Origin of the sequence: Nocardia otitidiscaviarum (assembly GCF_007362295.1) — a bacterium.
GTDB classification, from domain to species: domain Bacteria; phylum Actinomycetota; class Actinomycetes; order Mycobacteriales; family Mycobacteriaceae; genus Nocardia; species Nocardia otitidiscaviarum.
Genome location: NZ_CP041695.1, coordinates 1,492,538 through 1,723,223, shown reverse-complemented (window position 1 = coordinate 1,723,223; position 230,686 = coordinate 1,492,538). Strand labels below are relative to the sequence as shown.

General features: G+C 69.3%; 201 protein-coding genes, 5 tRNA genes, 1 other RNA gene and 2 pseudogenes (2 of these 209 cut by a window edge). 106 read left to right on the top strand and 103 right to left on the bottom strand.

Annotated features, from left to right (window positions below):
- Positions 1-433, bottom strand: partial view of a zinc ABC transporter substrate-binding protein AztC gene (aztC, locus tag FOH10_RS07290; RefSeq protein WP_143980141.1) — the start only. 470 nt of this gene lie to the left of the window's left edge; only the first 433 of its 903 coding nucleotides appear in the window; the start codon lies at positions 431-433; its stop codon lies off the left edge, out of view.
- The gene (aztB, locus tag FOH10_RS07285) at positions 430-2,433 is read right to left on the bottom strand and encodes a zinc ABC transporter permease AztB (protein WP_143980140.1); all 2,004 of its coding nucleotides are present in this window, start codon (positions 2,431-2,433) and stop codon (positions 430-432) included. Before aztB ends, aztC begins: the two co-directional genes overlap by 4 nt.
- Before the next feature lie 51 nt (positions 2,434-2,484).
- Here aztB and aztA point away from each other — a divergent pair, with 51 nt between their 5' ends.
- On the top strand, positions 2,485-3,201 hold the full coding sequence (aztA, locus tag FOH10_RS07280; RefSeq protein ID WP_244961741.1) for a zinc ABC transporter ATP-binding protein AztA: 717 nt from the start codon (positions 2,485-2,487) through the stop codon (positions 3,199-3,201).
- Here aztA and FOH10_RS07275 read toward each other — a convergent pair.
- On the bottom strand, positions 3,179-4,210 hold the full coding sequence (locus tag FOH10_RS07275; RefSeq protein WP_143980139.1) for a ParA family protein: 1,032 nt from the start codon (positions 4,208-4,210) through the stop codon (positions 3,179-3,181). The genes aztA and FOH10_RS07275 overlap by 23 nt on opposite strands.
- 145 nt (positions 4,211-4,355) lie before the next feature.
- On the opposite strand from FOH10_RS07275, the gene FOH10_RS07270 reads away from it, so the two are divergent.
- Positions 4,356-5,027, top strand: a complete 672-nt coding sequence (locus FOH10_RS07270; RefSeq protein WP_143980138.1) for an alpha/beta hydrolase — start codon at positions 4,356-4,358, stop codon at positions 5,025-5,027.
- Between the two features lie 77 nt (positions 5,028-5,104).
- Here the strand turns inward: FOH10_RS07270 and FOH10_RS07265 are convergent, their stop codons facing one another.
- Positions 5,105-5,734, bottom strand: coding sequence for a GNAT family N-acetyltransferase (locus FOH10_RS07265; RefSeq protein ID WP_228812376.1), 630 nt, complete (start codon positions 5,732-5,734; stop codon positions 5,105-5,107).
- Positions 5,735-5,827: 93 nt separating this feature from the next.
- Here FOH10_RS07265 and FOH10_RS07260 point away from each other — a divergent pair, with 93 nt between their 5' ends.
- A complete protein-coding gene (locus tag FOH10_RS07260; RefSeq protein ID WP_143983910.1) occupies positions 5,828-6,649 on the top strand; it encodes a TetR/AcrR family transcriptional regulator in 822 nt (273 codons plus the stop codon).
- On the opposite strand, the gene FOH10_RS07255 is transcribed toward FOH10_RS07260, so the two are convergent.
- A complete protein-coding gene (locus FOH10_RS07255) occupies positions 6,646-7,209 on the bottom strand; it encodes an RNA 2'-phosphotransferase (protein ID WP_143980137.1) in 564 nt (187 codons plus the stop codon). The two genes, FOH10_RS07260 and FOH10_RS07255, sit on opposite strands and share 4 nt — an antisense overlap.
- Before the next feature lie 301 nt (positions 7,210-7,510).
- On the opposite strand from FOH10_RS07255, the gene FOH10_RS07250 reads away from it, so the two are divergent.
- Together FOH10_RS07250 and FOH10_RS07245 are read left to right on the top strand one after the other, a co-directional pair.
- Positions 7,511-9,013, top strand: a complete 1,503-nt coding sequence (locus tag FOH10_RS07250; RefSeq protein WP_143980136.1) for a leucyl aminopeptidase — start codon at positions 7,511-7,513, stop codon at positions 9,011-9,013.
- Between the two features lie 143 nt (positions 9,014-9,156).
- A complete protein-coding gene (locus FOH10_RS07245) occupies positions 9,157-9,639 on the top strand; it encodes a thioredoxin family protein (RefSeq protein ID WP_143980135.1) in 483 nt (160 codons plus the stop codon).
- Between the two features lie 6 nt (positions 9,640-9,645).
- On the opposite strand, the gene FOH10_RS07240 is transcribed toward FOH10_RS07245, so the two are convergent.
- Positions 9,646-9,972 carry a hypothetical protein gene (locus FOH10_RS07240; RefSeq protein ID WP_039814114.1) on the bottom strand — a complete coding sequence of 109 codons (327 nt, stop codon included), beginning with the start codon at positions 9,970-9,972 and terminating at the stop codon, positions 9,646-9,648.
- A gap of 538 nt (positions 9,973-10,510) precedes the next feature.
- Between FOH10_RS07240 and sucB the strand changes: the two genes are divergently transcribed.
- The 7 genes from sucB to FOH10_RS07210 all read left to right on the top strand — a co-directional run bounded on the left by sucB (position 10,511) and on the right by FOH10_RS07210 (position 18,392).
- Positions 10,511-12,283, top strand: coding sequence for a 2-oxoglutarate dehydrogenase, E2 component, dihydrolipoamide succinyltransferase (gene sucB / locus FOH10_RS07235; RefSeq protein WP_143980134.1), 1,773 nt, complete (start codon positions 10,511-10,513; stop codon positions 12,281-12,283).
- A gap of 2 nt (positions 12,284-12,285) precedes the next feature.
- Positions 12,286-13,179: a TIGR01777 family oxidoreductase gene (locus FOH10_RS07230; protein ID WP_143980133.1), complete on the top strand. Its 894-nt coding sequence runs from the start codon at positions 12,286-12,288 to the stop codon at positions 13,177-13,179.
- A gap of 142 nt (positions 13,180-13,321) precedes the next feature.
- On the top strand, positions 13,322-13,480 hold the full coding sequence (locus FOH10_RS34725) for a hypothetical protein (protein ID WP_186000749.1): 159 nt from the start codon (positions 13,322-13,324) through the stop codon (positions 13,478-13,480).
- Positions 13,481-13,568: 88 nt separating this feature from the next.
- The gene (locus FOH10_RS07225) at positions 13,569-14,081 is read left to right on the top strand and encodes a GNAT family N-acetyltransferase (protein ID WP_039811978.1); all 513 of its coding nucleotides are present in this window, start codon (positions 13,569-13,571) and stop codon (positions 14,079-14,081) included.
- Complete coding sequence (lipB, locus tag FOH10_RS07220; RefSeq protein WP_143980132.1) at positions 14,078-14,899, top strand: lipoyl(octanoyl) transferase LipB; 822 nt, start codon at positions 14,078-14,080, stop codon at positions 14,897-14,899. Before FOH10_RS07225 ends, lipB begins: the two co-directional genes overlap by 4 nt.
- Positions 14,900-14,942: 43 nt before the next feature.
- Positions 14,943-16,037 carry a lipoyl synthase gene (gene lipA / locus FOH10_RS07215; protein WP_425326132.1) on the top strand — a complete coding sequence of 365 codons (1,095 nt, stop codon included), beginning with the start codon at positions 14,943-14,945 and terminating at the stop codon, positions 16,035-16,037.
- Between the two features lie 153 nt (positions 16,038-16,190).
- Positions 16,191-18,392 carry an elongation factor G-like protein EF-G2 gene (locus FOH10_RS07210; RefSeq protein WP_143980131.1) on the top strand — a complete coding sequence of 734 codons (2,202 nt, stop codon included), beginning with the start codon at positions 16,191-16,193 and terminating at the stop codon, positions 18,390-18,392.
- Between the two features lie 6 nt (positions 18,393-18,398).
- On the opposite strand, the pseudogene FOH10_RS07205 reads toward FOH10_RS07210, so the two are convergent.
- A pseudogene (locus FOH10_RS07205) lies at positions 18,399-19,127 on the bottom strand (HNH endonuclease family protein); the annotation flags it as partial.
- A 427-nt stretch (positions 19,128-19,554) separates the two neighbouring features.
- Between FOH10_RS07205 and FOH10_RS07200 the strand changes: the two are divergent.
- Entirely contained in the window at positions 19,555-21,045 is a 1,491-nt protein-coding gene (locus FOH10_RS07200) for an alpha/beta fold hydrolase (RefSeq protein WP_143980129.1), read from the top strand.
- Between the two features lie 34 nt (positions 21,046-21,079).
- Here the strand turns inward: FOH10_RS07200 and FOH10_RS07195 are convergent, their stop codons facing one another.
- Entirely contained in the window at positions 21,080-21,724 is a 645-nt protein-coding gene (locus FOH10_RS07195) for a response regulator (protein WP_143980128.1), read from the bottom strand.
- A 65-nt stretch (positions 21,725-21,789) separates the two neighbouring features.
- Positions 21,790-23,031, bottom strand: coding sequence for a sensor histidine kinase (locus tag FOH10_RS07190; RefSeq protein ID WP_221937937.1), 1,242 nt, complete (start codon positions 23,029-23,031; stop codon positions 21,790-21,792).
- 290 nt (positions 23,032-23,321) lie between these two features.
- Here FOH10_RS07190 and FOH10_RS07185 point away from each other — a divergent pair, with 290 nt between their 5' ends.
- The 5 genes from FOH10_RS07185 (at position 23,322) to FOH10_RS07165 (ending at position 27,240) form a co-directional block, all read left to right on the top strand.
- A complete protein-coding gene (locus FOH10_RS07185) occupies positions 23,322-24,065 on the top strand; it encodes a DUF4191 domain-containing protein (protein ID WP_029932553.1) in 744 nt (247 codons plus the stop codon).
- A gap of 160 nt (positions 24,066-24,225) precedes the next feature.
- Positions 24,226-24,756, top strand: a complete 531-nt coding sequence (locus FOH10_RS07180; protein WP_143980127.1) for an anthrone oxygenase family protein — start codon at positions 24,226-24,228, stop codon at positions 24,754-24,756.
- A 40-nt stretch (positions 24,757-24,796) separates the two neighbouring features.
- On the top strand, positions 24,797-25,249 hold the full coding sequence (locus FOH10_RS07175; RefSeq protein ID WP_143980126.1) for a hypothetical protein: 453 nt from the start codon (positions 24,797-24,799) through the stop codon (positions 25,247-25,249).
- Between the two features lie 132 nt (positions 25,250-25,381).
- Positions 25,382-26,557, top strand: coding sequence for a sensor histidine kinase (locus FOH10_RS07170; protein ID WP_186000748.1), 1,176 nt, complete (start codon positions 25,382-25,384; stop codon positions 26,555-26,557).
- The gene (locus FOH10_RS07165; protein WP_143980124.1) at positions 26,554-27,240 is read left to right on the top strand and encodes a response regulator; all 687 of its coding nucleotides are present in this window, start codon (positions 26,554-26,556) and stop codon (positions 27,238-27,240) included. The genes FOH10_RS07170 and FOH10_RS07165 overlap by 4 nt, the downstream gene beginning before the upstream one ends.
- Before the next feature lie 157 nt (positions 27,241-27,397).
- Here the strand turns inward: FOH10_RS07165 and FOH10_RS07160 are convergent, their stop codons facing one another.
- The 3 genes from FOH10_RS07160 to FOH10_RS07150 form a co-directional block, all read right to left on the bottom strand.
- The gene (locus FOH10_RS07160; RefSeq protein ID WP_143980123.1) at positions 27,398-28,291 is read right to left on the bottom strand and encodes an alpha/beta hydrolase; all 894 of its coding nucleotides are present in this window, start codon (positions 28,289-28,291) and stop codon (positions 27,398-27,400) included.
- A 108-nt stretch (positions 28,292-28,399) separates the two neighbouring features.
- The gene (locus FOH10_RS07155; RefSeq protein ID WP_143980122.1) at positions 28,400-30,607 is read right to left on the bottom strand and encodes an MMPL family transporter; all 2,208 of its coding nucleotides are present in this window, start codon (positions 30,605-30,607) and stop codon (positions 28,400-28,402) included.
- A 158-nt stretch (positions 30,608-30,765) separates the two neighbouring features.
- Complete coding sequence (locus FOH10_RS07150) at positions 30,766-31,296, bottom strand: RDD family protein (protein ID WP_143980121.1); 531 nt, start codon at positions 31,294-31,296, stop codon at positions 30,766-30,768.
- Between the two features lie 395 nt (positions 31,297-31,691).
- On the opposite strand from FOH10_RS07150, the gene glnA reads away from it, so the two are divergent.
- Positions 31,692-33,128, top strand: a complete 1,437-nt coding sequence (glnA, locus tag FOH10_RS07145) for a type I glutamate--ammonia ligase (protein ID WP_039811864.1) — start codon at positions 31,692-31,694, stop codon at positions 33,126-33,128.
- 63 nt (positions 33,129-33,191) lie between these two features.
- Here the strand turns inward: glnA and FOH10_RS07140 are convergent, their stop codons facing one another.
- Both FOH10_RS07140 and FOH10_RS07135 read right to left on the bottom strand, forming a co-directional pair.
- Complete coding sequence (locus tag FOH10_RS07140) at positions 33,192-33,869, bottom strand: response regulator (protein WP_143980120.1); 678 nt, start codon at positions 33,867-33,869, stop codon at positions 33,192-33,194.
- The gene (locus FOH10_RS07135; RefSeq protein ID WP_143980119.1) at positions 33,866-35,074 is read right to left on the bottom strand and encodes a sensor histidine kinase; all 1,209 of its coding nucleotides are present in this window, start codon (positions 35,072-35,074) and stop codon (positions 33,866-33,868) included. Before FOH10_RS07135 ends, FOH10_RS07140 begins: the two co-directional genes overlap by 4 nt.
- 292 nt (positions 35,075-35,366) lie before the next feature.
- Here FOH10_RS07135 and FOH10_RS07130 point away from each other — a divergent pair, with 292 nt between their 5' ends.
- Complete coding sequence (locus tag FOH10_RS07130) at positions 35,367-37,502, top strand: MMPL family transporter (RefSeq protein WP_143980118.1); 2,136 nt, start codon at positions 35,367-35,369, stop codon at positions 37,500-37,502.
- A gap of 349 nt (positions 37,503-37,851) precedes the next feature.
- The gene (locus FOH10_RS07125) at positions 37,852-38,718 is read left to right on the top strand and encodes a tyrosine-protein phosphatase (RefSeq protein ID WP_039811859.1); all 867 of its coding nucleotides are present in this window, start codon (positions 37,852-37,854) and stop codon (positions 38,716-38,718) included.
- A 43-nt stretch (positions 38,719-38,761) separates the two neighbouring features.
- Here FOH10_RS07125 and FOH10_RS07120 read toward each other — a convergent pair whose 3' ends face one another.
- Positions 38,762-39,154, bottom strand: a complete 393-nt coding sequence (locus FOH10_RS07120; protein WP_051037048.1) for a TY-Chap domain-containing protein — start codon at positions 39,152-39,154, stop codon at positions 38,762-38,764.
- A gap of 337 nt (positions 39,155-39,491) precedes the next feature.
- Here FOH10_RS07120 and FOH10_RS07115 point away from each other — a divergent pair, with 337 nt between their 5' ends.
- From FOH10_RS07115 to FOH10_RS07100, 4 genes are all read left to right on the top strand, one after another.
- Positions 39,492-40,403: an oxygenase MpaB family protein gene (locus tag FOH10_RS07115; protein WP_143980117.1), complete on the top strand. Its 912-nt coding sequence runs from the start codon at positions 39,492-39,494 to the stop codon at positions 40,401-40,403.
- 114 nt (positions 40,404-40,517) lie between these two features.
- Positions 40,518-42,155: a CocE/NonD family hydrolase gene (locus tag FOH10_RS07110; RefSeq protein ID WP_244961739.1), complete on the top strand. Its 1,638-nt coding sequence runs from the start codon at positions 40,518-40,520 to the stop codon at positions 42,153-42,155.
- A complete protein-coding gene (locus tag FOH10_RS07105; protein WP_143980115.1) occupies positions 42,152-43,531 on the top strand; it encodes a M20/M25/M40 family metallo-hydrolase in 1,380 nt (459 codons plus the stop codon). The genes FOH10_RS07110 and FOH10_RS07105 overlap by 4 nt, the downstream gene beginning before the upstream one ends.
- 81 nt (positions 43,532-43,612) lie before the next feature.
- On the top strand, positions 43,613-44,443 hold the full coding sequence (locus FOH10_RS07100; RefSeq protein WP_039811848.1) for an alpha/beta hydrolase: 831 nt from the start codon (positions 43,613-43,615) through the stop codon (positions 44,441-44,443).
- A gap of 15 nt (positions 44,444-44,458) precedes the next feature.
- Here the strand turns inward: FOH10_RS07100 and FOH10_RS07095 are convergent, their stop codons facing one another.
- Positions 44,459-45,484: an endonuclease/exonuclease/phosphatase family protein gene (locus FOH10_RS07095; protein WP_186000747.1), complete on the bottom strand. Its 1,026-nt coding sequence runs from the start codon at positions 45,482-45,484 to the stop codon at positions 44,459-44,461.
- 120 nt (positions 45,485-45,604) lie between these two features.
- Here FOH10_RS07095 and FOH10_RS07090 point away from each other — a divergent pair, with 120 nt between their 5' ends.
- From FOH10_RS07090 to FOH10_RS07070, 5 genes are all read left to right on the top strand, one after another.
- A complete protein-coding gene (locus FOH10_RS07090; RefSeq protein WP_143980114.1) occupies positions 45,605-45,937 on the top strand; it encodes a glyoxalase superfamily protein in 333 nt (110 codons plus the stop codon).
- Positions 45,938-46,058: 121 nt separating this feature from the next.
- A tRNA-Arg gene (locus FOH10_RS07085) sits at positions 46,059-46,130 on the top strand.
- 9 nt (positions 46,131-46,139) lie between these two features.
- A tRNA-Pro gene (locus FOH10_RS07080) sits at positions 46,140-46,211 on the top strand.
- Positions 46,212-46,244: 33 nt separating this feature from the next.
- A complete protein-coding gene (locus tag FOH10_RS07075) occupies positions 46,245-48,683 on the top strand; it encodes a hypothetical protein (protein WP_143980113.1) in 2,439 nt (812 codons plus the stop codon).
- Positions 48,684-48,803: 120 nt separating this feature from the next.
- Positions 48,804-50,240, top strand: a complete 1,437-nt coding sequence (locus FOH10_RS07070) for a hypothetical protein (protein ID WP_143980112.1) — start codon at positions 48,804-48,806, stop codon at positions 50,238-50,240.
- 52 nt (positions 50,241-50,292) lie between these two features.
- Here FOH10_RS07070 and FOH10_RS07065 read toward each other — a convergent pair whose 3' ends face one another.
- From FOH10_RS07065 to FOH10_RS07050, 4 genes are all read right to left on the bottom strand, one after another.
- Positions 50,293-51,216: a helix-turn-helix domain-containing protein gene (locus tag FOH10_RS07065; protein ID WP_244961733.1), complete on the bottom strand. Its 924-nt coding sequence runs from the start codon at positions 51,214-51,216 to the stop codon at positions 50,293-50,295.
- A gap of 63 nt (positions 51,217-51,279) precedes the next feature.
- The gene (locus tag FOH10_RS07060; protein ID WP_143980111.1) at positions 51,280-54,291 is read right to left on the bottom strand and encodes a bifunctional [glutamine synthetase] adenylyltransferase/[glutamine synthetase]-adenylyl-L-tyrosine phosphorylase; all 3,012 of its coding nucleotides are present in this window, start codon (positions 54,289-54,291) and stop codon (positions 51,280-51,282) included.
- Between the two features lie 70 nt (positions 54,292-54,361).
- Complete coding sequence (locus tag FOH10_RS07055) at positions 54,362-55,702, bottom strand: glutamine synthetase family protein (protein WP_029932578.1); 1,341 nt, start codon at positions 55,700-55,702, stop codon at positions 54,362-54,364.
- Positions 55,703-55,796: 94 nt separating this feature from the next.
- Positions 55,797-57,323 (bottom strand): alpha/beta hydrolase, encoded by a 1,527-nt coding sequence (locus tag FOH10_RS07050; protein WP_143980110.1) that lies wholly within the window; start codon positions 57,321-57,323, stop codon positions 55,797-55,799.
- A gap of 175 nt (positions 57,324-57,498) precedes the next feature.
- Here FOH10_RS07050 and panB point away from each other — a divergent pair, with 175 nt between their 5' ends.
- The 4 genes from panB (at position 57,499) to FOH10_RS07030 (ending at position 60,832) form a co-directional block, all read left to right on the top strand.
- Positions 57,499-58,356, top strand: a complete 858-nt coding sequence (gene panB, locus FOH10_RS07045; protein ID WP_143983905.1) for a 3-methyl-2-oxobutanoate hydroxymethyltransferase — start codon at positions 57,499-57,501, stop codon at positions 58,354-58,356.
- Between the two features lie 162 nt (positions 58,357-58,518).
- Positions 58,519-58,983 carry a hypothetical protein gene (locus tag FOH10_RS35480; RefSeq protein ID WP_029932581.1) on the top strand — a complete coding sequence of 155 codons (465 nt, stop codon included), beginning with the start codon at positions 58,519-58,521 and terminating at the stop codon, positions 58,981-58,983.
- Positions 58,983-59,939: a prolyl aminopeptidase gene (gene pip / locus FOH10_RS07035; protein WP_143980109.1), complete on the top strand. Its 957-nt coding sequence runs from the start codon at positions 58,983-58,985 to the stop codon at positions 59,937-59,939. Before FOH10_RS35480 ends, pip begins: the two co-directional genes overlap by 1 nt.
- The gene (locus tag FOH10_RS07030) at positions 59,936-60,832 is read left to right on the top strand and encodes a CHAD domain-containing protein (RefSeq protein WP_143980108.1); all 897 of its coding nucleotides are present in this window, start codon (positions 59,936-59,938) and stop codon (positions 60,830-60,832) included. Before pip ends, FOH10_RS07030 begins: the two co-directional genes overlap by 4 nt.
- A 181-nt stretch (positions 60,833-61,013) precedes the next feature.
- On the opposite strand, the gene FOH10_RS07025 is transcribed toward FOH10_RS07030, so the two are convergent.
- From FOH10_RS07025 to FOH10_RS07010, 4 genes are all read right to left on the bottom strand, one after another.
- Entirely contained in the window at positions 61,014-62,390 is a 1,377-nt protein-coding gene (locus FOH10_RS07025) for a lipase family protein (protein ID WP_143980107.1), read from the bottom strand.
- A gap of 340 nt (positions 62,391-62,730) precedes the next feature.
- Entirely contained in the window at positions 62,731-64,845 is a 2,115-nt protein-coding gene (locus FOH10_RS07020; RefSeq protein ID WP_143980106.1) for a helix-turn-helix transcriptional regulator, read from the bottom strand.
- 182 nt (positions 64,846-65,027) lie between these two features.
- Complete coding sequence (locus FOH10_RS07015) at positions 65,028-65,969, bottom strand: beta-ketoacyl-[acyl-carrier-protein] synthase family protein (protein ID WP_143980105.1); 942 nt, start codon at positions 65,967-65,969, stop codon at positions 65,028-65,030.
- Between the two features lie 3 nt (positions 65,970-65,972).
- On the bottom strand, positions 65,973-67,019 hold the full coding sequence (locus FOH10_RS07010) for a 3-oxoacyl-ACP synthase III family protein (RefSeq protein WP_143980104.1): 1,047 nt from the start codon (positions 67,017-67,019) through the stop codon (positions 65,973-65,975).
- A 513-nt stretch (positions 67,020-67,532) separates the two neighbouring features.
- Between FOH10_RS07010 and FOH10_RS07005 the strand changes: the two genes are divergently transcribed.
- The 4 genes from FOH10_RS07005 to FOH10_RS06995 all read left to right on the top strand — a co-directional run bounded on the left by FOH10_RS07005 (position 67,533) and on the right by FOH10_RS06995 (position 71,375).
- A complete protein-coding gene (locus FOH10_RS07005; RefSeq protein ID WP_143980103.1) occupies positions 67,533-69,197 on the top strand; it encodes a fatty acid CoA ligase family protein in 1,665 nt (554 codons plus the stop codon).
- Positions 69,198-69,211: 14 nt separating this feature from the next.
- Positions 69,212-69,379, top strand: a complete 168-nt coding sequence (locus FOH10_RS34720; RefSeq protein WP_186000746.1) for a hypothetical protein — start codon at positions 69,212-69,214, stop codon at positions 69,377-69,379.
- Positions 69,364-70,398, top strand: coding sequence for an NAD-dependent epimerase/dehydratase family protein (locus FOH10_RS07000; RefSeq protein WP_143980102.1), 1,035 nt, complete (start codon positions 69,364-69,366; stop codon positions 70,396-70,398). The genes FOH10_RS34720 and FOH10_RS07000 overlap by 16 nt, the downstream gene beginning before the upstream one ends.
- A 146-nt stretch (positions 70,399-70,544) precedes the next feature.
- Positions 70,545-71,375: an alpha/beta fold hydrolase gene (locus tag FOH10_RS06995; RefSeq protein ID WP_143980101.1), complete on the top strand. Its 831-nt coding sequence runs from the start codon at positions 70,545-70,547 to the stop codon at positions 71,373-71,375.
- Positions 71,376-71,389: 14 nt separating this feature from the next.
- On the opposite strand, the gene FOH10_RS06990 is transcribed toward FOH10_RS06995, so the two are convergent.
- From FOH10_RS06990 to rnpB, 3 genes are all read right to left on the bottom strand, one after another.
- Complete coding sequence (locus tag FOH10_RS06990) at positions 71,390-72,823, bottom strand: RNB domain-containing ribonuclease (RefSeq protein ID WP_143980100.1); 1,434 nt, start codon at positions 72,821-72,823, stop codon at positions 71,390-71,392.
- Between the two features lie 14 nt (positions 72,824-72,837).
- A complete protein-coding gene (locus tag FOH10_RS06985) occupies positions 72,838-73,170 on the bottom strand; it encodes a hypothetical protein (protein ID WP_143980099.1) in 333 nt (110 codons plus the stop codon).
- A 474-nt stretch (positions 73,171-73,644) separates the two neighbouring features.
- An RNA gene (rnpB, locus tag FOH10_RS06980) (RNase P RNA component class A) lies at positions 73,645-74,057 on the bottom strand.
- A 29-nt stretch (positions 74,058-74,086) separates the two neighbouring features.
- Here rnpB and FOH10_RS06975 point away from each other — a divergent pair.
- Positions 74,087-74,974 (top strand): alpha/beta hydrolase, encoded by an 888-nt coding sequence (locus FOH10_RS06975; RefSeq protein ID WP_029932593.1) that lies wholly within the window; start codon positions 74,087-74,089, stop codon positions 74,972-74,974.
- Between the two features lie 10 nt (positions 74,975-74,984).
- Here the strand turns inward: FOH10_RS06975 and FOH10_RS06970 are convergent, their stop codons facing one another.
- The 3 genes from FOH10_RS06970 to FOH10_RS06960 all read right to left on the bottom strand — a co-directional run bounded on the left by FOH10_RS06970 (position 74,985) and on the right by FOH10_RS06960 (position 77,957).
- The gene (locus FOH10_RS06970) at positions 74,985-75,959 is read right to left on the bottom strand and encodes a YihY/virulence factor BrkB family protein (RefSeq protein WP_143980098.1); all 975 of its coding nucleotides are present in this window, start codon (positions 75,957-75,959) and stop codon (positions 74,985-74,987) included.
- Between the two features lie 68 nt (positions 75,960-76,027).
- A complete protein-coding gene (locus FOH10_RS06965) occupies positions 76,028-77,191 on the bottom strand; it encodes a bifunctional RNase H/acid phosphatase (protein WP_143980097.1) in 1,164 nt (387 codons plus the stop codon).
- 28 nt (positions 77,192-77,219) lie between these two features.
- Complete coding sequence (locus FOH10_RS06960) at positions 77,220-77,957, bottom strand: zinc ribbon domain-containing protein (RefSeq protein ID WP_029932596.1); 738 nt, start codon at positions 77,955-77,957, stop codon at positions 77,220-77,222.
- Positions 77,958-78,101: 144 nt separating this feature from the next.
- On the opposite strand from FOH10_RS06960, the gene FOH10_RS06955 reads away from it, so the two are divergent.
- Complete coding sequence (locus tag FOH10_RS06955) at positions 78,102-78,542, top strand: OsmC family protein (RefSeq protein WP_143980096.1); 441 nt, start codon at positions 78,102-78,104, stop codon at positions 78,540-78,542.
- Between the two features lie 38 nt (positions 78,543-78,580).
- Here FOH10_RS06955 and FOH10_RS06950 read toward each other — a convergent pair whose 3' ends face one another.
- Entirely contained in the window at positions 78,581-79,711 is a 1,131-nt protein-coding gene (locus FOH10_RS06950; protein WP_143980095.1) for a Nif3-like dinuclear metal center hexameric protein, read from the bottom strand.
- A 54-nt stretch (positions 79,712-79,765) separates the two neighbouring features.
- Positions 79,766-80,773, bottom strand: coding sequence for an Rv2231c family histidinol phosphate aminotransferase CobC (gene cobC / locus FOH10_RS06945; protein WP_244962051.1), 1,008 nt, complete (start codon positions 80,771-80,773; stop codon positions 79,766-79,768).
- Positions 80,774-80,979: 206 nt separating this feature from the next.
- Here cobC and FOH10_RS06940 point away from each other — a divergent pair, with 206 nt between their 5' ends.
- Positions 80,980-81,477 carry a low molecular weight protein-tyrosine-phosphatase gene (locus FOH10_RS06940; protein ID WP_039811799.1) on the top strand — a complete coding sequence of 166 codons (498 nt, stop codon included), beginning with the start codon at positions 80,980-80,982 and terminating at the stop codon, positions 81,475-81,477.
- A gap of 14 nt (positions 81,478-81,491) precedes the next feature.
- Positions 81,492-82,391, top strand: a complete 900-nt coding sequence (locus tag FOH10_RS06935) for an SURF1 family cytochrome oxidase biogenesis protein (RefSeq protein WP_143983904.1) — start codon at positions 81,492-81,494, stop codon at positions 82,389-82,391.
- 70 nt (positions 82,392-82,461) lie between these two features.
- Here FOH10_RS06935 and FOH10_RS06930 read toward each other — a convergent pair whose 3' ends face one another.
- A complete protein-coding gene (locus FOH10_RS06930; protein WP_039811797.1) occupies positions 82,462-82,782 on the bottom strand; it encodes a GerW family sporulation protein in 321 nt (106 codons plus the stop codon).
- 258 nt (positions 82,783-83,040) lie between these two features.
- Between FOH10_RS06930 and FOH10_RS06925 the strand changes: the two genes are divergently transcribed.
- The 3 genes from FOH10_RS06925 (at position 83,041) to sigJ (ending at position 86,254) form a co-directional block, all read left to right on the top strand.
- Positions 83,041-84,168, top strand: a complete 1,128-nt coding sequence (locus tag FOH10_RS06925; protein ID WP_186000745.1) for an FG-GAP repeat domain-containing protein — start codon at positions 83,041-83,043, stop codon at positions 84,166-84,168.
- Positions 84,169-84,227: 59 nt separating this feature from the next.
- Complete coding sequence (locus FOH10_RS06920) at positions 84,228-85,187, top strand: cobalamin biosynthesis protein (protein ID WP_143980092.1); 960 nt, start codon at positions 84,228-84,230, stop codon at positions 85,185-85,187.
- 131 nt (positions 85,188-85,318) lie between these two features.
- On the top strand, positions 85,319-86,254 hold the full coding sequence (sigJ, locus tag FOH10_RS06915; RefSeq protein WP_244961731.1) for an RNA polymerase sigma factor SigJ: 936 nt from the start codon (positions 85,319-85,321) through the stop codon (positions 86,252-86,254).
- A gap of 13 nt (positions 86,255-86,267) precedes the next feature.
- Here the strand turns inward: sigJ and ald are convergent, their stop codons facing one another.
- The gene (gene ald / locus FOH10_RS06910) at positions 86,268-87,383 is read right to left on the bottom strand and encodes an alanine dehydrogenase (protein ID WP_143980090.1); all 1,116 of its coding nucleotides are present in this window, start codon (positions 87,381-87,383) and stop codon (positions 86,268-86,270) included.
- A 109-nt stretch (positions 87,384-87,492) separates the two neighbouring features.
- On the bottom strand, positions 87,493-88,272 hold the full coding sequence (locus FOH10_RS06905) for an MBL fold metallo-hydrolase (protein ID WP_143980089.1): 780 nt from the start codon (positions 88,270-88,272) through the stop codon (positions 87,493-87,495).
- Positions 88,273-88,343: 71 nt separating this feature from the next.
- Between FOH10_RS06905 and FOH10_RS06900 the strand changes: the two genes are divergently transcribed.
- The 4 genes from FOH10_RS06900 to FOH10_RS06890 all read left to right on the top strand — a co-directional run bounded on the left by FOH10_RS06900 (position 88,344) and on the right by FOH10_RS06890 (position 90,927).
- Positions 88,344-89,315, top strand: coding sequence for a GlxA family transcriptional regulator (locus FOH10_RS06900; RefSeq protein ID WP_143980088.1), 972 nt, complete (start codon positions 88,344-88,346; stop codon positions 89,313-89,315).
- Positions 89,316-89,336: 21 nt separating this feature from the next.
- Positions 89,337-89,852 (top strand): gamma carbonic anhydrase family protein, encoded by a 516-nt coding sequence (locus FOH10_RS06895; RefSeq protein WP_143980087.1) that lies wholly within the window; start codon positions 89,337-89,339, stop codon positions 89,850-89,852.
- Positions 89,853-89,994: 142 nt separating this feature from the next.
- Complete coding sequence (locus FOH10_RS34715; RefSeq protein ID WP_162836502.1) at positions 89,995-90,168, top strand: hypothetical protein; 174 nt, start codon at positions 89,995-89,997, stop codon at positions 90,166-90,168.
- Between the two features lie 120 nt (positions 90,169-90,288).
- Entirely contained in the window at positions 90,289-90,927 is a 639-nt protein-coding gene (locus tag FOH10_RS06890) for a TetR/AcrR family transcriptional regulator (protein ID WP_143980086.1), read from the top strand.
- Here the strand turns inward: FOH10_RS06890 and FOH10_RS06885 are convergent.
- Genes FOH10_RS06885 through FOH10_RS34710 form a run of 3 tightly spaced genes read right to left on the bottom strand, consistent with a single transcriptional unit; the run spans position 90,896 to position 93,420 of the window.
- A complete protein-coding gene (locus FOH10_RS06885; RefSeq protein ID WP_143980085.1) occupies positions 90,896-92,119 on the bottom strand; it encodes an acyltransferase family protein in 1,224 nt (407 codons plus the stop codon). The genes FOH10_RS06890 and FOH10_RS06885 overlap by 32 nt on opposite strands.
- Entirely contained in the window at positions 92,119-93,024 is a 906-nt protein-coding gene (locus tag FOH10_RS06880) for an SGNH/GDSL hydrolase family protein (protein ID WP_143980084.1), read from the bottom strand. The genes FOH10_RS06885 and FOH10_RS06880 overlap by 1 nt, the downstream gene beginning before the upstream one ends.
- 12 nt (positions 93,025-93,036) lie before the next feature.
- Positions 93,037-93,420, bottom strand: a complete 384-nt coding sequence (locus tag FOH10_RS34710) for a hypothetical protein (RefSeq protein ID WP_186000744.1) — start codon at positions 93,418-93,420, stop codon at positions 93,037-93,039.
- A gap of 204 nt (positions 93,421-93,624) precedes the next feature.
- On the opposite strand from FOH10_RS34710, the gene FOH10_RS06870 reads away from it, so the two are divergent.
- Complete coding sequence (locus tag FOH10_RS06870) at positions 93,625-95,316, top strand: hypothetical protein (RefSeq protein ID WP_143980083.1); 1,692 nt, start codon at positions 93,625-93,627, stop codon at positions 95,314-95,316.
- 36 nt (positions 95,317-95,352) lie between these two features.
- Here the strand turns inward: FOH10_RS06870 and gndA are convergent, their stop codons facing one another.
- From gndA to FOH10_RS06845, 5 genes are all read right to left on the bottom strand, one after another.
- A complete protein-coding gene (gene gndA / locus FOH10_RS06865; protein ID WP_186000743.1) occupies positions 95,353-96,795 on the bottom strand; it encodes an NADP-dependent phosphogluconate dehydrogenase in 1,443 nt (480 codons plus the stop codon).
- 67 nt (positions 96,796-96,862) lie between these two features.
- Entirely contained in the window at positions 96,863-98,131 is a 1,269-nt protein-coding gene (locus tag FOH10_RS06860) for a cytochrome P450 (RefSeq protein ID WP_029932614.1), read from the bottom strand.
- A 22-nt stretch (positions 98,132-98,153) separates the two neighbouring features.
- The gene (locus tag FOH10_RS06855; RefSeq protein WP_143980082.1) at positions 98,154-99,458 is read right to left on the bottom strand and encodes an NAD(P)/FAD-dependent oxidoreductase; all 1,305 of its coding nucleotides are present in this window, start codon (positions 99,456-99,458) and stop codon (positions 98,154-98,156) included.
- On the bottom strand, positions 99,455-100,675 hold the full coding sequence (locus FOH10_RS06850) for a cytochrome P450 (RefSeq protein WP_143980081.1): 1,221 nt from the start codon (positions 100,673-100,675) through the stop codon (positions 99,455-99,457). The genes FOH10_RS06855 and FOH10_RS06850 overlap by 4 nt, the downstream gene beginning before the upstream one ends.
- Entirely contained in the window at positions 100,672-101,910 is a 1,239-nt protein-coding gene (locus FOH10_RS06845) for a cytochrome P450 (RefSeq protein WP_143980080.1), read from the bottom strand. The genes FOH10_RS06850 and FOH10_RS06845 overlap by 4 nt, the downstream gene beginning before the upstream one ends.
- A gap of 216 nt (positions 101,911-102,126) precedes the next feature.
- Here FOH10_RS06845 and FOH10_RS06840 point away from each other — a divergent pair, with 216 nt between their 5' ends.
- From FOH10_RS06840 to FOH10_RS06815, 6 genes are read left to right on the top strand one after another with little or no spacing between them, the layout of a single operon-like run.
- The gene (locus FOH10_RS06840) at positions 102,127-103,806 is read left to right on the top strand and encodes a fatty acyl-AMP ligase (protein WP_143983903.1); all 1,680 of its coding nucleotides are present in this window, start codon (positions 102,127-102,129) and stop codon (positions 103,804-103,806) included.
- Positions 103,807-103,842: 36 nt separating this feature from the next.
- Complete coding sequence (locus FOH10_RS06835) at positions 103,843-104,631, top strand: ferritin-like domain-containing protein (protein WP_029932619.1); 789 nt, start codon at positions 103,843-103,845, stop codon at positions 104,629-104,631.
- A 2-nt stretch (positions 104,632-104,633) separates the two neighbouring features.
- Positions 104,634-105,197 carry a PaaI family thioesterase gene (locus FOH10_RS06830; RefSeq protein ID WP_143980079.1) on the top strand — a complete coding sequence of 188 codons (564 nt, stop codon included), beginning with the start codon at positions 104,634-104,636 and terminating at the stop codon, positions 105,195-105,197.
- Positions 105,194-105,454, top strand: coding sequence for an acyl carrier protein (locus tag FOH10_RS06825; protein ID WP_029932621.1), 261 nt, complete (start codon positions 105,194-105,196; stop codon positions 105,452-105,454). The genes FOH10_RS06830 and FOH10_RS06825 overlap by 4 nt, the downstream gene beginning before the upstream one ends.
- On the top strand, positions 105,451-106,284 hold the full coding sequence (locus FOH10_RS06820) for an SAM-dependent methyltransferase (protein WP_143980078.1): 834 nt from the start codon (positions 105,451-105,453) through the stop codon (positions 106,282-106,284). The genes FOH10_RS06825 and FOH10_RS06820 overlap by 4 nt, the downstream gene beginning before the upstream one ends.
- A 15-nt stretch (positions 106,285-106,299) precedes the next feature.
- Positions 106,300-107,142, top strand: coding sequence for an acyl-ACP desaturase (locus FOH10_RS06815; RefSeq protein WP_143980077.1), 843 nt, complete (start codon positions 106,300-106,302; stop codon positions 107,140-107,142).
- 56 nt (positions 107,143-107,198) lie between these two features.
- Here FOH10_RS06815 and FOH10_RS06810 read toward each other — a convergent pair whose 3' ends face one another.
- The 3 genes from FOH10_RS06810 to FOH10_RS06800 form a co-directional block, all read right to left on the bottom strand.
- A complete protein-coding gene (locus FOH10_RS06810; RefSeq protein WP_143980076.1) occupies positions 107,199-107,666 on the bottom strand; it encodes a PaaI family thioesterase in 468 nt (155 codons plus the stop codon).
- A gap of 98 nt (positions 107,667-107,764) precedes the next feature.
- A complete protein-coding gene (locus FOH10_RS06805) occupies positions 107,765-108,466 on the bottom strand; it encodes a DUF8020 domain-containing protein (protein WP_143980075.1) in 702 nt (233 codons plus the stop codon).
- Between the two features lie 100 nt (positions 108,467-108,566).
- Positions 108,567-109,496 (bottom strand): PDR/VanB family oxidoreductase, encoded by a 930-nt coding sequence (locus FOH10_RS06800; protein WP_143980074.1) that lies wholly within the window; start codon positions 109,494-109,496, stop codon positions 108,567-108,569.
- A 141-nt stretch (positions 109,497-109,637) separates the two neighbouring features.
- Here FOH10_RS06800 and FOH10_RS06795 point away from each other — a divergent pair, with 141 nt between their 5' ends.
- The 8 genes from FOH10_RS06795 to FOH10_RS06760 all read left to right on the top strand — a co-directional run bounded on the left by FOH10_RS06795 (position 109,638) and on the right by FOH10_RS06760 (position 117,408).
- A complete protein-coding gene (locus tag FOH10_RS06795; RefSeq protein WP_143980073.1) occupies positions 109,638-110,798 on the top strand; it encodes an acyl-CoA dehydrogenase family protein in 1,161 nt (386 codons plus the stop codon).
- A 14-nt stretch (positions 110,799-110,812) separates the two neighbouring features.
- Entirely contained in the window at positions 110,813-111,337 is a 525-nt protein-coding gene (locus tag FOH10_RS06790) for a YiiD C-terminal domain-containing protein (protein WP_143980072.1), read from the top strand.
- Positions 111,337-112,227 (top strand): alpha/beta hydrolase family protein, encoded by an 891-nt coding sequence (locus tag FOH10_RS06785; RefSeq protein WP_143980071.1) that lies wholly within the window; start codon positions 111,337-111,339, stop codon positions 112,225-112,227. Before FOH10_RS06790 ends, FOH10_RS06785 begins: the two co-directional genes overlap by 1 nt.
- A gap of 10 nt (positions 112,228-112,237) precedes the next feature.
- Positions 112,238-113,368, top strand: a complete 1,131-nt coding sequence (locus tag FOH10_RS06780; RefSeq protein ID WP_143980070.1) for an ABC transporter ATP-binding protein — start codon at positions 112,238-112,240, stop codon at positions 113,366-113,368.
- Between the two features lie 32 nt (positions 113,369-113,400).
- Positions 113,401-114,768, top strand: coding sequence for an ABC transporter substrate-binding protein (locus FOH10_RS06775; RefSeq protein ID WP_221937936.1), 1,368 nt, complete (start codon positions 113,401-113,403; stop codon positions 114,766-114,768).
- A complete protein-coding gene (locus FOH10_RS06770; RefSeq protein ID WP_244961729.1) occupies positions 114,765-115,649 on the top strand; it encodes a metallophosphoesterase in 885 nt (294 codons plus the stop codon). Before FOH10_RS06775 ends, FOH10_RS06770 begins: the two co-directional genes overlap by 4 nt.
- 90 nt (positions 115,650-115,739) lie before the next feature.
- A complete protein-coding gene (locus FOH10_RS06765; protein WP_143980068.1) occupies positions 115,740-116,606 on the top strand; it encodes a carbohydrate ABC transporter permease in 867 nt (288 codons plus the stop codon).
- Positions 116,596-117,408, top strand: coding sequence for a carbohydrate ABC transporter permease (locus tag FOH10_RS06760; RefSeq protein ID WP_029932634.1), 813 nt, complete (start codon positions 116,596-116,598; stop codon positions 117,406-117,408). Before FOH10_RS06765 ends, FOH10_RS06760 begins: the two co-directional genes overlap by 11 nt.
- Positions 117,409-117,484: 76 nt before the next feature.
- Here the strand turns inward: FOH10_RS06760 and FOH10_RS06755 are convergent, their stop codons facing one another.
- The 10 genes from FOH10_RS06755 to FOH10_RS06710 form a co-directional block, all read right to left on the bottom strand.
- Positions 117,485-118,852 carry an acetyl-CoA carboxylase biotin carboxylase subunit gene (locus FOH10_RS06755; protein ID WP_143980067.1) on the bottom strand — a complete coding sequence of 456 codons (1,368 nt, stop codon included), beginning with the start codon at positions 118,850-118,852 and terminating at the stop codon, positions 117,485-117,487.
- A complete protein-coding gene (locus FOH10_RS06750; RefSeq protein ID WP_143980066.1) occupies positions 118,849-119,409 on the bottom strand; it encodes an acetyl-CoA carboxylase biotin carboxyl carrier protein in 561 nt (186 codons plus the stop codon). Before FOH10_RS06750 ends, FOH10_RS06755 begins: the two co-directional genes overlap by 4 nt.
- Complete coding sequence (gene accD / locus FOH10_RS06745) at positions 119,406-121,088, bottom strand: acetyl-CoA carboxylase, carboxyltransferase subunit beta (RefSeq protein ID WP_143980065.1); 1,683 nt, start codon at positions 121,086-121,088, stop codon at positions 119,406-119,408. The genes FOH10_RS06750 and accD overlap by 4 nt, the downstream gene beginning before the upstream one ends.
- A complete protein-coding gene (locus FOH10_RS06740; RefSeq protein WP_143980064.1) occupies positions 121,085-122,653 on the bottom strand; it encodes a PfaD family polyunsaturated fatty acid/polyketide biosynthesis protein in 1,569 nt (522 codons plus the stop codon). The genes accD and FOH10_RS06740 overlap by 4 nt, the downstream gene beginning before the upstream one ends.
- The gene (locus FOH10_RS06735) at positions 122,650-124,608 is read right to left on the bottom strand and encodes a hotdog family protein (protein WP_143980063.1); all 1,959 of its coding nucleotides are present in this window, start codon (positions 124,606-124,608) and stop codon (positions 122,650-122,652) included. Before FOH10_RS06735 ends, FOH10_RS06740 begins: the two co-directional genes overlap by 4 nt.
- Positions 124,605-130,949: a type I polyketide synthase gene (locus FOH10_RS06730; protein WP_143980062.1), complete on the bottom strand. Its 6,345-nt coding sequence runs from the start codon at positions 130,947-130,949 to the stop codon at positions 124,605-124,607. The genes FOH10_RS06735 and FOH10_RS06730 overlap by 4 nt, the downstream gene beginning before the upstream one ends.
- Positions 130,950-130,982: 33 nt before the next feature.
- Positions 130,983-131,582 (bottom strand): SGNH/GDSL hydrolase family protein, encoded by a 600-nt coding sequence (locus FOH10_RS06725; RefSeq protein WP_029932641.1) that lies wholly within the window; start codon positions 131,580-131,582, stop codon positions 130,983-130,985.
- Complete coding sequence (locus tag FOH10_RS06720; RefSeq protein WP_143980061.1) at positions 131,579-132,832, bottom strand: NAD(P)/FAD-dependent oxidoreductase; 1,254 nt, start codon at positions 132,830-132,832, stop codon at positions 131,579-131,581. Before FOH10_RS06720 ends, FOH10_RS06725 begins: the two co-directional genes overlap by 4 nt.
- A gap of 140 nt (positions 132,833-132,972) precedes the next feature.
- Positions 132,973-134,634 carry an AMP-dependent synthetase/ligase gene (locus tag FOH10_RS06715; protein WP_143980060.1) on the bottom strand — a complete coding sequence of 554 codons (1,662 nt, stop codon included), beginning with the start codon at positions 134,632-134,634 and terminating at the stop codon, positions 132,973-132,975.
- Positions 134,635-134,721: 87 nt separating this feature from the next.
- The gene (locus tag FOH10_RS06710; RefSeq protein WP_143980059.1) at positions 134,722-135,654 is read right to left on the bottom strand and encodes a LysR family transcriptional regulator; all 933 of its coding nucleotides are present in this window, start codon (positions 135,652-135,654) and stop codon (positions 134,722-134,724) included.
- Between the two features lie 254 nt (positions 135,655-135,908).
- Between FOH10_RS06710 and FOH10_RS06705 the strand changes: the two genes are divergently transcribed.
- Positions 135,909-136,667, top strand: coding sequence for an amidohydrolase family protein (locus FOH10_RS06705; RefSeq protein ID WP_221938014.1), 759 nt, complete (start codon positions 135,909-135,911; stop codon positions 136,665-136,667).
- Positions 136,668-136,677: 10 nt separating this feature from the next.
- On the opposite strand, the gene FOH10_RS06700 is transcribed toward FOH10_RS06705, so the two are convergent.
- From FOH10_RS06700 to FOH10_RS06685, 5 genes are all read right to left on the bottom strand, one after another.
- Positions 136,678-137,055 (bottom strand): DUF5313 family protein, encoded by a 378-nt coding sequence (locus FOH10_RS06700; RefSeq protein ID WP_186000742.1) that lies wholly within the window; start codon positions 137,053-137,055, stop codon positions 136,678-136,680.
- Complete coding sequence (locus FOH10_RS06695; protein WP_039811768.1) at positions 137,052-137,525, bottom strand: MarR family winged helix-turn-helix transcriptional regulator; 474 nt, start codon at positions 137,523-137,525, stop codon at positions 137,052-137,054. Before FOH10_RS06695 ends, FOH10_RS06700 begins: the two co-directional genes overlap by 4 nt.
- Positions 137,526-137,572: 47 nt before the next feature.
- A complete protein-coding gene (locus FOH10_RS35475; RefSeq protein ID WP_244961726.1) occupies positions 137,573-138,001 on the bottom strand; it encodes a hypothetical protein in 429 nt (142 codons plus the stop codon).
- The gene (locus FOH10_RS35470; protein ID WP_244961724.1) at positions 138,001-138,408 is read right to left on the bottom strand and encodes a 1-acyl-sn-glycerol-3-phosphate acyltransferase; all 408 of its coding nucleotides are present in this window, start codon (positions 138,406-138,408) and stop codon (positions 138,001-138,003) included. Before FOH10_RS35470 ends, FOH10_RS35475 begins: the two co-directional genes overlap by 1 nt.
- Before the next feature lie 114 nt (positions 138,409-138,522).
- Positions 138,523-140,325 (bottom strand): cutinase family protein, encoded by a 1,803-nt coding sequence (locus FOH10_RS06685; protein ID WP_143983900.1) that lies wholly within the window; start codon positions 140,323-140,325, stop codon positions 138,523-138,525.
- Positions 140,326-140,542: 217 nt separating this feature from the next.
- On the opposite strand from FOH10_RS06685, the gene FOH10_RS35195 reads away from it, so the two are divergent.
- The 3 genes from FOH10_RS35195 (at position 140,543) to FOH10_RS06675 (ending at position 142,411) form a co-directional block, all read left to right on the top strand.
- On the top strand, positions 140,543-140,803 hold the full coding sequence (locus tag FOH10_RS35195) for a hypothetical protein (protein WP_221937935.1): 261 nt from the start codon (positions 140,543-140,545) through the stop codon (positions 140,801-140,803).
- A gap of 12 nt (positions 140,804-140,815) precedes the next feature.
- On the top strand, positions 140,816-141,082 hold the full coding sequence (locus FOH10_RS35190) for a helix-hairpin-helix domain-containing protein (protein WP_244961722.1): 267 nt from the start codon (positions 140,816-140,818) through the stop codon (positions 141,080-141,082).
- An 87-nt stretch (positions 141,083-141,169) separates the two neighbouring features.
- A complete protein-coding gene (locus FOH10_RS06675) occupies positions 141,170-142,411 on the top strand; it encodes a serine hydrolase domain-containing protein (protein ID WP_143980057.1) in 1,242 nt (413 codons plus the stop codon).
- Between the two features lie 2 nt (positions 142,412-142,413).
- On the opposite strand, the gene FOH10_RS06670 is transcribed toward FOH10_RS06675, so the two are convergent.
- Both FOH10_RS06670 and FOH10_RS36235 read right to left on the bottom strand, forming a co-directional pair.
- Positions 142,414-143,772 carry a lipase family protein gene (locus FOH10_RS06670; protein ID WP_143980056.1) on the bottom strand — a complete coding sequence of 453 codons (1,359 nt, stop codon included), beginning with the start codon at positions 143,770-143,772 and terminating at the stop codon, positions 142,414-142,416.
- A 186-nt stretch (positions 143,773-143,958) separates the two neighbouring features.
- Complete coding sequence (locus FOH10_RS36235; RefSeq protein ID WP_411157758.1) at positions 143,959-144,240, bottom strand: DUF6596 domain-containing protein; 282 nt, start codon at positions 144,238-144,240, stop codon at positions 143,959-143,961.
- Positions 144,241-144,249: 9 nt separating this feature from the next.
- Here FOH10_RS36235 and FOH10_RS06660 point away from each other — a divergent pair, with 9 nt between their 5' ends.
- Positions 144,250-145,353 (top strand): hypothetical protein, encoded by a 1,104-nt coding sequence (locus tag FOH10_RS06660; protein WP_143980055.1) that lies wholly within the window; start codon positions 144,250-144,252, stop codon positions 145,351-145,353.
- A gap of 19 nt (positions 145,354-145,372) precedes the next feature.
- Here the strand turns inward: FOH10_RS06660 and FOH10_RS06655 are convergent, their stop codons facing one another.
- A complete protein-coding gene (locus tag FOH10_RS06655) occupies positions 145,373-146,113 on the bottom strand; it encodes an AraC family transcriptional regulator (protein WP_143980054.1) in 741 nt (246 codons plus the stop codon).
- A gap of 63 nt (positions 146,114-146,176) precedes the next feature.
- Here FOH10_RS06655 and FOH10_RS06650 point away from each other — a divergent pair, with 63 nt between their 5' ends.
- Positions 146,177-147,115 (top strand): alpha/beta fold hydrolase, encoded by a 939-nt coding sequence (locus FOH10_RS06650; RefSeq protein ID WP_143980053.1) that lies wholly within the window; start codon positions 146,177-146,179, stop codon positions 147,113-147,115.
- 206 nt (positions 147,116-147,321) lie between these two features.
- On the opposite strand, the gene FOH10_RS06645 is transcribed toward FOH10_RS06650, so the two are convergent.
- Positions 147,322-151,149 (bottom strand): WD40 repeat domain-containing protein, encoded by a 3,828-nt coding sequence (locus tag FOH10_RS06645; RefSeq protein WP_143980052.1) that lies wholly within the window; start codon positions 151,147-151,149, stop codon positions 147,322-147,324.
- 159 nt (positions 151,150-151,308) lie between these two features.
- Between FOH10_RS06645 and FOH10_RS06640 the strand changes: the two genes are divergently transcribed.
- Complete coding sequence (locus FOH10_RS06640) at positions 151,309-152,745, top strand: phenylacetate--CoA ligase family protein (RefSeq protein ID WP_244961714.1); 1,437 nt, start codon at positions 151,309-151,311, stop codon at positions 152,743-152,745.
- Entirely contained in the window at positions 152,724-153,812 is a 1,089-nt protein-coding gene (locus tag FOH10_RS06635) for a ThiF family adenylyltransferase (RefSeq protein ID WP_308212876.1), read from the top strand. Before FOH10_RS06640 ends, FOH10_RS06635 begins: the two co-directional genes overlap by 22 nt.
- 4 nt (positions 153,813-153,816) lie before the next feature.
- On the opposite strand, the gene FOH10_RS06630 is transcribed toward FOH10_RS06635, so the two are convergent.
- The 3 genes from FOH10_RS06630 to FOH10_RS06620 all read right to left on the bottom strand — a co-directional run bounded on the left by FOH10_RS06630 (position 153,817) and on the right by FOH10_RS06620 (position 157,309).
- The gene (locus FOH10_RS06630; protein WP_143980051.1) at positions 153,817-154,581 is read right to left on the bottom strand and encodes an MSMEG_1198 family transcriptional regulator; all 765 of its coding nucleotides are present in this window, start codon (positions 154,579-154,581) and stop codon (positions 153,817-153,819) included.
- Between the two features lie 67 nt (positions 154,582-154,648).
- Positions 154,649-156,073 (bottom strand): glyceraldehyde-3-phosphate dehydrogenase, encoded by a 1,425-nt coding sequence (locus FOH10_RS06625; RefSeq protein ID WP_425326131.1) that lies wholly within the window; start codon positions 156,071-156,073, stop codon positions 154,649-154,651.
- Between the two features lie 144 nt (positions 156,074-156,217).
- Entirely contained in the window at positions 156,218-157,309 is a 1,092-nt protein-coding gene (locus FOH10_RS06620; protein ID WP_143980049.1) for a serine hydrolase domain-containing protein, read from the bottom strand.
- An 81-nt stretch (positions 157,310-157,390) separates the two neighbouring features.
- Here FOH10_RS06620 and FOH10_RS06615 point away from each other — a divergent pair, with 81 nt between their 5' ends.
- The 5 genes from FOH10_RS06615 (at position 157,391) to FOH10_RS06595 (ending at position 165,857) form a co-directional block, all read left to right on the top strand.
- Positions 157,391-157,777: a subtilase-type protease inhibitor gene (locus FOH10_RS06615; protein ID WP_052373798.1), complete on the top strand. Its 387-nt coding sequence runs from the start codon at positions 157,391-157,393 to the stop codon at positions 157,775-157,777.
- A gap of 95 nt (positions 157,778-157,872) precedes the next feature.
- Positions 157,873-158,211 carry a YbaB/EbfC family nucleoid-associated protein gene (locus FOH10_RS06610; protein WP_143980048.1) on the top strand — a complete coding sequence of 113 codons (339 nt, stop codon included), beginning with the start codon at positions 157,873-157,875 and terminating at the stop codon, positions 158,209-158,211.
- A 21-nt stretch (positions 158,212-158,232) separates the two neighbouring features.
- A complete protein-coding gene (locus tag FOH10_RS06605; RefSeq protein WP_039811755.1) occupies positions 158,233-158,907 on the top strand; it encodes a hypothetical protein in 675 nt (224 codons plus the stop codon).
- A gap of 6 nt (positions 158,908-158,913) precedes the next feature.
- Positions 158,914-164,973, top strand: coding sequence for a putative T7SS-secreted protein (locus tag FOH10_RS06600; RefSeq protein ID WP_143980047.1), 6,060 nt, complete (start codon positions 158,914-158,916; stop codon positions 164,971-164,973).
- Positions 164,974-165,479: 506 nt separating this feature from the next.
- Complete coding sequence (locus FOH10_RS06595; protein ID WP_143980046.1) at positions 165,480-165,857, top strand: hypothetical protein; 378 nt, start codon at positions 165,480-165,482, stop codon at positions 165,855-165,857.
- Between the two features lie 62 nt (positions 165,858-165,919).
- Here FOH10_RS06595 and FOH10_RS06590 read toward each other — a convergent pair.
- Positions 165,920-166,289, bottom strand: a pseudogene (locus tag FOH10_RS06590) (transposase family protein); the annotation flags it as partial.
- A gap of 267 nt (positions 166,290-166,556) precedes the next feature.
- Here FOH10_RS06590 and FOH10_RS06585 point away from each other — a divergent pair.
- Both FOH10_RS06585 and FOH10_RS06580 read left to right on the top strand, forming a co-directional pair.
- Positions 166,557-167,048 (top strand): hypothetical protein, encoded by a 492-nt coding sequence (locus FOH10_RS06585; protein WP_143980045.1) that lies wholly within the window; start codon positions 166,557-166,559, stop codon positions 167,046-167,048.
- Between the two features lie 178 nt (positions 167,049-167,226).
- Positions 167,227-168,960, top strand: a complete 1,734-nt coding sequence (locus FOH10_RS06580; RefSeq protein WP_143980044.1) for an HNH endonuclease signature motif containing protein — start codon at positions 167,227-167,229, stop codon at positions 168,958-168,960.
- A gap of 263 nt (positions 168,961-169,223) precedes the next feature.
- On the opposite strand, the gene FOH10_RS06575 is transcribed toward FOH10_RS06580, so the two are convergent.
- Together FOH10_RS06575 and FOH10_RS06570 are read right to left on the bottom strand one after the other, a co-directional pair.
- Positions 169,224-170,423: a lipid-transfer protein gene (locus tag FOH10_RS06575; RefSeq protein WP_143980043.1), complete on the bottom strand. Its 1,200-nt coding sequence runs from the start codon at positions 170,421-170,423 to the stop codon at positions 169,224-169,226.
- Positions 170,416-170,862 (bottom strand): Zn-ribbon domain-containing OB-fold protein, encoded by a 447-nt coding sequence (locus tag FOH10_RS06570; protein WP_029932667.1) that lies wholly within the window; start codon positions 170,860-170,862, stop codon positions 170,416-170,418. The genes FOH10_RS06575 and FOH10_RS06570 overlap by 8 nt, the downstream gene beginning before the upstream one ends.
- Before the next feature lie 131 nt (positions 170,863-170,993).
- Between FOH10_RS06570 and FOH10_RS06565 the strand changes: the two genes are divergently transcribed.
- Positions 170,994-171,773, top strand: a complete 780-nt coding sequence (locus FOH10_RS06565) for a GTP-binding protein (RefSeq protein ID WP_143980042.1) — start codon at positions 170,994-170,996, stop codon at positions 171,771-171,773.
- 7 nt (positions 171,774-171,780) lie between these two features.
- On the opposite strand, the gene FOH10_RS06560 is transcribed toward FOH10_RS06565, so the two are convergent.
- Complete coding sequence (locus FOH10_RS06560) at positions 171,781-172,464, bottom strand: potassium channel family protein (RefSeq protein ID WP_221937934.1); 684 nt, start codon at positions 172,462-172,464, stop codon at positions 171,781-171,783.
- A complete protein-coding gene (locus FOH10_RS06555; protein WP_186000741.1) occupies positions 172,461-173,675 on the bottom strand; it encodes a lipase family protein in 1,215 nt (404 codons plus the stop codon). Before FOH10_RS06555 ends, FOH10_RS06560 begins: the two co-directional genes overlap by 4 nt.
- A 394-nt stretch (positions 173,676-174,069) precedes the next feature.
- Here FOH10_RS06555 and FOH10_RS06550 point away from each other — a divergent pair, with 394 nt between their 5' ends.
- Positions 174,070-176,298, top strand: a complete 2,229-nt coding sequence (locus FOH10_RS06550; RefSeq protein ID WP_143980040.1) for an McrB family protein — start codon at positions 174,070-174,072, stop codon at positions 176,296-176,298.
- A complete protein-coding gene (locus tag FOH10_RS06545; RefSeq protein WP_143980039.1) occupies positions 176,273-177,487 on the top strand; it encodes an McrC family protein in 1,215 nt (404 codons plus the stop codon). The genes FOH10_RS06550 and FOH10_RS06545 overlap by 26 nt, the downstream gene beginning before the upstream one ends.
- A gap of 284 nt (positions 177,488-177,771) precedes the next feature.
- Here FOH10_RS06545 and FOH10_RS06540 read toward each other — a convergent pair.
- From FOH10_RS06540 to FOH10_RS06525, 4 genes are all read right to left on the bottom strand, one after another.
- Positions 177,772-177,843, bottom strand: a tRNA-Val gene (locus FOH10_RS06540).
- A 29-nt stretch (positions 177,844-177,872) separates the two neighbouring features.
- Positions 177,873-178,337 (bottom strand): peroxiredoxin, encoded by a 465-nt coding sequence (locus tag FOH10_RS06535; RefSeq protein WP_029932672.1) that lies wholly within the window; start codon positions 178,335-178,337, stop codon positions 177,873-177,875.
- Between the two features lie 82 nt (positions 178,338-178,419).
- Positions 178,420-178,842, bottom strand: a complete 423-nt coding sequence (locus FOH10_RS06530; RefSeq protein ID WP_029932673.1) for a DUF3052 domain-containing protein — start codon at positions 178,840-178,842, stop codon at positions 178,420-178,422.
- Positions 178,843-178,949: 107 nt separating this feature from the next.
- The gene (locus FOH10_RS06525; RefSeq protein ID WP_039811663.1) at positions 178,950-179,507 is read right to left on the bottom strand and encodes a hypothetical protein; all 558 of its coding nucleotides are present in this window, start codon (positions 179,505-179,507) and stop codon (positions 178,950-178,952) included.
- A gap of 213 nt (positions 179,508-179,720) precedes the next feature.
- Here FOH10_RS06525 and aceE point away from each other — a divergent pair, with 213 nt between their 5' ends.
- The 7 genes from aceE to dctA all read left to right on the top strand — a co-directional run bounded on the left by aceE (position 179,721) and on the right by dctA (position 189,694).
- Entirely contained in the window at positions 179,721-182,591 is a 2,871-nt protein-coding gene (aceE, locus tag FOH10_RS06520; protein ID WP_143983896.1) for a pyruvate dehydrogenase (acetyl-transferring), homodimeric type, read from the top strand.
- Between the two features lie 45 nt (positions 182,592-182,636).
- The gene (locus FOH10_RS06515; protein ID WP_411157494.1) at positions 182,637-183,935 is read left to right on the top strand and encodes a PucR family transcriptional regulator; all 1,299 of its coding nucleotides are present in this window, start codon (positions 182,637-182,639) and stop codon (positions 183,933-183,935) included.
- Positions 183,936-184,063: 128 nt separating this feature from the next.
- Positions 184,064-184,978 (top strand): ACP S-malonyltransferase, encoded by a 915-nt coding sequence (locus tag FOH10_RS06510; RefSeq protein WP_143980038.1) that lies wholly within the window; start codon positions 184,064-184,066, stop codon positions 184,976-184,978.
- A gap of 108 nt (positions 184,979-185,086) precedes the next feature.
- Positions 185,087-185,386: a meromycolate extension acyl carrier protein AcpM gene (gene acpM, locus FOH10_RS06505; RefSeq protein ID WP_029932678.1), complete on the top strand. Its 300-nt coding sequence runs from the start codon at positions 185,087-185,089 to the stop codon at positions 185,384-185,386.
- Between the two features lie 11 nt (positions 185,387-185,397).
- On the top strand, positions 185,398-186,648 hold the full coding sequence (locus FOH10_RS06500) for a KasA/KasB family beta-ketoacyl-ACP synthase (protein WP_143980037.1): 1,251 nt from the start codon (positions 185,398-185,400) through the stop codon (positions 186,646-186,648).
- 129 nt (positions 186,649-186,777) lie between these two features.
- Positions 186,778-188,211 carry an acyl-CoA carboxylase subunit beta gene (locus FOH10_RS06495; RefSeq protein WP_143980036.1) on the top strand — a complete coding sequence of 478 codons (1,434 nt, stop codon included), beginning with the start codon at positions 186,778-186,780 and terminating at the stop codon, positions 188,209-188,211.
- Between the two features lie 142 nt (positions 188,212-188,353).
- Complete coding sequence (dctA, locus tag FOH10_RS06490) at positions 188,354-189,694, top strand: C4-dicarboxylate transporter DctA (protein ID WP_143980035.1); 1,341 nt, start codon at positions 188,354-188,356, stop codon at positions 189,692-189,694.
- Between the two features lie 27 nt (positions 189,695-189,721).
- Here dctA and ehuA read toward each other — a convergent pair whose 3' ends face one another.
- The 8 genes from ehuA to FOH10_RS06450 all read right to left on the bottom strand — a co-directional run bounded on the left by ehuA (position 189,722) and on the right by FOH10_RS06450 (position 195,331).
- Positions 189,722-190,486, bottom strand: coding sequence for an ectoine/hydroxyectoine ABC transporter ATP-binding protein EhuA (ehuA, locus tag FOH10_RS06485; RefSeq protein ID WP_143983895.1), 765 nt, complete (start codon positions 190,484-190,486; stop codon positions 189,722-189,724).
- Between the two features lie 52 nt (positions 190,487-190,538).
- Positions 190,539-191,216, bottom strand: coding sequence for an ectoine/hydroxyectoine ABC transporter permease subunit EhuD (ehuD, locus tag FOH10_RS06480; protein WP_186000740.1), 678 nt, complete (start codon positions 191,214-191,216; stop codon positions 190,539-190,541).
- Positions 191,216-191,932: an amino acid ABC transporter permease gene (locus tag FOH10_RS06475; protein WP_221937933.1), complete on the bottom strand. Its 717-nt coding sequence runs from the start codon at positions 191,930-191,932 to the stop codon at positions 191,216-191,218. Before FOH10_RS06475 ends, ehuD begins: the two co-directional genes overlap by 1 nt.
- A gap of 7 nt (positions 191,933-191,939) precedes the next feature.
- Complete coding sequence (gene ehuB / locus FOH10_RS06470) at positions 191,940-192,827, bottom strand: ectoine/hydroxyectoine ABC transporter substrate-binding protein EhuB (protein ID WP_186000739.1); 888 nt, start codon at positions 192,825-192,827, stop codon at positions 191,940-191,942.
- Between the two features lie 129 nt (positions 192,828-192,956).
- A complete protein-coding gene (locus FOH10_RS06465; RefSeq protein ID WP_143980033.1) occupies positions 192,957-193,370 on the bottom strand; it encodes a hypothetical protein in 414 nt (137 codons plus the stop codon).
- A gap of 52 nt (positions 193,371-193,422) precedes the next feature.
- Entirely contained in the window at positions 193,423-193,956 is a 534-nt protein-coding gene (locus tag FOH10_RS06460) for a DUF3145 domain-containing protein (RefSeq protein ID WP_029932687.1), read from the bottom strand.
- A gap of 161 nt (positions 193,957-194,117) precedes the next feature.
- Positions 194,118-194,930 (bottom strand): serine hydrolase domain-containing protein, encoded by an 813-nt coding sequence (locus FOH10_RS06455; RefSeq protein WP_143980032.1) that lies wholly within the window; start codon positions 194,928-194,930, stop codon positions 194,118-194,120.
- Between the two features lie 50 nt (positions 194,931-194,980).
- Positions 194,981-195,331 (bottom strand): MerR family transcriptional regulator, encoded by a 351-nt coding sequence (locus FOH10_RS06450; protein WP_143980031.1) that lies wholly within the window; start codon positions 195,329-195,331, stop codon positions 194,981-194,983.
- A 114-nt stretch (positions 195,332-195,445) separates the two neighbouring features.
- On the opposite strand from FOH10_RS06450, the gene FOH10_RS06445 reads away from it, so the two are divergent.
- The gene (locus FOH10_RS06445; RefSeq protein ID WP_143980030.1) at positions 195,446-196,216 is read left to right on the top strand and encodes an alpha/beta fold hydrolase; all 771 of its coding nucleotides are present in this window, start codon (positions 195,446-195,448) and stop codon (positions 196,214-196,216) included.
- Between the two features lie 14 nt (positions 196,217-196,230).
- Here the strand turns inward: FOH10_RS06445 and FOH10_RS06440 are convergent, their stop codons facing one another.
- Positions 196,231-197,664: an amino acid permease gene (locus tag FOH10_RS06440; protein ID WP_143980029.1), complete on the bottom strand. Its 1,434-nt coding sequence runs from the start codon at positions 197,662-197,664 to the stop codon at positions 196,231-196,233.
- Positions 197,665-197,714: 50 nt separating this feature from the next.
- Between FOH10_RS06440 and FOH10_RS06435 the strand changes: the two genes are divergently transcribed.
- Entirely contained in the window at positions 197,715-198,908 is a 1,194-nt protein-coding gene (locus FOH10_RS06435) for a serine hydrolase domain-containing protein (protein ID WP_143980028.1), read from the top strand.
- Positions 198,909-198,915: 7 nt separating this feature from the next.
- Here FOH10_RS06435 and FOH10_RS06430 read toward each other — a convergent pair whose 3' ends face one another.
- Positions 198,916-199,491 carry a DinB family protein gene (locus tag FOH10_RS06430; RefSeq protein WP_143980027.1) on the bottom strand — a complete coding sequence of 192 codons (576 nt, stop codon included), beginning with the start codon at positions 199,489-199,491 and terminating at the stop codon, positions 198,916-198,918.
- Positions 199,492-199,568: 77 nt separating this feature from the next.
- Entirely contained in the window at positions 199,569-200,633 is a 1,065-nt protein-coding gene (locus tag FOH10_RS06425) for a phosphotransferase family protein (protein WP_143983892.1), read from the bottom strand.
- Positions 200,634-200,748: 115 nt separating this feature from the next.
- Between FOH10_RS06425 and pabB the strand changes: the two genes are divergently transcribed.
- Positions 200,749-202,971, top strand: a complete 2,223-nt coding sequence (gene pabB, locus FOH10_RS06420; protein ID WP_143980026.1) for an aminodeoxychorismate synthase component I — start codon at positions 200,749-200,751, stop codon at positions 202,969-202,971.
- Positions 202,972-202,980: 9 nt separating this feature from the next.
- Here pabB and FOH10_RS06415 read toward each other — a convergent pair whose 3' ends face one another.
- Positions 202,981-203,478 carry a hypothetical protein gene (locus FOH10_RS06415; RefSeq protein ID WP_143980025.1) on the bottom strand — a complete coding sequence of 166 codons (498 nt, stop codon included), beginning with the start codon at positions 203,476-203,478 and terminating at the stop codon, positions 202,981-202,983.
- 181 nt (positions 203,479-203,659) lie between these two features.
- Here FOH10_RS06415 and FOH10_RS06410 point away from each other — a divergent pair, with 181 nt between their 5' ends.
- The gene (locus tag FOH10_RS06410; RefSeq protein WP_244961712.1) at positions 203,660-205,288 is read left to right on the top strand and encodes a TerD family protein; all 1,629 of its coding nucleotides are present in this window, start codon (positions 203,660-203,662) and stop codon (positions 205,286-205,288) included.
- Between the two features lie 223 nt (positions 205,289-205,511).
- Here FOH10_RS06410 and FOH10_RS06405 read toward each other — a convergent pair whose 3' ends face one another.
- The gene (locus FOH10_RS06405) at positions 205,512-206,285 is read right to left on the bottom strand and encodes a hypothetical protein (protein ID WP_143980023.1); all 774 of its coding nucleotides are present in this window, start codon (positions 206,283-206,285) and stop codon (positions 205,512-205,514) included.
- Positions 206,286-206,416: 131 nt separating this feature from the next.
- On the opposite strand from FOH10_RS06405, the gene FOH10_RS06400 reads away from it, so the two are divergent.
- From FOH10_RS06400 to FOH10_RS06390, 3 genes are all read left to right on the top strand, one after another.
- On the top strand, positions 206,417-207,694 hold the full coding sequence (locus tag FOH10_RS06400; protein WP_280525741.1) for an MFS transporter: 1,278 nt from the start codon (positions 206,417-206,419) through the stop codon (positions 207,692-207,694).
- A 4-nt stretch (positions 207,695-207,698) separates the two neighbouring features.
- Positions 207,699-208,067, top strand: coding sequence for an ArsR/SmtB family transcription factor (locus tag FOH10_RS06395; protein ID WP_029932698.1), 369 nt, complete (start codon positions 207,699-207,701; stop codon positions 208,065-208,067).
- An 89-nt stretch (positions 208,068-208,156) separates the two neighbouring features.
- Complete coding sequence (locus FOH10_RS06390) at positions 208,157-209,788, top strand: flavin-containing monooxygenase (RefSeq protein WP_244961710.1); 1,632 nt, start codon at positions 208,157-208,159, stop codon at positions 209,786-209,788.
- A 3-nt stretch (positions 209,789-209,791) separates the two neighbouring features.
- Here the strand turns inward: FOH10_RS06390 and FOH10_RS34705 are convergent, their stop codons facing one another.
- Positions 209,792-210,253 (bottom strand): ATP-binding protein, encoded by a 462-nt coding sequence (locus FOH10_RS34705; RefSeq protein WP_186000738.1) that lies wholly within the window; start codon positions 210,251-210,253, stop codon positions 209,792-209,794.
- Between the two features lie 163 nt (positions 210,254-210,416).
- Between FOH10_RS34705 and FOH10_RS06380 the strand changes: the two genes are divergently transcribed.
- Positions 210,417-210,782, top strand: coding sequence for an STAS domain-containing protein (locus FOH10_RS06380; RefSeq protein ID WP_244961709.1), 366 nt, complete (start codon positions 210,417-210,419; stop codon positions 210,780-210,782).
- An 18-nt stretch (positions 210,783-210,800) separates the two neighbouring features.
- On the opposite strand, the gene FOH10_RS06375 is transcribed toward FOH10_RS06380, so the two are convergent.
- The 3 genes from FOH10_RS06375 to FOH10_RS06365 are packed head-to-tail and all read right to left on the bottom strand — an operon-like array spanning position 210,801 to position 214,065.
- A complete protein-coding gene (locus FOH10_RS06375) occupies positions 210,801-211,241 on the bottom strand; it encodes a response regulator (RefSeq protein WP_029932702.1) in 441 nt (146 codons plus the stop codon).
- Positions 211,238-212,851, bottom strand: coding sequence for a sensor histidine kinase (locus FOH10_RS06370; protein WP_143980019.1), 1,614 nt, complete (start codon positions 212,849-212,851; stop codon positions 211,238-211,240). Before FOH10_RS06370 ends, FOH10_RS06375 begins: the two co-directional genes overlap by 4 nt.
- A complete protein-coding gene (locus FOH10_RS06365; protein ID WP_244962049.1) occupies positions 212,851-214,065 on the bottom strand; it encodes a PP2C family protein-serine/threonine phosphatase in 1,215 nt (404 codons plus the stop codon). Before FOH10_RS06365 ends, FOH10_RS06370 begins: the two co-directional genes overlap by 1 nt.
- Positions 214,066-214,334: 269 nt before the next feature.
- Here FOH10_RS06365 and FOH10_RS06360 point away from each other — a divergent pair, with 269 nt between their 5' ends.
- Positions 214,335-214,745 (top strand): PaaI family thioesterase, encoded by a 411-nt coding sequence (locus FOH10_RS06360; protein ID WP_143980018.1) that lies wholly within the window; start codon positions 214,335-214,337, stop codon positions 214,743-214,745.
- On the opposite strand, the gene FOH10_RS06355 is transcribed toward FOH10_RS06360, so the two are convergent.
- On the bottom strand, positions 214,742-215,695 hold the full coding sequence (locus tag FOH10_RS06355; RefSeq protein ID WP_143980017.1) for an oxygenase MpaB family protein: 954 nt from the start codon (positions 215,693-215,695) through the stop codon (positions 214,742-214,744). The two genes, FOH10_RS06360 and FOH10_RS06355, sit on opposite strands and share 4 nt — an antisense overlap.
- Before the next feature lie 96 nt (positions 215,696-215,791).
- Positions 215,792-217,090, bottom strand: a complete 1,299-nt coding sequence (locus FOH10_RS06350; protein WP_143980016.1) for an aldehyde dehydrogenase family protein — start codon at positions 217,088-217,090, stop codon at positions 215,792-215,794.
- 247 nt (positions 217,091-217,337) lie between these two features.
- Between FOH10_RS06350 and FOH10_RS06345 the strand changes: the two genes are divergently transcribed.
- Positions 217,338-218,390, top strand: a complete 1,053-nt coding sequence (locus FOH10_RS06345) for an AraC family transcriptional regulator (RefSeq protein ID WP_143980015.1) — start codon at positions 217,338-217,340, stop codon at positions 218,388-218,390.
- A gap of 109 nt (positions 218,391-218,499) precedes the next feature.
- On the opposite strand, the gene FOH10_RS06340 is transcribed toward FOH10_RS06345, so the two are convergent.
- Positions 218,500-218,573 (bottom strand) — tRNA-Ile (locus FOH10_RS06340).
- 110 nt (positions 218,574-218,683) lie between these two features.
- Complete coding sequence (gene tnpB, locus FOH10_RS06335) at positions 218,684-220,189, bottom strand: IS607 family element RNA-guided endonuclease TnpB (RefSeq protein ID WP_221937932.1); 1,506 nt, start codon at positions 220,187-220,189, stop codon at positions 218,684-218,686.
- 105 nt (positions 220,190-220,294) lie between these two features.
- Between tnpB and FOH10_RS06330 the strand changes: the two genes are divergently transcribed.
- From FOH10_RS06330 to FOH10_RS06320, 3 genes are all read left to right on the top strand, one after another.
- Positions 220,295-220,723, top strand: coding sequence for a nitroreductase family deazaflavin-dependent oxidoreductase (locus FOH10_RS06330; protein WP_143980014.1), 429 nt, complete (start codon positions 220,295-220,297; stop codon positions 220,721-220,723).
- A 173-nt stretch (positions 220,724-220,896) separates the two neighbouring features.
- Positions 220,897-221,910, top strand: a complete 1,014-nt coding sequence (locus FOH10_RS06325) for a TerC/Alx family metal homeostasis membrane protein (protein ID WP_143980013.1) — start codon at positions 220,897-220,899, stop codon at positions 221,908-221,910.
- Between the two features lie 83 nt (positions 221,911-221,993).
- Positions 221,994-222,491: a glycine-rich domain-containing protein gene (locus FOH10_RS06320; protein ID WP_244961707.1), complete on the top strand. Its 498-nt coding sequence runs from the start codon at positions 221,994-221,996 to the stop codon at positions 222,489-222,491.
- 16 nt (positions 222,492-222,507) lie between these two features.
- Here FOH10_RS06320 and FOH10_RS36035 read toward each other — a convergent pair whose 3' ends face one another.
- The 4 genes from FOH10_RS36035 to FOH10_RS06300 all read right to left on the bottom strand — a co-directional run bounded on the left by FOH10_RS36035 (position 222,508) and on the right by FOH10_RS06300 (position 227,111).
- A complete protein-coding gene (locus FOH10_RS36035; RefSeq protein WP_186000956.1) occupies positions 222,508-222,834 on the bottom strand; it encodes a hypothetical protein in 327 nt (108 codons plus the stop codon).
- 472 nt (positions 222,835-223,306) lie between these two features.
- Positions 223,307-225,076, bottom strand: a complete 1,770-nt coding sequence (locus FOH10_RS06310; protein ID WP_143980012.1) for an SDR family oxidoreductase — start codon at positions 225,074-225,076, stop codon at positions 223,307-223,309.
- A 20-nt stretch (positions 225,077-225,096) separates the two neighbouring features.
- Positions 225,097-226,206 (bottom strand): PDR/VanB family oxidoreductase, encoded by a 1,110-nt coding sequence (locus FOH10_RS06305; RefSeq protein WP_143980011.1) that lies wholly within the window; start codon positions 226,204-226,206, stop codon positions 225,097-225,099.
- The gene (locus tag FOH10_RS06300; protein ID WP_143980010.1) at positions 226,203-227,111 is read right to left on the bottom strand and encodes a metal-dependent hydrolase; all 909 of its coding nucleotides are present in this window, start codon (positions 227,109-227,111) and stop codon (positions 226,203-226,205) included. The genes FOH10_RS06305 and FOH10_RS06300 overlap by 4 nt, the downstream gene beginning before the upstream one ends.
- Before the next feature lie 166 nt (positions 227,112-227,277).
- Here FOH10_RS06300 and FOH10_RS06295 point away from each other — a divergent pair, with 166 nt between their 5' ends.
- The 4 genes from FOH10_RS06295 (at position 227,278) to FOH10_RS06280 (ending at position 229,803) form a co-directional block, all read left to right on the top strand.
- Positions 227,278-227,790, top strand: a complete 513-nt coding sequence (locus FOH10_RS06295) for a gluconokinase (RefSeq protein WP_143980009.1) — start codon at positions 227,278-227,280, stop codon at positions 227,788-227,790.
- 66 nt (positions 227,791-227,856) lie between these two features.
- Positions 227,857-228,318: a Dps family protein gene (locus FOH10_RS06290; protein WP_039811597.1), complete on the top strand. Its 462-nt coding sequence runs from the start codon at positions 227,857-227,859 to the stop codon at positions 228,316-228,318.
- A gap of 315 nt (positions 228,319-228,633) precedes the next feature.
- Positions 228,634-228,706, top strand: a tRNA-Glu gene (locus FOH10_RS06285).
- A gap of 179 nt (positions 228,707-228,885) precedes the next feature.
- Positions 228,886-229,803: a toprim domain-containing protein gene (locus tag FOH10_RS06280; RefSeq protein ID WP_143980008.1), complete on the top strand. Its 918-nt coding sequence runs from the start codon at positions 228,886-228,888 to the stop codon at positions 229,801-229,803.
- On the opposite strand, the gene FOH10_RS06275 is transcribed toward FOH10_RS06280, so the two are convergent.
- Positions 229,804-230,686, bottom strand: partial view of a YdcF family protein gene (locus FOH10_RS06275; RefSeq protein ID WP_143980007.1) — the 3' portion only. The gene runs 131 nt beyond the window's last position; the window shows 883 of its 1,014 coding nt (coding positions 132-1,014); the start codon falls outside the window, past its right edge; it ends in the stop codon at positions 229,804-229,806.

Below are 230,686 nucleotides of genomic sequence, written 5' to 3'. Positions count from 1 at the left end.
GACGCGCACCGATCACGTCGACGGCGGTGCGGACGCGGGCCGGGTCGGTCCAGAAGTGCGGGTCGGGGCCATCGCTGGTGCGGTAGTCGATCGGGTTCACCTGGTCGCCGACGGAAAGGGTTGGGACACCGGATTCTTCGGCGGCTTCGACGTGGCGCTCGACGCCCTCTTCCAGCCCGAGGCCATTGTGGATCAGCAGGGCGGCGTCGCCGATCCCGGCGGCCTGCTGGGCGGAGATGCCGAACTGGTGCGGGTCCGCACCGGGCGGCATGAGCACGGTGACCTTCGCCGCGTCACCTACCAGCTCCCGGGTGATGTCGCCGAGGATATTAGTGGTCACGACCACCTCCGGGCCGTCGGCGCCACCGGTGCCGCAGGCGGGCAGCAGCAGGAGGGCCGCGCAGGCCAGCAGGGTGCTCAGCAGGGATCTCATCGGCCGGTCTCCACCATGTGGTCGGGGGTGATGTCGAGGGCGAAGGTACGGGCACGACGCAGGTTGTCGCGGTAGTCGATCTCGTGAATCGCCTGGGCGGCAGGATCGTTGACGTAGGCGCGATTGGTGTCGACCTCGATGACCGGCGGCGAGTCCGCCGCGATCGGCCCGGAGAGCAGTTGCGCCCGTGCGGTTTCCGCGCCGGTGCCGGGATCGTAGGCGTGCAGCACCCCGTCACCGGTCAGGCCGAGGATCGAGCTCCCGGCACCCGCGGTATTGGCGGCCAGCACCGGCCCGGATTCGATGAGACGCCAACTCCGGGCGGCGATGTCGAGCACCCAGATGCCGCGCTCCCCGGCGATCGCGGTGAGGGTGGTCGAACCCGCGCGATGGGTGAAGCGGGCGGCGCGCTCGGTGACGGGCACTGGCCGCGGATAAGGGATCTCGGTGGCCGAGAACCGGCCCGCGTCGGCCGCGACGAGCAGCGCGCCGTCCGCACACCCGAAGACGACTCCCCGGCGGGTGACGGCCGTACCGCTCGGCGCGGCGCATTGCCCGGCGAGCGGTGTGACCTGTCCGCCCTCGCGGGTGCGGACCTCCACACGTCCGGCGGCGGACACGGTGACGAGGTGCTCGGAGTACGGGATCGCGAGCCCGTCCACGCTGCCGCGCTCGGCGACGACACCGGACTCCAGTTCCGCACGGTCCAGCAGCAGCGTGTTCGATGCGCCGATCAGCGCGGTGAGCGCCGTATCGCTGTGCACGGCGACCACTCCCCCGTGCGGCACCTCGCCGATATCCCGGACGGCCGCACGGTAGTAGTGCACATGATCGCCGTGGTCGACGGTCCAGCCGCCCCCGTCCAGCACGCCGGTGGCGTCGGCGGTGAGCGGGAAGCCGAAGCGGTCGTCGCCCGCGAGGCCGACGATTCCGGGCATCCGGTCGAACTCGGTGGTCTCCTCGGTGATCAGATCGATCACCCGCAGCTCACCTCCGGAGCCCGCGACCACCAGCCGCGACTGCACCGAGTCCATTTCCTCGGCGCCCTCGATGTACCCGTGCGGCACCTCGGCGGGCGGGTCCGGTTCGCCCGGTGCGGCGCACCCGACCAGCACCATCGACAGCGCCGCCAGCAGCACCAGGGCATTCGCACTCGGGGCGGGCAGTCGAATGGCGCGCGCCGACAATGCGATACGCAGCCGGGCGGCCGCGGCCGACAGGAAGAACAGCCCGACGGCGATGGCGGCGATGGTGGCTCCGGCCGCCGTCCCGGCATACCAGGACACCAGCAAACCGACGAAGGTGGCGATGCCGCCGAAGACGACCGCCAGGGCCATGATCACCGGAATCCGATGCGACCAGTAGGTGGCCGCCGCCGGCGGCGCGATGAGCAGGCCGAAGACCAGCAGCGTGCCCACCACGTGGAAGGACGCCACGATGGCGAGGGTGAGCAGGCCGAGCAGCGCCGCCTGCGCCCAGCGCGGGCGCAGCCCGAGAGTGTGCGCCGTGCGCGGGTCGAAGGCCAGCGCCACGAACGCGCGATGCCCCAGCACCGCGATCACCAGCGAAAGTCCCAGCGCCACCGCGAGATACGCGAGGTCGACCTCGCGGATGGCCAGCACATCGCCGAACAGCAGCGCGGTCACGTCGACGGCGAAGGATTGCGACCGCGAGACGATGATCACGCCCACCGAGAGCATGCCCGCGAACAGCAGCCCGATGGCGGTGTCAGCCGCGAAGCGCGTATTGCGGCCCAGCGCTGTCACACCCGCCGCCATCGCCCCGGCGCTGAGTGCCGCGCCGAGCACCAGGTTTCCGCCCAGCAGGGTGGCGACGGCCACGCCGGGCAGCAAACCGTGGGCCATGGCCTCGCCCAGAAATGCCATGCCGCGCACCACAACCCAGGTCCCGGCCAGCGCGCAGATACCGGAGACGAGCAGTCCGCCCCAGAGCGCTCTCTGCACGAAGGTCACCTCGAACGGGGCGAGCAGCCATTCCATGACACGGCACCTTATTATGGAAATGATTTTCAATACAAGTTAGGTGATGAAGTGAACGATCGCGACACCGCGGCGGTGCGGCTGCGAGGGCTAACCGCCGGTTATCGATCCCGAGCGGTGCTGCACGAGATCACGGCCGACATCCCGGCCGGTCGGGTGACCGCGCTCGTGGGGCACAACGGATCGGGGAAATCCACCCTGCTCGGCGTCCTGGCCGGAGTGATCACCCCCTCGGCGGGCACCGCCGAACGCACCGGCAGCCGCCGACCCGCGCTCGTCGTCCAGCAGGGCAGCGTGCCCTCGACCCTCCCGATCACGGTGCGCGAGACCGTGGCCATGGGCCGCTGGGCACATCGCGGGCCATGGCGGCGGCTCACCCGCGACGACCGACGCGTCGTGGCGGACTGCCTGGAGCGGATGGGAATCGCCCACCTCGCCGCGCGGCGGCTCACCGACCTCTCGGGCGGTCAGCGACAGCGCGCGCTACTCGCGCGCGCCCTGGCGCAGCAGGCGGACCTGCTGCTGCTGGACGAGCCCGCCGTCGGGTTGGATATCGAAGCACAGCAGCAGATCTCGCGCACGATCCGGGAAACCGCCGCGTCCGGGATCACCGTCGTGCACGCCACGCACGACCGCGCCGAGGCGCTCGGCGCGGATCACTGCCTGCTGATGCGCGACGGCGGACTCGCCGACTCCGGAGCGCCGGAGCGGGTGCTGGCGACGGCCCCGGCGGCCGAACCGCCCGCTATCGCCCCCACGCCAGCTTGATCCTGGTGGTGGACAGGAAATCGTCGGTCAGCTCGCGCAGTGCCAGGAACTGTCCACCGGTCCCGTACTTCTGCCGCAGACTGCCGAAGTCGAGGTATTCCGCGGCCGCCGCGATCTGATTCGATTCCGGAATCCGCGTCGGGAACAGGCGCGGCAGACTGCGGTCCCGGCGCAGGTCGTCAAGTATGCGCTGATGCACGGCCGAGGAGCGGCGGTACTTGGTGACCACCACGCCCAACTCCTCGATGGGAGCGCCCCACCGCGCCGACAGCTGCCGGATTCTGGCCTGCACCGCCGGAATGCCGTAGGTGGACATGAAATCTGGAATGGTCGGGATGAGGTAGCCGTCGGCGATGCGCAGGCCGTTCTGGGTGACCAGGCCCAGACTCGGCGGACAGTCGATCAGCACATAGTCGTAGTCGAACAGCACGCCGCTGAGCGAGTCGGCCAGCACGGCGGTCGGATCCACCGCCCGGACGTGGGTCAGATCGTCCTGGAGCGCAATGAGTTTGAGTGAGGACGGCAGCAGGTCCACCGAGGTGACGGTGCGCATGGCGGAGACGCGGGGCTGCACCAGCCCGGCCGCGTCGCGCGGGCGGTAGCCCTCCACCACATCGCCGAACACCGCCGCCAAGGTGTCCGCACCGGCATCCAGTTCGACCGCCCGGCGTTCACCGACCATCATGGTGGTGAGATTGCGCTGCGGATCGAGGTCGATGAGCAGCACCCGCTTGCCGAACTCGGCGGACAGGATCTCCGCCAGGGCCGCGGTGGTGGTCGTCTTGCCCACCCCGCCCTTCAGGTTGAAGGTGGCGACCACGTAGGGGCGGCTGCGGCCCGGTACCGGGTTCTGCTCCCAGATGCGTTGCGGGCGTTCGAAGTGCAGAATACGGCCGCTCTTGTCGGGCCACGCCCAGTCGAAGCCGTCGGCTTCGGCGAATCCCACCGAGCGCGCACGCTCCCCGGACACCACCTCACCGCGCAACTCCACCAGTTCGAAACCCTTCATCCCATGACCGCCGCGACGATCCGGTTCAGCCTAGTAACCCGGACCCGCGGCGACCGGTTACGACACCGGCGGGTTGAAACATCATGCGCTCTATCGTGAGCCAGAACACAAATGAGGATGACCTCAGATCTGCCACAATGCCTCGGTGCGTTATTTCGAGGGTGTGAGCGGCCTGGTGCATTACCGGAGGTGGCCGATCGAAAACCCCAGGGCGGTAGTCGTTCTGCTGCACGGGCTCGGACAGCAGAGCGCCGATTACCACCGGTTCTGCCGCGCGGCCAATCGATCCGGTGTCGACGTGTGGGGCATCGACCACATCGGACACGGCCTGAGCGAAGGCGACAGCGAGGCCATGCCGCCCATCGACGATCTCGCGGCCAATGCGGTGCGGCTCACCGCACTGGCGCGAACCGAACACCCCGAGCTACCGCTGATCATGGTCGGGCATTCCCTCGGAGCCGGTACCGCGCTCATCGCCATGCAGGACCGAGGTGCCGTGGTGGACTCGGTGTCGGGCGTGGTGCTGCTGGGATCGCCGGAACGAGCCGCGATCCTGGACGTTCCGGCCCCGCGCGTCCCCACGCTGGTGCTGCACGGCTGCGACGACCGGCGGGCTCCGATCGCGCCGATCAAGCGGTGGTGCGCGCAGCGGCCGGGCACGCGGATGCGCGAATTCCTCGACGCCGGGCACGATCTGCTGCACGAGCCGGGATATCGCGCGGTCACCGAGGCGATTCTGGAGTTCGTCCAGGACGCGGTGCGCCGGACCTCGATGCCTGCCCGACGCGTGCCGGGGTTGCCCGCTGTCGCCGTGTGAAGGCAGCCGACCCCGGTCGCGGTGACCGGGGCGGATGCCTCTTCCGACCGCTGGCGAGCGCCCGCCGACCGTCGATCTCAGCCGCGGAACCACATGGGCCGCAGGGTGGGACCGTTCTCCGGCAATTCGATGAGGTCGCCGTCGAGGACGAACCCGCAGCGCGCGTACAGGCGCGAGGAGCGTTCGGTGCTGGCCTCCAGGTAGGCGGGGACGCCCGCCTCGGAGGCCGCCTTGGCCCGCTCGGTGACGATGGCGGCTCCCGCGCCCTTGCCGCGGTGCTGCGGCAGCGTCACGATGACCTGTAGATAGCGGTGCGGGAATTCGGTCGGGTGACTCTGCTCCAGCAGACCCGACAGCGCCCGCAAACGCCGGAAGGGCGGCAGCGGAGCCTGTTCGTACAGCTCACGCATCTGCTCGGCTTCGCGCTGGACGCGCTCCCGGCCGGTGACGGTCTGCCACAGCGAGACCGCCCAGATCTCGTCCCCGGCCCCGGCGACCCACACCTCGTCCTCGCGCATGGTGCGCTCGATCATCTCCGGCGCGTACTGCGCGCGGAACTGTCGGGAGATCTCCGGATGCCCCGCCATGATCCAGCTGAACACCACCTCGTCGGCGGTCGCCTCGGCGAAGACCGCGGCCACCCGGTCGAGCTCGTCCAAGCCCGCGCGGCGGACCGTCGGCGTCGTCACCATCTCCGTCGTACCCATCTCTGCAACCTCCCGATCTGAACGGTGTCTTCGGGGGCCAAGGTATGGCGATGCCGACGGGGTTACGACAATTTCGTCACACTGGATGTCGTGATGAAACCAGAGACGCCGGAGTGCGCGGTGTGCGGCGAGGCGATCACGCATCCGTCACGCGGACGCCGACGCCGGTACTGCTCACGGTCCTGTCAGGCGCGGGCCTACCGGGCGCGGTCGCGGCCGGCCGCGCCACCGCGTCGCAGCCCGCCGCGACGGCTCACCACCGTCGCCGTGGTGCGCGCGGCCGTGGAACTCGCCGATCGGGAGGGCCTGGAGGGGCTGTCCATGCGCCGTCTCGCCACCGAACTGGGCGTGGCGACCGCCAGCCTGTACCGCCACTTCCCCGACCGCGACACCCTGCTCGCGGAGATGGCGGAATTGACGCTCGCCGAAACCCCTCCGCCCCCAGCCGATCTCACCGGCTGGCGGGACGGGCTCGGTTACGAGGCGCTCGGCGAATGGCGGCTCTACCGCCGCCACCCCTGGATGCTGCCGGTGCTCGCGCAGACCCGCCCGCCGCTGGGACCGACCCTGCTCGACTCCCTGGAGCGCGCCTTCACCGCCCTCTACCGACCGGGTATGACGCGGGAGAGCATGCTCACCGTCTACCTGTCGGTATCCGGCCTGGTGCAGGGACTGGCGCTGCTGCTCACCTCCGAACGCGCCCCGCTCGGTCCGCAGACCACCGCCGAGGACGTGGTGGAGATGGTCACCCCCGAATCCCACCCGATGCTCGTGCGCTACTTCGAAAACGAAGCCGGGGGCCTCGATCTGGACCTGGACCGGCTGCTCGGGGATTGCCTCGCACTGCTCTTCGAAGGCATCGCCGCGCGCCACTACCCCACCGAGCACGCGCCCAGCGGAGCACCCGACCGCTAGGACACCGCGGTCGAGTCCGCGACGCCCAGATATCGGGGCGGGACCTCGGCCACCAGCCAGACACCATTGCCGGTGACGAAGAACTCGTGGCCGTCGCGGTGCATATCCGCCGCCGCCACGGCGAGAACGGCCGGGCTGCCGTGCCGTGTGCCCACTGTGCGGGCGGTGTCCGGATCGGCGGACAGGTGCACGGCATGGCGGCGCATGGGGAGCAGGCCCCGCGACCGGATCAATGGGAGGTTCGATCGGGCCGTGCCGTGGTAGAGCCGCGCGGGCGGCGCGGCCGGGGCGTAGCCGAGGTCCACCGGAACGGAGTGACCCTGCCGTGCCCGGATCCGGGTGCCGCTCGCGTCGAATTCGAAGCGCCGCTTGTTGTTCCGCTCGACGACGAGGTCGAGCTGAGCGCGCGTGAAACCCTTTCCGTGCGCGGCCGCCTGTCGCAGCAGCGCCGCGACGGGCACCCAACCCGCCGCGTCCAGGTCCAAGCCGATGGCCTCGGGGTGATGCCGCAGCCAGTTCGACAGCCGCTTGGACACTTTCACTACGTCCCTGTCGTTCATGGTCCGATCACGGTCGCATACCGAGCGGCGCGGCACCAGGCGATAATGCCGTGCCGCGTCCCCGAACTACCCGCCGGAACCCGGCGCCGGCTCGTCGGAGCGGTTGATCAGGAAGCCCACCGCGAAGGCGGCCACGATCGCGGCCGCTACCACTGCGGCACTCCACACGGTGCGGGATGCGTTGGTGCCTGACCCGAAAAGTCCTATGCGAGGCGTTACGTTACCCACCCGCAATTCGACAGCAACCGATACCGTCGCGCCCGGCACGCCGGTCCGCGGAGGGCGCAGTAACGTGGCAGCCATGACAGCTGTTGCAGATCGTTCGCTCGGACCGGAATTGGTACGCACCGTAGGCATCGGCGAGGCCGATGTCCTCGTCATCGGACTCACGAGTTCCGACGACGGACCCGCGATCGCCCCGGCGGACGCGTTCGGCGACGTACTCGATGCCGAGACGCGCGCGACTCTGCTGACCGCGCTGACCGCGGTCGGGGCCAAGGGCAAGGGCGAGGAGCTGACCCGGGTGCCCGCGCCCGCCGGACTGGGCGTGGACAGTGTGCTGGCGGTCGGGCTCGGCGCGCTCGACAAGATCGACGCGGAACAGATCCGCAAATCGGCCGGTGTCGCCGGGCGGGCGCTGAGCGGGGTCGGCACCGCCGTCACCACGCTGTCCGGACTGGATCTGGGCGCGGCGGCCGAGGGCTTCTACCTGGGCGCGTACACCTTCACGCCGTACAAGGGGAAGTCCGCGCCCAAGCCGGAGGAGACCCCGGTCAAACGGGTCGAATTCCTGGTGCCCGACCCAGGATTCGGTGAGGAGGCGCTGTTCCGCGCCCAGGCCGTGGCCGAAGCCGTCGCCACCGCACGGGATTTCGTCAACACCCCGCCCAACGACCTGTTCCCCGCCGAATTCGCCGACCGCGCCGCGGAATTGGCCAAGGCCGCCGGACTCCAGGTGGAGATCCTCGACGAGCAGGCCCTCGCCGACGGCGGATACGGCGGCATTCTCGGCGTCGGCAAGGGCTCCTCGCGGCCGCCGCGGCTGATCCGCATCACCTACGCGGGCGGCGACAAGAAGGTCGCGCTGGTCGGCAAGGGCATCACCTTCGACACCGGCGGCATCTCCATCAAGCCCGCGCAGAACATGGAGAACATGACCTCCGACATGGCGGGTGCGGCGGCGGTCATCGCCACCACCCTGCTCGCCGCCCGGCTGAGCCTGCCGGTCACCGTCACCGCGACCGTGCCCATGGCCGAGAACATGCCCTCGGCAACCGCCCAGCGACCGGGCGATGTGCTCACCCAGTACGGCGGCACCACCGTCGAGGTGCTCAATACCGATGCCGAGGGTCGGCTCATCCTGGCCGACGCCATGGTGCGCGCCGGTGAGGACGAGCCGGACTACCTCATCGACGTCGCCACCCTCACCGGGGCGCAGATGGTGGCCCTGGGCACCCGCACCCCGGGCGTCATGGGCACCGAGGAGTTCCGGGACCGGGTGGCCCGCCTGTCCCAGAGCGTCGGCGAGAACGGTTGGCCCATGCCGCTGCCCGCGGAACTGCGCGCCGACCTCAACTCCAAGATCGCGGACCTGGCCAATGTCACCAACCACCGCTGGGGCGGCATGCTCTCGGCCGGGCTCTTCCTGAAGGAGTTCGTCGCGGACGGGCTGCAGTGGGCGCACGTCGATATCGCCGGACCGTCGTACAACACCGGCGGACCGTTCGGCTACACCCCGAAGGGTGGCACGGGCGTCCCGGTTCGCACCCTCATCGCGACCATCGAGGACATCGCCGCGGAATAGCCGCGACCGCGCGGTGGGGTCGGCACCGGCCCCACCGCGCACGGCAAACCGGCTGTCGGACGGCCGATTACGGCCGTGCAATAATCCGGACCGATGCAGTCGACGGGCGGCTCCACGGTCCGGGCCGTTCGGGAGGGACCTCAATGGCCACACGCGCGCTGACCCAGCAGGACTTCCGCCAGGTGGTGGCGAGCAATCACATAGTGCTGGTGGACTTCTGGGCCGACTGGTGCGGATGGTGCAAGCGCTTCGCACCCGTCTACGACGCATCCTCGGTGACCCATCCGCAGATCGTGCACGCCACCGTCAACGGGGAGACCGAACCCGCGCTGGCCGCCATGGCCGAACTCACCGGCTACCCGACCATCATGGCCTTCCGCGAGGGGCTGCCGGTCTACAAGCACGCCGGCTACCTGACCGCCGCGCAGCTGGAAGACGTGGTGCAGCAGGTGCAGTGGATGGACATGGACGAATTCCGGCGGCAGACGGCCGAACAGCTCCGGCAGCAGCAGGCCGCGCAGCAACAGGCCCCGGCTGCCGAGACCGCGGCGGCCCCGGTCGCGCACCGCGCCGGACTCGCGGGCGGGCCGCCGCAATACGGCTGGCCGGGCCTGCGGGCGCGCTGACGCCCGTCAGTCGTCGGCGAGCATGGCGCGCCGCCGCTCGATGCGGCGGCGGGCGTCGTAATCGCGCATCCGCTGCGGATATCCGACCTTACGCACGTCGTAGACGGGGATGCCGAGCTCACCCGACAGCCGGTGCGCGCCACGCTCACCCACCACCCGGCGGGTCCATTCGCCGTCGTGGGCCACCAGTGCCACCGACACGTCCGTCACCGTGGTCCGCGGTTCCACGAACGCCTCCACACCCCGACGGGTGCGCGTCCAGTCCCGCAGGTAGTCGATATCCGCCGCCCGCGCGCCGGCGGCACCACCGCGGAGCCGATCCAGGAATCCCATCCGGCAACCTCCTCTCCGGAGCCTGGGAAACGTTCCTTCCCACCCTCGATACTGCCAGCGAAACACCAGGTGGGGACGGGCGCGCCCGGACTCCACAGCGAATACACAGCCGGAGCTCGCGCGGTGCTCGGATTCGAGACCACGCTCGGCACTGGCGAGTTCGAGGCCCACGGGCCGCACACGGCGTCGGGCAGGTCGGGAACATTCCCAGGTGGTGGGAAGAGTGGCGACCCGAATTCTCGGGTCACAGTGCTCGCGCGCGGTGAGTTGTGACACGCGCGATCGGCTATCACCGCTGCTCGCCGCGTCGCCGCGCCCGCTCACGGCGGCGGTGGCCGTCCCGAGAGGTGGACGCAACGACCGCCCTGTGACACGCCGCACGCGCGGTAGTGCAAGGATGGGTATCCGGAACAACAACCTACGGATCTCCGGGGCCACAGAATTGGCTGTGGCTGTACGGGACCCCGCGACCCGCGGTGGAGACCCGCCGAGAGAACGAACTGTTTAACCCGACGAGCAGTCAGAGGAGTCAACGGACATGGCCTTCTCCGTCCAGATGCCGGCTCTTGGTGAGAGCGTCACCGAGGGCACTGTGACCAGGTGGCTGAAGCAGGAAGGAGACACGGTCGAGGTCGACGAGCCGCTGCTCGAGGTCTCCACCGACAAGGTCGACACCGAAATCCCGTCGCCTGCCGCGGGCACCCTGGTCAAGATCTCCGCCCAGGAGGACGACGTCGTCGAGGTCGGCGGCGAACTCGGTGTGATCGGTGACGCCAACGAGGCTCCCGCACCCGCTTCCGCGCCCGCCCCCGAAGCCGCGGCCCCGGCCGCCGAGGAGAAGCCCGCTCCGGCCCCCGAGCCCGAGCCGGCCCCGGCCGCCAGCGCGCCCGCCCCCGAGCCCGCGCCCGCCGCCGCCTCCTCCGGTCCCGCCGAGGGCACCCCGGTGAAGATGCCCGAGCTCGGCGAGTCCGTCACCGAGGGCACCGTCACCCGCTGGCTCAAGCAGGTCGGCGATCAGGTCGCGGTCGACGAGCCGCTGCTCGAGGTGTCCACCGACAAGGTCGACACCGAGATCCCCTCGCCCATCGCGGGCACCCTGCTGGAGATCACCGCGCAGGAAGACGACGTGGTCAATGTCGGCGGCCAGCTCGGCGTGATCGGCAGCGGCGCACCGGCTTCCGCGCCCGCCCCGGCCCCGGCTCCCGCCCCGGCCCCCGAGCCGAAGCCGGAACCCAAGCCCGAGCCCGCTCCGCAGCCCGCCGCCGCGGCACCCAAGCCCGCGCCGGCCCCCGCGCCCGCCCCCGAGCAGAAGCCCGCCCCGGTCCCCGCCGGTGCGACCCCGGCCGAGGAGCCCTCCACCAACGGTGGCGGCGGACCCTACGTCACCCCGCTGGTGCGCAAGCTCGCCGCCGAGCACGGCGTCGACCTCGCCGCCGTGAACGGCTCCGGTGTCGGCGGCCGCATCCGCAAGCAGGATGTACTCGCCGCCGCCGAGGCCAAGAAGGCTCCGGCCCCGGCCGCCGCCGCCCCGTCGGCTCCCGCTGCCGCCGCGCCCGCCGCCACCGCGGCCCCGCGCCCGCAGCTGGCCCACCTTCCGGGCACCACCCAGAAGGCCAGCCGCATCCGGCAGATCACCGCCACCAAGACCCTGGAGTCGCTGCAGACCACCGCGCAGCTCACCCAGGTGCACGAGGCCGATCTCACCAAGATCGCGGCGCTGCGGGCCAAGGCCAAGAACTCCTTCCAGCAGCGCGAGGGCGTCAAGCTCACGTTCCTGCCGTTCTTCGCCAAGGCCGCCATCGAGGCGCTGGGCGTGCACCCGAACGTGAACGCCTCCTACGACCCGGAGAAGAAGGAGATCACCTACCACTCGGTGGTCAACCTCGGCATCGCGGTCGACACCGAGCAGGGTCTGCTGTCCCCGGTCATCCACAACGCCAACGACCTGTCCCTCGCGGGACTGGCCCGGGCCATCGCCGATATCGCCAACCGGGCGCGCACCGGCGGCCTCAAGCCGGACGAGCTGTCGGGCGGCACCTTCACCATCACCAACATCGGTTCGCAGGGTGCGCTGTTCGACACCCCGATTCTGGTGCCGCCGCAGGCCGCCATGCTGGGCACCGGCGCGATCGTCAAGCGCCCCATGGTGATCAGCGACAACGGCAGTGAGGCCATCGGCATCCGCTCCATGGCGTACCTGCCGCTGACCTACGACCACCGGCTCATCGACGGCGCCGACGCCGGCCGCTTCCTCACCACCATCCGACACCGGCTGGAAGAGGCGGCCTTCGAGGGCGATCTCGGCCTGTAGTCATGAAGGTCGTGGTGGCCGGGTCCTCCGGGCTGATCGGGACGGCACTGGTCGCGGCACTGCGCCGCGACGGGCACGAGGTGGCGCGCCTCGTGCGCCGTCCCGTGCGCGCCCGCGACGAGTTCTCCTGGGACCCGGCCCGCGCCGACCTGGATCAGCGCGCGCTGCGCGATGCCGACGCCGTGGTGAACCTCTGCGGCGCCAGCATCGGGCGGCGGCGCTGGACCGGCAGCTTCAAACAGGAGCTGCGCGACAGCCGCATCATCCCCACCGATGTGCTGGCCTCGGCGGTCGCCACCGCCGGAGTGCCGACGCTGGTCAACGCCAGCGCCATCGGCTACTACGGCATGGACACCGGTGACCGGGTGCTCACCGAGAGCGACCCGGCCGGAACGGGATTCCTGGCGGCGCTGTGCCGGGACTGGGAGGCCGCGACGCAACCGGCCGTCGACGCCGGAACGCGTACCGTGCTGCTGCGCAGTGCCGTGGTCATGTCCGCGCACGGCGGCATGCTCGGCATGCTGCGGCCGCTGTACTCCCTCGGACTGGGCGGCCGTATCGGCAACGGTCGCCAGTACATGCCGTGGATCTCGCTCGACGACGAGATCGGCGGTATCGTGCACGCCCTCACCCGACCGGCAGTCTCCGGGCCGGTGAACATGGTCGGCCCCGCCCCGGTCACCAATGCCGAGTTCAACCGGGCGCTGGGGCGCGCGCTGCACCGGCCCGCACCGTTCGTCGTCCCCGCCTTCGCCCTGCGCCTAGCCCTCGGCGAGTTCGCGGACGAGGCCATTCTGCACGGCCAGCGCGCGATTCCCGCTGTCCTCGAGGAGAGCGGCTACACCTTCACGCACCCCACCATCGGCGCGGCGCTCGCCGCCCTCGGCGACCGCTGACCCTGACCGGTGCCACCACTGGGGCGTGCCCTGTTTCGCGCGGCTATAGCCGGGTAACCCGTCAGTAGCTACCATGGATAACCCCACGTAAGACCCGTTGCTGCAGGTAAGCGGGCCGCCGAGCGAGACGGGCGTGACCGCCATGTTCAAAACCATTGATGTCAAATTGATCGCCGGCGAATTGGTTCTCACTCTCGCCATCCTCACCGCCGGGTATTCGATTCCGGACTTCGACAACCCGTTCCAGTGCGTGCCACATCTCGGCGATACCACCGAATTCCTCGCCTGCCTGGACCGATAGCCGGGCGAGAGCGGCGTCACAGCCCGGCGCTGGCTACCGTGAACGGGTGAGCGACGCCCCATCCCCCGCCGTGCTCGCACCGGCCGACCTGCTGGTGCGCGACGCCCGCCCGAGCGATCTGCCGGAAATCCTGGTGATCCACAACCACGCCATCGCCGAGACCACAGCCATCTGGGATACCGAACTCGCCGATCTCGGCGAGCGCACGGCCTGGTTCCAGGCCCGCACCGATGCCGGATGCCCCATCCTGGTCGCCGAGATCGACGGCGCGGTCGCCGGATACGCCAGCTATGGACAGTTCCGGCCCAAGTCGGGATACCGCTTCTCCGTGGAGAACTCGGTGTACGTCTCCGACCGGTTCCACCGGCGCGGCGTGGCCACCGCGCTGATGAGCGAACTGCTGGCGCGGGCGCGCCGGGGCGGCGTGCACGCCATGATCGCCGCCATCGAATCCGGCAACACCACCTCCATCGCCCTGCACGAGAAGTTCGGCTTCGCGATCGTCGGACAGCTGCCCGAGGTCGGGCACAAGTTCGGCCGCTGGATGGATCTGACACTCATGCAACTCGTCCTCGGCGATGGCGTAACGTCACAGTCGTGAGCGAGCGCACCACCCCCGCCCCGAGCACCCCGGCCGCAACCTCGGCCACCGGCGTCTCGGCCCGCTACGACAGCACGCCGCTGCTGGTCGAGGATCTGGGTCTGATCGACTACACCCTCGCCTGGGACCGCCAGCGCGCGATCGCCGCCGAACGCGCCGAGGGCATCGGTCAGGACCGGCTGCTGCTGCTCGAACATCCGTCGGTCTTCACCGCGGGCCGCCGCACCGAACCCGAGGACATGCCGATCGACGGCAGCCCGGTGATCGAGGTGGACCGGGGCGGCAAGATCACCTGGCACGGGCCCGGGCAGCTGGTCGGCTATCCGATCGTCCGCTTGGCCGAACCCGTCGACGTGGTCGCCTACGTGCGACGGCTCGAGGAGGCCATCATCCACGTGTGCGGGCAGCTGGGACTGCACGCCGGTCGCGTGGAGGGCCGTTCGGGAGTGTGGGTGCCCGCGAACGACTTCCAGCCCGAACGCAAGATCTCCGCCATCGGGGTGCGGGTGCAGCGCGGCGTCACCCTGCACGGGGTGTCGTTCAACTGCAATTCGGCGCTGGACGGTTTCCAGACGATAGTGCCGTGCGGAATCCGCGATGCCGGGGTGACCACGCTGACCCGGGAACTGGGGCGCGAGGTGACCGTGGCCGAGGTGCGGCCGCTGGTGGCCGAGGCCATCGCGCGGGCCCTCGACGGGGAGCTGCCGGTGAGCGAGCACGTCGTCGCCCGTGAGACCGCCAAGGTGGCCGAGCCGCGGCCGGAGGCGGCGTCGGGGTCGAAGTCCGAGGCGAGCGGTCCGGCGAAAGTCGAGGCCTGAGGGCCCTCCACGAGCCGAAGATCACGAGCGTAGAGTCGAAGAAGTGACCTCCGTCGACACCCCGACATCGAACCACCCGACCGCGGCCGACCCTGCGGCGGGCTCCACGGCACCCGCCGCGTCCGAGCGCGCCGCCGCACCCGCGGGCCGCAAGCTGCTCCGCATCGAGGCGCGCAACGCCGAGACGCCGATCGAGCGCAAGCCCAAGTGGATTCGCACCCGCGCCACCATGGGTCCGGAGTACTCCGAACTCAAGGGCCTGGTGAAACGTGAAGGGCTGCACACGGTCTGCGAGGAAGCGGGCTGTCCCAACATCTTCGAGTGCTGGGAAGACCGCGAGGCCACCTTCCTGATCGGCGGTGACCAGTGCACCCGCCGCTGCGACTTCTGCCAGATCGACACCGGCAAACCCAAGGCGCTGGACCGCGACGAACCGCGCCGGGTGGCCGAAAGCGTGCAGGCCATGGGGCTGCGCTACTCGACGGTCACCGGTGTGGCCCGCGACGACCTGGACGACGGCGGCGCGTGGCTGTACGCCGAAACCGTGCGCGCCATCAAGCGGCTCAACCCGCACACGGGCGTGGAGCTGCTCATCCCCGACTTCAACGCCGACCCGGACCAGCTGGCCGAGGTGTTCTCCAGCCGTCCCGAGGTGCTCGCCCACAATGTGGAGACGGTGCCGCGCGTGTTCAAGCGCATCCGCCCCGCCTTCCGCTACGAGCGCTCCCTGGCCGTGATCACCGCTGCCCGCGAGGCCGGGCTGGTCACCAAGTCCAACCTCATCCTGGGCATGGGCGAGACCCCGGAGGAGGTCACCCAGGCCATGCGCGACCTGCACGAGGCGGGCTGCGACATCCTCACCATCACCCAGTACCTGCGCCCGTCGCCGCGCCACCACCCGGTGGACCGCTGGGTCAAGCCGGAGGAGTTCGTCGAGCACTCCCGCACGGCCGAGGAGATCGGCTTCGCCGGTGTCATGGCGGGCCCGCTGGTCCGCTCCTCCTACCGCGCGGGTCGCCTCTACGCCCAGGCCATGCGGCACCACGGCCGCGAGATCGCGCCCGAGATGGCGCATCTCGCCGAGGAGGGCACCGCCTCGCAGGAGGCCACCTCGGTGCTGGCCCGCTTCGGTTCCTGAGCCGCGGCACAGACCTGTCGACGATGGCCCGGACAATGTCCGGGCCATCGTCGTATCCAACGCAAGATGGCGTATCGGCCGATTCGTGGACGCGATCCGCTCCCTGGTGGGAAGCTCGAAGTACCGCACGTGGCGACCAGGGGAGCGAGCCAGATGGTCGAGAAGACGAGTGCGTCGGCAGGCGCGAACGGTAGGGCAGTGACGGCCGACCGGCCGGAGGACATACGCAATGTGGTGCTGGTCGGGCACAGCGGGTCCGGGAAGACCACGCTGGTGGAGGCGCTGGCGGTGGCCACGGGGGCGGTGCCCAGATGTGGTCGGGTCGAGGACGGGACCGCGGTGTCCGACTACGACGACATCGAACAGCGACAGCACCGGTCGGTGCAGCTGTCGGTGGTGCCGATGGGGTGGGAGCATTACAAGATCAACCTATTGGACACCCCCGGCTACGCGGACTTCGTCGGGGAATTGCGGGCCGGTCTGCGCGCTGCGGACGCGGCCCTTTTCGTGCTCTCGGCCGCCGCCGGAGTGGAGGGGGTGAGCGGGCCGACGCTGGCGCTGTGGGAGGAATGCGCCAGAGTGGGCATGCCGCGCGCCATCGTGCTCACCCACCTCGACACCGCGCGCGCGGATTTCGACGAGATGACCGAGACCTGTCGCGACATCCTGGGCGGCGGAGCCGCGGAATCCATACTGCCGCTGCATCTCCCGGTCTACGGGGAGAAGGCCGCCGACGGCCACCGGCCGGTGCTGGGGCTGATCGACCTGCTCTCCCAGCACGTCTACGACTACTCCGCCGGTGCGCACACCGAGACCCCGGCCACCCCGGAGCAGGTGGCGCAGCTCGAGGAGGCGCGCAACCGGCTCATCGAGGGCATCATCGCCGAGAGCGAGGACGAGACCCTCATGGACCGCTACATCGGCGGCGAGGACATCGACCTCGCCACCCTGGAGGCCGATCTCGAAAAGGCCGTCGCACGAGGCAGTTTCCATCCCGTGCTGATCGCCGCGCCGCCACCGGAGGGGGCGCGGCAGGGGCTGGGCACCATGGAGATCCTGGAGCTGATCACGCGTGGATTCCCCACGCCCGCCGAACATCCCGTCTCCGCGACCGGAACCACCGGGGGCACACCCGAACCGCTGGTATGCGATCCGAAGGGGCCTCTGGCCGCCGAGGTGATCCGCACCTCCTCCGACCCGTATGTCGGCCGGATGTCGCTGGTGCGGGTGTTCTCCGGCACGCTGCGCACCGACGACACCGTGCACGTGTGCGGGCACGGGCCGTCCGAGACCACCAATCACGACGCCGATGAGCGGGTGGGGGCCGTCTCCGCACCGTTCGGCAAGCAGCAGCGGCCGCTCGGTCAGGCCATCGCGGGCGATATCGCCTGTGTCACCAAACTGTCGCGCGCCGAAACCGGCGACACCCTCTCGGCCAAGGACGCTCCGCTGCTCATCGAGCCGTGGACGCTGCCCGATCCGCTGCTGCCGGTGGCCATCGCGGCGCATTCCAAGGCCGACGAGGACAAACTCTCCCAGGGCCTGAGCCGACTGGTGGCCGAGGATCCGACGGTGCGGCTGGAACAGAATCCCGATACCCGGCAGCTGGTGCTGTGGTGTCTGGGTGAGGCGCACCGCGAGGTGGCGCTCGAGCGTCTGCGCACCCGGTTCGGCGTACAGGTCGATGTGGTCGAGCACAGGGTGGCGCTGCGGGAGACCTTCGCCGGCGCCGCCACCGGCCGCGGGCGGCATGTGAAGCAGTCGGGCGGCCACGGCCAGTACGCCATCTGCGAGATCGAGGTGCAGCCGCTGCCGGAGGGCTCCGGTATCGAGTTCGTGGACAAGGTGGTGGGCGGCGTCGTGCCGCGCCAGTTCATTCCCTCGGTGGAGAAGGGTGTGCGGGCGCAGGCCGCGCGCGGCGTGGTGGCCGGATACCCGCTGGTCGACGTGCGAGTGACGCTGTACGACGGCAAGGCCCACTCCGTCGACTCCTCCGACGCGGCCTTCCAGACCGCGGGCGCGCTCGCCCTGCGCGAGGCCGCCGCCGCGGCCCGCATCAACCTGCTCGAGCCCATAGCCGAAGTGCTGGTGGTGGTTTCGGACGACTACGTGGGGCCGGTGCTCGGTGACCTGTCGAGCCGGCGGGGGCGGGTGCTCGGCACGGAACCGATCGGGCGCGGCGGCCGCACCGCGATCAGGGCCGAGGTCCCCGAACTCGAATTGAGCCGCTACGCCATCGATCTGCGCTCACTGGCCCGCGGCGCGGCCGACTTCACCCGCCGCTACGTGCGGCACGAACCGGTACCCGCGCAGCTCGCAAACGGCATCCGCGACCAGGCCGCATCATCCGCCTGACCGTCAGCAGGCGTCGAGAACGCGTGTCATGGCGTCCTTCTCGGCCCGGGTCACCCAGAGTGCGTAGGCCGCTTTGACGTCGATCTGCTTGGCGACGTAGACACAGCGGTAGGGCTTGTTGGGCGGCAGCCAGGAGGCGGCGTCGCTGTCGCTCTTGCGCTGATTGGCGGGGCCGTCGACGGCGAGCAGGTTGCGCGGATCGTTGGCGAAGTTGCGGCGCTGGCGCGGGTCCAGCTGTTGCGCGCCCTTCTGCCAGGCGTCGGACAGGGCGACGACATGGTCGATCTGGACGGCGGCGGAGGTGTGCTGGCCGCGCCGGAAGTCGATGGTGGTGCCGGTGTACGGGTCGGCCAGGGTGCCGGTGGCGACCACGCAGTCGCGGGTGCCGGGCTTGTGGGTGATGCCGGTGAGGTCGCGGGCGAGGATGTCGTTGCGGGTATCGCAGCCATTGTGGCCGCCCGCCACATCCACGTCGTCGGACCAGCTGTCGCCGAACCGATCCCGGTCGTAGCCGGTCTTGGGGGCGCGTCCCTTCACCGGCAGGGTGTCGAGCAGGGCACGGGCCTCCTCGGTGGTCGGGACGCCCGCCGCCGACAGGTACGCGGTCTCGGCGGGGCCGGGCGGGGCGGTCTGGATCGTCATTCCGGCGCAGCCCGTCGACAGGGCGGTGGCGGCGAGTACGGCGACCAGGGTCGGACGGGTACGGCGGGCGGCACGGTCGAGCGTCCACGGCATTGTGGGTGGCGATCCTTCCGATGGGGGTCGGCGTTGCCGGGCCGGTCGCGGCCCGGTGAAAACAGCCTGGCGGCAAGGCAATCACCGGGCCGGGAACTTCCCGCGTGACCTTGCTCATAGCGGTGCGGCGCGGTGGTAGTGCTGGCGCTACCACCGGGCGGGTGCGTACCGGAGTTCGAATTCGGGTGTGCGCGGCACTGACGTGACCGGTGTGGATTCCTAACCTCGGAAGGGTGAGCGGGCGCATCGGTTCCCGCTTCCGAGCAGGAGGAATTATATTGCGCAGTAGGGCATTTCGGTGTCGCACCGGCCGGGTGGCGCCGGCCGGGGCGCTCGCGGGCACGGCGGAGCTCGACACGCCGGTCGAGCGGCCGGGCACGGCCGACCCGGTGGCGCACAATCAGCCCATGCGACTGGTGCGTGCGGCATGAGCTTCGGTAAATGGTTCGCGGCGCTGTGCCTGGTACTGCCCTTCGGAATCGGCTGTGCCACCGCGGACACCGCCGCCGCGCCCGAGCTGGACCGCTTCCACCACCAGCGGGTGGACTGGCGGCCCTGCGATCAGGAACGCCTCGACGAGGCCGGGGCGCAGTGCGCCGACGTCACCGTTCCGCTCGACTACGGCCGGCCGGACGGGCAGACGACGACCGTCGCCATCTCGCGCATCGCCGCCGATCCGGAGCGCAAACGCGGTGTCATGCTGTCGAATCCCGGCGGTCCGGGTGGCAGCGGGCTGGACTTCATGGTGGATGTCGGGGCGGCCATGACGCCCGAGGTGAAGGCGAGCTACGACCTGATCGGTATGGATCCGCGCGGAGTCGGACGCTCCGCGCCGGTCCGGTGTGACTGGCCGCGCGGCATCGGGCTGCAGGCGGCGGGTCCGGACGCGGCGAGCTTCGCGGCGTCCGTGGCGTCACAGGCCGAGCTGGCCGCGCGCTGCGCCACCGCGGAGGGAGAACGGTTGCGGCACATCACCACCCGCAATACCGCGCGGGATATGGATGTGATCCGCGCGGTGCTCGACGCCGAGCGGATCAGCTACTTCGGCACCTCGTACGGCACCTATCTGGGCGCGGTGTACACCGAGCTGTTCCCGGACCGGGTGGATCGGATGGTGCTGGACAGCGCGGTCGACCCGGAACGCAACGGACCGGTGGACATGGTGCGGGATATGGGTCCGGCCAATGAGGCGGCGCTGGACCTGTGGGCGGACTGGACCGCCGGACACGAACGCGACTACGGTCTCGGAGCCACCCGTGAGCAGGTGCGGGCGACCGTGCTGGAACTGCTGCGGCGTTCGGGGGAACAGCCGATCCGGATCGGCGAGTTCGCGGTGAGCGCGCACGAACTGCCGCTGATGCTGTTCACCGGGCTCGACGATCCACGACAGTACGGAATGGTCGCCGAGCAGGTGGCGCTGCTACGGGACGCGGCGCGGGGCCTGCCGGTGGCGATCACGCCGGAGCTGGACCAGGGGCTCGCCTTCGTGCTCGCCGCCGAGCCCGAGGACAATTCGGCGCAGATGGCGATCATGTGCGGCGACGTGGACGCACCGCGCGATCCGCTCTGGTACTGGAACAACCTCGAGCGGTCGCGGACCACGGCACCGGTGTTCGGGTCGTTCACCGACAACATCACGCCCTGCGCCTTCTGGGCCGCGCCCACGGAACCCCGCACGGTGGTGGACAATTCGGTACCGGCCCTGATCGTGCAGTCGACCGGCGACACCCGCACGACCTACGCCAATGCGGAGGGCATGCACCGCGCGCTGTCGGCGTCACGACTGGTGACGCTGCGGGATGTGCCGATTCACTGGATCTTCGGCCGCTATCCGAACACGTGCGTCTACGACGCCGTGAACGCGTACTTCCGGGACGGCACCCTGCCGGAATCGGATATCACCTGCGCCGCCGACTGACGTGCGGGCCCGAAACCCGCCCGGGTTTCGGGCCTCACGCGTTGAGGTAGGCGAGCACCGCCAGCACCCGCCGGTGCCCCGACTCGTCGGCCCCCAGCCCGAGCTTGGCGAAGATGCTCCGAATGTGTTTCAGCACAGCGCCTTCACTGACCACGAGGCGTTCGGCGATGGTGGCGTTGTCGTGGCCCTCCGCCATGAGCGCCAGCACCTCGCGCTCGCGCGGGGTGAGCGCCGCCAGCGGGTCATCGGCCTGGCGGCGCACCAGCAGTTGGGAGATCACCTCGGGATCCATGGCCGTTCCGCCGTCGGCTACCCGGCGCAGGGAGTCCAGGAAGCGGGCGACCTTGCCGACGCGTTCCTTCAGCAGGTAGCCGACACCACCGGCGCCGTCGCCGAGCAGTTCGGCGGCGTAGCTGTCCTCCACGTACGCCGAGAGCACCAGCACCGGCAGCCCGGGGTGAATCTCGCGGGCGCGCACCGCCGCTCGCAGGCCGTCGTCGGTGAAGGTCGGCGGCAGCCGCACATCCACCACCACGGCGTCGGGCCGCTCCCCCGCGAGCGCGGCCAGGAGGTCGCCGGCATTGTCGACGGCCGCGACCACCTCGATCCCGGCGGTGTTCAGCAGCAGGACGAGCCCCTCCCGCAGCAGGGCATCGTCCTCGGCGATCATGACGCGCACAGCGACTCCACGACGCACACCCTACCGAGGCGTGACCACGGCCCGGGACCGCGACGAGCCCCGGGTCACAGCCGCGACGGCAGATCCACCCGCAGCACCGTCGGCCCACCCGCGGGGCTGGTCAGGGTCATGCGGCCGTCGAGTGCCTCGGCGCGACGGCGGATGCCCGCCAAGCCACCACCGTCGATCTCCCGGGCCGCACCGATGCCGTCATCGCGCACCCGCACCGTGAGCAGGTCGGCGTCACCGGCGACCGAGACCGTGACCGACCGCGCGCCGGAATGTTTGGTCGCATTGGTAATGGCTTCCGCCACAACGAAATAGGCGGCCGCCTCGACGGCGGCGGGCCAGCGGCCGGTGGTGGCGACCTCCAGCGCGCACGGAATCGGACTGCGGGCGGCGAGGGCGGAGACGGCGCTGGCCAGACCGCGATCCGCCAGCACCGGCGGGTAGACGCTGCGCAGTACGTCGCGGAGTTCGGCGAGCGCGTCGGTCGCGGTGTCCTGGGCCTTCCGCATGAGTTCGCGGGCTCGGTCGGGGTCGCGGTCGTGCAGTTGCTCGGCCAGCCCCAGCTGCATGATCACCGCAGCGATGCGGGCCTGCGCGCCGTCGTGCAGATCGCGTTCGATGCGGCGCAGTTCCGCGCCGTGGGCGTCGAGGGCGGCGGCGCGGGTGGCGGTCAGCTCGGCGACCCGGCCCGCGAGGGCGATATCGGGGGCGGGGGCGAGGAACCGGCGGGCGACCCGTGCCTGCCCGCGGGCCATGGCGGGGATCAGCAGGGTCAGCGCGCCGATGGGAATCGCGAAGGCGAGATTGACCAGTGCGGTCGGCCACGAGGTGACGGGAAGGCCGAAGGTCGCGATCGATCCGGGCGGCAGCGCCTGCCAGTACAGCGGTATCAGCAGCTGGTTGACCGCGCTCAACGGCAGTGCGACGGCGAGAGCCGCGAGCGTCGAGCCGGTGACGGCGTGCACGCACAGCCAGCCGATATCGCGCCGGTTCGCGGGATCGGTGAACACCGTGGCCACCCGCTGCCGCAGCGGCGCGGCGAAGGGCCGGTACACCTCCGGAATCGCCTCCCCCAACCGCTCCCCCGCCCGGGTGCGCTCGAATCCGAGCAGCGGCCGGATCATTCGGACCGCATCGGGCAGCAAGGGAATTCCCACGCCCACCAGACACAGTGCGCCCGCCGCGAGCAGCGCGACCAGAACGAAGATCGACAGCAGCGACGTCGCCCCGCCGATCACCAGATACCGCACCGCCGACCGGAGCGCTCGCACCCGGTCGACCAGCACACCCCACGTCACCCGACCACCGTAAGCGCGAGCGACGGGTCCCACCCCGCCGGCCTGCGGGTACCCGCGCACCAGCGGGCTCGGCACGACGGACCGAAGCGGCCGGACGACACGGTGACCGCATGACACGGCGACCGGTGACACGGCAGCACACGCCACGGCGATCGGGCCGGTGGATCGGACGACCGAGCCCCGCCGTGCCCGCTGTTTCCGAGCCACAGCGGGGGCGCGGCGGTGACGCCGCGCGAAACCTCGCGATCCCGGCGGGGATCGGCGGGTGCGCGGCCATTATCCTGAGTGACATGGCAGCAGGTAAGGGCGGCAAGCCGTCGAAGGAAGCGAAGGCCGCGGCGAAGGCGGCGCGCAAGCAGGCGTCGAAGGAGCGTCGTCAGCAGCTCTGGCAGGCGTTCCAGATGCAGCGCAAGGAAGACAAGCTGCTGCTGCCGCTGATGATCGGCGCGCTGGTCGGCGTGACGGCGCTGTTCCTGATCATCGGGCTGATCTTCGATCTGCAGTGGTTCCTGCTGCCGATCGGCGTGCTGCTCGGCGCGCTGGCCGCGTTCATCATCTTCGGCCGTCGCGTGCAGAAGAACGTCTACGCCAAGGCGGAGGGGCAGGCGGGTGCGGCCGCGTGGGTGCTGGACAACCTGCAGGGCAAATGGCGTGTCACTCCCGGTGTCGCCGCCACCACCCAGCTCGACGCCGTGCACCGCGTCATCGGCCTGCCCGGGGTGATCCTGGTGGCGGAGGGCTCGCCGGGCCGGGTGAAGTCGCTGCTCGCCCAGGAGAAGAAGAAGGTCGCCCGCCTGGTCGGCGACACCCCCATCTACGACATCGTCATCGGCAATGACGAGGGCCAGGTCGCGCTGAAGGACCTGCAGCGTTTCCTCACCAAACTCCCCCGCAATATCGACGCCAAGCGCATGGAACTCATCGAGGGCCGCCTGTCCGCGCTCGCCACCCGAGGCGGCCCGGCGCTGCCCAAGGGCCCCATGCCCACCGGCGCGAAGATGAAGGGTATGCAGCGCACCATCCGCCGCCGCTGACTCCCGCCCGCGTCTGCTTCCCGTGCCCCGCCGCATACCGCGGCGGGGCACGGTTGTCCTAGGCCAGCAGTAGCCGACCGGCCGTGTACGTCGAATGACGTACTCCGATGGGGCGTGCGGGCCGATGTAACGGCCCCTGGACTTCCCTACCGTCGCCCACATGCGAAAACAGTGGATCGGATTGGCCGTTCCGACGGCGTACGTGTGGATCGCGATGGTGGCGTTCGGGGGGATCGCGGTGGAGACGATCATCATCTACCCGAATGTCTTCCACGATGTGCCCGCATCGCTGGCCGAGGCGTCGGACTTCTTCGAGGTGACCGGACCCGCGGACTTCTTCCCGCCGATGGGGGCGCTCACGGTGCTGGCCGCGGTGGCGTCCACCGTGCTGGCCTGGCGGGTTCCGGGGGCACGCTGGTGGCTGCTGGGCAGTCTGGGCTCGCTGGTGCTGGGTGAGTTCCTGTTCTCGGCGCTCTACTTCTGGCCGCGCAACGAGATCATGTTCGACGAGGGCGCGGCCGTGCATTCGACGGAGGTGCTGCGGCGGACCGCGACGGAGTTCGAGAACGGGCACTGGGTGCGGCTGGCCATGAGCGGGGTGACCGCGGTGCTGGCGTTCATCGGCTTCCTGCGGGTGTACCGGCAGACGACCGCTAGTGAGGTCCGCACGACTCGGGAGGTGGCGGCATGAGCGGACGGCGCGGGACGGTTCGTGCCCGAGGGGGCATCGGATGAGCACCGGGGAACGCATGAGGAACACGCTCGGCCTCTCCCCGCTCGCGGTGATCGTGCTGGCGGCGCTGGGCGTGCCCCGGGTGATCGCGCACGATCTGGGGCCGGTGCCCGCGGTGGTCAACGCGGTGCTGGTGTTCGTGCCGATCGCGGTGTGGATCGGCTATGTGCTGTGGCGGCGGGTGCCGAATCCCTTCCCGGCGCTGCTCGCGGTCGGCGCCTGTTACGGCCTGCTGCTGGCGCTCACGCACCAGCTGCTCTGGAACGCCGCCTTCGCCGACGATCCGCCGCGGCTGGGTGGCAATCTCGAAGGCAGGTTCTCGCCGGGCACCGAGGAGTTGGTGATGCGTGCCTTCGCCCTGGGCAGCAGTGTGCTCACCGGCGTGCTGCTCGGTGCGGCCACCGGTGCGGTGGCATGGTTGCTGGCGAGGATCACCGATCGCACTCGATAGGCGAAGGCGGCCGTGACACACGTGGGAAGCGGGGCTGGTGAGATGCATCCGAACGAGTCGCGAACCGGCAGGCGTCTTCCCGGCGCGGAATCGGAATCCCGCGTCGGGCAGGCGGAACCGAGGCGGTGGCCGATGCCCGCCGATGCCGGAACCCCGGCCGAGACGAACCGCGCCGAGCACCGTGCGCGGCTGGTCGACCTCGCTCTCGGCATGCTGACCCTGGTGGTGGTCGGCACCGCGATCACCGCCAATGTCGGCGGGTCGGCCGCCGGGGTCGCGCCGTCCGCCTATGCCTTCGGGGCGCTGTTCGGCGCGTTGATGCTGGTGCGCCGCCGCTGGCCGGTCGGCACGCTGCTGGTGTCGGGTGCGGCGCTGCTGGTCTACTACATGCTCGACTATCCGCCGATCGGGTTGGCGCTGCCGGTGGCGGCGGCTCTGTTCTCGGCGGCGGAGCGCGGGCGGCTGTGGTGGGCGGCGGGCACCGCGCTGGCCCTGCTGGCGATCTCCACCGCCGTGCGGGTGGTGCAGGGCGACAATCTGGGTTTCGTTCTCGGACTGGAACTTCCGTCCTCGGCCGGTTTGATGGCGGCGGTGATCGCGCTCGGCGACAGTATTCGCTCCCGGCGCGGCTGGCGTGCCGAACTTCAGCGGCGGGAGCGGACGGCGGCGGTGGAGCGCGAGCGCGAGGCCGCGCGCCGGGTCGAGCGGCAGCGGGTGCGCATCGCCCGCGACCTGCACGATCTGCTCGCGCACACGGTGTCGGTGATCGCCCTGCACACCGATGTGGCCCGCGAATCGCTGCGGGACGATCCGGACACCGCGGAGCGCTCCCTGACCGCCGCCCGCACCGCCTGCCGGGAGGCGAGCCGGGAGTTGCGCGCCACCGTCGACGCCCTGCGCGCCCCGGATGCCGCCGAACCGCCGACGCCGGGCCTCGACCGGCTCGACGAACTGATCACGGTCACAAGGGATTCCGGTCCGACGGTGACCTGCACCCGCTCGGGCGGTACCGCCCCGCTGCCCGCCATTGTCGAGACCACCGCCTACCGCGTGATCCAGGAATCGCTGAGCAATGTGCTGCGCCACGCGGACGCCCGCACCGTCGACATCGAATTACGCCGCGAGGCCGCCGAATTGGTGGTGCGCATCGCCGACGACGGCCGCGGATCCCGAGGCGACACGGCCGGGTGGGGGATCATCGGCATGCGCGAACGCGTGGCGCTGCTCGGCGGCGATCTGCGCGCGGAGAATCGACGGCAGGGAGGGTTCATGGTGGAGGCGCGCATACCGGCGCGGAGCGCGGCATGATCCGGGTGGCGCTGGTGGACGACCAGCATCTGGTGCGGGAGGGGCTGCGGGCGCTGCTGGAGCGCGCCGACGATATCGAGGTGGTGGGCGAGGCAGCCACCGGCGCGACCGGGGTGGAACTGGTCGCCGCCACTCGGCCCGACGTGGTGCTCATGGATATCCGCATGCCGGGCGGCGACGGCCTGGCGGCGACGAAACACATTGTCGCGCAACCGGAACTGCGCGACGTCCGGGTGGTGGTGCTCACCACCTTCGACACCGACGACAATCTGCTGGAGGCCATGCGCGCCGGGGCCGCCGGATTCCTGCTCAAGGACACCGACCCGGACGGGCTGCGGGAGGCGGTGCGGATCGTGGCGCGCGGCGACGCCCTGCTCTCCCCCGCCGTCACCCGCCGCGTGATGCTGGCGGCCGCGGCCGGACCGCACCCGCGTGCCGCCGAACTCCTGGACCGGCTCACCGCCCGGGAACGCGAGGTGCTGGCCGAAGTCGGTGCGGGACGGTCGAATTCCGAGATCGCGGCGACGCTGCACATGAGTCCCGCCACCGCGCGGACCCATGTCGGGCGACTGCTGACCAAACTCGACGCCCGCGACCGAGCCCAGCTGGTCGCGCTCGCCTACGAGACGGGGCTGATCACCCCGGGCTCGCGGCCGGAACGGGACTCGCTGCCGGAGCGATGATCACGCCGGATTCGCGGCCCGATCGGTGATCACGCCGGTCGTCGCTGCGACCCTGCTGCGATACCGGCAGGTCCACACGACACCTCGCACCGCACGGGCGCGCCCCCGACGTTCCACCCACCTGGCACACCCCGGCATCCCTTGGCAACACGAGGGTTCAGCCGATATGCCTGCCCAGGAAAGCCACCACATCCGGCATCACCGTGCGCCAGTACGCGTCGGTATGCGCACCCGGTGTGATGGACGCGATCTCCAGCGGCGCACGGGCGATGAACTCACGGCAGCCGTGCACGAACTTGTCGCGGTCCCCACACCAGAGCGCCATCGGAGCGGGTCCGAGTTTACCGATATTGCGCAGCGGATCCAGTGCGGCCCACTGGCTTTCACTGGCGAAGGCATTGCGCCTGCTCATATCCGCCCAGGAGGTCAGCAATCCCGGCGAGATGGTGGCCACCGCCCGCGCCGGATCGCCGCGTTCGGTGCGACGGCGGGCGTAGAGCATGGCGCCGAAGCCGCCCATGGACACACCGGTGCAGGCGAAGGGCGTTTCGTCGTGGCCGCGGGCGGCGAGCCAGTGCGGCACCTCGTCGAGCAGCATGGACATCGGGTCGTCGCCGGGATGATTCTCGTGCCAGTAGTTGTCCCCGCCGTCGACGGCGAGGAATCCGAAGGGCGGCACCTGCCGCGTCGTGACGGCGGCGGCCAATGCGTGGCCGATCCCGCCGACCCCGGCGGCGGTGTGCGCATTGCCCTTCAGGCCGTGCAGCAGAATCGAGATGGGCAGGTCGCGTACCCGCACGCCGGGCGGCAGGATGGTGACCACGTCCACCTCGCGCCCGCGTGCCGCCGAGTAGACGCGCTCGCGCCGGATCACCGGCCCCGATACGACGGGCGTGATCTCCTCGTAGACGTTGCGCAGCAGGACGTGCCGGACACCGGGTGGGCCGTTCAGGGTGTTCGCGGCGAAGGCGGCCACGCCGAGCAGACCGGTGGAGGCGAACAGCGACCGGCGGCTGAGTCCACGCGCCGCGGCCCGGTAGCCCTCGCTCATGCAACCTCCGAAGTCGTCACGACTGGACGTCCGCACAGTACCGGCCGAATATGAGAGCCGGTGAATAGCCAGCTACGTTGGAATGAACATGTCCGAGGTACGCACCTTTTACATTGTGCTGGACTTGACCAAGTCGACGCGGGAGCCACGCCGAGCCTGGTCGTCGTCGACAACCACCTCGCTCAGACCGATTCGCTGCTGAATCCGCTTCATCCAGGCAGGAGCCCACCAGCAGCGATCACCCAGCAAACGCATGACGGCGGGGACCAGCAGCATGCGCAGCACGGTGGCGTCGATGAACAGCGCCGCGATCATGCCGTAGGCGATGTACTGCATGAGCACCAGGTCGGAGAAGGCGAACGCACCCGTCACCACCAGCAGGATCAGCGCCGCCGCGGTGATGATGCGCCCGGATTGCACGGTGCCGATCCGGATCGCCTCCTCGGTGGTCGCGCCCGCGCCGCGCGCCTCGACCATGCGCGACAGCAAGAAGACCTCGTAGTCGATGGACAGGCCGTAGATGATGGCGATGATCAGCACCAGCATGTTCGCCTGACCGGGCTGCGGGGTGAAGTTCAGCAGTCCGGCCCCATGTCCGTCGATGAATATCCACGTCAGAATGCCCAAGGTGGAGCCGAGGCCGAGGCCGCTCATGAGCGCGGCCTTGATCGGCAGCACCAGCGAACCGAAGGTCAGGAACAGCAGCAGCGTGGTCACCAGCAGGACGAGGCCGATCATCCACGGAATCCGGACCAGCAGGGCGTCGATGGTGTCCTTCTGCAAAGCGGGTACCCCGCCGACCAGGACCGTCATCCCGTCGGGCAGGTCCAGTGACCGCAGATATTCGATGGTGGCCCCGGCGTCGTTGATATCCACCACCGCGGCCTTGGCCCGGTAGATGTCGGGCTGCGCGGGTGAGCGCGCGGGAATGTCGAACTGCCCCACCAGTCCCGGTGCCTGATTGGCCTGATTCCACACCGGTCCCACCGCCTGGGAGTTGTCGGCGATGAAGACCAACTCGATGGGATCGGATTTGCGCAGCGGGAAGTAGTGGTCGATCTCCTCCTGCGCCATGCGGGTCGGATTGTCCGGCGGCAGGTACTTCTCGCTGAAGCCGCCGAAGACGAGATTGTGCATGGGCACGATGAGCAGGACCAGCGCGAGCAGAATGGGGACGGCGACCTTGCCCGGATGCCGCATCACCCACGCGGTGGTGCGTGCGAGCAGACCGTTGTCGAGCTCCTCCGCCGATTTGGTGCGACGGAATCGCTTCAGCCCCAACAGGTCCACCCGCGGCCCGAGGACCGCGAGCACGGCCGGGAGGATGGTGATGGCGGTGACGGCGGCCAGGGTCACCGTCGCGATCGCACCGTAGGCGATGGATTTCAGAAACGCCTGCGGAAACAGCAGCAGCCCACCGAGACTCGCCACGATCATGGTGGCCGAGAAGACGACCGTGCGGCCGGCGGTCAGCACCGAACGCCGCACCGCCGTGCGGGTGTCGTTGCCCGCGGCCAGCTCCTCTCGGAATCGGCTCACGATGAACAGGCCGTAGTCGATGGCGAGCCCGAGCCCGATCATCGAAACCACCGGGGAGACGAAGGAGTTCACCTCCGTGAAGTTGGCGACGAACCGCACGATGCCGAACGCGCCGAAAATGGTGAGCACCCCGGTGAGCAGCGGCAGCGCGGCGGCGACGACGCCACCGAAGATGAAGAACAACAGCAGGCCCACGAAAGGTATGGCCAACAGTTCCATGCGGTGCAGATCGTCGGCGACGGTGTCGCTGAGCGCGCCCGCGATCGGTTGCAGTCCGCCCACCCGCACCTCGACCCCGGGAATCTCGAAGACATCCTTGACCGCTCGATAGTTGCGCTGGATATCGGTGTCGTTCTCCCCGCGCAGTGCGATGGCCGCGACGGCGCGGCGCTTGTCCTTGGTGGCCGTGGCGGCGCTGATCGCACCGGTCTCGGTGCGCCAATAGGTGCCGACGACGCGGGATATCTGCTCGGGATGCTCGCGCGGCAGGCTGTCGAGATGGTCGACGACCGTCCGGCTGAAGTCCGGGTCGTCGACCGTCCTACCCGGCGGCGCGGTGAACAGGACCACCACATCCACATCGTGGTTGCGTCCGAAGGCGGCGTCGGCCAGCCGCCCCGCCTCCGCGGATTCCGACGAGGGATCGAACATGCCCCCCGAACTCAGATGATCGTCGAGCCCGAGCCCGTAACCCCCCAACGCCAACAGCCCCGCGACCGCCACCCCGATGACCGCGAACCGCAAGCGGCAGACCACATTTCCCCACCAAGCGAACAAGAGGCTGCATCCTTCCGCGCGGTTCCCGCCGCCACCAAAGGTACATACCCCCTTTTCTCAACCAATGCCCCCGCGCTATCGCGCCAGGTAGATGGCGAGGGGGAACTGGTGGCGGGGCCTACTCGCGCGATGCCGCCACCAGTTCCCCCTCGAGCGAGCTAGCGGGCGCGGACGAGGGCGGTGCCGGTGGCGCGGTCGTGCATGCCGCGGCCGTCGCCGTCGGTGAAGAGGGCGGGGACCACGAAGACGAGCAGGATCTGGCGGACCAGGGCGCGGACGAAGCCGACGGGGGCGTCGGCGTCGATGCGCAGCACCCGCTCCTTCAGGAAGAACTGGCCGGGGGTGTAGCCGAAGAGGGTCACCGTGGCGACGCCGATGACGAACCACACCAGCAGCGTCGGAGTGGACAGCGAGCTGATGATGACGACCAGATCCGGCGGCGGCTGCTGTCCGGCCGGGATATCCATCTCGGCGATGAGCTGGTCCGGATTCGGGCGGAAGATGACCGCGGCCAGGCCGAGCGCCATGAACCAGTCCACCAGCAGGGCCGTGATGCGCCGCAGCATGGTGACCAGTGAGCCGACTCCTTCCTGCGGCAGTCCCAGATCCTTGCCCGGGTAGTCGCCGGGGGCGGAGCCGCCGGATTCGGCGTTCGGTCCGGACAGCCAGGAGCCGGTGATACGTGCCATGCACCCAGCTTAAGGGCCCGTGCGGCGGGGATTCGCGCGGCGTGTGGCGCGAGCGTGACCGCGAGGTAACCGAAAAAGTGCTGAACCGACCGGTCCGGCGGTGAGGATTCTCACGCGTGCCCGGGTCGACGTGGTAATCCCCCTATCTTTTCGGCGTCATGCGCGGCGATTGCCGCTGTTCGATGGCAGGATGTCGGTGCTGGTCGAGCGCAGCTCAGCGCCCTGCGCGGCCGTTTGCCGAACGCCGGGACACCGACGAACCCCCGGCCAGCTGTACGTGTAACACTGGCGAAACACAGCCTTGATTGTGGGGAAACACCGCATCCATACCGTCTGGTCGCGACGAACCCATGCAATCGTGAATTGGCTGGGAACCGATCCGTAAGGAGTACTAAGTGGCGTTCAGCACGGCCGATGAGGTCATCAAGTACATCAAGGAGGAGGAGGTCGAGTACGTCGACATCCGGTTCACCGACCTCCCGGGTGTGCAGCAGCACTTCTCGATCCCTGCGAAGGCGTTCACGGCCGACCTGGCCGAAGAAGGCCTCGCGTTCGACGGCTCGTCCGTCCGCGGCTTCCAGTCGATCGACGAGTCGGACATGCTCCTGCTCCCCGACTTCAGCACCGCTCGGATCGACCCGTTCCGTGCCGCGAAGACGCTGAACCTGAACTTCTTCGTGCACGACCCGTTCACCCGTGAGGCGTACTCCCGCGACCCGCGCAACATCGCGCGCAAGGCGGAGGAGTACCTGCGGTCGACCGGTATCGCCGACACCGCGTACTTCGGTCCCGAGGCGGAGTTCTACATCTTCGACTCGATCCGCTACGACTCGGCCATGAACGGCGCCTTCTACGAGATCGAGTCGATCTCCGGTTCCTGGAACACCGGCGCGGAGTTCAACCCGGACGGCACCCTGAACCGCGGTTACAAGGTTCGCAACAAGGGCGGCTACTTCCCGGTCGCGCCGTACGACCACTACGTCGACCTGCGCGACAAGATGTCGACCGCCCTGCAGCAGGCCGGTTTCGAGCTGGAGCGCGGACACCACGAGGTCGGCACCGCGGGCCAGGCGGAGATCAACTACCGCTTCAACACCCTGCTCGGCGCGGCCGATGACCTGATGCTGTTCAAGTACATCATCAAGAACACCGCGTGGCAGGAGAACAAGACCGTCACCTTCATGCCGAAGCCCCTCTTCGGCGACAACGGCTCGGGCATGCACGTGCACCAGTCGCTGTGGAAGGACGGCAAGCCGCTGTTCCACGACGAGGCCGGTTACGGTGGCCTGTCGGATCTGGCGCGCTGGTACATCGGCGGCATCCTGCACCACGCCCCGTCGCTGCTGGCGTTCACCAACCCGACCATCAACTCCTACCACCGTCTGGTGCCGGGCTACGAGGCCCCCATCAACCTGGTGTACTCGCAGCGCAACCGCTCCGCCGCGGTCCGCATCCCGGTCACGGGCAACAACCCGAAGGCCAAGCGCATCGAGTTCCGCGCCCCCGACTCCTCGGGCAACCCGTACCTGGCCTTCTCCGCCATGCTGATGGCCGGCCTGGACGGCATCAAGAAGAAGATCGAGCCGATGGCCCCGGTCGACAAGGACCTCTACGAGCTCCCGCCGGAGGAGGCCAAGAACATCCCCCAGGCCCCCACCAGCCTGGCCTCGGTCATCGACCGCCTCGAAGCCGACCACGACTACCTCACCGAGGGTGGCGTCTTCACCGAGGACCTGATCGAAACCTGGATCACCCTCAAGCGCGAGAACGAGATCGCCCCGGTCAACCTGCGCCCGCACCCGTACGAGTTCGAGCTGTACTACGACGTGTAAGTCGTTGTAGCGCAACTGATCTCGGGAGCCCCATCCGCTTCGGCGGGTGGGGCTTCGGGCGTTTCAGTGGCCGATGGGGTGGTCGCCGGCTTCCACCAGGCCGCTTTCGTAGGCGAAGACGACTATCTGGGTGCGGTCGCGTAGGCCCAGTTTGGTGAGGATGCTCGAGACGTGGGATTTGACGGTGGCGGGGCCGATGAAGAGTTGGGTCGCTATTTCGGGGTTGCTGGCGCCTCGGGCGATGGCGGTCATGACGTCGCGTTCGCGGTCGGTGAGGCGGGCCAGGCGGGCGGTGATGGTGGTGTCGGTGGTGAGGCGGCGGGCGAAGCGGCCGATCAGGCGGCGGGTGATGGAGGGGGCGAGGAGGGCGCCGCCGTCGGCTACGGTGCGGACGGCGGCGGCGAGTTGGTCGGCGGGCATGTCCTTGAGGACGAAGGCGCTGGCGCCGGCGCGGAGGGCGCGGTAGACGTAGTCGTCCGGGTCGAAGGTGGTGAGAATGAGGACGCGGACCTCCCAGTCGGCCTCGGCCAGCAGGCGGGAGGTGGCCTCCAGGCCGTCCATCTCGGGCATGCGGATATCCATGAGGACGATATCGGGGCGATGCCGGTGCGCGGCCTCGATGGCCGCCAAGCCGGTGCCCGCCTCACCCACCACCTCGATGTCGTCGTGCATCCGCAGCACCATGGTGAAGCCGCTGCGCACCAGGGCCTGATCGTCGACGACGAGGACGCGGATGGTCATGCGGGGTCCTTCGAAGTTGCCGAACGGTGGGTGTCGGCCCCGGTGGGGAGCCGGGCGGCCACCCGGAAACCGCCGCCGGGGCGGGGCTTCGCGTCGAGACTGCCCCCCAACAGTAGTGCGCGCTCGCGCATCCCGACGATGCCGTGCCCCGGGACGGCCGCGTCGGTACGGGCGGCGGCACCGCGGCCGTCGTCGAGCACTTCCAGCGTGATCTCGCCACCGGAGTTCGCAGCACGCAGGCGGATGTCGGCGTGGGTGCCGGGGCCGCTGTGCTTGAGCACATTGGTCAGCGCCTCCTGAACGATGCGGAAGGCCGACAGTTCCACACGTGCCGCCAGAGGAGTCCGGAACTCGTCGATATCCGCCGTGACGTCCAGGCCCGCCCGGCGGACCTGGTCGATCAGGCGCGGCAGATCGGCCAGACCGGGCTGCGGCCCCAGATCGTCGTTGTCCACGTCGGGCCGCAGCACACCCAGCAGATGCCGCAGTTCGTCCAGGGCTTCGCGGCCCGCCTCCTCCACCGCGGCCATGGCCTGGCGGGCGGCCTCGGGGTCGACGGCCGCCACCGCCTTGGCCGCGCCCGCCTGCACCGTCATCATGCTGACCCGGTGGGCGACCACATCGTGCAGCTCCCGGGCGATGCGGGTGCGCTCCTCGGTGAGCACGCGCAGATGCGCCGCGGCCCGCTCCCGGCGCGCCTGTTCGGCGCGCTGACCGCGCAACCGGATCCGGCGACCGATGTACCAGGCCAGTTCCATCACCACGACACCGGCGAAGATGTCGCCGAACGCGAAGCCGTCGAGGGCACCGTCGAGGATCACCAGCGCGATCGCACCCGCCGCACCGAGGTAGGACCAGCGGCCGTCGCGGGCGTAGCGGCCGACGGAGTACAGGGCGACGATGGCGATGCCGCCCAGGCCCGAATATCCGCTGCCGACCGTCACCGCCCAGGCGAGCAGGGCCGCCCCGAGCACCGGCAGCGGGTGGCGGCGACGCAGATACAGTGCCGCGCTCGCCACCGCGAACAGAACCAGGACGACGACCGGCACCGACGACATCGGCCGCAGCACGAGCGTGTCACCCGGCCCGTCGGCCACATGGACGGCCAGGACGAACAGCACGGCGGCGAGTACCGCGTCCGCGGTGCGCGGCCAGCGGCGAAACGGTCCGCGAAAGCCGCGGGTGGGGGCGCTGTCGCCGTCCATCACGACGCCGGTCGTCCGATGGGGTGGCGGAACCGGCCGGGTGCGTCCCGGTGCGAACTGTCGGTGGGCATCACGCAACGGTAGGTCAGCCGCCCGTAGCCGGTAACCCACCACGGGCTACCCGCGCCTCCGCCTGACGGGGGATCCTCCCCGCCTCGGCAACCCCTCTCGCGACGGAACGGAAACCTCCCGGCGGCGGGCGACCCGCACCGCCGCCGACCACGACGATGAAACCCGCTGGCCGACAAGGGAGTCGGGATCATGAACCATCATCGCCGAGGAGCACACCACCATGAACGCAATCACCCGCCGTATCGGTGACGCCAGCGCCAGGAGACCGTGGGCGGCGGTCGCCGCCTGGCTGGCCGCCGTCGCCCTCGTGCTGACCGCCGCGGGCACGCTCGGCGGTTCGTTCGTCGACGACTTCGTCGCCCCCGGCAGCCAGAGTGAACGGGCCATGGAACTGCTCGCGGAACGGTTCCCGGAGGCGGCGGGCGGCAGCGCGCTGGCGGTGTTCGCGGTGCCCGAGGGGCAGCGGCTCACCGAGCACCGGTCGCTCATCCAGGATGCGGTCGATCGCATGGACGAGGCGGAACACGTTGTGGCCGTGGCCGATCCGTTCACGGCGGGCACGGTGTCGGCGGACGGCCGGATCGGATACGCGCAGCTCACCTTCGACCTGCCCGCGACCGACCTCGCCCCGGAGTCACTGGCACCGCTGAACGCTGTCCTGGAGCGGGTGCGCGCATCCGGCGTCACCGCGGAACTGGGCGGTGACGCCGCGTTCATCAATGCCGAAACCCCCACCTCGGGAGCCGAGGCGGTCGGCGTGCTGGTGGCGCTGCTGGTCCTGGTCGTCGCCTTCGGCACGCTGGTGGCGGCGCTGGTGCCGATCGTGCTCGCCCTGGTGGCGGTGGCGGTCGGGCTGGGCGGGATCGCGGTGCTGGCCGCCGCCATGGACGTGTCCACCGCCGCACCGACCATCGGCGCGATGATCGGTTTGGGCGTCGGCATCGACTACTCGCTGTTCATCGTGGCGCGCTACCGGGAGAACCGGGCCGCGGGACAACCCGATGCGCACGCGCTGTCGAACGCCATGGGCGCGTCGGGGTCGGCCGTGCTGTTCGCCGGCGGCACCATCATGCTCGCCATGGTGGCGCTGGTGTTGACCGGCGTCGGCTTCCTGATCTCGGTCGGACTCGCCACCTCGCTGGTGGTGCTGGTCGCGGTGACCACCGCACTCACGCTGCTGCCCGCGCTGCTGACACTGCTCGGCGACCGCATCGACACCGGGCGAGTACTGCGACGCGCCCGGACCCGCGGCCTCGAGCAGTCGGCGTGGTGGCGGGTCGCGCATCGGGTGGCGGGGCGACCCTGGCCGTATCTCCTCATCGCCACGGCGGTGCTGGTCACCCTGGCCGCCCCGGCCCTGCACATGCGCACCGGATTCCCCGATGCCGGTGACGATGTCACCGCCACCAGCCACCGCCGCGCCTACGACCTGCTGGCCGAGGGTTTCGGCCCCGGCGTGAACGGGCCGCTGCTGCTGGTGGTCGATCAGCGCGACCGGGCCGCCGATATCGCGGGGCTGGCCGAGCGGGTCGCCGCCGATCCGGGCATCGTCTCGGTGGGTGGCGCACGCACCTCGTCCGACGGTGACACGGTGATCCTGCCCGCCGTGCCCACCACCGCGCCCGCGGACCCCGCCACCTCGGAAACCCTGGAGCGCCTGCGCGAGCTGGCCCCCGACAATGTGGCGGTCTCCGGGATGACCGCCATGACCGACGATCTCACCACCCGGCTGAACGAGGTCCTGCCGGTCTTCCTCGCCGCCATCCTGATCTCGTCGTTCCTCCTGCTGCTGATCGTCTTTCGTTCCGTGGCGATACCGCTGAAGGCGGCCGTGATGAATCTGCTGTCCATCGGCGGCGCGTACGGCATCGTGGTGGCGGTCTTCCAATGGGGTTGGGGCGCGGGTCTGCTCGGCCTGGACCGCACCTACCTGATCGCCTCCCCCATGCCGACCATGTTCTTCGCCATCCTGTTCGGCCTGTCGATGGACTACGAGGTGTTCCTGCTGTCCCGGATCCGCGAGGAGTACGACCGCACCCGCGACAACACCGAATCGGTGGCCCGGGGCATGGCGGGCACCGGCCGCGTCATCACCTCGGCCGCGCTCATCATGACCGCCGTCTTCGCCAGTTTCATCGCCAATCCGTCGCCGCTGGTCAAGATGATGGGGCTGGGTCTCGCGGCGGCCATCGTGCTGGACGCCACCGTCGTCCGCCTCGTCCTGGTCCCCGCCACCATGACACTGCTCGGCCGGGCGAACTGGTGGCTACCGGACTGGCTGGATCGCCTCCTCCCCCGCCTGCGCACGGAGGCCCGACCCACCCCGCGACCGGACGTGGCGGTACCGGCCGAGTAGCGCACGCCAGCCCACCCGCTCCGGCGGGTGGGCTGCCGGACGTTCGAACCGCCGGCTCAGGAGACGAGCTTCAAGCGCCCGCACATGATCCGCTAGCGGTCGATATTGCCCGGACGGCCGGGTACTGGTATCACTATTCCTAGTCCGCATATGACGGCTGGTAACTATTGAAATGTCAACGGAGAGACTCTTTTTCGCGCCGTTGTCCAGGCTCGATCCCGGTGGGCGGGGTAGGTGTCCCAGTCGGCGGAAATGTCCGGGCGAAGTCGATATCGGAATGGGCACCGGATCTACGTTCGCGGCCATGAAAAATAGTTTCACAGGGCGGCTTCGCCTTTCACTCATCGGTATGACCACGGCCGCGGCGGCCGTGCTGGGACTCGGGGCGACACTGGTGGCTCCCGCGGCCGTCGCGGAACCCGCGTTGGCGACGGCGACCAGGATCGAGTTGCAGGGGGCGGTGAATGTTCGGGACATCGGCGGATATTGGACCTATGACGGGTCGAAGACCAAGTCGGGGAAGGTGATTCGATCCGATGCGCTCGGCAAGCTGACCGATGCCGATGTGGCGAAATTGGGGACGCTGAATCTGAAGCAGGTGATCGATTTGCGGACCCCCGCCGAGGTGCAGGGGCTGGGGGCCGACCGGCTGCCGCCTGGAGTGCCGCTGGTGGCGCGGCCGATCGACGACACCGGCTTGTTCGTGAAGATGTTCGAGGCGATCAGTTCGCGGGATCCGGTGAAACAGGAGGAATTACTCGGCGGCGGCAAGGCCGAGCAGATCATGGGTGATGTGTACCGCAGCTTCTTCAGCGCGGATTCGCTGGCCAAGTTCGGGCAGACGGTCAAGGACCTCGCCGCGACCGACAAGGCGACGCTCGTGCACTGCACGGCGGGCAAGGACCGCACCGGCTGGCTGACCTACGTCACGCTGCGCGCCGTGGGCGTACCGGAATCGCTCGCCCGCAAGGACTACCTGCTGTCCAACCAGTACCGCGCCGCCTCCGACGCCGCCCTGCGGGAGCAACTGAAACAGGCTGGAGTGATGGAGAATCCGGACCTGCTGATCCCCCTGCAGGAGGTACGCGACGCGTACCTGGACATCGCGTTGCAGACCATGGAGCAGAAGTACGGGGACTTCGGGAAATTCCTGACCAACGGTCTCGGACTGGATCCGATGACCATCGTGAAACTGCGGAAGAACCTCGTCGACTGACGAATCCGTGACCACCGCCCTCCCGTGCGCCGCGCGGGAGGGCCTATCCGCCGCCGCGCCGCGCCATCGAACCGAGCACGCTCAGATCGAGATCCCCCGACGCCTCGGTCCAGCCGGTGGCCCGCAATTCCTCCGGTGAGCCGACCCCGAGCGCATCGTGCAGGCCGATGGCGACCGAGCGGGCCAAATCGACCAGCGCACTGTGCGGGATCGGCCAGAGTAGGCTGCGTCGCCAATTTTCGATCTCGCGCTGCAACACCGGCGCATTCCAGCCGAGATCGGACAACCGCTGCGCCGCGTCATCCGAAATCGGTTCCGTCAGGTAGTAATTGCCGGTCAGTTCGGCGGACAGTTTGATGTCGAACTGCTGGAATTGCACATAGCGATTTCCGGGCGCGGCGATGATGAGGGTTGCACGGGACGGCAATTCGGCCAAACAGCGGACCAGTGCTTGGACGAATCCGTCCCATTCCGTTGTCACAACCTGCTCGCTCTGCCCCCGTATGCCCATCGTGGCCGATCATACGCCGTCAGGTCGTCTGGGTCACCGCGCTCACGAGGAAATCCACACCACGGAACCGCCTCTCCCACACCGAAATGCGCGCAGCGGCGCAAATGTGTCAGCGGTGGAGCCATGGCCGGCGGACCACGCACGCGGATATCGCACCCGGATATGGTTGCCACCCGATCGAGATGATGAGAAGATTCAGTAGTAACTCTCTCAGGCTGTCAGGGTGGTGGCACCCAGCAGCCCGTGATCAAAGGAGATCACCATGACCGCCGCCGTGGCCCCCGTCGACTCCGCGACCTTGAGAGCACGCCCGCAGCGCCGCCCGTTCGGCCCCGGCACCCGCATGTGGGACGAGGTCGGCCTCATCACCTTCTCGTTCACCGCCGGGTCGGCCTTCCTGCTGCAAACCATGGAACCCACCATCTCCGCGGTGGTGGACGAACACTCCACCTTCCGCACCGACCCCATGGGCCGCGCCGTCCGCAGCATCGCCTCGGTGATGATGTGGGTCTACGGCGGCGACGAGGCCCTGGCCGAGGCCGACCGGCTGCGTGAACTGCACGCCGGACTGAACACCGAGAAGGAGGGCGTCCGCTACACCGCGCTGTCCTCCGGGCCCTGGGCCTGGGTGCTGCACACCGGCATCTTCGCCTTCACCGAAGGCAACCGGTATTTCTCCCGCACCCCGCTCACCGAGAACGACAAGGAACAGTACTACCAGGAAACCATGCAGCTCATGCGCAACTTCATGGTGGCGCCCAAGGAGATCCCGGCCTCCTACCGGGAGTGGGAGCCCTGGTTCGAGGACATGGTCGAGAACCACCTCGTCCCCACCCGGACCGCGCACGACTATCTGCGCGTCATCCGGTCCGTCGCGCCGCCCACCTGGCTGCCCGCACCCCTGCGCCCGGTGTGGCGGGCCGCCGTCGCGCCGGTGGGACGATTGCAGTACTTCTTCACCGTCGGCACCACCCCGGAGGTGGTGCGCCGCAAGCTCGACCTGGAATGGACCGAGAAGGACGAACGTGCCCTGCGGCGGCTGGGCTGGATTCTGGGCCGCACCGTTCCGCTGCTGCCCGAACGCGTCCGCTACTTCCCCATCGCCTACGAGGCGCGCCGCCTCGAACGCGACCGCGCCCGCCTGCGCAAGGTGATCGACTTCCGCCCGCTCTGATCTTCCGGCCCCCGCTCGCCGGGGGTCGTGTTACACCCCCGGTTCCTGGGGCTGGACGGACGCCCAGGCAGACTCGATAGTCCTATGGTGCGATCGGGATTCGTGAGGTGGCGGGTGGCGGCCGTGGTTGCGGCCACGCTCGGAATGGTGTTCGGAGTGGTGCTGCCCATGCGGGCGGCGGCGGAACCGGCGTATCAGCATCGGCAGGAGTTCATCACCGCGCCCGACGGCACCCGGCTGCACGCGGACATCCTGCGGCCGGTCGGCGTGGCCGACGACGTGCGGACGCCGGTGATCATGACGGTGAGTCCGTATCGGGCACATCTGGCGTATCTGAGCCAGCCGCGGCTCGGCGGGGGGGCCTCCACCAAGGACCTCAGCGTGGAGATGTTCCTCGCCGCCGGATACACCTACGTCATCGTGGACCTGCGCGGCTTCGGCGGCTCCAACGGCTGCCCGGACTTCGGCGGACCGAACGAACGCTCCGATGTGAAGACTGCGGTGGAGTGGGCGGCCGGGCAGCCGTGGTCCACCGGGCGGGTGGGCCTGACCGGCATCTCCTACGAGGCGTGGACCGGCATCATGGGCCTCGCCGCCCAGCCCGCCGGATTGGCGGCCGTCGCGGCCTTCGCACCGGTGGTGGACCCGTACTCCTACCTCTACATGCAGGGCATCGCCTGGAAGTTCTCCGGCAAGCCGGTAACCGAATCCGGGGTGCGGCCGGGCGATCTGGCAGGCCTGGAGCATGTGCTCATCGCGTCCACACCGGGCCACTGGGCGGATTCGGCGGAATACCGGGCGAATGCGTCGAACATCGACCCGGGCTGCTTCCAGCGGTATCTGAGCGAGACCGGCGATCACGATCCCGGCACCGCGTTCTGGCGCGAGCGCGACCTGGTGGAACAGGTGCGCGGCAACACCATTCCGTTGTTCCTGGGGCAGGGATTCGTCGACTACAACACCCGCGCGCACCGGGTGTTCGAACTGTGGGACGCACTCGGTCCGGGCGAGCACAAGGCGTGGTTCGGACAGTGGGGGCATCGCAACTGCTTCGAGAAATGCGGGACGCCGTTCTTCGGCGATGAGCTGCTGGCCTTCTTCGACCGGCATGTGGCGCAGCGGGACGTGACGGTGCCCGGACCACGCGTGACGGTGGGCCAATTCGACGGACGGTGGCGCGGCGAGCAGACCTGGCCGCCCGCCGACAGCCGCCCGGTGCGCGTGGCCGTGCGACCGGGCGCCTACACCGACCGCGGCCTGGTGCCGGGCGCCGACCGCGAGGTGTGGAGCTTCAGCCAGCCGCTCGCGCACGACCAGCACTTCTCCGGTGTCGCCACGGCCACCCTGCACCTGGACGGCCCCGCCGCGGCGACCGTGACCGTGGAGCTCTACGACGTCGCGCCCGACGGTCGGGCGACCGTCATCACCCGCGGCATCGCCCCGGTCGGCGCCACCGCGAATGTGCGCCTGCTGGCCCAGGATTGGCCGATCCCGGCCGGGCACCGCATCGGCATTCGCATCACCGATGTGATCGACGACGTGTGGGCGCATCCGCCGACCTTCGCCCGCGTCACGCTGACCGACGGGGAGGTGCGGCTGCCACTGCTGGAGACGGTGCGCACCCCGGATATCCCCGGCGGGCTGACCGAGGGCATTCCCAAGTGGCGCGCCGAGAAGACCATCCCGCTCCCGCCCGAACTGGTGAACAATGCAACGGTGACCGTCGACTTCCCGCCCCGAGCCACCCGATGACCGCGACCGCCGCCACCGGCCCCGCCGTCGACGCGGCCACCGCCGAACGCCTGGCCGAGGCCCTGCGCTGCGTCACCATCTCCCGTGAAGACCCCGCCGAGACCGACGACAGCCAATTCGTCCGGCTCGCGGCACATCTGGAGCGCAGCTTCCCGCTGGTGCACGAGCGGCTGGAGTTGGAGACCTTCGGCCACAGCCGGTTGTACACGTGGGCGGGGACCGAGGAGGACACGGCGGACTCCGCCGATCGCCCGTCCGCGGCGGCCATTCTGCTGGCGCATCTGGACGTGGTGCCCGTCGACGACGAGGCGGGGTGGACGCATCCGCCCTTCGCGGGCGTCGTGGACGACGAATTCATCTGGGGCCGTGGGGCCATCGACGACAAGAGCCGGGCCGTGGCGCTGCTGGAGGCGGTGGAGGCGGCATTGGCCGCGGGGGTGCGGCCGCGCCGGACGGTGTATCTGGCGCTCGGGCACGACGAGGAGGTGTTCGGCGACGGCGGGGCCGTGCGGATGGCGCGACGGCTGCGGGAACTCGGGGTGCGGGCGGACCTGCTGCTCGACGAGGGCGGAGTGATCACCCACGGTGTCGCCGACGGGGTGGACCGGCCGGTGGCCACCATCATGGTGGGCGAGAAGGGCTATGCGACGGTGCGGCTGTCGGTGTCGGCGGTGGGCGGGCACTCGTCCATGCCGGGACGGCGCACCGCGGTGGGCCGGTTGGCGCGTGCGGTGGCGCGGGTGCAGGAGCATCCGTTTCCGCTGCGCATGACCCCGGTGACGGCCGATATGCTGGCCCGTATCCGGATGTTCATGTCCGAACCGCGGCGCACCGCACTCGGCCTGAGCCGGGTGGCCGGTCCCGCCATCCTGCGGGTGCTGGCGCTGCGCCCGCAGACCGAGGCCATGGTGCGCACCACCACCGCGCCCACCGTCATCCACGGCGGCGTGAAGGCGAATGTGCTGCCGCAGCGCGCCGAGGCGCTGGTGAATTTCCGTATCCTGCCGGGTGATTCGGTGGATACGGTACTCGCGCACTGCCGTCGGGTGATCAAGGATCGCGAGGTGGCGGTCGAGCTGGTCGGCATGTCCTCCGAACCGTCCCCGGCCCGCTCCCCCGGGCCGTGGTTCGAGACCATCGCGGAGCTGGCGCGCGCGGTGGTGCCCGGGATCGCGGTGACCTCCGGGCTGGTGCCCGGCGCGACCGACTCCCGCCACTACGACGAACTCGCCGAGACCCGCTGCAATTTCGCGCCGATCGTGCTCACCGCCGCGGATCTGGAGCGGATTCACGGCACCGACGAGCGGCTCTCGCGCGAGAACTACGGCCGCCTGCTCGATTTCAACCGCCGACTCGTCGAACACCTGGCCCGCTGATCCGCCGCCGGTCGCGGCGCAGTGGGAGAATGGCCCGGCACCGAAGCCCGGATTGTCGCGTTATGCGACCGAGGAGGAGCGATGACCACAACCGAGACCGGCGAATTCGACGGCAAGGGCGGCCGGATCTTCTGGCGAGCGTGGCTGCCCGATACCGAACCGCGTGCGGTCGCGGTGATCGTGCACGGCATCGCCGAACATTCGGGACGCTACGAACACGTCGGTCAGCGTCTCGCCGACGCCGGTATCGCGGCCTACGCCCTGGACCACATCGGGCACGGGCAGTCCGCGGGCGGCAAGGCCAATATCGAATCGATGGAGAATACGGCCGACAATGTGGAGACCATGCTCGGGCTCGCCACCGAGCGGCATCCGGAGCTGTCGCGCTTCGTGATCGGCCACAGCATGGGCGGGCTCATCACCTCCTACCTGGCCACCCGCGCACCCCTGGACGTGACCGGCATCGTGCTGTCGGCGGCGGCCATCGAGATCGAGGCCGGGAACCCGATCCAGCGCATGCTGGGTCCGCTGGTCTCCCGATTCGCCCCGAATCTCGGGGTACTGAAACTGGATTCGACGCTCATCAGCCGTGATCCCGCGGTGGTGCATGCGTACGACACCGATCCGCTGGTGTACACCGGGCCGGTGGTGGCGCGCACCGGAGCGGAAATGCTGGAGGCCACCGTCCGGGTGAAGGAACGCCTGTCGGTGCTCACCGCGCCGCTGCTGGTGCTCCAGGGCACCGCCGACGGCCTGGTCGCGCCCACGAGCGCCGATGTGCTCGAAAAGGGCGTCGGCTCAGAGGATCTCACCGTCATCCGGTACGAGGGCCTCTACCACGAGGTGTTCAACGAGCCGGAGCAGGACAAGGTGCTCGGCGATCTGCTCGAGTGGTTGGAGGCGCGGCTGTAGCCGTGTGCGCGGAGTTCACAACCGTAGTCGGGCGATCACCGCGCGGTGGTCGGAACCGGGCACGGCCAGCGTGCGCACATCCTCGGCCTGGCCCTCGGCGACCAGCACCCGGTCGATGCCGATGACCGGGCCCCAGGACGGCTCCTCCGGCCAACTGGTGAGCCTGCCCGCACCCGCCAATTCGGCGGCGTCGGCGAAGCGGCCGGTCAGCAACTGGCGATACGCGTAGTGGTCGAAGGTGGCGTTGAAATCCGCGCCGACGATGGCGGGACCGGATGTGGTGGCGAGCAGCTCGCGGATGCGGTCCATCTCGTCGACCCAGGCCGCGAAGTTCAGCGGCGGCGGCACGGGATGGAACTGGAAGACCGTCACGGGACCGCGCTGCGGATGCAGCATGGTGGCGCGCAGGTTGGCCAGTTCGAAACCCGCCAGGGTGACGCCGTCCTGGAGCGCGTGGCGGCTGAAGATGCCGCCGCCCGCACCGCCGCCCAGCGGGGCGAGGTACCGGTACGGCAGTTCGGCGTCCAGACCCGCCGCCTCCAGGCGCAGCAGCATCTCCGGGGTGAGTTCCTCGAGGGTCAGCAGTTCGATGTCGTTGTCGCGCACCGACCGCACCACCGCGTCGGCGTCCGCCTCGCCGAAGTACAGGTTGGACTGCATGACCGGGATCTCGACGGCGAAACTCGCCTTGCCGTCCGGCACGAACAGGGTGAGCTGGCTGAACAGTGCGGCCGCCACCACCGCACCGGCCACCAGCGCGCTGCGCCAGCCGCGGGCCAGCAGCAGCAACACCGCGCCCACCAGCGCGCCGAGCATGAGGTAGGGCGCGAAGGAGGCGGCGAGCACGATCTCCCGCTGCGCCCACGGTGCGTAGTGCAGCGCGACCCCGGCGGCCCCGACCAGGACGGCCAGCCAGCCCAGCACCAGCAGCACCCGGCTGCTCCAGCGCCGCACCGGTGACGGCCGCGGCACTACGACCGTCTCCGCCACCGCGGTCCCCGCACTGCCCGAATACCCGGTGAACTCTTGTTTCCGCACCATGTGACACCTCCCCTTCGGCGACCACCCTACGGGAACGGCACCTGTCCGCGTCCGGGCGGCAGCGTCGGGATCGGGGCACGGCGGCGCGAATCCGTCGGTGGGGTCTGGGACCATCGGCACATGCGCGAACAGGTCGTCCCCATCCTCCGCGTCGCCGATGCGGCGACCGCGGTCCGCTGGTACGAGCGGCTCGGATTCACCCAGCGGTGGGAGCACCGTTTCGAACCCGGCCTCCCGGCCTTCGTCGAGGTGGCGCGGGGCGATATGCGGTTGTTCCTGTCCGAGCACACCGGCGACGCCCGGCCGGATACGCTCGTCTACCTCTCGGTGCGCGATGTGGACGCCGTGGCCGCGGAATTCGGGATGGCGGTCGAGGACGCGCCGTGGGCGCGGGAGATCGAACTGAGGGATCCCGACGGCAATCGACTACGGATCGGCACACCCGCCGACTGACACCCGGGGCACGTGTTCTCGGGCATCGCACGTCGGGCTGGGCACAGGACCCGGACTCCGAGTGGCGGTCACGATAATTCACGTGCCCGATCGGGTCGGCGCGGATACGATCCGAACGTCTCGTGGAGTAGATCAGTGGCAGATCACCCGGCTTCTCACCGGGCGGGCGCGGGTTCGAATCCCGCCTCCACGTCTGTAGCGCCCTGGTGTAGCTCAGTGGCAGAGCGCCCGGCTCGGGACCGGGAAGGCGCGGGTTCGAATCCTGCTGCCAGGTCTGGTCTTTCGGTTCAGCATGTGGGGAGATTCGGTGTCCGATCAGTCATTTCGAGACGGTCCGGCGCAGTACGCGATCGGGCAGTTGGCGCGCGCCGCCGCGGCGGCCGCACGCGCCGCCGAGGGCGTGGATCGGGACCGGGCACGTGAACGCATGCGGCGCTGGCGCGATGTGCTGGACGGCATGGCGGACGGTTCGCTGCGGGTCGGGGATCGCACGCCGGTCTCGGGGCTGCCCGCGTGGGTGACGCTCGAGGTTGCCCACGGCGGCTTCGCGACCGGGCGGGCACTGGCCGAACAGCCGCTCGGTGCGGCCGAATCCGCACTGCTCACGCGACTGCCCCGGGATGTGCCCGGTGGTACCGATCGGGAGCGGTTGAACCGCTGGTATCTCGGGGATGCCGGGCAGGCCGAACTGCTCGCCGCCCTGCGGTCCGGGCAGTATCGGATCGAGGTGCCCGAGGATGCCGCGCTGCCCGTGGTGGCGCTGCTGCTGGAGCGCGGGTTCGCCGCGGAGGCCCTGGATCTGGTGGCGGAGCTGTCACCGCTGCTGGATCGACTGCGGTTCGTACCGCCCTTCGATCCGGCAGCGCGACCCGCCGGTACGGCGGTACGGGTGGCCTCGGTCGGCGAGGTGCGCGGCGCGTTGCGCGCCGTGCGGACACCGGAGCCGCTGACCGCCATGCGCACCACCCTGGAGGTGTGGAATCCGCTGTACGACCGGCTGGTAGCGCTGTGGTGCGAGACGGTGACGGGTGAGCTGCCCACTCTCGATGAGACGGGCGCGGTGCGCGGCGGCTGGCCGTGCCGCCGACTCCCCGCGGACTGGGCGGCCGAGCGTGACCGCTGGCTGGCCGATGTGGCCGTCGCGCAGCGGGATTACGGCCTGAGCGGGCGGCACGCCCAGCCCAGGGGCAATTTCGCGCGCCTGCACGACGCGCTGCTGAGCTGCCCCGATGGCAGCGCGAATCTCACCGCCCGCCAGGTCGGGTGGATTCGCCGCGCCATCGCCAACACGGTCACCCGGCACGGTGCGCCGGGCAGCGCCGCACGCGCCCGGGTGCGCGCAGCCCAGAGGGATTCCATTGCGGCACCGCTGCATACGACGTTCGCGGCGCTGCTCACCGCCCGGCTGCGGCACTATCCGGCCGAGGGCGGCATCCCCGACCTCGCCCCGGTATCGGCTCCGGTATCCGATGACGACCGCTGCGATATCCCCTTCGGCACAGCCATTCCCCGGCATCTGCTGGACAAGGCGGCCCGCGCCCTGGAGGCGTCGGCCGACGAGCTGATCCGGCGCGGCATCATCGGCTCCGGCGATATGCTGGCGCGGGTCCTGCCGCAGCTCACCTCGCGGCTGCTGGCCGCCGATTTCGCCGACCCGGCCGCCGCGAACCTGTACGAGCAGCTCTACACCGCCTTCCGACGCCGCCGCGGCCTGCTGCTGCTGAACCTGCAGGGCCAGGTGCGCTTCGAAGAACTGCCCTGGGTCGCCGCGATGGCGGCACTGCGTGGCGGCGGCGCGGATGCGGCCGGAATCGAGGATGCCGCGAGCGGAGTCGGAGATTTCGGCGCGATCGGGGCCGATACCGCGGCGACGGAGCCCGCGGCATCGCGCCGCGCACGGCATCGAGGCGATGCGGCACGGCACGGTGCGCTGGCGGCCCGGCGGTTGCTCGGGCAGATGACGCTGCTGACACTCGACGCGTTTCCGTATGCCCTGCTGCCGAATCCGCTGGTGCGGGAGTTCGGTGCGCTCGCCCGGCAGGCGGAGCTGGACTTGCCGCTGGTCGAGGAGGTGGCGGCGGATATCTTCATGGGCACCTTCACCACCAAGTGGTTGGCGGCCGCACTGGTGGCCGGGCGGACCCTGGAAGGCACGCTGTACCAGGCGTATTACGATCTGCCCGCGCCCGGTGAGTGGGGCGGGCACGCCGATACGACGCAGCGGTGGGGCCGGGCCACAGCCGCGGGATTCACCGAACTGTGCACGCGCCGGGCGGGCGAGGCGGGATGCGACGGCGGGTATGTCGCGCGCAACGGGGCGATTCTGGAGCAGAGCCAGATCCTCACCACCCACAACCTCGCGGTCCTCTTCGACGCGCTCGAGTTGACCGCGCGCGTACGGGATTCCGCACCGGACCTCGCCCGCGACACCTTCACCTGGGTGGTGCACCAGCTCAGCCGACCCGCGCCGAACCGGCACGCGGAGCTCATCACGGCGAAGAACGCCGCCTACGCCTGGCGTCAGGGCGTGTACCTGCTCGCCGCGTGCGACCGCGAAACCCAGCGGGCCCAGGTGCTGCGCCTGATAGACGACGCGGGCGACACCCCGCTCGCGCCCGCCATCACGGGCCTGGGCCATATCGTCGAGGGCGGCCGCTTCACCCGCCAGGGCTGGGTACCCGACGGCTCCGGCCGACGCCTCCTCGGCTGGACGGCACGACGGCACTGGCTCTTCGGCGGACCGTAGCTCCGGTGGGTACAGCTGCGGCGTGCCGTGGCGAATCGCCGGGGGCATACCCGCGACCGGAACCCGGCGAGCGCTGTGCGCGTCCAATCCGTACACGACACTCGTGAACGGAGGCCGCCGATGGACCCGGAATCGCTGCATGCCGGTACCGCCGCCCGCCGCGCCCAGCGGGGTGCGGAGCGCGAGCAGCGGCGTATCTCGCACGCTGGCGTCGATCCCGACTACATCTGGCGGATGGAGCGGTTCACCGAGCTGACCCACGCCGAGATCCACGCGCGGGTGCGGGCGATGGACCCCGCCGCCATGCACGAGAGCGCCGACACCTGGGTCGGGATCGCCGACAGTCTGAGCGGAGCCGCGACGGGACTGCACATGACGGTGCAGTCCGCGCTCGCCGAGGCATTGCGCGGGCAGATCGCCGAGGCCGCCGAGGCGGCGGCGCGGGCCTTCGTGGCACGGGCCATGGATATCGCGGAGGTGGCGCGCAATGCCGGGCACCGCATCACGGCCGCCGCGTACGGTGCCGAGGCGGTACGGAGAACCGTGCCACCACCGCCGGATGCTGTCGCGGCGCTGCCCGATTCCGGTGCGGCGCTGCCCGATTCCGGTGCGACGCTGCCCGATTCCGGCGCACCGGCGGCCGGTGTCGATGCGACAGCACCCTTGCAGACCACGCCGACGGGCATCGCGGACCCTGCGGCGGAGCGATTCGCGGAGGAGCAGTACCAGCTCGCCTTAGCGGCCCTGGAAGCGAACTACGTGCCGATCTATCCTCCGGCCGGGTCGGGTGTGCCCGCCTTCGAACCCGCCCCGTCATCTCCGGACGGCAGCGACGATGGTGCTGCTACAACACTTCCCGCATCCGCCGTGTCCGGCGGTCCGATCTCGTCCGGGAACCCCGCCGCCTACGGAAACCCATCCGACGTGGTACCGGTCCGCAAGGACCCACCACCCTCAATGACCACCGATCCGACTGCTGCGGTGGTGAATTCGCCTGCCCTCGGCCATCCGAACGCTCCGTCGGGTACCGACCACGGAGTATCCGAGCCACCGCCGCCTGCCAGCCCGCACGGCGTGCCGCTGGCCGACCCGGCGACCACACCGTCCGGCGTGACGCCAGACCCGACAGCGCCGTCGCATTCCCCGGCGACCCCCAACCCGACAGCGGTACTGCCCTACTCGACGGCCCCGGGCCCGACGACAGCGCTTCCCAATCCAGCGACACCCGGCTCGACAGCACTGCCGGGCGCACCGGGGACGTCCGCCTCTCCCCCGGCACCGGGCGACCCCGGCCGCAGTATCCCCAGCCAGCCGACCGGCCGAACCACCCGCATCCCAACGTTTTCCGACAGCACCCCGCGTGCTGGCGGTTCCTGGCTCCCCGCCATGTACCCGCCCATGACGGGGAGCGGCGGTGACCAGGACGCACCCCGCACCACCCCCGCCTGGCTCGTCTGGAACCGAGAACAGGAACTCCTGGGCGACCCGCCACCATGCGCACACGGGGTCATCGGCGCGGACATTCCCGCCGCCCGACCATGCACCGGCCCCGAATGAGCGGACGGGCCTGAGCTGCAACCGATCCCGATATCCGCAGCCACGCCGCCGCTCATTCCCGTCGCCGCAACCAATTGATCGGGTCACCATCATCGAGTTCGGTTGCACCGTCCCCGATTTCGGTGCGCAGCCAATGCCGCACCAGGTACCGCCGGTGTGCCGAGTAACCGAGCACATGCGCGATCACGCTGCCGAGCACGAAGCTCTCCGGTGGATCGCAGAGCGCGTCGATGAGCGTGTCCTCCCATCCGCCGCGCCGGTCGATCTCGCGCACGGTGTCGAGCCAGCGCACCGCCACCCGCTCGTGCCGGTCGACCAGTTCCGGTAGGTCGTTGCCGCGTGGGCCGGGCATGTCCTCGCCGTCGATGGCGGCGAGCCAGCATTCCTTGGTCTCGACCAGATGGTCGAGTACCTCGGCGATGGAGGCTTCGGGGCCACGGAAGGCTTCCACGGTCAGTCCGGGCATCCGGACCCGCCGATACTGTTCCTCGGTGAGTTGCCCTGCCGCGGTGAGCAATTCGCGGGCGTCCTCGATGTCGTGGTGCAGCAGCAGCGTCGTCGGATCCATCTCGGACCGTCCCTTCGGCGCGTTCTCCACCCACAGCGACATGGGCGGATGGAAGTGGATGCCATTGGCGGCGGGCAGCCAGCGGCGGCGCTTCTCCGCGGTGGTGGCGCTGGGCGGGTGGCCGAACGCGCGGCTGTATGCCCGGCTGAAGCCCTCCACCGAGTCGTATCCGGCCGCGAACGCCACCTCGGTCACCGATTCCCCGGTGGACAGCGCCCATGCCGCACGCTCCAGCAGCACCCGCCGCTTGAGGGCGACCGGCGGTTCGCCGGTGCCGCGGGAGAACTGCCGGGTGAAGTGGAAGGGCGAGGCGTACGCGCCCGCCGCCATCTCCTCCAGTGTGGTGTTGTCCTCGTCCAGGACGGCGTCGAGCAGTTCCCGCAGTCGGTCTCGTCCGTTCTTGGGCACATCAGCAGTCTGCCAAGCCGGTGGCCGCCCGCGCTTGACCGTTCTTGCGGAGCCCGCGCGGAATCAGCCGCCGAAGACCCGCTCGACCACCGTCTTCGCCCGGCGCGTCACCCGCATGTAGTGGTCCAGGAACTCACTGCCGTCGTCATTGGGCCATCCGGCGACGATCGCGATGGCCGACAGCAGCCGTCCGGGACCGGGCAGCTGATCGGCGGGTTTGCCGCGCACCAGCACCAGGGCGTTGCGGGCCCGGGTGGCGGTGAGCCAGGCGTCGCGCAGCAGCGCCGCGTCGGCGGGGTCGATGAGTTCGGCGGCCTCGATGGCCTCCAGCGATTGCAGCGTCGAGGTGTTGTGCAGATCGGGCACCTCGTGCGCGTGCTGGAGTTGCAGCAGTTGCACGGTCCATTCGACGTCGGCGAGTCCGCCGCGGCCGAGTTTGGTGTGGGTGGCCGGGTTCGCGCCGCGCGGCAGCCGCTCGGAATCCACCCGGGCCTTGATGCGACGGATCTCGCGCACCCCGTCCGGGGACATGCCGCCGTTCGGATAGCGGATCGGGTCGACCGTGCGCAGGAACCGTTCGCCCAGCGTCGGATCGCCCGCCACGAAGCGGGCCCGCAGCAGCGCCTGCACCTCCCAGGACTGCGCCCACTGCCGGTAGTAGGCGGCATAGGCGGCCAGGCTGCGCACCAGCGCGCCATTGCGGCCCTCGGGGCGCAGCCCAGCGTCCACCTGGAGCGGCGGATCGGTGCTGGGCGCACCGAGCCGGCGCTGCACCTGTTCGGCGATGCCGATGGACCATTTCACGGCGACGGTCTCGTCCTCGCCGGGACGTGGGTCGCACACGAACAGCACATCGGCGTCGGAGCCGTAGCCCAGCTCCAGGCCACCCAGGCGACCCATGCCGATGACGGCCATGGCGGCGGGCGCGGGTTTGCCGCGTTCCACCTCGCTGGCGCGGATGACCGCCTGCAACGCCGCCTCCAGGGTGGCGATCCACACCGAGGACAGTGCCTCGCAGACCTGCGGCACCTCCAGCATGCCCAGCACATCCGCCGAGGCGACGCGGGCCAGCTCGCGACGGCGCAGCGACCGGGCCGTGGCCACCGCCCGTTTGGGTTCGTCGTAGCGCGCCGCGCCCGCGAGGATGCCGCGCGCCACCTCGGCGGGCTGGGTGGCCAGCAGCAGCGGCCCGTTCGGGCCGTCGGCGTACATGCGGATGGTTTCCGGCGCGTTGATGAGCAGATCGGGCAGGTAGGCCGAGGAGCCGAGCACGATCATGAGCCGCTGCGCGATGGCGCCCTCGTCGCGCAGTTCGCGCAGGAACCAGATCTCGCTGTCCAGCCCCTCCGAGACGCGGCGGTAGGCCAGCAGACCGGCGTCGGGATTCGGTGTGTCCCCGAGCCATTCGAGCAGGGTGGGCAGCAGCAGCGCCTGGATGCGGCCCTTGCGGCCGATCTCGCCGGTGAGGGCCTTGAGGTGGCCGAGCGCGTTCTCCGGGGCCGCGTAGCCGAGCGCGGCGAGCTGCCGCACGGCCGCCGCGGGGCTGAGTCGCAGCGCGGCGGCGTCGAGCCGCGCCACCGATTCCAGCAGTGGCCGGTAGAAGAGTTTGGCGTGCAGCCGCCGCACCCGCACGGTGTTGCGTTTGATCTCGCTGCGCAGTACGCCCACGGCGTCCTGGCGGCCGTCGGGGCGCATGTGCGCGGCCCGCGCCAGCCAGCGCATGCCCTCCTCGTCGTCGGCGGCGGGCAGGGTGTGGGTGCGCTTGAGCCGCTGCAATTGCAGGCGGTGTTCGAGCAGTCGCAGGAATTCGTAGGAGGCGGTCAGATTCGCGGCGTCGTCGCGGCCGACGTAGCCGCCCGCCGCCAGCGCGGTGAGCGCTTCCACGGTGCCCTGCACGTGCAGGGATTCATCGGCCTTGCCGTGCACCAGTTGCAGCAGCTGCACCGCGAATTCGACGTCGCGCAGCGAACCGTGCCCGAGTTTGAGTTCACGCTCGCGCATATCGGCGGGCACCAGATCTTCGACGCGGCGGCGCATGGCCTGCACGTCGGCGACGAAGTCGGTGCGCTCCGAGGCCGTCCACACCATGGGCATGAGCGCGTCGCGGTACTGCTCGCCGAGTTCGAGATCGCCGGTGGCGGGCCGCATCTTGAGCAGGGCCTGGAATTCCCAGGTGCGCGCCCAGCGCTTGTAGTAGGCGATATGCGATTCCAGGGTGCGCACCAGCGCACCGGCCTTGCCCTCGGGGCGCAGCGCGGCGTCGACCTCGAAGAAGGCCGCGCCGCCGACGCTCATCGTCTCCGCGGCCAGCCGGGTGGCGGTGGTGTCGGCGGGTTCGGCCACGAACACCACGTCCACGTCGGAGACGTAGTTCAGTTCGCGCGCACCGCATTTGCCCATGGCGATGACGGCCAGCCGCACCGGCACCGGCCGATCGGGGCACACCCGGGCCACCGCCACCGCGAGCGCGGCGGTGAGGGCGGCGTCGGCGAGGTCGGTGAGATGCCAGCCCACCTGCTGGTACGGCAGTACCGGTTCGTTCTCGACGGTGGCGGCCAGATCCACGGCCGCCAGCAGCATGAGCTGATCGCGATACCGCTTGCGCAGCAGGGCGACCGCCTCCGGTCCGGAGATCTTGGCGCGGTACAGCATCGGACCCGCCTGCGGACCGTCCTCGGGCTCCGCGGCGACGGCGTCGAGCAGTTCGGCGAGGATCTCCGCACGCCCGGGCAGATCGCGGCGGCGCAGCAGCTGCCACCCGCCGGGATCGGCCACCAGATGATCGGCGAAGGCGCTCGACGACCCGATCAGCGCGAACAGCCGACCGCGCAGTGAGGTATCGGTGCGCAGCTCGGAATCCAGTGCGGCCCAGTCATTTCCGAGCGCCTCCCGCAGGCGCATGAGCGTGAGCAACGCCAGGTCCGCATCGGGGGAACGCGACAGCGCCCACAGCAGCGGAACACTGTCGACATTGTCCCATGCCAACTCCCGGAGGTTGTTGGCTGCCGACGGCTCGAGCAAGCCGAGCCGTCCGACACCGGGGACCGCGGAACGGGCAGTCGGTGGCCGGACCATGCTCCCAAATTACCTGTCAGGCGGGGCGATCGCCGTAACGTTCCCCGCTCGGTTGTCGGACGCCGGGCTGCTACAGCCCCAGGTACTCCTGCAATTCGAACGGCGTCACCTGGGACCGGTAGTCGGCCCACTCGCGACGCTTGTTGCGCAGGAAGAAGTCGAAGACATGCTCGCCCAGCGCCTCGGCGACCAGTTCGGACTTCTCCATGTTCTTCAGCGCCTCGTCCAGGCTGCCCGGCAGTTCACGGAAGCCCATGGCGCGCCGCTCGGCCGACGTCAGCGACCACACGTCGTCCTCGGCCTCCGGCGGCAGCGTGTAGCCCTTCTCGATACCGCGCAGACCGGCGGCCAGCAGCACCGCGAAGGTCAGGTACGGGTTGCAGGCACTGTCGGGGCTGCGGATCTCGACGCGGCGCGAGGACGACTTGTTCGGCGTGTACATCGGCACGCGGACCAGCGCGGAGCGGTTGGAACGGCCCCACGACGCCGCGGTCGGGGCCTCGCCGCCGTGGATGAGGCGCTTGTAGGAGTTGACCCACTGGTTGGTGACGGCGCTGATCTCGTGGGCGTGCTCGAGAATGCCCGCGATGAAGGCGCGTGCGGTCTCCGACAGGTTGATCGGGTCGTCAGGATCGGCGAAGGCGTTCTGCTCACCCTCGAACAGCGACATGTGGGTGTGCATGGCCGAACCCGGGTGCGCGGCGAACGGCTTGGGCATGAACGTGGCGCGCACGTTCTCGTCGATCGCCACTTCCTTGATCAGGTAGCGGAAGGTCATCACATTGTCGGCCATGGACAGCGCGTCCGCGTAGCGCAGGTCGATCTCCTGCTGGCCGGGCGCGCCCTCGTGGTGGGAGAACTCCACGGAGATGCCCATGGACTCCAGCGCGTCGATGGCGTGGCGGCGGAAGTTCGGGGCCTCGTCGTGCACGGCCTGGTCGAAGAAGCCGCCGTTGTCGACCGGCACCGGCGAGGAGCCGTCGTAGGGGCCGGGCTTGATCAGGAAGAATTCGATCTCCGGGTGCACGTAGCAGCTGAAGCCCATATCCCCGGCCTTGTTCAGCTGGCGGCGCAGCACATGGCGCGGATCGGCCCAGGACGGCGAGCCGTCGGGCATGGCGATATCGCAGAACATGCGCGCGGAGTGCTGATGCCCCTTGGAGGTGGACCACGGCAGCACCTGGAAGGTGGACGGGTCCGGCTTGGCCACCATGTCCGCCTCGGAGACGCGGGCAAACCCTTCGATGGCCGAACCGTCGAAGCCGATGCCCTCTTCGAAGGCGCCCTCGAGTTCGGCGGGAGCGATCGCCACCGACTTGAGATAGCCCAGGACATCGGTGAACCAGAGCCGTACGAAGCGGATGTCCCGCTCTTCGAGCGTCCGCAGCACGAATTCCTTCTGGCGATCCATGCTCGCGAGCGTAGGCAGTCGGAGTTAAATCCGTGTTACATGGCAGCTGCGTTGTGAAACCTTCGCCGGCGAGCCGGCCCGGCCGTGCGGGACATCAGCAGGTCAGTCCCGGCGTAGGCGGCGTCAGGTCGATCAGGTAGTCGATGACGGGCGTATCGACACAGTCCGACACGCCCGACAGCGACACGGTGTGGCGGGTGCCGTTGTAGGTGATCAACGCGGCGTCGAGCTGCCGGGCCAGGTCCACGCCCGCCTGGTACGGGGTGGCCGGGTCCTCGGTGGTCGAGACCACCACCGTCGCGGGCAGATTCGGGATCGAGACCTCGTGCGGGGTGGAGGTGTTGGGCACCGGCCAGATCGCGCACAGTTCCAGCGGCGCGGCCCCGGTGCCGCGGCCGTCGTCGAGGAACGGGGCCACCCGGCGGTATTCGGCATCCTGCTTGGCCGCGACGGCCCGGTCCTCCACCCGTGGATCGTCCACGCAGCGAATGGCGTTGAACGCGTCCGCGGTGTTGTCGTAGGTGCCGTCGTCGCGGCGACCGTCGTAGAGGTCGGCCAGGGCCAGCAGGGTGTCGCCGCGGCCCTCCCGCAGTTCGTTGAGGCCCTTGGTGAGCGCGGGCCAGAACCGGTTGGAGTACAGCGTCTGCTGCACACCGGTGATGGCGTCGCCGTAGTGCAGCCCGCGCGGGTCGTCGGTTACGGCCGGGGTGTCCCACAGCGGGTCGACCAGCTCCCGGAACCGCTTGACCGATTCCGTGGGATCGGTGCCGAGCGGGCAGGCGGCCTCGGTGGCACAGTCTGCCGCGTAGGCGTCGAATGCCTGCTGGAAGCTCTCGGCCTGCAGGACCGATTCCTTGACCGGGTCCTGCGAGGGGTCCAGCGCACCGTCGAGCACGAGTGCGCGCACCCGGTCGGGGAACTGCTCGGCGTAGGTGTAACCGAGCCGGGTGCCGTAGGAGTAGCCCACGTAGCTGAGCTTGTCGTCGCCGAGCACCGCGCGGATCACGTCCATGTCCTGGACCACCTCGCGGGTGCCGACGTGGGCGAGGAACTCCGCGCCGGTGCGCTCGACGCATTTGCTCGCGTAGTCCTTGTTGTCCGCCTCGGCGGCGGCGATACCGGCCGGATCGTTGTCGAAGGGCGGCTCGGCGCGCTCGGCGTCCATCTCGGCCGGGGTCAGGCAGGTGATGGCCGGGGTGGACGCGCCGACGCCGCGGGGATCGAAGCCGATGCGGTCGAAGCGCTCCGCGAGCGCGGTGCCGTCGCCGACGGTGTTCATGGTGAGCCCGGAGACGCCCGGCCCGCCCGGGTTGAACAGCAGCGATCCGATCTTGTCGCCGGTGGCCCGCAGGCGGGAGATGGCGATCTCGGCGGTCTCGCCGCCCGGGTTCTCGTAGTCGACCGGGACGCTGACGTGGGCGCATTCGAGGCCACGCGGCAGTTCGTCCGCGCTGAACTTCGCGCAGCTGCCCCATCGCACGCTCTGACCGTAGAACTGCTCCAGCCCCGCGGGCGCGGTTGCCACCGGATTCCCGGTCACCACCTCACTGCTACACCCGGACGCCACCATCGCCACCGCCGCGACCGCGAGCACGGCGCGACCTGATCGCTTGAACCCCATGCCCACGATCGTGCCATGGCGGTTCCGGTTGCCTTCCCTTCGCCGGGAGTCCGCTCCCGGGCCGGTCACTGTGAGGAATTGCACCACGGGCACGACCACGCCGCGTGGGACACTGAAGGGCGTCAGTGAAACCCGGGGACCCGATCGGGCCTCGAGGACGACGAAAGGGACGATGATGTCCGTATCCGATGCGGAAACCCCTGCCTACGGCGCTGCACCGGCACCGGCTACTCCCGCCACGCGGAAGACGCGAGTGCATCACCTGCAGCAGATGAAGGCCAATGGTGAGCGCTGGTCCATGCTCACCGCCTACGACTACTCCTCGGCGCGCATCTTCGAGGAGGCCGGTATCCCGGTCCTGCTGGTCGGCGATTCGGCCGCCAATGTGGTGTACGGCTACGACACCACCGTGCCCATCACCATCGACGAGCTGATCCCGCTGGTGCGCGGCGTGGTGCGCGGTGCGCCGCACGCGCTGGTGGTGGCGGATCTGCCGTTCGGCAGCTATGAATCCGCCCCGGAGCAGGCCCTGGCGACCGCCACCCGCTTCATGAAGGAGGGCGGCGCGCACGCGGTCAAACTGGAGGGCGGCGAACGGGTCGCCGACCACATCGCCAAGCTGACCGCCGCCGGCATCCCGGTGATGGCGCATATCGGCTTCACCCCGCAGAGCGTCAACACCCTGGGCGGTTTCCGGGTGCAGGGGCGCGGCGACGGCGCCGAGCAGCTCATCGCCGACGCCATCGCGGTGCAGGAGGCCGGCGCTTTCTCCGTGGTCATGGAGATGGTGCCCGCCGAGTTGGCCGGGCAGGTCACCCGCAAGCTGACCATTCCGACCGTCGGCATCGGGGCCGGGGTGGACTGCGACGCACAGGTGCTGGTCTGGCAGGACATGGCGGGCTACACCAGCGGCAAGACCGCGAAGTTCGTCAAGCGCTTCGGCCGCGTCGGTGACGAACTGCGCACCGCCGCAGCTACTTTCGCCGACGAGGTGCGACGCGGCGCGTTCCCGGGTCCGGAACACAGCTTCTGATCGGGCCGGGCGAGCGGGACGGCGGCCCGCCCCCGCTCGCCCATCCCCGTCGATTCATAGCCATCGGCTCTCATCGCTGGGCGTGGCCGAACTGTGCTGGCCCGCGGCGGGAAATCGGTGGCAGACTCGGAGCGAACGAGTTGGATCGACCAAAGGGAACACATGTCGCAGGGCCGTTGGACGAGCACGCTTCATATCCGCGGGGCAGCACTGCTACTCGCCGGCGGAGCGGCCGTCGCGCTGACCGCCGGATGCGGGAACACCACGCCCGGCTCCGGACAGCCGGAGGGCTCCGCCTCCCCGTCGACGACCTCCAGCTCGGCACCGAAGACCAGCGCGGGCACCGCCCAGGGTGACCAGCTCACGGTCTCCGACGCCGTCGGCCAGCAGCTGTGCGACATCATCGAACCGCAGCTGTCGGACTGGCGGGTGCAGGGCCCCACGCTGGGCAAGATCTCACTCAACGGCTCCGTGCACGAGTGGGCGCTGCGCAACGGCGCCATCAACGGGCAGGTGCTCGGCGACAAGGACTCGGTGGACCGGATCATGACCGCGCAGTGCCCGGACGTGCACGCGCAGGCGGTGAGCGCGCTCGAACTGCCCAGCCTGGCGGCGGGACTGCTGTAATGCGCGACCTGTACCCGCCGCTGGAACCGCACCGCGAAGGCATGCTGGATGTCGGTGACGGGCAACGGATCTACTGGGAGGAGAGCGGCAACCCGGACGGCAAGCCGGTGGTCTTCCTGCACGGCGGCCCCGGGGGCGGCACCGCCCCGCTGCACCGTCGCTTCTTCGACCCGAGGGCGTACCGGATCGTGCTGTTCGACCAGCGCGGCTGCGGTCGCTCCGCCCCGCACATCGCCGACGGGGCGGGGTTGGAGACCAACACCACCTGGCATCTGGTCGCCGATATCGAGGCACTGCGGGAATTCCTCGGTATCGAGCGCTGGCAGGTGTTCGGCGGTTCCTGGGGTTCCACCCTGGCGCTGGCGTACGCGCAGCGGCATCCCGAGCGGGTGAGCGAACTCGTGCTGCGCGGCATCTTCCTGCTGCGGCGCAAGGAGATCGACTGGTACTACAACGGTGCGGCCGGATACGTCTACCCGGACGAGTGGGAGAAGTTCCTCGCGCCGGTGCCGGTGGCGGAACGGGACTCGGATCTGGTGGCCGTCTACCACCGGTTGCTGCACTCCCCCGATCCCGAGGTCGCCACCGCGGCGGCGATCGCCTGGTCCACCTGGGAGGGGGCGACGAGTTCGCTGCTGCCGCAACCGGATCGGGTGGCCGAGACGGCCGAGGAGCGGTTCGCACTGGCCTTCGCCAGAATCGAGAACCACTACTTCACCCACGGCGGGTTCCTCGAGGACGGGCAGCTGCTGCGCGATATCGACCGCATCGCCCATGTTCCGGGCGTGATCGTGCAGGGCCGCCACGACATCGTCTGCCCCACCGTCAGCGCGTGGGACCTGCACCGTGCGTGGCATAATTCGGAGCTGCACATCGTGCCCGACGCCGGGCACGCCGCCAACGAGCCCGGTATCACCCACCATCTGGTGGAGGCCACAGACAAGTTCCGGTCATGACGCACACCGCCGCAGGTCCCGCCGTAGTCGCCGCGGTCTCCGACGACGTCGATCGACTGCTGTCGGCCGAACCCGATGTGCGCCAAGACCTTCCGGACTCGGTGCACCAGATGCGGGTGGCCACGCGGCGGCTGCGCAGTGTGCTGCGGTCCTACCGGCGCGTCTTCCGCCGCCGCCCCGTCGACGAGCTGCGCGATGAATTGCGCTGGCTGGCAGGCTTATTGGGGGTGGCGCGGGATGCCGAGGTGCGCGCGGAACGCTTCGCCGCCCTGCTCGAACAACACCCGGAGCTGGCCAAGAAGAAGTTCCGCATCGGCGGAAAGGACGCTCCCGCACGGGGTTTGCGCAAGCTGCTGGTGACCGCCGAACGGGAGCGCTACGCCGCCGCGCACGCGGAGATCTTGACCGCGCTCGACAGTGAACGCTATCGCACCCTCACCGCGGCGCTCCGGACCCTGCTGGACGACCCGCCCCTACGGGAGGCGTACGCGCAGCGCCCGGCGGAACGCTTCTGCCGGTCGGTGCTGCGCGACGACTTCCATCGCGTGCGCCGCCTCGTCCGGCTCGAGCCCACCCTGTCCGAGGCCGAACGCGTGGAGCACCTGCACGATATCCGCAAGGCCGCCAAGCGCCTGCGCTATTCCGCCGACGCCGCCGTCCCGCTGCTGAACGGCCCCGCGAAATCGCTGTCCGGCAATGCCAAACGCCTGCAAACCGTGCTCGGCGACCACCGCGACGCCGTCGAGGCCGAGGCCGCCATCCGCGACCGCCTGCACGACAGCACCAACCCCGCCTGGCAGACCCTCTGCGAGGACGAGGCCGCCGCTGCCCGCAGGTCGCTGGAACAGTACCCGGCCACCACGGAGTTCCTGCGCAAGAGCTTCGACGGCTGAGACTCGACCCCCTGGGTGCATGCCGGTCCGGCCCGACTGGCGACAAGGCCGCGTGACCGTTCCAACACGGCGACGCCTGCGCTGGCCCCCGCCCCGTGTAAACACGAACGAACAGCGGCTCCGGTGACCGGCCGGCCAGAGTTCGTGCACCGACCGGGCGCGACGGTGTCCGCGGCGCGGGTCAGCGGTCGGCCGATGCGTCGCGCAGCGAACCGCGCACCGTGCCATCGCGACGCCGTGGCGATTCCGGCTCCGCGGGTCCACCGATCGGGCGGACTGTCAGGGCCCGCAGCAGCAGTGCGCCCAGGCGCAGGTAGCCGGTCGCGGCCTGGCGTGACGCGGCGACGGAGAACACGGTGTCGGTGGTCGTGCGATCGAGGGGTTTTCCGGCGAAGCGGGCCGCCAGCCAGTTCTCCACCAGCGGCGCGGCCAGCAGTCCGAGGCCGACGTGGTCGCCGAGCAGGTCGCGGATGTAGCGCACCGGGGTGCCCGCCGCGCGATAGCGGTCCACCAGCCGGTCCACATTGCCGACCGGGATGACCAGGTCGTGTACGCCCTGCACGGTGAGCACCGGGAAGTCGGGCGGATTGTCGCCCGGCTGGATGTCGGTGAGCACCGCACGCACCTGCGGCAGGGTGCGCAGGGCCGCGAGCGCGCCGCCCTCCAGATCCTGGAGGCGAGCGCGGCTGGCGCGCAGCACCAGCGGGATGGTGGTGCTGCGCTCGGCACGATCCAGCAGTTCCAGTGACGCCGGGTCGAGCCGTTCGGCCAGGCTGGCGTGCAGCGGTGGATAGGCGCGGCGCAGCCCGGCCAGACACAGCGTCGCCAGCCCGCCGAAGCCGAACCGTGCGTCATTGAGCCGGAAGAAGGTCGACTCCAGATCACCGACCGGCGACCCGGCCGCGGCGGCCAGGATATTCAGCTCCGGCGCGTAGGCGGCGGCCATCTCCGCCGCCCACACCGTGGCCAGTCCGCCGCCGGAGTAGCCGGACAGCGCCACCGGCGTATCCACCGGGTGGCCGAGGAAGGCCAGCGTGGCGCGCAGTCCGTCCAGGGCGCGGTAGCCGGGCTCGCGCGGCGTGCCGAAATGCCCCGCGGTGCCGATGTGGTCGGGCACCGAGATGGCCCAGCCCCGGGTGAGCGCGTGCGCGACGAGCAACAACTCCAACTGCGGCAGCGCACCCAAAGCCCGCGACCCGCGCCGAAACGCGTACGAGGGCAGGCAGTTCGACGCCACCGCGTCGATGGCGCACTGATAGGACACCACCGGCCGCGACCGCGCCGGATCCGCGCCCCAGGGCAGCAGCACGGTGGTCACGGCCGCTTCCGGCCGACCGTGCAGATCGGTGCTGCGGTAGAGCAGCTGCCACGCCGCGATCCGCTGCGGCAGCACCCCGAGCAGCGCCAGTTCCACCGCCCGCGACCGCAGCACGGCGCCCGGCGCGCGCCGGGACAGCCCCCGCGGCGGCCGATAGAACGGATCGTGCTCGGGCCGCGGCGGTTCCGCTGATTCGACCGCGACTTCCGCCGCCCCGCCGCCAACAGTGCTCGCCCCCATAGCGTGTCCTCTCCGCTCCGGGCGGATGTCCTCGCATCCGCCGAATCGATATTCCTCGGCAGCGCCCGCCACACATCACCCCGACGTATCGCGCGACCACGCCGGAGCAGCCATCACCTCCGTCCCCGTCGCCCGATGCCGCCCGGCCGCACCCCGGCGCACAGCCTCGTCCGCGCTCTGCCGCCACTCATCACGGGTCCGCACGCGCGGCACGGGCTGTCCGCCCGGTGCCGCCATCGGTCACCGCGGTCCGCACCTCCGCGTAGCGCCTGCCCGCCTGCTGTCATCTCGGCACCAGACCGGTGGGCCGTGCGGTCATGCTCCGCCCTGCACCTGACCCTCACCCCACCGCCGATCGCGTCGAATCCACGTGCGCCGCGAGCACGAACCGCAGTTCGCTGCGGCGGGCGACGGACAGCTTGCGGTACACCCGCGTCAGGTGCTGCTCCACCGTGCTGGTGGTGATGGTCAGCGCCGCCGCGATATCACGGTTGCGCTTGCCCAGGGCGGCCAGTTCCGCCACTCGGCGCTCGGCCGGGCTGAGGGTTTCGAAGGCGCTGGGGGCCAGGCGAACCCGCGGGATGGGCTCGGTGGCCGGTGGTTGCCGGTCACCGCGCAGTCGGCGCAACAGCAGTTCGGCATCGCACTGTTCGGCCAGCCGGATGGCGTCGCGCAGCAGCGGCCGGGCCCGGTCGGTATCGCCCATGGAACGGTAGGCGCGGCCCAGATCGCCCAGTGCCATGGCCAATTCGAGGTCGCCGTCGCCGGCGCGCGCCACCGCGACCGCCCGGCGCAGCAGACTCACCCGCCGATGCGGATCGGCGGTGGCGGCGAGAATACGCAGCGAAACCCCGGCGCTGCGGTGGCCGTCGGGGCCGCCGACCAGGTCCAGGTGCATGCTCGCGAAGGCGCGGGCCTCGCGTTGGCGGCCGACGGCCAGGTGCGCGGCGGCCACGTCATTGCGCCACGGGGTCAGCCACGCGTAGTCCATTCCCCACTGCCGCATGAGATTTCCGCACTGCCGGAAGTGCCGCAGCGCCTCCTCGGGCCGCCCGGTGGCCAGGCAGTGTTCACCGTGGGCGCTGAGATAGGTGAGGGCGAAGCGGGATTCGAACATGGCCCGGGGCACCGGGCGGCGCAGCTGGGCCGCGGCCTCGGAGTGCTTGCCCTGCGCGGTGAGCGCCCGCACCAGCACGCCGATGGGCCGCCCCGCCCACACGCCCAGATTTTCGGCGGGGACCAGGTTCAACGCGAGCACCGCGTGCTCGGCGGCCTCGCGGAGTCTGCCCTTGCGCAGCAGGGTTTCGGCGCGTACGGCCGCGAAGACGGACCGCCAGGTGGGCGCGTGCCGGGCCGCCGCCTCCGCCAGCAGTGAGGTGCACCAAGCGTCGGCGAGATCCAGCCGATCGGTGTGCATAAGGCAGTCGACGGCCGCCACCAGGGCCTCCACCGTGGTGATGGTGAGCCGGTGCCCGGCCAGGATGCGCTGGGCGGCGGCGGCGAGGTCGGCGGGCGGGCGCGGTGTGGCCAGGGCGGCGAGCAGGTCCGCGGCCTGCCGGTGCGGGGAGTCCCGCTCGCCCGGCGCGGCGGTGTCGCGGGGGCGTCCGGAGAACAGGTCGGGGTGGCGTTCCACATGGGTGGGATGGGTGTATCGGACCCAGGCACACAGGAATTCGATGCCCGGTCCGACGGTGAGCGCACCGCCGACGCCACGTTCGAGCCGGGCCAGCGCGCGGTCCACGTGCTGGCCGCATCCGTGCCACAGCATGAACGACACCGCGGCGGGCACCTCCGGGTAGGGCACCAGCCCGGCGGCCAGCGCCGCCCGTAGTCGCCCGAAGTTGCGGGTGCGCCCGGAGGGGTTGATCCGCCATTCCACCGCGACGAGCCGGGTGGCGATGGCCGCGCGCTCCCGGGCCCGATCACTGGCCCGGTAGCCCAGCTCGAGATATTTCGCCGCCCAGTCGAGCTGATCCTCGGCCACCGCCTCGGCCGCCGCGGCGACCAGCACCCGTGCCGCCCAGGCGGTGCCGGTCTCCCCCGCGGCGTAGAGGTGCGGCGCGACCACGGCCGGTCGGAATCCGCTACCGTGCAGCACTTCGGCTGCCCGGCCGTGCAGATCGCGCCGCTCCCCCACGGACAGGTCCCGCAGTAGGCGCGCACCCACCGCGGGGTCGATACAGCGTTGCCCCTCGAACGCCGCCGTCATCTCCAATTCCGTGATGACGCGGTGGGTTTCGGAGGTGTCGGTACCCAGCAGCGCGGACACCCGGGCAACGGTGGCGGCGGGGCCCAGTACCGCCACCGCCCGCGCGACGGACAGCCCCGTCCCGTTCAGCCGCAGCAGTTCCGCCATACCGTCCGGCTCGTCGTCCGGGCGGCGGTGCCGCGCCGGACCGCGCGTGCCGCCGACGATGGACAGTGGTTTCCGGTCCCGACCGATCGACCGCTGCATAGCCGACATCCCTTCATCGATCTCCTTCAGTCCCGACTGAGGGGAGGGCACGACGAGCTGATGTGCTGGAGCGGCATCGTTGCAGCGGGTGGACGCCTGACGGCGGCCGGTCTCAGCCGGGCACGACGGTGTGTTCCGGCGCTCGCCGACGCGTCCGTCGGCGAGCGATCGGATGAATCAGGTTAACCCGCAACCTGATTGGACTGCAGCTCGGCGACGGAACCGGAGCGTGACAGCGGCAGCGGTCGATACGGCAGACACGCCGCCGCGCTGTCGTCCGCGCCCAGGAACAGCACCGTGCGCACTCCCTCGAGCAGCCCCGACGCGGCAGCCTGCGCATACGCGTGCACCGGCGCCGCGCTGAACGGATCGCCCAGTGCCGGATCCACGCCCGCCACGGCCGCCACCGGAATGCCCAACCGGTAGGCCAGCCGTTCCCGGAATCCGGCCACCGGCGCGGGCGCGAGCAGCACCGCCTTGCCGGTGGCGAAATCCGCCGCGTCGATGCCCTCGTCGGCCAGGCAGGCGCGCACCACCCGGTCGGCCAACTCCAGCGGATCGCCCGTCCCGGCCCGCACGGTCAGCGCGTTGCGGCCGTCGGTGCCCGCCGACTCCAGATCCACCCAGGCGGTGGGCGGTGCCGAGCCGTCGACCTCGCTGGTGTGCGGGCGACCGAATCCGCCCGCCTCCGTATCGGATCGGAGCAGGACGGCCGCACCGCTGGCGGCGTAGGGGAAGTCGTCGCGGTCCCGAATCATGGAGGGATGGGTGTCGCCGGCGACCACCATGGCGTATTCCACCTCGCCGGGCGCCAGGAAGCACTGCGCGGCCATGTACGCGTGCAGCACACCGGTGGCCCCGTTCATGAGGTCGAAGGAGAAGGCGGGCACATTCCCGCTGACGTACTCCAGTCCGATGTCCAGGCGCTTCTGGATGAGCGCCGCCACCGCCGGTTCGGAGATATTGCTGTCGCGGAAGACGCCCGCGTTGATCACCAGGCCGATCCGGTTCGGCGACACCCCGGCCTGTTCCAGGCAGGTCCGCCCGGCGCGGCTGGCCAGTTCGAAGAAGCTGCCGGTGTCCTGATCGGTGCACACCGCCGCGGAAACAATCGCTGTGGACATACGTCACGCCTCCAATCGGGTGATGGTCGCGGCCAGGTGCCCGGAGACCACCCCGGACGCCTCCGGAATCAGCAGCACCTTGGATCCCTTCGGAATGCGCTGCCGCGCCAGGTGTTCGTGCAGCACCAGGAAGTGGGAGGTGGAGGCGGTATTGCCGAATTCGTCGTAGACGTTGAGCGGCTGCGGCATCGGGGTGTCGAAGTGCCGTTCGGTGAGCTGGCTGATGTATTCGATGGCCGGGCCGCTGAACTGGTGGTGCACCCAGTAGTCGTACTTCTCGCTCTCCCAGGTGCGCCCGGTTTCGGTCAGGAAGTCGTCCATGCGGCTGATGCCCTGCTGGAAGCGCGATTCGCTGGCCAGCGCCCGGTTGTCGGTGTACATGGCGATACCGGTGGTCTTCTCGCTCGGCATGCCCAGGCAGTGCTCGGCTCCCGCGGAGGTGGTCATGAGCTCGATGTAGTGGATCTCGTCGTGGTCGTCACCGCGTCCGTCGACCACCACCGCCACCGCGGCGTCGCCGACGGTGAGCGCGGCGAACTGGGGATCGTAGGGCTGGCTGATCTCTCGGGCGGCGGTATCGGCGATGGGCGTGATCTGTTCGCCGCTGACCACCAGGCCATTGCGCACCACCCCCGCCTTGATCATGCGGTCCAGCAGCAGCACCCCGGTGATCATGCCCGCGCAGGCATTGGAGAGGTCGAAGTACCGCGCCTGCTTCGCACCCAGGGCATTGCGCAGCATAAGTGCGAAAGACGGTGCGTAGCAGAAGTATTCGGGTCCGCGAAAGCGCGTGATCGAGACGTTGATGATGACGTCGAGATCCTCGGCGGCGTAGTCGGAGTGCGTCAGGCAGTCGTCGATCGCCCGCAGCGCCAGTTCGAACGAGGATTCGTAATCGTCCGGATCGCTGTTGTGCACGCGACGATTCTTGATTCCGGTGATCCGCTCCAGGTCCAAGGCCCTGGGGATCGACAGGCTGGCGATCACGTCCTCGGTGGAACGGACGGTGCCGGGTGTGTACGCACCGATCGATTCGAAACGGGTACGCATAGCCCCCTACTCTCTGGAAAGATTGTGCGAGTTCGGTCGAATTCTGGTGCGGCGATTCGTATTCGGATCGATCATCCGAAGCAATGCCGTCGTTATCCAGTAGCCCCGATGCCGATTCGAACGGTACCAGTACCCACTGGTAACTCTGCGCCACAACAGTCCCGCCAATCACAGACGTTACAGCGCCGTTTCAGTTTAAGATCGATAGAAACTCAAGGTAGACAGCAGTATTCGCGACCTGCCGGGAAAACTCGCATAGGGGTTGGGCTAGGGGGTGCGAGAGAACCTGTTGCGGTACTGCTGGACACACCAAACACGTTGTGCGGCAATGTATTGGCATACTTCGCGCGGTAGCGGACTCGCATTGCTCGAGGTAACCTCGCCGTACTGCCCGTCACATTCATCGTCGAATTCGACAGCAGTTGTTCTCCTTCCGTATCCACCATTTCCGCGCGTGCGATACCGCCGCCGTCGGCGCGAATATCGAGCGCGCGAATTCCACGAGGTGATGCCATGACCGCCGCGACCTACTGGCGCGCGCTCGACCGATTCCGTGACATCGTCGCCGCCCATCCGGATCGGGAGGCGGTGATATACGCCGACGGCCGCAATGCCGCGGGTCTGCCCGACTACCGGCAGCTCACCTACGCCGAGCTCGACAGCTGGTCCGATGCCGTCGCGGCGAACTTCCTCGCGGCGGGCGTGGGCCGGGGGATGCGGACCATCGTGCTGGTGCGGCCGGGGCCCGAGCTCTACGCGGTGCTCAACGGGCTGTTCAAAATCGGTGCGGTGCCGGTGATCATCGATCCCGGCATGGGTCTGTTCAAGATGATGCGCTGCCTGCAGGCCGCCGATGCGGAGGCGTTCGTCGGGGTGCCGGAGGCGCAGGCGGTGCGCATCGTCTTCCGTGCCTACTTCCGCAAGGTGCGGCTGGCGGTGACCGTCGGCCGCGGCTTCTGGCGCGGACCCACCCTGGACAGCTGGGGCCGCACCCCGCCCGCTCCACTGCCCCAGCGCGAGCCCGCGCCGGACGACGAACCGCTGCTCATCGCCTACACCACCGGCAGCACCGGACCGGCCAAGGCGGTCGTGCTCACCCACGGCAATCTCAGCGCCATGATCGAGCAGGTGGACGCGGCGCGCGAGCACATGGAGCCGGGCACCTCGCTCATCACCGCGCCGGTGGCCGGCATTCTGGAGCTGCTCATCGGATCCCGCTGTGTGCTGCCGCCGTTGATCCCCTCCAAGGTCGGGGCCACCGATCCCGAACATGTGGTGGACGCGGTGCACCGGTTCGGGGTGAAGACCATGTTCGCCTCCCCGGCGGTGTTGATTCCGCTGCTGCGGCATATCGAGCAGCACGGGTCGCAGCTGCCGACGCTGGAGAGCATCTACTCCGGCGGCGCGCCGGTGCCGGACTGGTGCATCGCCGGGCTGCGCGCGGTACTGCCCGAGGACGCGAAGGTGTACTCCGGTTACGGGGCCACCGAGGCACTGCCCATGGCCACCATCGAATCCCGGGAATTGCTGGGCGATCTCGTGGAGGCGGCGCATCGGGGCGAGGGCGTGTGCGTGGGCAAGCCCGCCCTGCACGTGCGGGCGCGCATCATCGCGATCACCGATGACCCGCTGCCCACCTGGCACGACGTCGACGAACGGGCCGAGGAGCTGGCCGCCACGGATTGGATCGGCGAACTGGTGGTCTCCGGACCGAATGTGAGCACCCGCTATCTCTGGCCGGATTCGGCCAATACCGTCGGCAAGATCCGCGACGGCGAGGTGGTGTGGCATCGCACCGGCGATCTGGCGCGCATCGACGATCAGGGCCGAATCCGGTTCTGCGGGCGCAAGAGTCAGCGCGTGGAAACCGCCGACGGGCCGCTGTTCACGGTGCGGGTGGAGCAGGTGTTCAATGTCGTCTCCGGGGTGGCGCGCACGGCGCTGGTGGGCGTGGGCGAGCGCGGTGCGCAGCGACCGGTGCTGTGCGTGGAACTCGAGGCCGACGCCGACCGCAAGGCCGTCGAGGTCAATCTGCGCAAGCGCCAGGCCGAATTCGAGATCACCGCACCGGTGACGGCCTTCCTGTTCCATCCCGGGTTCCCGGTCGACATCCGCCACAACGCCAAGATCGGGCGGGAGAAGCTGGCGGTCTGGGCCGCGAAACAACTCGACGTCTAGACCAGGAGGAGACGGTGAGAGAGATCGTGCTGCGATCGTTCCTGACCCTGGGGTCGCTGTCCCGGCTGGCGGGTGTGGTCACCGCGGTGGCGAGTATCGCCGCCGATGAGCGGGCGAGTCGGTCGACGCACCGCGACGGCCGGACCGGAGATGGAGGGGAGACGCTGTGCGGGCATTGGTGACCGGGGCTTCCGGATTCCTGGGCGGGGCGCTGGTGCGCCGTCTGGTACGCGACGGCGACTTCCAGGTCTCGATTCTGGTGCGTCCCACCAGCAATCTGCGTGATATCGCCGCCGTGCTGGACCGGGTGGAGGTGGTCAACGGCGACCTCGGCGATCCGGCCTCGCTGGAGCGGGCGGTGGAGGGCGTCGACATCGTATTCCACAGTGCCGCACGGGTGGACGAGCGCGGGACCCGGGAACAGTTCTGGAACGAGAACGTCAGGGCGACCGAGCGGCTGCTGACGGCGGCGCGGAACCGGGGGGCGCGCCGGTTCGTGTTCATCTCCAGCCCGAGCGCGATGATGGATCGCGACGGCGGGGATCAGGTCGACATCGACGAGTCGGTGCCGTATCCGCGCCGCTTTCTGAACCTCTACTGCGAGACCAAGGCGGCGGCCGAACGGCTCGTACTCGCCGCGAACACACCGGATTTCACCACCTGCGCGCTGCGACCGCGCGCCATCTGGGGTGCGGGTGACCGGTCCGGTCCGATCGTGCGGCTGCTGAGCCGCGCGGCGGCGGGGACGCTGCCGGATCTGTCGTTCGGGCGCGAGGTGTACGCCTCGCTGTGCCATGTCGACAATATCGTCGAAGCCTGCGTCAAGGCCGCTGGCTCCGACGCGGTCGGCGGCAGAGCGTATTTCATCGCCGATGCCGAGCAGACCAATGTATGGCGGTTCCTGCGACAGGTCGCCGCCGACCTGGGCTATCACCCGCCGGGGCGCAGGCCGCATCGGCGGGTGGTGGAGCTGGCCGTAGAGGTGATCGAAACCCTCAGGCGCATACCGTATCTCGCCGAACACTGGACCCCGCCGCTGTCGCGGTACACGGTCGCGGTGCTCACCCGCACCGGCACCTACGACACCGGGGCGGCCGCCCGCGATTTCGGCTATCGACCGATCACGGACCGGGATACCGGAATGGCGGAATTGCAACGGTGGCTGCGTTCCGGGGAGGTGATTCCCACGACGACGCGCTGACCGGCGATCGGGCGCTACTCCCCGAGCCTTGTGTTACCAGCGGTACCAGCTAGCATGGATTGCATATTCCGTGCCGGGGTATTTCGCTGTCGACGACCCTGGCCGGACGAGCAGGACAGCACCGCACTCAATGAGGAGAGCGCCCGATGCCGGTATTCGACTTCCACGGCGTTTCCGTCGCCTACGACCGTGCCGGATCGGGTGATCCGATCTTGTTCCTGCACAACATCGGTGGTGACCGGCGAATCTGGTCACATCAGATGCGGGCCCTCACAGCCACCAACAGCGTGTACGCACTGGATCTGTTCGGCTACGGCGAATCGGATATACCGACCAGTGGGTATACGGTCGACAATTACGTGCGCCTCATCTCGGAATTCGTCGCCGATCGCGGACTACAGAACGTCACGCTGGTGGGCAATTGTTTCGGCAGCGCGCTGTCGCTGTTCTATGCCCGGCAGGAGACGCAGCGGGTACGCGCCCTGGTGCTGTGCAGTCCGCTGACCGCCGCCACCCTGCGTCCGACACCGACCGGTTGGACCGCGAAGGCCGCCCGGCACATCCGCCTCGACGCACTGGCCTCGGCGACCAAGGTGCCCACCCTGGCGGCCACCTGGGTGGTGCGCGAACAGCTCGGCCCGCGCGGCCGCCACATGGACGCCACCGCCTTCGCCGCCTTCCGCGACCGCTGGACCGAACCCCGCCGCCTGCTGGCCCCCGCCGCCATCGCCCGTGACTTCGACCGCCTGGCCGCCCTGGACGAGTTCCGCCCCACCCTCGCCTTCCCGCCCATCACCACCATCTGGGGTGCGAAGAACCGCATTCTCTCCGCGACCGCCGGATCGGCGCTCAACCGCACGCTCTCCCCCACCCGGTCGCTGCTGCTGCCCGACTGCGGCCACCTGCTCATGCTCGAGGACCCCGACACCATCACCGCCGCGATCCGCTCGGCCACCGCCTCCGCCATCGCCAGTTGACGGCCGGCCCCGGCTCAGGAGGCCGGGTAGTCGAACATGACCGTGCGCGCGGCCGGATCGGCCTCGGTGAGCCGGACCGTCACCCGCTTCCCCTCCGGCGGTCCCCCGGTGCATTTCGACAGTACGGGCGGATCGGCGACGAAGATCTCCGCCGGGCGGGTGCCATTGGCCTCGCGCAGCACGACGGCCTCGAATTCCGTACCCACTCGGGATTTCAGCACCGTGGACTCGGTGAGGTCGATGCAGGCGCGCTCCAGCTTGCCCGCCACGGCATCGGTCCGGCGCATGGATTCCGCGGCGGCGTCCAGACCGTCCCGGACCCAGAGCGGAATCTCGGTGCCCGCGCAGTGCGCCAGGCAGATCTCGGTGGCGTAGCGGTCGGAGAGGCGACGCAGGGGTGCGGTCACATGGGCGTACGCCGCACCGATGGCGCTGTGCTGCAGGGTGTCCGGGTCCTCACCGTCCAGCACGGTGTAGGACGCGCCGCGCAGCAGGCTGGTGGCCTCGGACATGAGGACCAGCGCGGCCGGGGTGTTGGGGTCCAGGCGGGCGAGCATGCGGCCCACCGGTTCGTCGGCGGGCCAGTCGATTCCGACGGCCGCGGCGGTGCGGCGCATGGACTCGGCGGCGGACGACGGCGCGGGCGGCATGGTGCGCAGCAGGCCGAGGCGGTGGGAGCCGTTGCCGTCCAGCATGATCCGGGCGGCGCACATGCCGGTGAGCAGCGATACCTGCTCGTTCCAGTCGTCGGCGGCGGTACGCGGCTCCACCACCAGCTGCCAGTGGTCGTCGGTATTGTCCACGCGGATCACGCTCTGCGAGGGCAGGCGCAGCGAGATCGCGCCACGCGCCAGCCCGGCCTCGATACGCAGGCGGCCGAAGTCGGGCAGTGCGGCGATGGCGGCGGGCAAGCGCCCCGCGTCGGCGTCGGCCTGCACCCCGGCGTAGTCCAGGCGGGCGCGGGAGCGGACCAGGGCGCGCGTTACCGACCAGTTCGTCGGCTCGGCGTCGGCATCGAGTTCGATGGTCCACAGCGCGGCGGGACGGTCGAGGTCGGGCAGCAGGCTGGAGCGGTCCTCCGACAGCACGCGCGGATGCAGCGGCACCGTGCCGTCGGGCAGATAGAAGGTCTGGCCGCGCACCAGGGATTCGCGGGCGAGCGCACCGTCCGGCGCGACGACGGCCGCGACATCGGCGATGGCGTAGTGGAGTCGGAATCCCGTCGGGGTCCGTTCGAGATGCAGCGCCTGATCCAGATCCAGTGCGCCGGGCGGGTCGATGGTGACGAAGGGGATGTCGGTGCGATCGACCCGGTCGCCCGCGAACGCGTCCACCGCGTCGCGGGCCTCCGAGACGGCCTCGGCGGGATACGCCGAGGCCAACCCGAATTCGGTTCGGACGGCGCCGAAGTCGACCGGCGCCGAAACGATCCGCTGATGTAGTTCCACCGGGGAGACTGGTCCTACTGCAGAGCCAGCATGGTGCCGTTCAACTGGTCGAACGGCCCGAAGACGGTGAACACGACCCGCCCCTCCGGATACTGCGACGACAGCTTCGCCGCGGAATCCAGCGCCTGCCCGAAGGACGCGGCGGATGGATGCGGCAGACCGGCGAGGGTCTGCCCGAAGTGGGTGTCGGCCACCCAGCGCGTATCGGCGGGAGTGAGATCCACCTGCACCCCACCCGGCAGCGGGGTCACGGCGACCGCCGAGGCGGACCCGGAACCCATCACGGCCAGCACGACAGCGGTACCGGCGAGCAGCCCACCGGTGACCAGCTTGCGAGCAATTCGCATATAGACGAAACCTGCTTTCCGACGTTCGTTGATGCCCTTCGCCCCGTTGCTATCACCCGCAACGGAACCTTCCAACGCGCAACACTGTATGAGATCAGTCACGCTCCCGGCTAGTTCCGGGCAGAACGACCGGTCGACACGCCGTGCCGCGCCGCCTCCGGCTCGCTCCACCCGAGCTGTAGGGTTGCCGTCGCATCCGCCGCGTACCGCGGGTGGACGCGTTCTTCCGAGACCGAGCGATCCGAGGAGTTCCTTACCGCATGTCGATGATCCTCTTCGACCACCTGCTGCCCCTACTCGGCCCGGAGCAGGCCAGCTACTGGGCTCAGTTGCTCGTCGTACAACCGAACTGACCGAACAGCGGCACACAGCGGCGGTGACCCCCGGTGGGGTCGCCGCCGCTGTCGCGTCGAGCGCCGAAACGGGAAATCCCACACGGGGATAGCGATAGCCGTCGGCTATGCACACGGCGGGCGGACGAGTCGGTCTGTAAGCCGGATCCTGTCCCCGGTTCGCACCGGGGGGCGGCCATCCATCTGGACACACCGTTGCCGGGTGCCTCGAGCAGTCCACCCGCAGGCTCGGGCGAGCAGCCCTCGAACGCCTGCGCAGCCGCACTCTCGCCGAGAGTGCGGCCTTCGACCTTGCTCCGGGCGGGGTTTACCGAGCCGCGCCGGTCACCCGGCGCGCTGGTGCGCTCTTACCGCACCGTTTCACCCTTACCCACACATGGCGTGTGGGCGGTTTGTTTTCTGTGGCACTGTCCCGCGGGTCGCCCCGGGTTGCCGTTAGCAACCGCCCTGCTCTGTGGAGTCCGGACTTTCCTCGGCGACGGGCGGCGGCACAGCCGTGCCCGTTCCCATCGCCGCGGCCGCCCGACCGACTCGTCCGCGCAACCAGGGTACGGTAATGGCTCATGGAGCGTGTCGAGGTGGGGTTCGAATCGGAGGGTCACCGCTGTGCGGGGTGGCTGTATCTACCGGACGGACCGCCCAAACCGCGCCCGCTGGTCATCATGGGGCACGGGCTGGGGGCGGATCGGGAAATGGGGCTGGACCGCTATGCCCGGCGGTTCGCGGCGGCCGGAATGGGTGTGCTGGCCTTCGACTATCGGCATTTCGGCGGTTCGGAGGGTGAGCCGCGGCAGGTGATCAATATCGCCCGCCAGCGGGCGGACTGGCGGGCCGCCATCGCCTACGGGCGCACCCTGCGCGGCTTCGACGCCACCCGGATCGCACTGTGGGGCAGTTCCTTCGGCGGCGGGCATGTGCTCGCGGTGGCGCCGGAGGACGACTACCTCGCCGGTGTGGTGGCGCAGTGCCCGTTCACCAGCGGCTGGTCCTCGGCCATGGCGAAGGGACCGATCAGCCTCACCAAGACCGGCACGCTGGCGCTCACCGACCTGGTCGTCGGACCGCTGCGCCGCAAACCCGTCGGGGTGCGGCTGGCCGGACGCCGACGCACCGCGGCGCTGATGAGCGCCGCCGACGTCCCCGAGGGGTTCGGCCGTCTCGCCGAGGAGAGCACCGCCTACCGCCCGAAAGTCGCTGCCCGCGTCGGGCTCTCGGTACTGTTCGACAAACCGGTCAAGCGCGTCAAGGACATCAAGGTCCCGGTGCTCTACGCGGTCTGCGAGCACGACAGCGTCGCCCCGCCCGGCCCCACCCTGGAGGCCGCCGCCCGCACCAAACACGCGGTCGTCAAGCAGTATCCGATCGGACATTTCGACATCTACTTCGACGACTGGTTCGAGAAGGCGGTCTACGACCAGACCGAATTCCTGACCGCGGTGCTGCGCCCGTAACGCGGGCCGGTCAGTTCGGTCGGGGAAGCTCGCTGTCGTCAGGGGATTCGGGTTCGTCACGGTGCGGCAGGAACGGCTCCACATCCGGCGGCAGCCCCTGCGCGATACTGCGCGCCCGGGTCAGCTCGGCATTGAACTCCGCGCCGAGCAGTACCGCGGCATTGGACAGCCACAGCCACATCAGGAACACCACCACACCCGCGAGCGAGCCGTAGGTCTTGTTGTAGGAGCCGAAATTGGCTACGTAGACGGTGAATCCGGCCGAGGCGAGCACCCACAGCAGCACCGCGAGCAGACTGCCCGGACTGAGCCACCGGAAACCCGGCTGCACGGCATTGGGCGCGGCCCAGTACAGCAGGGCGAACACCAGACTCATCAGCAGCGCCAGCACCGGCCATTTGGCGATATCCCAGACGACCACCGCCTGCTCGGCCAGTCCCAGCCAACCGCCCACCCGGTCGGCCACCGCGCCGGTCACCACCACACCGGTGATCACCACGGCCAGCAGCACCAGCATCAGCGCCGTCAGCCCGACCCGCACCGGCAGTTGCTTCCACAGCGGACGCCCCTCGCGCATCTCCAGAATCGCGTTGGTCGCCCGCATGAACGCCCCGATGTACGCCGACGCGGTCCACAGCGCCACCAGCACACCGATGACGGCGAGCTGCCCGGCGAACGGCCGTGAGCCACGCAGCTCCTCGATGGCGTCCACCAGCAGTTCGGTGCCGCTGCCCGGCCCGATCTGGCGCACGGTGTCGATCAGCGACTGGGTGGGCTCGGGTCCCAGCAGCGCCAGCCCGGAGGTGAGCACCAGCAGCCCGGGAAAGATCGACAGCACGCTGTAGAACGTCAGTGCCGCGGCGAGATCCAGCACACCGTCCTCCTGGAATTCGCGCACCGTCCGACGCAGCACACCCCGCCACGCTCGCCGACTCAGTTTCGTCGGACCCACCGGGGCACCCGCGCCCACCGCCGCCTCGGCCATTCGTCCACCTCCAGACGCCGCCGAAGTACCCCGCGTCGTACCCGGCAAACGCCCGCGCCGGGTGGGCCCTATAGGTAGGAGGTGTCGTTGACCAGACGGACCGAGGAGCCGCCGTCGGCGTAGAACTCGGCGATGGAAAGCGAGGCCAAGTCCAGATGCAGGCGGTAGAGCAGTGACGGCCCGACCCCCAGCGCCAGTTGGAGCAGGGTCTTGATGGGTGTCACATGGCTGACCACGAGCACGTTCTCACCGGGATGCAGCGCCACCAGGTCGCGGCGCACCGCCTCGACGCGCTCGCGCACCTGGTCGAAACTCTCACCGCCCGGCGCGGGCAGCGACGGATCGCCCAGCCAGCGGGTGTGCAGTTCCGGATCGTGTTCGCGCGCCTCGCCGAACGTCATCCCCTCCCACACACCGAAATCGGTTTCGATGAGCCCGTCCAGCACCCGCACCGGCACTCCCAGCGCATGCCCGGCGGCCTCCGCGGTCTCCCGCGCCCGATCCAGCGGCGAGGAGACGATCGCCCCGATATTGCCTTTGCCCGCAAGCATTTTCGCGGCACCCGCCGCCTGCTCCCGCCCCAGCGCCGTCAGCGGCGGATTCCCGCGCCCCGAATACCGCCGCTGCACGGACAGTTCCGTCTGCCCGTGGCGCAGCAGCAGCAACCGCGTCGGCCGCCCGACCGCCCCGGTCCACCCGGGCGCGGTGTGCGCGCCGCTGGTCGCCGAAATGTCACCGGGTGCCGACGAGACGCCCGCCGGTGCCGAAGGATCGGGGGCGCTGTCCTCCGGCACGTTGTCGGCCAGCGCGGTGCGCACCTCCCCCACCAGGTCGCCGTCGTCCATGGCCTGATTGGCCAGGCGGTCGGCGTGCGAGTTCGCCGCGCGCGGAATCCAGTCGAAGCGCACCCCGTCGAAGCCCGCGACCAGCTGCCGGGCGCGGTCGGCCAGCGGAATCATGGCCGCGTGCTTGACCTTCCAGCGGCCCGACATCTGCTCGACCACGAGTTTGGAGTCCATGCGGACCGCCACCTCGGTGGCCCCGAGTTCGGCGGCGGCCTCCAGACCGGCGATGAGGCCGCGGTATTCGGCCACATTGTTGGTGGCCACACCGAGGTACTCCCAGCGCTCGGCGAGGACTCGCGCATGGTCGGCGTCCCAGACCACCGCGCCGTAACCGGCCGGTCCCGGGTTGCCGCGCGAGCCACCGTCGGCTTCGACGATCACCTTCACCGTTGTTCGCCCTCCCCGGCGCGGCCGCTCACAGTCCCGATTGCTTGGTGCGCACCAGGATCGCGCCGCATTCCGAGCAGCGGACCACCACCTCGGGGGCGGTCTTGGCGATGCGGGCGATCTCGCCGCGATCGAGTTCGATGCGGCAGGCGCCGCAGCGGCGGGCCTGGAGCAGGGCCGCGCCCACGCCGTAGCCGGCGCGCTGCTTGTCGTAGATCGCGGTCAGCTCGGCAGGGAAGCGACCGGCCAGGGCGGCGCGGTCGGATGCGCAGCGCTGCGCGGCGGCCTCCAGATCCCGCAATGCCTCGTCGCGCTTGCGCTGGGCCTCGGCGAGCAGCTGTTCGGCGTGGTCCAGATTGGCCCCGGCGTGATCGTGGTCGGCGGCCGCGGCCTCGCGACGCTCCATCACCTCGATGAGATCGTCCTCGAGCACCGTGCGGCGGCGCTCCAGGCTGGTCAGCTCGTGCTGGAGTTCCGAGAGCTGCTTGGCCCCGACCGATCCGGCGGTGAGCATGCCGCGGTCGCGCTCCTCGCGCTTGCGCACGGCGTCGATCTCACCCTCGAGCTTGCGGATATCGCGATCCAGGTCGTCGATGAGGATCTCCACCTTGACCGCCGCGTCCTTGCGTGCCGTCCGCTCCGACTCGAGCTGCCGCACCTCCTGCTCCTCGGGCAGCACCTTGCGGCGGTGCTCGATCCGCGTCAGCTCGGCGTCGACTGCGGCGAGGTCGAGCAGCTTGGCTTGGATCGATGGTTCGACATTCAACGCGGAGGCTCTCCTGGACGCTGTGGACAGTTCAAGACCCCCACCGTACTCCGTCGACAGCACCGATTTTTCCAACCCGCCCGCCAGCTGGGCGGATGTTCACGACGGTGGGCGACAGAGCTGATATCCGACACACTCTCGGATATGAGCGAACATCGGTACGAGGTCGAGGTGGTGTGGTCCGGCGCGACGACGGACTACCGTTCCTACAGCCGCAATCACGAACTGCTGACCGCCGGGCGGCCACCCATCCTCGCCACCTCCGACCCCCAGTTCCGCGGCGACCCCGAACGCTGGAATCCGGAGCAGTTGCTGGTCGCCTCCCTCTCGGACTGCCACATGCTCTGGTATCTGCACCTGTGCGCCACGGCCGGGGTGGTGGTCACCTCGTACCGCGACACGGCGCTGGGCGTGATGGACGACGAACGCTTCCGGACGGTCACGCTGCGGCCGCACATCACCGTCACCGACGCGGCCATGATCGACAAGGCGCACGGCCTGCACGCCGAAGCGCATCGGCGGTGCTTCATCGCCAACTCGGTGAACTTCCCGGTACTGCACGAAGCGACGATCGTGGCGGAATAGCGCGCACCGCAGCGGATGTCACGCCGGGGTGCGCCCGGTCAGCAGTCGGCCGCGCCGATGGTCCACGGGTCGGTGCGCTGCGTGGAGACGCGCGTCCCGACCCCCGGCAGCGCCGCCCGCACGAACCCCTCGGCCTGTGCGCACCAGGGGAATTCGGTGGCCCAGTGCGCGGCGTCGACGAGGGCCGGACCGCCGGAGCGCAGGTGCTCGTCGGCGGGGTGGTGGCGCAGGTCCGAGGTGACGTAGGCGTCCACGCCGAGGCGGGACACCGCCGACAGGAAGGAGTCACCCGCTCCGCCGCACACCGCCACCGTGCGGATAACGCGTTCGGGATCTCCGGCGGCGCGCACGCCCCAGGTGGTGGCGGGCAGCGTCGCGCGGACGCGGGCCGTGAATTTCCGCAGCGTCTGCGGCTGCGCCAGCTCGCCGACCCGGCCGATGCCCAGCCCGGACGGCAGCGGCGCGCGTTCGGTCACGTGGAAGGCCGGTTCCTCGTACGGGTGCGCCGCCCGCAGTGCGGTCAGCACCGCCCGCCGCGCCGCGGGCGGTGCCACCACCTCGATGCGGTCCTCGGGCACGAGCTGCAACTCCCCCACCGCCCCGATGGCGGGGGCGGCCCCGTCGAGGGGCCGGAACTGTCCCGTGCCGGTGACCGACCAGCTCGCCTCCCGATAGTTCCCGACCGCCCCCGCACCGGCCGCGAACAGCGCCGCACGCACCGCGTCGGTATGCGTGCGCGGCACCAGTACCTCCCACTCGTCCTGCGCCGCAACCGGTTTGGGATCCAGCGGACCGGTGACCGTCAGCCCGATGGCGTGCGCCAACGCATCCGACACTCCCGGATCCGCGGAATCGGCATTGGTATGCGCCGTGAACAGCGCGCAGCCCGTGCGGATCAGCCGGTGCAGCAGCGCGCCCTTCGGCGTACTAGCCGCCACCGTGTCCACACCGCGCAGCAGCAGCGGATGGTGCACCACCAGGGCCTGCGCACCCCACTCGACGGCCTCGTCCACCACCGCGGCGGTCGCGTCCACGGCGAACAGCACCCTGGTCACCGCCTCGTCGGGATCGCCGCAGACCAGACCCACCGAGTCCCAGGATTCCGCCAGCCGCGGCGGATACGCCGCGTCCAGCACCCCGATGACATCCGCCAACCGCACCGCCGTCACGATCAACCTCCTCCACTGCCCGAACGAACCGCACTCACCCGTCTGCGCGCCGGATCACAGTCCGACGTCTTCGATGGCCGCGACCAGGCGGTCCACCTCGGCCGGGGGACGCACCGCCACCCGCAGGAAACCGGCCGCCAGTCCCGGAAACGTATCACCCCGGCGCACGGCAATTCCCTTGTCGGCCAGCCGCTTCCGCAACAGTTCCGCATCCGGCACGCGAATCAGCAGGAACGGTCCCGCCGCGGGCTCGTGCACGTCGATGCCGAGCCTACGCAGCCGGGGAATCATGGCGGCGCGGTCGGCGGCAATGGCCTCCGCCTTGCGTCGCGTCTCGGCTACGGCGGCCGGTGCGCTGGTCGCGGCGATGGCCTCCACTTGCAGGGAGCCCAGCGGCCAGTGCGGACGACCGTGGTTCAGCCGCGCCAGCACTTCGGGCGCGCCGAGGGCGTAGCCGCAGCGCAGCCCCGCCAGCGCCCAGGTCTTGGTGAGGCTGCGCAGCACCAGCACATCGGGAAAGTCCATGCCGGACAGGGTTTCCGGCTCAGCCGGCACGGCGTCGGCGAAGGCTTCGTCCACCACCACGATTCGACCCGGGCGGCGCAGCGCCAGCAGCGCCTCGGCCGGATGCAGCACCGACGTGGGATTGGTCGGATTGCCCACCACCACGAGGTCGGCCTGCTCGGGCACCAGTCCGGCGTCGAGCGTGTACGGCGGCTCCAACACCACCCGCGTCACCGGCACGTCCGCTTCCCGCAGCACCAACTCCGGTTCGGTGAACGACGGATGGATCACCGCCGCCAGCCGCGCCCCCAGCCGCGGCAGCATGGCGAACCCCTCCGCCGCCCCGGCCAGCAACAGCACCTCCTCGGCCCGCCGCCCGTGCCGCGCCGCCACCGCCGCCCGCGCGGCCGCCTCCTCGCCACTGTCCGGATACCGCCCCAGCTCCGCCAGCCGCCCGGCCAACCGCTCCCGCAACCACTCCGGCGGCGCGGTCCCCTGCACATTCACCGCGAAGTCGATCATCCCCGGCCGCGCGTCGACATCCCCGTGATGGCGCAACCGCTGGTGATCGACGGAGCCGGGCGGCTCGACCGCCGCGCGATCACCCGCCGCGTCGAACTCGCGCCTCACCGCACCTCCCGATCCACGCCTCACCCCTGCTCCCGACACATCGCCCGCCGCTACTCCTGATTCACGGCTCGCCGTGGTGTCCTCCGGCACAGCTCAACACCCTACGTGGCAGCCCCGTAGGTGGACCCGACACAATGGCTGTTGTGGGCGAGCTGCATGTGACCTTCATCTGCACCGGCAATATCTGTCGGTCGCCGATGGCCGAGAAGATCTTCGCCGCGCATCTCGAGCGCGCCGGTCTGGCGGACCGGGTGCGGGTCAGCAGCGCGGGCACCGGCAGCTGGCACGTCGGCGACGACGCCGATCCGCGTACCACCGACGAATTGCGGCGACACGGATACCCGGTCGGCCATGTGGCGGCGGTGATCGGCGACGACCACCGCGACGCCGATCTGCTGATCGCACTCGACACCTCGCACGAGCGGGCGCTGGCGCGGCTGGGGGTGCCGTCGGAGGCACGGCGGCTGCTGCGCAGCTTCGACCCGGAGGCCGACGGTCCCGATATCGCCGATCCGTATTACGGCGATCGGCGCGATTTCGAACTGGTGCGGCAGCAGATCGAGGCCGCCGTCCCCGGCCTGCTGGACTGGGTGCGCGACCAGCTCGGCGAGCCGCGGCGGGGCACGGCATGAGCGGCCGGTCGGCGCTGCGGCGCCTCGGCTTCCTGCTGCGACCCAGCTGGCTGATCCTGGCCGTGGTGGTGGCCGGTTTCGCCTATATGTGCTTCACCGTGCTCGCCCCCTGGCAGCTGGGCAAGAACTCCGCCACCGAGCATCGCAATCAGCGGATCGCCGATTCGGTGCGGGCCGCGCCCGTCGACGTCACCGCCCTGCTCGACGGCACCGACACCGACAGTGAATGGCAGCGCGTCACCGCGAACGGCGGCTACGTGCCCGACTCCACGCTGCTGGTGCGTTTGCGGCATCTCGACGGCGCACCCGCCTTCGCGGTACTGGCCGCCTTCCGGCTCGACGACGGCCGCACGGTGCTGGTCGACCGCGGCATGGTGGCCGCCGTCGACGGCACGCGCCCCCCCGCCATCGCGGATCCGCCCGCCGGGCCGCAGCGCCTGGAGGCGCGGGTGCGCAACTCCGAGGGCGTTCCCGAGGACAAGCTGCCGATGACCGAGAACGGCCTGCGTCAGGTGTACTCCATCGACACCACGCAGGCGGCGCAGGTGCTCGACCTGCCGATCACCGCGATCCCCACCGACGGCCGCGGCGGCTACCTGCAACTGTCGGAGGGTCAGCCGGGCGTCTTCACCCCGGTCCCGCTGCCGCAGCTGGACGCCGGACCGTATCTCTCCTACGGCCTGCAATGGTTGGCGTTCGGCATCATGGCCCCGCTCGGCCTCGGCTATTTCGTCTACGCCGAACTCCGCGCCCGCCGCCGCGAGAACGCCGCGACCGGCTCCGACGACCCGAACCCGGCCGATCCGATCACCCCGCCGGACATGGACGCGGACGCCGCCACCCCGGCTCCCCCGCGCAAGGCACAGACCACCGAGGCCCGGTTGGCCGACCGCTACGGCGGCACCCGCCGCTGAGGGCCGGGGTCACGCGAGCGACCGCATTCCGGGCGACGATCCGGGGCATGGCCGCGGCGACCCGTTCGACTCAGCCGGCACGGGTGACGCGCTGCGTGATTCGCAGATCCGGCCACGGCGGCCGACGCAGGATCGCGCCGGTGACGAGACCGGCCGCGACCAACCCGACCAATTCGGCCAGCAGGGCGATCCGGGTGTGATCGAAGGCGGGTTCGAACCGTACCGCCCCCTCGCGGATCACATACATCCCGACCGGACGAAGTGCCTTCCGGAAGTACCCCGTCCGGCTGACCGGGACGATCGTCGTCCCGTCCGGCGTCTGATACGGCGTTCCGAACGCCTCTCCCCCGTCCGCCGTCGGCCACTCGGCCAGTCGATCCCGCACGCTCATCTCGCCACCTCAATCGTGAGTCCCTGCGCCACATCGTGTTTCGACAACGACGCATGAACCAGGGTAGGCCGGGACACGTTTCGCCCGTGGGCGGTCGACGCGATATCCACTCCCCGAGCCGCTTTGGGCGCATTGCACAGCCGATCCCGGATTCCAAGGCAATTCCACAAATTCGCGAGAATGCGTCGCTATCGCTGTGATCCACGCCATAGATTCCGAGCCGCTTCACCTCGTCACGCTCTACCCCCAGGAATACCTATGCGCCAACGTCTCACCCTTCTCGCCGCCACCACCGCCTGCTGCCTGTTCGCCACCGGCACGGCGTCGGCCGGAACCATTTCCTTCGCCCCGGCGGTGAATTCCCCGACGGGCGGTAATTTCCCGTCCTGGGGCCCCGGCCCGGCCCCGATCGGCGTAGTAACCGCCGATTTCAACGGCGACGGCAAGGCCGATATCGTCAGCGCCGATTTCGGCGGTCCGGGCCCGGTGCTCATGACCGGCAAGGGCGACGGCACCTTCAACCCGGGGACGCGGGTCGGCACGCCCGGCAATGGGTACGGCGCGGTCGCCGCCGGTGATCTCAATGGCGACGGCCGTCCCGATGTGGTGGCCCAGGCGTGGACCTTCGTCGCGACCTTCATCAACAACGGCGACGGCACCTTCGCCGACGCCAAGACCTATCCGACGCTGGAGGGGGCGCAGCAGGAGGTGATCGTCGCCGATGTGAACGGCGACGGCACACAGGATGTGCTGAGCCTGGTGCCGGCCGGGGTGAAGACCTGGCTCGGCAAGGGCAACGGCGAACTCGACGGCAAGGGTTCGGTGACCATTCCGGGTGCCCCCACGGCCTTCACCGTCGGGAATTTCGATGGTGACGGGAAACCCGATATCGCCGTCAACAATACTGTGCTGCAACGGGTGCACGTGGCGACCAACCGCGGCGACGGCAGTTTCGACCTGCGCGGCGGCAGCACCTCCGGACTGGTCACCGAGGATATCCGTGCCGGTGATTTCACCGGTGACGGAATCGACGACGTGATCACCGCCGATTCGTTCTCCTTCAGCACCACGGTGCTCATCTCCGACGGCAAGGGTGACTTCTCGAAGACCAACCGGGTACCGCTGTCCGGACTCGGCCCCACCAGTATCGTGGTGGGCGATTTCGACCGCGACGGCAATCTCGACGCCGTCATGTCCGCCGTACTGAACTCCAAGATCATGGTGTTCAGCGGGAACGGAGACGGCACCATCGGCCGCGCCGGCGACCACGACGTCACCTCGCAGCCGCAGACTCCGGCACTGGCCGACTACGACGGCGACGGCAAGCTGGATGTGGTGGTGGCGGGCAGCGCCAACGAACTCTCCTTCCTGAAGAACCAGTCCTGACCACCCCGCCGCGCCCCCACCCGCCGGGGGCGCGGCGGCGGGTCGACTACCCTCGCCGAGTGCGTACCGGGACCTCGACCGCAGCGGGACTGCTGCTCGGATTCGCGCTGGACCGCCTGTTCGGCGACCCGCGCCGCTGCCATCCGGTGGCCGGATTCGGTTCGGCGGCAATGGTATTGGAGACCAGGACCTATCGGGACAGCCGGGCGGCGGGCGTGCTGCACGAAGTGGTGCTGGTGGGTGCCGTGACCGCTGTCGGGGTGGCGGCACACCGGGCGAGATCGGGCCGGGTGCCGCTCACCGCGGCCGCCACCTGGACCGTGCTCGGCGGCCGCAGTCTGGCCCGCACCGGCCGCGCCATGGCCGACCGACTGGAGGCCGACGACCTGGCCGGGGCGCGAGAGTTGCTGCCGTCGCTGTGCGGTCGCGACCCCGCGGTCCTCGACGCCGACGGATTGGCCCGGGCCGCACTGGAATCCATTGCCGAGAACACCTCGGACGCGACGGTCGCCCCGCTGTTCTGGGGTGCGGTGGCCGGTATTCCCGGCCTGCTGGCCTACCGCGCGATCAACACCCTCGACGCCATGATCGGCTACCGGAACCAGCGCTATCGGAATTTCGGCTGGGCCGCCGCCCGCACCGACGACGTGGCCAATCTGGTGCCCGCCCGCCTCGCGGGAGCCCTCACCACCGCGCTGGCTCCGCTGGTCGGCGGCCGTCCCGCCGCCGCCTGGCGGGCCTGGCGACGCGATGCGTCCAGCCATCCGAGCCCCAATGCCGGTGTGGCCGAAGCCACCGTGGCCGGGGCGCTGGGCGTCGGCCTCGGCGGCCGCACCGAGTACCGGCACGGCGTCGAGATGCGACCCACGCTCGGCGACGGTCCCGCACCCCGGGTCCCGGACCTGCGCCGCGCGGTCGTTCTGTCCGAGGCGGTGCAACTCGCGGCGGCCCTCACCGCGGCGGGTATCGCGGCGGCTCGTGGCCGTCGAAAGAAGCAGGCGACCGACCGGTTCGTGTAGATATATCCCGACGACCCGGCCGACCGGTGGCCGCGTCCCGCAGCGGGATGTCACATCCGCCCGTCCCGTGTCGTCCCCCTGATGCACAGGAAGTACGTCGCCCCCGGGCGACCCGAACGAACGGCGAAACAGTGGCGACCGACAGCACCCCCGACCCGACCGACCTGGCCCGGCAGTTCGAGGAGCATCGCCCCTATCTGCGCCGGGTCGCCTACAGCACGCTCGGCAGCCTCAGCGACGCCGACGACGTCGTGCAGGAGGCGTGGCTGCGCTTGCAGCGATACCACGAGGGCAATTCGGGCGCGGAGATCGAGAATCTGCGCGCCTGGCTGACCACGGTCACCGGCCGCCTGGCGCTCGACCACCTGGGTTCGGCGCGCGCCCGCCGCGAACAGTACGTGGGTGAATGGCTGCCCGAACCGGAGGTGAGCGCCTGGGAGGACGATCCGGCCGACCGGGTCACCCAAGACGACCGGGTCACCACCGCACTGCTGGTGGTGCTGGAATCCCTCTCTCCCGCCGAGCGCACCGCCTTCGTCCTCCAGGAGGTGTTCGGCATGACCGGCCCGGAGGTCGCCGAGGTGGTGGGCCGCACGCCGGCGGCGGTGCGGCAGTTGGCCTCCCGTGCCCGCAAACATGTACAGGAGGGCACCCCGCGCTTCCCGGCCAGCCGCGACGAGCACGCCAAGGTGGTGTCGGCCTTCACGGTGGCGTGGCGCTCGGGCGATCTGAACGCCCTGGTGGGCATCCTCGACAAGGACGTCACCTTCACCGCCGACGGCGGCGGCAAGGTGCTGGCGTTCCTGGAACCGCTGCACGGCGCGCAGACGGTGGCCGACACCCTCATGTCCTTCCTACGTGCGGCGAGCGAGGTCGAGAACGCGTGGCTGCGCAAGGTCACGGTCACCGGTCGGCCGGGCCTGATCGTGTTCGACGGCAAGCACATCGGCGTCTTCTCCTTCACCGTCGACAACGGCCGGATCACGGCCATCGACGCGGTGCGCAACCCGGACAAGCTGCGCGACCTGCCGATGGACGGCGATCCGGATTGGCCCCTCGGACGCTAGTGCACCGCCGCCACTACGACCGCGTGGCGGCACCGCCGACGGAGCCCAGGCCGTGCGCCTGGGCCACCTCCACGGCGTAGAGTTCGCCCGCATCGGCCGTGAGCCCCTGCGCCAGACCCGGATCGGCGTCGCAGGCGGCACGCCAGCCCAGATCGGCGATGGCCTTCGCGTACGGCAGGGTGGCGTTGGTGAGCGCGGTGGTGGAGGTGTGCGGTACCGCGCCGGGCATATTGGCCACGCAGTAGAACAGCGAATCCGCCACCCGGAAGGTGGGGTTCGCATGCGTGGTCGGATGTGAACTCTCGAAGCAGCCGCCCTGGTCGATGGCGATGTCGACCAGGACCGAGCCGGGCCGCATGCGCGCGACCAGAGCGTCGGTCACCAGTTTCGGGGCGCGCGCACCCGGCACCAGCACCGAGCCGATCACCAGATCCGCGCTCAGCACCGCCCGCTCGACCTCGGCGGTATTGGAGCCGATGGTGGTGATGCGGCCGGAGAACCGGGCGTCGAGTTCGCGCAGCCGCCGCAGGTTGGTGTCCAGCACGGTGACGCGCGCCCCCATCCCCACCGCGACACCGACGGCATTGGTGCCCGCCACCCCGCCGCCGAGCACCACCACAGTGGCGCGCCGCACGCCCGGCACCCCGCCGAGCAGCACCCCGCCGCCACCCTGCGGCGACATCAGGTGATACGCCCCGACCTGGGTGCCGAGTTTGCCCGCCACCTCGCTCATGGGCGCGAGCAGCGGCAGCGAGCCGTCGGCGGCACGGACCGTCTCGTAGGCGATGGCGGTGATACCGGACCGCAGGATCGCCTCGGTGCACTCCCGCGAGGCGGCCAGATGCAGATAGGTGAACAGCACCTGTCCGGCGCGCATGCGCGAATACTCCTCGGCGATGGGTTCTTTCACCTTGACCACGAGTTCGGCCGCGCGCCACACCTCGTCCGCCGTCGGCAGCGTCCGCACGCCGACCGCGGTGTAGTCGTCGTCGCCGAAGCCCGAGCCGACCCCCGCCCCGGCCTCGATCACCACCTCGTGCCCGTGGCGCACCAGCTCCCCGGCCCCGGCCGGGGTGAGCGCCACCCGATACTCCTGCTGCTTGACCTCCCGCGGTACCCCGATCCTCATACCGTCATCGTGGCCCACCCGACCCGCCCCCGCCATCACCGCCGCGCCCGAGTCGCCGGGTGGTAATCAGCGGACGGGAATCGCGCGAGATTCCGGTCGGACTGCTCGGCTACGGCGCGGTCACCGTCAGCGTCTCGCCCGGCACCGGAATGCGCAGCTGCTCACCGCGGCCGGCGTACTCGAAGTTGCGCGCCAGGTAGTCGAGGGTTTCGGAGAAGTGCGCCCAGCCCTCCGCGTGGACGGGCACGATCACGGCGTCGCCGAGCGCCTCGGCGGCCCGCACCGCGCTGCGGCCGTTCAGGGTGACGTCGGTGTCGCCGAAGCGGCCGGGATTCGCCGCGCCCACATTGAGGATCGCCACGTCGATGCGGCCCATCCGCTCGACGATTCGCTCCACCCGCTCGACGCTGGCGTTGTCGCCGGAGACATAGACGGTGGGCAGCCCCTCGGCCCGCAGCACGAAACCGGTGACCACACCAGTCACCGGCTCGCAGCCCTCCGGGCCGTGCAGCGCGGGCACGCCGGTGACGGTCACCTCGCCCAGTCGAACCGATTCCCAATTCTCCAGTCCCCGAACGCCCTCGATGCGCTCGGCGGCATCGGGCGTGGACAGCGTGGTCTCGACGCGGGACAGGAAGTCCCGACCGGTGCGGTCGAGATTGTCGGGATGCTGATCGTGCGAAAGCAGCACCACGTCCACCGGCCCGATCCGGTCGGCGCTCACGGCGGGACCGGTCAGCTTGCGCAGGGTCACCGGCCCCGGGTAGACGCCCGGCTCGTCGAAGGTGGGGTCGGTCAGCCAGGTGTGGCCGCCGTAGCGGAAACGGACGGTGGGACCGCCGATATGGAGCAGTTCAACGGTGGCGGCGGGGTCGATGGCGTTCGTCATATCGACGAGTCTCGTCCGGCGAACCAAGATCGAGAAGTGGCCCGCAGGCCACGCATCGATAGGATCGGGCCATGCACACCGTGGCCACGCTCGCCTACGACGGCATCAGCCCGTTCCATCTCTCGGTGCCGAGCCTGGTGTTCGCCCGGGCCGGGGTCGCCGCGGACACCGATCCGCCCTATCGCGTGCAGGTGTGCGCCGAGCAACCCGGAACCCTCTCCACCCCGGCGGGTTTCGATATCGCCATCGCACACGGCCTGGAGGCGATCGATCGCGCGCAGACGGTGATCGTGCCGAGTTGGCGACCACACGCGGAACTGTCCGACGCGCTGCGCGCCGCCCTGCACCGCGCCCACGATCGCGGCGCCCGCCTGGTGGGCCTGTGCCTCGGCTCGTGGGCGGTGGCCGCCAGCGGTCTCGCGGACGGCCGCGAGGTGACCACGCACTGGTCCGCCGCGGCCGAACTGCAACGCGCCCATCCGGCGGTGCGGGTGCGCGCCGACACCCTCTGGTCCGATCACGGCGACGTCATCACCTCAGCGGGGGTGGCGGCCGCCCTGGACTGCTGCCTGCACCTGGTGCGCGCCGACCTCGGCAGCCGCCGGGCCACCGAACTCGCCCGCGCCCTGGTGCTGGCTCCGCACCGCAGCGGCTCCCAGGCCCAGTACATTCCGGTGGCGGTCCCCGAGCCACTCGACGACGACCCGCTCGAGCACGCCATGGTCTGGGCGCGCACCCATCTCGACGACGTCATCGACCTGGACGCTTGGGCACGCACCGCTCTCATGGCCCGGCGCACCTTCACCCGCCGCTTCCGCGAGCGCACCGGTTCCAGTCCACAGCGGTGGCTGCTCCAGCAGCGGGTCGACCGCGCCCGCCTGCTGCTCGAGACCACCGACGCCACCATGGACCGTGTCGCCGCCGAATCCGGGCTGGGCACGGCGGTCAATCTGCGCCACCACTTCCACCGGATGCTCGGCATCTCGCCCGCCGCGCATCGCGCCGCCTTCCGTGCCGGCGGACCGGACCGCGCGGCCGGTTGACCGTGCTCTAGGTTCAGGCTCATGAAGATTCGTTTGGGCGAGCACGAACCGCAGATCGACGAGAGCGCGTGGATCGCGCCGAACGCCACCGTGGCCGGTCGGGTGAAACTGAGCGCGGAGGTGAGCGTCTGGTATTCGGCGGTATTGCGCGGCGATATGGACGACATCACCGTCGGCGAGCGAACCAATATCCAGGACGGCTGCGTCCTGCACGCCGATCCGGGTTTCCCGTGCACCGTGGGTGCGGGAGTCTCGGTGGGCCACAATGCGATCCTGCACGGCTGCACGGTCGGCGACGATGTGCTCGTCGGCATGGGCGCGACGGTGCTCAACGGCGCGGTGATCGGGTCGGGCAGTCTGATCGCGGCCAATGCCCTGATTCCGGAGGGTGCGCAGATCCCGCCGAATTCGCTGGTGGCGGGTGTGCCGGGCAAGGTGCGCCGGGAACTGGGCGAGCAGGAGTTGGAGCGGATCAAGCTCAATGCCGCGGTGTACCTGCACAACACGAGCCTGCATCGCGACGGTCAAGAGGCGTGACTCGGCCGAGTGTGTGAGACTCCACACACTGATCAAGCGACCATATAAGTCCGCTGCTAGCATCGTGCGCAGCGCTCCCGGCGGACCGGGCTCTGCCGTCGCCTGTCGGGTGCGCGCACGGGGCTAGCAGGAGGTTGCAACGGTGTCGTACGAGCAGGACGGTATGCACCGACGGCGGATCAGTGTGGCCGATATCGCGGCCCAGCCGGGGGGCATGGAGGCGCTACAGCGCCGGGTTCACGAATTACGCACCAATGGAATCGATTTCGCGGCGAATGCGATCGAGCGGGAAATGGCCGCACTGAACGTGCGCTGACGCTCCCGACACGAACCGGTGGGGCGAGGAGTCCGCGCCACGCGGCGGCGGTGCGATGAAATAATGACGCACGCCTTACCGCATCGACGCGGTCACCCCAACCGATCGACTGGAGATTCGATGCCTTCCGTGCCCAGCATGCTGCAGCGCATTCTCGACAAGCCGCGCCAAGACGGCGAGCAACTGCTCGAGAGCGCACTGTCCGCCTTCCTGGATTTCGGGATCAAGCGGACCAGCATGGGTGAGATCGCGCGCCGTGCGGGCATCAGCCCGGCCACCCTCTACCGCCGCTTCGAATCCAAGAACGAACTCGTCGAGGCCGTCAGCGTGCGCGAGGCACAGCGCTTCGTCGCCGAAATCGACAAGCGGGCGCAGGCATTCGACTCGACCGAGGACCAGCTGGTGGAGACCTTCGTCGCCTTCATCACCGCGCTGGCGCGCAATGAGCTGCTGCGGCGACTGCTGCGCACCGAACCCGATCTGGTGCTGCCCCGCCTCACCACCGAGGCCGGGCCGATCCTCGAGGTCGGCCGTGTCTATCTGGCGGGCAAGTTGCGCGAACTCCAGTCCGCCCAGGACACCACCGACTTCGACGCCGACCTGGTCGCCGAGATCATGGCGCGGTTGGCGCTGTCGCTGGCCCTGACGCCGGACGGCCTCATCCCGCTCGGTGACGCGCAGGCGGCCCGGGACTTCGCCCGCCGCACCCTGCTGCCCATGGTGGGCGTCAAGCCCGCCGTCCGGCGAAGCGCTTCATGATCGGCACATCGGCCCAGTGATACAGCGCGGCCGCCGCCACCAGTGACAGCACCAGGCTCAGGGCCGCGAACCCGGCCCAGCCGAGAACGCCGAACTGGTTGCCGCCGATGAGATGTCGCGTGATCACCACCATCACCGGGAACTGGATCAGATAGAACGCGTACGACACATTGCCCAGCCACACCATGCGCGGATGGGCATTCACTCCGCGGATACCCGCCAGATCCCGCGCGGCGAGCGTCGCCACGACGGCCGTCATGGGCACCAGCAGCAGCGCCGACATCTTGTAGTTCACCGGCACCACCCAGGTGGCGGCATAGGCCACCGCCAAACCCAGCAGCGGCGGACCGAGACGCGTACTGCGCCAACGCCCTTCGATCACCATGCGGGCGGCCAGCACCCCGAGGAAGAACTCCGGCAGCCGCGACAGCGGGAAGTTGTAGCTCAGCCAGTACGACGGCGAGACGGGGATATCCGGTTGCGCGAACCAGCGCGGATCGGCATGCAACTCGAACAACGGCGAAGCGTCCCCGGGCAGCAGCCGCGGCGCGAAAGCGTTCGCGATCCCCTTCGGCCCCGGCACCCACAGGTAGTAGGCCGTGTGCAGCGCGAAGATGAACAGCACCAACAGCCCGGCGGCCACCAGCAGCCGCCGGGTCGGGATCCGCCGAATCAGCGGGAACACCAGCGGAAAGCACAGATAGAACAGCATTTCCGAGGCCAGCGACCATGCGGGCACATTCAACCCGCCCACCGTGGTCCACTTCGGCACCCAGGTGTGCACCAGCAGCAGATTCGGCACCCACACCACCAGCCGCGACAACGGCACACTCGCCGCCACCACGAACACCGCCGCCGCCAGCACATGCGTGGGGTAGATCTTCAACACCCGCCGCCGGTAGAACCCCCGCACCGACGTCCCCGGGCGATACGACCAGTAGATGATGAACCCCGACAACACGAAGAAGAACGTCACCCCCGCCGCCCCCAACTGCATCGGCACCAGATTGTGCACCTGCCGGAACAACTCCGACTTCTGGAACGGATACACCGGCAGGAACACCAGGGCGTGCAGCGCGAACACCGCGAACGCCGCCCACCAGCGCGCCCCCGTCAACGACGGCAAGGCGGGCCGCCGCTGCGCCACCGACGCGACCGCGCCACCCGCGGCGGCGGGTGCGACCTCGACCATCAGCGCCCGACCTGGGCATGGATCCCGTCGGCGACCACCGCGTCACCCTGTTCGGAGGGATGGAACGGAATGGCGTCGGGGTCGCGCGGATCCTGGAAGTCGTTGATCCACGGCTCCGGTGAGCACAGCCCGTGCCCGGCCGTCGCCGCCCGGGTGTCGTAGAAGTCGATCTCGAGCAGCCGCGCCGCCTCCCGTTGTGCGGTGTCGAGCCGGTTCACGAATTCGATCGCCGCCCGCCCGCGCGGCTGCACGAAGCGTGCGACGCCGAAGGCGTCGAAGCACACCGATTCCGGTCCCGAGCCGAACAGTTCGGGATAGCCGACCAGGAGAATGCGGGCATGGGGTGCGTAATACTTCACGTACTCCACCACCGGGCGAATCCGGGCGGCGTAGGCGGCGCCGGTGACCTCCCGGTAGTCGGGGATGCGCCCCTGTTCGGCGGCATCGGGCCCACAACCCTGGATGAGATTGAGCACGCATTGTTGCAGCGCGAACCACATGGTGGTCTCGTGCGCGCCCCAGCGGTCGTTGAGTCCGAATTGCAGGGTCACCAGTTCGGTGCGCGGACCGAACGCGCCCTGCTTGTCGGCCTGTTTGGCCTCCCAGGCGGCGGTGTAGTTCGGCGGTGTGTCGAGCGAGGCTCCGGGACAGGACATATCGAGGAAGTCCGAGGTGCCCGCCACGCCCATGCGCTGGCTCAGCTGGGTGGGCCAGGAGGTCTCGCCGTGCCAGCAGTCGATGGTCTCGGACTCCAGTATCCAGGCATTGGAACTGAACGAATCACCGAGTACGACAAGTGTTTTGCCCTCGGCGGGCGCGGCGGCGCCGACCCCCGCCCCCGTCCCGGACACGGCGAGCGCCAGTACCGCCGCCGCTACCCAGCGGGCACCGATCCACTTTCCCACCCGTGCCCCCGCTCAGTATCCGGCTCGCGGCTCGAATCCCGGATCCGGCAGCGTCGGAGCGGGTTTCGGCGGTTCCGGCGCCGGCTGCTGCACCGCGGGCACGGTCGGGGCGGCGGGCGGAGCGGGGGCCTGCGGCGTCTGCGCGGCCGGCGCCTGCGGCACGACGGTGGTCGTCGGCGCGGGGGCCTCCGCGGGCGGCGGCACCGGCGACGGCTCCGAAGTCGGCTCCGAGGTCGGTTCGGCCACGGTCGAGGGCAGCACACTGCTGGACGGCGCCGGGACCCGCTCGTCATCACCCCCGGAACATGCCACCGCACCCGACAGCAGTGCGATGCCGCCGATCACCGCCACCGCGCACCGCGTCACCGCGAGCCGACCTCGGATCCAAGACTTCATATGAACCTCGTACATAGATCTGAAACAACTACAGTTCACTAGGCCGAGAGTGTAAGCGCGCCGACACACGACCCGGACCGGTTCCGCGATCATTTCCCACCCGGCGCCCACTGCACATCCCCGAATTCCGTGGGCGGCGTGGCCGAATGCCCTGCGCAGCGCGCCCACCCGGCGTAAATCCGCCATCCTTCGTAAGCTGCCGCCATGACGAGATCGCACGCCACCCCCGCCGAGACGGCGCGGTATTGGGCCCGCTATCCCGACCGGCACGGCTGGGCAGCGGGCGAGAAGGCCACCACGGTCGTGCGACGCCGGATACTGCCCGACCGCGTCTACGACGAATCGTTTCGCACCTGGGGCGGCTGGGCTCCCACCGCGACCCTCTACGACATCGACGACCCGCGCCCTTCGACGGTGCCGCATCTGGTGGAGATCAGTGCCGCCGACGCCGATCTGCTGCTGGGTGACCGATTCGGCGTGATCGGCGCGACCGGACAGGCGGAGTCGGTGATCGAGACCCCGGAACTGCCTGCGGCGGAGGCGGATTCGCTGCGCGCCCACTGGGACCACCTCACCCGGGTCGCGGCCGCGACGGCGAAGACGCTCGACGAGCTGCTGGACGAACTGCCCGCGTCCTGGGCCGCACGCCGGGTCGACCTCGCCCCCGTGAAATCACCCGAGTCGGTGCGCCGCCAGGTCGCGGTGCTGTGTTCGGAGGGCGTCGCGCTGCCCACCGCCCTGCGCGTGATCAACGACATCATCCGCTTCACCGTGGTACTCGACGCCGACGCCTACCCCGAGGCCGTCGCGCGGATCACCGCCCTGCTGGCGGCGCGCGGATGCACTCCGGTCCCCGGCTCATCGGCGGACTCCCGGGAGAATCCGCGCTATCGCGTCCGTCGCGCGGTGTGGACCGCCCCGGACGACCCGGCGCGTTTCGAGATCCAGTTCCACACCGCCGCCAGTCTCACGAACCGGGAACGCGACCAGCAACTGCACGACTTCGCCCGGCAGTCCGAACTCTGGCCCGCCGACACCCATCCCGGCGGGGCGGCCTTCGTCCGGCACAGCTCGTGGTGGTGTGTTCCCGAATCACCGGAGAACGGCCGTGCGGTGGCCGCCCTGCTCGGCTACCCCACCGGTGAAGAGGCGCTGCGCGATCTGGTGGCCGCGCCCACCCGCCTGGCCTATCTGCTGAACTTCCCGACCAACGACCTGTACCCGCTGCTCCAGGTGCGCCGCCTGATCACGGCCTTCGTGACCGGTCCCCCGGTGCCGCCGGTGGACGACGCCGACGCGATGGCGGCGGCGACGGTCGCGCTGACCTCGGTGCTACGGTCCGAGATCGGCGAATCCGACGGCAGCGCGGTGATATTCGGCGTACCGCATCCGACCGCCGACGATGCGATTCTCGAGATTCGCCGGGCCGCCCGCCTGCTCATAGGCGCGGCCGTCGTGCGGCGCGGCGATCTGGACGGCCAGCGGTGTCCGCGCGCCGCCGCCCCGGCCGGATCCAAGGCCGAGGTGGTCGCCGCCCTGCTGGGTCTCGCGGAGGCCGAGAGCGTGTACCGCGAACCCGCGCTGGCCGCCCGCCGACTCGCCTATCTACTGGGCATTCCCGCCCGCAACCCCACCGCGCTGCGCGTCCTCGCCAGCGTGCTGGAGGTGTTCGTCGAGCAGGCGCGGATCCCACCGCTGGGCCATACCGACGAACTGGTGGTGCAGACCGACCGGGTGGCGGGGGCGGCCACCCCGGCGGATTCGGAGCTCTACCGCACGGCGGCCAAGGGTCTCGGCATCTCCGACCTCAGTGCCGACGGCGCCGGAATCTACCGAATCTGTTCCCACGCGGCGGTTTTCCTGTTCAAGGCGGTGTTGATCCGACGGATCGACTGAGCGACCGCGGGCGGCGCGCCCCGCGGCCGCCTCGCTTCACGCCCGCACTTCGCTGCGGTCTCCGCTCCAGAGGGTGTGGAACTTGCCCTCGGCGTCGACGCGTTCGTAGGTGTGTGCGCCGAAGAAGTCGCGCTGTCCCTGGGTGAGGGCGGCGGGGAGGCGTTCGGCGCGCAGGGCGTCGTAGTAGGACAGCGAGGACGCGAACGCCGGGACCGGGATGCCGAGCAGGGTGGCCGTCGACACCACCCGTCGCCAGGAATCGATCGCGGTCTCGATGGCCGCACGGAAGTACGGGTCCAGGATCAGGCTCGGCAGTTCCGGATTCGCCTCGTAGGCTTCCTTGATCCGGTTGAGGAACCGCGCACGGATGATGCAGCCACCGCGCCAGATGGTGGCCATGTCCCCGGGGTTCAGATCCCAGTCGTATTCGGCGGACCCGGCCGCGATCTGGTCGAAGCCCTGGGCGTAGGCGACGATCTTGGAGGCGTAGAGGGCCTGGCGGATGTCCTCGGTGAACCGCGCGGTATCGGTGGGCCGCTCGGCCAGGGTGCCCGCGGCCAGCCCGCGCGCGGCCTGGCGCTGGGCGCGTGAGCCCGACAGCGCGCGGGCGAACACCGCCTCGGCGATACCGGTGACCGGAATGCCGAGATCGAGCGCGGACTTGACCGTCCAGCGGCCGGTGCCCTTCTGCTCGGCGGCATCGACGATCACATCGACCAGGGGCTTGCCGGTGGTGGCGTCGACCTGGTTCAGGACCTCGGCGGTGATCTCGACCAGGTAGGACTCCAGATCCCCGGAGTTCCAGTCGGTGAACACGTCGGCGATCTGCTTGGCATCGAAGCCGAGCGCGTCGCGGAACAGGTGGTAGGCCTCGCCGATGAGCTGCATATCGGCGTATTCGATGCCGTTGTGCACCATCTTCACGAAGTGCCCGGAGCCGTCGGGGCCGATGTGGGTGCAGCACGGGGTGCCGTCGACCTGCGCGGCGATGGACTCCAGCATGGGGCCGAGGGATTCGTAGGACTCCTTCGGACCGCCGGGCATGATCGCCGGGCCGTTGAGCGCGCCCTCCTCACCGCCGGAGATGCCCGCGCCGACGAAGTTGAGCCCGCGCGCGGCCATCGCCTGCTCGCGGCGGATGGTGTCGGTGTAGAGCGCGTTGCCGCCGTCGATGATGATGTCGCCGGGTTCCATGGCGTCGGCGAGTTCGGCGATCACGGCGTCGGTGGCGTCACCGGCCTTGACCATGATCAGCACCCGGCGGGGGCGTTCGAGCGCGGCCACGAATTCGGCGATGGTCTCGGTGCGCACGAAATCGCCCTCGTCGCCGTGTGCGGCGAGCAGGGCGTCGGTCTTGGCGACACTGCGGTTGTGCAGGGCAACGGTGTAGCCGTTGCGCGCGAAGTTGCGGGCGATATTGCTGCCCATGACCGCCAGGCCGGTGACACCGATCTGGGCACGCGCTTCCGAGGTCGCCATGAAAGAGCCTCTTTCCGTTCGACAGGTGTGAATGCGAGGCAAACCCTACCTGGACGGCGCGGCCGGATCACCGGGCGGTGAACTCCACCGGCAGCCGCTCCAGACCGCGGATGACCACATTGGGTTTGAACACCGGCTCCGCCGTGCACAGACTCATATCACCCACCTTGCGCAGCAGCACCTCGAGCAGGACCTCCATTTCCAGCAGTGCCAGCGGCGCACCCAGGCAGTAGTGGATGCCGAGGCTGAAGCCCAGATGCTTCTTGGCGGGACGCATCGGATCGGAGTAGCGCGCGACGTCCATGCGGTCCGGGTCGGAGTAGGCGTCGGCGTCGCGATTGGCCGACGTGATGAGCACGACCACGCCCTCACCCGGTTCGAAGTCGTGGCCCGCCACGGTGAGCGGCCGGGTGGCGGCCCGGGTGGTCATCTGCACCGACGGGTCCAGGCGCAGCAGTTCGTCGGGCGCGCTGGCCAGCAGGTCGGGTCGCTCCCGCAGGACGGCGAGCTGGCCGGGATCGCGCAGCAGCCGCAGCATGCCGGTGCCGATCAGGTTGGCGGTGGTCTCGTGCCCGGCGACGAAGGTGGTGATGCAGGTGGCGAGCAGTTCCTGTTCGGTGAGCACGTCACCGCGGTCCTCGACCTGGGAGAGCACGCTGAGCAGATCGTCGGCGGGTTCGGTGCGGCGCTGGTTCAGCAACTCCCGGAAGTAGGCCATGAATCCGCGCGAGCCCGCGCTGCGCGCCCGCAGCGCCTCCTCGGGCAGGGTGTAATCGTGGTCGAAGCCGCGCGCCAGATCCTGCGACCAGCGGTGCACCTGGGCGTAGGCGTCCTGCGGCACCCCGATGAGCTCGCAGGCGACGATGAGCGGCAGCGGGTAGGCGATCATCTCGACCAGATCGAATTCGCGGGCCTGGAGCGCATTGTCGATCAATTCCTCGCACAGCAACTCGATGCGCGGGCGCAGCCGGGTGACCATGCGCGGGGTGAAGCCCTTGGTCACCAGATTGCGCAACCGGGTGTGGTCCGGCGGCTCCATCCACAGGAACGAGGTGGGGAGTTCCTCGGCCGCGTCGTCCGGGGAAACGGTGGGATGCATCATGGCCGCCTCCTCCGCGTGGCTCCACGCGGTGGTGGACAGCACCGCCGCGCAGTCCTCGTAGCGGGTGAGCACGTGGTGCCCCAGCGGGGTGCGGTGCAGCGGCCCGGCCTCGCGCAACACGCGGGCCGGGGTGTAGGGGTCGGCGCGGCCGTCCGGTCCGAAGACCTGCGCCATGGCGGTGAGGACGGCCGAATCCGGTTCGGCGACGGCGGCGTTCGCGTGCGGTGCGGACATGTCGAGCCCTTCTGTGAGAGGTCTACCGGAGCGCTGCGGCGAGGGGGTTGCCGCGCAGCAGGATGCGCCCCGCCGTGCGGGGATCGGCGAGTGCGGCGGGCGGATCGACCAGATGCGCGACCCGCATGAAGGCGCGCGCCACCACCGGGTCGCCGTGCGCGACCCGATGCGCTTGCGCCACATAGGCATTGGTGAGCCGGGTGCGTACCGTGCGCGGTCCGCGCACCCCCGGGTGCCGCAGATCCGAGCCGGTCGCCATGCCCCAGGCAACGGCGGTGGCGTCGGCGGCGGCCCGGTAGAAGCGGGCGGGAAGGTCGGCGGGAGCGGCGTCCAGGCTCGCGCGCAGGGCGCGGGCCTGGAGTGCGGCGACCGTCATCCCCTGCGCGTAGAGCGGATTGAAACTGCACAGCGCGTCACCGAGCACGATCAGTCCCGCCGGTGGTGCGGCCAGCTGGTCGAACCGCCGCCGTACCGCGGTGCGGAAACGGTAGGGCGTCGGCGCGTCGACAGCCTCGGAGGCGGTGATGATGTCGTGGATATCGGGGGCGTCCAGACCGGCCGCGAAGCGTTCGAAGCCCGCGGCGTCCACCGGCGGGTGGTCGCCGACCATGCCCGCGAGCGTGACGTGCCAGCGGTCGCCCTCCACCCGCACCGCACCGCCGCCGCGCCCGTCCGCACCGGTGGAGATGATGACCGAGGACTGCCCGCCCAGCTGTCCGGGCCGATGCCGGTAGAACCGGGAGGCGTAGCCGAGATCGATATCGAGGCGTTCCTCCCGGGGCGCTCGCGTGCCGAGCGCGGTCAGCCAGTCCCGGATACGGGAGCCCCGTCCGGCGGCGTCGACGACGAGGTCCGCGCACAGGGCCGGTTCGCGGTCGGTGGCGACGGCGGACACCCGCCGCGCGTCCCCGACCAGACCGCGCGCCGAGATCCGTTCGCGCAGTTCGATATTCGGCAGCGCGAGGGTGCGGTCGCGCAGCACCGACTCCAGCAGCGGCCGGGTGGCGATGGCCGAGGTGAGTCCGGTCGGGGTGGCGGCGAGCCGGGAACCGCCCACGTACCATCGGGTTCCGACCAGGACCTCGGCGGTGGTGGCCCCGCGCCGCACCAGATCGTCGGTGTAGCCGGGATACAGCTCCTCGATGATGGTGCGGCCCCGGTCCAGCAGCCCGTGCAGATGCCCGGCCTGCGGCACTCCGCGCCGTGGGCCGGTTCCCACCTCGTCGCGTTCGAGAACGGTGACGCGCGAACAGGTGTCGGCCAGCACCCGGGCCGCCAGCAGTCCGGCGACACCGGCTCCGATGACGACCGCGTGCCCGCCGTTCACAGCCGCACCGGCAGCGCCATGACGCCGCGGTGGATCAGGCTGGGCCGGTATTCGACGGTGTCGGTCTCGAGGTGCAGTTCCGGTGCGCGCGCGAGCAGCGTGCGCAGCGCCGCCTCGGCCTCGATCCGGGCCAGTGGCGCGCCCACGCAGTAGTGCACGCCGAGACTGAAGCCGAGATGCTTACGCGCGGGCCGGTTTCCGGCGTAGCGGGTGACGTCGAAGGTGTCGGCGTCCGGATACACCCGGTCGTCCCGGCTGGCCGAGGCGGTGAGCACCACCACCCCGTCTCCGCGCCGGAAGCGGTGCCCGCGCACCTCGGTGTCGGCGAGCGCGACCCGGATGGTGAACTGGGTGGGGGCGTCGTAGCGCAGCATCTCGTCCAACGCGGGCCCGATGAGTTCCGGTTCCTCCCGCAGTCTGCGCAACTGCTCGGGATGCCGGAGCAGGGCCAGCATGCCGTTGCCGATCAGGTTGACGGAGGTCTCCATCCCCGCGACCAGAGTCAGCACCGACATGCCGATCACCTCGGGTTCGGTGAGCGTGTCGCCGTCCACGCTGGCGGCGACCAGCTCGCTCAGCAGGTCCGGGGTGGGGGCGGACTTCTTCGCGGCGATGAGGGCGGCGAAATGTCCCATGCACTCCATGGCGGCCGTCCCGCGCGCGGCGATGGCGGCGGCGTCCAGCAGGGAATCCGGATCGCTGCCGCGGGCGATGGCCAGCTGCCACTGCCGGAAGCGGTCACCGTCGGCCGGATCGGCGCCCAGCAGTCGCACCGGAACCATGGCCACCGCGAGCGGCACCGCGAGATCGGCCAGCACATCCAGGCCGCCGCGCTCGACCGCGGCGTCGACCAGGTCGTTCACCACCGCCCCGGCGACCGGTACCAGCTCGGCCATCATGCGCGGGGTGAACGCCTTGGCCACCAGCTTGCGGTAGCGGCCGTGCTCGGGCGGGTCCATGCGCACGAACGAGCCCGGAATGGCCGCGGTGGTGTCGCGGAACGGGCTGATGCCCGCGGCGTAGCCGTGCCCCCAGTCGGCCCCGGTCAGAATCTCGGCGCATTCCTCGTACCGGGTGACCAGAGTGACCGGTACGTCGCCGAATTCGTAGGGGAACAGCGCGGCGGCGTCGCGCACCCGCCGATAGGCCGGATACGGGTCGGCGCGGAACTCGGGATCGAAGGCGTCGAAGGTGATGTCGGGAACGGCGGTGCTCATCGGCCCTCCAAGCGGACTCGCAGCTGTGACATGCCGCGCACGACCACATTCGGCCGGTACGGCGGTTCCTCGAGCAGGGTCAGCGACCGCACGCGGGTGGCGATGGCGCGCAGCACCGTCTGCATCTCCAGGCGGGCCAGCGGCGCGCCCAGGCAGTAGTGCAGCCCGAGTCCGAACGACAGGTGCCGTTCGGGACGGTGTCCGGGCTGGAAGCGGGTGATGTCGAAGCGGTCGGCCACCGGGAAGGCCGCCGGGTCCCGATTGGCGGAGCCGAGCAGGACGATCACCGCCTCGCCGGGAGTGAAAGTCCTTCCGCCGACGGTGATCTCGTCGTGGGCGGTGCGCGTGGTGAGGTGGACCGGCGGGTCGTAGCGCAGCACCTCGTCGACCGCCGAGGCGCTCAGTTCGGGGTGATCGCACAGCCGCCGGAACTCGGCGGGATGGCGGATCAGCGCCAGCACGCCGTTGCCGATCAGGTTGACGGTGGTCTCGTGTCCGGCGACCACCAGGATGAGCAGGGTGCCGATGAGTTCGGTCGGGGTCAGCCGCACCCCGGATTCCTCGGCCTGCACCAGTGCGGTGATCAGATCCGCGCGCGGTGCGCGACGCCGCTGCTCCACCAGATCGCCGAAGAATTCCGTGAATTCGTGCACGGCGGCGGTGCGGGCGGCCAGGTCCTCCGGGGAGAGCAGCAGATCCGGATCCAGCCCCCGGGCGATGCCCGCGGACATGGCCCGCACTCGCTGGTGCGCCTCGGCCGGAACCCCCAGCAGTTCGCAGATGAGGGTGAGCGGCACCGGATACGCCAGCGCCTCCAACACCTCCACGTCGCCGTCGGCGAGCATGCGCGTCAGCAGGTCGTCGACCAGTTGCTCGGCCCGCTCGCGCAGCCCGTGCACGGTGCGTGCGGTGAACGCCTTGCCGACCAGTCCGCGCAGCCGGGTGTGGTCCGGCGGTTCCATCCAGAGGAAGGAGCCGGGCAGTTCCACATCGCTGTCGCCGTGCAGCAGGTCGGGTTCCTCGGCGTGGCTCCAGCGCGCGTCCTGCAGAATGGCCTGCGCGTCCACGTGCCGGGTCACCAGCTGGGTATCGTGCGGACCGGGCACGAAAGGCCCGGCCGCGCGCAGGATCTCATAGCTGTCGTAGGGATTGTGCCGCATCTGCGGCGCGACGCTGTCGATCACGGCCCGCTGCACCGGGGTCAATTCCCGCACCGCGGAATGGTCCGAACTCACCGGCAACTCCTGAAAAGAATTCCACGCGATAACTGTTTCGGCGTCCATCCTGCGGGCACTATCGCCCGGTCGACCGGCGCGATCGGCCACGCCTATCGCGCCATAGCCGAATTCGGTTATCGCACACGACGATTGGCCGATCGGCGCTGGTTATCAGCGCTCAGGATTCAGCGGCAGTTCAGGGCTCGGTCACCATTCGCTGCTGTCGTGGCGGATATGAATTCCTCGAATTCGCCCGATACGCTGCCGGGCCGTTTCGCGGGTATCGCGACCGACCATCCCCGGGTTTCGGCGACATTCTGGTCATCGGCCGAGAGCATCACCTACGCCGAGCTGGACCGCCGCGCCCGGGTGGCCGCGACCGAGTTGATCCGGCGCGGGCTGCGCCGCGGCGAGCCGGTGGGCATCCTCTCGCCCAACGCACCGGAATTCCTGATCGCCCTGTTCGCCGTCACCGCCGCCGGTGGCGCGGCCACTCCCCTGCCGCTGCCCGCCGGTATCCGGCACGCGCGCGGCTATCCCGAGAAACTGGCCGCCATCTCGGCGGCGGCGGGGATGCGGACCATCCTGATCTCGCCGCAACTGGCCGAGCTGGTGCCGCTCGTCGGCACCGCGCTGGACGTCGAATTCCTGGATGCCACCGCACTGTACGAGCGTGGCCTGCCGGAGAACTCGGTGCTGCCGGGAGAGTCTGGGCTGCCGACCGACCTCGGCCCCGACGATCTCGCCATCGTGCAGTTCACCTCGGGCAGCACCGCCCTGCCCAAGGGGGTGCGCCTGACGCACGCCAATGTGCTGAGCGGCCTGGCGGCGATCCGCTCCGGCATCGACCTGAGCCTGGACGACCAGGGCGGATTCTGGCTGCCGCTGTTCCACGATATGGGTCTGTTCGGCACGCTCTCGGCGATCCTGCGCGGTATTCCGGCGCACATCTGGTCGCCGGTGGCGTTCGTCAAGGATCCGGCGCGCTGGCTGCGGGAGTTCGCCGCCAGCGGCACCACCATCACCGCCATGCCCAATTTCGGGTACGAGGCACTGCTCGCCGCGGTGCCGCCGGAGCGGGTGGCCGAGTACGACCTGAGCCGCTGGCGCATCGCGTTCAACGGCGCGGAACCCATTTCGCACGCGGTGGTGACGCGGTTCCGTGAGCGCTTCGCCCCGGCCGGTTTTCGCGAAAGCACCATGTTCGGGGTGTACGGCATGGCCGAGGCCACCCTCGCGGTGACCTTCCCGCCGCTGGGCCGCACCCCTGTCTTCGAATGGGTGGACCGCGAACTGCTCTCCGATGCCGCGGTGGCGCACACCGTGTCACCGGAGCAGGCCGATGCCCGCGCGGTGGCGGGAGTGGGCGCACCCGTGGCGGAGATGGAGATCCGCATCGTCGCCACTGATTCCGGTATCGACCTGCCCGACGGCTGGGTCGGCGAGATCCTGATCCGGGGCGCGGCGGTGACCGACGGCTATCTCGTGGTCGACCCGGAGAGCGTGGCGGACCGCTTCGAGGACGGCTGGCTGCGCACCGGCGATCTCGGATACCGCCGTGCCGGTGAGCTTTTCGTCACCGGCAGGTGCAAGGACATGATCACCGTGCGCGGCGTGAACTATTACGCCCAGGATGTCGAGGCGGCCGTGCGCGACCTCGACGGCGTGTACCAGGGCCGCTGCACCGCCGCCGTCGATCCCGACGGTGATGATGTCATCGCCCTCATCGCCGAATCCGAATACACCGGCGCGACCGCCGATTCCCTCGCCGACGCCATCCGCGCCCGCATCACGGCCGATCTCGGCCTCGCCGCGGTGCGGGTGCACCTGGTCGCGCCGCGCACCATCCCCCGCACCAGCAGCGGCAAGCTCCAGCGGCTCGCCGCCCGCGACCTCATCGCCCAGCACCCCTGACGCCCAACGCTATTCGCCCCGACCCCAGGAGTCCCCGTGCACAGCTACGACGTCTTCCGCCACTACGAGCGCCTGCATTGGAAGCTGGGCGACCTCGCCCTCGACACCGTCGACCCCACCCTGGTCCGCCCCGAGTACGTGACCCTGGCCAAGAGCGCCGCCATGGGCGAATCCAATGTCATCGCCGCCGTGCACGGATTCCTCCAGGAGTTCGTGGACGACTACGACTTCTCCACCTTCGCCGTGGTGTGGGGCTACCAGGAGGTGCAGCATCACTACGCCTTCCGCTCCTGGCTGCGCGCCATCGGCGAGGATGTGGCCGATACCGCGGTGGACGCCATGCGCGAGCCGTACGCCCCCGGCACCACGCCCTCGGCGACCCTGGCCACCAATATCATTTCCGAACTCACGGTCAATCACGTCTACCGCGCGGTGTCGAACTGGGTGGCCGAACCGGTGCTGAAGAACCTGCTGCTCGACGCCAGTCGCGATGAGGCCGGGCACGCCCGGGAGTTCATCCACTACACCACCGAGCGGCTGCGGCGACGGCCCGAGGAGCTGCCGTCGGTGCTGGAGACGCTGTACGTGTACAGCTCCGAGGCCAAGATCAAGCATCCGGTCAGCACCTTCAAGGCCGGCATCGCGGAACTGGGCGATCACGAGACCATCGACACCGGATTCGAGCTGTTCCTGGCCGAGGTGGCCGCGGAGGGCGAACTCGACGTGCTGCACGACAAGGTGCGCCGCACCTTCGCCGGAATCACCGGCCTGGATCTGTCCAGCAATGCCAAGGTGCGCCGCGCACTGGCCGATGTGATCGCCTAGCCGTGCGGCACAGCGCCGACGCCGATACGGGCACCGATACCGACAGCGCCGTGCGGGTGCCCTGGTCGGTGATCCCCGACTACCGCTGTTTCGGCTGTTCACCGCACAATCCGTCCGGGCTGCGACTCACCTTCACCCCGCATCCGGAGGGACTGGCCGCATCCCTGCGGCTGGACCGGTCCTTCGAGTCCTATCCGGGTGTGGTGCACGGCGGTCTCGTCGGCGTGGTCTGTGACGAGGTGATGGGGAATCTGATCGTGCTGGCCCGGCGGGTACCCGCCTTCACCGTCTCCCAGCGCACCCGCTTCCTGACACCGCTGCTCGTCGACCACGAATACCACTGCATCGCACGGCTTTCCGACAGCGACAAGGGCGACCTCATCCAGACGTCGGCCGATGTGCTCGATGCCGACGGGGCGGTGTGCGCCACCTCGTCGGCCACCTACCAACCCTTCGCGCTGACCGACGTGCGCCACCGACTCACGCTCGGCGACGACGAGGTCGCCCTGCTCTCCCACGCCATCGCCACGGCGAATCCCCTCTCCCCGAACGGAGTTCAGCCATGACCACCTCCACCGACGACATCCTGCGCACTGTCACCGAGATCGCCGCCGCGGAAACCGGCTTGGCCGAATCGGTGCTGCTGCCCGACGCCGACCTGCGCGGCATGGCCGGTGTCGACTCGGTGCGCGTGCTGCGCATGATCGCCCGCATCGAACGCACCTACGACATCGAACTCGACGACCAGGACGTCTTCGGCACCGCCACCCTGGCCGACGTGGTGGCCGTGGTGTCCAAGGCGCTGCGCGAGGCGGCGGCGTGACGGTCACGGCGGACACCAATCAGCACTACGACCTCGATCCCGATATCTTCGGCCAGTTCCTGGACCCGCTGCGCAAGTACAGTTCGGCGCTCTACGAATCCGACGGCGACACCCTGGAGGTCGCCCAGCGCAACAAACTGCGCTTCGTCGCCGACCGGCTCGGGTTGCGCGGCGGCGAGCAGCTCATGGACGTCGGCTGCGGCTGGGGTGCGCTGATCCTGTTCATGGCCGAGGAGTTCGGCGGCGACACCCTCGGCATCAGCCCGGCACCGCGCCAGCACGAGTACATCGCCGAGCAGGCGTCGGTACGCGGGGTGGCCGATCGGGTGCGCACCCGCGTCGGGCACTTCGAACGGCTCGAGCTGCCCGCCCGCAGCGTGGACGCGGTGAGCATGCTCGGCTCCATCGTGCACATGCCCGATCTGGACGAGGTGTTCCGACGGGCCCGCGCGGTGCTGCGCCGCGGCGGCACCCTGTACGTCTCGGAGAGCTGCTTCCGCAATGCCGCCGCGCACCGCGCCTTCGACGAGCGGGCCGGTACCGAGTTCGTGCGCGCCGACATCTTCGGCTGGGGCGATCTGCGGCCGCTGTCGGATCTGGTCACCGCCGCCGAGGACGCCGGCTTCTCCATCATCTCGGTGGACGACCTCACCGAACACTATCGGCGCACCATCGACGACTGGATCGCCAATGTGGACGCCGCCGCCGACCGCATCGACGTGCACCGCACCGGGTTGGCCGCGACGCTGCGGCACTACCTGGAGATCGCCAATGCCGGTTGGGGTTACACCACCAAGCACTACGCGCTGGTGTGCCGCAATGCCCGCTGACGCCAGGGAGGGATCGTGAATCTGGAATCCGCGCTGCTACCCGCGGACGAGCTGGCGGCGGCCGTGGACGGCTTCCTGGCCGCCTCGCCCGCCACCCGCGCCTGGGATGTGGAGACCGCGTTCGACTGGGCGGCCGCCGACGCCGACCGCCTGACCGAGGGGCAGCGCTCCGCGGTCCGGTTCGTGACCTACATCGAGGACCACCTGCCCGGGTACTTCGATGTGTACCAACGGAATTTCCCGATCGACGACACCGTGGACCTGCCCACCGCCGTGCACAATCGGGAGCTCTACCACTTCACCGTCCGCTGGGCCCTCGAAGAGGACACCCACGCCCGCGCCCTGACGCGCTACCAGGAGGCGTCGGGTATCGCCGAACGCGCCTCGCTGCGTTCGGAATTGGCGGTCGAGGGCCGCAAGCCGTTCGACCTGCCCTACGCGCATCCGGTGCAGTTCTTCGCCTACGCGCTGGTCCAGGAGAAGGCCACGCAGATGTACTACCAGCAGCTGCGGGAGGTGTCCGGTGATCCGGTGCTGGGCGCGGTGCTGACCCGGCTGTCGCGCGACGAGGCGCGGCATTTCAGCTTCATGGCCGATGTGGTGACCCGCTACCTGCGCATCCAGGGCGACGCCGCGGTGGAGCCGATCCGGGACGTCATCGCGGGATTCCGCATGCCCCTTGCCGATACGCTGCGCGGCTACTGGCGGTGGGCGCTGCGCATCGCCGACGTCGCCGACTACGACCACACCCTGGCCTACGAACATCTGCTGAAGGTGATCGACCGGGCCGTGGACGCGCGCACGGACCGGGTGGACGAACTGGCCACCTTCATCGCCCAGTGCCGGTCGCTGGCCTGACCCGCGTCGAGCACGACCGAAAGGGCCCCTCGCCGAGGGGCCCTTTCCCATGCCGCTCAGCCCTGCGGCCGCAGCACCAGAATCGTGGTGGTGCCGTGCGCGATCAGCTTCCCGTTGGCGTCGGTGATCCGCCCCTCCGCCGTCGCCGTGCTGCGCCCCACGTGCACGGCGGTGGCCTCGCAGGTGAGCCGACTGCCGTCGAGTGTGACCGCACGAATGAAGTTCACCTTCAGCTCCAGCGTCGTATACGCCACGCCGTCACCGAGTCTGGTGAACACCGCGCTGCCCATGGCGGTGTCCATGAGGGTGGCGATGACGCCGCCGTGCACGGTGAACATGGCATTGATGGTCGCCGGATTCGGGTCCAGGTAGTAGCGGGTGTACCCGTCCCCGGCGCTCTCCAGGCGAATGCCCAGCGACGCGCCGACGCCGAGGTTCTCCTGCAGTCCCCGCGCGAAGACCTCCGTCAGCTCACGCACGCGCGCGGCGACGGTGCCGTTGACCGGGGTGTCGGTGCTGGTCATGAATTGTTCCTCCCTGCCGATCGAATGTCCGACGAGACCCCGCCCGGACCGAAGTCCGAGCGGGGTCCCTGTCCCCCCGGCGCTCCGCGCCGGAGTCCCTACTTCGCCGGTTGGTTGGGCATCGGCGAATTGATGGTGGTGAAGTACTGCACGGCCGCCATGATGGCGACCGGCGCGGTGATCAGGATCTGACCGGCGACGGCGCCCAGCGAGCCCATGGCGAGGATGCCGCCGATGCAGCCGACGGCCGCGGCCGGGATGAACGGTCCGAACAGGCCGACGATGGTGGCCGAGGCGATGGTGGCGCCGGCGATGCCGCCCAGGATGCAGCCCACGCCCGCGCCGCCGATACCGCCGACCAGGGCGGCGACCGCCGCGCCCAGGCTGATGGTGGAGGTCATCCGGGTCCAGGCGTCCTTCTCCCGGTCGTATTCGGACTTCCACGGCGCCTTGTCCTCGAAGGGCAGGGCGACCGGCTTGTACTCCGCGTGCGCGAGGCTGAACAGCGGGGTGAGCGTGACGGTGCGGTCGACGATGTCGGCGGCGATCGGGAAGACGAATTCGTCCACCCGGAAGGACAGTTCGGTGCCCGCGATGACATCGCCGTTGGGGGCCTTGATCTTCAGCACGCCGTTGTCGACGTCCAGGGAGCCCGCGTCGGTGGTGATGACGGTGGAGGTTTCGGTGGTGGTCGCGGTGTAGTTGACGACGCCGTCCTCGGCCTGAGCCGTACCGGTGGCTCCGGCGGTGACGCACAGCGCGGCGGCGAGCAGCGCGGACGCCGCGGCAGTTTTCCTCATCGGTATGTGTTTCCTTCTACTTTCTCGTGTTCCCGAACGGGAGACCGGCGCGTGGGGTACGCGCACGCCTGTGTGACCCGATTCCGGCATCGACCGCGCATTACAGATCCAGGACCAGCACATCCGAATGCGCCCGCGAGACGCACAGCATCATGGTGTCGCCGCGCTCGCGTTCGGCGGCGGTCAGGATCGTGTCGCGGTGGTCGATCTCGCCGTCCAGGACGGCGGTCTCGCAGCTGCCGCAGGTGCCCTCGCGGCACGAGGTGATCACCGGCAGGCCCGCGCCCTCCAGCACGTCCGCGATGGACCGGCCGACGGGCACCCGCAGGGTGCGCGCGCTGGCGGCCAAGCGGATCTCGAACTCCCGGTCGACCGCGTCGCCGGTGTCACGGGCGGTGAAACGCTCGGTGTGCACCGCGAGCCCCCTACTGCCGCAGGCATTCTCGACCGCGTCCAGCAACGGGGCGGGACCACAGCAGTACACCGTGGCGGCGGATTCCGCGAGAATCCGTGCGAGCGGCAGCAGACCGAATTCGTCCTGCGGCACCAGGTTCACCCCCGGATACCGGCGCGCCAGCTCGTCGGCGAAGGCCATATGCGCCCGGGTGCGAGCACCGTAGTGCAGGGTCCACCGCGCCCCGGCCCGCTCGGCCGCCGCGAGCATGGGCAGGATCGGGGTGATCCCGATCCCGCCCGCCACGAAGAGGTACTCCGGTGCCGCGACGAGTGGGAAATGGTTGCGGGGCAGCGAAACCGACAGTTCCGTACCGGGTGTCGCGGTGCGGTGCAGGTGGTCGGAACCACCCCGGCCGCCGGGCTCGTGCAGGACGGCGATGCGCCACCGGCTGCCGTCGGCGGGGTCGCCGCACAGCGAGTACTGCCGCACCCCGGCCGCGCCGACACCCACGTCGATGTGAGCGCCCGCCGACCAGGTCGGCAGTGCGCCGCCGTCGACGGCGGCGAGATCGAGTGCGAACACACCCTCGGCAACGTCACGGCGATCGGTCACCCGGACCGTCAACTCGGTCATCGCATCCCCTCGGAATCGGTGTCGCCAACACCCTGACCGAGCCGCGCGCCCGATCCGCTCCCGCGCACCGGAGTCGATTAGACCGATCGAGATTGACTATCGCCCCGGCCGCGACCGCCCCCGCCGCCACAGACTGACCCCATGAGCGCTGTACCGGAACTGGTCGACAGGACCAGACAGTTCGTACTCGACCACGTGATCCCGGTGGAACGCGAGGTGGTGGCGGGCGGACGCGTCACCGACGACGCGCTGCGGCTGGACCTCCAGAAGAAGGCCAAGGAGGCCGGGGTCTTCGGCCCGCTCTCCGATCCGAGCCACGGCGGCCTGGGACTCGACACCCGCGGCCAGGCCGAGGTCCTCGAAGCGGCCGGGGCCAGCCTGCTCGGCCCGCTCGCGGTGAACGCCTGGGCCCCCGACGACGGCAATATCCATCTGCTCAGCCATGTCGCCGATGCCGAGCAGCGGGAACGCTATCTGGCCCCGCTGGCCTCCGGCGAGGTGCGCTCGGCCATCGCCATGACCGAGCCCGCGCCCGGCGCGGGCTCGGATCCGCGCATGCTGCGCACCGTCGCCGAGGAGACCGACGACGGCTGGGTCATCAACGGGGACAAGCACTTCACCACCGGCGCACAGGGCGCGGCCTTCGTCATCTGCGTGGCCGCGACCACGGACGGCCCCACCATGTTCCTGGTCGACCAGGACAATCCGGGTATGCGGGTGGGCCGCCGCATGCCCACCCTGGACCGCACCAGCGCCCCGGGCGGACACTGCGAGGTGCGCTTCACCGACTGCGCGGTGCCCGATTCCGCGGTGCTCGGCGAGGTGGGCCGGGGGCTGGAACTGGCGCAGGTGCGGCTGGCGCCGTCGCGGCTGGTGTTCTGCATGAACTGGCTCGGGCTGGCGGTGCGGGCACAGCAGCTCACCGTCGAGCACATCACGCGACGCTCGTCCTTCGGCGTCCCGGTGGCCGAGCACGGCATGGCGCAGGCGCTCGTCGCCGACAGCGAGATCGACATCGCCGCCGCCCGCGGCCTGGTACGCGGCACCGCCGCCACCATCGACGCGCACGGCCCGTCCTCGCCGCAGGCCCGGCACGAGGCGGCGATCACCAAAACCTTCGTCTCCGAGGCGGTCTGGCGCGTTCTCGACCGCGCCGTGCAGCTGCACGGCGGCCTCGGCGTCTGTGAGGACCACCTGGTGGCCCGGTTCCTGGTCGAGGCCAGGGCCTTCCGCATCTACGAGGGGCCCTCCGAGGTCCTGCGCTGGTCCATAGCCCGCCGCGTCCTGCGCGGACCCCGCTGAACGGAGTAGCACCGATGACCACGAGAACCCTGTCCGGCTTCGCCGCGGCGTACCCGGAACTCGACCCCGATGCCGTGGATTACGGCTACCTGCGCGCTGTCTCACAGGCCATGGTGCCGTTCGGCCGCCAGGTGGGCACCGTCGTCACCGAGATCTCCGCCGACCGCGCGGTGGTCGAGATCCCGGCCGGTGAGGCCGTGCGCAACCACATGGGCACCGTGCACGCCGGGGCCCTGTTCACCGCCGCCGATATCGCGGGGGCGGCGGCCTTCGTGGGCGGTGCGGCCACCCGGCTGCACACCATCGCGCAGTTGGTGCTGCGCGGCGGGTCGGCCGCCTACCGCAAACCGGCGCTGGGCCGCATCCGCGCCGTCGCCACCGTCGATCCGCGCGAGCTGGCCGAGATCCTGGCCGCCACCGAGTCGCGGCGCTTCGAATTGTCCGGCAAGGCAATCCTGCTCGACGACAATGACGTGACGGTCGCCAAGTTCACCTTCGACTACGTGTGCGATGTGGCCATCGCCGGGGCGGAGGCGTGATGACCACCGCGACCCCCGAATCGCGTTCGGAGTTCGGCGCCCTGGCGTCGACCCGCGTCGAGACCTCCGACGGTGTCGCCTTCACCGTGCGCTGGCTGCCCGCCGAACGCGCCGACGCGCCCGTCGTGCTGATCCTGCCCGCCATGGCCATGAAGGCGCGCACCTACCTGCCGCTCGCCAAGGCACTGCACGCCCAGGGCCTTTCGGTCGCCACCGTGGACCTGCGCGCCCACGGCGAGGCGACGCCGCCGCTGGGCGAGCACACCGATTTCGGCTACCGCGAAATGCTGGAGATCGACCTGCCCGCCATTGTCGGCGCGGTCGAGCAGCGCTTCCCGGACGCGCCGGTGCACCTGTTCGGGCACAGCCTGGGCGGTCAGCTCGCCCTGCTGTTCGCGGCCGCCGAACCCGAGCGCGTCGCCGGGGTGACGGTGATCGGCACCGGCACGGTGTTCTGGTGGGCCTTCGGCCCGCGCCGCTGGTTCGAGGCGCTGAGCCAGATCCAGTGGATCGGCCTGGTCGCGCGGTTCAAGGGCCACTGGCCCGGCGGGGTGCTGATTCCCGCGCCCATGCCCGGCGGCGTCATGGTCGACTGGTCGGTCCACTCGCTCACCAGCTACTACCGCCCGCGCGGCACCACCCGCCGCTACAACAGCCTGCTGGCCCGCATGACCCTGCCCGCCCTGGTCATCTCGCTGTCCGAGGACGTGCTCGGGCCGAAATCGAATGTCGACTTCCTGGTCTCGCGCATGCCCGCCGCGCGAGTGAGCCGCTGGCATATCGACGAGAACTCGGAGGTGGTCCATCGCGACCACTTCCGGTGGGTGAAGGACGCCCCCGCCATCGCGGCCGGTGTGGCGACGTGGATCACGACCGGCGCGCCGGTCTGAAGGAGAACCGGTGGCCCGGCTGCACATCGACGCGGTATCCAAGAGATTCGGCACGGAGTACGCGGTGCGCGAGGTGAGCCTCGACATCGCCGACGGTGAGTTCATGGTGTTGCTCGGCCCCAGCGGCTGCGGCAAATCCACCCTGCTGCGCATGATCGCGGGGCTGGAGGAACCGACATCGGGACGAATCCTGCTGGACGGCAACGACATCACCGACGCCGCACCGCAGCGGCGGGATCTGGCCATGGTGTTCCAGAGCTATGCGCTGTACCCGCATCTGACGGTGGCGAAGAACATCGGCTTCCCGCTGCGGTCGCGCCGCCAGCCGCGCGCCCGCATCACCGAACGCGTCGCCGAGGTGGCGCGCACACTGGAGCTGTCGGCGCTGCTGGATCGCCGCCCGGCCGCATTGTCGGGCGGGCAGCGGCAGCGAGTCGCGTTGGCGCGGGCCATGGTTCGCGATCCGGGCGCCTTCCTCATGGACGAGCCGCTGTCCAATCTGGACGCCAAACTGCGCAGCGCCACCCGCGCCGAACTGATCGCCCTGCACCGCCGCCTCGGGGCCACCTTCCTGTACGTGACCCACGACCAGGTGGAGGCCATGACCATGGCCACCCGGATCGCACTGCTGGACGCGGGCCGGGTGGAACAGGTCGGCACCCCCGAGGAGCTCTACGACCGCCCCCGCACCGCCTTCGTGGCGGGATTTCTCGGCTCCCCGCCCATGAACCTGTTTCCCGCGGTCGTCACCCGGCGCGACGGCGGGTTGCGGGTGATGGCCGACGGCATCGACGCCGCTCTGGGCATCACGGCGGATTCCGGCGAGGACACCGTGGTCACCGCCGGAATCCGCCCCGAACGGCTGCGCGTCGACGCCGACGCCACCGCCGTGCGCGGGCGCGTGACCATGGTCGAGAACCTGGGCAGCGAGGAACTGGTGCACGTCGACACCGGCACCCACACGCTGTGCGCGCGCACCCCGCGACCGGCCGGGGTGCGCGCGGGGCAGGAGATCGGCTTCCGGGTCGATCCCGCCCACATCCACCTGTTCCATCCCGACTCCGGACTGCGCCTGACCTGGCAGCAGCCGAACGCGGATCCGACACCGACCCCGGACGCGGCGGCCGTGCCCGTCCCCTGATGTCCGCACCACCATTCGATGAGGAGAATCCCGTGAAACGCACCGCGCCCTTCCTGGGCCTGGTGTTCGCCACCGCCGTCGCAGTCAGCAGCTGCGGCCTCGGCGGCACCACCGCCACCGAGGCCACGACCACCGCACAGGTCCCCGAACTCGAGCCCGACCAGCAGGTGTCGATCGTGTTCGAGTCCTACAACTACGGCCTGGCCGGGGCGTGGACCGACACCTTCAACGAACTGATCGCGGAGTTCGGCGAGCAGCACCCCAATATCAAGGTCACCGCGCAGAAGCCGCAGGGCAACAGCCCCAACCCGGCCACCGACACCATCTCCAGCATCCAGAACCAGATGGTGGCGGGCACCACCCCGGACGTGGCCCAATTGGGTTTCAGCGACCTGGATTTCACCATCAACCAGTTGCAGGCCAAGCCGCTGGACGTACTGTTCGGCGCGGACGAGGTGCAGCGCAACTTCGACGGCCGGGTACCGTACGCCGACCGCGCCCGCACCCTCGACGACTGGGACGGCCACACCTACGGCGTGCCGTTCGTGTTCTCCACGCCGGTGCTGTACTACAATGCGACCCTGTTCACCGAGGCCGGTCTGGACCCGGCCAAGCCTCCGGCCACGTGGGCGGAGGTCGCCGACGCGGCGCAGGCCATCAGCACGACGACCGGTAAGGGCGGCGTCTACATCGACTGCCTCACCAAGACGTCGAAGGACTGGTGCTTCCAGGCGCTGGTGCGTTCCAATGGCGGCCGCGTCATCTCCGAGGACCGCCGCACCCTCACCTACGCCGACGCCCCCGTCGTCGAGGTCACCCGGATGGCACAGGATCTCGTGAACTCCGGCAGTATGCCCAAGCTCGCGCAGAAGCAGGGCTACGAGGGTTTCGCCCGCGGTGAGATCGGCATGATCCTGGAGACCAGCGCCGTGCAGGGCGTCTTCGTCAAGGGCGCCAAGGACAAGTGGGATCTGCGCTCGACCACCATGCCGCGCTTCGGCGACAAGCCGACGGTACCCACCAATTCCGGTGCGGGCCTGCACATTCTGTCCAACGACCCGGCCAAGCAGCGCGCGGGGTGGGAGCTGATCAAATTCCTCACCAGTGAGGAGTCGTACGTGAAGATCTCGCAGAACATCGGCTATCTGCCGCTGCGCACCGGACTCATGAACGAGCCCGGCTCGCTGGGCGCGTGGGCGGCGGCCAATCCGCTGCTGGCCCCCAATGTGGCGCAGCTGGCGGCCATGGAGCCGTGGGTGTCCATGCCGGGCGACAGCTATCTGCAGATCCGCGACGGCATGATGGATGCCGTCGAGGCCATCGTGTACCAGGGCGCGGATCCGCAGTCCACCCTGACCGCCGCCCGCACCGAGGGCTCGAAACTCCTTCCGGCCGCATGACATCCCACGACATGCGGGACCTGACCGTCGTCCAGCTCACCGACACCCACATCCGTCCCGCCGGTGAACGCCTCTACGACGCGGTGGACACCTACGAGAATCTGCACCACGTGCTGGATCGGCTGCGGGCCTCCGGACCGGTCGATGCCCTGGTGCTGTCCGGCGACCTCACCGACAGCGGGTCGCCGGAGGGGTACCGGCGGCTGCGGGAGGCGGTGGAACCCGCGGCGGCCGAACTGGGCGCGGAGGTGGTGTACGCCATGGGCAACCACGACGAACGCACCGCCTTCGGGGTCGAACTGCTGGGCCACGCACCGGGTGCGGTGGCGGCGGACGTCCCGCACGATCAGGTGGTCGAGGTGGCGGGCCTGCGCATCATCGCGCTGGACAGCACCACACCGCGACGGCATACGGGCAAGCTGGAACTCGATCAGCTGGCCTGGCTGACCGACCAGCTGCGGCGGCCCGCGCCCCGCGGCACCCTGCTGGTGCTGCACCATCCGCCGCTGCGCTCGGCCATCCCGGCGGCCGAACTGCTCGGGCTCGGGCAGATCGAACTGCTGGAGGCGGCGGTGGCGGACAGCGATGTGGGCATGATCCTGTGCGGGCACAACCATATGACCGCGGCGGGCAGCCTGGCCGGTATCCCGGTGTGGGTGGGTCCGGCGCTGGCCTACCGCATCGACGCCATGGCCCCGGTGGGCCGCCAGCGGGCGGTGAGCGGATTCGGATACAGCCGGATCGATGTGCTCGGTTCGGCCTTCGTGGTGAGCGCGGTGGAGGCCACCCCCGCCCCGGAGCTCTACAACCGGGCCGAGGGCGACATGCTGGAGTACCTGCGGTCCATCGACCAGCGTGGCGATCACGCGGGAACCCGGTGAGCGGTGTTCGTCGTCGCTGAACGACCGGAGGCGGCGTCGCGGCCCACAGTGGCCGCGGCGCCGCCGCCGCGTCGCCCCGTGATCCCGCGGATGGTGCGGGGAGTCGCCCCGTACCTGTATCTCGCGCCCGCGCTGTTCCTCCTGTTCGTGTGGACCTATCAGCCGCTGGCCCAGGCGTTCCAGCTGTCCACCTATTCGTGGAACATGCTGCCCAGTTCACCGATGCGATCGGTGGGCGCCGCCAATTACGAACGGCTGCTGGACCTTCCGGCCTTCCGGGACTCCCTGGGCCGGACCGCGGTGCTCATCGTCGGCATGCTGCCGTTCACGGTCGTGCTGCCGGTGCTCATCGCGCTGGCGAGCCGCCGGGTGCGCGGTCGGTCCCGCACCGTCTATCACGCGCTGGTGTTCGCGCCGTTCCTGGTCGCGCCGGTCGCCGCCGCCGCGGTGTGGCGCTGGCTGCTGCATCCCGGCAGCGGTTTCGTGGACCAGGTGCTGGGCACCCACCGTAACTGGGTGTACGACGCCACCACCGCCCACGCCGTGATCATCGGCATCACCGGCTGGCAGTTGCTGGGTTTCGCGGTGCTGGTGGTGTGGGCCGGATTGGCCGGTATCAGTGGGGATTACGACGAGGCGGCGCGGGTGGACGGCGCGAGTCCGGGCCAGATCCGGCGCTGGATCACGCTGCCGCTGCTCTCGCCCACCCTCATGTTCCTGGTGCTCACCACCGTCCTGCTCAGTCCCACCCTGACCTTCCCGCTCATCGACTCCATGACCCAGGGCGGGCCCGCGCAGGCCACCACCAATATCTACTACCTGCTCTGGGACTACGCCTTCCACAGCTTCGACGCCGGTCTCAGCGCGGCGGCGGGGGTGCTGCTGTTCCTCGGCTTCGGCGTGCTCGCCGGAATCCTGGTCTGGATGTCGGAAAAGGTTGCCTTCCATGACGATTGACCGCGTGCGGACCCTCGGCAGCCATGCGCTGCTGGCGGCCACCTCGCTGCTGTGCGTCTTCCCCATCTACTGGCTGTTCGCGACGGCGCTGCGCCGCCCCGAGGACATCACCTCGCTGTCCCCCATCCCCTGGCCGCTGTCCCTGGGCAACTACGCCGACGCCGCGCACAAGGTGGACATCACCGGACTGATCGCGAACACCTTCTTCGTGGCGGTGCTCTCGGCGGCCGGGCAGCTGCTCATCGCGCTATTGGCGTCCTATGCCTTCGCCATGTACACCTTCCCGCTGCAACGGCTGCTGTACCTGGCCTTCGTCGGCACCTGGCTGGTCCCCTTCCAGGTGACCATGCTCCCCAACTACATCCTGCTCAACCGCCTGGGTCTGATCAATTCCCTGATCGGCGTGGTCCTTCCGACGCTCTGCTCGGCGCTGGCGGTGCTGCTGCTGCGCCAGCACATGGCGGCCTTCCCCAAGGAGCTCATCGCGGCCGCCAAGATCGACGGCCGCTCCTCCTGGTCCATCCTCTGGACCGTGGTCGTCCCCAACCTCCGCCCCGCCCTCGCTGCCCTGGGCATTCTGCTGTTCATCAACGCCTGGAACGAGTACTTCTGGCCCGCGGTGGTGCTGCGCCAGTCCAACAGCGTGCTGCAGTTGGGCCTGCGCAGCTTCATGGGCACCGAGGGCGATCAGTGGGGTCCCATGATGGCCGTCGCCTCCCTCGCCTGCCTGCCCGTCCTGCTCCTCTACCTGGTCCTGCAACGGCACATCGTGAACGCCTTCGTCCGCTCGGGTCTGAAATAGCGTGACCGAATACGCGAGCGGCCCGCCACGGATCATTCCGTGGCGGGCCGCTCGTTCCTTATCGGACTCGTTCGTTTCAGGTCAGCGCCGCGGCACGGGTGGTGAGGGTGCCGATGAGGGCAGTGTCGTGGGTGGCGGCGCGGAAGCGGGGATGGTCGAGGATGTCGTGCAGGAACTCGGTGGTGGTGGCGACGCCGGGGCCGCGCACGGTTGTTTCCGCGAGCGCCCGGCGCATACGGGCGATCGCGGCCGGGCGGTCCGGGGCCCAGACGATGATCTTGGCCAGCAGCGAATCATAGTGCGGGGGAACGGCGTAGCCGGTGCGGATGTGGGTGTCGACGCGGACGAACGGTCCGCCCGGCAGCAGGCATTCGCCGAGTGTGCCCGGGGCGGGCGCGAATTCGCGGTCCGGGTCCTCGGCATTGATGCGGCATTCGATGGCCACGCCGGCGGGTCGGGCCGCGGTGGCCGTGAGCCGTTCGCCCGCGGCGATGCGCACCTGCTCGGCCACCAGGTCGACGCCGGTCACCATCTCGGTGACCGGATGCTCCACCTGGAGGCGGCAATTGACCTCCATGAAGTAGAACTCGCCATCGGGGGCGAGCAGGAATTCGAAGGTGCCCGCGCCCACGTAGCCGACGGCCCGCGCGCCCCGGACGGCCGCGGCCCCGATGCGCTCGGCCAGTTCCGCGGACAGGCCGGGGGCGGGCGACTCCTCCACCAGTTTCTGGTGTCGCCGTTGCAGCGAGCAGTCGCGCAGACCCAGATGCACCACGGTGCCGTGGGTGTCGGCGAGGATCTGCACCTCCACATGGCGGGCGGATTCCAGATAGCGCTCCACGTACAGGCGGCCGTCGCCGAAGACCGCGGCGGCCCCGGCGCGGGTCTCCTGCCACGCGACGGCGAATTCGGCGGCGTGGCGGACCACCCGCATGCCGCGTCCACCGCCGCCGGCCACGGCCTTGATGATGACCGGGTAGCCGATCTCGTCGGCGAGCGCCTGCGCGGCCTCCACACCGTCGATCGGATCGTGGCTGCCGGGCAGCAGCGGCAGTCCGGCGGCGCTCATCAGCGCCCGCGCGGTGGACTTGTCGCCCAGCCGGGACATCACATCGGCGGGCGCGCCGATGAAGACGAACCCCTCCGCCTCGCACACCTCGGCGAAATCCGGGTTCTCCGACAGGAATCCGTAACCCGGGTGGATGGCATCGGCCCCGGTCGCCCGGGCCGCCTCGATGATCGCCGGAATGTGCAGATAACTGCGTTTGGCCGGGCCGGGGCCGATGCGCACGGCACGGTCGGCCAGCCGCACCGCCGCCGACTCGCGGTCCGCCTCCGAGTACACGGCGACCGTGGCGATGCCCAGTTCGGCGCAGGTGCGGATGACGCGCACGGCGATCTCGCCGCGATTGGCCACCAGTACGGTGCGGATGCGGCCGATCATCGGACCTCCTCGAAACGGATGAGCGGCTGCCCGTACTCCACGGGTTCGGCGTCACCGACCAGGAATTCGGCCACCCGCCCGTCGCGGGCGGCCGTCACCGGAATCATCAGCTTCATCGCCTCGACGATGCCGACCTGCTGACCGGCCCGCACCGGATCACCGTCGGTGACGAAGGGTGCCGCGCCGGGCTCGGGGGCACGGTAGAAGACGCCGACGGTTTCCGCGGCGAGAGTGAAAGTACCGGCGTCCAAACCGTTTTCCTGGGTCGGCACGGTCGTGTCCGACCCGGTGGCGGCGGCTCCGGGCGCGACCGCCCCGGAGGCGTCGGCGGGCGACGAACTCGCGTCGGCCACGGACGCGGCCGCACCCGACGCGAGCCGGTCCTCCCAGCTGATCCGCAACAGCACCGGTCCATTGGCGACGGTCACCGAGGTGGGTGCGGGCGCGGTTCCGGACCGGACGGTGAGCGCGTGCCGGGTGAGCACGGCCAGGCTGTGGTCCGCCTCGGCGGCGCTCACGGCGCGGCCCGCGGTGTCGGTGGGCAGGGTCTCGGTCATCGTGTCTCCTGAAGGTCTTCTCGGGCGATACCGAAGGCGCGGAAGCGCGCGTGCCGTCCGGTGAGCAGTTCGGCCACCGGCCAGGCCCGCAGTTCATGCACCGCCAGCCGCAGGGCGCGGCCCAGCAGTTCGGTGGCGGCGAGCGGGTCCGCATCCGCACCACCGGCCGGTTCGGGGACGACGGCGTCGGCGATCCCGAGTTCCAGCAGGGCGGCGGCGTCCACGCGCAGAGCGGCGGCCGCACGGGGCGCGGCGGCCGGATCCTGCCACAGGATGGCGGCACACCCCTCGGGGCTGATCACCGAGTAGACGGCGTTCTCGCACACCAGCACCCGGTCGGCCAGCGCCAACGCCAGGGCTCCCCCGCTGCCGCCCTCGCCGGTGATCACCGACACCACCGGAACCGGTAGCCCGGCGAGCAGTTTCAGGGATTCGGCGATGGCGACGGCCTGCCCCTGCCGCTCGGCGGCCACCCCCGGATAGGCACCGGCGGTGTCGATCAGGGCGATCACCGGCAGTCCGAGTTTGGCCGCCAGCCGCAGCACCCGCGCGGCCTTGCGGTATCCGGCCGGGCTCGGCATGCCGTAGTTGCGCCGCGCCAATTCGACGGCGGTATGCCCCTTCTGGGTGCCCACCACCGCCACCGGGACGCCGCCGAGGCGGGCGAGGCCGGCGACCATGGCCGGACAGTCGGCGGCCATCCGGTCGCCGTGCAGTTCGGTGAACTCCTCGAAGGCCCCCGCGATGTGCTCGAGGGTGGTGGGGCGGCCCAGTTCGCGTGCGGCCCGCACCCGCTCCCACGGATCACGGTCGGCCAGTCGGGTCGGATCGGTGAGCACCGCGTCGGGATCGGGCACCGCGGTGCGGGTGGGCCGCACCGTCAGCGCGACCAGCCGGATCAGGGTGTCCCGCAGTGCCGATCGGTGGGCGATCAGATCGACGATGCCGTGTTCGAGCAGGAATTCGGCGGTCTGGAAGCCGGGCGGCAGGGTTTCGCCGATGGTCTGGCGAATGACGCGCGGCCCCGCGAAGCCCAGGCGCGCACCGGGTTCGGCGATGATGATGTCGGTGGATGTGGCGAAGGAGGCCGCCACCCCGCCGTAGGTGGGATCGGTGACCACCGAGACGGTGAGAATGCCCGCGTCGTCCAGACGCCGCAGCGCCACACTGGTCTTGGCCATCTGCATGAGGGCGACGATGCCCTCCTGCATGCGCGCTCCCCCGGAGGCGGCGACGATGATCAAGGGCGCCCGGGTGGCCAGCGCCGTATCCGCGGCGGCGGTCACCGCCGCGCCGACCGCACTGCCCAGACTGCCACCGAGGAACCGGAAGTCCATGACCGCCAACACCACCGGGGTGCCGCCCAGCGTGGCGCGCACGCACCGGACGGCGTCCGGCATGCCGGTGCGCTCCCGCGCCTGCGCCATCCGCTCCGGATAGGAGCGGGAATCGGTGAACCCCAACGGATCTCGCACCGTCACCGGCGCCTCGATCGGCACCGCCGAATCCGGGTCCGCCAGTTGCCCGATGCGCTGGTCGGCGGTGAGCATGCCGTGGCCGTCGCATTCCGGGCACACCCGGGCGGTGCGCTCGTACCGTGCCGCGTAGATCATCGCTCCGCAGGCCGGGCACAGCAACCACGCTGTGCCCGTATCGTTCCCGGCTTCGAGTGTGGTCATGATTCCTCCCTCGGACGCGGCACGTACCGGGCGCAGGCGGCGGGCAGCCGCACGCCGGCGGTGCGCAACTGGGCGACACGGGTGAGATGGGCAGCGCCGACCATCATCTGGTGCGCCATATCGGCGACGTAACGGTTCTCGGGTGCGGCGAGATAGGTGCCGGCGGCCCAGCGGTTGAATCCGCCCATGGCCGGGCCGCACCAGATCTGGTAGTCGGCGGCGCGATCGGCCTCGCAACGCATACTCCAGCCCGATGACAGGCCGAGGTACCACCGGAACACCAGGGCCATCCGGGCTTTCGGATCGTCGGCGGCCCGGGTGAGCTGGTCGGGGTCCCGTTCGGTGAAGTAGTCCACGCACTCGCGCCACACCTGTTCCAGGGGACGCCGGAACAGCGTGGTCTCCAGTTCTCGCCGCACCGCATCGGGCAGGGCGTCGATACCGTCGTGGGCCCGGTACAGGTCGTAGAGGCGCTGCGCGCGGGCGGCGAACATGGTGCCGCGCCGCAGCACCTGCACCTGCACGCCGAGTTCGAACATGTCCGAGGACGGGGCCATGACGCAGTCCGCGAACTCGGCCGAGGCGAGCAGGCGTTTGGTGGCCTCGCACTGATTCGCCTCGCGGGCGGCCTGATTGATGGAGCCGGTGACGATATAGGCCGCGCCCATGGCGAAGGCCGCGGCGGCGGCATCGGGGGTGCCGATACCGCCCGCCGCGCCGATCCGGACCCCGGCGGCGGCCGCGACCGTGCGCGCCACCCGGTCCCGGGCGGCCACCAGTTCGGGCAGCAGCACCATCAGTGGTCTGCGGTCGGTGTGGCCGCCCGAATCCGCCTCGGCGGTGATGTCGTCCGCCAGCGGGACCTGTTCGGCCAGCCGGGCCTGCTCGGCGGTGAGCACCCCGCCGTCGACCAGCGGGCGCAGCAGCCGGGCCGGGGCCGGGCGCAGGAACAGTTCCGCCACCTCGACCCGGGACACCTTGGCGATCAACCGATGTCGGCTGTCGATGTGGCCCTCCCGGGTCACCGACAGCCCGGCGGCACGGTAGCGCACCACTTCGGGGGTGAGGTCCATGAAGGCCGACGCCTCCACACAGCGCACGCCGTGCCGCAGGCAGGAATCGACGATCGCCCGCTCCAAGGCCAGCTCGGACGGGCTGTGAATCAGGTTGCAGGCGAACGGCCTGTCACCCAGCCGCCGCGACAGTTCCGCCAGCGCGGATTCGACGCCCGCGGGCGGTACGCCCGCCGCCCCGTAGGAGGCGAGATATCCGGCCTCCGCCATGGCCGTCACCAGCGCCGGGGAGGCGATGCCATTGGCCATGGCCCCCGCCGCGTACGCCGCCCGCACGCCGTGCGCGGCCCGGAAACCGCTGTCGCCGAGCTGTTCCGGCGGCAGCGGTCCCACGGCGGCGAGCACCTGAGAGCGGGCCGCCGTCGCCGCGTGGGCGGTGGCGGCCACCCGGCCCTCGTGCCGGATGATCCAGCAGGGACTGTCCAGGTCGAGCAGCAGTGCGCTGATCTCCGCGGCCGTTTCCGCCACGGCCTGGTATCCGAGTGTCGTCACGGTCGGGCCTTTCGGTCGACGAGTTCGATGGCGAGATCGACGAGTTCGTAGATGCGCAGGCCGGGCTTCCACAGCGAGCCGTCCACGGTGACGGTCACCCGCCCCGGCTCCCGCCGCACCGATTTGATGTGCGCCTCGAGTTCGACGGTGCCGTCGGTGGGCAGGAACTGGCCGCGATAGCGCCAGCCGAAGGCGATATCGGCGGGGATGCGGAAGGCGGGATCGGCCATGTCCGAGGCGAATCCGGTGTCGATCATCCACTCCTGTACGGCGTGGATCACCGATTCCACGCCCAGCGATCCCGGAATCACCGGATCGAGGTGGAAGTGGCGGGCGAAGAACCAATCCGACGGGTCGATCTCCCGCAGCGAGCGCAGGTATCCCGCGCCGTGCTCGCCGCCGCCGTCCACCACCTCCACGCGGTCGATGAGGGCGAGGGTGCGGCGGGCGCACAGGTGGGCGGCCGGATCGGCGCGGCGGGCCGCCACGTCGATCACCCGGGTGCGCGCCTCTGGATGCCGTGCCAGCCAGGTGGGCGCGAAACGTCCGGCGTCCAAGCCGGTTTGGTTGGCCAGCGCCTCGTCGCTGAAGTAGCCGAACATGGTTTCGCCCCGGTAGAACGGCGCACCGTCGACACTGAGCGTGTAATCGAAGGTCTGGAGCGAGGATCCGGGCAGGATAGTGGTGGACAGCAGCCGCGAGGACTGCACGATGGTGCGGTCGCGCAGGTCGACCTGCCGCAGCACGGTGGCGGTACCACCCAGATTGCGCAGGCTGAGCGTGGTGCCGGGCTGGGTCAGCGTCGGCCCCGCGTAGTAGCCCATGAGCAGCGCCGCCTGCAGGGAGGTCTCCATGTACACGAAGTGCGGCATGGATTCGTTGGCGGTATCCGCGTAGTACCAGGAGTCGGCCGGGGAGTCGTATTCGGTGGTGTAGGAGGCACTGTCGAGCTGCCCCCGCGCACCGTCGAAGGTGAGCACCCGATCCACCAGCAGCAGCCCGCCGGTCGGCAGCCGGGTCGCCCGCACGCCGGTATACGCGTCGAATTCCGGCCCCATGGCGATCCCCTGATCGCCGCGCGCCAGGTGGGCCATATGGAATTCGTTGAGCAGCGGCCCGCGCACCGCCCCACCGGGGCCGACATCCGCCCCGGCCGCCTCGACCACCATGACGGTGACCTCGAGTGCGGCGGCGTCCCGGAACTCCGCCCGCGCCCGCACGAACGGCCGCGGTACGAGATCGAGCGCCTCGACCACCAATTCGACCGTTCCCGACGTGACCACCGGCGCCCCGACAACACCGGTGCTGAGCGTGCTCCCGGACAGGCACAGCGGCATCCCGGTGTACAGGGCGAACAGCTCGGCCGCCTGGGTGGCCGCCGCAGCCGTATCGCCGTCGAAATACGCGACGACCCGGCCGTTCCCGGCACCGCCGTACAGCTCGACGTCGGTGACCTCCGTCAGCACGAGCGGACCGCGCGCGGCGAGCCGCACCGCCGACTCGACCCCGGCCCGCCGGTAGGACACTCCGAACACGTCGGCGACCTCCCCGCGCGCCAGGGCCGCCAGGGCCGCTCGGTCCAACCGAGTACGCTCGCTCCTGGCGAGCGGCTTGAATGCCCCTTCGCGCGCGGCGACACGGCGGCCACCATCCGTCATACCGGTGCCGTTGTTCTCCAGGGCCGGTGGCATCGCGACCGGCCGCGGAACGCCTGTCGAATCTGGCAGCTCCGGCTGCCCCGCCCGCGCGCCCGCCCGCCGCCACACTGCCCATTGCATGGCCGCCTGCGCTGACAGCGCGGCACGATGTGCGGCCACGACGCCCGCCCGGATCTCCGCGATCGGGTTCGCGGCCGACGCACTCTCGGTGCCGTCGGACCGCACGTCCGTTGCGGCGTAGTCGCGCCCCACGCCCGTCGGGTCGAAGGCGATCCCGTCGAATTCCAGCGCTGTCATGCCGTCCACCGCCTCACCGAGGTCCGGAACTTCTCCGTCAGATCGGGTGTCGTCACCACGGTGACGTCCGAGAATCGTTGCAGCACAGTCCCGTCCGTGCCCAGCGCGGTGGCGTCGATGCGGGCCTCCAGGCGGGCGGGCCGGGGGTTGTCGACCTGGAGCAGGAAGGGCTCGCCGGTCGGGAGGGGTGCGTGGTAGTCGATGCGGCCGATCCCGAGTGGGAGGCAGGCCGTGCCGAGTAGGCGTTGGCCCAGGACCGGTGGCCCTTGCAGGACGAGGTCCGCCGTGACCGGATTGTGCAGTCGGCCCGCGTACGCGCCCAAGGCGACCGGTTCGGCCGGGAGGGAGCACTCGAAGACGATCGCGGTGTCGCTCTCGGACCGGATCCGGCGCAGCCCTTGGAGTGCGGGAGCGTGGAACTGGATGGCGTCGCGGTAGATCCGCTCGGCATCCGTGCCCGCGTCGCCCGGAACCCGCTGCCGGGCAGAGGGTTCCGATGGCTCCCCGAACAGCAGCGTGGCCCGGAAGTGAGCGGTGGTGTCACCGAAGACGGTGGCGCGCACCGCTTCGTGCCCGTCGACCGACCCGATCGGCTCGATCTCCAGGTCCAGCGCGGTCACGGGATGGTCGAAGACCAGCCCCTTGAGCACCTGGAAGTCGCGCACGCCCACCACCGTTCGCCCCGCTCCGGCGCGTTCGGCGAGGTTGACCATCGCGCCCAGTCCGAATGTCGCCGGCAGCACGATGTGCGCACCGATCCGATGGGCGGCGATGACCGGTTCGTCGACCAGTCCGGCCAACCCGCGGCGGGCCCGGACCGGCCCCGTCTCGACCTGGCCCGCCGACAGCGGTGTCGCCGCACCGACGAGCAGTACCGGTTCCGGACGCCGCGCGGTGCTGAACTGCGCCGTGAACGCCGCCGCTCCGGCGGCCGGATCCAGCAGCGGAATGCCCAGGCTCCGGAAGTGTTCGCGCAGTGCGGGTGTCACCATGCCGCCGTCCCACGCGCCCCAGGCCAGCGCGGTCACCCGGCGTTCCGGGTAGCGGCGGCCCCAGCTGACGGCGAAGCGGCTCAACGCCTCGTTGGCCGCCGCGTAGTCCGCCTGCCCGGTATTGCCGAACAGTCCGGCCACCGAGGTGAACAGCACCAGGTGCCGAGGCTCCGCGACGATGTCCAGCACCGCGGCGAGTCCGGCGAGTTTGGGCCGCAGTACCCGTTCGATGGACTCCGGCGTCTTGTCGGGGATCAGGGAATCCGCGAGCACCCCGGCCCCGTGTACGACGCCGGTGATGGCGTCGCGCCACGGCAGCAGCGCCCACCGCAGGGCTTCGGCGTCGGTGGCATCGACCGCCACATACTCCGCCCGCTCACCGAGTTCGTCCAGCACGGAACGGATCTCGCGCCCCGCCCGTACACCCGCGCAGAGCCGGTCGATCGCGCGCGGCGTCACCCCGTTCCCGGCGAGTGCCCGCACCGCCGCGGACTTCAGCTCCGCATCGGTCACGCCCTGCGCCCAGTCCGGTTCCGTCGCCAGTTCGGTCCGGCCGAGCAGCACGAACCGGGCCGGGCACACCTGGGCCAACGCACGCACACAGGTCGCCGTCACCCCGCGCGCCCCACCGGTGACCAGTAGGACGTCGTCCGCGGTGAGGCTGTCGATCTCGAAGGCCGTGTCGGACCGCACGATATCGCTGTCCCGCGCCGCCGCGTGCCGACTCGGCACCAGCGTGCGCCGCCGCCCCGCCGCGTCCACCCCGACCTCGACGGTGTCCCGCGCCGCATCGCACAGCTCCTCGAGCACGATCTCGGCCAGCTGTCCCGGCAATACCGCCGGATCGACGTCGAGTGCCCGGCAGAACAGCGAGGGCTGCTCGGCGGCAAGTGTTTTCACCACACCGCCGAGGCCGCCCAGCAGCGCCGCCACCGGTGCCGCACCCCGGAACCCGAGCTGCCCGTCGATCCGCGTGACGGTGACGAAACCGGCCCGGCCGCTCGCACCGCCCAGTCCGGGCAAGGCCCGTCCGGCCACCAGAATGCCGTCGCTCAGAACACGCTGCGCCTGCTCCCATTCCGACGCCACACCCGCGACCACCACGCACACATCCATCGGAGCGCCACCGAGTTCGGCGGCACCGTCGGCACGGCGAACCTGCCAGCCGCGCTCGCGCAACTCCTCCTCCACCGCCTCGCAATCGGTTTCGGCGGAGGGGTCCAGGCACACCACCGCGGCGCGCCCGGCCGTCCGGTGCAGATCCACGACGAGATCCACCGGCGCAAGTTCGACGAGTTCGACGAGGTGCCGCGGCGTCCGGGCCGCGGCCTCAGCTTTTGGGTGGACATCACCCCCGGCCAGCTCCGCCACGATCTGATCGAGCGTGCGCAGCGTGCCCAGTTGTTCGGGACCGAGACTCGGCAGCGCCGGAAAGCGTTCCTGCAGCGCCCCGATCACCTGCACCCGCTTGATCGAATCCACACCCAGATCCGCCTCCAGATCCATGGCCGGATCGATCATCTCCACCGGATACCCGGTCTTCTCGGCCACCACCTCCCGCAGCGTCCGCCGCAGCGCGTCATCCGACGCATCGACTACGACCTGTCCGTCCGCTGGAGCAGCGACAAGGGTATCGGGCTGCGCCCCCGCCGAACCCGCGAGCAGGTCCGCGATCTGATCCAGCGTCCGCAACGTACCCAACTGCTCGGGACCGAGACTCGGCAGCGCCGGGAACCGTTCCTGCAGCGCCCCGATCACCTGCACCCGCTTGATCGAATCCACACCCAGATCCGCCTCCAGATCCATGGCCGGATCGACCATGTCCACCGGATACCCGGTCTTCTCGGCCACCACCTCCCGCAGCGCCTGCCGCAGGGATTCGCCCGAGAGGGCCGAATCGGCCGTGGCCGCCTCGGAATTCGACTGCCCAGCACCGGACAGACCGTGTGGCACATCGGCGACCGATTCGAGGCGCGAGGCAGTCTCGGAAACCTCCCGCGCCGCGACCGACGCGGATTCGCTCCCCAGCGTTGTGGGAACGGCATCTCCACTGCCGGACCCCAGCGACCGCCGTGCGGTGACTTCCGGCACGCGCTCCTCCCGGCCCCCATTGCCCGGCACGAGCGACCGCACCGGCTCGGCGTCCACCGTGACCGCCGTGGAGCGCGGCGGCACCGAAACCCCACCCTCCAACTCGGCCAGCTGCGCCAGCACCTCGCTGGCTCGCGAGTGGCTGTCGCTGATGGCCACGCCGTGCTCCTTCACGGCCTCGATGGCGCGCACGGTCAGATCGTCGAGGGCGCCGTCGCGCAGCGCTCCCGCGAGTCCGCGCGCCAGATCGAGCTGGCCGTCCAGGTAGTGGCGGTGGGTGTGCAGATGCTGGGCGAGGGCGCTGTCCAGGGCGCTCGCGGGCTCTCGGTACTGCGGGTCCGCTGACACGTGGTTCTCCGATTGTCCGTTCGAGGGAATGATCGCGGGCGAGGGGGCGGGCACCGGCACGGGCGCCGGTGCCGGTGGCGCGGGAGCGTCCACGGTGACGCGATAGCCGTCCGACAGGGCGGCGGCGTAGGCGGCGCGACGTCTCTCCGGCACGTACTCGGGAGCCGAAAGTGTCACCGCCATGGCGGGTTTCGAGGTGACCACCGGCGGTTCGGCGACGGCGAAACGATTGATCCCGCGAATATCGAAGCCAAGCACGGCCAACCGCACCGCGGCCCGCTTGAGCGCGAGGTCACCATTGCCGATCGGCCCGGAGTCGGTCGCGATGGCGATCACCTCGTCACCGTAGTTGCGGCGCACCAGCGAGGTCAGCACCTGCTTGGGACCGAACTCCACGAAGACGGTGCAGCCGTCGGCCCGCATGGCGGCCAGGGCGTCGGCGAACTCCACCGGATTGCTGAGCTGCGCGGTGAGGGTGGCGCGATTGCCGTCGACGTCCTCGCCGTAGGCAGCGCCCCGGGTATTGGCGTACACCGGCGCGTCCGGCGCACCGATCTCCACCTCCGCGACCGCCGCCCCGAACGTCGTCACCGCATGGCCGACATACGGCGTGTGGAACGCGCCGGACACCGGCAGATGTCTTAGCGCCCAGCCGTTTTCGGCACAGCGCTCGGTCACTGTCGCGATCCCGTCGGTGCCACCGCCGACCACGACCTGATCGGGCGCGTTGTGATTGCAGATCCACACGTCGTCGATGCCGTCGATGAGCGCCTCCACCGCGTCGCGGGCGGCGGCGACGGCGACCATGGTGCCCGCGTCCACGTCGTCGGCCACCGTCATGGCCGCGCCGCGCGCCCGCGCCAGCCCGAAGAACTGCTCGGTGGTGACCGACCCGGCGGCCCACAGCGCGGTGAGCTCACCAAAGCTGTGTCCGAGATACCCGTCCGCCCGGAATCCGTACTCGGACAGCACCCGGTACTGCCCCACCGACAGCGCCCCGATGGCGGGCTGTGCGAATTCGGTGCGGCGCAGGGTGTTCTCCTGCTCCTCCCGCGCGGACTCGTCGAAGGCGGGCGGCGGGAACACCACCGCGCCGAGCCGCACGGGCGCATCGGCGAATCCGGCGTTGGCGGCGTCGAAGGCCGCGCCGACGGGTGGATTGTTCAGCGCCGCGTCGGCACCCATATCGACGTACTGGCTGCCCTGACCGGCGAACAGCGCGCCGACCTTGCGGTCCGGCAGCGCCGCAGCCCGGAAGTACACGCCCTCCGGGTGATCCCAGTGCGCCGCATCGGGGTTGCGCACCAGCTCGTCCACCGCGAGCGCCCGCAGATGGTCGGTGGAGTCGTCGTCGAGCGAGACGAATCCGATGCGGACGTGGCCGTCCGGAATATCCCCGCCGTCACCGCCCGCGCTGTCGCGCACCGCGTCGATGAGCGTGGCCACGTCGGGCGCGTGCCAGAGGTGGGCGCGCGGCACCCGGTGCAGCACCGGCCCGCGCGTCGCGTCCGCCTCCTCCAGCACCAGGTGGAAGTTGGTGCCGCCGAAGCCCATTGCCGAGGCCGCCGCCCGGCGCACCGGCCGCCGCGGGTCCCGGATCCACGGCCGGGTGCGGCTGTTCACGTAGTACGGCGCGGTCGCCGCGTCGATCTCGGCATTGGGGGCCTCGACATTGATGGTCCCCGGCAGCACCTTCTGGTGCAGGGCCAGCGCGAGTTTCATGACGCTCGCCGTACCCGCCGCGCCCTTGGTGTGGCCGATCTGCGATTTCACACTGCCCAGCGCCGCGAACCGGGTTTCCGGACTCGCTTCGGACAGCAGACTTTTCAACGCGGTCAGCTCGGTCTTGTCGCCGACGGCGGTGCCGGTGGCGTGCGCCTCGATGAGTTCGACGTCGGCGGGTGAGCAGTCCGCGTCGGCGTAGGCGCGATCCAAGGCCACCCGCTGTCCTTCGGCCCGGGGCGCGTAAATGCTCTTGGAACGCCCGTCGCTGGAGGAGCCGAGACCGCGGATGACCGCGTAGATCCGATTGCCGTCGCGCCGGGCGTCGGCCAGGCGGCGCAGCGCCAGCATGGTGATGCCCTCACCCAGCAGGGTGCCGTCGGCCCCGGCGGCGAACGGGCTGATCCGCCCGCTCGGCGACAGCGCGCCCACCTTGGAGAAGCACAGGTAGATGAAGATGGTGTTCTCGGTGTCCACCCCGCCGGTGATCATCATGTCGGCCCGGCCGTCGCGCAGTTCGGCGATGGCGGTGCGGATGGCGGCCAGCGAGGCCGCGCAGGCGGCGTCGACGGTGCAGTTCATCCCGCCCAGGCCGAGGCGGTTGGCGACCCGCCCGGCGACCACATTGGCCAGCAGGCCCGGGAACGAGTTCTCCTCCCAGGGGGCGAAGGCCGCGACGAAGCGGTCGGCGATGGCATCGGCGTCCCGGTCGGTGAGCCCCACCGAGCGCGCGGCCTCCTTCAACACCGGCGTGGACAGCCGCGCGGCCAGCGGATGCATGAGCGGGACCGGACCGGTGGTGCCGAGCACCACGCCCGTCCGGGCCGGGTCGTACCACGGCGATCCGGTCGCACCGGCGTCGGCGAGCAGATCCCGAGCCACCCCCAGGCTGAGGGTCTGCATGGTGCTGGTCACCTCGAGTTGGTTCGGCGGCAGGCCGAACTCGAGCGGGTCGAAGTCGATATCGGGCAGGAATGCGCCACGGCGCGAATAGGTTTTGTCCGGGGCGGCCGGATCCGCGTCGTAGTAGTCGTCCAGGCTCCACCGCGACGGCGGCACCTCCTCGGTGCAGTCCACGCCGTCGATGATGTTCTGCCAGTACTCACGGTGATTGCGTGCCTTGGGCAGCAGGCCCGACATCCCGACAATGGCGATCGGGTCGTGTGCCAGGCGTCTGTCGTCCGTCACGGTATTCCTCTCGAACCGGGGCTGATCCGCCGCTCAGGCGGCGACGATGGAGGCGGTGCTCGATGCGATGAGTTCGGCCGCACCGGCGGCGAACAGGCGGTGGCCCAGTGGGCTCGGGTGCAGGCCGTCCTCGGTCCACACCTGCGGGCGGGCCCATTCGGTGTCCTCGGCGATCGGCAGCACCAGCGTGCCGGTCGCCGCGGCCACCCGTCGCACCGCGTCATTGGCGACGTGGAATCGTTCGCGCAACAGTGCGCGGAAGCTCTCCGGAACCGGCAGGCGCGCCGGAATATCCGGGTAGTCGGCGGTGAACACCGTGGCGCCGCCGCGCGTCAGCGTGCCCAGAATCTCGGCCAGATTGTCCTCGAAACGATCCGGGTCGTAATCACTGACGAGATCGTTGACGCCGACCACGACCCCGTACAGCGGCGCGTTGGACGCCGCCGCCGACGGCAGCTGGGTACGCACCACATCACCGGTGGTGGCACCGTGCGTACCCAGGTTGCGAATCATGCTGGGCCGCAGTCCCAATTGCCCGCCGAGCCGGACCACCCAGCCCCGGTATCCCCCGGACGCGGCCGGATCGCCGCGTCCCTCCACGAAACTGTCCCCGACCGCGGTCAGGCTGGTCATAGCGCCGCCTCGGGCGTATTGGTCAGATGCCGCGCGTGCTCGGGGAAGTCGACCAGCTCGTACAGCTCGGTCAGCTCCTGCTCACCGAAGAACTTGTCCGGCGGGTACAGGCCCGCGATCAGGCCGAAGAACTTCTTCGAATAGTCCGGGCTCATGCTGGCGGCGCGGAACACCGAGTCGTAGTACGGGGTCAGCGTCAGCTCGGAGATGCTCTGGGTCAGCTCGTAGGTGCTGGCGCTCTGGGCGTCGCGCTCCCGCTGGTACTCCGGCATGGTCTCCTCGAAAGGCCGCTCGCCGGAGAGGCTTTCGCCGACCAGGTCGGCCAGCAGCTGCGCGTACTTGAAGGCGTCGGTGATGCCCCAGCCGGTGAACGGATCCTTGTGGTATCCGGCGTCGCCGACCAGCGCCCAGCCGGGTCCGTAGGACTGGCGGCGGTAGTTGTCCGGGTACAGCATGGGCCGGAAGGGCTCCACGCGTCGGCCCGAATCCCGCAGGCGCGCACCGATCTCCGGGTCGATCTGCTCGACGATCTCCTGCACGCCGGCGTCCGGATCGGCGCGGAACTCACGGAACCGGTCCCGCTTGCGCATGACCGCCACCAGCGACAACTCGTCATTGGTGGGCCAGGCCGCGAACTGCTGCTCACCGAATCCGGTGCGGTGGTGCATGCCCCAGTCCACGCCCTCGTAGTACGAGTAGTAGATGAAGCAAGCGGCCGGGGAGCCCTCGTAGACCGGTGCGCCGACCTCCTTGGCCACGATCGAGTTCGCGCCGTCCGCGCCGATCACCAGCGCAGCCCGGAACTCCTGCTCGGCACCGTCGCCCACCCGGCCGCGGATACCGGCGACCCGGTCGCCGTCGCGCAGCAGCCCGGTGACGGTGAAGCCCTCGATCAGTTCGGCCCCGGCCGCACCGGCGGCGTCGACCAGAACCTTGTCCAGCACCGTGCGGCGCGGGCAGTACACGGCGTCGATGCCGTCGGCCGACGGATCGGCCATACCGTTGATGACGATATCGGTGTAGGTGAAGTTCAGGTGGCGAATGGGCGGGCAGCCGGTCGCGGTCACCCGATCCAGCAGACCCCAGGTCTTCAGCAGGCTCAGCCCGGCCTGGTGGACGTAGTGGGTGGAGGGGGTGTCGCTGGGGAAGGTGGCCCGGTCCACGGCCAGCACCCGGAATCCCTTGCGAGCCAGCAGCATGGCCAGTGGCGCACCCGCCACGCGAGTTCCGACAACAATGACGTCGTACATGATCGCATCACTTTCGGTGGTCGAATGTCGTATTCGAGTCTGCGGCCGAATTCATGCGGAACTACAGTGGGACAAAGCAATTCATCGGCCGATCGGTCCCGGCTATCGTCGGCGGGAAGTGAGTGGAATTTCGCGCGATGTCACCCGCGCGACATATACAGCTGATCGATATCCGCGGCGAATGCGACCGAAATGGCCTCGCGGCGCAGTTTCTGAGACGAGGTGAGCAGACCGTTGTCCACGGTGAAATCACCGTCGACAATGCGGAAAGCCCGAATGGATTCGGCCCTGGACACCAGTGAATTCGCCTCGTCCACGGCATCCTGCACGGCCGTCGCCGGATCCTGTCCCGGACGGTCCGCGCGCCACTGGTCCACGCGCTGGGCGTCCAGCGTCACCAAGGCGGTGATGAAGGGCCTGCCCTCCCCCACCACCATGCAGTTGCTCACCAGCGGGTGCAGCCGCACCCGGTCCTCCAGCGGGGTCGGCGCGACATTCTTCCCGCCGGAGGTCACCAGGATCTCCTTCTTGCGGCCGGTGATGCGCAGGTAGCCGTCGTCGAGTTCGCCGATGTCGCCGGTGTGCAACCAGCCGTCGGCGTCCACGGGACGCTGGTCGGCAGCCGCACCCCAGTAGCCGGGCGAGACGTGCGGGCCGCTCACCAGCACCTCGCCGTCCGCGGCGATCCCCACACCGGTGCCCGGGATGGGACGGCCCACGGTGCCGAGCCGATTGCTCTCCGGTGCGCTCACCGTCACCGCGGTCGCCGCCTCGGTCAGCCCGTAGCAGTTGAGGATCACCACGCCGAAGCCCGCGTAGAACCCGGCCGTGGACTCGTCCAGGGACGCGCCGCCGGAGATGACGTAGCGCAGCCGTCCGCCGAAGGCGTCCGCCACCGGATGCGCCACCGGAGCGGGCGCGCCACCGGCCGTGAGCAGCCGCACCCCGCGCTCCACCGCCGCGCGCTCCTCGTCGTCGGTGAGCAACGCCCGGCAGTGCTTGCGAATCTTCTCCAACGCGTAGGGAATCAGGGCCAGGAAGGTCGGCCGCAGCCGCGCCAGCGCCGGCACCAGGTCAGGCACGCTCGGCAGCAGGTGGGTCCGGCTGCCGCCGTACAGGCAGGCGAACAGGATGGTCTGGCCGAAAACGTGCGACAGCGGCAGGGCCAGCACGGTGGTGCCGTCGAAGATGCCGCCGGTCTGGCGCACCGTGTTCGCGGCCGTCACCGTCATATTGCGGTGGGTGATCATGCAGCCCTTGGACAGCCCGGTGGTGCCGCTGGTGTAGACGATCATGGCGAGGTCGTCGGCGCGCACCCGCTCGATCCGGGCATCCAGTTCCGGGCTCGCCGCACCCTTGGCCCACACCGCGACCTCGTCGAAGGTCCACACCTCCCCCGCGCCCGCGGCCGCCAGCCGGTCGGCGTCCGCGCCGGTCTCGGCGGCGAAATGCGCACTGCCGCTGTCGCGCAGGATGTGCTCGATCTGGGCGGGCGAGGAGGTCGGGTACACCGGCACCACCACCGCGCCGACGGCCAGCGCCGCGCAGTTGAGCAGCGCCCACTCCAGCCCGGTGCGGCCCAGCACGGCCAGCCGGTCACCGGCCGCCACCTCCCGCTCCAGCAGCGCCGAGGCCAGTGCCCGCACACGGGTGTCGAGTTCGGCGCGGGTGAGTTGGGTGCCGTCGGCGCCGCACAGCGAATCCCGTTCCGGATCGCGCCGCGCCGCCTCGGAGACGATCGTGTACAGACTCGCGGTATCGGGTGGGTCGAATCCGTCCGGGGTGAAAAACACTGTGTTCACGAGTTGAATTCTTCACGGCGACAATGATTCTCGTCGCCGTCGATACCGCGGTTCCTACCGTGCGAGTGTCATCTCCTATCGAACCGCTCAGGCCGACAGCGCCTGGGCATCATCGAGCTGTGCCGGTTCCGCGGATTCCATGCAATCGAGAAACAGCGAGACCGCCGGATTCGTTTCCGCGGCCCGCCATACCGCGTACAGATCCAGGGTCGGCACCGGATCCGACAATTTCACCGCGACCGACGCACTGCCGGGCGCACCCATTCCCATCGAAATCGCCCGGGGCAGCGAGGCGAAGCCCACGAACGGGCGCACCGACACCATATGGGCGGTGGCGCCCGGATCGTCGGCGGTATGCGAGACGGTGAGCGAAATCCGATTCTGCGCGGCCGCCCGGAAGATGGAGTCGTACATGGCGGGACACTGTTCGCGCGCGAAGAGCACGCACTCCTGCCCCTGGAGTTCGGCGAACGGCACACTCGGCCGGTCGGCCCAGCGGTGCCGACGGCCCACCACCGCCACCAGCGGCACCCGGTGCAGCAGCCGCCGATACCGGAACTCGGCGGTGGACGGGTGGCCGTAGACGAGGGCGAGGTCGAGCGAACCGTCCGCCAGTGCGGCCAGCTGCGGTCCGGTGCGCTTCTCCCACAGCGACACCACGATATCGGGGTGCCGTTCGGTCATCCGGGTCAGCGCGTCCGGCAGCACGTGTCGGCTGGCGGGCAGGTTGTAGCCGATGGCGAGGGTGCCCGCGCGGCCCTCGGCGGTCGCCTTCGCCACCTGCGCGGCCCGATCGAGCTGGGCGACGATCTGGCGGGCCTGGAGTTCGAACTCCCGGCCCGCCGCGGTGAGCCGCACCTCGTGCGAGTTGCGGGCCACCAGTTGGACTCCGAGGGATTTCTCCAGCTTCTGCAGCTGGGCGCTGAGACTTGGCTGGGTCAGATGCAGGCGCTGCGCCGCGCGGCCGAAGTGCAACTCTTCGGCGATCGTGATGAACGAAACGAGATGTCGGAATTCCATGACGCCGACTCCTTCCGAGTACCCGTCACGGTAGCCGGAGCAGGTAACAGCCGATGAATCACGGCCGCACAGACATCACCATCCGGCTTGCCGAACAGTGAATCTCACTTGTAGCGAGAACCTCTGTGCTAGTGAGGAAGTGCGGGCGTGTACCGCCGAACAGCCGCTACACCTGCGGAAAGACGAGGAGAACCACGGTGGCGATCATCGACGTGTGGGCGCAGCACCCCACACCACGACTCATCCAGCACGACATGTTCGATTCACTGCGGCGCTGGGGCGCCCCGCTGCCGACCGAACCGCTGCCGGTCTCGGCGACCGTGGCCGCCATGGCGGCCGGTAGCGTGGATGTCGCCCTGATCAGCGCCTGGTACGCACCCGAGGGCGTACTCGTCTCCAATGACGAGGTGGCCGAGTTCGCGGCGGCGTCGCAGGGGCGGCTGATCGGCGTCGCGTCGGTGGATCTGCGGCGGCCCATGGCGGCGGTGCGGGAACTGCGCCGGGCGGTCACCGAACTGGGCCTGCGGGCGCTGCGCGTGGTGCCGTGGCTGTGGGGCCTGCCGCCCAACGACCGTCGCTACTATCCGCTCTACGCCACCTGTGTGGAGCTGGGCATTCCGTTCTGCACACAGGTCGGGCACACCGGCCCGCTGCGCGCCTCCGAAACCGGCCGCCCCATCCCCTATCTCGACGATGTGGCGCTGGAGTTTCCCGAACTCACCATCGTGGGCGGGCATATCGGCTATCCGTGGACCACCGAGATGATCGCGCTGGCCACCAAGTATCCGAACGTGTACATCGACACCTCCGCCTACACCGCGCGCCGCTACCCCGAGGAGCTGGTGCGGTACCTGCGCGGACACGGCCGCCGGAAGGTGCTGTTCGGGACCAACTTCCCGATGATCACCCCCGAGCACGCCCTGGCCGGGCTCGACGACCTCGGCCTCGACACGGAGGCCCGGGAGCTGTTCCTGTCCGGCAACGCCCGACGGGTGTTCGGACTGCCGGAGTAGACCGCGCGGGTCAGCCGCGCCCGTGTCGTGCCTCGTAGGCCGCGCGCTCGGCGGCCTGGCGCCGGCGTTCGCCGATATCGGCGAGCTCCGGGTCCAGGCCGTGCTTGAGCAGCCGGTGGCGGCGGTACACGTACATGAGCGCGATGGTGAAGTACACCAGCGGCAGATACAGCAGCGCCATCATGGACAGGCCGATCCACAGCGGTCCCGGCACCAGCAGGAACAGGCAGAGCACCGGCAGCACCGGAATCAGGAAGCGCAGCAGGTAGCGGCGCGCCGCCCCTGGACCGGTCAGATCCGCGAGCACCCAGTCCCGCATATCGGGCGGCAGCGTCGCACCGCAGATATAGCGCACGCGTTGAACGAGATTCGGCTTGCTGGCGCTCACATGTTCTCCCTGTGCATCGGTGCCGCTCGCCGCGCGGCCTTGTTCACGCGGGTGAGCACGTCGCGCAACTGTTCGAGATCCGCCAGGCTCACCCCCAGTCGCTCCACCACGGCGGGCGGAATCCGCTCCGCCTCGCGCCGCATGGCCCGCCCCCGCTCGGTCAGGTCGACCAGCAGCGTCCGCTCGTCGCGGCGATCGCGGCGGCGGGTGATCAATCCGGCCGTCTCGAGCCGTTTCAGCAGCGGCGAGAGAGTGGCCGAATCCAGTTCGATGGCCTCGGCGATGGCCTTCACCGACATCGGCGACTCACCCCACAGCGCCAGCATCACCAGATACTGCGGGTGGGTGAGCCCCAGCGGTTCCAGCAGCGGCCGGTACACCGCGAGCACGGAGCGGTTGGCGACCGCCAGCGCGAAACACACCTGCCGATCGAGGCGCAGGGGATCGTCCGGTGCGTCGCGTCCACTCACGGTCGTGAGCTTAACGCGCTAATAGTTAATGCACAAACTAATGCCCGTCAGCCCAGCACGGGCAGCTCCCGCTCGTCGGCGAGCGCGGAGAGTCCGCGCTGCATGACGCCGGTGACGATGTCGTAGGCGGCGGCCAGGTCGTCGGCCTCGTGGCCGCCCTTCGCGAGTTCGTCCGGCAGGTCGATGGGTTCGCGGAAATCCACCACGATCTTGGCGGGCAGCGGGATGTGCCCGAGGGCGTCGCTGATATTGACGCCCCACGGCAGCGCGAGCGAGATCGGGAACACCTTCACCCGCAGCAACCGGTCCAGCCGCAGGAAGCGGGCGATGCGGTCGCCACGGGTGAGGATGAACAGGGTCTCCTGACCGCCGATGGTCACCACCGGAACGATCGGCACCCCTTCCTCGAGCGCCAGCCGCACGAAACCCGTGCGGCCCGCGAAGTCGATGCGGTCCGACTCCGCCGTGGGCCGCATCACCTCCCAGTCGCCGCCGGATACACCAGCACCGCCGCGCCCGTCCGCAGTGCCGTGCGCGCGTTGTCCGGTGCGGCCGCGAGGGTTCCGTACCTGCGCGCGACGTCGCCCACGCCGGGCAGGGTGACCAGCAGGTCGTGGGCCAGCTGATAGAACGGCCGCTCCGCTCCGAAGTGCCGGAAGAACGCCAGCGCCGTGATCGGCACCTCCGGTGCGGTGATGCCGCCGGTGTGATTGCCCACCAACAGCACCGGCCCGGTCGCGGGCACCCGCTCGATGCCGCGCACCTCCGCCCGGAAATACACCCGCACCAGCCGCCAGCCGAGATCGACCGTGCGCGAGATGAACTCGGGGTCGCGGTCGCCGAGATCGGCCTCCGGCACCAGCCCGCGCACCCAGCTGCTCACCGTGTCGATCGGCGATCGGGTCCACCATGCGTTCATCACCACAGACGTGCCCGTCCGCACACAATCGAAACCCGGTGCGCGAGCACCGGGTTTCGACAACGAGAACCGCGAGACCTAGGGCGTCGGCGTCACACTCGACGTGGTCGTGGTCGTGGTCGTGGACGTGGACGTGGTTGTGGTTGTGGTCGACGACGGCGCGGTGGTCGTGGACGACGGCACGGTCGTCGGAACCTCCGACTCCTTCGCGATCGGCGCGTTCGCGGTAGTCGACTCGGCCGACGTGGTCGCGGTGGTCGACGGCGCGACCGACGTCGACGGCGCGGTGGTGGACGATTCCGGCGAGGTCGTAGACGATTCGGGCGAGGTCGTGGTCGACTCGGGCGCAGTCGTGGTGGACTCGGGCGCAGTCGTGGTGGACTCGGGCGAGGTCGTGGACGACTCGGCCGGTGTCGTGGACGGAGTCGTCGTCGACGACGTCACCCCACTCTTCGACACCGTCGTACCGGTGGTGGAACTCGTAGCCTTCGTCGTCGACGTCGTCTTGCTCGCCGCCGCCTGCACCGAGTTGGTGTACCCCTGCACCGCGGGCAGCGGCTCGGCCTTCCGCTCGACCGGCTCACCCGCCTGCGCCTTCTTGGCCAGTTCGGTCAGCCACGCCGCCGCGTACTCGGCGGAGGTCAGCTCCTTGCCGTCCTCGGGCTTGGCGTCGCGCCAGTAGTCGAAGTGGTGTCCGCTGCCATTGGGGCCGAGCGTCAGGTTGTACGGATCGCTGAGGATCACCGGGATGGTGTTCTGGTTGGTCACGATCAGACCGACGATCTCGTTGAAGATCTTCTGCGGCAGATAGGCCAGCGGCGAGAGGCCCTCGGCGGCGACGTTCTCCGCCTGCGCGGGCGCCCGGTGCTCACCCGGCTTGTAGGCCGGATCCGACACCCGCAACAGCACTTCCAGGAAGGTTTCGTCGCTGGCCATCCAGTTCGGCTGCGACGCGATATCGGAGAAGGCGGTCATGGCGATGCGGCCGAGCACCACCGCGACATCCTGTCCGGTCGCGGGGGTGAGCCCCTCACGTTCGAGCTGATCGGCATTGACCTGCCGGCCCACATTGACCACCAGTTGCAGCAGCGAGATGTTCTGCGGTGCGGCGCAGGTTAGGTCGCCCTCGGAGCAGAACGAGGCGATCTTGCCGTTGAGTTTGCCGAAATCGCCGCTGGTTCCCGGTAGCGCGCCCTGCCCGGAGATCGGGTTGGCGCCGTTCTGGTACTTGCGGTCGAATCCGTCGGGATTGCTGAACGGATCCTCGGCGCCGATGAAGGGGCCCTCACCCGCCTGCCGCCCGGAGTCGGCGAGGATGACCACGCCGAGCACATCGTCCGGATTGACGCCGGATTCCTCGTTGCCGATCTTCATGGCGACGCGGCGCACCACGTCGGCGCCCTCGCTGTAGCCCACGATGGAGAATTTGGTGTCCGGGCAGGCCGCCGAGATCTCGCCCATCACCTGTTCGGTATTGGCCACACCGGTGTTGACGGCGTCCTCGTAGGTGGCCATATTCGCCGGATACGCGATGTACACGGCGGCGTACGAGCCCTGCCCGACATCATCGGACGGCGCGTTGACCACCGGGTCGAGCCATTCGCTCTTGTGATCACCCGACAGCGCGGCGGGCAGCGGGTTCCCGTTGGCGTCCACCAGCAGCGCGGTGGTGCCCTCCTTCGGCGTGTCGCCACGACCGGCCACCGAAATGGTCACCATGTCGTGGCATTCGGTCACCGACGACCTGAGCTGTGTATCCACCACGGGCGGCTCCGATTCCGGAGCCCAGATCACCGCGGCGGCGGCCGCCACACCCAATGTCGTCAGCGCCGCGGCCGCGGACGCGGTGCGGTGCCGCACGAAGAAATCACCGAAGGCCATGCCCTTGATCCCCATTCCAGTACCGATGAGCACACGGAAGGCCCTCCCCGGACGGGCCGTATGTCACCGGAGACGTCGTCGCGGGGCACGGGAACGTTACGGATCGCTAACCGACCGCAATTCCGCGGCGCACCGAATGTGCTTCAGGTCACAGTGATTCGACCTGCCCGTGTGGCGACCGCGCGTCCGGTGGCACACCGCATGCCATGGTGAAGCCATGACCTCTCGCGCGCAGCTCCGCAAGACCGCCTTGTCGCTCCCCGAAACCGTCGAGCAGGACGCCGGTGCGCGAGCGATCGCATTCGCGGTCGACGACATACGGTTCGCCATAGCAACCGCCGATGGACTGGTGGAACTCCTGTTGACCCCGTCCGACGCCGAGGAGGTACTGGCCGCGCACCCCACCGCCGAGCGGTGGGTCCGGGCCGCCACACCGGTGGGCGTCCGAATTCGGCTGGCCGACATCAATGGCCAGTAGCTCAACCACTGGGTGCGCCGAGCCTGGCTGTCGGCCGCGCCGACGCGGCTGGCCGCCCGAGCCGCCGAGGCGGATCGGGCCACCCCCGGCACGGTGGGAGATCTTCCGAAGGCCATCGGCGGGCCGGCTACCCGAGCACTGGTCTCGGCGGGGGTCACCACCCTCGATCAGGTCGCGGCCATGGGCCGCGCCGAACTGTCGGCTCTGCACGGCGTCGGACCGAAGGCCGTGCGCATTCTGGACGAGACGCTCGCCGCGACCGGACGCACGCTCACCTGATCGCGCGGTTCCGGGCGTAGAGCTCGAGACGATAACTGTCTCAGACAATCCTTGTCCACCGTGTGGTCTTGCCGCTACCGTTGACACATGGACGCACATCTCCGATCCGAGGTCGAACTCCCCGCCGGAGTGGAAGGCCGCGCCGCTGCCGGGTATGCCTCCGCCGCAAGGCTTTTCGCACGAATGTTCGCGGGCAAGCGAGGCAACGGCGCGGGGCTCGCCGTGTACCACCGCGGTGCGCCGGTGCTGAACATCTGGGCGGGTTCGGCCGACGCCGGGGGGACACCGTGGACCCGCGACACCGGTGCGATGGTGTACTCGGCGTCGAAGGGCGTCACCGCCACCGTCATGCACCGACTGGCCGATCGAGGGCTCATCGACTATCACGCCCCGATCGCCGAGTACTGGCCCGAGTTCGGCGCGAACGGCAAGGGCGACATCACCATTCGTGACGTGATGACACACCGGTCCGGACTGTCCGCACTCCCGGCGAACACCTGGGAGGAGATCCTCGACCACGAACTCATGGAACGGCGGCTGGCCGCGGCCGCCCCGGATCGCTTGCGCGGCAAGCCGATCTACCACGCGCTCACCCAGGGCTGGATACTGGCCGGAGTGGCCCGCGCCGTCACGGGCCTGTCCATGGCGGAGCTGTACCGCACCGAGGTCGCCGAGCCGCTCGGCGTGGACGGCATCCACCTCGGCCGACCGCCCGCCGACGCGCCCACCATCACCGCGGATCTGGTCGGCTCGGCGAAAGCGCTGTGCGAGAGCGCATATGCGCGCCCCACCGCCAGCCTGGCCGCCCGCCTGCCCGGCCCCTTCCGCGCCCCGCTGCGGTCGATCTACTTCCCGGGCCTGGAAGCCGCGTTCGCCGGCGATGAGCCGCCGATTCTGACCACGCAGCTGCCCGCGGGCAATGCCGTCTGCACCGCCGACGGGCTCGCCAAGATGTACAGCGCCCTCGCCTGCGACGGCATGGTCGACGGGGAGCGCTACCTGTCGCACGACACCGTGCGCACCCTGGAGATCGTGCAGACCATCCAGCCGGATCGCACCCTCATCGTGCCGTGTTGGCATCTCGGCTACCACATCTTCCCGTCCCCGCGGGCCCCGCGCGGATACGGCCACCTCGGTGCGTTCGGCTCCGGCGGCTGGGCGGATCCGGCCTCGGGCATCTCCATCGGCTTCGTGCACAACCGCATGTCCGTCGGCTGGGTCTCCGCGGATATGACCCTGCTGGCCTGGCTGATTCCCGCGATCCTGGCGGGAGCCCGCGGCAGCGTGGCCACCGCGGCCGCCGCCGACGCGGCCACCCACGTGGCGTGACGCTACTGCCCGTCGCTGAGCGGGCGTCCGGTCAGCACCCGCCCGGCGACACCGAGCAGCCGCCGGTAGCCCGCCAGCGCGCCGCTCGAAAAAGCCAGTGACCACACGGTTTTCGGAGCCGAGGGCGGCAGTGGTTTGCCCGCCAGCCGATCGGCCAGCCACTCCGTCACCAGCGGTGCCGCGATGACGGCGAGTGTCACATGGCCGCTGAGCCGGTCGCGCACATACTGCACCGACGCCCCCGCCGCCCGGTAACGCCACACCTGCTCGTCCATATCCTCCACGGCCACGACGGCGTCATTGGTGGCCTGCACCACCAGCATGGGAAACGCCGGCGCCGAGGTGACCGGGCGCAGTGCCTCGAAGATGGCCTCGAATTCGGGCCGGGTGATCAGCTCGGCGACCGTCACCGCGCTGTGCCGGTCGAGATCGCGGCGCAGGCTGCGGAAGACGATGGGCAGGATGGTGCTCGACTCGGCGTGGGCGATCAACTCGTGGAACGGACCGTCGAAGTGCGCGCGTACGGCGGCGCGCAGATCCGGGTAGGCACGGCAGAGCGCGGACAGCACCAGCACGATGAGTCCCGCGTACACCGTGCCGTTGAGCCGGGCGAAGACACTGCGCGGATCACCGACCGGAGAACCCGCCGACGCCCCGACGATATCGAGCTCCGGGGCGTACTCACCCGCCATCTCGGCCGCCCACGTGGTGGCCAGCCCACCGCCCGAATAGCCCCACAGCGCCACCGGTGTGCGTTCGGTCAGACCGAGCGGTTCGAAGGAGAGCGCCGCGCGAATCCCGTCCAGAATGCGGTAGCCGGGTTCCCGGGGCACCCCGAAATGTCCGTCCGTGCCGACGTGATCGGGCACCGACAGCACCCACCCGCGCGCCAGCGCGTTCGCGAACAGGAACAGCTCGAGCTGCGGCACCGAGCCGAAGGCCCGCGCACCCTGCCGCAGGTTGTAGGACGGCAGCCCCTTCGCCACCACGGCGTCGATGGCGCACTGATACGACACCAGCGGCCGCCGCTCCCCCGGCTCGGCGTGCTCGGGAAGCAGGACCGTGGTCACCACCGCTTCCGGCGTGCCGTGCACGGAGGTGGTGCGATACAGCAGCTGCCATGCCGAGATCCGCTGCGGCACCACGCCCAGCAGTCCGAGCTCCACCTCGCGGGACCGGATGACGGTGCCCGGGGTGAGCGCCGCCAGATCCGGCGGCGGCAGGTAGAAGGGGTCGTCCAAGGGTGGCAGCGGCCCCTCGGCGGTCGTGTCACTCGCGGTGGCGTCGGCCTCGACGGTCGCGCGCAGCGGCACGACCTCCGCTGCGGTTGCCTCCGCGGAGTTGGTGATATCGACGCTCATGGCCGCCCCTCCTCATTTCGTCCGGCGATTGCTCCCGGACCGTAGCAACAACCACCGAACGCCTCCGTAGACCGAAACATGCACAGTCCCAAGGGCATTGCGTACAGCAACCGGGTATCCACACCGATCGGCCGAAGCGATGCGGTGCGACGCGAATGCCGTGCAATCCCGCCGAATAGGGGATTTCTAGGGGCCGATGCGCGCCGAGCGCGCATCGGCCTCGTCACCGGCCATCTCCAGCAGGTGGGCGCGCACCGCGTGGGTGCCATCCCAGCACGAGCGGTCCTGCTCGGCCAGCGGAATCAGGCGGTTGTCCGCGACGCGAGCCGCCGCCCGGGCGTGGGTGAGCAGCATGAGCGCCAGCGCTCCGGACACCTCGTCGTGGTCGGGGATGGCCGCCCGCGCGTGCCCGGTCGGACCGCATCTCGACATCGGCGCCGGGTGTTTGCCGACGATGTCTGCGGGCACTGCCTCGGAATGGTCGACAGTGCGCGCGAGAATCGCATGGTGATCGGACTGCTGGCCGATCCGGATCTGCCGAGTCAGCTCGCGCGGCGGCTGGGCGACGAGCTGCCCGGCGAGTTGGGGCGTGCGCTCGGTGGTGGGACCGAGTGGCGGGCGGAGGTGCTCGCCGACCCCTTCGAGGCGCTGTACCCCGACCACGAGTATCTGATCGACAAAGCGCACGAGCGCGTGCGGGACACCCCGTGGGATATCGCGCTGTGTATCACCGATGTGCCGCTGCACGACGGTGGTGGCGTCGTGGTGGCGAATATCGATGCCCCGGGACGGGTGGCGGTGGTGTCGTTGCCCGCGCTGGGCGGGGTGCGGCTGCGACGGCGGCTCACCGAGTTGGCGGTGGCGCTGGTCGGGGCGCTGCTGCGGCGGCCGGAGGACACCGCCGTGGACCGGGAGTTGGCGCGGCGGCTGCCGTCCCCGCTGCGTGTGCATCGCGGCCCCGCCGACACCGACACTTCCGTGGTCCGCAGTCGCCGCTCCGGGGTGCCCACCCTGCTGGCGGGCATGGTGCGGGCCAATCGGCCCTGGCAGTTGATCGTCGGGCTGTCGACCGCCCTGGCGGGAGCGTTGACGGGCACCGCGTTCGGTGTCTTGTACTCATCCATCTGGACGCTCGCCGTCTCGCTCAGCGGACTCCGCCTCGCCGGAATCACCGTCGCCGCCCTCGCGAGCCTGACCCTCTGGATCATTGTCGGACACGGCCTCTGGGACACCCGCGAATCATTCGGGTGGACACAGGATTCCGACCGTTTGCTGCGCAATGCCGGAACCGTGGCCACGGTCGCGGTCGGCACGACGGCCTTCTTCGGCACCCTGTACCTGCTCGCCCTGGCCGCCGTCACCCTGGTGATACCACCGGAATATCTGTCCGGGGTCGTGCAGCGACCGGTACGTATCCACGACTACCTCGCCATCGCCCTGGTGGCCACCGTACTGGGCACCATCGCCGGAGCGGTGGGCTCCGGCCTGGAGGACGACGTCACCGTCCGCAAGGCCACCTACAGCTATCGCGAGCGGGAGCGCCGCCGCCGAGCCGAGCAGCGGCGTCACCGCGATCAGTGACGCCCACGCGCACCCGATGTCACCGGATATCCAGCGTCACCCGGGCGTTGAGCGCGGTGGTCAGGGAGGCGCCGAAGGTGCGGCGGATGGTTTCGCTGAGGTGGGAGGGGGAGGCGAAGCCGGCGTCGGCGGCGCAGCGGGTGAGGTCGTATCCGGCGGACATGCCCGCCAGCACGATTCGCACCCTGGCCCACTGTCGGTAGCGGCGGAAGGTGGTTCCGGTGTGAGCGGCGAACAGTCGCAGGAAGTAGTGCTCCGACATGCCGACATCGGCGGCCGCGCGATCGGCGCGCGGATGCGCGGTCGGATCCGCACGGATATCGCGCATGATCGCCTCGATCCGCGGATCCAGCACGGACGGCGAATCAGGCTGGGAGAGCAGCGCGTCCAGGCTCGGCACGCCCGCGCGGGCGGCGGCGACACAGGCGGCCTCCGCGGCGGGATCGAGAGCGCGCGGCTCGACGGCGTCGCGCAGCCCGGCGATCACGGCGCTGCCCGGCTCGGCGAATACCAGCGCGATCCGGCCCGCCGAGACGATCCGATGCCGAACCCGGGCCTGCACGAACACACTGCGGGTGACGAGCGTCCCGTAGTCCTCGGTCTCCACCGTGAACGATCCGTCCAGGCTCAGGCCCAGACATGCGATCGCCGTGGCATGCATGCCCACGCCCAGATCCGGCCCCAGATATCCGGCGTGCCGGGGCCGCATCCACACCACGGGCGCGGCAGCGCAGGTTTGTGAAAGCGCGGCCCCGGTCATATCGGCCAGGCTAATCGGTACCCGGCGCGGACGGCGTCGGCGAGTACGACAGAGGGATGCGCCATGACCACCGACCCACACGCGAAGCCCAGTTGGCGGACCCGAGCGGTCACCGCACTGTTGCGGGCGGGCGGCCAGCGGAAACTGCTCGCCACCCCGGAGGGGGTGCACGCGGAGATCGCGAAGCGCGACCGGCGCGACACCGAGGTGCGCCCGCCCGCCTCCCTGCGTAAGCGGGCCACCGTCACCCGGGAGGACCTCGACGGCTGGCCCGTCTACCGCATCACGCCGAACGACGTCACCACCGACGTCGCGGTGGTCTTCCTGCACGGCGGCGGTTTCTTCCGCGAGATCGTCGGCGCACATTGGAAATTCGCGGCCCGGCTGGCCGCCGCCGTTCCGGCCGAATGCGTGGTCCCGATCTATCCGCTGGTCCCGCACGGCCGCGCCGCCGAGATGGTGCCCACCACCGCCGCCATCCTGGCCCGCACCATCGAGCGGCGCGGTACGGGATCGACCGTGGTGATGGGCAATTCGGCCGGTGGCGGACTGGCGCTGGCGGCCGCGCAGGCCCTCCGCGACCGGGGCGGCCCGCAGCCGTCCCGCCTCGTCCTGATCTCCCCCTGGCTCGATATGACCATGTCCGACCCGGCCCAGGCGGAGATCGAGCCGACCGATCCCCTGCACCTGCGCCCCGGCCTGGTGGAGATCGGCCGCCGCTACGCGGACCGGCTCGCCCCCGAGGACCCCCGTGTCAGTCCGCTGTTCGGCCGTCTCGAAGGTCTCCCGCCGATCACGGCCTTCGCCGGTACCCGCGAAATCTTCGTCACCGACACCCGCACCCTCGCCCGCCGTGCGGCGGAGGCGCACGTGCCGATCGACTATCACGAGGCCGCGAACCTCCCGCACAACTACGCCCTGTTCCCCGCTCCGGAGGGTCGCGCGGCTCGCGAGATCATGGTCGACGCCTGCCGCGCCCCCCTGCCCGCCGGGCAGCGCTGAATCGACGACCAGCCGCCGGATACCCCCCTCCGATACCCGGTGGCTGGTCTTCGGCGGCGAAACCAGTTACGGCGCAGCCATATTGAATCAGGAATCCGGGCCGCGTTCGGTGAACCGGCAGCGGTTGACCACGGGTGCCGGCACCACGGGCACAGCGTGCCCACGAGCGTCCGGGTTCGGGCAATATCTTGCCGAAACCCGCGCCGTCACGAGCCGGTGCACAGGTCTTCCGCGGGGACGCCGGGGAGGTACCGCTCCCACTCCTCGGCGGTGAGCGGAGTACTTCCGCCGCCGCACAATTCGGCCGCCACCCGATCCGGATCGGTCGCCCACAGCTGCACCGTCATGGCGGGTCCGCCCGCCGCCAGCAGCGCACCGCCATGGCCGTACACCACCTCGTTGACCCGCCCCTCGTAGCCGTTCAGCACCGCGGCCCGGCTCGGTGCGCGCGGATCGGTGATATCCCACACCCAGATGCCGCCGCCCCCACCGCCTCCGGCGACGCGGGTGCCGTCGGGGCTGAAGTTGAGCGTGATGACCGCGTCCGCCGGACCGCGCAGCACCGCCAGCCGCCGCGGCTCGTCCGGGTCGGCGAGGCCGAACAGGCGGACGGTGCGATCGGCCCCGGCGGCCGCGAGCAGTCCGTCCCGCGGACCGAAGGCGACACTGGCGACGTCATTGCCGAATCCGGTGAGCGACGGCACTTCGCGCGGGCGACGCCGGTCGGTGATATCCCACAGCCGCACCGACTCGTGCGAGGTGGCGACGGCCAGCAGGGTGCCCGACGGGTCGATGGCGACGATCGAGGGGAGACCGGGCCCGACGGCCAGCAGGGTGCCCGACGGGTCGATGGCGACGATCGAGGGGAGACCGGGCCCGACGTCCAGCGTGCCGAGCGGCGCGGGCCGCGCGATATCGCCGACGTCCCAGAGTGTGACGGTCTGGTCGTCCTGGCCCGCCACGACGAGCAGGGTCGCGTCCGGATCGAAGGCGAGCGCGCCGACGAGCCCACGCACACCGGGGATTTCGGCTCGGTGCCGAGGTTGCCGGGGATCACCCAGATCCCACAGGTGGACCCGTCCGGTGCGGGCCCCCACCGCCGCCACCGACCCGTCGGCGGCCAGTGCGACCGCACCGGTGGTCTGTTCCTCCGGTCCGACGCCCAGCGTCGAGTACTCGACGGGTGCGTCGGGTTCGCTCAGATCCCACAGGCGCGGATGGCTGTCGGCCGCGCCGGTGCCGACCAGGAGCCGAGTTCCGGTGCGGTCCATCGGCATCTGATAGACCACCGACCGCGCACCGCGCAGTGCCGGGCCGGGCAGCGGCCACACCCGGGCCGCACCGTCGATCCCGCCGGTGACGATCCCGGTGCCGTCGCCGACGAACACGACCGACACCACGATCACCGGATTCGGCAGCGTGACCTCGAGCAGATCACCGTCCGTCGCCCAGATCCGGGTCGTATTGTCCGAACTCGTCGCCGCCAGCCGATCGCCGTCCGGACTGTAGGCGAGATCGTTGACATAGCTGGTGAATCCGGTGAGCGTGGGCAGCCCCACCGGCCGCGCCGGATCGGCCACCGACCAGCGTCGTACGTCCCGGCCGCGCCCGCCCGCGGCCAGCACCGTCCCGGTCGGATGGAAGCTCAGCGCGGTGAAATCGTCGGTGCTGCCGTCCGGCCCGCTGTCGTGCACCGGTGTCGGGACGTCGCGCCGCCGATCCCAGATCCGCAGTGCCGCACCCGCTCCGCCCGCGGCGAGTAGCAGACCGTCGGGACTGTAGGCCACCACCGAACCCTCCGTGGGAAACACCAACGGCGGCCGCGCGACTGGGCGCGCGGGGTCCGAGACAGTCCACCGGTGCACGTCGTTCGTGACGAGCCCACCCCCGGCCAGCTCCGCGCCGTCGGGACTGAACGCCAGATTCTTCACCGGCACCGCGGTCGCGCCCAGCACGGCCAGCGGTGCGGGCGCGTCGCGATCGGCGATATCCCACAGGTGGATGCCACGGTCGGTCGCCGCCGCCAGCAGACGACCCGCGCGGTCCACCGCCAGCGCGTCCAGCCGCGTCGCCCCCTCCGACCCGATCGACACAGCGGCCAGCGACCGCAGCGGAGTTCGTGACATCCGCTCGTACAGCATTACCGACCTGTCCTGGCGGCCCACCGCGAACACCTCGCCCGTGGCATCGGCGGCGATGAGCGCCCCGCCCGGCGCCCCCAGCAGCCGCACCGGTGTGTGAGTGGCGCTCGCGTCCAGCACCGCCGAGCGCGCCTCGAGGGTCGGATGCACCCGGTAGGCCGCCAGCGCCAGCTGGGCGGCGAGGGCCGGATCCTTCGCTCGCAGCGTGGCCGACTGCACCGCGATCTGACGCGATCTGGCCTCGTCGCGCGCCCGATTCGCGGTCGATCTGGCGATCAGGGCAACACCCGCCAGCACCATGGCGACGACCAACGCGAGCGCCAACCCGGCCACCAACCGGCGCAGTATCCGGGTGCGCCGTCGTTCGCTCGCCACCAGCGCTTCCTGATGGGCGATGCTGGCGCGCAGATACTCTCGCTCGTCCCGGTTCAACGCGGTGTCGTGGTCGTCGGTCTCGGCCCACTCCCGCATGAGCGCGAGTCGCCCGGTGCCGAGCAGTGCCCCGGGATCGCGGTCGGCGTCCAGCCAGGTCCGGGTGGCCTGGGTCAGCCTGCGGTGCACCAGTAATCCGGTGCGGTCGGTATTGATCCAGTCGGTGAGCCGCCGCCAGGCGCCGATAAGGGCCTCGTGCGAGATCTCGATGGTGTCCTCATCCACCGTGAGCAGCCGATGCGCGGCGAACCGTTCGATCACCGTCTCGACATCGTCCACCGATTCGGTGTCGAAGAACAACTCCCCGTGCTGCACCCGGCGGCGCGTGGACAGCTCCTCCTCCACGCTGACCAGCCGCAGGAAGGTGCGCCTGGCGAGATCGCGCTGCCGGTCGGTGAGCGTGGTGTACACCGCTTCGGCACTCTGCTGGATCGCACCGCCGATACCCCCGGTGGCCAGGTAGTCGGCGACGGTCATGCGCCGCCGGGTGCTGTGCCGCCACGTCTCCAGCAGGGCGTGCGACAGCAGCGGCAACGCGCCCACATCGTGAGCGGCGGCCGAACCGTGCGGAGCCAGTTCCACCAGCAGCAGGTGTACCAACTCCTCCTCCACCGTCCATTTCGCCTTGCGCGCGGGTTCGACGATCACCTCGCGCACGGCCGCGGAGGTCAACGGCCGCACCAGCATCGCGTGGGCGGCGAGCGCGTCGAGCAGTTCGGCCTCCTCGGCCACCTGCCGGTAGAAGTCGGCGCGCAGGCCGAGCACGTACACGCACCCGGACCGGGATCCGGTGATGGCATCGAAGAATTCGCGCCGCTGCTCGAGGTCTCGACACTGCGACCATGCCTCCTCGAACTGGTCGACGACCAGGACGTCGACCGGTGGTGCCGCCGCCAGCGCCGCGGCCGGACGTGTGCCCGGCCGCAGCACCGCCACGGAGCGGCCGTGTCGGCACAGCAGCGGGACCAGGCCCGCGCGCAGCAGCGAGGATTTACCCGACCCGGAAGCGCCGACGACGATGAGGACGCGTGCGGATTCCGAACCGGTGCGCAGGGATTCGACCCGCTGAAAGAGTTCGGCGGTGGCGTCGGCTCGCCCGAAGAACCATGCGGCGTCCTCGGCGGCGAAGGCCGCCAGGCCGCGGTAGGGCAGCTCGCCCGCCTCGCGCCGCCGCCCCGTGGTCGGGCGTACTCGCCGCAGGGCGGCCAGCCACGAATCCTGTTCCGCCACCGTCACTCCGCAGCAACCGAGCACATCGCGAAACATGCGCTCGTTCGCTTCGGTGGGCAGATGCTGCCCGGCGAACCAGCCGCTGACGGTGCCGTGCAACGCACCCGAGCGCTCCACCACCTGCCGCACCGTCAAGCCCGCCGACCTGCGCAAGGCGGTGAGGGCGGCGGCGAATTCCTCTCGCGTCGACACTCGACTCAGGTCCGGGCCCCGACCGGCCACGCTGGACATGGCCCGACCGTAGCGAGCGCCCCACCGGGCCCGCAGGAGCCGTATGGACCTTGTATCGAGTTCTTTCAGCCGTTGTCGGACCCGTCGGACGATCGTCGCGACACATCCGAATACGGCCGCCGCCAGAGGTTTCGGCCGATCAGGGAAGGAGCAGCGATCGTGTCCGCCCCCATCGTCACCCCCGTCGAGGCCGAACCCGGCTTCGGTCGTGCGCTCGATCTGTTCCAGCGCACCGCGCGACATGTGCCCGCGTACGCCGAATTCCTCACCGAGCACGGCATCGACCCGAGCGACGTCCGCACACCCGAGGACTTCGCCGCGGTACCGCCCACCACGAAAACCGACTACCTGCAACGCTATCGGATCGACCGGCTGCTGTGGCACGGCGACATCACCGGCGCGGGCACCTGGTCGTGCAGTTCGGGTTCCAGCGGCCACCCCACCTACTGGCCCCGCGATATGGTCGCGCTGGACGAGGGCGCCGAACTGTACGCCAGGATTCTCCGCCACTGCTTCGAATCGCCGCGCCGCTCCACCCTGCTGGTGATCGGCTTCGCCATGGGCAACTGGATCGGCGGAACCTACACCTACGCGGCCGCACTCGCCCTGCGCCGACGCGGACTGCCGGTATCGGTCATCGCGCCCGGTATCGAGCCGGACACCATCCTGGAGAACATCGAACGGCTCGGACCGCACTACGAGCAGGTGGTGCTCGCCGGCTACCCGCCCTTCGTCAAGGATGTGCTCGACCGAGCCCCGGAAACGGTGCTGCGCCACGACATCCGGCTGCTACTGGCCGGTGAGGCGATCACCGAACGGTTTCGCGACCACATGCTGGACCGGATCGGCAAAACCGACCGGCCGACCGAGATCTGCCTCGTCTACGGCACCGCCGACGCGGGCATCATGGGTCACGAGACGCCCACCACGATCGCGGTTCGCCGCGCCGCCCGCACCGACGCGGCGCTGGGGCGGGAGCTGTTCGGCGGCGACCCGATTCAGCCCACCTTCGTCGAGTACGACGCCGGATATCGGTTCACCGAGGTGGACCCCGACGGGTACTTCCTGTTCACCTCCGACAGCTCGATTCCGCTGGTGCGCTACCGGATCAACGATCAGGGCCGCATCCTGTCCGCCGACGCACTGTCCGAGGCGCTGCGCGCGCACGGATACCGGCTGCCGGTGCGCCCGTCCACCGAGACCTGCGGATACCTGGCGCTGCACCGCCGCACCGATATCGCCGCGGCCTTCTACGGTCTGCAGATCTATCCCGAGAATGTGCGCGCCGCATTGGAACACGCCGATCTCGCGGACATCGTGAGCGGAAAGTTCGTGCTCTCGGTGCGCAGCGACGAACAGTTCACCCAGACCCTGGCGCTGCGCGTCGAATTGCGAACCGGGGTAACGCCCGCCCCCGGCTTCCGAGATCGGCTGCGCCAGCGCGTGATCGCGGCACTGGACCGGACCAACGGTGAATACCGCCGCCTCCACCAGACGCTCGGCGTCGCCGCCGAACCCGATATCACGATGCACGATTTCGGCTCCGCCGGATTCGGGCCCGGTATCAAGCACCAGTGGACGGACACCCGCTCATGATCGAGATCCTGCACCCCGCAACCGATCGCGCCCGGATCACCGCCCTGCGCGCCACGGCGTCCGGCTACCGTTTCGTCGACGGCTGGACCAGCGCGCTGCCCGAACTGCTCGCCATCCGACATCCCCGGCTGGCGGGCCGCCGCCATGGCGGCGCCGACGACTTCGCGGCCCTGGCCGCCATGGCGCAGGCGGCCGGATCGCTCGACGAGATCAGCCGCTACATCGTCTATCCGTGGCGACGGGTGCTGGTCCGGCTACCGGACGCCGAGCATTTCCATCGGCTGCGCACCGCCCGCAACCGCTGGCTCATCACCGCCGAGGAGCAGCGGCTCTGGTCGTCGGCGCTGATCGGCGTCGCCGGGCTCAGCGTCGGCGCGTCCGTACTCACCGCATGCTCGCTCACCGGGGCGCGACGCTTCCGCCTGGCCGAGCACGACACCCTGGGGCCGACGAACCTGAACCGGCTGCCCGCATCCGTCTGCGACCTCGGGGAGCCGAAACTCCTACTGGCACAACGGCGTATATGGGAGATCGATCCCTACACCGAGATCGCGACCTACTCGAAGGGGTACCGCACTCACGACGCGTCGGCCTTCCTCGGTCGTGGCCCCGGACGGCTGGCGGTGGTCGTCGAGGAGATGGACGATCTGGCCATGAAGGTCGATATCCGGGTGCGGGCGCGCGCCGCGCGCATTCCGGTGGTCATGGCGACCGATCACGGTGACGGCGCCTTCCTGGACGTGGAACGCTACGACCTGGAGCCGGACGCGCCGCTGTTCGGCGGGCGGGCGGGTGATCTCACCGCGGATCGGGCGGCGCTGACCGACCCGGCCCGCAGGCTGGAGATCGTGCACGCCATCGTCGGCGACGCTGTCTCACCACGCACCCGCGCCTCGCTGGCCGAGGTGGGCCGGACCCTGCCCACCTGGCCGCAATTGGGGACCGCGGTGGGCGTGGCGGGTGCGCTGGCGGCCGCCGCGGCCCGGGCCATCGTCTGCGGTGCGCCGATGCCGTCAGGCCGCTATCGGGTCGATCCGGACGAGTTGACCGCCGCCGTCCGGGCGTGAACCGTCAGGACCGCTGCCAGGGAATGCCCGGTGAGCGTTGCCCGGCGCGCAGCACCTCCGGGTAGCCGTTGCGTCGGCACCAGCTCACCAGGTAGCGGGAATGCAGCCCGCACCACCGGTAGACGGCCCCGAGGGTCAGCGGCAGCGCCGGATCGTGTTCGGCCCGCTCCCTGATGATCGGCCCCAGATAGACGTTGGTGATCTTGTTGGCGGTATTGCGGCCCACCCCGGCGGCGTGGGCGAGACTGGATGCGTCGGTGGCCCGTCCCGCGGCGATGGCCCCGGCCATCCGGCCCGCGGTCGCGCCGCGTTTGCTCTGGAAGCATTCGTACAGCGAGCGCGGTCCGCCCGGCGTCGGCGATCCGCCGCGGCGTGGGGCGACGGCCGCCGTGCGGATCATGGCCAGCAGGACGTCCACCCCGGCCGACTTCTCGAAGACCCCCACCACGGCCGGTGACAGGCGCGCCTCGTCCAGGTGGTCCTGCTCCATGGTGTGGCCCTGCGCCGCGAGCAGCACCCGCGGATCCCGATCGACCAGCGCCACCATATCGACGACATCGAGGCCGTCGAAGGTGTACTCGAGTTCCGGTTTGTTCCAGATCAGGTCGGCGACAACCACATCGAAGCGGACCGTATCGGTGATCGCCGCCAGTACCTGCCGCCGGTCGGCGGCCACCGCCACCTTGGACACGCCCGGCGCCTGCCGCAGGATCGGCTCGACGACCTTCCCAAGCGGAGAGGCGACCAGGATTCTCATCCCCGTCCCCACGCGTCGAGTCTATCCCGCGGCCGGCGCGAAAACCCGGGCGGTACCCGGGTTTTCGCGATCGGACCGACTACTGGGCGACCAGTTCCGGAATCTCGGCGGCGCTGTCGTGACCACCCGTGCGCGGGTAGGTCGGGTACTCGATGCCCGAGATGTACTGCACCGTGCGCACCACCTGGCACGAGTAACCGAATTCGTTGTCGTACCACAGGTACAGGATCGCGGTGTCACCGTCGACGATGGTGGCGTTGGCGTCCACGATGGAGGCCGCGCGCGAACCGATGAAATCGCTGGAGACCACATCGGTGGCGGCGGTGTAGTCCAGATTGCGGCTCAGCGGACCCGACAGGGACACCCGGCGCAGGTACTCCAGCACCTCCTCGCGCGTGGTCTCGCGCTGGAGCTGCAGGTTCAGGATCGCGACCGAGACGTCCGGGGTGGGCACGCGGATGGAATTGCCGGTGATCTTGGCCTTGAAGTCCGGCATCGCCTTGGCCACCGCGGACGCCGCACCGGTCTCGGTGAGCACCAGGTTGAACGGCGCGGAACGGCCGCGGCGGTCGGCCTTGTGGAAGTTGTCCAGCAGGTTCTGGTCGTTGGTGAACGAGTGCACGGTCTCCACGTGGCCACGGACGATGCCGAATTCGTCGTCCATGGCCTTGAGCGGCGGGACGATGGCATTGGTCGTGCACGAGGCGCAGGACACGACGCGCTCCGACAGGTCCAGCCCGCGGTGGTTGACCCCGTGCACGATATTCGGCACATCGCCCTTGCCCGGTGCGGTCAGCAGCACCTTGGCGATGCCGGGACGCAGATGCTGGGCCAGTCCCTGCCGGTCGCGCCACCTGCCGGTGTTGTCGATGAGGATCGCCTCGTCGATGCCGTAGGCGGTGTAGTCGATGGTGGTCGGGTCGTCGCTGTAGATGAACCTGATCACATTGCCGTTCGCGATGATCGCATCGTTCTCGGCGTCGACCTTGATCGTCCCGTTGAACTGCCCGTGCACCGAATCCCGCCGCAGCAGCGAGGCACGCTTGGCCAGATCACCCTCGCCGCCCTTGCGCACCACCACGGCCCGCAGATTCAGCCCGTTGCCGGAGCCGGTCTTCTCGATCAGCAGCCGCGCCACCAGCCGCCCGATCCGCCCGAAGCCGTACAGCACCACATCCCGCGGCCCCTGCGCCTCGGCCTTGTTGCCATCGGTGACCTCGGCCAGCACCGCGGCGGTGAACTCGGCCACCGACCGCCCGCCCCCCTCGGCGCGATACGCCATCGCCAACCGCCCGAGGTCGATCTTGCACGCCCCCAGATCCAGCTCGCCGAGCACCTCGAGGAACGGCAGCGTCTCCTCGATCGACAGCTCCTCCCCCTCGATCTGCCGCGCGAACCGATGCGTCCGCAGAATGCTGATCACCGACTTGTTCACCAGCGATCGGCTGTGCAGGAGAATGGTCACCCCCTTCTCCCGATACAGCTTCCCGATAATCGGAATCATCGCCTCCGCGGAAGCCTCGTGAGCGTTCCAGCGGTCAAGGTGCTCGGTAGTCAACACACGTCCTAGGGGTGTCCTCGATCAGTACGAAAATCGACTCTAGCCAGGCCCGCGGTATCACACGGGCCCGCCTTCCCCTTGTGAGGTTCAGCCCGCGCACATGGCGGACCGGACGAACCGGTCCACGGCGGCGGTGAAGCCGTAGCCGGTGGTGTCGGTGATCGAGAGTGCGACGCTGTGGCTGCCGTCGGGGCTGCGTAGGGCGAGGGAGCCGAAGCCGTTGACGTAGCCGTTGTGGCCGTGGCCGTGGCAGCCGGGGGCCAGGCGGAATTCGTAGAGGCCCAGGCCGTAGCCGTAGGAACCGTTCACGTGCCGGAAGGCGCGCATCTCGGCCAGCAGATGCGGGGGCAGCAGGCGGCCGTCCAGCAGGCCGGTGAGGAAGGTGTGCAGGTCCTGGGTGGAGGAGACGATGCCGCCGGCCGCCCACACGTACGAGGGGTTCTGGTCGGTGACGTCGGTCAGGCCGCCGCCGTAGTCGTAGTAGCCGTGGGCGTGCGGGCCGAGAATGCCGTCGAAGGTCTGCGGCACGCCGGTGCCCAACATGAGCAGCGGCAGCGTGATCCGGGTGTAGATGTTCACGTGGTACGGCAGCCCCGAGGCCCGCTCGATGAGCAGGCCCGCCACGATGTAGTTGGTATTCGAGTAGGCCCACCCGCTGCCCGGCTCGAATTGCAGCGGTTTCTCCGTCGCCCATCGCACGAAATCGGGCGGCTGCCAGGTGCGCCGGATATCGCCGAGCGTGTCACCCACCATCGGCGGGTAGCCACCGCCGCCGTTGAGGTAGTCGAGCAGGCCGCTGGTCTGCGCGAGGACCATGCGCACGGTGATCCGCGGATCGACCCCGAATTCGGGCAGCCAGCGGCTCACGGGATCGTCCAACCCGATCCGGCCCTCGCCGACGAGCTGCAACAGCGCGGTCGCGGTGAACGTCTTGGTGATACTGCCGATGCGGAACCGCCCGCCGCTCGGCACCGGTTCCGGCCGCCCCAACCGCACCACCCCCGCCGACCCGTCCCACACCCCGGCGGGCGTGCGCACCTGCGCCTGCACCCCCGCCGCCCCGTGCGCGACGATGTCCTCCAGCGCCCGCTGCCAGCCGCCGGGTTCGGCGACCGCGGACGTGTGCGCGGATCCCGCGCACAGCAGAGCGGCGGTGAAGACGAGCAGAACTCGACGCATTTCGCGCACAGTAATAGTCAGACCGCATCGAGTACGGTCAACACGCCCGACACACCCCCAACGACCGAAGGAGCATCCCCCATGCGCGCCCTGTTCCCGATATGCGTGCTGGCCGTCGCGGTCGTGGCGGTCAGCGGTTGCGCCGATTCCGATCCGGAACGCACCGAGTTGACCTTGACCGTCGCGGCTCCGGACAACCGCGACACCGCCCGCACGGTGACCCTGCGGTGCGCGCCCGATGTGGGCGGCGACCACCCCGCCGCGGACCGCGCCTGCGCCGAATTGGAGGCCGTCGACGGCGATTTCGACGAACTGAACGTCGACCCCCAGGCCATCTGCACCCAGGAGTACGACCCGGTCGTCTACGCCGCCAGCGGCACCTGGCGCGGCCGCGCGGTCGCCTTCACCAAGACCTTCCCGAACGACTGCCACGGCAAGGGCGCGACCGGGAGCGTCTTCGACTTCTGAGCTCGGGACAGTGATCCGCGGAACAGCGTCGGGAGGTCCTGATCGACACCGGCGTGGATTACCATCGGGCACGACGCCGAGAGGGGGTGGTGAGCGTGGCCGCGGAACAACAGGGTGCCCACGCTCAGCGAATCGACCGGGCCATGTCGACGGTGCGCGGGCGTGCCGAGGCGTCCGGGGGCCTGGTGATCGTCGAATCCGATGCGTACGGGACGATCACCGACCTCCAGATCGCACCCGCCGCGATGACCGTCGAACCCGCCCGACTCGCCGCGGCCATCACCCGGTGCCATGAACGCGCCAGGGAGGAAGCCGAAGCCGCCGCGGCCGAACTGCTCGGACAACTCGCCCGGGACGGCCGTCCGGGGCCGCCCGCCGCGGCGACCGAGCAGTGGGAAGACGCTGCCCCGGTCCGGATCACGTACCGGCTGTAGGAATGACGAGGGAGGGCGACAGTGTCGGTTGACGGGTTGCAGGTCGATCCGGCGGCGTTGGAGCAGACCGCCAAGGGCATCAACGGCATGATCGACGCACTGGCGGAGGTGGGGATCAAGGAGACCGCGTCGTCCGGGCGCGGGTTGGCGCTGCTCACCCTGTCCGCGCTGGAGGCGGGCAAGCAGTCGGTGCAGTCCGAATTCGAGTCCTACACCGAGCGGTGGTCCTGGGGCGTGCGGGCGCTGGTGCAGGCGGGCAATCAGATCGCGCAGGCGCTGGGCCTGAGCGCGGGCCGCTACCAGGCCATGGAGGACAAGGCTTCCACCATGTTCAAGGTGCTGTGGACCAGCATGGCGGGCAACCCGCACCTGACCAAGGACCAGATCGCCGCCCGCGACTGGGGCGAAACACTCGCCGACAACTCGTTCAACCACATCCGCAATCCCGACTACAGCCGCGAATCCTTCGACCGCGCGGCCCTTGCCGCGCAGATGAATTGGGAGATCGTGCAGGCCGTCGGCCCACAGGCGGCCGCCAACCTGGGCGTGCTGAGCAATCCGGCCACGATCGGCACGGGCGGTGCCCCGGACGGACTCCCCGCGCCGGGCTGGAATACCGGCGCGGCCGCCCAGGTCGAGCAGATTCAGCAGAAGTACGCGCCACTGCTGAATCCGCAAGGCGGCCAGGGAGAGTAAGCCGGGGTGGGCATCGGGGACTGGCTGGAGGACAAGGCCAATCAGATCGGGGAGGCCGTCGAGAACGCGGCCGAATCGGCCACCGCGGCGGTCGGCGAGGCGATCGACGACGTACTCGACGTCGGCGCGGACGCCGCCCGCTCCGTCGGCTGGGACGGGGTGGGCGAGGCGCTGGACGATGCCGGCGACCAGGTGTCCTCGGCGCTGGGCGGGGCGGTCGAGGAGCGGGAACTCGGGGAGACCGAGGACCCCAAGGAGCTGATCCGCGGCGAACCATCGGCGATCACGGAGGCCGGAAACAGTCTGGGGAAGCTGTCGCAGGCGGCCGATCAGACCGGCGAGGGGTTGCGCGCGGTCGGGAACATCAGCGACTGGCACGGCTTGGGCGCGGACGGGTACCGGGTGGGATTCTCGCCGCAGCCCGGCAAATGGACCGAGGCCGCCGATGCGTTCACCGACGCCAAGACCGCGCTCGAGGCGTGGGCTTCGGCGGTCTCGGCGGCCCAGGGTCTGGCCGCCGACGCCATCGCCGAATGGAAGGCAGCGGTGCAGGAGCGGCGGCGGGTGCTGGCCTGGTGGCGCTCGCTCACCGACGAGCAGAAAGACAAGACGACGGTGACCGACACCTGGTCACCGCGCTTCCAGGCCGCGCGCGACATCCTGTCCCGGGCGCGCACCAACCGCGACACCGCGGCCGATCAGGCGGTGGCCTCGTTGTCCGCTGCCAAAGCCGCGGCGCCGGAAGAGCCGCCGTTCGTCTCCCGCATGGCGGCCAACCTCGAAGACGCGGTGCAGATCGGCGAGTACGCGAATCTGAGCTTCACCGACGGTGTGCTCGGCGGGGCGTCGGGACTACTGCAATTCGTGCGCAAGCTCAACCCCACCGACACCTACAACCTCACGCACCCAGGCGAGTACCTGGAGAACATGTCGAATCTGGCCGGGGGTCTGGTGACCACCGCGGCCGATCCGGGGCCGGTGGTGGACGCGCTGATCGACGACGCGCGAGCCAATCCGTTCGAAGCCCTCGGCACCGTGGCCTTCGATGTCGCGACCGCCGTTCCGACCGGCGGTGCGGGACTGGCCGCCAAAGCGCCGTCGCTGCTGAACAAGGTCGACAATCTAGCTCCGTCGGTCCGGCCGAGACCCGAGGTGCCGACCCGCGCGCCCGTCGATCGGGCCGCTCCCGACGGGTTCAGTCCCCGATCCGATCCGGCGGGCACGAATCCGCGGCCAGATATCGACGCCCCTGCGCCACAACGGGATACGCCCGGCACGGATGCTCCGCCTCGTGACGCCGACGCCCCGGTGCAGGACCGGGGCGCGGGCGCTGCACCGGAACCGGATCGCCCCGACTCCAGTGTGCAGGCCGCCCAGCACGATCAGCCCGCCCCGACCCGAGAACAGCCCGCCGACCGCGCCGATGACGACGGTCAGGTCGAGGTGTCCGCCGAACAGCCTCGGGGTGAACCGGATTCGCCCGCGACGCGCCCCGATCCGACACCGGAGGCACCGGCGCAGCGCCCGGACAATCCCTCGGCGGGACCGGCGCGCGTCGATGACCCCGGTACGCCGGGTACCCGCCCGGACTCCGATCCGCCCGGACCGCTGCGCGATACCTACACGCCGCCCACACATCCGGATATCTCCGATGCGCCGGGTGCGACGCGACCCGACACCGACCCGGCCGCGACGCGCAGCGACACTGCCCCGGACGCGCCGCGCGGCAACGACCCGGCCGGTACGAATCCGCCTGGGAATCAACCGCATTCCGATCCGACCGCAAATCAGCCAAACAACCAGCCGCATCCGGACACCGGCGGCGACCGCACGGACTCCACCCTCAGCCCCGCATCGACAACCCCGGAGAACCCGCACGTCGACAACGGCGGACGCACGCTCGGAGAGACACCGGCCCGTCCCGACGGCACGAGCCCGACCGACACACCCGGCACCCGCACGCCGGACACGACCGCACCCGCCCACACCCAGTCGACACCCACGAACACCCATCCCACAGCGCCCCGCGACACCCCCGCGCCGCGCACCGATCCGGTACCCGGACCGACGCGCGCCGACACCCCGGCCGGTCGCGGGCCGGTGTCCCCCGCGGCGACCACTCCGCCCAGTCCGACACCCGGCCCACGCCCCACTCCGGACACCCCAGCCGGTCCACGCGCCCAACCCGGAAATACGAATCCGCACACCAATCTGGACGCCGGAACCTCGACCCGCCCGCTGCCCGACAGCCCGAATGCCCCGCGCGCCGACCTCGCTCCGGACACGCGACAGGTGCCCGATCAGGGATCGACACCCGACCGCAACCCCGCCGACGGTCGCGAACCGGACACACGAAACGACGACGGTGCTCGGGACCATGACACCGACGACCGCCGCGAACGGGACGACGACGGCCGCAACGACACCGACGACCGCGATACCGATCCCGACCGCGATAACCAAGACAGACAAAAGGATCCAGATCAGTCGGACCCCGACGCAGCCACCGCCGCCAAGAATTCGGCAAACACTCAGACCGACGCCGATGTCGCCAAATGCGGCGACCCCGTCGATGCCGCGACCGGCGAATTCCTGCTCCCCGAAACCGATCTCACGCTACCCGGAATCCTCCCCCTGGTCCTGACCCGGCGACACCGCTCGAACTACCGCTGGGGCCGCTGGTTCGGCCCCACCTGGTCGTCGATCCTGGATATGCGCGTGGTCGTCGACGAGAACCAGGTGACCTTCCTCGGCGAGGACGGCCTGCTACTGGCCTACCCGCACGCCGACCCCGGCATCGCCGTGGAGCCGCTGGTCGGCGGCGCACGGTACGCGTGTTCCCGTACCGACACCGGCACCTACCGCGTCTCCGACCCCGAGCGCGAAATCATCTGGCATTTCACCCCGGAACCCGAACTCGACGGGCTGTTCGGGGTGTACCCGATCTCGGCGATCACCGACCGCCACCTCAACCGCATCCGCTTCCACTACGCCCCCGACGGCGCCCCGACCACGATCACCCATAGCGGCGGCTACCACATCGAGATCGCCACCGATCCCGCCCTAGGACGCGTGACCGGCCTGACCGTCGTCGACACGACCAGCCCGGACGGTCCCGAATCCAGGACCGCTGTCCGTCGATTCGACTATGCCGCAGGCAATCTGGCAGCGGTCACCAATGGTTCCGGCGCCACCACCCGCTACACCTACGACGACCGCGACCGCATGCTGTCGTGGACCGACTCGCGCGGCACCACCATGGTCAACACCTACGACAGTGCCGGTCGCGTGATCCTCCAGCACGGCACCGACGGCGTCCTCAACGCCGGATTCGACTACCTCGACTACCCCGACGGCACCGGCCACATCACCCGCCACATCAACTCCCAGGGTGCGGTCACCACCCGGGGTTTCGACCACGACCTGCGTGTCCGCGACATCATGGACCCGGCGGGCGGCCACACCCGCATCGACTACAACGCCGACCGCCGCCCCCTCCAGGTCACCGCCCCCGACAACGCGGTCACCCGCTACACCTACTCCCCCGACGGCGACGTCACCCGTATCGTCCGCCCCGACGGCCGCTCCATCGATATCGGCTACGCCTGGCGCAACCGCCCCGAAACCATCACCCACCCCGACGGCACCACCGCTCGCCGCGACTGGGACGCACACGGAAACCTCACCGCCACAACCACTCCCGGCGGAATCCGCACCACCTACACCTACCACCCCAACGGCGCGGTAGCGACAGTCACCGAACCCAACACGGCCCGCACCACCGTCACCGTCGACGCCGCCGGCCTCCCCGTCACGGTGACCGACCCCCTCGGCGCCACCACCCATATCATCCGCGACGCCTTCGGTCGCCCGTCCGCCGTCACCGATCCCCTCGGCCACACCACCCGCTACCACTGGTCCCCCGACGGCGAACTCCTGCGCCGCCTCGACCCCGACGGCCACCACGAGTCCTGGACCTACGACGGCGAAGGCAACCTCCTCACGCACACCAACCGCGCCGGCGGCATCACCCGATTCACCTACGCCAGTTGGGATCTCCCGATCTCCCGCACCGACCCAGACGGCGCCACCACCCGCTACACCTACGACACCGAACGCCGCCTCACCTCGGTCACCAACCCCCTCGGCCACACCTGGCACTACCGCTACGACACCGCCGGCCGCCTGATCTCCGAAACCGACTACAACGGCGCGACCACCACCTACACCCACGACCCGGCCAGCCGAGTAGCCACCGTCACCCCTGCCACCGGCGTCACCCGCCACCACCGCTACGACATCCTCGGCCGCCTCACCGAAATCACCACCGACTCCGGCCACTGGCGCCGCTACACCCACGACCCCCTGGGCCGCCTCCTCACCGCCATCAGCGGCGAAGCCGAAACCCCCATCCACACCCTCGATTTCACCCACACCCCCGACGGCCAACTCGCCACCCAAACCCTGGACGCGGGCACCCCCATGCGGTTCGAATACGACCCCCTCGGCCGCCGCGCCCGCCGCATCACCCCCACCGGCTCCGAAACCCGCTGGCGCTGGGACTGGTCCGGCCGCCCCACCGCCCTCGACACCGACGGCCACACCATCGGCTTCACCCACGACCCCGCGGGCCAACTCACCGAATGGACCATCGGCGAACTCGCGGTCAACCACACGTACGACCCCCTCGGCCGCCTCCAGCAACAAACCGTCACCGGCTTTCCGACCCGCCTGTCCACCCTCGGCCTGGACAGCAACCCCCGCCCCGAACCCCGGCAGCTCCGCACCGACGAATACACCTGGCGACCGGACGGATACATCACCACCCACACCACCCACACCGACAGGGCGACCACCCGCCTCGACTACACCCTCGACCCTATCGGCCGAGTCCACTCACTCGCCCGCAATGGCACGCTGGCCGAGCAATACAGCTACGACGCCCTCAGCAACATCACCGAGAGCTACACACCTAGCGAGCCAACCTCTCCTACGCCCGACTCGCCCGGCGCCACCCCCGCCCAATCAACCGCCGGCAGCACCCGACGTGAATACCACAACAACCTCCTCATCCGGGACGGCCGCAATCGGCACCACTACGACGCAGCGGGCCGCGTTATCCGCAAATCCACCGTGCGTTTGTCGCGCAAAGCAGCAGTCTGGCACTTCCGCTACGACGCTTTCGACCAACTCACCGATGTGTGGACTCCGGAGAACCAGTGGTGGCATTACACGTATGACGCCCTTGGTCGGAGGATGACGAAGCAACGCCTCGCAACCGACAGCACCGTCCTCGAATACATCAGCTATGCGTGGGATGGAACGGTCCTCACCGAGAACATAACCGATGATGCAATCACACGGTGGAATCATTACCCTGGTGCCTATCATCCGCTCACCCAGGCGGTCGAACGAACGGGGACAGATCGTGAATTTCTCGCAGTAGTTACGAATATTGTCGGGGTACCCGCACAATTGCTCGATGTAGCGACCACCTCCACGACGGGCACTGCTGTATCCGACATATGGGGCCGAACAAGCTGGCACGGGAGAAGCACGCTTCTCCGCTTCCCAGGCCAGATATACGACATCGAGACAAGTCTACATTATAATGTATTCCGCACATACGACCCCAGCGTAGGCCGCTATTTAACTTCAGACCCACTCGGCCTTTGGCCAGCAGATAATCCCAGTACATACCCACATAACCCTTTGGTGTGGATGGACCCACTAGGGCTCACTCCATGCAAAGAGGTTACTCTGGAAGCCTTCGATTCATTCGAGCAAGCACGAAACAAGGCACTAGAATTGCTCGGCGATATAGATCCCGCCACCCGAGAACCTTATGTCGGACGCCTAGAAACCGCTGCCACCACTTACGGTAAAATCGTGGGATTCACCACGCGAGTAGACGGCATCTTCAAAAGGATCCGGATCGATTTCGACCCCATAAAGGGCCCCCACTTCAATGTCGAGATAGGAAAGGGGGATTCTGCTCGAAAATGGGCGGTCCCTTGGCTCGGCTCGGAGGCGGAGATCGCAAGGCTAATGAGGAGAAACGTATGACAATCGAAAACGTATACGGGTCAAGGCCCGAGCTTCTTCCGAAGTCCTTGGTCCGTCTCGTTCGCAAAGATGGCCACACTGTTTGGTCCGGTCGAGAAGGGGTGCAACTCCTCGACCTTAGCAATCATCTCAAGTACGAGCAGGAAAGTATCCGTCGCTTTTCACGCAGATCCGACGGCACCATAAATTGGGAAAGCACTCCGCCATCACTCGTTCTAGCGACCCTTGAGCCCAACCATGAAGAGATAAGCGCCGCTATACACAGCTTTATGCCGACGAAGGGGTCCTTAATAATCTTTTGGAGCAGTCTCGCACTGCCGACAACAGAGATCGAATACCGAGTTCTCGATTCGTGTCTCCGCGATGTCACTGAAACGAGTCCGGAATTTTGGATCTATTCCCCAGTTGCCAACCGACTGCTTGAGAGCACCTTCGCCGGAGAGGTGCGCGTTGCCCAAATCCCCTAGAAGACTGAATGCCCAAACGCCACCCATAGGATCCCGGTAGTGGAGATTACACTTCTCGAAGATGCTCAACCCGACGAGAAAGTCACCGTTAGATTTCGCAACAAGGAGTGGGTGGCCACCTGGAGAGGCAAAACGGCGGTGCCTAAAGGCTCTATCTGTCAGGTTGAGCTAGAAGTCGAAGAAATCGATACTTGGAGAAATATTGATGCCGAGGCCGAGCTCAGCGGTGCCGGAACCGCCCACAACCAGCCCACACTATGCGGTCTGGTTTCCACAGTGTATACCGACGGCGTAATAGCTCTCGACCTCGATCCTGGAGTTGTTCTGATCGACTCTGAATCTCTCTCGGAAGTTCAAAAGGGGCAGCGAATCCAAATAGTCCCTCACGCGGTCGCAATATTCCCGTACAGTATGTAACGAAACGACCTGCATCCTCGACAATTTCGAGGCAAATAGATAAATTTGATCCGATCCGCCCTGCGGAGCTGAGCGTTGGCACGTTCACCGGGGGCACGCAGCCGCGCGTGGGCTCGGTTGGCCTGCTTCTGCGACTCGGGTTCGTCGTGCTCCTTGTACGGAGTTATCAGGCCGTCGATACCGCAATATCTCTGTAGCTCCACGGTCTCGCCGGCGTAGCGCCAAGCCGCGGTCGTCGAGATGTCGCACCCAGCACCGAGATCGGCGTAGGTTTCAGCTTTGCGCAGGTGGGCCAGCATGAGCAGGGCTTGCCGACCTCGGATCGAGCGTGCGCCAGGCCGAGCCGATCGCGCGGCGGTGCCCGCCGATCAGTCCGGCGACGAAGCGGAGGGGCTGACGTGACAACGGCAGCGTGAAACGGTAGAACAACACTTGAATCCCTCAGTACTCAGCAGTTTTGGTCGACAGCTGATCTACCAGGAGATTCACCCATTCCGGCATCGACACGCCGCATCGATCACACTGGAGCACAGCATCTTCAGCCGGGATGATAACGACCCACTATTGTGCGAACAACTATCGACAAAGGCCTCATCCCAGAGGAAGCTGCGGTGCATATTTCCCACCCCGGCGTCGGCGATGTCAGAGCGCTACCGAGCGATATGCTACCAAAACTCGGAAGACTACGAGTATTGCCATATGGAACACATGGAGAACATGATGCATTTCGTACTCGCTGGACCATCGCCCGATACACTGATTCCATGGCGTCAAGCATTCACCGGGATCAAGAACACTGAATTTCGAGTAGGCACCCTCCCGGAAATCGGTTTCGGGTGCGATGCACAGATTGTTCCCGCTTTTCTCGCACACGATAGGTACGGAGGGAATCCATATCAACACCGAGGGCAAGTTTTGGAGAATAACCGCGGCGACGGCAGTCCAGACCTAATCGTTTCCACCCCTTTACACGGCCCAATTCTCAGCTGGAATGAAGGGAATGAAAAGGCGATTGCCCGAATCAGCGAAATATTTCGCGCCAGCTTAGAGGCGATCGAGAGATACAACTCGACGCATGCCTCGGTCGAGAATATCCACCGCATCCTGATAAATGTGAACGCCATGGGGACAGGAGCGCTAGGCGCTGCGTGCAACGCAGCCGGATTGAAGGACGCCCTCACGCGGCCATGACACCTTAGGATCTATCTTCCAACCGTGCTCGATACCGATGCAACGCCCATCACTCGGAGGCACGGTTGCCACCGAGAGGTTCCGGCCATATGCGCTGCTACCGCGCATGGCCTCAATTTTCGGCATGTCGCTCTAGCTGGGGTTTCGTGTCGCGGTCACAGCCGGTAGATTCGAACACATGAGCGAAACCGTCGCGGTCGAGGCCACCAGCTACGAGCTGGTCGCGCGGCTGCGGGAGGTACACGCGCAGATCGCCGCCGCCCAGGCCGAGGAGGTGGCGTTGATGACGCGGCTGTATCGGCTGCGGCGCGCCCAGCAGCTCGAGGCCGGGGTCGCGGCACGGTATGCCGGGGAGTCGGCGGCGGCCGAAATCGGTGTGGCGGTGCGGGTCTCGCAGCGCAGCGTGGACGGGTTGATCGCGCTCGGGATGGGATTGGGGCGGTTGCCCGCGACCCGCCGGGCGTTCGCGCAGGGACGGATCGATCTGGCGCGGGTACGCGCGATCCACGACACCCTGGTCAACACACCCGACGACACCGTCGCGGAGTTGGAAGAAACGGTGGTCGCTCGTGCCGAAGGGTGTGATCCCGCGCGGTTGCGGCGCATCATCCGCAAGCGGCTGCTCGAACTCGACCCCGCCGGGCAGGCGCGGCGGCGTCGTGAGGCCGAACGCGAACGGTATGTGGCCGTGCGTGCGGCCGACGACGGGACCGCGCTGGTCGATGCCGTGTTGCCCGCGGCCGGGGGGTGGACGTTGTTCGAACGGTTGCGGGAGATGGCGGTCAGTCAGTGTTGTGCCGCCGATCCGCGCTCGATGAACCAGCGGCGTGCTGATGCGTTGGTGGCGTTGGCCGACGGGAGCGGGCGACTGATCTGCGGCTGCGGACTGCCCGAGTGTGCCCGCCGGGACCCGACCACGTCGGTGCCGGTCGCGCGGCGGGCGTTGGTGCAGGTCGGTGTCAGCGCGGCGACCCTGGCGGGGGTGCAGGACAATCCGAGGTTGTTGGCCGGGTTCGGGGCGATCGACGCCGATCTGGCGCGGCAGATCGCCCGCCACGCCCGCTTCCATGTGGTCACCGAGACCAGCGACGAGATGCGTTACGGCTCCGCCGCATCGCACACGAGTGACACCCCCGCATCCCACACGAGTGACACCGCCGACCTCACCACAGCGGAGTCGCCGACCAACGAACTCCCCACAGTGCAGTCGCCGACCCCGGAGACCACCGACGCCAATCGTGCATCAGCCGTGATCGACACCGACAGCGACCATCGTTCTTCCACGATCGAGGTCACCCGAAACACACACGCGCACATCACCACTGCCCCGGTACCACCGACGAACCCACCAGAATGGCGATACCGGCCCAGCGCCACCGTCGCCGCACGCGTGCGGGCACTCGATGGAACCTGCCGCGCACCCGGCTGCCCGGTCTCGGCCGCAGCCACCGACCTCGACCACCAACAGCCCTTCGACCACCACTCCCCCGTCACCGGCGGACCCACCACCGTGCACAACCTCGGCTGCCGCTGCCGCCGACATCACCGCCTGAAAACCCTGGCCGACCACGGCCTGAACGGCTGGACGGTGACCCACCATCCGAATCGGCGCATCGAATGGCGCACCCCCACCGGCGATACGATCACCACCAGCCCCGAAGGCGCCAAATTCCTGTTCCCACATGCGCCGGTGGCTGCCAGCCTAGTGGAACCCGTTGAACCACAACCCGATCCACCGCTACTCGACCCGGGACCAGCGGTCAATGCACTCACCGAACTACTCCACGTCTACATCCCGCCAGGGCGACGACACCTGCGCACTCACCGCGACATCCACCACACCGTCACTATCGGAGGCACCCTGTGCAGTGACCGCGGCTCCGATCGGGATGCAGACCGCCCACCGTTCTGAACCCGCTCGTGAACGGCCGCAGTCACGAGCGTTGGAGCGGTGGCAGACCGGGGATTTCCACGGCCAACGACGAACTGCTTGTCGTCCATATCACTCACGATGGTGATGCCCGGCCGCTTGGGGAGGTAGTCGAGCGATGCGGTTCCATCGGCCGAGCCGTCCGCATTTCGGATTGACGACCAGTTGGAATGGAGACCGGTACGGTCACCCGAAAACCCGGGCACTGCCCGGGTTTTCGCTGACAGTCGCCGAGGGTTTCACCCTCACCGCGTAGCGATGATCGCCGATCCGTGTCCGAACAGCCCTTGATTCACCGCGATACCGGCCCTGGCACCGTCCACCTGACGACCATCAGCCTGCCCGCGCAACTGCCAGGTGAGCTCGCAGATCTGCGCGATCGCTTGTGCGGGAATCGCTTCGCCGAAACAGGCGAGCCCACCACTGGGGTTGACGGGAACACGTCCGCCCAATGTCGTTGCACCGCTACGCAGCAGATCTTCCGCACCACCAGTTTCGCAGAGCCCGATATCCTCGTACCAGTCCAGCTCCAGCGCGGTCGACAAGTCGTAGACCTCCGCGAAAGAAAGGTCCGCAGGCCCGATCCCAGCCTCCTCGTACGCCGCATACGCGATGGCGGAACGAAACGCGCGCGGCGGCGGCTCGACCGCGACAGCGGAATCAGTTGCGAAATCCGGAAGGTCGAGAACGGTTTTCGGAAATGTCGGCGTCACCGTCGACAGCGCCCGGATGCGGACCGGGTCCGCGATACCGTGACGGCGCGCGTACTCCATCGACGTCAGCACCAGCGCGGCCCCGCCGTCACTGGTCGCGCAGATATCGAGCAGTCGCAGCGGATCCGAAACCACGGCCGAGGCAGCGACCTCCTCGGCCGACACCTCTTTGCGGTAGCGGGCATACGGGTTGTTCAGCCCATGCTTGGCATTCTTCACCTTGACCGCGGCGAAATTGTCAAGCGTGGCACCGTGGATCGCCATCCTGCGTCGGGCATAGAGTGCGAAATAGATCGGATTGGTGGCACCGAGCAGGTGGAAACGCAACCAATCCGGGTCGTCGCGGCGCTCGCCGCCGACCGGCTGGAAGAAGCCCTTCGGGGTGGCATCCGCGCCGATCACCAGCGCCACATCGCACAGTCCCGCCAGGATCTGGGCACGGGCATTGGCGATCGCCTGGGCACCGGAGGCGCAGGCGGCGTAGCTGCTCGAGATCCGCGCACCCGACCAACCCAGCGCCTGGGCGAACGTCGCGCCCGAAACGAAGCCCGGATAGCCGTTCCGGATGGTGTCCGCCCCGGCGATATAGCCGACCTCGCTGTGGTCCACCCCGGCATCGGCCAGCGCGGCCCGCGCCGCGACCAGCCCGTACTCGACGAAGTTCCGCCCCCACTTGCCCCACTGGTGCATACCCGCACCGAGGACGGCGATATCGCGATTCGTGTCAGTCATTGACCGGCCTCCACATCCACACCGTGCGCTCCGCCTCGTCGTCCTCGTACAACGTGCCGAGCGCCAGCTCGACCGGCATGCCGACGGCCAGGTCGTCCACCGTGAAACCGCGCACGACCTGCCCGAGTATCACCATCTGCTCGACCTCGAGCTCCACGGCCGCGACGACATACGGCTCGAACGGATCCGGCGAGACGTACGGCGCGGGCGGTTTGTATCGCGCATCGGCATAGGACCAGATCCGGCCACGCGTGGAGAACAGGTACTCGACCAGCTCGGAGCCGTCCTTCGGAGCCGAACACCGCGGATTGCGGCAGGCGAGGGTGTTCCGAGGGAAGTACGGCGTGCCGCACACCTCGCAGCGGCTCCCCTTCAGACGTACCGCACCGTCCTCCGCAGTGAACCAGTCTGCCACGGCGGGGCGTTGTTCTTTCTGCACAGACCGACCGTATAGGAACACGTTCTACTTTGTCGCGGAAATCCCGCCCAGCGGTGCGGAGGCGGGGGTACGGTGGGGCCGGATTGCGGGTGTCTGGGCATCCGCGCGTCGATCTGGAGTACCGCACCGCGATGGGCACCAAAGCCATTGACCCGCAGGCGATCCGCAATGTCACGGTGATGGGGCATCCCGATGAGACAGCGCGGGTGGTCCACCGGCTGTCCCGCCACCTCGACAAGGTCGGCGCGGGGACCCCGGTCGCGTTCCGATGGACGGCCGACGGGGTCAACCACACGATCCGCCTCGCGGAGCTATCGAGCCACACACCCATCCCCGACATGGAACGGACGATCCGTCTGGCGGATGGCGTTGTGGCCGTCGTGAATGCTGCTTCGAACCGACCAGCACGACTCGAAACGATGCTGCGGGTCGCCGACGACCATCAGATCGCACGGTTGTGCCTGGTCACCGGACTCGATCAGCCAGGCGCCGATTTCGATCGCTGCGTGCGAGCGGTCGCCGATACACGCGGCGCAGCGCCATTGCCGCTGCAGATGCCGATCGGTATCGATACCGAGTTCGCGGGTGCCATCGACCTGGTGGCGATGGTGACATACGAAGCGGCAGACCGCGAGCCTCACGGAGTCCAGGCGGTACTAGCCGAGCAGAGGCGTCACAGGCTCCTGGCTACCGTGCTCGGCCGGCCCGCCCTCCCGAACCCCCGAACGGTCTCGACCGAAAGAGTGCACCACCTGATCCGGTACCGCACTCGCATCGGTGACGTCGTCCCGATGCTGTGCAGTGTGGCACCGCGCCGTATCGATGATGTCGCCCCGCTCCTGGACGCCCTGGTCCGCTACCTTCCATCACCCATGGATGTCTGTCAGCCGACACACGTGCTCGATTACTGAGGATCTGTCAGCGATCATCGAATTCGGTCTCGCGCTGGACGTTGGTGATGAACCACGATGCGACGGCTGCGGTAACCACGCCGACAACGGCGATGCCCACGATCATCAGACCGACCGCCAACAATCGACCCTGCCACGTTACGGGGTAGTGATCGCCGTACCCCACAGTGGTCACCGTGACCGATGCCCACCACAGCGCGTCACCGAAGTTCGTGATTCTTGTCCCCGGCGCCTCCTGCTCGGCATCCAATACCGCGATCGCGCCCAGGAATACGGTCAGCACCGCAGCTCCGGTGACATACATCGATGCGCGTCCCGCAAGAGATCCGACGACCGAGCGATTGAGCAGCCGCATCACAGCGAGGACTCGAAGGAGCCGGAAAGCGCGCAGCATCGGTAGCACGAGTAGAGCAACGTCATACCAGCGCCGCAACGCATACCGCCCGCGACGTTCGGCGAGGAACAAGCGGATCGCGAAGTCGACAGCGAAGGCACCCCATACTGTCCAGGACAGTACATCGAGTGATGTGCGCAGGTCGGTGTCAAGAGCCGGATCCAGCACCGGCCATGCATATGCGAGCAAGAACGCCACCGCGAAGAGCAGCATCGGGATCTCGGCACGACGCTCCCAGTTCGCCACGCGGTCGCCGAATTCGGGGCCTGACGAGGCGTGCGAGTCTTTTCCGATCACGAACAGCTGGTGGTCGCCGGGATGCCGTTGAAGCGGTCGGCGAGCCAATCCAATGCAGCGCCGGAACCGACGGTCTCGGCGCTGACATGTTCGGTGCCAGGGTATTTGATATAGCTGACGGGTACGCTGCGGGCGCAGTAGTCGGCGATCAAGGCATCGGTGTTGGCGGTGATGGCGATCTGGTCCTGTTCGGCCATGAACAGGTACAAAGGAGCGTTGGGTGTGCCGTAGCGACCGGCTTTCAGGGTTTCGAGCACCGCCGCGACCTTTGGCTCGCCCAGCGGCCAGGCGCGGTCCACCGTCCGGTCCTGCATCCAGGTGAACGGATACGAGGCCAGGGTCTGGGCCTGGCACATGGACGCAAGGGTCCGTTCGAAATTCGGATCGGCGAAGAACGCGGCTATGTTTAGTTCGGGGTAGGCGCGGGCCAGACCGAACGCCGCCTGATAGTTGATACCGGCGAACGGTCCACCGTTGATGAAGGCGCTGGTGGCAGCCATGTCGGTAGGCAGGCCACCGGCCGCGGTACCAGCGATATTCAGTTCGGGCGCGTAACCGTCGGCCAGTTCGGCGGCGAACTCCGCACCGCGTGAACCACCGGAATAGCCGAATACTCCGACCGGAGTGTCACCGGTGAGCCCCGCGGGAGCGAAGCTCAGAGCAGCGCGAATTCCGTCCAAGGTGTTGCGACCCTCGACATACCCTGCGGCGAAATGGTTTTCCGGTCCCAGATAATCGGGAACGACGACGGTCCAGCCACGATCCAGAGCCGCGCTCAGATTCGTCATCTCCCCGATCATTCCGGAGGACGCCACGTACGAGTAATCGGTCCGCAACTGATACGAAGGATTGCACGTGGTGTCGAGCACGTCGATCCACGGTAGGAAAGCGAGTAGCTTCGCGGGACCGGGCCGACCGGCGGGCCGGATGATCGTCGCCATTGTCGTCCAAGGCTTGCCCTTGGTGTTCTGGCTGACGTATTTCACCTGCCACGAACTGAATTGGGTGCTGGTCGGGATCACACCGACGCTGACGGGGCGGCTGTCCAGAACTTGCCCCATCGACAGCCCCTCGAAGGACTCCGGCTGTGCATAGAAGGGATCCTGCGCCGGAACCGGCGGCTGCCCTGGATCGGCACTGCTCGCCGCCGGGGTGAACAGTCCAGCAACGGCAAGCACGACAGCAACCCTATAGCGACCACACCGTTTCATGCGCCCGGAGTGTAATGGGATTGCACGACTACACCCGGCGCGACATGCCCCACACCCGCTGCGGCACTCCATGGTCTGCCCTGGATCAGCGGGAAACCTCCGGTGTCACTGCTGCACCGGCACGGTTAGAGCGGGCGATCCCCGGCACAACGGGCGATCGAACGTGGCGAAGAAGCGATCACCGGCTGGGGTCCGCAGTCAGCTACGCCGTAGCCAATGCCGATCCGGTCTCATCGACGGGTGCCGCACAGAAACCGGCCTGCAATGACGACATCACGAGAACGCCCTCAGTAATACTGTAAATCGACGACGCCATGACCGAAGCCGAACACACTGGTGTGCCGTACTAGTCACCATTCGATGAGATCGAACCTCCGATACAGGAAGAGCGAGAATGACCGATCCGACTTCCGCGTCATTCGGGCGCCCAGCTGGGGTTGCCGTAGCTTCGCTCGGCCGCCGCATGGTCGAGCAATGCCTCGGCGGAGGCGGCTCGATCCTCACTCCATCGCGTCCGGTGTGGACGCGAGACAACCTCGCCGAGCTTCGGCGAGACTTCGTCGACCGCCCGGATGCCGGGGTGGGAAGCTTCTTCAGCAAGCTCGGTAAGCAGCTGGCGACAACGTCGCCGGCGGCGATTCAGCTGTTCGCCGAGCTGCTGCTGCTCAATATGCTTCCGATCACCAACCTTCGGGGCGATACGAAGATCGAGCAGTTGCAGAAGGTTCTCGGCATGAGTCGCACACCGGTTCTGGTCCCTGCCGACATCGTCGACACCCTGCGCGGCGGCGGCGTTTATCACGGTGGCCAGGCGTTCAACAACTACCGATGGATACAACTGCAGTACCTGATCAAGTTCGCATCGCACTTCGCGGAACTTTCCGAGACTGACCGTCGGCTCGCGCTCAGCGATCCACTCGTCTTCAGAGATGCAGCGAACGCTGTTGAGACGCGTCAGGTAGCACAGCGCCAATCTCTTCTCTACTTGGCCTTTCCGAGTTTCTATCTGCCGATCGTCAGCCCTGTGCATCGGCGCCGCATCCGCGACGCGTTCACGGACTATCTCAGCCACGAAACCGGCGATGTCGACCAGGATCTGCACGACATCAACGAGGCGCTCATGCGGGAGCAGGGAAACCCGGTCGACTTCTATCGTTCGCCGTGGAAGGAGCGCTGGGAACCTAAGCCAGAGGTCGCCGATCCGACCGATACCGTTCAACACGCGTGGCGAGTGCGCGGTTCCAACGTGCTCGGTTACGACTTGGTGCCGATGTGGCGGGAGAAGAGCATCGTCTCGCTGTCGGCGCGGCTACTGCGACCGGTGGAGCCCGGTATCACCCGGGATGAGCTCAAAGGGTATGTCGAAGAGGACTACCGCACATCCGGATACGCGGCCCGGCAGGAGAAGTCCGAGGAGTTCTATGCCTTCCTCGCCCGCATGCACCCTGGGGATCTCGTGGTCACCGTCAGTCAGCGCCGACTGTACTTCGGCACCATCACCAGCGACGCGGAATACAGCAAGAGCGAGGATGGCCTGTCCAATCTGCGCCGTACCGTGAAGTGGGAATCACATTCGCTCCCACTTGATTCCGCCCCCGATGAGCTGATTACGCTGCTGGACAGCCCCAGCGATGTCACCGACTTGTCCGCCCAGATCGACACGCTAAATCCCCTTGTCGAACGCCGTCACGGTCCAGCCTCGGCCAAGTCGGCAAAGCTACCCGACGCCACCCCGGAACTGGCGCAGCGTCTGCATGTCCCGCAAGCGTGGCTGCAAGAATGTATCGACCTACTCCGCGACCGGCCGCAGCTACTCTTCTACGGCCCCCCTGGCACAGGGAAAACCTATCTGGCGCAGAAGATCGCCGAGCATGTAGCGCCCGACGGCAACGTGACGGTCGTGCAGTTCCATCCAGCGTACTCGTATGAGGACTTCTTCGAGGGCTACCGCCCGATTCCGATGAGCAACGGTCAGATCGGCTTCGACCTCAAGCCCGGCCCGCTGCGCCGCATTGTGGACAAGGCGGTGGAGAATCCACACGCGGCCTATGTGCTGATCATCGATGAGATCAACCGCGGCAATCTGGCCAAGATCTTCGGTGAACTGTATTTCTTGCTGGAGTATCGGAATACGTCCATCGAACTGCTCTACCGGTCGGAATCGGAAGGCGGGTTCTCGCTGCCGCGCAACCTCGTCATGATCGGCACCATGAATACCTCCGACCGGTCGATCGCGCTGGTGGACTCCGCCATGCGCCGCCGGTTCGCTTTCCTCCCACTACATCCCAGCGAGTCACCGACGGACGGAATCCTGCGCAGCTGGCTCGCCGAGTACGGCTACGACATCACTGTCGCCGATCTGCTCGACGCCCTCAACGCTCGCATCGAGGATCCCGACTTCAAGATTGGGCCGTCATACTTCATGCGGTCGGCGGTCTTCGCGCCCGGAGGGCTCGAACGCGTTTGGCGCACAGCGATTCTGCCGCTGCTTGAGGAACACCACTACGGTGACCGCACCATCGACGTCACCGAGACCTACGGCCTCGACGCCATCCGCCGCAGCCTCGGACCGACACCCGCGAACCTGGAACGTGACAGTGGAACCACGGCTGACACTGACTGAAGGTGACCCCGCGCAACGGATCGCCCTCAGCGATTCCGAACATACCGCGTTGCAGCGGCTCGGCATTGCTGCTGTTGTACCGACCACGATGCCCGGCGTCTATGAGCTATCCGCGAGCCGGAAGGTCGGCGTGGTCTCATTAGGAGACCGAGAGCTACTGGTGCGCCCGAAGATTCAAGACCTGAACCGCCTGACATTTCTCGCCGGGTACGCCCTGAAGCCCGATATCTGGCGCGACGACCCGGTACGGCTCGACCCTGCCGAGGAGCTACTGCCCGCACTCGCGGAAGCGTTCTCCCGCATGGCGACCCGCGCCGCCGAGCAGGGCCTGCTCATGGGGTACCGCACTGTCTCCGACGACATACCGGTGCTACGTGGCCGATTGCTCACGGGTATCCAGATGAGCCGCTGGTACGGGATGCCGCTGCCCTTGGCGGTCGAGTACGACGAATTCTCCAGCGATATCGCCGAGAACCGGGTGCTGCTGCTCGCGACGACCCGGCTGCTCACCTTGCCATGCCTGTCGGAGCCCGCCCGTAGGCGTCTTCATCGTCTGCGGATGGCCTTTGCGGAGGTCACTCTGCTACCACGCGGCGCGGTCGTGCCCGCCTGGCAGCCCTCCCGACTCAACGTCCGCTTCCACGATGCCCTTCGACTGGCCGAGTTGGTACTCGCTGCCGAATCATTCGAGCATCGGTTCGGATCGCTCACCGTCACCGGCTATATGTTCGACATGTGGAAGATCTATGAGGATTTCGTATGCACCGCACTGAGCGAATCCTTGGCCCCGTACGGGGGCCACTGCGCTCTCCAGCACCGCATGCCGATGGACGATGCTGCTGAGATCACCACATGTCCAGACCTGGTCTGGTTCCGCAGCGGCCGAAACCCCCGCGCCATCGTCGACGCGAAGTACAAGGCGGAATCCCCCGCCGGATTTCCTGACGCCGACCTGTATCAAATGCTCGCTTACTGCACTGTCACCGGTCTCGACCATGGGCACCTGGTGTACGCGAAAGGCAATGCGCCCAACCGAGTTCACCGTATCCGCGGCAGCTCGGTCACCATACACTGCCACGCGCTGGATCTGTCCTTGCCCCCCTTGGACCTGCTCGCCGCTGTAGACGACCTCGCCGCTCGCATAGCAGCGCCTTCGTACGCCACGGCCACCCCGGCACAAGAGACCTGATGGCCGCCCTCGCGATCGACAAGCAATTCCTACTCGACTTCGACCGACTCGACCGCCCACTCCGACACAAGGTGGCCGGGTAGTCGAGACGTTCTACCACCACTTCTAGTCGACGATCTAGAAGACACTGTGACAACCCCGGGTGACGGACGAGATGAATCCAGTCTTCGCCGACCTGCACCGAGCCACACGCATCTACCGACGGGCACGAACGTCCAGGTCGAAGCGGGTCGGCAAGCCTGGAATCGCACCGCCGGACGGCGGTTCGTACGTGGCTCTCTGGGTGGGCGCAGAGGGGTTCGAACCCCCGACCGCTGGTGTGTAAAACCAGTGCTCTACCACTGAGCTATACGCCCTCGGGGCGCCGGCGGACCGGCGCGACGGTTTATGAATCTAGCGCGGCGAGCGCTTTCTCCCAAGCTGCCTGGTCACGGGGCTCTCCGGGGCCGTTCATTTCGGAGAATTGGATGATGCCGTCCTTGTCTACGACGAAGGTGCCGCGGTTGGGGTAGCCGGACTTCTCGTTGAAGACGCCGTAGGACTGGGCTACGGCGCCGTGGGGCCAGAAGTCGGAGAGGAGGGGGAAGGTGTAGCCTTGCTCGGCGGCCCAGATCTTGTGGGTGGGCGGGGGGCCTACCGAGATGGCGAGGATTTCGGCGTTGTCGTTCTGGAACTTGGGCAGTTCGTCGCGGACCTTGCAGAGTTCGCCCTGGCAGATGCCGGTGAAGGCGAGAGGGTAGAAGACGATGAGGACGTTCTTCTCGCCTCGGTAGCTCGACAGGGTGACTTCCTGGTTGTTCTGGTCCTTCAGGGTGAAGTCCGGGGCGAGCGTACCGACCTCTAGCGGCATACGGTGAACCTCCATCGGATTCGGGCTTACGGCGGGCGGGCACGGTCGCCCGCCCGATCGAAAACCTTAGCGAAGGCAGGGATCAGCGCTGCTTCGAGGGCGTCTTGGGTTGGGTCAGCTTGGTGCCGGTCCAACTACCCAGGCTGACCGGGGTGGTCGAATTCAGGCCCGCAGACGGTGCGGACTCGGCGATCTCGCTGGGATCGACGTGACCGGGCTGGCCGGTCTTGGGGGTGAGCACCCAGACGATGCCGTCGTCGGCCAGGGGGGTGATCACATTGAGCAGTTCGTCGACCAGGTCTCCGTCACCGTCCCGCCACCAGAGCAGCACGACCTCGACCACCTCGTCGGTGTCCTCGTCGAGGAGCTCCGAACCGATGGTCTCCTCGATCGAGTTCCGCAGCGTGTCGTCGGTATCTTCGTCCCAGCCCAGTTCCTGTACCACCATGCCGTGCGAGATGCCAAGCTTCTGAGCGTAATTCTGCGCGTCCGCCGCGGCGACCACGGTGGTGTCCTCCTCGAGTCCCGACAATAGGTAGTTGCAAGCGAACATGGTTAAGAGCCTCAGCGCAAGCCGATCGGCCGAAATCGCCGAGGAAATTGTCGCGAGTGTTATCGGGCCGGGCAGGCGTCGCGGACCGCGTTGAGGGCGTCGTTGACCTTCTTGCTGGCGTCGTTGAGCGCCGCGACCGGGGAGGTGTAGGTCATCACGCGGGCCTGGGCGGCAAGCTCTCGAGCAGCGTTCACGTAATCGGTGAGCTTCTGCGCGAGGTCCGGGGGCAGCGCCTCGCCCGCCTCCTGCACGCGCGTCTCGACGGTCCGCGCCGCATCCTCGATCGTGTTCGCGGCGGTGTCTCGTTTGGCCGCGTAGTCCGGCGCATTTGCGTCATGGGCGTCGACGAACTCGTTGTAGCGCGTCACCGCGGGACCGGTGGTGTCCCGGAACGGATCGCAGTTGTCGGCGATCGCCTTGGCCTGTGCGGCCGCCCGGCGCGACGAGGTGGCCGCCGCCGAACTCGACGACGCCTCAGCGCGATACGACGTAACCTGGGCCTCGTTGGCCGTCGGTGTGCCCTCGATGCGATCGGCACATCCCGCGACCGCTAGACCAGCGGTTACCGCCAGGCTCGCACAGACCAGACCGAACCCCCGCGGGTTCAGCAGCTTCATCGATCCTCCCGGTTCGACTGCCATGACGGTTCCCTACCGAACCGTACTGGATTTCCGGCTGACATGATGATCCAGGACGCATCGTGCACGAGGATGTGAGATGCGCCCTAGAAACCATCGTGAACGGGTACCCGCCGACCAGCGGTCACCCGGGGTAATGACGCCACGCTTGTCCCACCCCATGTACGAGGAGCAAATGTCTTGACCGACCTGATGCACCCCATTTCTTCGTCGAGTCCTACAAACGGGCCGGCACGCAATCGCCCGGCGGGGGGCCGGGTCCGAGTGATCCGCGAGGGGGTGGCGTCATACCTGCCGGACATCGATCCGGAAGAGACCAGCGAATGGCTCGAGTCCTTCGACGAGATGCTCGAGCGCGAAGGACCTGGCCGGGCGCGCTACCTGATGCTGCGGCTGCTCGAACGCGCCGGTGAACGCCGTGTCGCGATTCCCGCACTGACCTCCACCGACTACGTCAACACCATCCCCACCGAGAACGAGCCCTGGTTCCCCGGCGACGAAGAGGTCGAACGCCGCTACCGGGCCTGGATCCGCTGGAACGCGGCCGTCATGGTGCACCGCGCGCAGCGGCCCGGAATCGGTGTCGGCGGCCATATCTCGACCTATGCCTCCTCCGCCGCGCTCTACGAAGTCGGCTTCAACCACTTCTTCCGCGGCAAGGACCATCCCGGCGGCGGCGACCAGGTGTTCATCCAGGGGCACGCCTCCCCCGGCATCTACGCCCGCGCCTACCTCGAGGGACGACTGACCGAGGATCAGCTCGACGGCTTCCGCCAGGAGTACTCGCACGGCGGCCCGGGCCGCGGCCTGTCGTCGTACCCGCATCCGCGGCTCATGCCGGACTTCTGGGAATTCCCCACGGTGTCCATGGGCCTGGGCCCGATGAACGCCATCTACCAGGCGCGGTTCAACCACTACCTGAACGATCGCGGTATCAAGGACACCTCCGATCAGCACGTGTGGGCGTTCCTGGGCGACGGCGAGATGGACGAGCCGGAATCGCGCGGCCTCATCCAGGTGGCGGCCAACGAGGGCCTGGACAACCTGACCTTCGTGATCAACTGCAACCTGCAGCGCCTGGACGGCCCGGTGCGCGGTAACGGCAAGATCATTCAGGAGCTGGAGTCGTTCTTCCGCGGCGCCGGCTGGAACGTCATCAAGGTCGTGTGGGGCCGCGAGTGGGACTCCCTGCTCCAGGCCGACCGCGACGGCGCGCTGGTGAACCTGATGAACTCCACGCCCGACGGCGACTACCAGACCTACAAGGCCAATGACGGCGCGTACGTGCGCGAGCACTTCTTCGGGCGCGATCCGCGCACCAAGGAGCTGGTGAAGGGGCTGTCCGACAGCGACATCTGGAACCTCAAGCGCGGCGGCCACGACTACCGCAAGATCTACGCGGCCTATGCGGCGGCCATGGCCCACAAGGGGCAGCCGACGGTCATCCTGGCCAAGACCATCAAGGGCTACGGTCTGGGCAAGCACTTCGAGGCGCGCAACGCCACGCACCAGATGAAGAAGATGACCCTGGACGATCTGAAGGCGTTCCGCGACGTGCAGCGCATTCCGATCACCGACGCCGAGCTCGAGGCCAACCCGTACCTGCCGCCGTACTACCACCCCGGCCAGGACGATCCGGCCATCCAGTACATGATGGACCGCCGCAACTCCCTCGGCGGTTTCGTGCCCGAGCGCCGCACCAAGGCGAAGCCGCTGCAGCTGCCGGGCGATGAGCCGTACCGCTCCATACGCAAGGGTTCCGGCAAACAGAACGTGGCCACCACCATGGCTTTCGTGCGCCTGATGAAGGAACTGCTGCGCGACAAGGAGATCGGCAAGCGGATCGTGCCGATCATTCCCGACGAGGCCCGCACCTTCGGTATGGACTCGTGGTTCCCGTCGTTGAAGATCTACAACCGCAACGGCCAGCTGTACACGTCGGTCGACGCGGAACTGATGCTCGCCTACAAGGAGTCGAGCGTCGGGCAGATCCTGCACGAGGGCATCAACGAGGCCGGTTCGACCTCGTCGTTCACCGCGGTGGGCACCTCGTACGCCACCCAGGGCGAGCCGATGATCCCGCTCTACATCTTCTACTCGATGTTCGGATTCCAGCGCACCGGCGACGGCCTGTGGGCGGCGGCGGACCAGATGGCGCGCGGATTCGTCCTCGGGGCGACCGCCGGGCGGACCACGCTGACCGGTGAGGGACTACAGCACAACGACGGTCACTCGCTGCTGCTGGCGTCCACCAACCCGGCCTGCGTGCCGTACGACCCCGCCTTCGCCTACGAGATCGCCCACATCGTGCGCGACGGCCTGCGCCGCATGTACGGCGGCGGTGTCTCCTCGGGCTACCAGGAGGCGCTGCCGGGGACCGATCCGGAGACGCACTCGCGCCATCACGAGTTCGGCGGCGAGGACATCTTCTACTACATCACCCTGTACAACGAGCCGCAGTCGCAGCCCGCGGAGCCCGACGACCTGGATGTGGAGGGCCTGCTCAAGGGCATCTACCTCTACAAGAAGGGCGGCGCGGGTGACGTCCGCGCGCAGATCCTGGTGGCGGGTGTGACCATGCCCGACGGTCTGCGCGCCCAGGAGATCCTGGCCGAGGAGTGGGGCGTACAGGCCGATGTGTGGTCGGTGACCTCGTGGGGTGAACTCCGCAAGGAGGCGCTCGCCGGCGAGATCGCCAAACTGCACAACCCGACCGCCGAACCGACCGTGCCCTATGTGACCAAGGTGCTGTCGCAGGCCGAGGGCCCGTTCGTGGCCGCCTCGGACTGGATGCGGGCGGTGCCGGATCAGATCCGCCAGTGGGTTCCGGGCGACTACATCACCCTCGGCACCGACGGTTTCGGCTTCTCCGACACCCGCCCGGCCGCGCGCCGCGTATTCAACGTGGACGCGCAGTCGATCGTGGTGGCGGCGCTGTCGGGGCTGGCGAAGGCCGGGAAGATCGACGCGGGCAAGGTCGCCGAGGCGGCCGCGCGCTACCGCATCGACGACGTGAACGCCGCGCCGAAGGCGGCACCGGGTACCGAGGGCGGCGACGCATAACGGACGATAGGCATCGTGGAACGTAAACCGCCGAGGCCGCGCCGGATTTCCGAGAGCACCTCCTCCCACGAGGTGTATCTACCCACCGGCGCGCTCTCCCCGAATCGGCAGACCCGCGACCCGCTCCCGGACACGCTCCTCAAGCGGGTGAAGCAGTTCTCCGGTCGACTCTCGACCGAGGCCGTGGCGTCCATGCAGGATCGGCTGCCGTTCTTCGCCAATCTGGACGCCGCCCAGCGGGCCGGCGTGCAGATGCTGGTGCAGACGGCGGTGGTGAACTTCCTCGAATGGCTACAGGACCCGGAAAGCGATATCCGGTTCAGTCTGGACGCTTTCCAGGTCATCCCGGACGATCTGGCGCGGCGGCTCACGCTGCGCCAGACCGTCGACATGGTCCGGGTGGCCATGGAGTTCTTCGAACAGTGGCTGCCCGCGCTGGCGCGCAACGACCGGCAGCTGGTGGCGCTCACCGAGGCGGTGCTGCGATACGGGCGTGAGCTCGGTTTCGCGGCCGCCTCGGTGTACGCCAGCGCCGCGGAATCGCGGGGCGCGTGGGACACCCGGCTGGAGGCCCTGGTGGTCGACGCCGTGGTGCGCGGCGATACCGGACCCGAAATGCTCTCGCGCGCGGCCACATTGAACTGGGACGCCACCGCGCCCGCCACGGTGCTGGTGGGCACTCCCCCGAAGGACCAGATGACCGTGGTGGGTTCGGTGCACGGCATCGCCGCCCGGCACGGTCGCGCGGCGCTGGCCGTGGTGCAGGGTTCGCGGCTGGTGATGGTGGTGAGCGGACATCTGGGCGACACCATGTATCCCTCGCCGTTCCTGGCGGACCTGCTCACCGAGGTGTTCTCCGAGGGCCCGGTGGTGATCGGGCCGACCACGCGCACCCTGTCCGCGGCGCATGTGAGCGCGGTGGAGGCGATGGCCGGTATGGAGGCCGTGGTGGGCTGGCGGGGTGCGCCACGCCCGGTGCACGCGTCCGAACTCCTGCCGGAACGGGCACTGCTCGGCGATCGGGCCGCTGTGGACGCCCTGAACGAGAGTCTTGTGCTACCGTTGGCCGCCGCCGGGGCAGCGCTGTCCGACACCTTGGACGCCTACCTGGACTGCGGTGGAGCCGTCGAGACCTGCGCCCGCCAGCTGTACGTTCATCCAAATACCGTCCGCTATCGGTTGAAGCGAATCGCCGATATCACGGGACGGGATCCGATGAATCCGCGGGACGCCTATGTGCTCCGGATCGCCGCCACCATAGGTCGGCTGACACGAACCCGTAACGAATCGCCTACTTCAGCCTCAGAAGCGACTCCCGTCACAGATCCGAAAGATGGGATGTAACGCGATCCGGGAATCGGGCGATCCGGACAACTCACTTGCGCTTTTGTAGAGTCCACACAAAAGCACCCGCCAAGCTTCATTCGCGCCGACATCTCTGGAGACCCGCCTCACAGTGTTCTCTTAGAGGCGTGATCGCGTTGTTCGCCCCAGGACAGGGCTCTCAGACACCCGGCATGCTCTCCCCGTGGCTCGAACTGCCCGGTGCGGCCGACCGCATCGAGCTGTGGTCGAAAGCCTCGGGACTGGACCTGCTGCAGTTGGGCACCACTGCGACCGCTGAGGAGATCACCGATACGGCGGTGACTCAGCCGTTGGTCGTCGCGGCTGCCCTGTTGGCTTTCGCGGAAATCCCGCAGGACTCGCTTCCCGCGGATACGATCGTCGCCGGTCATTCGGTCGGCGAACTCGCCGCCGCTGCCGTCGCCGGAGTCATCTCCGCCGATGACGCGGTGGCCCTGGCCGCCATCCGCGGTGCGGAGATGGCCAAAGCTTGCGCACTCGAACCGACCGGCATGTCGGCGGTGCTCGGCGGTGACGAAGCCGCCGTGCTCGCCCGGCTCGACGAGCTGGACCTCGTTCCGGCCAACCGCAACGCGGTGGGCCAGATCGTGGCGGCGGGCCGGTTGGACGCCCTCGCGGAACTCGCGGCGAATCCCCCGGAGAAGGCCCGGATTCGCGCGCTGCCCGTGGCGGGCGCCTTCCACACCGCGTTCATGGCTCCGGCCCAGGACGCCGTGACGAAGGCCATTTCCACGATCACCCCGGGTGAACCGACCCGGGTGCTGCTGTCGAACTTCGACGGCAAACCGGTCGCCTCCGGTCAGGACGCGATCGACAAGCTCGCCGCCCAGGTCACCCGACCCGTGCGGTGGGACCTGTGTAACGAAACCGTGCGCGCGAGCGGTGTATCCGCGGTAGCGGAGCTGCCGCCCGCGGGCACCCTGGTGGGTATCGCCAAGCGGGAGCTGAAGGGTACGCCGAATCTGGCGCTCAAAACCCCGGCCGACCTCCCCGCGCTGGCCGAACTCACGACCAAGGACTAGCTTGGCCTGCGGCCTCCGGCCCGATCGTCAACGGCGACATCGGTGTACAGCCGCAAACCAGAAGAACACCACCAATCCCACAACAAGAATCACGAAGGGAGCCACGAAGTGGCCGCTCTGACCCAGGAACAGATCGTCGAAGAGCTCGGCAAGATCATCGAAGAGGTGACCGGTATCGAGCCCTCCGAGGTGACGATCGAGAAGTCCTTCGTCGATGACCTGGACATCGACTCCCTGTCGATGGTCGAGATCGCGGTGCAGACCGAGGACAAGTACGGCGTCAAGATCCCGGACGAGGATCTGGCCAGCCTGAAGACCGTCGGCGACGCCGTGGCTTACATCCAGAAGCTCGAGGCCGAGAACAGCGAAGCGGCCGCGGAGCTCAAGGCGAAGTTCGGTAGCGAGTAAAGGCCGACATCGTGACCACTCCTTCCACCCGGAACGGGAATTTCCCCAACGTCGTCGTCACCAGCATGGCGGCGACCACATCGATCGCAGGCGACGTTGATGCGACCTGGAAGGGCCTGCTCAACGGCGAAAGCGGCATCGATGTCCTCGAGGACGATTTCGTCGCCGAGTACGACCTTCCGGTCCGCATCGGCGGCCACCTGAAGGTTTCGCCGGACACCCTGCTCAGCCGGGTCGAGATCCGCCGGATGGCGTATGTCGAGCGGCTGGCGACCGTACTCGGTCGCGAGGTGTGGAAGAACGCCGGTTCCCCCGAGGTCGACCCGCTGCGGCTGGGTGTGGCCATCGGTACCGGTCTCGGCGGCGGTGACGCGCTGATCGATTCGGTGGACAAGCTGAAGAACGGTGGCTATCGCAAGATCTCGCCGCTGGCCGTTCAGATGGTCATGCCGAACGGCCCGTCCGCCGTCGTCGGTCTCGAACTCCAGGCCAGGGCAGGAGTGGTCACTCCGGTCTCGGCGTGTTCGTCGGGTTCGGAGGCCATCGCGAACGCGTGGCGCATGATCGTCATGGGTGACGCCGACATGGTCGTCACCGGCGGTGTCGAGGGCTTCATCGACTCGGTGCCGATCGCCGCCTTCTCGATGATGCGGGCCATGTCGACCCGCAACGACGACCCGAAGGGTGCCTCGCGGCCGTTCGACTCCGATCGCGACGGTTTCGTCTTCGGTGAGGCCGGTGCGCTCATGGTCATCGAGACCGAGGAGCACGCCAAGGCTCGTGGAGCCACCATCCACGCCCGACTGCTGGGCGCGGGTATCACCTCCGACGGCTTCCACCTGGTCGCCCCGGATCCGGAAGGTTCCGGTGCGGCGCGTGCGATGGAGCGTGCCATGCAGACCGCCGGTCTGTCCGCACAGGACATCACCCACGTCAACGCCCACGCGACCGCCACCCCCATCGGTGACACCGCGGAGGCCAAGGCGATTCACAAGGCGGGCGTCCAGCACGCCTCGGTGTACGCACCCAAGTCCGCCCTGGGCCACTCGATCGGCGCCGTGGGCGCGCTCGAGTCGGTGCTCACGGTCCTCAGCATCCGGGACGGCATCGTCCCCCCGACGCTGAACCTGGAGAACCAGGATCCGGAGATCGACCTGGATGTCGTGAAGGGCGAGGCTCGCCGTCAGGACATCGAGTACGCGATCAACAACTCGTTCGGTTTCGGTGGGCACAATGTCGCGCTCGCCTTCGGCCGGTACTGACGACACCGGTCGTTAGCCAAGCGGTCCCGGCGGGGTCTCGGCAAGAGATCCCGCCGCCGAAACCACCGCCGGGACTTCGACATTCGCAGCCGCTCTCAGCGACCGCGCTTCCTTTCACAGGAGTTCGCGATGACCATCATGGCTCCCGCGCATGCGGATACCACCACGACCGATCCCCGCGATCCGCTGGGCCGGTTGCAGCGCTTCTTCGATCCCGGAACCGTGCTGCCCCTGCACCCCCGCGACAAGTCCGGCGTGCTCGCCGCCATCGGTGAGGTCGACGGCGTGCGCACGGTGGCCTACTGCTCGGACGCCACCGTCATGGGCGGTGCGATGGGCGTCGAGGGCTGCAAGCACATCGTCGATGCGATCGACACCGCCATCGACTCCAAGATTCCCGTTGTCGGCCTGTGGCATTCGGGTGGCGCCCGCCTCGCGGAAGGGGTGGAGGCGCTGCACGCGGTCGGCCTGGTCTTCGAGGCCATGGTCCGCGCGTCCGGACAGGTCCCCCAGATTTCCGTGGTGCTCGGCTTCGCCGCCGGTGGCGCCGCCTACGGTCCCGCGCTGACCGATATCGTGATCATGGCTCCCGAGGGGCGCGTCTTCGTCACCGGCCCGGATGTGGTCCGCAGTGTGACCGGTGAGAACGTGGACATGGCGACCCTGGGCGGTCCGATCACCCACGGCAAGAAGTCCGGCGTCTGCCATATCGTCGCCGACGACGAGTCCGATGCCATGCACCGCGCCCGCCGCCTGGTCTCGATGTTCGCCGAACAGGGCGAATTCGATATGACCGCGGCCGCGCACGGCGACGTCGACCTCAAGGCCATCCTGCCGGAGTCGGCCAAGCGCGCCTACGACGTCAAGCCGCTCATCCACGAACTGCTCGACAATGTGGACGGCGAAAGTTCCTTCGAGGAATTGCAGGGCGGTTACGCCCGCTCCATCGTCACCGGCCTGGGTCGCCTCGGCGGTCGCACCGTGGGCGTGCTGGCCAACAACCCGATTCGCCTGGGCGGCTGCCTCAACTCCGAAAGCGCCGAGAAGGCAGCGCGTTTCGTGCGCCTGTGCAACGCCTTCGGCATTCCGATGGTCGTGGTGACCGACGTGCCCGGCTACCTGCCCGGCGTGAGCATGGAGTGGGAGGGCGTGGTGCGCCGCGGCGCGAAGCTGCTGCACGCCTTCGCCGAGGCCCGCGTCCCGCGCGTCACCCTGGTGACCCGCAAGATCTACGGTGGCGCGTACATCGCCATGAACGCCCGCTCGCTCGGCGCCACCGCGGTCTACGCCTGGCCCGACTCCGAGGTCGCGGTCATGGGCGCCAAGGCCGCCGTGGGCATCCTGCACAAGAAGGCGCTCGCCGCGGCTCCCGAGGAGGAGCGCGAGGCCCTGCTCGAGCGCCTGACCGCCGAACACGAGGCCATTGCCGGCGGTGTCGGCCGCGCACTGTCCATCGGCGTGGTGGACGAGGTCATCGACCCGGCCAAGACCCGCTCGACCATCGCGGCGGCCCTGGCCGCGGCCCCGTCCCGGCCGCAGCACAACAAGAACATCCCGCTGTAGCAGCGGTCCAGCGAACCCGGAGCGGGGCGGTCTCATTCGAGGCCGCCCCGCTCCGCATTCCCAGGGCAAATCATCGGATGTTCTTCGCTACTGGCAACAGTGGCGATACGGCGGTGATACACGGCGCTCCTAGCGTGCACGCATGTCCGCAACCCTGGAGAGAATCGACACCGCCGAACCCGCTGCCCGACCACCCTGGTATTCCTCGCTGTTCGTGCAGCTTCTGGTGGCCGTGGTCGCCGGAATCACCGTCGGCGCGCTGTGGCCGGATCTCGGCGCCGATCTGAAACCGCTGGGCGACGGATTCATCAAGCTCATCAAGATGGTGATCGCGCCCATCGTGTTCTGCACGGTGGTGCTCGGCATCGCCCACATCGGGAATCTGAAGTCGGTGGGGCGCATCGGCATCAAAGCGCTGATCTACTTCGAGGTGGTGACCACCTTCGCGCTGGTCTTCGGGCTGGTGGTGGGAAATCTGGTGCGGCCGGGCGCGGGGTTCAGCATCGACCCGGAGACGCTCGCCACCGGCGCCGAGGCGGTGGCGCAGAAGACCGGTGACGGGGAGCTGCCGCATACGGTCGAATTCCTGCTCAACATCATCCCGGCCTCGCTGGTGTCGGCCTTCGCGGAGAACCAACTGCTCCAGGTGCTGTTCATCGCGGTGCTGTTCGGGTTGGCGCTGGCCAAGTTCGGCGAGAACGGGCCGCCGGTGGTACTGGAGCTGATCGATCACGTCAGCCGCATCCTGTTCATCGTGATCGGCTGGATCATGCGGCTGTCCCCGCTGGGCGCGTTCGGCGCGATGGCCTACATCATCGGGCAGTACGGGCTGCGGTCACTGGGCAGCTATGCCAAGCTGATCGCCTGCTGCTACGGGGCCGCCGCGCTGTTTCTGCTGGTGCTGGCGGTGATCACCCGGGTGTTCGCCGGGGTGAGCTTCTGGAAGCTGTTGCGCTACCTCAAGGACGAGCTGTTCGTGGCCCTGGGCACCGCGTCCACCGAGGTGGTGCTGCCCCGCATCATGACCAAACTCATCGACGCCGGAGCCTCACGGGCGACCACCGGTCTCGTCGTACCGACCGGATACTCGTTCAATCTGGACGGTGCGACGCTGTATCTGGCCATCTGCGTGCTGTTCCTGTCGCAGGCGGTCGGCGTGGACCTGACGCTGGGTGAGCAGATCACCGCGCTGCTGGTGCTCATGCTGACCTCGAAGGGGATGGCGGGGGTGCCGGGCTCGTCCTTCCTGGCGCTGTCGGCCACCATCAGCGCCATCGGGCACGGCTCCATTCCCGTTGCGGCCGTGGCAATTCTGCTCGGCGCCGACCGCATCATGGATTCCATGCGGGTGACGGTCAATCTGCTCGGCAATTGTGTCGCCACCCTGGTGGTCGCCAACTGGGAGGGACAACTCGACCACGAGCGGCTCGCCCGGGTGCTGGACGCGCGGCAATCCACGTCGAGGCCGACGACGGGGTCGTGACGGTGGCGCGGGGGCACCCCCAGCAGGTCACTCCCGGTCGAGAACGGCGTGCAGGAACTCCCGGGTGCGGGCGTGGTCGGGTTCGCTGAAGATCTTCTCCGGTGGGCCGTCCTCGATGATGCGGCCGGAGTCGAGCACCATGACGCGGTCGGAACTGGTTCGGGCGAAACGCATTTCGTGGGTGACACACAGGAAGGTGATGTCGGTGTCGGCGGCGATGTCGGCGAGCAGGCCGAGTACGCCGGTGACCAGTTCGGGGTCGAGGGCGGAGGTGACCTCGTCCAGCAGCAGCACCTTGGGGTCCATGGCCAGGGCGCGGGCGATGGCGACACGCTGCTGCTGACCGCCGGAGAGCTGGGTGGGGTGTGCCTTCACCTTGTCGGCCAGCCCGACCATGCCCAGCAACTCCACGGCGCGCGCCTCGGCCTCCTCCTTGGAACGCCCCAGGCTGCGGATCTGGCCCTCGGTGATATTGCGCAGCACGTTCATATTCGGGAACAGGTTGAACTGCTGGAACACCATGCCGATATGGCGGCGCGCGTGCCGCAGATGCTTCTCGTCGGCGGGCACCAGCTTCCCGCGCCGCTCCATATGGCTGAGCGGTTCCCCGGCGACCTCGATGGTGCCGGAGGTGACCCGCTCCAGCGTCATGAGCAGCCGCAGCACCGTCGTCTTTCCGGAGCCCGACGGCCCGATGAGGGTGACGAATTCCCCTGGCGCGACCGCGAAGTCGAGCGCCTCCAGGCACCTCACCTCGCCGTAGCGCTTCACCACGTCGTTGAAGCGGATCATGGGCTCGGAGCCGCCGCCCACGACGGCGACGGCGGATTCAGATGCTAGGGATTCAGATGCTTCCGACACGGCGTTCCAGCTTTCGTACCAGGAGGGAGCAGGGATAGCTCAGCATGAGGAAGGTGAGGCCGACCGCGAACCACGCCTCCGGTCCGGCACCGCCGGTATTGGCGGCGTAGACGGTCTTCACCTGATAGACCATGTCGAGCACGACGATCGAGGACAGCAGCGGCACCTCTTTGAACATGGCGATGGTGTAGTTGCCGAGGGCGGGCAACACCCGCGGAATCGCCTGCGGCAGCACCACATCGGTCCAGGTGCGGGTGCGCGGCAGATTCAGCGCCGTGGCCGCCTCCCATTGGGCGCGCGGCACCGCGTCGATACCGGCGCGGTACACCTCGGAGGTGTAGCAGGCGTAGTGCACGCCCAGGGCGACCACACCCACCAGCAGGCGCTGGGTCTCGATCGGCAGCTCGCCCAGCAATGGCGGGCGAACCACCCAGTACAGCACGAAGATCTGCACCAGCAGCGGTGTGCTGCGCACGAATTCGATGAACAGCCAGAGCGCCTGGCTGATTACGGGAATGCTCAGGCGGCCGATGACGGCGAAGAGCAACCCCAGCGCGTACGCGACCAGCGAGCCCAGCAGGGTGAACTGGATGGTGACCTTGAGGCCGTCGAGAATGTAGGGGAAGGCGTCGAAGAACCGGTCCCACTGCCACTTTTCCATCAGACCGCCACCGTCCGCACGCCACGCCACGTCGCCTGGCGACCGACTCGCCGGGCCGCCAGCATCTCCACCACACGCATGATCGCCGTGACCGCCACCGCGATCAGCAGATAGAACACCAGCTCGATGGCATAGATCAGGCCGAGCTCCTGCGAGAACTCCGGTACCGCGCGCAGTTCATCGGTCTTCTTGAAGATCTCGGGTGCGGCGATGAAGCTCAGCAGGGCCGTACTCTTCACCAGTTGGATGAACAGCGTATTGAACGAGGGCACCATCTCGACCACGGCCTGCGGCAGCACGACCCGCCACATGCGTTGCCACGGAGACAGATTCAGCGCCACCGAGGCGTCGATCTGCCCGCGCGGCACGGATTGGATGGCGCCGCGCACGATTTCGGCACCATAGGCGCCGTGGTTGAGCCCGAGCACCATGATGCCGATGTACAGCAGCCCTTCGGCCGTCGCACCGAGCGCCACTCCGAGGAAGATGGGCAGCGCGACCGCGAAGAAGAACAGCTGCACGACCTCGGAACTGCCGCGGAACCCCTCCACGTAGACGCGGGTCACGAAGCGCACCGAGCGCCGCGGCGACAGCAACGCGATACCCGCCGTGAACGACAGCACGATGGTGAGCGCGATGCCGCCGATCGTCGCCCACAGCGTGAACGGCAGACCGGCGAGCATCCGCTCCAGATAGATCGGAATATTGTCGGACACGGAATTATCAGGCCGTGCAGTACGACTCGGTGGTCATGCCGGGATCGGGCTCATTGGCGGCGGTCAGGCCGTACGGCTCCACCAGTTGCAGCCACTCCCCGCTCTCGTGCAGGGCACGCAGTTCGCGGTTGAAGTCCTCGCGAAACTCGTCGTCGTCCAGGCGGAAGTTGAAGGTGCCGACGTCCGGGCGGTCGCTGAAGTTGAAGGACGGGGTGACCTCCAGTCCCGCACCGGGGTTGTTCTTCACCAGCCAGGAGGCGGTGACGTCGAGGATGGCGGCGCCGTAGACGTCACCGTTGTCGACGGCACGCAGGATGTCGTCCTGCTTCGCCATGGGCTCGATCAGGTTGCCGGGCACACCGGCCTGTTCGGCGTAGCCGTTCTCCACCGCTCCGCCGAGGGTGGCGACACGGACGTTCTCCCGGGTGATGTCCTCGAACCGGGTGATATTGCGGGGGTTGCCCTCCGGCACCATGAAGGCCGAGCCGACCTGATAGTCCGGGATGGCGAAGTCGGAGTTCTCGCAGCGTTCCGGGTTGATGAACATACCGGCGGCCACGAAGGCGTAGTTCTGGGCGCGCAGGCCGTCGATGAGACCGCCGAAGTCGGTGACCACGCCCTCGACCTCGTCGATGCCGAGCTTCTTCAGCACGGCGCGGGCGACGGTCGGCGCGTAGCCGGTCAGCTCACCATTCTCGTCGAGGTAGGCCCAGGGGGCCTCGTTGGCGAATCCGACCTTGATGCGGCCGGAGGACTTGGCATCGGAGTAGGTGGTGGCGGCCGCGTCGTCGCCGCCGACACCGCAGCCCGTGACGGCGAGCAGCGCCGCGGCGGTGAGAGCCAGGATCGGGCGCAGGCGGCCGCGCGGTCGCCCGCTCGTCGGCGATGTCCGCACCGTCCGGCGGGATGGAATGGCCCATTGTATGAATCGTGTCCGCATAGACAGTCGAGCCTTGCGCATCGACTTTGCGATCAGACCGTCGATTGATTTGCGGCTGTGTGACGGACGACACGCGGCCGTCGTCTACGAGTAGAGGTGGATCTGGTCGGCGGACTCGTTCTGGCTGCCGCACTCCTGGTACGGATTGGGATCGCCCTGCCGTTCGGCGCAGACCCAGCGGATATTGTCGACGGTGACGGCGATATCCCCCTCGGGCTGGGAATCACGTTGTGCCGCATACTCGTTCACCACTTCGAGGGCCATGGCGCAGAAGTCCGGGCCCTTGGTGGTGTAGACGACGACCGACAGGCCCCAGGGGCCGGTTCCGCACTGTACGGGTTCGCCGGGCAGCGGGGTGGCGGGCCTGGTCGACGTGGCGGAGGTTGTTGTCGAACTCGTGACGGACGACTCCGAGGTGGAATCGTCACCGCAGCCCGTCACCGCGACCAGGGTGACGGCCAGACCGGCCAGCGCCGATGCTCCGATGGCACCTCGCATACGCACTCCTCTCTCTCGAACTGCTCCCTGTCGAGCGTCCAGCAGCAGGCGTTCAGCCGACGTCGCGGCGCAGCCAGGTGACCTCCGCGCCCTCACCGCCGAGGCGGAAGGGCTCGAGCGCGTCGTCCCAGGCGGTGCCGAGCGCGCGGTCGATATCGGCGGCGATGTCGGCGGCGGTGTGGCGACCCGCGCCGCGAGCCTGTTCGACAATGGCGCGCAGGCGCATCTCGCCGACCACCACATCGCCGCTGGCGGACGTCGCGCCGTTCCAGAGGCCGAGGCCGGGAACGAAGCAGTAGCGTTCGCCGTCGACGCCCTCACTGGGGTTCTCGGTGACCTCGAAATAGAGTACCGGCCAATCCCGCAATGCCCTGGCTAATCTACTGGCGGTGCCGACCGGTCCGTACCAGTCGATGGTCGCCCGCAATTGCCCGTCGGCCGCGGGCTGCGCCGTCCAGCGCAGTTTGGCGGGAGCCTTGAGGGTGGAGGTGAGCGTCCATTCGATGTGCGGGCACAGCGCGGCCGGCGACGAGTGGATGTAGACGACACCCGACGTCGCGTCGGCGAACTGACTCGATGCGCGCACCACTAACACCTCCGGCTTCGACGGGGACGTCTTCCCCAACGACCCTCCGAGCCGGCGTTGCCCGAGTTTACTGGAGTGCCCGGTGTTACGGGTGTTACTTATTCGACGTGTCGCGAGTCCGCGCGTGTCCGATGCGGCAACCAGGCAGATCCGCGCGACGCCTAGCCGAACTCGGCGATGACGGCATCACTGAGGGCCGGCCAGGCCGCACGGGCCCAGTCACCGAAATTCTCGTCCGCCAGCGCGAGACACGCCATACCGACGGCCGGATCGACCCACAGGAACGTGCCCGACTGCCCGAAATGCCCATAGGTACGAGGCGAATTCGCGCCTCCGGTCCAGTGCGGGGACTTGTGGTCGCGGATTTCGAACCCGAGCCCCCAGTCGTTGGGACGCTGCGAGCCGTAGCCGGGAAGAATCCCATTGCGATCCGGGAATTGCACTGTGCTTGCTTCGCCGAGCAATTCCGCACTCACCAAACGCGGGTTCAGCAATTCCTCAGCGAAGCGCAGCAGATCTGCTACCGAGGACCGTGCGGCATGTCCGGCCGCACCGGCCAGCACCGACGAGCGCATGCCCAGCGGCTCGAAGACCGCCTCGTGCAGGTAGCGGTCGAACGCGATCCCGGACTGTTCGGCCACGAAGTCGGCCAGCACCTCGAAACCCGCGCTCGAATAGATCCGCCGGGCCCCCGGCTGCGCCACCACCTGCGTGGTGTCGAACGCATACCCCGAGGTGTGCGCCAGCAGATGCCGCACCGTGGACCCCTCCGGCCCGGCGGGCTGATCGAGTTCGACGGCCCCCTCCTCCACCGCCACCAGAACCGCGTACGCCACAAGCGGTTTGGTCACCGAGGCGAGCGCGAACACCCGATCCGCATCCCCTTCCCGGTCCACCACCCCCTTGCCGTTCACGACCACACCCGCGGCCGCATGCCGGACCGGCCACTGTCGAATCTGCTCCAGCGCTCGCACCCCTCGAGCCTACGAGTTCCACACCGGCGCGGGGGCGCACGGGTGCGGATTCAGTGTCGCTCGTGCGCCGCGTCGTGGTGTCGGGCCAGCAGGGAACGCCGCCGCGCGAGGGTGGCGATCTCGTCGTCGAGGCGAGCGAGGCCGTCGCGGATGACCGCGCGGGAGTGGTCGCAGTGGGCGAAGCCGGTCTCGGTGACGCAGGGCAGCAGGGCGTGGATGGCGGCGGTGTTCAGGCCCGCGTCGAGGAGTTCGCGAATACGCGCCACCCGGGCGACGGCGGTCTCGGGGTAGACGCGGTAGCCGTTGGCGTCCCGGCGGGCGACCAGCAGCCCCTGCTCCTCGTAGTAGCGCAGCAGCCGGGGACTCACGCCGGTGGCGCGCGACAGTTCTCCGATCAGCACGTCGGCCCGCCGTGGGTGCGGCGCGGTGGTTCCGAGCGCTGTGTTCCCAAGTGCTGTGTTCCCGAGCACCGGGGCTTGACCCTCACATCCATGTCAATCCCTAACGTCGCCGCCATGACGACGATTCCACTCACCACCACCGTGACCGGCTCCGGACCCGCCATCGTGCTCGCGCACGGTGCCAGCGGCGGCATCGAGGCCAATTTCGGATCGCTGATCCCCTTGCTCGCGACCGACCACATGGTCATCGGGTCGGACTACCCGGACGACGACACCCCGTTGGAACTCGACGCGCTGGCCGACGCACTGGTCGCCGCGGCCGTCGAGGCCGGAGCCGAGGAGTTCGCGATCATCGGCTATTCGCTCGGGACCGCGGTGGCCGTGCGGGCGGCGATACGGCATCCGGAGCGGGTGCGCGGGCTGGTGCTGGCCGCCGGGTTCGCCCGCGCCGACCATCGGGCGGTGCTCACCATGCACCAGTGGCGGCAGACCCTGGCGGCCGGGGATACAGACGCCTTCGCGCGGATCGCGCTGCTGGGCGGATTCGCCGCCGACTTCGTCAATTCCCTCTCCCCCGAACAGCTCTCGACCGTGCTCGAGCAGACCGCCGCGCGGGTACCGGGAGGCACCGCCGCCCAGGCGGACCTGGTGACGCGGGTGGACACCACCGCCGACCTCCCCCGCGTCCGGGTGCCGACGCTGTCCATCGGCGCGCGCGACGATCTGCTGATCGATCCGGCGGGCGCACGCCGGTTGGCCGCCGAGATTCCCGGAGCCGAGTACCTCGAAGTGCCCGCCGGGCATGTGCTGATGGTGGAGCGGCCCGATGCCTGGCACAGCGCCGTCCTCGACTTCGTGCGGCACCGGATCCCGGTGCGCGCCTGAGCATCTCGTCGCGACTACGGCCGCGCGACGGTCGGGTCGGGGTTGGCAGCGGCCGTCAGCCGGGAGTGAGGGCGGCCGTAGCCGAAGTAGACGAACAGGCCGAAGGCGGTCCACAGGGTGAATGCCAGCCAGGTGACGCCGGGCAGGCGCAGCAGCAGCCAGGCGCACATGCCGACGCCGAGGACCGGGACCAGCGGCACCAGGGTCCGGAAAGTGCGAGGCAGGTCGGGCTTGGTGCGACGCAGCACCAGCACGCCGATGTTGACCAGGCCGAAGGACACCAGGGTGCCGATATTGGTGGCGTTCACCAGTTCTCCGAGCGGAACGAGCGCGGCCAGCACCGACACCACCCCGCCGACGATGAGGATATTGAGGGTCGGCACCCGCTTGCCGCCGACCCGCGACAGCACCCGCGGCATGAGCCCGTCGCGGGACATGGAGACCAGGATGCGGGTCTGCCCGTAGAGCACGGTCAGCACCACCGAGGCGATGGCGATCACCGCACCGGCCGCCAGCACGGTCGCGGGCCAGCCCGCACCGGTCACCCGCTCCAGCACGGTGGCCAGCGAGGCCCCCGAACCGCTCACCTCATCCACTCCGACCGCGCCGACCGCGGTCAGCGCCACCAGCACGTACACCACGGTGACGATGCCGAGTGAGATCACGATGGCGCGCGGCAGATCCCGCTGCGGATTCTTGGCCTCCTCACCGGCGGTGGAGGCGGCGTCGAAACCGATGAAGGAGAAGAACACCATGGACGCCGCCGAGGTGATGCCCGCGATCCCGGCCGGGGCGAAGGGCGCGAGATTGCCGGAGTCGAAGGCCGTGACCGCGACGACCACGAAGAAGACCAGCACGGCGATCTTGAGCAGCGTGGTGAAGGTGGTGACGCGGGCGCTCTCCTTGATGCCGTCCAACAACACGGCGGTGGCGATCAGCACCACGACCGCGGCGGGCAGGTTCACGATCCCACCCTCGCTGGGCGCGGCGGCCAGCGCGTCGGGAATGCGCCAGCCGATGGTGCCCGCGAGGAATTCGTTCAGATACGCACCCCAGCCGACCGCGACGGCCGCCACCGAGACGCCGTACTCCAGCAGCAGGCACCAGCCGCACACCCAGGCGACGATCTCGCCGAGGGTGGCGTAGGTGTAGGAGTAGGCCGAACCCGAGACCGGCACCGCACCGGCCAGCTCCGCATACGACAGCGCCGAGAACAGCGCGGCCAGCGCGGCGAGCGCGAAGGACACCACCACGGCGGGTCCGGCCAGCGGTGCGGCCTCCCCCAAGACGACGAAGATGCCGGTGCCCAGTGTCGCGCCGACCGAGAGCGCGATGAGCGAGATCAGCCCGAGACTGCGCCGCAGCTGAGAGTGCTCGCCGTCGGCGGCCAGCTGTTCGACGGGTTTGGTGCGCAGCAACGATGCGGTGAATCGACTGAGTCCGGGCACGTGCGGCCACGCTACCCGGTGATAACCGGCCGGTTACCATCGGTTGCACCATGAGTGAGATTCCCCAGATCCACGGCGAGGTGGACACCGGCTTCGGCCCCGTCGCCGACGCCTTTCGGCGCAACTTCACCCGGCACGGCGAGATCGGGGCGGCGGTGGCCGTGTACGCCGGTGACCGACCGGTGGTGGATCTGTGGGCGGGGTATCGGGATCGCCGGCGCTCGGTGCCGTGGGAGCGCGACACCATGGCCCCGGTGTTCTCCTCCACCAAGGGCATGGCGGCCTTCGTCGTCGCCGCGGCGGTCTCGCGGGGATGGCTCGCCTACGAGACACCGGTGGCCGAGTACTGGCCGGAGTTCGCCGCGCACGGCAAGGAGTCCATCACCGTCCGGCAGCTGATCGACCACCAGGCCGGGCTGGCGGCGCTGGACCGCACGGTGCGGCTGCGGGAGCTGGACGACCTCGATCGGCTGGCCGAGATCCTGGCGGAGCAGAAACCGTTGTGGCGGCCCGGAACCCGGCACGGCTACCACCCGATCACGGCCGGGCTCTACCAGACGGAGCTGATCCGCCGGGTGGATCCGCGGGGGCGCACCCTGGGCCGGGTCTTCGCCGAGGACCTCGCCGCGCCACTGGGTCTGGACTTCCACATCGGGCTGCCCGAGCAGGTGTCGATGGACGGTATCGCGACGCTGTCGGGTACCCGGGGCCTGGACGTGCTGCGCTACGAACGCGATCTGCCGGTGCGCATCGGCATTCAGCTGGCGGTGCAGCGCGGCCTGTCGTATCGGGCGCTGAGCAGCCCCCGCACCGGCGCTCCGGAGCGCGCGGCCCGCCGGGAGTTCCTGTCCAAGGAGCTGCCCGGTTCCAGCGGTGTCGGCACCGCCCGCTCGCTGGCCCGCGTCTACGGTGCGGCGGCGGCCCGCACCGGCGAGCTCCCGATCGACCCGGACCTCATCGACCGGCTCGGTGCCGCCGACACCGCCGACGACGTACCGGCCGACGACCTGATCCTGCTCACCCGCAGCCGCTACCACCTCGGCTTCCGGAAGTCGTGCGGCGCTTTCCGTTTCGGCACCGACAAGCGCGCCTACGGCACCACCGGCCTCGGCGGCTCGTTCGGTTTCGCCGATCCGGCAACGGGTCTCGGCTTCGGCTACGCCATGAACCGGCTCGGCCTGGCGGTGCTCGACGACGCGCGCGCCCGCAATCTGCGCACGGCGCTGCGGGCCTGCGTCGCCTGATTCCGGCTCAGGCGCGCACGTCGTGGACGTGGTGGACCAGGTCGTGCAGGAAGTAGCGGCCCAGGGTGTCGACGGTGAACTGGGAGCCGTTGCTGCGGCGGGCCACCCGCGCGCGCTGGTCGGCGGGCACGGATTCGTAGGCGCGGGCCGCTGATTCGGCGGCGGCGCCGAGTTCGGCGGCGACGGCGGCGGGACTCTGGGCCGCGTAATCGTCGGCCTCGGCGGTGACGTCCTGATCCCAGTTGGCGAACATCGGAACACCAGCGTCGACGGTGACGCTCGGGTCGTAGCCGGAGATGACCGGGCCGGGGACGGCGGCCGCCGCCAGTGTGATGCCGAGGCGGTGGGTCATGATGCGGCACACGTCGCGCACATGGGCGGCGTATTCCAGGGTGGACCAGGTCGATTCGTCCGGGCGGACCCGGACGTCCGGGCGTTCGAGCGCCGCGGCGAAGCGGTCGGCGCTCTCCCGCACCAGGCCCGGAACGGCCTCGTAGGGGGTGGCGGCGGGGTCGAATCCACAGTCGGCGCAGGCGCGTTCGAGGACCCAGGTCCAGTCCTTGGTATCGGGAACGATCGGCATGCCGAAAACTTATCCTGGCAAAAGTTTTTCGGCCACCAATTTCCTGCCACCCCTCGGCAAGATTCCGACAGTGCGGCTCACTCCATCAGCCGGTGCGCCTTCTCGAACAGCTCCAGGGTGATGGCGTGCAGGAAATCGCCGACCTGCTTGGGCGCCTTCCCGGCGAAGGCGCGGGCGTGGGTGCCCTCCAGCACGATGCCGAGCTTGAAGCAGGCCAGCACCGTGTACCAGGTGACATCGCTCAGATCGCGGTCGGAGAACCGGCCGTAGTGGGCGGTCATCTCCTCCGGCGTGGGGAGGCCGCCGACCGCGCCCAGGCTGCCGACCAGGGCCGCGCCCGTGGTGCCGGGTTCGGGGCGGGTGGCGATCTGCCAGCCCAGGTCCAGCAGCGGGTCGCCGATGGTGGACATCTCCCAGTCGACCATGGCCACCACCTCGGGGCCGTCGAAGGAGAACATCATATTGGCGAGGTGGCAGTCGCCGTGCAGGATGCCGGGCCGCCACCGGGCGGGACGGTTGCGGTCGAGCCAGTCCCCGACGCGCTCCACGCCCGGGATCTCCGGCCCCGGGTAGCCCGCATTGGCGCTGTAGGAGTCGAGCTCCTTCAGCCAGCGCGGCACCTGACGTTCCAGGAAGCCCTCCGGCTTGCCGTAGTCGCTCAGCCCGAGCGCCTCGTGGTCGAGGGAGCCGAGGCGGGCGATGGCCTCCACCGCCGACAGACCCATCTGCCGCCGCACCTCGGGATCACCCGCGTGCAGCTCGGGCAGTTCGTTCTGCGGGTTGAAGCCGACGACCGGCTCCATGAGATAGAAGGACGCACCGAGCACCGAGTCGTCGGGGCAGGCGGCGATCACCCGGGGGGCGCGGATACCGGTGCCGTCGAGCGCGCCGAGAATGCGCGATTCGCGATTGATGACGGAATTGCTGGCCGCTCGCAGATGCTTGGGACCGCGCCGCAGCACATAGTCGCGGCCGCCGCGGCGGAAGCGCAGCATGATGTTCTGGGTGCCGCCGCCAAGCGGTCGCACATCCTCGAATTCCCCGCCGGGCAAGCCCTGCTCATCCATCCACTTCCCGATGATCGCGAAGTCGACGACATCTCGATCCACTGCGACCGGCTGCACTTCAGACATGCCCCACATTGTGCCGCAGCCGTCCAGCACAACTGAAGGCATATGCCAGCAGAAGTGGCGGTGGCCATGTTCACGCAGGTCGAAGTGCGGTGTTCGATACCGGGCGGCGTAGTCTGCCAGGCAAATGCGCACGCTCCTGATCGACAACTACGACTCGTTCACCTACAACCTGTATCAGCTGATCAGTGAGGTGAACGGGGTCGAACCCGTGGTCGTGCGCAATGACGAGGTCGACGATCCGGCCGAGCTGGAACTGGAAGCCTTCGACAACATCGTCATCTCCCCCGGACCGGGCCGACCGGATGTGCCGCGCGATGTCGGCGTCTCGACGGCGCTCATCGCCCGCGGCGAGCTACCGCTGCTGGGTGTTTGCCTGGGCCACCAGGGCATCGTGCTCGCGGCGGGCGGGGTGGTGACGAGGGCTCCCGAACCCCGGCACGGTTATCCCGATCGCGTCACCCACGACGGGCGGGATCTGTTCGCGGGTGTACCGCAGGACTTCACGGCAGTGCGGTACCACTCGCTGTGCGCGGCGCGGCCGCTGCCGGAGGCCCTGGAGGTCACGGCGACCACGCCGGACGGGGTGATCATGGGGGTGCGGCATCGCGGCCGCCCGCAGTGGGGGGTGCAGTTCCACCCGGAGTCCGTCGCGAGTGAATACGGGCGCGCGCTGCTGCGGAACTTCGCGCGGCTGACGGAGACGGCCGGTGCCCGGGCACCCGGCCGGAGCGGGGTCGCGAGCCCTGCCCCGGCGCGGTCCGGCTCCGGTCGTCGACTCGGCGGACACGGCGCTGCTTTCGGCCCGCGCGCGGGGACCGCATCGGAAGGCCACGACGTCGCGTCCCTGGAAAACCGTGCCGCACAGCGCCTGCCGGAGACGCACGCGGCGACCGTCGAGTACCGGGTCGAGCACACGACCATCGAGCGGGCCTTGGACGCCGAGGCGGTATTCCTGCGGCTGTACCGGAATTCGGAGACGGCGTTCTGGCTCGACAGCGAACATGTGGAGCCCGGGTTGGACCGGTTCTCCTTCCTCGGGGACGCCTCGGGACCGCTGGCCGAGGTGGTGCGCTACCGGGTCGGTTCGGGCAGCGTGGAGGTGGAGTCGGCGGGCGGCCGACGACAGGTCGCGGGCGGGGTGCTGGACTATCTGTCCCGGGAGCTACGTCGTCGCCACATCGAATTCCCGCCGGTGCCTTTCGATTTCGTCGGCGGCTACGTGGGGTACCTCGGCTACGAGATGAAGGCGGACTGCGGTGCGGCCGCGGCGCACCGCGCGCCCGCCCCGGACGCACAGTGGGTGTTCGCCGACCGGCTGATCGTCGTCGACCACGAGGCGGGCCGCACCCACCTGCTGGCGCTGGCCGAGCCGGGCGCGGAATCGGTTCGGGCCGCGCGGGATTGGCTCACCGCCACGCGCGCCGTCGTAGCCGCGCTGCCCACCTGGGACAACCCGCCCGCCCTGGACCTGGTCGCGGAGGAGCGGACGGTCGCGCCGCTGCTGACCCGGGGGCGGGAGCGGTACCTCGCCGATGTCGCGGCCTGCCGGGAGCAGTTGCGCGCGGGCGAGTCGTACGAGATCTGCATAACCGACAGCGCCTATCTCCCCGCCGATTCCGACGGGCTCGACGTCTACCGCACCCTGCGCCGCAGCAATCCCGCCCCGTACGCGGCCTTCCTGCGCTTCCCGGGACTGGAGGTGGCCTGCTCCTCCCCCGAGCGCTTCCTCAAGATCGACCGCACGCGCACGGTGGAGTCCAAGCCCATCAAGGGCACCGCGCCGCGCGGCCTCACCGCCGCCGAGGACGAACAGCTGGCGGCGGAACTGGCCAGCAGCCCGAAGACCCGCGCGGAGAACCTCATGATCGTGGATCTACTGCGCAACGATCTGGGCCGGGTGTGCGAGATCGGCACCGTGCACGTGCCCAAGCTGATGGCGGTCGAGACGTATACCACCCTGCACCAGCTGGTTTCGACCGTTCGCGGCACCCTGCGCGCCGACCACGACGTGATCGACTGCGTCCGCGCCTGCTTTCCCGGCGGGTCCATGACCGGGGCCCCGAAGCTGCGCACCATGGAGATCATCGACGGCCTCGAGACCGAGGCCCGCGGTGTCTACTCCGGCACCATCGGCTTCCTCGGTCTGGGCGGCACCGCCGATCTGAATATCGTCATCCGCACCGCGGTGCGCCAGCACGGCCGCTGGCGGGTGGGCGCGGGCGGGGCCGTCGTCCTGGACTCCGATCCCGAGGCCGAGTACCACGAGATGGTCTGGAAGGCCGCCGCCGCGCTGCGCGCCCTGCCGGGTATCGGCGTCGCACCGCGCGCACCCCTGCCCTCGGCTTGAGGGCGGCGGCTACTTCCGGCGATCGCGGCGCGATGTCGGTTCGGGCGGGGCGGGCTCGGCGTCCTCGCGGGGAACGGTGAAGCGACCCAACAGGGATACACCGGGGAGTCGGGACAGTCGGGTGAACACGTCCTCGCCGAACGCGATCATGGCCTCCAGCCGCGGGAGCAGGCGGTCGTAGGCGGCGAAGGCCGGATCGGCCAGTGCCAGCGTCCGGTCGAGACGGTCGATGGTGGCATTGAGCCGGTCGATGGCGGTGGCGAGGTTCTCGATGAGGTCGGGGAGCTGGGCGGCCAGTTGCACGGAGGCCGGTGGCAGGCGCACCGCGGTGTCGAAGGCGGTACCGGCGGTGAGCTGGGCGGCGTCGAGGACTTGGCCCGCGGCGTGCTGGGCCGCTTCCACCGCGGACTGGGCGACGGCGATGAGGTCGCCGGGGCTGGCGGCGCGCTGCTGGCCCTTGCGGCCGGACCCCTTCGGGTTGCTGCCGGGGCCCTTCGGAGTGGTCATACCTCCACTGTGCCGGAGCGGCGGCGAAAGTACATGTAAGACCGCCCGGTTCTATTCGGCCGGGTGGTGTGTCGGAGCGACATGGCATAGTTCGATCACGATGAAACTGATCAGGGGTGGCCATGCGCCGGTGCCGACATCGCTTCTGACCGTTGTCCTTTCGTGGCAGTCGGAACACGAGGTGGACGCGCACGCCCTGTTACTCGCCGACGGCGGCCGGGTGCGCTCCGACCGGGACTTCGTCTTCTTCAACGCGCCCCGCCACATATCCCAGGCGGTCACCCTGGACCAGGCGCCCGCCCCCGGCACCGCGCGCCTGTCGATCTCCCTCCCGCGCACCGAATCCGACGTCACACGCATCGTCCTCACCGGCTCGGTGGACGCCGACTCCTTCACCGAGATCCCGGGTCTCGTCCTGACCGTGTTCGATCACAGCCGCCCGGTGGCCTGGTTCGAGATCGACGCCGCGGAATCGGTGCGGGCCATGATGTTCGGCGAGTTCTACCGCCGCGACGGGCAGTGGCGTTTCCGCGCCATCGCGCAGGGCTGGGCCAGCGGGCTGGCGGGCATCGTCACCGAATTCGGCGTCGAGGTCGACGACGAGGAAGCCCCGGAGCGCACGGATGCCGACCACGAGATGGCGGGAACGCGGGCGGGGGGCTCCGCGCCGTGGGAGCGGCGGATGCGGCCGGGATTGTCGTTGGAGCGGGAATCCCGGGAGATTCCACCGCTGCTGCTGCCACCGCCGCATCCGGAGCGGGCGGACTGGCACGTGGATCCGGAGGACCCCGCACGGCTGCGCTGGTGGGACGCGGCGCAGTGGACCAGTTCCGTGCGACCGGTGCCGTCCACCGACGCGCGGCACTGCCCGCGGTGCGGGCGGGCGCGGCGCTGGCGGTTGTTCGGGCGGCCCGCCCCGTGCCGGGAGTGCTCGGACCGGATCGAGGAGTATCTCGAGGGCTGGGTGCAGCGAGCCGCGCGGGTACTGCGGACGACCGGGACACACGGTGCCGACTGGGAGGCGCTGTGGACGGCGCTGCGCTATCAGCGCATCGATCAGGCGCTGGGGCTGGAACGGTTGCGGCCCGTCGGGCACGACCATGTGGAACGCCTGGTGGCGTTCGCCTTCGCCGACGGGGTCATCGAGCAGGCCGAACGCGACGCCTTCGACGCGGCGGTCGGCGAACTGGCCCTGACCGGTCCGCTCATCGAGGATCTGCGGCGGCGCATGCAGCGCGGGCATACGCTGTCCCGGCTGCGGGCCGGGGACCTGCCGGTGGTGCGGGCGGTGGGCCTGCACCTCGATCCGGAGGAGAAGGTGCACCTGGATGTGCCCGCCATCCACATCCGCCAGCTGTCGCGCGGACCCAAGCACAGCGAGGGCAGGCTGATCTGCAGCAATAAGAAGCTGCGCTTCGTCGGCATCGACACCGGCATCGAAATGCCCTGGGCGCGCGTGGTCTCGGTGATCTCGGAGAACGGTCGCGTGGTGCTGGCCGCGACCTCGGCACGCGGCGGCGCGACCTTCGACGTGGCCGATCCGGACTACACGGCCGCCAGCCTGGAGGGCGCGCTGCGGGTGGCCAAGCGCCTCGCCCTCACCCCAGGGCAGCGCGATACCCGCAGCATTCCCCAGGAGGTCAAGGCGGAGGTGTGGCAGCGCGACGGCGGCAAGTGCGTGGAGTGCGGCGACAGCCACTATCTGGAGTTCGACCACATCATCCCGCTCAGCCGGGGTGGGGCGACCAGCGCGGCGAATCTGCAGATCCTGTGCCGCGCCTGCAATCGCTCCAAGGGCGCTCGTATCTAGTTGTGCTCGGCGGTCCCGGCAACCGCCCGTAACCAACCGGTTGGATCGTTAGACGGTCGCGCCCCATTGCGCTGGCCTCGACGTCATTGGCGAGGCGGTGGTCCTCCGATTCCGGCGGCCACGTCGGCGGTATGCCGAGGAAGCCTGTTCTGTTGTGATGTCCATCCTCATCCACGCGCGGATGAGGTCACATCCGGGGAATTACCGAATCCAGCCCGGATATTCAGCCCCGGAGAATACGTAGTACCACCGGTTCGGTACAGAACCGTTCCCGTGCCTCCACCAGCGAGGGCAGCTCGGTGTCCGACAATCCGCCCGCGTCCACCACGGTGCACGTGCTGTCGGTGATGCGGGTGCCGTCGGTGTCCAGGCGCACCCGGGCGGTGACGACGGGGGTCAACACGTCGTCCGCGAAGCGCCAGAACCCGACCGCCCAGCTCAGCTGGGCGTCGCGGGCGGTGGACGCCACATAGCCGTCGGCGGTGGTGTCGATGGCGACGCCGGTGAGTTCACCGGCCCGCCGCAGTTCGGTGGCCGCTCCCGACGCGTGATAGACGGCGTAGCGGGTATTCGGCGTGGCGAGGTGGAGCGGGACGATCAGCTCCTCACGTCCGTCACCGTCGAGATCGCGCAGGCTCGGATCGGAGGGATGCCGGATATCGCGCTCGGCGAGTGTCTGCGTGGCGGCGCCGTCGGGCCCGGTGACCTCGATGGTCGCGTCGGTCCGCCCGTCCACGGTGGTCCGCCGGACCGTGAAGGCGAGGCCCACCGGATCGCGGGAGCGCAGGCGGCAGTCCGGCGAGTCGGCGGGCACGCCGAGATCGCCGCACGCGGGCGGCCCGTCGGGTTCGGGCGCACGGGAGACCGTCCGCGGCTGCCGCACCTCGGCGACCCCCGAGCGCTCCGAGACCGGTTGGGCCGTATCGGATTCGGCGCAGCCCGCGAGGACGGAGGCGGTCAGGGCGATCAGGTAGCCGACCGCGGAGATCCTCCCCATACGGCGAGGATAGGGCGTCCCACCGTCGCACCGAGCGATATCGCCCCGACCCGCGCGGCGGCAGCACTGCCCGGCACAACATGACATCATGTGCACAACTGCGCACTTATTGGCTTATAGTGGGCGGCGTGATGGAGGTTCTGCGGCACCGGCGATTCCGCCGGCTGTTCACCGCGCAGGTGGTGGCGCTGATCGGTACCGGCCTGCTCACGGTCGCCCTCGGCCTGCTGGCCTACGACATCGCGGGCAGTCGGGCCGGCGCGGTGCTCGGCACCGCGCTGGCCATCAAAATGGTGGCGTATGTCTTTGTGGCCCCGGTGTTCTCGGCCGTGGCCGAACGGGTGCCGCGCAAGCTGCTGTTGCTCTCGGCGGATGCCGTGCGGGCCGCGGTCGCGGTGCTGCTGCCGTTCGTGACGCAGGTGTGGCAGATCTACGCGCTGATCTTCGTCCTGCAGGCCGCCTCGGCGACCTTCACGCCCGCCTTCCAGGCCGTGATCCCCGCGATCCTGGTCGAGGAGCGGCAGTACACGCGCGCCCTGTCGCTGTCCCGGGCGGCCTATGACCTGGAGTCGCTGCTGAGTCCGGCGCTGGCCGCCGCCCTGCTGACCGTGCTGGGCTACCACCTGCTGTTCCTCGGCACGGCAGCGGGTTTCGCGGTATCGGCCGCCATGGTGGTAGGCACCGCGCTCCCCCGGCTCACCCCGGTGCCGACGGCAGAGTCGCTGCCGCGCCGCATCACCGCGGGCGCACGGGCCATGCTGGCCCTGCCCGCGCTGCGCGCCCTGCTGGTCATGAATCTCGCGGTGGCGGCCGCGACGGCGCTGGTGGTGGTGAACACCGTCGTGTACGTGCGGGAACTGCTGCACGGCACGGCGACCGGGGTGGCGGTGGCCTTGGGCTGCTTCGGATTCGGCTCCCTGACGGTGGCCCTGGCCACGCCCCGCCTGCTGGCGGCACTCGGTGACCGGCGGCTCATGCTCACGGGGACGCGGTTGCTCGCCGCCGGATCGACCGCCGCGGCCGCGCTGACACCGTTGTTCGACTGGCCGCTGCTGGCCTGCACCTGGATGGCGCTGGGGGCGGGCACTTCCCTGGTGAATACACCGGCAGCCCGGCTGCTGCGGGCAGGATCCTCACCCGGTGACCGGACGGCCGTGTTCACCGCTCAGTTCTCACTGTCGCACGCGGCGTTCCTGCTCACCTACCCCATCGCGGGGTGGGCGGGTACGCTCACCGCCCGGTTGATCCCGGGTCGACCGGGCACGGCCTGGGCGGATCCGGCCGGCGGGCTGTTCGTGGCGGCGGCCGTACTGGCGGCGATCGCTACACTTGCGGCTATGGCGGCCGCCCGGTTGTGGCCGGTGTCCGCACCGGCGGGCACGGGAGGGCCGGTCTCGGTAGGAAGGTGAACTGATGGCGCGCAAAGGTATTCCGGCCGCGGAATCCGCTGCCAGCCTCAGCCATCCGATCGCCCCGGACCAGGCCCGCCTCGATGCCGCGACCTCGACCTTCCGCATGCTCTCCGATCCCACCCGGCTGCACATCCTGTGGATTCTGGCCGCGTCCGAGGCCGATGTGACGGCGCTGACCGAGGCGGTCGGGGCCAATCGCACCGCGGTCAGCCAACATCTGGCCAAACTGCGCTTCAGCGGCATGGTGGACACCCGCCGCGAGGGGCGGCGGATCATCTACCGGCTGCGGGACGGGCATCTGGCGCGACTGGTGCGCGAGGGGCTCAACCACGCCGACCACGTGGTGACCGGCGAACCGCCGCACGAGTAGCGGGTCCGCGCTCCTGATCAGTGGGACGAAGGGTCGCGGCGCCGCGCTCACCCGCTCGACCATATGCCTATTCGAAATACTCGAGACGAATGGGCGAGAGGGCGAGCATGCACTCCAACAGCGAGGCGGACGGCCGGTACGACGTGGTGATCGTCGGGGCGGGGTTCGCGGGGCTCTACGGGGTCCACCATGCGGTGCGGGCGGGTCTGACCGTGCTCGGCATCGAGGCGGGCGACGATGTGGGCGGCACCTGGTATTGGAACCGCTATCCGGGCGCACGCTGCGATGTGGAGAGCGTGGACTACTCGTACTCCTTCGATCCGGAATTGCAGCAGACCTGGACGTGGACCGAGCGTTTCGCGGCGCAGCCGGAGATCCACGCCTACCTGCGACATGTGGCCGAACGCTACGACCTGCGACGGCACTACCGGTTCGGCACCCGCGTCACCGCCGCGGAATTCGACGAGCCCACCGCCACCTGGACGGTGCGCACCGAAAGCGGCGACACCGTCACCGCCCGCTTCGTCATCTTCGCCACCGGCTGCCTGTCCGAACCCATCCGCCCGAATATCCCGGGGGCCGACACCTTTCGGGGCGTCGAGCTGTTCACCGCCCGCTGGCCGGAGACGGGCGCGGACCTCACCGGCAAGCGGGTCGCCGTGATCGGCACCGGCTCCTCCGGCATCCAGGTCTCGCCGCTGCTGGCGCGCGAGGCCGCCGCCCTCACCGTCTTCCAGCGCTCGCCGAACTACAGCGTGCCCATGCCCAACCGGCCGTGGACCGAGGACGAACAGCGCGGCATCCGTGCGAGTTACGCCGAACGCCGCGCGAAGTCCTACTACGCCCCGGCCGCCACCCCGCACACCGGTATCCAGACCAAGGCCCTCGAGCTGAGCGAACCCGAACGCCTGGCCGCCATGGAACAGCGCTGGAACGAGGGCGGCGTGCTGTTCAACAAGGTCTTCCCGGACCAGAACAGCGATCTGGCCGCCAATGACATCGTGCGGGAGTTCGCCGAGGCCAAGATTCGCGCCAAGGTCGCCGACGCCGCCGTCGCCGCCGATCTCATTCCCACCGACCACCCCATCGGCACCAAGCGCATCTGCACCGACGTCGGCTACTACGAGATGTTCAACGAGCCGCACGTCGACCTGGTGAATCTGCGCCGCGAGCCCATCGAGGAGATCACCGCCACCGGCATCCGCACCGGCGACCGGTTCCTGGAGTTCGACGCTATCGTCTACGCCACCGGGTTCGACGCCATGACCGGCGCGCTGCTGCGGGTGAATCCACGGGGCGCGAACGGGATTCGGCTGCACGACGCCTTCGCCGACGGCCCGACCACCTATCTCGGCTTCGGAATTCCGGGCTTTCCCAACATGTTCAGCGTCAACAGCGTCGGAACCCCGTCGGTGATGGCGAATATGGCGCTGCACTCCGAACAGCAACTGGACTGGGTGCTCGCGCTCATCGACCACTGCCGCGCCACCGGTGTCACCCGGGTGGAAGCCCGCCCGGAAGCCGCCGCGGAGTGGACCGCCCACCTCACCGAGGTGGCGGAGGGCACCCTGTTCGTGCGCGCCAATTCCTGGTACATCGGTGCCAATGTGGATGGTAAGAAGCGGGTGTTCATGCCCTACATCGGCGGCTTCGGCAACTATCGCCGCCGCTGTGACACCGAGCGCGAGCACGGCTACCCGGGCTTCGCGCTGAGCCGCTAGCGGTCAGCCGGACAACGGCAGCCGAAGTTCCACCGACGTCCCCGTGCTGCCGGTCTCCAGCCGGACCTCCGGAACCAGAGCCCGGACCAGTCGCAGGCCGCGGCCGCGCACCTCGCCCGGATCCGGTCGCGGTGGTCTCCACCGGCCGTGGTCGGTCACCACGAGGTGCACCGCGGACCGGGTCGCCCAGCCCTCGACATGCACGGTGCCCGGACGGTCCCGATAGCCGTGTTCGATGGCGTTGGAGCACACCTCGGTCACCGCCAGCACCACATCGTCCACCCGTTCCGACGCCATCCCCGTGCTCGGCAGCCAGTCGCGCAGCGCCCGGCGCACCATCACCAGGTTGCGGGGCTCGGCGGGCAGCCGGACGCGCAGGGGCGTCGATGGTTGCGCTTGCCGCGGTCGCTGGATCATCATCGACACGCCGCCTCCTGTTCCGCCGTTGCCGGCGAGTCGCACCATCTGTCCTAGTCGCTCCTTGGTAGCAATACCCGTGCAACTCACGGCTATTCGACCCGTTGTGGGAGGATTGAACACACGGCGGATGGGTACGCACGCAATGGCGCGCGGCCAGGAACCGGCCGCCCGCGCAGTACCTGGGCAGCCCTGGAGAAAGGACTCGACGGTGACCGAGAGCGGGACGTCCCGAACACTGTCCGTGGCGGTCCACGAGCACGATGGCACGCTCGTGGTGACCGCGAACGGTGAGATCGACATCGCCTCGGTCCCCGAGCTGCAATCGGTGCTCGAGGAGACCCTGGCCACCGGGCGCGTGCCGGTGCTGGACATGTCGGGGGTCGGTTTCATGGGCTCGGTGGGGCTGAGCGCCCTGCTGGTGGCGGCCGAGGCGGCCAAACCGGCCCGGCTGCGTGTGGCCGCCAGCCCGCAGGTGCGCCGCCCCATCGACGTGACGGGGCTGGACGAGGTGGTGGCGCTGTTCGACACCCTGGACGAGGCCCTCGCCGCCGGGGAGCTCGATCTCTCGGTGTGATCGGGCCGCCCCGGCCGGTCAGTGCCGGGGCAGCCGGACCACCTGGACGAAGAATTCGTCGATCTGCTTGATCGCGGCCATGAACTGGTCCAGATCCACCGGTTTGGTCACGTAGGCGTTGGCGTGCAGCTGATAGCTGCGCAGGATGTCCTCCTCCGCCGCCGAGGTGGTCAGCACGACCACCGGAATGTGCGCCAGCTCGGGATCGGTCTTGACCTTGCCGAGGACTTCCCGCCCGTCGTATCTGGGCAGGTTGAGGTCGAGCAGGATGAGGTCGGGGCGCGGGGCGTCGGCGTGCTCGCCCTGACGGTAGAGGAAGTCCAGCGCCTCCTGCCCGTCCCGCGCGACGTGCATGGTGTTGCCGATCTTGTTGTCCTCGAACGCCTCTCGCGTCATCAGCTCGTCGGCGGGATCGTCCTCCACCAGCAGGATATCGATCGGACGGACGACCTCGTTCATGGCGATACTCCTTCTTCGGCGGTGATCGGCCGGTCGACGGTGGATTCGACCGCCGCGACCAGCGTGAAACGGAACCGGGTGCCACCGGTGTAGTCGGTGTCGATCCCGATGCGACCACCGTGGTACTCGACGATTTTCTTGCAGATGGCCAAACCGATTCCGGTACCGCCGTATTCACCGCGCGGATGCAACCGCTGGAAGATGACGAACACCTTGTCGGCGAACTCCGGCTCGATGCCGATGCCGTTGTCGGTCACCGTGAACGACCAGCCACCGTCCGCATCCGCCACGCAGGTGATCTCGACGACCGGTGCGCGATCGGCGGCACGGAACTTGATGGCGTTCCCGATCAGGTTCTGCCACAGCATGGTCAGCAGCACGGGTTCACCGACCAGCTCGGGCAGCCGGTCCGGGCGGACGACGCGCGCCCCGCTCTCCTCGATGGCAGTGGACAGGTTGGCCAGCGCGCGGTCGAGCGGATCGTCCAGTCCGATGGGTTCGGTGCTGGTGATCACCCGACCCACGCGGGAGAAGGCCAGCAGGTCGTTGATCAGCACCTGCATGCGCTTGGCCCCGTCCACCGCGTAGTGGATGTACTGCTTGCCGCGCTCGTCCAGTTCGCTGCCGTAGCGCTTCTCGATCAGCTGACAGAACGAGGCGACCTTGCGCAGCGGTTCCTGCAGGTCGTGGGAGGCGACGTAGGCGAACTGCTCGAGTTCGGCATTGGAGCGGCGCAGTTCCAGGGTCTGGCTGTCCAGGAACGCGCGCTGCTCCTCCACCCGGGCCTGCTGTTCCCGGGAGGACTCCAGTTCGGCGAGGATGCGGCGGCGCATATCGTCGACCGCCGTCGCCACCGCCGCCACGTCGGCCGGGCCGCGGGCGTCGATGCGGTGGGCGAAGTCGCCGCCCGCCACCCGTTGCGACGATTCGGTGAGTTCCCGCATGGGCCGCACGATCAGCCGCCGGACCAGGACGATCATGGCGATGCCGGTCAGCAGGCAGACCCCGATCATGACGCCGAGGATCGCGTTGCGCACGGTCCGGGTCCGCGCCAGCGCCGCGGAATCGGTCGCCGCCATCTCGTTCAGATGCTCCTCCTGGGTGGTGAAGCGGTCGCGAAGCTGGTCGAAGATGTCCTTGCCCTGCGCGGCCGTGACATCCCCCAGATCGCGGACCGCCTCTGCGGAGCCCGCCGAGACCAGCGGTTCGGCGTAGGAGCCGCGCCAGCCCGCCGCGGCCTGTTCGACGGCGGCCAGATCCGCGATCGCCACCGGCCGATCGCCCACCAGCTCCCGAAGCCGCTGTGCCGCTCGGCCTTCCTCCAATCTGCCGTCGTAGTAGGGCTGGAGGAAGCGTGGATCGCCGGTGATGGCGTAGCCGCGGATACCGGTCTCCTGGCTGATGAGCGCGTTCTGTAGGCGAATGGCCTCGTTCTGCGCGGGCAGTGCGCTCGCCACCAGCCGGTCGGTCACCTCCGTGGTCTCGGCGACCACCTGGGCGACGGCCAGCGCCGCCAGTGCCACCACGAACAGCAGACTCGCCAGGACCACGTGCAGCCATGCCTGTGCCGTCAGCTTCCCCACCGGTCCGGAGGGTCGCTCGGATGCCATCAGTCGCGGTTCTCCCTGTCGTCGGCCCAATGCAGATACAGCATGGCCACATCGTCGTCGAGTCCGCCCGATGCGGCGGCCAGCAACTCGACCTGGCCGATCAGCGCGTCCAGGAAGGCGTCGGGGCTGTCGGCGCGGATGCGGCGGGCCAGGTCGAGCAGGCCGTCCTCGCCGAGCCGGTCGCCGTGCTCGTTCACGCAGCCTTCGAACAGGCCGTCGGTGAGCAGGGCGAGACCGCAGTCGGCGGGCAGGGGCACCGTGTGTTCCGGCCAGTCGGCCCGACCAGGCAGGAAGCCGAGCGCCGGACCACCGGGCGTCTCCAGCCAGGAGACCTCGTCGCCGCAGCGCAGCAGCATGCCGGGATGGCCCGCGCGCAGCACCCGCACGGTGCCGTCGTCGGGACGCAGTTCCAGGCTGGTGGCGGTGGCGAAGGTGGACGGCGCGGTGCGTTCGGCCAGCAGCACCTGTTCCAGCAGCCGCAGCTGTCGCGTGCCGGTGACGCCGCTGAGAATCAAGGTGCGCCAAGCCAAGCGCAGCGCCACCCCGGCGGCGGCCGCGTCCGGGCCGTGGCCGGAGACATCGCCGATCACCGCGTGCACGATGCCGTCGGCATCGGCGACCACATCGTAGAAATCACCGCCGAGCAGTGCGTGCGCCCGACCGGGCCGGTAGCGCGGGACGGCGGTCACGGCACTGCGCGCGGGCAGCAGCGGGGTGGGCAGCAGTCCGCGTTCCAGGCGGGCGTTCTCCTGCGCCCGCATCTGACTGGCCTGGAGGGCGGCGCTGGTGTGCTCGGTCTGTTTGCGCTGAATCGCGTATCGCACCGCGCGCCCGAACAATTCGGGTTCGACCCGGCCCTTGACGAGATAGTCCTGCGCCCCGGCGGCGACGGCGGCCAGACCGGTGTGCTCCTCGTCGAGCCCGGTGAGCACCACCACCGCCACATCGGTGCGGCCGCGTACCCGCGACAGCGCCTCCAGACCGTGGGCGTCGGGCAGGTGCAGGTCGAGCAGCACGCAGTTGGCCGTGCCCGCACGCAATTCCGGATCCGCCTCGGCCAGCGAGCGCACCCACCGCAGGGTGCATCCGGGCGCGCCCTCGGTGACCAACTCCTCCACCAGAAGGGCGTCGGCGGGGTCGTCCTCGATCAGGAGCACCCGGGGCTGGGGCCACACCCGGTCGGCGACCAGGCTTTCGAAGGGCTCACGCCGCACGGGCACCGCCGACGGGTATGGGGCAGGGGCGAGCGCGCCGGGTGGTGCGGCGTCCGGTGGTGCGGCGGAACAAGATCATTGCCTCCGATCGACCCCTGCGGGCAGGGTGGGCATGCGTCATCGACGCCACGGCCGGTTTCTGGACCGAACGGCCCTCGAATCGTAGCCGATCCAGCAGATTCACGGCAGCGACGCAGGTGAGCACCGGCGCGGCGGCATTACCTCGAAGGTAATCGACCCGCGTACCCGCGTCCGGCAGGCTCGAGGTCATGACCGCAACGATCGACACCGCCGGCACCGCCCTCTTCCACCGGTCCATGCCGTTCACCGAACGCCTGGGCGTGGAGGTGCTCGACAGTCGCCCCGATCTGGTGCGCAGCCGTCTGGCCTGGGACGAATCCCTGTGCACCCTGGGCGGTGTGCTGCACGGCGGCGTGCTGATGGCCCTGGCCGACTCGACCGGGGCCGTCTGCGCGTATCTGAATCTCCCCGAGGGCAAGGCCGGTACGACCACGGTCGAGTCCAAGACGAATTTCCTGCGCGCCGTCCGCTCCGGCTACGCCACCGCCACCGCGCGCCCCCTGCACGCCGGTCGCGCCTTCATCGTGGTCGAGACCGAGATCCACGACGACGCGGGCGATCTCGTCGCCAAGGTCACCCAGACCCAGGCCGTGCGCTAGGCGCTGCGGCGGCCGTGCAGACCGTAGCGCTCGCGCGCCGCGGCGGGGGTGACCACGGTCGGGTTCGCCGGGACGTCCGCCTCGAGGTGCTCGCGGTACAGCCGCGCGGTCATCGGGCCGATGGCCGAGCGCAGCACGGCCAGTTTGGCCCGGTCGCCGCTGACCGCCGCCACGGCGAGTCGGGCGGCGGGGCGGATACCCGCGTCCACCAGGCGCGGATGGTCGAAGCCGCCGGTTTCCCGCATCCACCTCGGGAGTGTGGCGATGACGGCCGGGGCGATGAGGCGGCTGCCGAAACCGAGCCGGAAACCGCGGTCGAACGGGGTGTGCAGCAGGTAGTGCATGGCGCGGTGGGCGCGGTCGGAGCTGCACAGGCGCGGTTTGACGGCCGCGAAGTAGTCGCGCACCTCCGCTCGCGAGCGCGGTACGTCCGCCGGTTTGCAGGTTTGCAGTTCGGCGGCGACGGCGCATTCGGCCCAGTACCGCCGCTCCTCGGCGGGCGACAGCGGTCCGGGTCCGTACTGCTCGTAGCACTTGAGCACCGAATGCCAGCCGGTGACGTGGATCCACAGCTGCGAGTCGGGATTGTTGGCGCTGTAGCGCTTTCCGGTGATGGGCTCGATACCGGTCGCCTTGGCGTGCACCTTCATGAGGTGATCGGCGGATTCGACGGCCATGCGGCTGTCGCCCACCGCCGCGATGAGGAAGTAGGCGAAGGTGTGGTCGAGCCGGCCGCGCGGATCGCTGTAGATGCCGCCGACGTCCGCGACCGCGGCGGTCAGATCCGGATCGAAATGCTCGAGCGTGACCGAACGCTGGAATCCCAGCACCGCGGTCGGCGCGGTCCACACCTTCCAGGTGGGTGAATCGGGTCCGAAGAAGCCGTAGTCGACCTCCCGGATCTTGCGGGTGGGCGCGTTGAACTGCGGACGCTCGGTCTGTGTGGTCATCGCGTGCTCCTTTGCACAACTTCGCTGCCGAAAACCAGCCGACCAAATTTATACACGAGCGTAGCATTTTCGTCGAAGCAGCCGCCAGACCCGCCGCTACCTGGCGAAACCCGGTGGCGTCAGATGTATCGACACATCGTTCACGGTCACCTCGGGAGCCGTCAGGCGCGCCCGGACGTAGCCGCCGGTCGCGTCGTCGGTGGTCCAGACGCTCACGCTCGGCCCGCACCAGGGCAGCGCGGTGCGCTCAATCGCCTCCTCCACATCGGCGACCCGCATCACCGGCAGCACCGGTCCGAGCGTCTGCTGCGCCATCACCGCCATGGCCGGATCGGCGTCGGCGAGGACCGTCGGCTCGAAACGATTGCCCGTCCCCGCCCCGCCGATGCGCACCGACGCACCCTTCGTCACCGCGTCCTCGACCTGACCGGCCACGAATCGGACGTGGGCCGCGGAGGTCATGACATAGGGGTCGGTGTCCTCGGGATCCTCGGCCCCGAAGGCCGCCACCTCGGTGCCGAGTTTGTCCAGAAACGCCTCGTAGACCGCGGATTCGACGAAGACGCGCTCGATGCTGTGATACCCCTGCCCGCATTCGGCGAGACCGCCCAGGGCCACCGCCGCGGCGGCGCGATCGAGATCGGCGTCGGCGAGCACGATCGCCGTGGATTTGCCGCCCAGCCCGAGCCGGCACGGAATCAGCCGGCTCGCGGCCCGCAGCGCCACCACCTTGCCGGTATCGGCCGAGCCGGTGAAGTGCACGTGGTCGACGGTGTCGAGGACGGCGGGTCCGGCCTCCGGACCGAGCGCGGCGGTGAGCACCGCCGGTGCGCCGACGCGCGCCCAACCCGACACCACCTCGTTGACGGTCAACGGCGTCACACTCGACGGTTTGACGATCACCGCGCAGCCCGACAGCAGCGCCGGAACGGCGTCGAAGAGGCTGAGCGCCAGCGGATAGGTCCAGGGCGCGATCACCCCCACCACCGCGCAGCGGCGGTAGGAGATCGACAGGTGCACCCCCAGCGTCGGCATGCTGTGCGCCCGGGGGCGTTGTACGCCAAGGAATTCCGCGCCGTGGCTGCGGTGGTAGTCGATGGCCTCGACGGCCAGGTCGAATTCCCGCCGCGCCGCCGACACCGACTTTCCGGTTTCGCTCGCCAGCAGATCGGTGATGGCGTCGTCACTGTCCAGTAGCCATTCGCGGAATTGCGTCAGCCAGTGCAGGCGCCCGATGACACCCATTGCACGCCAGGGAATCTGGGCGGCCCGGAGGCGATTCACCGCGGTGTTCACCTGCTCGGGCGAATCCACCCAAACAGTTCCGACCGGTCGGCCATCATCCGGGGAATATACGGTGATCGAAGATTCCCGGACGGTTTTCGTATGCGGCATTCCAGCTCACTTCAGACGAATCGGGAATGGAAGTGCCGCACCGCGATCGGGTGAGTCGGGGGCACACTGGGCGACTACCGGGGCGGATGACCGCCGCTCGCGGTGCGGCATAAAGTCACCGTACGTTCGCCGGGTACGCCCGAACAGCACACAATGGGCCAGGAACCGGCGAATATCGGCCGCACCGGCGACCGAATCGTCACCGAATCCGAACCACCGGCAGGGCGGATTCTGAGACGATTTCACCATGGACACGGACAGGGCGGACCAACCTACTCGATTGCGCTCCATCGTCGGTGCGGCCCTGTTGGCGGACTTCGCGAGCACCCGGGGGCTCGGTCTGCCCGAGGTGCTGCGCGATACCGGCATCCGGGAGAGCGATCTGAACGAACCCACTGCCGAGATCACCCTCGGTCAGGAGGTCGCACTCATGCGCAATGTGGTGCGCGGCGTGGGTGACGAACCCGGTCAGGGTTTGCTGGCCGGACTGCTGTGCCATCCGCCGAGTATGGGCGTGCTGGGCTTCGCGCTCATGACCTGTCCGACTTTCGGGCACGCGGTGGATATCGCCACCCGCTACGCCGACCTGTCCTTCACCGCCGCCCGGCTGTCCACCCGCCGGATCGGCGACGAGTTCTGGGTGCTGCGCGACGACCAGGCGCTGCCATCCGATATCCGCACCTTCGCGCTGGAGCGGGATCTGGCCGCCGTCGCGACGGTGCAGCAGGACCTGCTGTCCACCAAACTCCCCGTCGTACGCGTGGAGGTCACCGTCGCCCCGCATCCCATCTACGAGATGTTCGGGGCCATTTTCGGCGTGGACGACATCCGCTTCGACGCCGACACCAGCTACCTGGTCATTCCGGCCAACACCCTGGACATGCCTCTCCCCCAAGCGAATACCGCCACCGCCCGCTACTACGAGCAGCAGTGCGCCGATCTCATGGAACGCCGCCGCAGCCGCGTCGGCGTCAGCGGCCAGGTCCGCAAACTGCTCATCCGCCGCGGCGGCGTCGCCGACCAGACCCACATCGCCGCCGACCTCGACATCAGCGTCCGCACCCTGCGCCGCCGCCTCGCCGACGAGGGCACCACCTTCCGCGAACTGAGCAACGAGACCGTCGGCATGCTCGCCGAGGAACTCCTCGTAGCCGGCCTCACGGTGGAGCAGGTAGCCGACCGCCTCGGCTACTCCAGCGTCTCAGCCTTCGGCTCAGCCTTCCGCTCCTGGAAAGGCCAGTCCCCCGGCCACTTCGCCCGCATCAACCGCGGCCGAGCGACGGTCCGGGTGGGCGCCTGATCACTCAGCCTCCGCCTGGCCTGGCGAACCTCCACATCGAGCCCGAGGACCAGCCCTCGGAACCACCCGAGAAAAGCTGGTCCGGCCCGGTGGATACCGCGATCCGAAGTGCCCCCGGCCGGGCTCGAACCGGCAACCGACGGATTATGAGTCCGCAGCTCTAACCCATTGAGCTACAGGGGCGTGCTTCGGCACATTAGCAAGCGCGTCCGCAACCGCCAAACCCAACACCAGGTGGAGCGATTCCGCGCTCGACCTGGTCGATCCAGTAGCAACCGACTGAGCTACCGCCGTTACCGATTCCCTTTGTGGATATCGGCATTCCAGCCTTTCGACCGGGGAAGGTCCGTAACGGTGTCACCGCTGTCCGACGGGGCGGGCGGTGTCCTGATGACGGTCTCTCGTTTCTGTCCGCTGCTGCGGATTGCGTCACCTGCCCGTGACCGCTCGGCTGGGGTGCCGAGGCGGCCGTTGCGGGTCTTCCGGTCGACTCCACGAGGCTTCGGAGCTGGCGCTCCCCGGTCTCCGGCCACTCCGGTACCGGTCGTACTGTGCGCCGCCGCGAGGGCGGCGAGGTTGCGAGCGGCATTCTCGTCACGATCCATGACGAGGCCACACTCGCACGTGAATACTCGACAACCCGGGCGCAGTTTGGCTTTCACCGCGCCGCAGGTCGAGCAGGTCTTCGAAGACGGGTACCAACGGTCGGCCACGACCGTACGGCCGCCACACCATTCACCCTTGTAGGTGAGCTGATGTCGGATCCGACCGAATCCCGCATCCGCGATCCGGCGAGCCAGACGGCGATTGCGCAGCATGCCGGTGACATGCAGATCCTCCACGATCACGGTGCCGTACTCCGCGCGGATCGATGTGGTGAGCTTGTGCAGGGCATCGGCGCGCGCATTCGCCACGCGATGATGGACACGGTTCCGTTCGGCGTTCGCCTTCCGCCATCGGTTCGACGGCTCAACGCCCCTGCGACGATCGGGACCGCGGCGGCGTGACACCCTGCGAGACAACTTCCTGAGGCGCACCAGCGCGGTGTCGTAGTGACGCGGGTTGGGTACGACGCGGACACGACCGCGCGAGTCGGCCAGCACAGCCAGGTTCCTGACCCCTAGATCCACACCCACGATCGCGTCGGCCCGCTCGGCGACGCGTGGTTCACGCTCGACTTCGACCTGGAACGCGACCCACCAACGGCCCCGCTCGTACCGGACCGTCGCGGACATGATCCGTGCGGTGCCATTGGCTATGCGGCGCTGCAATTTTCGAGTCGACTCGTGGGTTCGAACGGTCCCCAGCCGAGGCAGCGTGACATGCCTGCGGTCGGTGTCGACCCGAATCGCGCCCGTGGTGAATCGACAAGCCATCGGTGCGTGATGCTTCGACTTCAGCCGAGGGATACCCGACCGACGGCTCTCGACGCGCTTGGACTTCACGTAGCTGTCGAACGCGGCGGCCGCGTTCGCGAACCCGGTGTTGTATGCCTCCTTCGAGTTCTCCGCCCACCAGGAAGAGAATCGAGGATCCTCACGTTTGACCAGGTTGAACGCTTTCCTCAGCGAAGGCACCGACCATGACCGCCACGGGGTCAGCTGGGGTTCCGCGATCCCGTACGACAGCTCGGCCGAACGTTGCGACCACGAGGCCGTTATCCAGCGAACAGCCCAGTTGTAGGACGCGCGTGCCGCACCACAGTGCGACCGCAGCGCCGCCTGCTGGCCGGCGTTCGGGTCGAGTGCGAACCGATACGCCTGGACCACCCGGCCCGGTCGCGGCTGATACACCTTCACCCCCGATCACCCCTAGATTGAGAACGTGGCGCAGTTTACGCGTTCGTTCAACAGCGCCCGGTGGGTTTCGAACTCTGCCCGAGAAGCGACTGACCAGGAGGAATGATGGCGAGCATGTTCACGAGGGTGTTGCGGGCCCATCAGTGGCTCTACGAGAAGAGTGGTGGGGTGGTGGGGCATCGGCTGTTGTTCGGCAACCCCACGTTGCTGCTGCGGACGGTGGGGCGGAAGACGGGGATGGAGCGGACGAATGCGTTGACCTATGCGCGGGATGGGAAGGATTATCTGGTGACCGCGTCGAATGGTGGGTCGCCGCGGCCGCCGGGGTGGTTGGCGAATGTGAAGGCCAAGGGGGACTGTGAGATTCAGGTGGGGACCACGCGGATTCCGGTGACGGCGCGGGCCACGTATCCGGAGGATCCGGAGTACGCGCGGCGGTGGGCGCTGGTGGACGAGGTCAACAAGGGGAGGTACACGGCGTATCAGAAGCAGACGTCGCGGCCGATCGCGGTGGTGGTACTCAGCCCCCGCTGATCGGACAAATTGGACACGAGGCTATGGGGCGGCTATCCTCGGCCGCGAGGGGAGTACTTCCCAAGCATCACTCCGGTCAGTACGGATCGCGCCGTCGCGATCCCCGGATGATCACCCGCGGCTCTCGCGGGTGAAGGAGACCTCGGCTGGTTATCCATGTCCGAGGAGTCTCTGTGTCCAATGTCTCTGTGCTCGCCGCCGCCACGAGTGTCGAATCCGTTGGTACGCCCGGTTTGTGGGCGTTGACCATTGTCGGCGTACTCGGCCTGCTGGTGCTCGATTTCGTACTGACGCGGCGACCGCACGAGGTGTCCATGCGGGAGGCGATGGGATGGACCATCTTCTACATCGCCCTGCCCGTGGCCTTCGGCGTATACCTGTGGGCGAGTAGGGGTTCCACGCCGGGCGTGGAATTCTTCACCGGCTATCTGCTCGAGAAATCGCTGTCGGTCGACAACCTGTTCGTCTTCATGCTGCTGTTGACGGCGTTCGCCGTCCCGGCGGCGCTGGCGCAGCGGGTGCTGTTGTTCGGCATCGCGGGTGCGCTGGTACTGCGCGGCATCTTCATCGCGCTGGGCGCGGCGGCGCTGGCCACACTGGACTGGGCATTCCTGCTGTTCGGGCTGATCCTGCTGGTCACCGCGATCAAACTGATCCTCGACGCCATCGGCGGCGGCGAGACCGAGATCGACGTGAACTCCATGAAGTCGGTTCGGCTGATGCGCCGGTTCATGCCGGTGACCGACGGCTACCGCGGCACCCGGCTGACCGTCGTGGAGCACGGCAAGCGCGCCCTGACCCCGCTGGCGCTGGTGGTCGCCGCCGTCATGGCCACCGATCTGGTGTTCGCGGTGGACTCGGTGCCCGCCGTCTACGGCGTCACGGGTGACCCGTACCTGGTGTTCGCCACCAACGCGTTCGCGCTGCTCGGTTTGCGCGCACTGTATTTCGTGTTACACGCGGCGCTGACACGCCTGGTGCACCTGGTCTACGGTCTGGCGATCATTCTCGCCTTCATCGGCGTGAAGCTGGTGCTGCACTGGGCGCACGACATCTGGAGCGGCGTGCCGACCATCCCGACCCTGGCGTCGCTGGGCGTGATCGTGGCGGTGCTGACGACGGTGACGCTCACCAGCCTCTACGCCACTCGCGACCGCGCGGGCGACAAGGCCGAGCTGGCCGGTTGACGAGAGCCGGGTGCGGGACGGCCCACGCCCGCCCCGGGAATTCCCGTGTGGTGCCCCGTCGCCGCGCCGTCGTACGGTGAATCGTGTTGCGTAGACTCGGCAATCGCCCTCGAATCGACCGGATCAACAGCGCGGTGGACGCACTGGAGTTGCCGGACGCGATCTTCAAGACCTGTCCGTGGCAGCCGCGTGAGCTGGTGGAGACCGGTTTGCGGCAGTGGCTGCGGTGCTGCGGCGCGGCGCTGCGGGACGATCAGGTGATCGGCATGCCGTCCCATGCCGTGGACGAGGCGTGGCACGGCTTCATTCTGTGCACGCTGCGCTATCAGCGCTTCTGCGACACCGCGTACGGGCGGTTCCTGCACCACTTTCCGGAGGGCGAGGGCTCCCGGGGCGCGGTCGTCGACCCCATGGCGGAGCAGCTCGGCCGGACAGTGGTGGCCTGGTCGATGGTCGCCCGGCCCGGTGAGAGCTGCGTGCTGTGGGATCTGGATTCTCGAGTGGGCGTCGCGCGGCCGTGGGGTATTCCCACGGAGCGCGTCGCCCTGATCGAGGAATCGCTACGGCTGGATTCGCGGTAGCGGCGCGGCAGACGATTCAGCTGCCGCCGCCACCGCAACCGCCGCCACCGCCGCAGCCGGAGCTACCGCTGCTCCCGGAATCGCCTCCACCCCAATCGCTGCCGCCGTAACCGCTCCCGCCCCCGTACCAGCTGCCGCCCGTGTAGCCGCCACCCGTGTAGCTGCCGCCCGCGTAGCCGCCACCCGCGTACCCGTCCGAGCGTCGATACCTGCCCGCTCGCACGCTCCCATGGCCGTACCGCTGCTGCCGTGCCTCCTCCGAGTTCCGCTTGCTGGACCGGATGAACAACCCGATCACCGAGCCCACCAGGAGCACTGCCACCAAGAATATGAACAGATCCATATCGATCCCCTCCCCCGAGTGCCGACATCTTCACCTGCCGGATAGCAGAACGCTACCAGTCCCGGCGGACACCGCGCAGACCCATTTTTCGGGGTGATTGAACCGCGAGGGCTTCGGGTACGGCGGCTATTCACCGCCTCCGCCTCCGCCTCCCCCGCCGCAACCCGAGCCGCCATCACTCTCGGACCCGCCGATATAGCCGCCGTCTTTCCCACCGACGGCACCGCCTCCCTCCCACCTACTCCGGCGTCGCCTCGGCTTCGGCAGTGCCCCGGAGGTCCGCCCGAGCCACGCGATGAACAGCCCCACAGCCACCAGCAGCACCAGCGCCGCTATCAATACGTCCATGCCCGAACGCTAAGGCGTGACCGTCTGTGCCGCTATTGTTTTCGGCTCAGCACGACAACGGCCGGTCCGCAGACGCGGACCGGCCGTCTCCCGGACACCCACCGGGAGTTCGTGCGCTTCGCGGCTAGGTCAGCTTGACCCGCGCCGCGAAGAAGCGGGCGATGGCCGGGGCGAACCGGTTGAAGCGGTATTGCAGGTGCGCCTCGGGGGTCACCGGGACCACGGCACGTCCCTTCTCGACGGCCTTGACGATCTGGGCGGCGACCTTCTCCGGGCCGTAGCGCCGGGCCGCGTAGAGCTTGTCGTAGCGCTGCTGCTTGGCGGCTTCCTCCTCGGCGGAGACACCCGAGAAGCGGGTGGTGGCAACGATATTGGTGTGCACGATGCCGGGGCAGATGGTGTGCACGCCGATGCCCTTGCCCGCCAGCTCCGCGCGCAGGCAGTCGGAGAACATGAAGACGGCCGACTTGCTGGTGGAGTAGGCGCTGAAGCCGCGCTGCGGCGTGTAGGCGGCCATGGAGGACAGGTTGACGATATGTCCGCCGAGTCCGCGCTCGGCCATGGCCTTGCCGAAGGCGCGGCAGCCGTTGACGACGCCGTGCAGGTTGATGTTCAGCACCCGGTCGAATTCCGCCGCGGGCGTGTCGAAGAAGTCCCCGGCCTGGCCCACCCCGGCATTGTTGATCAGGATGTCGGGCACCCCATGCGCGGCGATCACGGCGGCGGCGTGTTCGGCGACGGCCGCCTCGTCCGCTACGTCCAGTTGGTAGGCGTGGGCCGTACCTCCTTCGCGCGCGACGAGTTCCGCGGTCTCCTTGGCGGCGTCGAGGTTGATGTCGGAGAGCACCACCTCGGCTCCCTTGCGCGCGAACGCGAGCGCGGTCTCCCGGCCGATGCCGCTGCCGCCGCCGGTGATGACCAGCAGCTGATCCTCGAATTCGCGCTGCTGCCTGCCGACTTCGGCACGTCGCAGCCCACGGACGGCCTCCCCGGTCCGCAGTGATTCGATCATCTCGGTGGTGGCGGTGGCCAACAGTTCGGGGTGGGAGAACGGCAGCCAGTGCCCGCCGCCGACCTCGCGCCGGAACAGGGTGGGGGCCCAGTCCTGCTCGTTGTCGTAACCGGCGGGCCGCACCGCCACATCGCGGCGCGCGATGATCAACTGCACCGGCACCTCGGTGCGGCGCTCCCGCGGATCGGCCAGGCGGCGCGGGATGTTCGCGCGGTAGATGCGCATTCCGTCGAAGAAGTCGCGCCGGAACTCGGGGCCGAGCGTGATGTTCGCGGGTGAGGTCTCGTTCATCAGCCCGACGAAGCGTGACCACATCTTCTCGGTCCCCAGCGGCTTGAGCACCACGCGCGGCACCCCGGGGGTCATGAAGAGTCCGGTGTAGAGCGAGGACAGCAGCTGTGTGAACGGCCCCCACACCTTGCCGCGCGAGAGTTCCCCGCGCACCCACGCGCCCAGGTGATCGAGGTTGGGGCCGGACACCGAGGTGAAGGAGGCCACGCGCGCGGCGGCCTGCGGCTCGCACACCGCCTCCCACACCTGGACCGAACCCCAGTCGTGGGCGAGGACGTGGACGGGCCGGTCCGGGCTCACCGCGTCGGCGACGGCGAAGAAGTCGGACGCGAACCGCTCCAGGCGGTAGTCCTCGGTGCGGTCGGTGCGGGTGGAACGCCCGTGGCCGCGGGTGTCGTAGGTGACCACGTGGAAGCGGTCGGCCAGCAGCGGCACCACGCGATCCCACAGGTGGTTGTCGTCGGGCCAGCCGTGCACGAGCAGTACGGTCTCGTTCGACGGCTCCCCGTATTCGTAGACGGCGATGTCGAAGTCGTCATTGCGTACCAGCCGCTGGGACGCCGGGGTGATGGTCGGTTGATCGGTCACGATCGTCTCCTGGGGGTGGGGTGCTAGAGGTCCAGCACCAGTCGTTCACCGCCGCAGCGGGATACACAGATGAGCATGTCGCCCGCCGCGCGCTCGGCGTCGGTGAGCACGGTGTCACGGTGGTCGACGTCGGTGGACAGCGCCGTCACCCGGCAGGTGCGGCAGAAGCCCTGGCGGCACGAATATGCCAGGTCGGGGCGGACTTTCAGTACTTGTTCGAGCACCGATTTGTCGGCGGGCACGTCGACGACCGTGCCGCTGCGGGCCAGCTCGACCCGGAAGGCGGTGCCGTTCACCACCGGCGGCGCGGAGAAACGTTCGGAGTACAGTTCCACGCCCGGCCGCTCGGCGACCGCCTCGGCGATGACGCGGGTCATCACCACCGGTCCACAGCAGTACACCGAGGTGTCGGCTCCCGCTCCGTGCAAAAGGTCGGCGGCCGTGGGCAATCCGTGCTCGTCATCGGTGCGGACCGTGACCCGGGAGCCGAAGGACTCCACCTCGTCGAGGAAGGGGATGGTGTCGCGGGAACGTCCGACGTACACCATGCTCCAGTCCACGCCGAGCCGCTGCGCCATCCGCACCATGGGCAGGATCGGGGTGATGCCGATGCCGCCCGCCACGAAATGCACTCGGCTGGCGGAGGATCCGTATCCGGGCAGGACGAAGGGGAAGGCATTGCGTGGCCCGCGCACGGTCACCGGCGTGCCGACGGGCAGCGCCTCGTGCACCTCCCGTGAACCGCCGAGCCCGTCGGGAATGCGCCGCACCGCGATGCGGTAGCTGTGCCGGTCGGCGGGGTCGCCACACAGCGAGTACTGCCGCACCTTGCCGGAGGGCAGTTCCAGGTCCAGATGCGCGCCCGGCCGCCAGGCGGGCAGCGCACGACCGTCGGGGGCGGTGAACATGATGCTGACGACGTCGTTGTCCCGCGCCTCGACGCGGCGTTCGGTGACGATCAACGGCGTGCGCCGGTCGTCCACCCGGCCCTGCGGGGCCTTCCGGTTGACCACCGTGGTCCAGCGCAGCCGGGTTTCGGCGATCAGGTCCAGCACCCGGGTGGCGCGGTCGCTGCGGGGTTTGCCGAAGAGGTCGAGCGGCGCGGCGGCGGGCACCGGACGCGATGCCGTCACGACGCCGCCCGGCGCGCCGCCGGGGACTGCGCCAGATAGGCGATGGCCTGCGCGGTGGAGCCGACCGTCTCCGGGCTGTATCCCGGTTTGAAGGTGGACAGCGCGCTCACCAGCAGCGACGGCACACCGGGCAGAGCACCCCGCCACATGGCGGCGAAGATGCGCCCGACCAGCCGCGGGTAGCGATGGTTGGGCAGCGACTCGTCCTGGTGCACAAGGTATTTGGTACCGCGCAGCAGCAGCGCGATGAAGATCGGGAAGACCATCAGCATCAGCGCGCCGCGTCGCACGTAGCCGACCTCGAAGTATTCGGCCACATCGTGGGCGACCATGCGGTGTTCGACCTCTTCGGCCCCGTGCCAGCGGAACAGGTCCAGCATCTGCGGGTCGGCGTCGAACCGCTCCAGGTCGGCGTTGATCACCCAGTCGCCCAGGAAGGCGAAGAAGTGCTCGAGGGCCGCGATCACGCCGAGCCGCTCCACCAGATGCTGGCGGGCGGCGGCCTCGGTGTCGAACTCGCGCGGGCCGAGCGTCTTGCGGAAGAGGTATTCCGCCTGCCGCACATACGGTTCCACGTCGATGCCGTGCGTCTTCAGTACGTTGTCGAGTACACCGTTGTGGCTTTCGGCGTGCATGGATTCCTGGCCGATGAAGCCGATCATGGCCTCGCGCAGCTTCTCGTCTCGCACCAGTGGAAGGGCCTCGCCGAAGGTGACCAGGAACATGCGCTCCCCCTCGGGCAGCAGCATGCTCAGGGCATTGAGCACGTGGGAGGCGACCGGCTCGCGCCGCATCCAGACGGGCTCGGTCGCGGCCCAGTCGAACTGCACGTTGCGTGCGTTGAGGGCTACCTCACCGGGATCGGTCGTCGCCGTGCGGCGGCCCATATTCGGAAGTAGCTTCATCGATACTCCTGGTCATCGTCGTACCCGCGACCGGGGGTGATGCCCGCGGCCGCCGTTGCTACGTGAGCGTAGCAACAGTCTAGCCGTTTATGCGACTGCGAGTAACAGCTAGTTTTCCCCGGCGCTATGACCAGGGCACGACGATACCGGCACTAGGGTTCGAATCATGACCGCGCAAGCCCCGCAGATCGTGGTAATGGGAGTGGCGGGCTCCGGGAAGACGACCGTCGGAACCCTGCTCGCCCACGCGCTGGGCGTCGAGTACGGCGAGGGCGACGATTTCCACCCCGAAGCCAATGTGGCCAAGATGGCGTCCGGCGTACCGCTGGACGACACCGATCGCGCACCGTGGCTCGATGCACTGGCCGGGTGGCTGGCCGACCGACGCAGCACGGGCGCGGTGCTGACCTGCTCGGCGCTCAAACAGAGCTATCGCGATCGACTGCGCGCGGCCGCGCCCGACCTGTTCTTCGTGCACCTGGCCGCGCCCCGGGACGAACTGGAGCGCCGCCTCACCTCCCGTAGGGGCCATTTCATGGGGGCGCGGATGCTCGACTCCCAACTCGCCGTCCTGCGGCCGCTGACCGACGACGAATCCGGGATCACCCTGGACGCCACGCTGCCGCCGGCCGAGCTGGTCGAGCAGATCCGCACGGCCCTTCCCACGACGGTCGCATAGGTCCCGGCGAGGTGGGTAGCTCCTCGGTGACCCCCGAGGAAGGAGAACCCCGTGCAACAGCCCGTGATGACCACACTCGACACCGAGCAGCAGCGGATCGCCGGTGAGGCACTGAGCGGCACCGTGGTGGACCTCATCGACCTGACGCTCATCGCCAAGCAGGCGCACTGGAACGTGACCGGCCGCAACTTCCGCCCGCTGCACCTGGCGCTCGACGAACTGGTCGCCTCCGCACGGACATTCACCGACGATGCCGCCGAGCGCGCCACCGCCATCGGCGTCAGCCCGGACGGCCGCGCCCGCACCGTGGCCGAGCAGGCCGGAACCACCGGCTTCCCGGCGGGATGGGTGCGCGACGCCGACGTGATCGACAAGATCACCGACAACCTGACCGAGGTAATAGGCCGCCTCCGCCAGCGCGTCGACGCCACCGAGAAGGCCGACCCGGTCACCCAGGACGTGCTGATCGACATCACCGCCCGGCTGGAGCAGCTGCACTGGATGTGGCAGGTGCAGCGGGAGGAGTGAGGCGCTCGACGCTTCACACGGTCAGCAAGGTCCTTCCCACCGGCGACGGCTACCAGCACCCGCGACCCCGGCCCGATACCCGCCGCCTCCGCCACGGTGAAGGCGGTGCGCCCGTCAGACCTCGGGACCGCCGAACGACTTCGCCTCGACTACTCGCATTGCCCTTGTCTCCCTGTGTTTTCGGGTCTCTCGAACGGACTTCAGCCTGGAACCTCGAGGCAGGTTGAGGTCAAGTCCGTCGCGCCGATTTCGCATTGGGCGAACGATCGGTTAAGCTATCGGAGCTTCCGAGATCGAGAGATCGAGGACAGTCCTGGCCCCGTCGTCTAGCGGCCTAGGACGCCGCCCTCTCAAGGCGGTAGCGCGGGTTCAAATCCCGTCGGGGCTACAGCGCAGGCTCCCGGTCGAATCAGACCGGGAGCCTTCTGCTTTCCGGCGACCCGGTGTCCGCCGGAAGGTCACGGAAACCGCTCGAACCGCCCGCCGTCGCCCCCGGTACGTACAGGCGCAAGCGACGTTCGCATCGGCCCCCTCCCCCGAGGTACACCGGAATCGGGAGGACACGCCATGGGCACCAACCGATCCTGGGACACCATTACCGGCGCGCTCGACCGGGTCAGCGGACCCGGCCGCGCCAGCGGCGAGTGGACCCGCTACCTGTGCCCGGTCCACGAGGGTGACGGACGCCACCACCACCCCTCGCTCGGGGTCGTCTACGACCGGAAGAAGGGACGAACCGTCGTCCGCTGCTTCGCCGGATGTCCGGACGAGCGGGTCCTGGAACGGCTCGGACTGCGGGTGCGCGATCTGTTCGACCGACCGCTCCCGCACGCCGGGCGCACGCCGCGACCGCGCCCGGAACCCTCCATCGCCGATCGCGCCCTGCTTGCCGCCGGGCTGCCGCTCGCCACGCCCACCCGCGATCTGGGACGCCCACTCGGCGCGCCCCGTCGGGTCGCCGTCTATGTGTACGAACGGCTCGACGGGCGGCCGGTGGGTCGCGTCCACCGCATGCACATTCCCCATGAGCGCGTCCGGGCGAAAACCTTCTGGCAGCAGCGCATGACCGACAATGGTTGGCGGCGCGGCGGGTTCGCGCGCATCCCCTTCCAGCTGCCGACGATCGTGCCCGCGGTGCGCGCGGGCGCCGACATCTTCGTCTGCGAGGGCGAACGGGATGTGCTCACCGCCCGCCACTGCGGGGTGTACGCCACCTGCAATGCGGGCGGCGCGCTCGGCTGGCACCCCGAACACGCGGCCTGGCTGCGCGGGGCGCGACGGGTGATCATCGTCGCGGACCGGGACGCGCCGGGCTACCGGCGGGCCGTCCGGGTGGCGACGACACTGGTGGGCTCGGTCGCGCAGCTCCGTGTGGTCGAGGCCCGGGACGGCAAGGACCTCACCGATCACTGCGATGCCGGACACCAGATCAGCGAACTCGATCCGGTCCCGCTGCTCGACGCCCACTATCGACGACGCCGCTAGCTATTGCTCACCCGGAATGGCCGCGAGGATCAGCACCAGCAGCGGTGGTGCCGCCGCGAGCGCCACACAGACCGTCAGATAGAACCATTTGTGCTCGAACAGGATGCCGACGAATTCGCGCAGCACCGCGCTCGGCAGGTAGTACAGCGCGGTCGGTGATCCCACCACCGCGGCGTCCAAGCCCATGCGCCGCGCCAGGATCGCGGTACGCAGGGCGTGGAAATTGCTCGTCACCAACAACATTCGGGTACTGATGCCACGCTCGGCGAGCAGTTGCCGGGTGAACAGCAGGTTCTCGCGCGTGGTCGCGGAACGGTTCTCCCGCAGGATGGCGGCGTCGGGCAGTCCGCGGTCGATGAGGTAGCCCGCCATGGCGTCGGCCTCGGCCAGCTCCTCGTCGGAGCCCTTGCCGCCGCTGGTGACCAGCAGTGGCCGGTACCCGGCGGCGACCTCGGCCGCGTACACCTCGAGTGCCTTGTCCAGACGGCCGGCCAACAGCGGCGGCACCCGGGAGCCGATCAGCCCCGAACCGTGCACTACGATCGCGCCCGCACCCCGCCCGGCGGGCAGGCGCAGATAGACGAACGAGTACAGCAGGAAGGCCAGCAGCAGGAAACCGATGAAGCTGACCACCAGCGTGCCCGAGGCCAGCACCACCGCCAGCCACAGGTTCCCGCTGACGAGCGCCACCACGAACAGCACATACGGTGCGACGAGGGCGATACCGAGTCCGAGGGACAGCAGGTTCGCCGCCCGCCGACCCTCCCGACGCGCCATGTGCACGCCGTTCGCCATGAGCAGACCGGCGAGTACGAGCACCAGCAGCGGCGACAGCATCACCAGTAACGCGGCGAGAACGGCGAGCATGCTCTCGGAGTCGTAG

What these genes read in the sequence shown, in the direction of transcription:
- aztB (WP_143980140.1), bottom strand. Translation starts at nt 2,433, where the DNA reads ATGGAATGGCTGCTCGCCCCGTTCGAGGTGACCTTCGTGCAGAGAGCG.
- FOH10_RS07275 (WP_143980139.1), bottom strand. Translation starts at nt 4,210, where the DNA reads ATGAAGGGTTTCGAACTGGTGGAGTTGCGCGGTGAGGTGGTGTCCGGG.
- FOH10_RS07265 (WP_228812376.1), bottom strand. Translation starts at nt 5,734, where the DNA reads ATGGGTACGACGGAGATGGTGACGACGCCGACGGTCCGCCGCGCGGGC.
- FOH10_RS07260 (WP_143983910.1), top strand. Translation starts at nt 5,828, where the DNA reads ATGAAACCAGAGACGCCGGAGTGCGCGGTGTGCGGCGAGGCGATCACG.
- FOH10_RS07255 (WP_143980137.1), bottom strand. Translation starts at nt 7,209, where the DNA reads ATGAACGACAGGGACGTAGTGAAAGTGTCCAAGCGGCTGTCGAACTGG.
- FOH10_RS07250 (WP_143980136.1), top strand. Translation starts at nt 7,511, where the DNA reads ATGACAGCTGTTGCAGATCGTTCGCTCGGACCGGAATTGGTACGCACC.
- FOH10_RS07245 (WP_143980135.1), top strand. Translation starts at nt 9,157, where the DNA reads ATGGCCACACGCGCGCTGACCCAGCAGGACTTCCGCCAGGTGGTGGCG.
- FOH10_RS07240 (WP_039814114.1), bottom strand. Translation starts at nt 9,972, where the DNA reads ATGGGATTCCTGGATCGGCTCCGCGGTGGTGCCGCCGGCGCGCGGGCG.
- sucB (WP_143980134.1), top strand. Translation starts at nt 10,511, where the DNA reads ATGGCCTTCTCCGTCCAGATGCCGGCTCTTGGTGAGAGCGTCACCGAG.
- FOH10_RS07230 (WP_143980133.1), top strand. Translation starts at nt 12,286, where the DNA reads ATGAAGGTCGTGGTGGCCGGGTCCTCCGGGCTGATCGGGACGGCACTG.
- FOH10_RS34725 (WP_186000749.1), top strand. Translation starts at nt 13,322, where the DNA reads ATGTTCAAAACCATTGATGTCAAATTGATCGCCGGCGAATTGGTTCTC.
- FOH10_RS07210 (WP_143980131.1), top strand. Translation starts at nt 16,191, where the DNA reads ATGGTCGAGAAGACGAGTGCGTCGGCAGGCGCGAACGGTAGGGCAGTG.
- FOH10_RS07200 (WP_143980129.1), top strand. Translation starts at nt 19,555, where the DNA reads ATGAGCTTCGGTAAATGGTTCGCGGCGCTGTGCCTGGTACTGCCCTTC.
- FOH10_RS07185 (WP_029932553.1), top strand. Translation starts at nt 23,322, where the DNA reads ATGGCAGCAGGTAAGGGCGGCAAGCCGTCGAAGGAAGCGAAGGCCGCG.
- FOH10_RS07180 (WP_143980127.1), top strand. Translation starts at nt 24,226, where the DNA reads ATGCGAAAACAGTGGATCGGATTGGCCGTTCCGACGGCGTACGTGTGG.
- FOH10_RS07175 (WP_143980126.1), top strand. Translation starts at nt 24,797, where the DNA reads ATGAGCACCGGGGAACGCATGAGGAACACGCTCGGCCTCTCCCCGCTC.
- FOH10_RS07170 (WP_186000748.1), top strand. Translation starts at nt 25,382, where the DNA reads ATGCCCGCCGATGCCGGAACCCCGGCCGAGACGAACCGCGCCGAGCAC.
- FOH10_RS07165 (WP_143980124.1), top strand. Translation starts at nt 26,554, where the DNA reads ATGATCCGGGTGGCGCTGGTGGACGACCAGCATCTGGTGCGGGAGGGG.
- FOH10_RS07160 (WP_143980123.1), bottom strand. Translation starts at nt 28,291, where the DNA reads ATGAGCGAGGGCTACCGGGCCGCGGCGCGTGGACTCAGCCGCCGGTCG.
- FOH10_RS07150 (WP_143980121.1), bottom strand. Translation starts at nt 31,296, where the DNA reads ATGGCACGTATCACCGGCTCCTGGCTGTCCGGACCGAACGCCGAATCC.
- FOH10_RS07140 (WP_143980120.1), bottom strand. Translation starts at nt 33,869, where the DNA reads ATGACCATCCGCGTCCTCGTCGTCGACGATCAGGCCCTGGTGCGCAGC.
- FOH10_RS07135 (WP_143980119.1), bottom strand. Translation starts at nt 35,074, where the DNA reads ATGGACGGCGACAGCGCCCCCACCCGCGGCTTTCGCGGACCGTTTCGC.
- FOH10_RS07130 (WP_143980118.1), top strand. Translation starts at nt 35,367, where the DNA reads ATGAACGCAATCACCCGCCGTATCGGTGACGCCAGCGCCAGGAGACCG.
- FOH10_RS07125 (WP_039811859.1), top strand. Translation starts at nt 37,852, where the DNA reads ATGACCACGGCCGCGGCGGCCGTGCTGGGACTCGGGGCGACACTGGTG.
- FOH10_RS07115 (WP_143980117.1), top strand. Translation starts at nt 39,492, where the DNA reads ATGACCGCCGCCGTGGCCCCCGTCGACTCCGCGACCTTGAGAGCACGC.
- FOH10_RS07105 (WP_143980115.1), top strand. Translation starts at nt 42,152, where the DNA reads ATGACCGCGACCGCCGCCACCGGCCCCGCCGTCGACGCGGCCACCGCC.
- FOH10_RS07100 (WP_039811848.1), top strand. Translation starts at nt 43,613, where the DNA reads ATGACCACAACCGAGACCGGCGAATTCGACGGCAAGGGCGGCCGGATC.
- FOH10_RS07095 (WP_186000747.1), bottom strand. Translation starts at nt 45,484, where the DNA reads ATGGTGCGGAAACAAGAGTTCACCGGGTATTCGGGCAGTGCGGGGACC.
- FOH10_RS07090 (WP_143980114.1), top strand. Translation starts at nt 45,605, where the DNA reads ATGCGCGAACAGGTCGTCCCCATCCTCCGCGTCGCCGATGCGGCGACC.
- FOH10_RS07070 (WP_143980112.1), top strand. Translation starts at nt 48,804, where the DNA reads ATGGACCCGGAATCGCTGCATGCCGGTACCGCCGCCCGCCGCGCCCAG.
- FOH10_RS07060 (WP_143980111.1), bottom strand. Translation starts at nt 54,291, where the DNA reads ATGGTCCGGCCACCGACTGCCCGTTCCGCGGTCCCCGGTGTCGGACGG.
- FOH10_RS07055 (WP_029932578.1), bottom strand. Translation starts at nt 55,702, where the DNA reads ATGGATCGCCAGAAGGAATTCGTGCTGCGGACGCTCGAAGAGCGGGAC.
- FOH10_RS07050 (WP_143980110.1), bottom strand. Translation starts at nt 57,323, where the DNA reads ATGGGGTTCAAGCGATCAGGTCGCGCCGTGCTCGCGGTCGCGGCGGTG.
- panB (WP_143983905.1), top strand. Translation starts at nt 57,499, where the DNA reads ATGTCCGTATCCGATGCGGAAACCCCTGCCTACGGCGCTGCACCGGCA.
- FOH10_RS35480 (WP_029932581.1), top strand. Translation starts at nt 58,519, where the DNA reads ATGTCGCAGGGCCGTTGGACGAGCACGCTTCATATCCGCGGGGCAGCA.
- pip (WP_143980109.1), top strand. Translation starts at nt 58,983, where the DNA reads ATGCGCGACCTGTACCCGCCGCTGGAACCGCACCGCGAAGGCATGCTG.
- FOH10_RS07030 (WP_143980108.1), top strand. Translation starts at nt 59,936, where the DNA reads ATGACGCACACCGCCGCAGGTCCCGCCGTAGTCGCCGCGGTCTCCGAC.
- FOH10_RS07025 (WP_143980107.1), bottom strand. Translation starts at nt 62,390, where the DNA reads ATGGGGGCGAGCACTGTTGGCGGCGGGGCGGCGGAAGTCGCGGTCGAA.
- FOH10_RS07020 (WP_143980106.1), bottom strand. Translation starts at nt 64,845, where the DNA reads ATGCAGCGGTCGATCGGTCGGGACCGGAAACCACTGTCCATCGTCGGC.
- FOH10_RS07015 (WP_143980105.1), bottom strand. Translation starts at nt 65,969, where the DNA reads ATGTCCACAGCGATTGTTTCCGCGGCGGTGTGCACCGATCAGGACACC.
- FOH10_RS07010 (WP_143980104.1), bottom strand. Translation starts at nt 67,019, where the DNA reads ATGCGTACCCGTTTCGAATCGATCGGTGCGTACACACCCGGCACCGTC.
- FOH10_RS07005 (WP_143980103.1), top strand. Translation starts at nt 67,533, where the DNA reads ATGACCGCCGCGACCTACTGGCGCGCGCTCGACCGATTCCGTGACATC.
- FOH10_RS06995 (WP_143980101.1), top strand. Translation starts at nt 70,545, where the DNA reads ATGCCGGTATTCGACTTCCACGGCGTTTCCGTCGCCTACGACCGTGCC.
- FOH10_RS06985 (WP_143980099.1), bottom strand. Translation starts at nt 73,170, where the DNA reads ATGCGAATTGCTCGCAAGCTGGTCACCGGTGGGCTGCTCGCCGGTACC.
- FOH10_RS06975 (WP_029932593.1), top strand. Translation starts at nt 74,087, where the DNA reads ATGGAGCGTGTCGAGGTGGGGTTCGAATCGGAGGGTCACCGCTGTGCG.
- FOH10_RS06970 (WP_143980098.1), bottom strand. Translation starts at nt 75,959, where the DNA reads ATGGCCGAGGCGGCGGTGGGCGCGGGTGCCCCGGTGGGTCCGACGAAA.
- FOH10_RS06955 (WP_143980096.1), top strand. Translation starts at nt 78,102, where the DNA reads ATGAGCGAACATCGGTACGAGGTCGAGGTGGTGTGGTCCGGCGCGACG.
- FOH10_RS06940 (WP_039811799.1), top strand. Translation starts at nt 80,980, where the DNA reads ATGGCTGTTGTGGGCGAGCTGCATGTGACCTTCATCTGCACCGGCAAT.
- FOH10_RS06930 (WP_039811797.1), bottom strand. Translation starts at nt 82,782, where the DNA reads ATGAGCGTGCGGGATCGACTGGCCGAGTGGCCGACGGCGGACGGGGGA.
- FOH10_RS06925 (WP_186000745.1), top strand. Translation starts at nt 83,041, where the DNA reads ATGCGCCAACGTCTCACCCTTCTCGCCGCCACCACCGCCTGCTGCCTG.
- ald (WP_143980090.1), bottom strand. Translation starts at nt 87,383, where the DNA reads ATGAGGATCGGGGTACCGCGGGAGGTCAAGCAGCAGGAGTATCGGGTG.
- FOH10_RS06905 (WP_143980089.1), bottom strand. Translation starts at nt 88,272, where the DNA reads ATGACGAACGCCATCGACCCCGCCGCCACCGTTGAACTGCTCCATATC.
- FOH10_RS06900 (WP_143980088.1), top strand. Translation starts at nt 88,344, where the DNA reads ATGCACACCGTGGCCACGCTCGCCTACGACGGCATCAGCCCGTTCCAT.
- FOH10_RS06895 (WP_143980087.1), top strand. Translation starts at nt 89,337, where the DNA reads ATGAAGATTCGTTTGGGCGAGCACGAACCGCAGATCGACGAGAGCGCG.
- FOH10_RS06890 (WP_143980086.1), top strand. Translation starts at nt 90,289, where the DNA reads ATGCCTTCCGTGCCCAGCATGCTGCAGCGCATTCTCGACAAGCCGCGC.
- FOH10_RS06885 (WP_143980085.1), bottom strand. Translation starts at nt 92,119, where the DNA reads ATGGTCGAGGTCGCACCCGCCGCCGCGGGTGGCGCGGTCGCGTCGGTG.
- FOH10_RS34710 (WP_186000744.1), bottom strand. Translation starts at nt 93,420, where the DNA reads ATGAAGTCTTGGATCCGAGGTCGGCTCGCGGTGACGCGGTGCGCGGTG.
- FOH10_RS06870 (WP_143980083.1), top strand. Translation starts at nt 93,625, where the DNA reads ATGACGAGATCGCACGCCACCCCCGCCGAGACGGCGCGGTATTGGGCC.
- gndA (WP_186000743.1), bottom strand. Translation starts at nt 96,795, where the DNA reads ATGGCGACCTCGGAAGCGCGTGCCCAGATCGGTGTCACCGGCCTGGCG.
- FOH10_RS06860 (WP_029932614.1), bottom strand. Translation starts at nt 98,131, where the DNA reads ATGTCCGCACCGCACGCGAACGCCGCCGTCGCCGAACCGGATTCGGCC.
- FOH10_RS06850 (WP_143980081.1), bottom strand. Translation starts at nt 100,675, where the DNA reads ATGAGCACCGCCGTTCCCGACATCACCTTCGACGCCTTCGATCCCGAG.
- FOH10_RS06840 (WP_143983903.1), top strand. Translation starts at nt 102,127, where the DNA reads ATGAATTCCTCGAATTCGCCCGATACGCTGCCGGGCCGTTTCGCGGGT.
- FOH10_RS06825 (WP_029932621.1), top strand. Translation starts at nt 105,194, where the DNA reads ATGACCACCTCCACCGACGACATCCTGCGCACTGTCACCGAGATCGCC.
- FOH10_RS06810 (WP_143980076.1), bottom strand. Translation starts at nt 107,666, where the DNA reads ATGACCAGCACCGACACCCCGGTCAACGGCACCGTCGCCGCGCGCGTG.
- FOH10_RS06805 (WP_143980075.1), bottom strand. Translation starts at nt 108,466, where the DNA reads ATGAGGAAAACTGCCGCGGCGTCCGCGCTGCTCGCCGCCGCGCTGTGC.
- FOH10_RS06800 (WP_143980074.1), bottom strand. Translation starts at nt 109,496, where the DNA reads ATGACCGAGTTGACGGTCCGGGTGACCGATCGCCGTGACGTTGCCGAG.
- FOH10_RS06795 (WP_143980073.1), top strand. Translation starts at nt 109,638, where the DNA reads ATGAGCGCTGTACCGGAACTGGTCGACAGGACCAGACAGTTCGTACTC.
- FOH10_RS06790 (WP_143980072.1), top strand. Translation starts at nt 110,813, where the DNA reads ATGACCACGAGAACCCTGTCCGGCTTCGCCGCGGCGTACCCGGAACTC.
- FOH10_RS06785 (WP_143980071.1), top strand. Translation starts at nt 111,337, where the DNA reads ATGACCACCGCGACCCCCGAATCGCGTTCGGAGTTCGGCGCCCTGGCG.
- FOH10_RS06770 (WP_244961729.1), top strand. Translation starts at nt 114,765, where the DNA reads ATGACATCCCACGACATGCGGGACCTGACCGTCGTCCAGCTCACCGAC.
- FOH10_RS06765 (WP_143980068.1), top strand. Translation starts at nt 115,740, where the DNA reads ATGGTGCGGGGAGTCGCCCCGTACCTGTATCTCGCGCCCGCGCTGTTC.
- FOH10_RS06760 (WP_029932634.1), top strand. Translation starts at nt 116,596, where the DNA reads ATGACGATTGACCGCGTGCGGACCCTCGGCAGCCATGCGCTGCTGGCG.
- FOH10_RS06755 (WP_143980067.1), bottom strand. Translation starts at nt 118,852, where the DNA reads ATGATCGGCCGCATCCGCACCGTACTGGTGGCCAATCGCGGCGAGATC.
- FOH10_RS06750 (WP_143980066.1), bottom strand. Translation starts at nt 119,409, where the DNA reads ATGACCGAGACCCTGCCCACCGACACCGCGGGCCGCGCCGTGAGCGCC.
- accD (WP_143980065.1), bottom strand. Translation starts at nt 121,088, where the DNA reads ATGACCACACTCGAAGCCGGGAACGATACGGGCACAGCGTGGTTGCTG.
- FOH10_RS06735 (WP_143980063.1), bottom strand. Translation starts at nt 124,608, where the DNA reads ATGACAGCGCTGGAATTCGACGGGATCGCCTTCGACCCGACGGGCGTG.
- FOH10_RS06725 (WP_029932641.1), bottom strand. Translation starts at nt 131,582, where the DNA reads ATGACCAGCCTGACCGCGGTCGGGGACAGTTTCGTGGAGGGACGCGGC.
- FOH10_RS06720 (WP_143980061.1), bottom strand. Translation starts at nt 132,832, where the DNA reads ATGTACGACGTCATTGTTGTCGGAACTCGCGTGGCGGGTGCGCCACTG.
- FOH10_RS06710 (WP_143980059.1), bottom strand. Translation starts at nt 135,654, where the DNA reads ATGGAATTCCGACATCTCGTTTCGTTCATCACGATCGCCGAAGAGTTG.
- FOH10_RS06705 (WP_221938014.1), top strand. Translation starts at nt 135,909, where the DNA reads ATGTTCGATTCACTGCGGCGCTGGGGCGCCCCGCTGCCGACCGAACCG.
- FOH10_RS35475 (WP_244961726.1), bottom strand. Translation starts at nt 138,001, where the DNA reads ATGCGGCCCACGGCGGAGTCGGACCGCATCGACTTCGCGGGCCGCACG.
- FOH10_RS06685 (WP_143983900.1), bottom strand. Translation starts at nt 140,325, where the DNA reads ATGGCCTTCGGTGATTTCTTCGTGCGGCACCGCACCGCGTCCGCGGCC.
- FOH10_RS35195 (WP_221937935.1), top strand. Translation starts at nt 140,543, where the DNA reads ATGACCTCTCGCGCGCAGCTCCGCAAGACCGCCTTGTCGCTCCCCGAA.
- FOH10_RS06675 (WP_143980057.1), top strand. Translation starts at nt 141,170, where the DNA reads ATGGACGCACATCTCCGATCCGAGGTCGAACTCCCCGCCGGAGTGGAA.
- FOH10_RS06670 (WP_143980056.1), bottom strand. Translation starts at nt 143,772, where the DNA reads ATGAGCGTCGATATCACCAACTCCGCGGAGGCAACCGCAGCGGAGGTC.
- FOH10_RS06660 (WP_143980055.1), top strand. Translation starts at nt 144,250, where the DNA reads ATGGTCGACAGTGCGCGCGAGAATCGCATGGTGATCGGACTGCTGGCC.
- FOH10_RS06655 (WP_143980054.1), bottom strand. Translation starts at nt 146,113, where the DNA reads ATGACCGGGGCCGCGCTTTCACAAACCTGCGCTGCCGCGCCCGTGGTG.
- FOH10_RS06650 (WP_143980053.1), top strand. Translation starts at nt 146,177, where the DNA reads ATGACCACCGACCCACACGCGAAGCCCAGTTGGCGGACCCGAGCGGTC.
- FOH10_RS06645 (WP_143980052.1), bottom strand. Translation starts at nt 151,149, where the DNA reads ATGTCCAGCGTGGCCGGTCGGGGCCCGGACCTGAGTCGAGTGTCGACG.
- FOH10_RS06625 (WP_425326131.1), bottom strand. Translation starts at nt 156,073, where the DNA reads ATGATTCCGATTATCGGGAAGCTGTATCGGGAGAAGGGGGTGACCATT.
- FOH10_RS06620 (WP_143980049.1), bottom strand. Translation starts at nt 157,309, where the DNA reads ATGCGTCGAGTTCTGCTCGTCTTCACCGCCGCTCTGCTGTGCGCGGGA.
- FOH10_RS06615 (WP_052373798.1), top strand. Translation starts at nt 157,391, where the DNA reads ATGCGCGCCCTGTTCCCGATATGCGTGCTGGCCGTCGCGGTCGTGGCG.
- FOH10_RS06585 (WP_143980045.1), top strand. Translation starts at nt 166,557, where the DNA reads ATGGAACACATGGAGAACATGATGCATTTCGTACTCGCTGGACCATCG.
- FOH10_RS06580 (WP_143980044.1), top strand. Translation starts at nt 167,227, where the DNA reads ATGAGCGAAACCGTCGCGGTCGAGGCCACCAGCTACGAGCTGGTCGCG.
- FOH10_RS06575 (WP_143980043.1), bottom strand. Translation starts at nt 170,423, where the DNA reads ATGACTGACACGAATCGCGATATCGCCGTCCTCGGTGCGGGTATGCAC.
- FOH10_RS06565 (WP_143980042.1), top strand. Translation starts at nt 170,994, where the DNA reads ATGGGCACCAAAGCCATTGACCCGCAGGCGATCCGCAATGTCACGGTG.
- FOH10_RS06555 (WP_186000741.1), bottom strand. Translation starts at nt 173,675, where the DNA reads ATGAAACGGTGTGGTCGCTATAGGGTTGCTGTCGTGCTTGCCGTTGCT.
- FOH10_RS06550 (WP_143980040.1), top strand. Translation starts at nt 174,070, where the DNA reads ATGACCGATCCGACTTCCGCGTCATTCGGGCGCCCAGCTGGGGTTGCC.
- FOH10_RS06535 (WP_029932672.1), bottom strand. Translation starts at nt 178,337, where the DNA reads ATGCCGCTAGAGGTCGGTACGCTCGCCCCGGACTTCACCCTGAAGGAC.
- FOH10_RS06525 (WP_039811663.1), bottom strand. Translation starts at nt 179,507, where the DNA reads ATGAAGCTGCTGAACCCGCGGGGGTTCGGTCTGGTCTGTGCGAGCCTG.
- aceE (WP_143983896.1), top strand. Translation starts at nt 179,721, where the DNA reads ATGCACCCCATTTCTTCGTCGAGTCCTACAAACGGGCCGGCACGCAAT.
- FOH10_RS06495 (WP_143980036.1), top strand. Translation starts at nt 186,778, where the DNA reads ATGACCATCATGGCTCCCGCGCATGCGGATACCACCACGACCGATCCC.
- dctA (WP_143980035.1), top strand. Translation starts at nt 188,354, where the DNA reads ATGTCCGCAACCCTGGAGAGAATCGACACCGCCGAACCCGCTGCCCGA.
- ehuA (WP_143983895.1), bottom strand. Translation starts at nt 190,486, where the DNA reads ATGATCCGCTTCAACGACGTGGTGAAGCGCTACGGCGAGGTGAGGTGC.
- ehuD (WP_186000740.1), bottom strand. Translation starts at nt 191,216, where the DNA reads ATGGAAAAGTGGCAGTGGGACCGGTTCTTCGACGCCTTCCCCTACATT.
- FOH10_RS06465 (WP_143980033.1), bottom strand. Translation starts at nt 193,370, where the DNA reads ATGCGAGGTGCCATCGGAGCATCGGCGCTGGCCGGTCTGGCCGTCACC.
- FOH10_RS06445 (WP_143980030.1), top strand. Translation starts at nt 195,446, where the DNA reads ATGACGACGATTCCACTCACCACCACCGTGACCGGCTCCGGACCCGCC.
- FOH10_RS06435 (WP_143980028.1), top strand. Translation starts at nt 197,715, where the DNA reads ATGAGTGAGATTCCCCAGATCCACGGCGAGGTGGACACCGGCTTCGGC.
- FOH10_RS06430 (WP_143980027.1), bottom strand. Translation starts at nt 199,491, where the DNA reads ATGCCGATCGTTCCCGATACCAAGGACTGGACCTGGGTCCTCGAACGC.
- FOH10_RS06425 (WP_143983892.1), bottom strand. Translation starts at nt 200,633, where the DNA reads ATGTGGGGCATGTCTGAAGTGCAGCCGGTCGCAGTGGATCGAGATGTC.
- pabB (WP_143980026.1), top strand. Translation starts at nt 200,749, where the DNA reads ATGCGCACGCTCCTGATCGACAACTACGACTCGTTCACCTACAACCTG.
- FOH10_RS06415 (WP_143980025.1), bottom strand. Translation starts at nt 203,478, where the DNA reads ATGACCACTCCGAAGGGCCCCGGCAGCAACCCGAAGGGGTCCGGCCGC.
- FOH10_RS06405 (WP_143980023.1), bottom strand. Translation starts at nt 206,285, where the DNA reads ATGGGGAGGATCTCCGCGGTCGGCTACCTGATCGCCCTGACCGCCTCC.
- FOH10_RS06400 (WP_280525741.1), top strand. Translation starts at nt 206,417, where the DNA reads ATGGAGGTTCTGCGGCACCGGCGATTCCGCCGGCTGTTCACCGCGCAG.
- FOH10_RS06395 (WP_029932698.1), top strand. Translation starts at nt 207,699, where the DNA reads ATGGCGCGCAAAGGTATTCCGGCCGCGGAATCCGCTGCCAGCCTCAGC.
- FOH10_RS06390 (WP_244961710.1), top strand. Translation starts at nt 208,157, where the DNA reads ATGGGCGAGAGGGCGAGCATGCACTCCAACAGCGAGGCGGACGGCCGG.
- FOH10_RS34705 (WP_186000738.1), bottom strand. Translation starts at nt 210,253, where the DNA reads ATGGTGCGACTCGCCGGCAACGGCGGAACAGGAGGCGGCGTGTCGATG.
- FOH10_RS06375 (WP_029932702.1), bottom strand. Translation starts at nt 211,241, where the DNA reads ATGAACGAGGTCGTCCGTCCGATCGATATCCTGCTGGTGGAGGACGAT.
- FOH10_RS06370 (WP_143980019.1), bottom strand. Translation starts at nt 212,851, where the DNA reads ATGGCATCCGAGCGACCCTCCGGACCGGTGGGGAAGCTGACGGCACAG.
- FOH10_RS06360 (WP_143980018.1), top strand. Translation starts at nt 214,335, where the DNA reads ATGACCGCAACGATCGACACCGCCGGCACCGCCCTCTTCCACCGGTCC.
- FOH10_RS06355 (WP_143980017.1), bottom strand. Translation starts at nt 215,695, where the DNA reads ATGACCACACAGACCGAGCGTCCGCAGTTCAACGCGCCCACCCGCAAG.
- FOH10_RS06350 (WP_143980016.1), bottom strand. Translation starts at nt 217,090, where the DNA reads ATGCCGCATACGAAAACCGTCCGGGAATCTTCGATCACCGTATATTCC.
- FOH10_RS06345 (WP_143980015.1), top strand. Translation starts at nt 217,338, where the DNA reads ATGGACACGGACAGGGCGGACCAACCTACTCGATTGCGCTCCATCGTC.
- FOH10_RS06330 (WP_143980014.1), top strand. Translation starts at nt 220,295, where the DNA reads ATGGCGAGCATGTTCACGAGGGTGTTGCGGGCCCATCAGTGGCTCTAC.
- FOH10_RS36035 (WP_186000956.1), bottom strand. Translation starts at nt 222,834, where the DNA reads ATGGATCTGTTCATATTCTTGGTGGCAGTGCTCCTGGTGGGCTCGGTG.
- FOH10_RS06300 (WP_143980010.1), bottom strand. Translation starts at nt 227,111, where the DNA reads ATGAAGCTACTTCCGAATATGGGCCGCCGCACGGCGACGACCGATCCC.
- FOH10_RS06295 (WP_143980009.1), top strand. Translation starts at nt 227,278, where the DNA reads ATGACCGCGCAAGCCCCGCAGATCGTGGTAATGGGAGTGGCGGGCTCC.
- FOH10_RS06290 (WP_039811597.1), top strand. Translation starts at nt 227,857, where the DNA reads ATGACCACACTCGACACCGAGCAGCAGCGGATCGCCGGTGAGGCACTG.
- FOH10_RS06280 (WP_143980008.1), top strand. Translation starts at nt 228,886, where the DNA reads ATGGGCACCAACCGATCCTGGGACACCATTACCGGCGCGCTCGACCGG.